General features: G+C 68.3%; 217 protein-coding genes, 3 tRNA genes, 1 pseudogene and 2 riboswitches (2 of these 223 only partly in view). Of the genes and pseudogenes, 81 read left to right on the forward strand and 140 right to left on the reverse strand.

The annotated features are described in order from the left end of the window. The 3 genes from RIB98_04740 to RIB98_04750 form a co-directional block, all read left to right on the forward strand. Positions 1-533, forward strand: the 3' end of a protein-coding gene (locus RIB98_04740) for a carboxyl transferase domain-containing protein (protein ID MEQ8840265.1). The gene continues 820 nt to the left of window position 1, outside the view; the window shows 533 of its 1,353 coding nt (coding positions 821-1,353); its start codon lies off the left edge, out of view; it ends in the stop codon at positions 531-533. A 71-nt stretch (positions 534-604) separates the two neighbouring features. Continuing rightward, positions 605-1,870 (forward strand): citrate synthase, encoded by a 1,266-nt coding sequence (locus RIB98_04745; GenBank protein MEQ8840266.1) that lies wholly within the window; start codon positions 605-607, stop codon positions 1,868-1,870. Positions 1,871-1,974: 104 nt separating this feature from the next. Next, a complete protein-coding gene (locus RIB98_04750; protein MEQ8840267.1) occupies positions 1,975-2,523 on the forward strand; it encodes a hypothetical protein in 549 nt (182 codons plus the stop codon). Here the strand turns inward: RIB98_04750 and RIB98_04755 are convergent. Next, a complete protein-coding gene (locus tag RIB98_04755; protein ID MEQ8840268.1) occupies positions 2,489-3,736 on the reverse strand; it encodes a cytochrome P450 in 1,248 nt (415 codons plus the stop codon). The genes RIB98_04750 and RIB98_04755 overlap by 35 nt on opposite strands. A 27-nt stretch (positions 3,737-3,763) precedes the next feature. Between RIB98_04755 and RIB98_04760 the strand changes: the two genes are divergently transcribed. Then, positions 3,764-4,555 (forward strand): PhzF family phenazine biosynthesis protein, encoded by a 792-nt coding sequence (locus RIB98_04760; GenBank protein MEQ8840269.1) that lies wholly within the window; start codon positions 3,764-3,766, stop codon positions 4,553-4,555. A 59-nt stretch (positions 4,556-4,614) separates the two neighbouring features. On the opposite strand, the gene RIB98_04765 is transcribed toward RIB98_04760, so the two are convergent. Genes RIB98_04765 through RIB98_04780 form a run of 4 tightly spaced genes read right to left on the reverse strand, consistent with a single transcriptional unit; the run spans position 4,615 to position 8,942 of the window. Next, positions 4,615-5,604, reverse strand: coding sequence for an NAD(P)H-quinone oxidoreductase (locus tag RIB98_04765; protein MEQ8840270.1), 990 nt, complete (start codon positions 5,602-5,604; stop codon positions 4,615-4,617). Positions 5,605-5,618: 14 nt separating this feature from the next. Further along, positions 5,619-6,422, reverse strand: a complete 804-nt coding sequence (locus RIB98_04770) for an SDR family NAD(P)-dependent oxidoreductase (protein ID MEQ8840271.1) — start codon at positions 6,420-6,422, stop codon at positions 5,619-5,621. 7 nt (positions 6,423-6,429) lie between these two features. Further along, the gene (gene aceK / locus RIB98_04775; protein ID MEQ8840272.1) at positions 6,430-8,178 is read right to left on the reverse strand and encodes a bifunctional isocitrate dehydrogenase kinase/phosphatase; all 1,749 of its coding nucleotides are present in this window, start codon (positions 8,176-8,178) and stop codon (positions 6,430-6,432) included. Next, a complete protein-coding gene (locus RIB98_04780) occupies positions 8,175-8,942 on the reverse strand; it encodes a GntR family transcriptional regulator (GenBank protein ID MEQ8840273.1) in 768 nt (255 codons plus the stop codon). The genes aceK and RIB98_04780 overlap by 4 nt, the downstream gene beginning before the upstream one ends. Before the next feature lie 86 nt (positions 8,943-9,028). On the opposite strand from RIB98_04780, the gene RIB98_04785 reads away from it, so the two are divergent. Further along, positions 9,029-9,463: a nuclear transport factor 2 family protein gene (locus tag RIB98_04785; protein MEQ8840274.1), complete on the forward strand. Its 435-nt coding sequence runs from the start codon at positions 9,029-9,031 to the stop codon at positions 9,461-9,463. 13 nt (positions 9,464-9,476) lie between these two features. Here RIB98_04785 and RIB98_04790 read toward each other — a convergent pair whose 3' ends face one another. The 3 genes from RIB98_04790 to RIB98_04800 form a co-directional block, all read right to left on the reverse strand. Continuing rightward, the gene (locus RIB98_04790; protein ID MEQ8840275.1) at positions 9,477-9,761 is read right to left on the reverse strand and encodes a chorismate mutase; all 285 of its coding nucleotides are present in this window, start codon (positions 9,759-9,761) and stop codon (positions 9,477-9,479) included. 3 nt (positions 9,762-9,764) lie between these two features. Further along, a tRNA-Val gene (locus RIB98_04795) sits at positions 9,765-9,838 on the reverse strand. Positions 9,839-9,948: 110 nt separating this feature from the next. After that, positions 9,949-10,023 (reverse strand) — tRNA-Cys (locus RIB98_04800). Positions 10,024-10,089: 66 nt separating this feature from the next. Here RIB98_04800 and RIB98_04805 point away from each other — a divergent pair. From RIB98_04805 to RIB98_04815, 3 genes are all read left to right on the forward strand, one after another. Next, positions 10,090-10,809, forward strand: coding sequence for a dienelactone hydrolase family protein (locus RIB98_04805; protein MEQ8840276.1), 720 nt, complete (start codon positions 10,090-10,092; stop codon positions 10,807-10,809). Between the two features lie 93 nt (positions 10,810-10,902). Continuing rightward, positions 10,903-11,733, forward strand: a complete 831-nt coding sequence (locus RIB98_04810) for an SDR family NAD(P)-dependent oxidoreductase (GenBank protein ID MEQ8840277.1) — start codon at positions 10,903-10,905, stop codon at positions 11,731-11,733. Between the two features lie 19 nt (positions 11,734-11,752). Continuing rightward, a complete protein-coding gene (locus RIB98_04815) occupies positions 11,753-12,598 on the forward strand; it encodes a cyclase family protein (GenBank protein ID MEQ8840278.1) in 846 nt (281 codons plus the stop codon). Here RIB98_04815 and RIB98_04820 read toward each other — a convergent pair whose 3' ends face one another. Continuing rightward, positions 12,599-15,040, reverse strand: coding sequence for a glycoside hydrolase family 3 C-terminal domain-containing protein (locus RIB98_04820; protein MEQ8840279.1), 2,442 nt, complete (start codon positions 15,038-15,040; stop codon positions 12,599-12,601). 89 nt (positions 15,041-15,129) lie between these two features. On the opposite strand from RIB98_04820, the gene RIB98_04825 reads away from it, so the two are divergent. The 3 genes from RIB98_04825 to RIB98_04835 are packed head-to-tail and all read left to right on the forward strand — an operon-like array spanning position 15,130 to position 19,808. Then, on the forward strand, positions 15,130-17,484 hold the full coding sequence (locus RIB98_04825; protein ID MEQ8840280.1) for a glycoside hydrolase family 3 N-terminal domain-containing protein: 2,355 nt from the start codon (positions 15,130-15,132) through the stop codon (positions 17,482-17,484). Positions 17,485-17,487: 3 nt separating this feature from the next. Further along, positions 17,488-18,969: a sulfatase gene (locus tag RIB98_04830; GenBank protein ID MEQ8840281.1), complete on the forward strand. Its 1,482-nt coding sequence runs from the start codon at positions 17,488-17,490 to the stop codon at positions 18,967-18,969. A gap of 8 nt (positions 18,970-18,977) precedes the next feature. Continuing rightward, positions 18,978-19,808 (forward strand): thioesterase family protein, encoded by an 831-nt coding sequence (locus RIB98_04835; protein MEQ8840282.1) that lies wholly within the window; start codon positions 18,978-18,980, stop codon positions 19,806-19,808. 69 nt (positions 19,809-19,877) lie between these two features. Here the strand turns inward: RIB98_04835 and RIB98_04840 are convergent, their stop codons facing one another. Next, positions 19,878-20,558, reverse strand: a complete 681-nt coding sequence (locus tag RIB98_04840) for a cysteine hydrolase (protein MEQ8840283.1) — start codon at positions 20,556-20,558, stop codon at positions 19,878-19,880. Between the two features lie 20 nt (positions 20,559-20,578). On the opposite strand from RIB98_04840, the gene RIB98_04845 reads away from it, so the two are divergent. Continuing rightward, positions 20,579-21,874 carry an acyl-CoA dehydrogenase family protein gene (locus tag RIB98_04845; protein MEQ8840284.1) on the forward strand — a complete coding sequence of 432 codons (1,296 nt, stop codon included), beginning with the start codon at positions 20,579-20,581 and terminating at the stop codon, positions 21,872-21,874. Here RIB98_04845 and RIB98_04850 read toward each other — a convergent pair. The 9 genes from RIB98_04850 to RIB98_04890 all read right to left on the reverse strand — a co-directional run bounded on the left by RIB98_04850 (position 21,871) and on the right by RIB98_04890 (position 30,481). Beyond that, entirely contained in the window at positions 21,871-22,782 is a 912-nt protein-coding gene (locus RIB98_04850; GenBank protein ID MEQ8840285.1) for an alpha/beta hydrolase, read from the reverse strand. The genes RIB98_04845 and RIB98_04850 overlap by 4 nt on opposite strands. 25 nt (positions 22,783-22,807) lie before the next feature. Then, positions 22,808-23,854: an ABC transporter permease gene (locus tag RIB98_04855; protein ID MEQ8840286.1), complete on the reverse strand. Its 1,047-nt coding sequence runs from the start codon at positions 23,852-23,854 to the stop codon at positions 22,808-22,810. Then, the gene (locus RIB98_04860) at positions 23,844-24,965 is read right to left on the reverse strand and encodes an ABC transporter permease (GenBank protein ID MEQ8840287.1); all 1,122 of its coding nucleotides are present in this window, start codon (positions 24,963-24,965) and stop codon (positions 23,844-23,846) included. Before RIB98_04860 ends, RIB98_04855 begins: the two co-directional genes overlap by 11 nt. Next, positions 24,962-25,540 carry an RDD family protein gene (locus RIB98_04865; GenBank protein MEQ8840288.1) on the reverse strand — a complete coding sequence of 193 codons (579 nt, stop codon included), beginning with the start codon at positions 25,538-25,540 and terminating at the stop codon, positions 24,962-24,964. Before RIB98_04865 ends, RIB98_04860 begins: the two co-directional genes overlap by 4 nt. Then, on the reverse strand, positions 25,537-26,520 hold the full coding sequence (locus tag RIB98_04870) for an ATP-binding cassette domain-containing protein (protein ID MEQ8840289.1): 984 nt from the start codon (positions 26,518-26,520) through the stop codon (positions 25,537-25,539). The genes RIB98_04865 and RIB98_04870 overlap by 4 nt, the downstream gene beginning before the upstream one ends. A gap of 1 nt (position 26,521) precedes the next feature. Next, positions 26,522-27,598 carry an ABC transporter ATP-binding protein gene (locus RIB98_04875; GenBank protein MEQ8840290.1) on the reverse strand — a complete coding sequence of 359 codons (1,077 nt, stop codon included), beginning with the start codon at positions 27,596-27,598 and terminating at the stop codon, positions 26,522-26,524. A gap of 73 nt (positions 27,599-27,671) precedes the next feature. Further along, the gene (locus RIB98_04880) at positions 27,672-29,339 is read right to left on the reverse strand and encodes an ABC transporter substrate-binding protein (GenBank protein ID MEQ8840291.1); all 1,668 of its coding nucleotides are present in this window, start codon (positions 29,337-29,339) and stop codon (positions 27,672-27,674) included. Between the two features lie 91 nt (positions 29,340-29,430). Continuing rightward, positions 29,431-29,952, reverse strand: coding sequence for a hypothetical protein (locus tag RIB98_04885; protein MEQ8840292.1), 522 nt, complete (start codon positions 29,950-29,952; stop codon positions 29,431-29,433). After that, the gene (locus RIB98_04890; protein MEQ8840293.1) at positions 29,939-30,481 is read right to left on the reverse strand and encodes a MarR family transcriptional regulator; all 543 of its coding nucleotides are present in this window, start codon (positions 30,479-30,481) and stop codon (positions 29,939-29,941) included. The genes RIB98_04885 and RIB98_04890 overlap by 14 nt, the downstream gene beginning before the upstream one ends. A 176-nt stretch (positions 30,482-30,657) precedes the next feature. Between RIB98_04890 and RIB98_04895 the strand changes: the two genes are divergently transcribed. Genes RIB98_04895 through RIB98_04940 form a run of 10 tightly spaced genes read left to right on the forward strand, consistent with a single transcriptional unit; the run spans position 30,658 to position 42,353 of the window. Next, positions 30,658-31,035: a cupin domain-containing protein gene (locus tag RIB98_04895; protein ID MEQ8840294.1), complete on the forward strand. Its 378-nt coding sequence runs from the start codon at positions 30,658-30,660 to the stop codon at positions 31,033-31,035. A 13-nt stretch (positions 31,036-31,048) separates the two neighbouring features. Then, positions 31,049-32,236, forward strand: a complete 1,188-nt coding sequence (locus tag RIB98_04900) for an amidohydrolase family protein (protein MEQ8840295.1) — start codon at positions 31,049-31,051, stop codon at positions 32,234-32,236. A gap of 1 nt (position 32,237) precedes the next feature. Further along, positions 32,238-33,617 (forward strand): hypothetical protein, encoded by a 1,380-nt coding sequence (locus RIB98_04905; GenBank protein MEQ8840296.1) that lies wholly within the window; start codon positions 32,238-32,240, stop codon positions 33,615-33,617. Then, positions 33,614-34,453, forward strand: a complete 840-nt coding sequence (locus RIB98_04910) for a TauD/TfdA family dioxygenase (protein ID MEQ8840297.1) — start codon at positions 33,614-33,616, stop codon at positions 34,451-34,453. Before RIB98_04905 ends, RIB98_04910 begins: the two co-directional genes overlap by 4 nt. A gap of 8 nt (positions 34,454-34,461) precedes the next feature. Continuing rightward, positions 34,462-34,827 carry a cupin domain-containing protein gene (locus RIB98_04915; protein ID MEQ8840298.1) on the forward strand — a complete coding sequence of 122 codons (366 nt, stop codon included), beginning with the start codon at positions 34,462-34,464 and terminating at the stop codon, positions 34,825-34,827. Beyond that, the gene (locus tag RIB98_04920) at positions 34,824-36,554 is read left to right on the forward strand and encodes an amidohydrolase family protein (protein ID MEQ8840299.1); all 1,731 of its coding nucleotides are present in this window, start codon (positions 34,824-34,826) and stop codon (positions 36,552-36,554) included. Before RIB98_04915 ends, RIB98_04920 begins: the two co-directional genes overlap by 4 nt. After that, entirely contained in the window at positions 36,551-37,705 is a 1,155-nt protein-coding gene (locus tag RIB98_04925; GenBank protein MEQ8840300.1) for an amidohydrolase family protein, read from the forward strand. Before RIB98_04920 ends, RIB98_04925 begins: the two co-directional genes overlap by 4 nt. Beyond that, positions 37,702-38,394 (forward strand): nitroreductase family protein, encoded by a 693-nt coding sequence (locus RIB98_04930; GenBank protein MEQ8840301.1) that lies wholly within the window; start codon positions 37,702-37,704, stop codon positions 38,392-38,394. The genes RIB98_04925 and RIB98_04930 overlap by 4 nt, the downstream gene beginning before the upstream one ends. Continuing rightward, on the forward strand, positions 38,391-39,215 hold the full coding sequence (locus tag RIB98_04935) for a TauD/TfdA family dioxygenase (GenBank protein ID MEQ8840302.1): 825 nt from the start codon (positions 38,391-38,393) through the stop codon (positions 39,213-39,215). Before RIB98_04930 ends, RIB98_04935 begins: the two co-directional genes overlap by 4 nt. Positions 39,216-39,224: 9 nt before the next feature. Then, positions 39,225-42,353, forward strand: coding sequence for a glycoside hydrolase family 2 TIM barrel-domain containing protein (locus tag RIB98_04940; protein MEQ8840303.1), 3,129 nt, complete (start codon positions 39,225-39,227; stop codon positions 42,351-42,353). An 11-nt stretch (positions 42,354-42,364) separates the two neighbouring features. Here the strand turns inward: RIB98_04940 and RIB98_04945 are convergent, their stop codons facing one another. From RIB98_04945 to RIB98_04965, 5 genes are all read right to left on the reverse strand, one after another. Beyond that, entirely contained in the window at positions 42,365-43,606 is a 1,242-nt protein-coding gene (locus tag RIB98_04945; protein ID MEQ8840304.1) for a DUF1501 domain-containing protein, read from the reverse strand. Between the two features lie 8 nt (positions 43,607-43,614). After that, complete coding sequence (locus RIB98_04950) at positions 43,615-45,183, reverse strand: DUF1800 domain-containing protein (protein MEQ8840305.1); 1,569 nt, start codon at positions 45,181-45,183, stop codon at positions 43,615-43,617. Further along, the gene (locus RIB98_04955; GenBank protein ID MEQ8840306.1) at positions 45,180-46,418 is read right to left on the reverse strand and encodes a pectin acetylesterase-family hydrolase; all 1,239 of its coding nucleotides are present in this window, start codon (positions 46,416-46,418) and stop codon (positions 45,180-45,182) included. The genes RIB98_04950 and RIB98_04955 overlap by 4 nt, the downstream gene beginning before the upstream one ends. After that, the gene (locus tag RIB98_04960) at positions 46,415-46,912 is read right to left on the reverse strand and encodes a sigma-70 family RNA polymerase sigma factor (GenBank protein MEQ8840307.1); all 498 of its coding nucleotides are present in this window, start codon (positions 46,910-46,912) and stop codon (positions 46,415-46,417) included. Before RIB98_04960 ends, RIB98_04955 begins: the two co-directional genes overlap by 4 nt. 89 nt (positions 46,913-47,001) lie before the next feature. After that, positions 47,002-47,631 carry a TetR/AcrR family transcriptional regulator gene (locus RIB98_04965; GenBank protein MEQ8840308.1) on the reverse strand — a complete coding sequence of 210 codons (630 nt, stop codon included), beginning with the start codon at positions 47,629-47,631 and terminating at the stop codon, positions 47,002-47,004. 30 nt (positions 47,632-47,661) lie between these two features. On the opposite strand from RIB98_04965, the gene RIB98_04970 reads away from it, so the two are divergent. Then, a complete protein-coding gene (locus tag RIB98_04970) occupies positions 47,662-49,371 on the forward strand; it encodes an MFS transporter (protein ID MEQ8840309.1) in 1,710 nt (569 codons plus the stop codon). On the opposite strand, the pseudogene RIB98_04975 reads toward RIB98_04970, so the two are convergent. From RIB98_04975 to RIB98_04995, 5 genes and pseudogenes are all read right to left on the reverse strand, one after another. After that, positions 49,304-50,008: pseudogene (locus RIB98_04975) on the reverse strand (thioesterase family protein). The gene RIB98_04970 and the pseudogene RIB98_04975 sit on opposite strands and share 68 nt — an antisense overlap. Before the next feature lie 55 nt (positions 50,009-50,063). After that, positions 50,064-51,134 carry an ABC transporter permease gene (locus tag RIB98_04980; GenBank protein ID MEQ8840310.1) on the reverse strand — a complete coding sequence of 357 codons (1,071 nt, stop codon included), beginning with the start codon at positions 51,132-51,134 and terminating at the stop codon, positions 50,064-50,066. After that, a complete protein-coding gene (locus RIB98_04985) occupies positions 51,121-52,077 on the reverse strand; it encodes an ABC transporter permease (GenBank protein ID MEQ8840311.1) in 957 nt (318 codons plus the stop codon). The genes RIB98_04980 and RIB98_04985 overlap by 14 nt, the downstream gene beginning before the upstream one ends. 5 nt (positions 52,078-52,082) lie before the next feature. Further along, positions 52,083-52,847, reverse strand: a complete 765-nt coding sequence (locus RIB98_04990) for an SDR family oxidoreductase (GenBank protein ID MEQ8840312.1) — start codon at positions 52,845-52,847, stop codon at positions 52,083-52,085. An 8-nt stretch (positions 52,848-52,855) separates the two neighbouring features. After that, entirely contained in the window at positions 52,856-53,416 is a 561-nt protein-coding gene (locus tag RIB98_04995) for a nuclear transport factor 2 family protein (GenBank protein MEQ8840313.1), read from the reverse strand. Positions 53,417-53,529: 113 nt separating this feature from the next. On the opposite strand from RIB98_04995, the gene RIB98_05000 reads away from it, so the two are divergent. The 7 genes from RIB98_05000 to RIB98_05030 are packed head-to-tail and all read left to right on the forward strand — an operon-like array spanning position 53,530 to position 58,622. Then, positions 53,530-55,245: an ABC transporter substrate-binding protein gene (locus tag RIB98_05000; GenBank protein ID MEQ8840314.1), complete on the forward strand. Its 1,716-nt coding sequence runs from the start codon at positions 53,530-53,532 to the stop codon at positions 55,243-55,245. After that, positions 55,245-55,991, forward strand: coding sequence for an SDR family oxidoreductase (locus RIB98_05005; protein ID MEQ8840315.1), 747 nt, complete (start codon positions 55,245-55,247; stop codon positions 55,989-55,991). The genes RIB98_05000 and RIB98_05005 overlap by 1 nt, the downstream gene beginning before the upstream one ends. 5 nt (positions 55,992-55,996) lie before the next feature. Beyond that, complete coding sequence (locus RIB98_05010) at positions 55,997-56,797, forward strand: SDR family NAD(P)-dependent oxidoreductase (protein ID MEQ8840316.1); 801 nt, start codon at positions 55,997-55,999, stop codon at positions 56,795-56,797. After that, positions 56,797-57,300, forward strand: a complete 504-nt coding sequence (locus tag RIB98_05015) for a nuclear transport factor 2 family protein (GenBank protein ID MEQ8840317.1) — start codon at positions 56,797-56,799, stop codon at positions 57,298-57,300. The genes RIB98_05010 and RIB98_05015 overlap by 1 nt, the downstream gene beginning before the upstream one ends. Positions 57,301-57,324: 24 nt before the next feature. Next, positions 57,325-57,510, forward strand: a complete 186-nt coding sequence (locus RIB98_05020) for a carboxymuconolactone decarboxylase family protein (protein ID MEQ8840318.1) — start codon at positions 57,325-57,327, stop codon at positions 57,508-57,510. Then, positions 57,511-57,807 carry a hypothetical protein gene (locus tag RIB98_05025; protein ID MEQ8840319.1) on the forward strand — a complete coding sequence of 99 codons (297 nt, stop codon included), beginning with the start codon at positions 57,511-57,513 and terminating at the stop codon, positions 57,805-57,807. It begins immediately after the preceding gene. A gap of 44 nt (positions 57,808-57,851) precedes the next feature. Next, entirely contained in the window at positions 57,852-58,622 is a 771-nt protein-coding gene (locus RIB98_05030) for an FCD domain-containing protein (GenBank protein ID MEQ8840320.1), read from the forward strand. Between the two features lie 13 nt (positions 58,623-58,635). On the opposite strand, the gene RIB98_05035 is transcribed toward RIB98_05030, so the two are convergent. From RIB98_05035 to RIB98_05060, 6 genes are all read right to left on the reverse strand, one after another. Beyond that, complete coding sequence (locus tag RIB98_05035) at positions 58,636-60,192, reverse strand: AMP-binding protein (GenBank protein ID MEQ8840321.1); 1,557 nt, start codon at positions 60,190-60,192, stop codon at positions 58,636-58,638. After that, complete coding sequence (locus tag RIB98_05040) at positions 60,189-60,989, reverse strand: enoyl-CoA hydratase/isomerase family protein (GenBank protein MEQ8840322.1); 801 nt, start codon at positions 60,987-60,989, stop codon at positions 60,189-60,191. Before RIB98_05040 ends, RIB98_05035 begins: the two co-directional genes overlap by 4 nt. Then, positions 60,986-61,375: an OB-fold domain-containing protein gene (locus RIB98_05045; GenBank protein MEQ8840323.1), complete on the reverse strand. Its 390-nt coding sequence runs from the start codon at positions 61,373-61,375 to the stop codon at positions 60,986-60,988. Before RIB98_05045 ends, RIB98_05040 begins: the two co-directional genes overlap by 4 nt. After that, entirely contained in the window at positions 61,372-62,532 is a 1,161-nt protein-coding gene (locus RIB98_05050) for a hypothetical protein (GenBank protein MEQ8840324.1), read from the reverse strand. The genes RIB98_05045 and RIB98_05050 overlap by 4 nt, the downstream gene beginning before the upstream one ends. A 73-nt stretch (positions 62,533-62,605) precedes the next feature. Continuing rightward, positions 62,606-63,520, reverse strand: coding sequence for a dihydrodipicolinate synthase family protein (locus tag RIB98_05055; protein MEQ8840325.1), 915 nt, complete (start codon positions 63,518-63,520; stop codon positions 62,606-62,608). Positions 63,521-63,608: 88 nt separating this feature from the next. Then, positions 63,609-63,911: a MarR family transcriptional regulator gene (locus RIB98_05060; GenBank protein ID MEQ8840326.1), complete on the reverse strand. Its 303-nt coding sequence runs from the start codon at positions 63,909-63,911 to the stop codon at positions 63,609-63,611. 95 nt (positions 63,912-64,006) lie between these two features. On the opposite strand from RIB98_05060, the gene RIB98_05065 reads away from it, so the two are divergent. Together RIB98_05065 and RIB98_05070 are read left to right on the forward strand one after the other, a co-directional pair. Continuing rightward, entirely contained in the window at positions 64,007-65,269 is a 1,263-nt protein-coding gene (locus tag RIB98_05065) for a CaiB/BaiF CoA-transferase family protein (protein MEQ8840327.1), read from the forward strand. Between the two features lie 89 nt (positions 65,270-65,358). After that, positions 65,359-66,759, forward strand: a complete 1,401-nt coding sequence (locus tag RIB98_05070; protein MEQ8840328.1) for a hypothetical protein — start codon at positions 65,359-65,361, stop codon at positions 66,757-66,759. A 30-nt stretch (positions 66,760-66,789) separates the two neighbouring features. Here RIB98_05070 and RIB98_05075 read toward each other — a convergent pair whose 3' ends face one another. Further along, entirely contained in the window at positions 66,790-67,107 is a 318-nt protein-coding gene (locus RIB98_05075) for a hypothetical protein (GenBank protein MEQ8840329.1), read from the reverse strand. A gap of 23 nt (positions 67,108-67,130) precedes the next feature. Beyond that, positions 67,131-71,294 (reverse strand): Na-translocating system protein MpsB, encoded by a 4,164-nt coding sequence (locus RIB98_05080; GenBank protein ID MEQ8840330.1) that lies wholly within the window; start codon positions 71,292-71,294, stop codon positions 67,131-67,133. Between the two features lie 158 nt (positions 71,295-71,452). Here RIB98_05080 and RIB98_05085 point away from each other — a divergent pair, with 158 nt between their 5' ends. Both RIB98_05085 and RIB98_05090 read left to right on the forward strand, forming a co-directional pair. After that, a complete protein-coding gene (locus tag RIB98_05085; protein MEQ8840331.1) occupies positions 71,453-71,767 on the forward strand; it encodes a helix-turn-helix domain-containing protein in 315 nt (104 codons plus the stop codon). A 32-nt stretch (positions 71,768-71,799) separates the two neighbouring features. Next, complete coding sequence (locus RIB98_05090) at positions 71,800-72,576, forward strand: SDR family oxidoreductase (protein MEQ8840332.1); 777 nt, start codon at positions 71,800-71,802, stop codon at positions 72,574-72,576. Positions 72,577-72,601: 25 nt separating this feature from the next. Here RIB98_05090 and RIB98_05095 read toward each other — a convergent pair whose 3' ends face one another. The 3 genes from RIB98_05095 to RIB98_05105 form a co-directional block, all read right to left on the reverse strand. Next, positions 72,602-73,882: a cation:proton antiporter gene (locus RIB98_05095; protein MEQ8840333.1), complete on the reverse strand. Its 1,281-nt coding sequence runs from the start codon at positions 73,880-73,882 to the stop codon at positions 72,602-72,604. A 137-nt stretch (positions 73,883-74,019) separates the two neighbouring features. Beyond that, complete coding sequence (aztB, locus tag RIB98_05100; protein MEQ8840334.1) at positions 74,020-74,868, reverse strand: zinc ABC transporter permease AztB; 849 nt, start codon at positions 74,866-74,868, stop codon at positions 74,020-74,022. A gap of 15 nt (positions 74,869-74,883) precedes the next feature. Then, positions 74,884-75,789: a metal ABC transporter substrate-binding protein gene (locus tag RIB98_05105; GenBank protein MEQ8840335.1), complete on the reverse strand. Its 906-nt coding sequence runs from the start codon at positions 75,787-75,789 to the stop codon at positions 74,884-74,886. 218 nt (positions 75,790-76,007) lie between these two features. On the opposite strand from RIB98_05105, the gene RIB98_05110 reads away from it, so the two are divergent. From RIB98_05110 to RIB98_05120, 3 genes are all read left to right on the forward strand, one after another. Next, positions 76,008-76,745 carry a metal ABC transporter ATP-binding protein gene (locus tag RIB98_05110; GenBank protein MEQ8840336.1) on the forward strand — a complete coding sequence of 246 codons (738 nt, stop codon included), beginning with the start codon at positions 76,008-76,010 and terminating at the stop codon, positions 76,743-76,745. Between the two features lie 62 nt (positions 76,746-76,807). Then, positions 76,808-77,260, forward strand: coding sequence for a transcriptional repressor (locus tag RIB98_05115; GenBank protein MEQ8840337.1), 453 nt, complete (start codon positions 76,808-76,810; stop codon positions 77,258-77,260). A 317-nt stretch (positions 77,261-77,577) separates the two neighbouring features. Beyond that, on the forward strand, positions 77,578-77,808 hold the full coding sequence (locus tag RIB98_05120; GenBank protein MEQ8840338.1) for a hypothetical protein: 231 nt from the start codon (positions 77,578-77,580) through the stop codon (positions 77,806-77,808). Positions 77,809-77,820: 12 nt separating this feature from the next. Here the strand turns inward: RIB98_05120 and RIB98_05125 are convergent. From RIB98_05125 to RIB98_05165, 9 genes are all read right to left on the reverse strand, one after another. Further along, a tRNA-Gly gene (locus RIB98_05125) sits at positions 77,821-77,896 on the reverse strand. Between the two features lie 60 nt (positions 77,897-77,956). After that, positions 77,957-78,742, reverse strand: coding sequence for a hypothetical protein (locus tag RIB98_05130; GenBank protein ID MEQ8840339.1), 786 nt, complete (start codon positions 78,740-78,742; stop codon positions 77,957-77,959). An 89-nt stretch (positions 78,743-78,831) separates the two neighbouring features. Then, the gene (locus RIB98_05135) at positions 78,832-79,056 is read right to left on the reverse strand and encodes a hypothetical protein (GenBank protein MEQ8840340.1); all 225 of its coding nucleotides are present in this window, start codon (positions 79,054-79,056) and stop codon (positions 78,832-78,834) included. Positions 79,057-79,092: 36 nt separating this feature from the next. After that, complete coding sequence (locus RIB98_05140) at positions 79,093-79,431, reverse strand: hypothetical protein (protein ID MEQ8840341.1); 339 nt, start codon at positions 79,429-79,431, stop codon at positions 79,093-79,095. Positions 79,432-79,452: 21 nt separating this feature from the next. Continuing rightward, positions 79,453-80,232 carry a DNA-formamidopyrimidine glycosylase family protein gene (locus RIB98_05145; protein MEQ8840342.1) on the reverse strand — a complete coding sequence of 260 codons (780 nt, stop codon included), beginning with the start codon at positions 80,230-80,232 and terminating at the stop codon, positions 79,453-79,455. Positions 80,233-80,246: 14 nt separating this feature from the next. Then, a complete protein-coding gene (locus tag RIB98_05150) occupies positions 80,247-81,425 on the reverse strand; it encodes a PLP-dependent aspartate aminotransferase family protein (GenBank protein MEQ8840343.1) in 1,179 nt (392 codons plus the stop codon). Then, on the reverse strand, positions 81,422-82,636 hold the full coding sequence (locus RIB98_05155) for a homoserine O-acetyltransferase (GenBank protein MEQ8840344.1): 1,215 nt from the start codon (positions 82,634-82,636) through the stop codon (positions 81,422-81,424). The genes RIB98_05150 and RIB98_05155 overlap by 4 nt, the downstream gene beginning before the upstream one ends. A 49-nt stretch (positions 82,637-82,685) precedes the next feature. After that, positions 82,686-82,813: riboswitch (SAM-I-IV-variant riboswitch) on the reverse strand. A 6-nt stretch (positions 82,814-82,819) separates the two neighbouring features. Continuing rightward, positions 82,820-84,586, reverse strand: coding sequence for an N-6 DNA methylase (locus tag RIB98_05160; GenBank protein ID MEQ8840345.1), 1,767 nt, complete (start codon positions 84,584-84,586; stop codon positions 82,820-82,822). Continuing rightward, positions 84,540-85,673: a DEAD/DEAH box helicase gene (locus RIB98_05165; protein ID MEQ8840346.1), complete on the reverse strand. Its 1,134-nt coding sequence runs from the start codon at positions 85,671-85,673 to the stop codon at positions 84,540-84,542. The genes RIB98_05160 and RIB98_05165 overlap by 47 nt, the downstream gene beginning before the upstream one ends. An 82-nt stretch (positions 85,674-85,755) precedes the next feature. Here RIB98_05165 and RIB98_05170 point away from each other — a divergent pair, with 82 nt between their 5' ends. Continuing rightward, positions 85,756-86,067, forward strand: coding sequence for a hypothetical protein (locus tag RIB98_05170; GenBank protein ID MEQ8840347.1), 312 nt, complete (start codon positions 85,756-85,758; stop codon positions 86,065-86,067). Here RIB98_05170 and RIB98_05175 read toward each other — a convergent pair. Together RIB98_05175 and RIB98_05180 are read right to left on the reverse strand one after the other, a co-directional pair. Beyond that, positions 86,057-86,347 (reverse strand): MGMT family protein, encoded by a 291-nt coding sequence (locus tag RIB98_05175; protein ID MEQ8840348.1) that lies wholly within the window; start codon positions 86,345-86,347, stop codon positions 86,057-86,059. The genes RIB98_05170 and RIB98_05175 overlap by 11 nt on opposite strands. A gap of 12 nt (positions 86,348-86,359) precedes the next feature. After that, positions 86,360-86,878: an adenylate/guanylate cyclase domain-containing protein gene (locus RIB98_05180; protein ID MEQ8840349.1), complete on the reverse strand. Its 519-nt coding sequence runs from the start codon at positions 86,876-86,878 to the stop codon at positions 86,360-86,362. A 58-nt stretch (positions 86,879-86,936) separates the two neighbouring features. Here RIB98_05180 and RIB98_05185 point away from each other — a divergent pair, with 58 nt between their 5' ends. Beyond that, positions 86,937-87,791, forward strand: coding sequence for a serine hydrolase domain-containing protein (locus RIB98_05185; protein ID MEQ8840350.1), 855 nt, complete (start codon positions 86,937-86,939; stop codon positions 87,789-87,791). 91 nt (positions 87,792-87,882) lie between these two features. Continuing rightward, positions 87,883-88,878: an aminoglycoside phosphotransferase family protein gene (locus tag RIB98_05190; GenBank protein MEQ8840351.1), complete on the forward strand. Its 996-nt coding sequence runs from the start codon at positions 87,883-87,885 to the stop codon at positions 88,876-88,878. Here RIB98_05190 and lgt read toward each other — a convergent pair. From lgt to RIB98_05210, 4 genes are read right to left on the reverse strand one after another with little or no spacing between them, the layout of a single operon-like run. Then, entirely contained in the window at positions 88,813-89,691 is an 879-nt protein-coding gene (gene lgt, locus RIB98_05195; protein MEQ8840352.1) for a prolipoprotein diacylglyceryl transferase, read from the reverse strand. The genes RIB98_05190 and lgt overlap by 66 nt on opposite strands. Before the next feature lie 12 nt (positions 89,692-89,703). Next, positions 89,704-91,485, reverse strand: a complete 1,782-nt coding sequence (locus tag RIB98_05200; protein MEQ8840353.1) for an acyl-CoA dehydrogenase family protein — start codon at positions 91,483-91,485, stop codon at positions 89,704-89,706. A gap of 9 nt (positions 91,486-91,494) precedes the next feature. Continuing rightward, entirely contained in the window at positions 91,495-92,379 is an 885-nt protein-coding gene (locus RIB98_05205) for a YihY/virulence factor BrkB family protein (protein ID MEQ8840354.1), read from the reverse strand. 22 nt (positions 92,380-92,401) lie between these two features. After that, positions 92,402-93,220, reverse strand: a complete 819-nt coding sequence (locus tag RIB98_05210) for a L,D-transpeptidase (GenBank protein MEQ8840355.1) — start codon at positions 93,218-93,220, stop codon at positions 92,402-92,404. Positions 93,221-93,292: 72 nt separating this feature from the next. Here RIB98_05210 and RIB98_05215 point away from each other — a divergent pair, with 72 nt between their 5' ends. Genes RIB98_05215 through RIB98_05235 form a run of 5 tightly spaced genes read left to right on the forward strand, consistent with a single transcriptional unit; the run spans position 93,293 to position 98,401 of the window. Further along, entirely contained in the window at positions 93,293-94,183 is an 891-nt protein-coding gene (locus RIB98_05215; GenBank protein ID MEQ8840356.1) for a glucosyl-3-phosphoglycerate synthase, read from the forward strand. 48 nt (positions 94,184-94,231) lie between these two features. Beyond that, a complete protein-coding gene (locus tag RIB98_05220; protein ID MEQ8840357.1) occupies positions 94,232-94,690 on the forward strand; it encodes a nuclear transport factor 2 family protein in 459 nt (152 codons plus the stop codon). Between the two features lie 12 nt (positions 94,691-94,702). Then, a complete protein-coding gene (locus RIB98_05225) occupies positions 94,703-96,445 on the forward strand; it encodes a DUF2207 domain-containing protein (GenBank protein MEQ8840358.1) in 1,743 nt (580 codons plus the stop codon). 26 nt (positions 96,446-96,471) lie between these two features. Further along, positions 96,472-97,494, forward strand: coding sequence for a potassium channel protein (locus RIB98_05230; protein ID MEQ8840359.1), 1,023 nt, complete (start codon positions 96,472-96,474; stop codon positions 97,492-97,494). Positions 97,495-97,498: 4 nt separating this feature from the next. After that, the gene (locus RIB98_05235) at positions 97,499-98,401 is read left to right on the forward strand and encodes a hypothetical protein (protein ID MEQ8840360.1); all 903 of its coding nucleotides are present in this window, start codon (positions 97,499-97,501) and stop codon (positions 98,399-98,401) included. 9 nt (positions 98,402-98,410) lie between these two features. Here the strand turns inward: RIB98_05235 and RIB98_05240 are convergent, their stop codons facing one another. Next, entirely contained in the window at positions 98,411-100,315 is a 1,905-nt protein-coding gene (locus RIB98_05240; GenBank protein ID MEQ8840361.1) for an alkyl sulfatase dimerization domain-containing protein, read from the reverse strand. 54 nt (positions 100,316-100,369) lie between these two features. After that, entirely contained in the window at positions 100,370-103,132 is a 2,763-nt protein-coding gene (locus RIB98_05245) for a vitamin B12-dependent ribonucleotide reductase (GenBank protein MEQ8840362.1), read from the reverse strand. Between the two features lie 355 nt (positions 103,133-103,487). Here RIB98_05245 and RIB98_05250 point away from each other — a divergent pair, with 355 nt between their 5' ends. Further along, complete coding sequence (locus RIB98_05250) at positions 103,488-104,228, forward strand: dihydrofolate reductase family protein (GenBank protein ID MEQ8840363.1); 741 nt, start codon at positions 103,488-103,490, stop codon at positions 104,226-104,228. A gap of 15 nt (positions 104,229-104,243) precedes the next feature. Here the strand turns inward: RIB98_05250 and RIB98_05255 are convergent, their stop codons facing one another. After that, on the reverse strand, positions 104,244-104,612 hold the full coding sequence (locus RIB98_05255; GenBank protein ID MEQ8840364.1) for a LysM peptidoglycan-binding domain-containing protein: 369 nt from the start codon (positions 104,610-104,612) through the stop codon (positions 104,244-104,246). A 197-nt stretch (positions 104,613-104,809) separates the two neighbouring features. On the opposite strand from RIB98_05255, the gene lexA reads away from it, so the two are divergent. Next, positions 104,810-105,436: a transcriptional repressor LexA gene (gene lexA / locus RIB98_05260; protein ID MEQ8840365.1), complete on the forward strand. Its 627-nt coding sequence runs from the start codon at positions 104,810-104,812 to the stop codon at positions 105,434-105,436. A 22-nt stretch (positions 105,437-105,458) separates the two neighbouring features. Here the strand turns inward: lexA and dapE are convergent, their stop codons facing one another. The 8 genes from dapE to miaB are packed head-to-tail and all read right to left on the reverse strand — an operon-like array spanning position 105,459 to position 113,992. Then, positions 105,459-106,538, reverse strand: coding sequence for a succinyl-diaminopimelate desuccinylase (dapE, locus tag RIB98_05265; protein ID MEQ8840366.1), 1,080 nt, complete (start codon positions 106,536-106,538; stop codon positions 105,459-105,461). Between the two features lie 18 nt (positions 106,539-106,556). Next, a complete protein-coding gene (locus RIB98_05270; protein ID MEQ8840367.1) occupies positions 106,557-107,381 on the reverse strand; it encodes a 2,3,4,5-tetrahydropyridine-2,6-dicarboxylate N-succinyltransferase in 825 nt (274 codons plus the stop codon). Positions 107,382-107,432: 51 nt separating this feature from the next. Further along, positions 107,433-108,551, reverse strand: a complete 1,119-nt coding sequence (locus RIB98_05275; GenBank protein ID MEQ8840368.1) for an aminotransferase class I/II-fold pyridoxal phosphate-dependent enzyme — start codon at positions 108,549-108,551, stop codon at positions 107,433-107,435. Beyond that, positions 108,548-109,975 carry a GTPase HflX gene (gene hflX / locus RIB98_05280; protein ID MEQ8840369.1) on the reverse strand — a complete coding sequence of 476 codons (1,428 nt, stop codon included), beginning with the start codon at positions 109,973-109,975 and terminating at the stop codon, positions 108,548-108,550. The genes RIB98_05275 and hflX overlap by 4 nt, the downstream gene beginning before the upstream one ends. Further along, on the reverse strand, positions 109,968-110,780 hold the full coding sequence (gene dapF, locus RIB98_05285) for a diaminopimelate epimerase (GenBank protein MEQ8840370.1): 813 nt from the start codon (positions 110,778-110,780) through the stop codon (positions 109,968-109,970). The genes hflX and dapF overlap by 8 nt, the downstream gene beginning before the upstream one ends. Positions 110,781-110,811: 31 nt before the next feature. Then, positions 110,812-111,741, reverse strand: coding sequence for a tRNA (adenosine(37)-N6)-dimethylallyltransferase MiaA (gene miaA, locus RIB98_05290; GenBank protein MEQ8840371.1), 930 nt, complete (start codon positions 111,739-111,741; stop codon positions 110,812-110,814). Beyond that, positions 111,738-112,499 (reverse strand): phosphotransferase, encoded by a 762-nt coding sequence (locus RIB98_05295; protein ID MEQ8840372.1) that lies wholly within the window; start codon positions 112,497-112,499, stop codon positions 111,738-111,740. Before RIB98_05295 ends, miaA begins: the two co-directional genes overlap by 4 nt. Positions 112,500-112,537: 38 nt before the next feature. Beyond that, positions 112,538-113,992, reverse strand: coding sequence for a tRNA (N6-isopentenyl adenosine(37)-C2)-methylthiotransferase MiaB (gene miaB, locus RIB98_05300; GenBank protein MEQ8840373.1), 1,455 nt, complete (start codon positions 113,990-113,992; stop codon positions 112,538-112,540). A gap of 118 nt (positions 113,993-114,110) precedes the next feature. Between miaB and RIB98_05305 the strand changes: the two genes are divergently transcribed. Beyond that, complete coding sequence (locus tag RIB98_05305; GenBank protein MEQ8840374.1) at positions 114,111-114,500, forward strand: PPOX class F420-dependent oxidoreductase; 390 nt, start codon at positions 114,111-114,113, stop codon at positions 114,498-114,500. A 69-nt stretch (positions 114,501-114,569) separates the two neighbouring features. Here the strand turns inward: RIB98_05305 and recA are convergent, their stop codons facing one another. Further along, positions 114,570-115,640, reverse strand: a complete 1,071-nt coding sequence (gene recA, locus RIB98_05310) for a recombinase RecA (protein MEQ8840375.1) — start codon at positions 115,638-115,640, stop codon at positions 114,570-114,572. A 237-nt stretch (positions 115,641-115,877) separates the two neighbouring features. Between recA and msrB the strand changes: the two genes are divergently transcribed. Next, positions 115,878-116,303 carry a peptide-methionine (R)-S-oxide reductase MsrB gene (gene msrB, locus RIB98_05315; protein MEQ8840376.1) on the forward strand — a complete coding sequence of 142 codons (426 nt, stop codon included), beginning with the start codon at positions 115,878-115,880 and terminating at the stop codon, positions 116,301-116,303. Between the two features lie 9 nt (positions 116,304-116,312). Here the strand turns inward: msrB and RIB98_05320 are convergent, their stop codons facing one another. Next, positions 116,313-119,129, reverse strand: coding sequence for a Calx-beta domain-containing protein (locus RIB98_05320; protein MEQ8840377.1), 2,817 nt, complete (start codon positions 119,127-119,129; stop codon positions 116,313-116,315). A gap of 291 nt (positions 119,130-119,420) precedes the next feature. On the opposite strand from RIB98_05320, the gene RIB98_05325 reads away from it, so the two are divergent. Further along, the gene (locus RIB98_05325) at positions 119,421-120,815 is read left to right on the forward strand and encodes a DEAD/DEAH box helicase (GenBank protein MEQ8840378.1); all 1,395 of its coding nucleotides are present in this window, start codon (positions 119,421-119,423) and stop codon (positions 120,813-120,815) included. Here the strand turns inward: RIB98_05325 and RIB98_05330 are convergent, their stop codons facing one another. Both RIB98_05330 and RIB98_05335 read right to left on the reverse strand, forming a co-directional pair. Continuing rightward, positions 120,816-121,601, reverse strand: a complete 786-nt coding sequence (locus RIB98_05330; GenBank protein MEQ8840379.1) for an alpha/beta hydrolase — start codon at positions 121,599-121,601, stop codon at positions 120,816-120,818. An 8-nt stretch (positions 121,602-121,609) separates the two neighbouring features. Beyond that, complete coding sequence (locus tag RIB98_05335; protein MEQ8840380.1) at positions 121,610-122,107, reverse strand: 2'-5' RNA ligase family protein; 498 nt, start codon at positions 122,105-122,107, stop codon at positions 121,610-121,612. A 29-nt stretch (positions 122,108-122,136) separates the two neighbouring features. On the opposite strand from RIB98_05335, the gene RIB98_05340 reads away from it, so the two are divergent. Beyond that, positions 122,137-123,150 carry a GNAT family N-acetyltransferase gene (locus RIB98_05340; protein MEQ8840381.1) on the forward strand — a complete coding sequence of 338 codons (1,014 nt, stop codon included), beginning with the start codon at positions 122,137-122,139 and terminating at the stop codon, positions 123,148-123,150. On the opposite strand, the gene RIB98_05345 is transcribed toward RIB98_05340, so the two are convergent. Genes RIB98_05345 through RIB98_05370 form a run of 6 tightly spaced genes read right to left on the reverse strand, consistent with a single transcriptional unit; the run spans position 123,123 to position 129,384 of the window. Continuing rightward, positions 123,123-124,214, reverse strand: coding sequence for a methyltransferase domain-containing protein (locus RIB98_05345; protein ID MEQ8840382.1), 1,092 nt, complete (start codon positions 124,212-124,214; stop codon positions 123,123-123,125). The two genes, RIB98_05340 and RIB98_05345, sit on opposite strands and share 28 nt — an antisense overlap. 1 nt (position 124,215) lies before the next feature. Further along, a complete protein-coding gene (locus RIB98_05350; GenBank protein ID MEQ8840383.1) occupies positions 124,216-125,466 on the reverse strand; it encodes a competence/damage-inducible protein A in 1,251 nt (416 codons plus the stop codon). Between the two features lie 18 nt (positions 125,467-125,484). Next, positions 125,485-126,063, reverse strand: a complete 579-nt coding sequence (locus tag RIB98_05355; protein ID MEQ8840384.1) for a CDP-alcohol phosphatidyltransferase family protein — start codon at positions 126,061-126,063, stop codon at positions 125,485-125,487. After that, on the reverse strand, positions 126,056-127,327 hold the full coding sequence (gene rimO / locus RIB98_05360) for a 30S ribosomal protein S12 methylthiotransferase RimO (GenBank protein ID MEQ8840385.1): 1,272 nt from the start codon (positions 127,325-127,327) through the stop codon (positions 126,056-126,058). The genes RIB98_05355 and rimO overlap by 8 nt, the downstream gene beginning before the upstream one ends. Before the next feature lie 36 nt (positions 127,328-127,363). Next, positions 127,364-128,722, reverse strand: a complete 1,359-nt coding sequence (locus RIB98_05365) for an ATP-binding protein (protein MEQ8840386.1) — start codon at positions 128,720-128,722, stop codon at positions 127,364-127,366. Continuing rightward, the gene (locus RIB98_05370; protein MEQ8840387.1) at positions 128,719-129,384 is read right to left on the reverse strand and encodes a response regulator transcription factor; all 666 of its coding nucleotides are present in this window, start codon (positions 129,382-129,384) and stop codon (positions 128,719-128,721) included. Before RIB98_05370 ends, RIB98_05365 begins: the two co-directional genes overlap by 4 nt. A 158-nt stretch (positions 129,385-129,542) precedes the next feature. On the opposite strand from RIB98_05370, the gene RIB98_05375 reads away from it, so the two are divergent. The 4 genes from RIB98_05375 to RIB98_05390 are packed head-to-tail and all read left to right on the forward strand — an operon-like array spanning position 129,543 to position 132,408. Beyond that, entirely contained in the window at positions 129,543-130,223 is a 681-nt protein-coding gene (locus RIB98_05375; GenBank protein MEQ8840388.1) for a hypothetical protein, read from the forward strand. Next, the gene (locus RIB98_05380; GenBank protein ID MEQ8840389.1) at positions 130,216-130,872 is read left to right on the forward strand and encodes a hypothetical protein; all 657 of its coding nucleotides are present in this window, start codon (positions 130,216-130,218) and stop codon (positions 130,870-130,872) included. The genes RIB98_05375 and RIB98_05380 overlap by 8 nt, the downstream gene beginning before the upstream one ends. Then, positions 130,862-131,794, forward strand: coding sequence for an FAD:protein FMN transferase (locus RIB98_05385; protein MEQ8840390.1), 933 nt, complete (start codon positions 130,862-130,864; stop codon positions 131,792-131,794). The genes RIB98_05380 and RIB98_05385 overlap by 11 nt, the downstream gene beginning before the upstream one ends. Then, positions 131,791-132,408: a ferric reductase-like transmembrane domain-containing protein gene (locus tag RIB98_05390; GenBank protein ID MEQ8840391.1), complete on the forward strand. Its 618-nt coding sequence runs from the start codon at positions 131,791-131,793 to the stop codon at positions 132,406-132,408. The genes RIB98_05385 and RIB98_05390 overlap by 4 nt, the downstream gene beginning before the upstream one ends. Here RIB98_05390 and RIB98_05395 read toward each other — a convergent pair. The 21 genes from RIB98_05395 to RIB98_05495 all read right to left on the reverse strand — a co-directional run bounded on the left by RIB98_05395 (position 132,331) and on the right by RIB98_05495 (position 159,158). Then, a complete protein-coding gene (locus tag RIB98_05395) occupies positions 132,331-133,275 on the reverse strand; it encodes a calcium/sodium antiporter (GenBank protein MEQ8840392.1) in 945 nt (314 codons plus the stop codon). The two genes, RIB98_05390 and RIB98_05395, sit on opposite strands and share 78 nt — an antisense overlap. A gap of 24 nt (positions 133,276-133,299) precedes the next feature. After that, complete coding sequence (locus RIB98_05400; protein MEQ8840393.1) at positions 133,300-135,735, reverse strand: DNA translocase FtsK 4TM domain-containing protein; 2,436 nt, start codon at positions 135,733-135,735, stop codon at positions 133,300-133,302. A gap of 161 nt (positions 135,736-135,896) precedes the next feature. Next, positions 135,897-138,485 carry a LuxR C-terminal-related transcriptional regulator gene (locus tag RIB98_05405; protein MEQ8840394.1) on the reverse strand — a complete coding sequence of 863 codons (2,589 nt, stop codon included), beginning with the start codon at positions 138,483-138,485 and terminating at the stop codon, positions 135,897-135,899. 50 nt (positions 138,486-138,535) lie between these two features. Further along, on the reverse strand, positions 138,536-139,165 hold the full coding sequence (locus tag RIB98_05410; protein MEQ8840395.1) for a hypothetical protein: 630 nt from the start codon (positions 139,163-139,165) through the stop codon (positions 138,536-138,538). Positions 139,166-139,223: 58 nt separating this feature from the next. Continuing rightward, positions 139,224-139,820, reverse strand: a complete 597-nt coding sequence (locus RIB98_05415; protein MEQ8840396.1) for a hypothetical protein — start codon at positions 139,818-139,820, stop codon at positions 139,224-139,226. Positions 139,821-139,840: 20 nt separating this feature from the next. Then, positions 139,841-142,474 carry a VWD domain-containing protein gene (locus tag RIB98_05420; GenBank protein ID MEQ8840397.1) on the reverse strand — a complete coding sequence of 878 codons (2,634 nt, stop codon included), beginning with the start codon at positions 142,472-142,474 and terminating at the stop codon, positions 139,841-139,843. A gap of 110 nt (positions 142,475-142,584) precedes the next feature. Continuing rightward, positions 142,585-144,246 carry a ribonuclease J gene (locus tag RIB98_05425; protein ID MEQ8840398.1) on the reverse strand — a complete coding sequence of 554 codons (1,662 nt, stop codon included), beginning with the start codon at positions 144,244-144,246 and terminating at the stop codon, positions 142,585-142,587. 1 nt (position 144,247) lies between these two features. Next, the gene (dapA, locus tag RIB98_05430; protein ID MEQ8840399.1) at positions 144,248-145,138 is read right to left on the reverse strand and encodes a 4-hydroxy-tetrahydrodipicolinate synthase; all 891 of its coding nucleotides are present in this window, start codon (positions 145,136-145,138) and stop codon (positions 144,248-144,250) included. A gap of 37 nt (positions 145,139-145,175) precedes the next feature. Next, positions 145,176-145,736 (reverse strand): hypothetical protein, encoded by a 561-nt coding sequence (locus RIB98_05435; protein MEQ8840400.1) that lies wholly within the window; start codon positions 145,734-145,736, stop codon positions 145,176-145,178. An 11-nt stretch (positions 145,737-145,747) separates the two neighbouring features. Further along, a complete protein-coding gene (locus RIB98_05440) occupies positions 145,748-146,491 on the reverse strand; it encodes an SURF1 family protein (GenBank protein MEQ8840401.1) in 744 nt (247 codons plus the stop codon). 6 nt (positions 146,492-146,497) lie between these two features. Then, positions 146,498-147,226, reverse strand: a complete 729-nt coding sequence (gene dapB, locus RIB98_05445; protein ID MEQ8840402.1) for a 4-hydroxy-tetrahydrodipicolinate reductase — start codon at positions 147,224-147,226, stop codon at positions 146,498-146,500. Between the two features lie 47 nt (positions 147,227-147,273). Then, entirely contained in the window at positions 147,274-148,503 is a 1,230-nt protein-coding gene (locus tag RIB98_05450; GenBank protein ID MEQ8840403.1) for a pitrilysin family protein, read from the reverse strand. Between the two features lie 27 nt (positions 148,504-148,530). After that, positions 148,531-150,993: a polyribonucleotide nucleotidyltransferase gene (locus RIB98_05455; protein MEQ8840404.1), complete on the reverse strand. Its 2,463-nt coding sequence runs from the start codon at positions 150,991-150,993 to the stop codon at positions 148,531-148,533. A gap of 197 nt (positions 150,994-151,190) precedes the next feature. After that, entirely contained in the window at positions 151,191-151,472 is a 282-nt protein-coding gene (gene rpsO, locus RIB98_05460) for a 30S ribosomal protein S15 (GenBank protein MEQ8840405.1), read from the reverse strand. Positions 151,473-151,612: 140 nt separating this feature from the next. After that, on the reverse strand, positions 151,613-153,325 hold the full coding sequence (locus RIB98_05465) for a sulfatase-like hydrolase/transferase (protein MEQ8840406.1): 1,713 nt from the start codon (positions 153,323-153,325) through the stop codon (positions 151,613-151,615). 34 nt (positions 153,326-153,359) lie between these two features. Then, positions 153,360-155,582 (reverse strand): PEP/pyruvate-binding domain-containing protein, encoded by a 2,223-nt coding sequence (locus RIB98_05470; protein ID MEQ8840407.1) that lies wholly within the window; start codon positions 155,580-155,582, stop codon positions 153,360-153,362. 4 nt (positions 155,583-155,586) lie between these two features. Then, positions 155,587-156,087: a hypothetical protein gene (locus tag RIB98_05475; GenBank protein MEQ8840408.1), complete on the reverse strand. Its 501-nt coding sequence runs from the start codon at positions 156,085-156,087 to the stop codon at positions 155,587-155,589. After that, positions 156,072-156,716 carry a lysoplasmalogenase gene (locus RIB98_05480; protein ID MEQ8840409.1) on the reverse strand — a complete coding sequence of 215 codons (645 nt, stop codon included), beginning with the start codon at positions 156,714-156,716 and terminating at the stop codon, positions 156,072-156,074. Before RIB98_05480 ends, RIB98_05475 begins: the two co-directional genes overlap by 16 nt. A gap of 7 nt (positions 156,717-156,723) precedes the next feature. Beyond that, positions 156,724-157,932 carry an FAD-dependent oxidoreductase gene (locus RIB98_05485; GenBank protein ID MEQ8840410.1) on the reverse strand — a complete coding sequence of 403 codons (1,209 nt, stop codon included), beginning with the start codon at positions 157,930-157,932 and terminating at the stop codon, positions 156,724-156,726. After that, on the reverse strand, positions 157,929-158,120 hold the full coding sequence (locus tag RIB98_05490; protein MEQ8840411.1) for a ferredoxin: 192 nt from the start codon (positions 158,118-158,120) through the stop codon (positions 157,929-157,931). Before RIB98_05490 ends, RIB98_05485 begins: the two co-directional genes overlap by 4 nt. 96 nt (positions 158,121-158,216) lie before the next feature. Further along, the gene (locus tag RIB98_05495) at positions 158,217-159,158 is read right to left on the reverse strand and encodes an oxidoreductase (protein MEQ8840412.1); all 942 of its coding nucleotides are present in this window, start codon (positions 159,156-159,158) and stop codon (positions 158,217-158,219) included. A gap of 55 nt (positions 159,159-159,213) precedes the next feature. Between RIB98_05495 and RIB98_05500 the strand changes: the two genes are divergently transcribed. Continuing rightward, the gene (locus tag RIB98_05500; protein MEQ8840413.1) at positions 159,214-160,362 is read left to right on the forward strand and encodes a phosphotransferase family protein; all 1,149 of its coding nucleotides are present in this window, start codon (positions 159,214-159,216) and stop codon (positions 160,360-160,362) included. A 20-nt stretch (positions 160,363-160,382) separates the two neighbouring features. Here the strand turns inward: RIB98_05500 and RIB98_05505 are convergent, their stop codons facing one another. The 11 genes from RIB98_05505 to rsmD form a co-directional block, all read right to left on the reverse strand. Beyond that, positions 160,383-161,225 carry an LLM class F420-dependent oxidoreductase gene (locus tag RIB98_05505; protein ID MEQ8840414.1) on the reverse strand — a complete coding sequence of 281 codons (843 nt, stop codon included), beginning with the start codon at positions 161,223-161,225 and terminating at the stop codon, positions 160,383-160,385. After that, positions 161,225-164,698: a chromosome segregation protein SMC gene (gene smc, locus RIB98_05510; protein MEQ8840415.1), complete on the reverse strand. Its 3,474-nt coding sequence runs from the start codon at positions 164,696-164,698 to the stop codon at positions 161,225-161,227. The genes RIB98_05505 and smc overlap by 1 nt, the downstream gene beginning before the upstream one ends. Positions 164,699-164,819: 121 nt before the next feature. Then, complete coding sequence (locus RIB98_05515; protein ID MEQ8840416.1) at positions 164,820-165,653, reverse strand: DNA-formamidopyrimidine glycosylase family protein; 834 nt, start codon at positions 165,651-165,653, stop codon at positions 164,820-164,822. Beyond that, the gene (gene rnc, locus RIB98_05520; GenBank protein MEQ8840417.1) at positions 165,646-166,335 is read right to left on the reverse strand and encodes a ribonuclease III; all 690 of its coding nucleotides are present in this window, start codon (positions 166,333-166,335) and stop codon (positions 165,646-165,648) included. Before rnc ends, RIB98_05515 begins: the two co-directional genes overlap by 8 nt. Before the next feature lie 25 nt (positions 166,336-166,360). Then, positions 166,361-166,651: a phosphopantetheine-binding protein gene (locus tag RIB98_05525; protein ID MEQ8840418.1), complete on the reverse strand. Its 291-nt coding sequence runs from the start codon at positions 166,649-166,651 to the stop codon at positions 166,361-166,363. Between the two features lie 97 nt (positions 166,652-166,748). Beyond that, entirely contained in the window at positions 166,749-167,735 is a 987-nt protein-coding gene (gene plsX, locus RIB98_05530; GenBank protein ID MEQ8840419.1) for a phosphate acyltransferase PlsX, read from the reverse strand. 4 nt (positions 167,736-167,739) lie between these two features. Further along, on the reverse strand, positions 167,740-167,919 hold the full coding sequence (gene rpmF / locus RIB98_05535) for a 50S ribosomal protein L32 (GenBank protein MEQ8840420.1): 180 nt from the start codon (positions 167,917-167,919) through the stop codon (positions 167,740-167,742). 121 nt (positions 167,920-168,040) lie between these two features. Next, positions 168,041-168,583 carry a DUF177 domain-containing protein gene (locus RIB98_05540; protein ID MEQ8840421.1) on the reverse strand — a complete coding sequence of 181 codons (543 nt, stop codon included), beginning with the start codon at positions 168,581-168,583 and terminating at the stop codon, positions 168,041-168,043. Continuing rightward, on the reverse strand, positions 168,583-169,146 hold the full coding sequence (locus RIB98_05545; protein MEQ8840422.1) for a hypothetical protein: 564 nt from the start codon (positions 169,144-169,146) through the stop codon (positions 168,583-168,585). The genes RIB98_05540 and RIB98_05545 overlap by 1 nt, the downstream gene beginning before the upstream one ends. Beyond that, positions 169,143-169,616, reverse strand: a complete 474-nt coding sequence (gene coaD, locus RIB98_05550; GenBank protein ID MEQ8840423.1) for a pantetheine-phosphate adenylyltransferase — start codon at positions 169,614-169,616, stop codon at positions 169,143-169,145. Before coaD ends, RIB98_05545 begins: the two co-directional genes overlap by 4 nt. 26 nt (positions 169,617-169,642) lie before the next feature. Continuing rightward, on the reverse strand, positions 169,643-170,212 hold the full coding sequence (gene rsmD / locus RIB98_05555) for a 16S rRNA (guanine(966)-N(2))-methyltransferase RsmD (GenBank protein MEQ8840424.1): 570 nt from the start codon (positions 170,210-170,212) through the stop codon (positions 169,643-169,645). Between rsmD and RIB98_05560 the strand changes: the two genes are divergently transcribed. After that, the gene (locus RIB98_05560) at positions 170,213-170,392 is read left to right on the forward strand and encodes a hypothetical protein (protein MEQ8840425.1); all 180 of its coding nucleotides are present in this window, start codon (positions 170,213-170,215) and stop codon (positions 170,390-170,392) included. After that, positions 170,389-171,174 carry a class I SAM-dependent methyltransferase gene (locus RIB98_05565; GenBank protein ID MEQ8840426.1) on the forward strand — a complete coding sequence of 262 codons (786 nt, stop codon included), beginning with the start codon at positions 170,389-170,391 and terminating at the stop codon, positions 171,172-171,174. Before RIB98_05560 ends, RIB98_05565 begins: the two co-directional genes overlap by 4 nt. A 15-nt stretch (positions 171,175-171,189) precedes the next feature. Here RIB98_05565 and recG read toward each other — a convergent pair whose 3' ends face one another. Beyond that, positions 171,190-173,328 (reverse strand): ATP-dependent DNA helicase RecG, encoded by a 2,139-nt coding sequence (gene recG, locus RIB98_05570; protein ID MEQ8840427.1) that lies wholly within the window; start codon positions 173,326-173,328, stop codon positions 171,190-171,192. A 6-nt stretch (positions 173,329-173,334) separates the two neighbouring features. After that, the gene (locus RIB98_05575; protein ID MEQ8840428.1) at positions 173,335-174,972 is read right to left on the reverse strand and encodes a DAK2 domain-containing protein; all 1,638 of its coding nucleotides are present in this window, start codon (positions 174,970-174,972) and stop codon (positions 173,335-173,337) included. A gap of 63 nt (positions 174,973-175,035) precedes the next feature. Between RIB98_05575 and RIB98_05580 the strand changes: the two genes are divergently transcribed. Continuing rightward, entirely contained in the window at positions 175,036-175,257 is a 222-nt protein-coding gene (locus tag RIB98_05580; GenBank protein MEQ8840429.1) for a hypothetical protein, read from the forward strand. Here the strand turns inward: RIB98_05580 and RIB98_05585 are convergent. The 3 genes from RIB98_05585 to RIB98_05595 are packed head-to-tail and all read right to left on the reverse strand — an operon-like array spanning position 175,254 to position 178,990. Beyond that, complete coding sequence (locus tag RIB98_05585) at positions 175,254-176,162, reverse strand: sulfotransferase (protein ID MEQ8840430.1); 909 nt, start codon at positions 176,160-176,162, stop codon at positions 175,254-175,256. The two genes, RIB98_05580 and RIB98_05585, sit on opposite strands and share 4 nt — an antisense overlap. Then, positions 176,150-177,280: a hypothetical protein gene (locus RIB98_05590; protein ID MEQ8840431.1), complete on the reverse strand. Its 1,131-nt coding sequence runs from the start codon at positions 177,278-177,280 to the stop codon at positions 176,150-176,152. The genes RIB98_05585 and RIB98_05590 overlap by 13 nt, the downstream gene beginning before the upstream one ends. Positions 177,281-177,325: 45 nt before the next feature. After that, entirely contained in the window at positions 177,326-178,990 is a 1,665-nt protein-coding gene (locus RIB98_05595) for a phosphoenolpyruvate carboxykinase (ATP) (GenBank protein ID MEQ8840432.1), read from the reverse strand. Positions 178,991-179,117: 127 nt separating this feature from the next. On the opposite strand from RIB98_05595, the gene RIB98_05600 reads away from it, so the two are divergent. After that, positions 179,118-179,354, forward strand: coding sequence for an Lrp/AsnC ligand binding domain-containing protein (locus RIB98_05600; protein ID MEQ8840433.1), 237 nt, complete (start codon positions 179,118-179,120; stop codon positions 179,352-179,354). 30 nt (positions 179,355-179,384) lie between these two features. Here the strand turns inward: RIB98_05600 and RIB98_05605 are convergent, their stop codons facing one another. The 7 genes from RIB98_05605 to RIB98_05635 all read right to left on the reverse strand — a co-directional run bounded on the left by RIB98_05605 (position 179,385) and on the right by RIB98_05635 (position 186,059). After that, a complete protein-coding gene (locus RIB98_05605; GenBank protein ID MEQ8840434.1) occupies positions 179,385-179,735 on the reverse strand; it encodes a hypothetical protein in 351 nt (116 codons plus the stop codon). Beyond that, on the reverse strand, positions 179,732-180,061 hold the full coding sequence (locus RIB98_05610; GenBank protein ID MEQ8840435.1) for an antibiotic biosynthesis monooxygenase: 330 nt from the start codon (positions 180,059-180,061) through the stop codon (positions 179,732-179,734). The genes RIB98_05605 and RIB98_05610 overlap by 4 nt, the downstream gene beginning before the upstream one ends. Before the next feature lie 27 nt (positions 180,062-180,088). Then, a complete protein-coding gene (locus RIB98_05615) occupies positions 180,089-180,898 on the reverse strand; it encodes a PIG-L family deacetylase (GenBank protein ID MEQ8840436.1) in 810 nt (269 codons plus the stop codon). A 1-nt stretch (position 180,899) separates the two neighbouring features. Beyond that, a complete protein-coding gene (locus tag RIB98_05620; GenBank protein ID MEQ8840437.1) occupies positions 180,900-182,042 on the reverse strand; it encodes a CaiB/BaiF CoA-transferase family protein in 1,143 nt (380 codons plus the stop codon). A gap of 36 nt (positions 182,043-182,078) precedes the next feature. After that, on the reverse strand, positions 182,079-182,906 hold the full coding sequence (locus RIB98_05625) for an alpha/beta hydrolase (GenBank protein ID MEQ8840438.1): 828 nt from the start codon (positions 182,904-182,906) through the stop codon (positions 182,079-182,081). A gap of 17 nt (positions 182,907-182,923) precedes the next feature. Next, positions 182,924-183,763 (reverse strand): EamA family transporter, encoded by an 840-nt coding sequence (locus RIB98_05630; protein ID MEQ8840439.1) that lies wholly within the window; start codon positions 183,761-183,763, stop codon positions 182,924-182,926. Between the two features lie 91 nt (positions 183,764-183,854). Further along, positions 183,855-186,059 (reverse strand): cation:proton antiporter, encoded by a 2,205-nt coding sequence (locus RIB98_05635; GenBank protein MEQ8840440.1) that lies wholly within the window; start codon positions 186,057-186,059, stop codon positions 183,855-183,857. Positions 186,060-186,197: 138 nt separating this feature from the next. Further along, a riboswitch (TPP riboswitch) is annotated at positions 186,198-186,312 on the forward strand. On the opposite strand from RIB98_05635, the gene RIB98_05640 reads away from it, so the two are divergent. From RIB98_05640 to RIB98_05650, 3 genes are all read left to right on the forward strand, one after another. Next, positions 186,298-187,341, forward strand: a complete 1,044-nt coding sequence (locus tag RIB98_05640) for a thiamine ABC transporter substrate-binding protein (GenBank protein MEQ8840441.1) — start codon at positions 186,298-186,300, stop codon at positions 187,339-187,341. It overlaps the preceding riboswitch by 15 nt. Then, the gene (locus tag RIB98_05645) at positions 187,317-188,927 is read left to right on the forward strand and encodes an iron ABC transporter permease (GenBank protein MEQ8840442.1); all 1,611 of its coding nucleotides are present in this window, start codon (positions 187,317-187,319) and stop codon (positions 188,925-188,927) included. Before RIB98_05640 ends, RIB98_05645 begins: the two co-directional genes overlap by 25 nt. Beyond that, a complete protein-coding gene (locus RIB98_05650) occupies positions 188,927-189,871 on the forward strand; it encodes an ABC transporter ATP-binding protein (GenBank protein ID MEQ8840443.1) in 945 nt (314 codons plus the stop codon). Before RIB98_05645 ends, RIB98_05650 begins: the two co-directional genes overlap by 1 nt. A gap of 3 nt (positions 189,872-189,874) precedes the next feature. Here RIB98_05650 and RIB98_05655 read toward each other — a convergent pair whose 3' ends face one another. The 3 genes from RIB98_05655 to RIB98_05665 are packed head-to-tail and all read right to left on the reverse strand — an operon-like array spanning position 189,875 to position 191,295. Beyond that, positions 189,875-190,330, reverse strand: coding sequence for a GNAT family N-acetyltransferase (locus tag RIB98_05655; GenBank protein ID MEQ8840444.1), 456 nt, complete (start codon positions 190,328-190,330; stop codon positions 189,875-189,877). Continuing rightward, on the reverse strand, positions 190,308-190,937 hold the full coding sequence (locus RIB98_05660) for a PH domain-containing protein (protein ID MEQ8840445.1): 630 nt from the start codon (positions 190,935-190,937) through the stop codon (positions 190,308-190,310). The genes RIB98_05655 and RIB98_05660 overlap by 23 nt, the downstream gene beginning before the upstream one ends. Before the next feature lie 13 nt (positions 190,938-190,950). Continuing rightward, on the reverse strand, positions 190,951-191,295 hold the full coding sequence (locus RIB98_05665) for a metallopeptidase family protein (protein ID MEQ8840446.1): 345 nt from the start codon (positions 191,293-191,295) through the stop codon (positions 190,951-190,953). 38 nt (positions 191,296-191,333) lie between these two features. Between RIB98_05665 and RIB98_05670 the strand changes: the two genes are divergently transcribed. Continuing rightward, entirely contained in the window at positions 191,334-193,262 is a 1,929-nt protein-coding gene (locus tag RIB98_05670) for an ATP-dependent DNA helicase UvrD2 (protein ID MEQ8840447.1), read from the forward strand. On the opposite strand, the gene RIB98_05675 is transcribed toward RIB98_05670, so the two are convergent. Beyond that, positions 193,251-194,036 carry an exodeoxyribonuclease III gene (locus RIB98_05675; protein MEQ8840448.1) on the reverse strand — a complete coding sequence of 262 codons (786 nt, stop codon included), beginning with the start codon at positions 194,034-194,036 and terminating at the stop codon, positions 193,251-193,253. The two genes, RIB98_05670 and RIB98_05675, sit on opposite strands and share 12 nt — an antisense overlap. A gap of 96 nt (positions 194,037-194,132) precedes the next feature. On the opposite strand from RIB98_05675, the gene RIB98_05680 reads away from it, so the two are divergent. Beyond that, positions 194,133-197,879 (forward strand): multifunctional oxoglutarate decarboxylase/oxoglutarate dehydrogenase thiamine pyrophosphate-binding subunit/dihydrolipoyllysine-residue succinyltransferase subunit, encoded by a 3,747-nt coding sequence (locus RIB98_05680; GenBank protein MEQ8840449.1) that lies wholly within the window; start codon positions 194,133-194,135, stop codon positions 197,877-197,879. A 15-nt stretch (positions 197,880-197,894) separates the two neighbouring features. Here RIB98_05680 and RIB98_05685 read toward each other — a convergent pair whose 3' ends face one another. From RIB98_05685 to RIB98_05695, 3 genes are all read right to left on the reverse strand, one after another. Further along, a complete protein-coding gene (locus tag RIB98_05685; GenBank protein ID MEQ8840450.1) occupies positions 197,895-198,614 on the reverse strand; it encodes a hypothetical protein in 720 nt (239 codons plus the stop codon). A 13-nt stretch (positions 198,615-198,627) separates the two neighbouring features. Further along, positions 198,628-199,386, reverse strand: a complete 759-nt coding sequence (locus RIB98_05690; GenBank protein MEQ8840451.1) for a SatD family protein — start codon at positions 199,384-199,386, stop codon at positions 198,628-198,630. Positions 199,387-199,491: 105 nt separating this feature from the next. Further along, positions 199,492-200,136: an HAD-IA family hydrolase gene (locus RIB98_05695; protein MEQ8840452.1), complete on the reverse strand. Its 645-nt coding sequence runs from the start codon at positions 200,134-200,136 to the stop codon at positions 199,492-199,494. 35 nt (positions 200,137-200,171) lie between these two features. Here RIB98_05695 and RIB98_05700 point away from each other — a divergent pair, with 35 nt between their 5' ends. From RIB98_05700 to RIB98_05710, 3 genes are all read left to right on the forward strand, one after another. Then, on the forward strand, positions 200,172-201,395 hold the full coding sequence (locus RIB98_05700) for a hypothetical protein (protein ID MEQ8840453.1): 1,224 nt from the start codon (positions 200,172-200,174) through the stop codon (positions 201,393-201,395). An 11-nt stretch (positions 201,396-201,406) separates the two neighbouring features. Continuing rightward, entirely contained in the window at positions 201,407-203,107 is a 1,701-nt protein-coding gene (gene ettA / locus RIB98_05705; protein MEQ8840454.1) for an energy-dependent translational throttle protein EttA, read from the forward strand. A 74-nt stretch (positions 203,108-203,181) separates the two neighbouring features. Next, complete coding sequence (locus RIB98_05710) at positions 203,182-203,418, forward strand: hypothetical protein (protein ID MEQ8840455.1); 237 nt, start codon at positions 203,182-203,184, stop codon at positions 203,416-203,418. A 36-nt stretch (positions 203,419-203,454) separates the two neighbouring features. Here RIB98_05710 and cysC read toward each other — a convergent pair whose 3' ends face one another. Genes cysC through cysD form a run of 3 tightly spaced genes read right to left on the reverse strand, consistent with a single transcriptional unit; the run spans position 203,455 to position 206,211 of the window. Further along, on the reverse strand, positions 203,455-204,048 hold the full coding sequence (cysC, locus tag RIB98_05715) for an adenylyl-sulfate kinase (protein MEQ8840456.1): 594 nt from the start codon (positions 204,046-204,048) through the stop codon (positions 203,455-203,457). A gap of 1 nt (position 204,049) precedes the next feature. Further along, positions 204,050-205,306 carry a sulfate adenylyltransferase subunit CysN gene (gene cysN / locus RIB98_05720; GenBank protein MEQ8840457.1) on the reverse strand — a complete coding sequence of 419 codons (1,257 nt, stop codon included), beginning with the start codon at positions 205,304-205,306 and terminating at the stop codon, positions 204,050-204,052. Next, positions 205,306-206,211 carry a sulfate adenylyltransferase subunit CysD gene (cysD, locus tag RIB98_05725; GenBank protein MEQ8840458.1) on the reverse strand — a complete coding sequence of 302 codons (906 nt, stop codon included), beginning with the start codon at positions 206,209-206,211 and terminating at the stop codon, positions 205,306-205,308. Before cysD ends, cysN begins: the two co-directional genes overlap by 1 nt. A 106-nt stretch (positions 206,212-206,317) precedes the next feature. On the opposite strand from cysD, the gene RIB98_05730 reads away from it, so the two are divergent. Genes RIB98_05730 through RIB98_05760 form a run of 7 tightly spaced genes read left to right on the forward strand, consistent with a single transcriptional unit; the run spans position 206,318 to position 214,295 of the window. Further along, positions 206,318-207,079, forward strand: a complete 762-nt coding sequence (locus tag RIB98_05730) for a 3'(2'),5'-bisphosphate nucleotidase CysQ (protein ID MEQ8840459.1) — start codon at positions 206,318-206,320, stop codon at positions 207,077-207,079. A gap of 40 nt (positions 207,080-207,119) precedes the next feature. Then, the gene (locus RIB98_05735; protein MEQ8840460.1) at positions 207,120-208,661 is read left to right on the forward strand and encodes an AarF/UbiB family protein; all 1,542 of its coding nucleotides are present in this window, start codon (positions 207,120-207,122) and stop codon (positions 208,659-208,661) included. 52 nt (positions 208,662-208,713) lie between these two features. Further along, positions 208,714-209,379, forward strand: coding sequence for an endonuclease NucS (gene nucS / locus RIB98_05740; protein MEQ8840461.1), 666 nt, complete (start codon positions 208,714-208,716; stop codon positions 209,377-209,379). 31 nt (positions 209,380-209,410) lie between these two features. Next, positions 209,411-211,111 carry a VanW family protein gene (locus RIB98_05745; GenBank protein MEQ8840462.1) on the forward strand — a complete coding sequence of 567 codons (1,701 nt, stop codon included), beginning with the start codon at positions 209,411-209,413 and terminating at the stop codon, positions 211,109-211,111. Between the two features lie 40 nt (positions 211,112-211,151). Next, positions 211,152-212,552, forward strand: coding sequence for a wax ester/triacylglycerol synthase family O-acyltransferase (locus tag RIB98_05750; protein MEQ8840463.1), 1,401 nt, complete (start codon positions 211,152-211,154; stop codon positions 212,550-212,552). After that, on the forward strand, positions 212,549-213,766 hold the full coding sequence (locus tag RIB98_05755; GenBank protein ID MEQ8840464.1) for an NAD(P)/FAD-dependent oxidoreductase: 1,218 nt from the start codon (positions 212,549-212,551) through the stop codon (positions 213,764-213,766). Before RIB98_05750 ends, RIB98_05755 begins: the two co-directional genes overlap by 4 nt. Continuing rightward, positions 213,759-214,295 (forward strand): phosphatase PAP2 family protein, encoded by a 537-nt coding sequence (locus RIB98_05760; protein MEQ8840465.1) that lies wholly within the window; start codon positions 213,759-213,761, stop codon positions 214,293-214,295. Before RIB98_05755 ends, RIB98_05760 begins: the two co-directional genes overlap by 8 nt. Here the strand turns inward: RIB98_05760 and RIB98_05765 are convergent. Next, positions 214,288-214,473 (reverse strand): hypothetical protein, encoded by a 186-nt coding sequence (locus tag RIB98_05765; protein ID MEQ8840466.1) that lies wholly within the window; start codon positions 214,471-214,473, stop codon positions 214,288-214,290. The genes RIB98_05760 and RIB98_05765 overlap by 8 nt on opposite strands. Before the next feature lie 98 nt (positions 214,474-214,571). Between RIB98_05765 and RIB98_05770 the strand changes: the two genes are divergently transcribed. Both RIB98_05770 and dacB read left to right on the forward strand, forming a co-directional pair. Beyond that, positions 214,572-215,651: a uracil-DNA glycosylase family protein gene (locus RIB98_05770; protein MEQ8840467.1), complete on the forward strand. Its 1,080-nt coding sequence runs from the start codon at positions 214,572-214,574 to the stop codon at positions 215,649-215,651. Next, positions 215,648-216,961, forward strand: coding sequence for a D-alanyl-D-alanine carboxypeptidase/D-alanyl-D-alanine-endopeptidase (dacB, locus tag RIB98_05775; GenBank protein ID MEQ8840468.1), 1,314 nt, complete (start codon positions 215,648-215,650; stop codon positions 216,959-216,961). Before RIB98_05770 ends, dacB begins: the two co-directional genes overlap by 4 nt. A 23-nt stretch (positions 216,962-216,984) precedes the next feature. Here dacB and RIB98_05780 read toward each other — a convergent pair whose 3' ends face one another. Beyond that, on the reverse strand, positions 216,985-217,968 hold the full coding sequence (locus RIB98_05780) for an LLM class F420-dependent oxidoreductase (GenBank protein MEQ8840469.1): 984 nt from the start codon (positions 217,966-217,968) through the stop codon (positions 216,985-216,987). A 56-nt stretch (positions 217,969-218,024) separates the two neighbouring features. Between RIB98_05780 and RIB98_05785 the strand changes: the two genes are divergently transcribed. The 3 genes from RIB98_05785 to RIB98_05795 all read left to right on the forward strand — a co-directional run bounded on the left by RIB98_05785 (position 218,025) and on the right by RIB98_05795 (position 219,733). Continuing rightward, positions 218,025-218,207 (forward strand): hypothetical protein, encoded by a 183-nt coding sequence (locus tag RIB98_05785; protein ID MEQ8840470.1) that lies wholly within the window; start codon positions 218,025-218,027, stop codon positions 218,205-218,207. A 62-nt stretch (positions 218,208-218,269) separates the two neighbouring features. Beyond that, positions 218,270-218,884, forward strand: a complete 615-nt coding sequence (locus tag RIB98_05790) for a thermonuclease family protein (protein ID MEQ8840471.1) — start codon at positions 218,270-218,272, stop codon at positions 218,882-218,884. 18 nt (positions 218,885-218,902) lie between these two features. Continuing rightward, positions 218,903-219,733, forward strand: a complete 831-nt coding sequence (locus RIB98_05795; GenBank protein ID MEQ8840472.1) for a ChbG/HpnK family deacetylase — start codon at positions 218,903-218,905, stop codon at positions 219,731-219,733. Between the two features lie 20 nt (positions 219,734-219,753). Here RIB98_05795 and RIB98_05800 read toward each other — a convergent pair whose 3' ends face one another. The 4 genes from RIB98_05800 to RIB98_05815 are packed head-to-tail and all read right to left on the reverse strand — an operon-like array spanning position 219,754 to position 223,495. After that, the gene (locus tag RIB98_05800; GenBank protein ID MEQ8840473.1) at positions 219,754-220,134 is read right to left on the reverse strand and encodes an SCP2 sterol-binding domain-containing protein; all 381 of its coding nucleotides are present in this window, start codon (positions 220,132-220,134) and stop codon (positions 219,754-219,756) included. After that, the gene (mca, locus tag RIB98_05805; GenBank protein ID MEQ8840474.1) at positions 220,134-221,003 is read right to left on the reverse strand and encodes a mycothiol conjugate amidase Mca; all 870 of its coding nucleotides are present in this window, start codon (positions 221,001-221,003) and stop codon (positions 220,134-220,136) included. Before mca ends, RIB98_05800 begins: the two co-directional genes overlap by 1 nt. A 10-nt stretch (positions 221,004-221,013) precedes the next feature. Continuing rightward, complete coding sequence (locus tag RIB98_05810; GenBank protein MEQ8840475.1) at positions 221,014-222,243, reverse strand: TrkA C-terminal domain-containing protein; 1,230 nt, start codon at positions 222,241-222,243, stop codon at positions 221,014-221,016. A gap of 16 nt (positions 222,244-222,259) precedes the next feature. Further along, on the reverse strand, positions 222,260-223,495 hold the full coding sequence (locus RIB98_05815) for a magnesium transporter (GenBank protein MEQ8840476.1): 1,236 nt from the start codon (positions 223,493-223,495) through the stop codon (positions 222,260-222,262). 78 nt (positions 223,496-223,573) lie between these two features. Here RIB98_05815 and RIB98_05820 point away from each other — a divergent pair, with 78 nt between their 5' ends. Beyond that, positions 223,574-224,140: a LemA family protein gene (locus RIB98_05820; protein MEQ8840477.1), complete on the forward strand. Its 567-nt coding sequence runs from the start codon at positions 223,574-223,576 to the stop codon at positions 224,138-224,140. Here the strand turns inward: RIB98_05820 and RIB98_05825 are convergent. The 4 genes from RIB98_05825 to RIB98_05840 all read right to left on the reverse strand — a co-directional run. Next, positions 224,077-225,033, reverse strand: coding sequence for a nitronate monooxygenase (locus RIB98_05825; GenBank protein ID MEQ8840478.1), 957 nt, complete (start codon positions 225,031-225,033; stop codon positions 224,077-224,079). The two genes, RIB98_05820 and RIB98_05825, sit on opposite strands and share 64 nt — an antisense overlap. Before the next feature lie 13 nt (positions 225,034-225,046). Beyond that, entirely contained in the window at positions 225,047-227,206 is a 2,160-nt protein-coding gene (locus tag RIB98_05830; GenBank protein ID MEQ8840479.1) for a hypothetical protein, read from the reverse strand. Continuing rightward, entirely contained in the window at positions 227,196-227,723 is a 528-nt protein-coding gene (locus tag RIB98_05835; GenBank protein ID MEQ8840480.1) for a sigma-70 family RNA polymerase sigma factor, read from the reverse strand. The genes RIB98_05830 and RIB98_05835 overlap by 11 nt, the downstream gene beginning before the upstream one ends. Before the next feature lie 73 nt (positions 227,724-227,796). Further along, positions 227,797-230,686: the 3' portion of an error-prone DNA polymerase gene (locus tag RIB98_05840; GenBank protein MEQ8840481.1), read on the reverse strand. The gene runs 455 nt beyond the window's last position; 2,890 of the gene's 3,345 nt are visible here — the last part of the coding sequence; its start codon lies off the right edge, out of view — the gene reads right to left on this strand; the stop codon is at positions 227,797-227,799.

A 230,686-nucleotide genomic window follows, 5' to 3' on the forward strand; every position in this document is an offset into this window, starting at 1 on the left:
CCCTCGACATCACCGCATCCCGCAAGGGCGCGCGGTTCGTCGCGATGTGCGACGCGTTCAACCTCCCACTGCTCACCCTGGTCGACACGTCGGGCTTCTACCCGGGCAAGGACCTCGAGTGGCGGGGAATGATCCGCTACGGCGCCCAGATGGCGTTCGCCTACGCCCGGGCGTCGGTCCCCCGGGTCAACGTCACCACCCGCAAGTCCTACGGCGGCGCCTACATCGTCATGGACTCGAAGAAGATCGGCAACGACCTGGCCCTCGCCTGGCCGTCCGCCGAGATCGCAGTCATGGGAGCGAAGGGGGCGGTGGAGATCCTCCATCGCCGAAACACGCCCGAAGAACGAGCCGAGCTCGAGGCGAACTACGAAGAACGTCTGCTCAACCCCTACATCGCCGCCGAGCGCGGCACGATCGACGCCGTGATCGACCCGGAAGCCACCCGATCCCAGGTGGCCGCAGCGTTCGACATGCTCGCCGGGAAGCGCGAACGGCTGCCCCGTCGCCGCCACGACAACACACCGCTCTGAACAGTGCCCGAGAACAAGGCCTGACCGCTCCGAGGTGTGAGGCACGAGCATTGCGGTCTAGATTCAACGCCGTGTCTGAGAGCGTAACCATCACCGACAACCGCACCGGCGAGTCGATCGAGATCCCCATCGTCGACGGGGGTGTCGATGCCGCCGATTGGCGCAAGCTCCTCCCCGGCATCTGGTTCTCCGACCCCGGCCTGGCCACCACCGCCGCCACTCCGAGCGCCATCACGGAGCTCGACGGCGAGAACGGCATCCTGCGCTACCGCGGGTATCCGATCGAGCAGTTGGCCGAACACAGCACCTTCCTCGAGGTCGCGTATCTCCTCGTCCACGGCGAGCTTCCCAACGCCACCGAGCACGATGCGTGGATCGAGGAGATCACCCACCACACCTACATCCACGAGAACTTCCGCAAGCGGATCAACGACGCCTACCACTACGACGCGCACCCCATGGGTCTGCTCACGTCGGCGGTCGCAGGCCTGTCGACCTTCTACCCCGAGGCGAAGGAGATCGAGGACCCCGAGATCCGTCGGGCGCAGATCGTCCGTCTCATCGCGAAGATGCCGACGCTGGCGGCCAACGCGTACCGCCATTCGGTCGGCCAGCCGTTCGTCTTCCCCGACAACAACACCGACTACCCCACCAACTTCCTGCGCATGATGTGGCAGATCGGTGGTCCCTACGAACTCGACCCCGCGTTGCAGAAGGCGATGGAGATCCTGCTGATCCTCCACGCCGATCACGAGCAGAACTGCTCGACCACCGCCGCTCGTGTGGTCGGCTCGGCCCACGCCGATCCCTACTCCTCGGTTGCTGCGGCCTGCGCTGCCCTCTACGGCCCCCGCCACGGTGGCGCCAACGAGGCCGTGCTCAACATGCTCGACGACATCGGCAGCTACGACAATGTCGATGCGTTCATCGAGAGCGTGAAATCCGGCGACGGCCGTCTGATGGGCTTCGGTCACCGCGTCTACAAGAACTACGACCCGCGGGCCACGATCATCAAGGAAGCGGCCTACGACGTCTTCGAGGTCACCGGCAAGAACCCCCGCCTCGACATCGCCTTGAAGCTCGAGGAAGCGGCGCTCAACGACGACTACTTCGTGAGCCGCAAGCTCTACCCCAACGTCGACTTCTACTCGGGGCTCATCTACCAGTCGATGGGATTCCCCACCGAGATGTTCACGGTGCTGTTCGCCATCGGCCGTACGCCTGGCTGGCTGGCGCACTGGAACGAGATGCTCGAGCAGAACTCGCGCATCGCTCGTCCCCGCCAGCTCTACACGGGCCCCGGCGTGCGCGACTACACGCCGATCGCGAGCCGCTGAACCACGCGCTGCGCGCCCGTGTCGGTCGGCTGCGGCCGAGCCGGCTCGAGCTGATCAGCGTCCACATCCCGAAGACCGCGGGCACGTCGTTTCGCGAAGCCCTCGTGCGCGAGTACGGCGCCGATCTCGCACCCGTCTACGACGGCGCTCGTCCGAACGGGCGAGAGTTCCGCGCCGTCCACGGCCACTTCTCCCCCGCCCAGTTCTGGAGCGCGGGGCGTAACGCGAAGCTGATCATGTGGCTGCGGGACCCGGTAGAGCGAATCGCGTCCTACTACGACTTCTGGCGCACCACCGAGCCGCACGGCAATCCGCACCACGACGAGTTCCTGCGCCGCGACATGTCACTCGTGGAGTTCGCACGGTGGGAGCCCATCCGCAGCGAATTCGAGTCGCAGTACGTGGGTGGTCTCGCCCCCCGCGACTTCGCCTTCATCGGCATCACCGAGCGCTACGAGACCGACCTGGCCCGCCTCGCCGATCTGCTCGGCTGGTCGACCACTGGCGCAGTGGCCCAGACCAACGTGACCCCGGGTGCCCGCTCCGTCATCGACGACGACACCCGCGAGGCAATCCTCGACGCGCACGCCCTCGAACACGAGTGGTATCAGGCCGCACTCACGCCGAGGCGCCCACCTTCGCGGTGGGAGTGAACTTCACCGGCATCGCCTCGACGCCGGTGATGAAGTTCGAGTTACGCCACGGAAGCTCCGACTGCGGCACGGCCATCTCGATGTCGGGCAGCCGGGAGAGCACCTTGGTGAACATCTCCTTCAGCTCGAGTCGGGCGAGCGAGGCACCGAGGCAGAAGTGGGTGCCGAACCCGAAGGCCATGTGGTTGTTGGGGTCCCGGGCGATGTCGAAGCGGAACGGATCGACGAAGTGCTCCTCGTCGCGGTTGCCCGACGGGTAGAGCATGATGATGTCGCTGCCCGACGGGATCGTCTGATCGCGGATCTGCACCTCGGTCATGGTGGTGCGGGCCATGTTCTTGATCGGGGTGACCCAGCGGAGCATCTCCTCGACGGCGGGCTCGATCCGGCCCGCGACATCGGCCTGGAGCTTCTCTCGCTCGTCGGGGAACTCCATCAACGCCTGCATCCCGCCGGTGATGACGTGGCGCGAGGTCTCGTCGCCGCCGATGAGGATGAGGAGCGACTCCTGCACGATCGACTCGTCGTCGAGGCGATCGCCGTCGACCTCGGCATCGCACAGGATGCTGACGAGGTCGTCGCCACCGGGATTGGCCCGGCGGTCGGCGATGATCCCGAGCTGGAACTCGCGGAACGCGATGCCGGCCATCATCGCCTTCTCCGCCGCCTCGGGCGACTGGGTCGTGGTCGTCCCCCTGATGAGGTCGTCGGACCACTCGAGGAGATCGTCGAACGACTCGCGGGGAAAGCCGAGCATGTCGCCGATGAGCAGCAGCGGCAGCGGCGCGGCGATGTCCCACACGAAATCGCATTCGCCCTTCTCACAGATCCGGTCGAGGATCATGTCGCACAGCGAGTCGATCTGGTCGAGCTTGTCGCGCACCCGCTTCGGGGTGAATCCCTTGTTGACGAGCTTGCGACGGTTGAGATGCTCGGGGTCGTCCATCGAGATCATCATCGGCAGCGGATCGCCCTTGGGTCGAGGCGCCTTGTACGACGAGTAGGTGCGCGGGTCGCGAGAGACCGTGAGGATGTCGTCGTACTTCGCCACCGCCCACACGTCGCAATTGGGGTCGTAGTAGACGGGGGCATTCGCCCGCATCCACGTCCAGTCGTCGTGTGGCTGCGAGGCATACCAGTTGCCGTCCATGAGGTCGATGTTCTCGCGGAGGGGGTGGGTGGGGGCGGGCTGCGGGGTGGGATGATTCGCCATGGGGCAAAAATAGGCGATCATGCGCCCATGGGCATTTTCGTCACGGTCGTCGATGCGTTCACCGACCGTGCCTTTTCGGGCAACCCCGCCGCGGTCTGCATCCTCGACAGCCCGGCCGACGAGCAGTGGATGCGCCGTGTCGCCATCGAGATGAACCTCTCCGAGACGGCGTTCTGTGTGCCCGAGGACGGACTCTGGAACCTGCGCTGGTTCACGCCTGTGGTCGAGGTCGACCTGTGTGGACATGCCACGCTCGCCACCACCCACGTCCTCGCCACCGACCTCGGCGTCACCGGCACGATCCGCTACACGACCCGCAGCGGTCTGCTCGCCGCGCAGGCGCTCCCCGATGGCATCGTGCTGGACTTTCCGGCCGACAGCAGCCGCAGGGCCGAGGCGCCGACCGGTCTGCTCGCCGCGCTCGGCGTGCCCGACGCGAGTCCGGTCCGACGCGGGCGCACCGACTATCTCGTCGCCGTCGACACCGAAGCGGAGGTCCGGGCGCTGCGCCCCAACTTCAACCTCCTGCGCCGGGTCGACTGCCGCGCGGTGGTCGTCACCGCACCCGCCGACGAGGCGAGCGACCACGACGTCGTGTCACGCGTCTTCGCCCCGGCCGTCGGGATCGACGAGGACCCCGTCACCGGATCGGCCCACACCACCCTCGCGCCCTACTGGTCGGCCCGGTTGATGAGGGATCGCATTCGCTACCACCAGGCCTCGGCCCGGGGCGGCGACCTCGAGGTGACCGTGGTCGGCGATCGTGTCGAGATCTTCGGCCAGGCCGTCACGACGATGCGCGGCGAACTCCTGGTCTGACCCGTCCCCCCGGTGTCAGACACCTGTCCCGCCGGTGTCAGACACCCGTCCCGCCGGTGTCAGACACCTGTCCCGATGCCGAGCACGATCTTGCCGGCGTTGGCATTGGCGGCCATGTGCTCATGAGCCGCGCCCACCTGGTCCAACGGGTACCGGCTGTCGATCACGGGCGCCAGGTCCCCGTCGGCAACTCGGGGCAGGATCTGGGCGGCGAACTCGCGGGTGATGGCGATCTTCTCCTCGAGCGGACGGGCCCGCAGCGTCGTACCCGTGATCGTCGCCCGCTTCGCGAGGAGACTCCCTGCGTCGAACGGGACCGGACCTCCGGCCATCACCCCGACCTGGATGATGCGTCCGCCGAGGCACAGCGATTGCACGTTGCGGGGTAGATAGTCGCCACCGATCACATCGAGCACGACCTCGACGCCACGACCGTTCGTGGCCTCGCGGACCCGTTCGACGAAGTCCTCGGTTCGGTAGTCGATCACCACGTCGGCACCGAGACGCTCGCACACGTCGTGTTTGCCGGCCGATGCGGTGACCGCGATGCGGGCCCCGAGCACCTTGGCGATCTGGATCGCGGCGGTACCCACGCCCGACGCCCCGGCGTGCACGAGCGCCCAACGGCCCGAGGTGAGGCCGCCCTGGCGAACGAGTGCATCCCAGGCGGTGATGAAGACCTCGGGAAACGCACCGGCGTCGGCCAGCGGGAGAGCATCCGGCACGAGCATGGTCTGGCGCTCGTGCACGGCGATCTGCTCGGCGTGGCAACCGCCGTTGCTGATGCCCATGACGGCATCCCCCACGGCGCGATCGACGACCCGCTCCCCCACGGCGATCACCCGTCCTGCGTACTCGAGCCCGGGGATCTCGTGAACCATCGGCGGGCCAGGGTAGAGACCCATCCGCTGGAGCAGGTCGGCTCGGTTGAGCGCCGACGACTCGATCGTCACCAGCACCTCCTCGGGTCCGGGCACAGGGTCGGGAATGTCGCCACGAACCCGGAGAACCTCGGGTCCACCCTTCTCCTCGAGTACGACGGCACGCATGTGGTTCCTCCGGTTCAGTCGACCGTCGGGGTCGGCGGCAGGCGCCGCTCGAGCAACGCGTCGAATCGGGTCTGGATCTGGTCGCGGTACGACGGCTTGGTGGCGATCAGAAAATCGCCGGCATCGATGCCGGCGAGCACGATAGGTGGCACTTCGGCCGGGTCGATGCCGGTCTCGGTGATCTGGAAGAGCGACTCGCGTACGAACGCCGCGTCGTCGCCCTCGTCGGCGGGGCCGCCGGGCCGCACCTTGTCGGTGTGGGCGATGCCGGTACGGATCGAACTGGGGCAGAGGACCGACGCGCCGATCTTCGCGCCGGAGGCCTGGAGATCATGGGCCAGCGTCTCGCTCATCGAGAAGGCCGCCACCTTCGACACGTTGTAGGGCCCCGAGAACGGCGCAGCGACGAAGCCGGCCACCGATGACGTGTTGACCACATGGCCGTCGTCGCCGCCCGCGATCATGCGGGGCACGAAGGACTTCACGCCGTGGATGATCCCCCACAGGTTCACACCGAGCGCCCACTCCCAGTCCTCGATCGACCGCTGCCACGACAAGCCGGCCTGGAACACGCCGGCGTTGTTGCACAGCAGGTGGACCGCGCCCCACTCACCGAAGACGGCATCGGCCAGGGCATCGACCGCCCCGGCGTCGGCGACGTCGACGCCCATCGAGATCGTGTCACCGCCGGCCAGGGTGGCGGACTCGGCCGCCGCCGCGGCGTCGATGTCGGCGGCCGCGACCTTCATGCCCCGTTCGACGAAATGGGCGACCATGGCTCGGCCGATGCCGGAACCGGCGCCGGTAACGACCGCCACTCGTCCTTCAGTTCGTGAGAGTGGCATCGAATCTGAGCTCCTCGGGATAGGGGAAGAAGTCGGGCATCTCGCCGCGCTTGTGTTGTTCCTGCATCGATTTCCAGAATTCGACCGTGCAGAGTTCCGGGTGACGGGTTTCCATCACCTCACCGACGACACGCGGCGAACGCAGGTAGGTCTTGAACTCCTCCGGGAAGACGTCGTGGGGTTCGACCGGGAACCACGGCTGGTCCGACATCTCGTCCTCGTAGTTCTGGCTCACCGGCATCTTGCGGAAGTTCACGTCTTCGAGCAACGCCAGCTCGTCGTAGTCGTAGAACACCACCGCGCCGTGGCGGGTGACGCCGAAGTTCTTCGGGAAGAGGTCACCGGGGAAGATCGCCGCGGCCGCGAGATCCTTCACCGCGTAGCCGTAGTCGATGGCTGCCGCCCGGGCCCGATCCGGTGCCATCTCCCGCAGGTAGAGGTCGAGCGGGTAGAGGCGGCGCTCGGTGTAGACGTGGTGGAGCACGACCTCGTCGTCGGTGATGGTGACCGTGCGGGCGCAGTCGTTGCGCAGCTCGTCGATCAGATCCTCGTCGAAGCGGTCACGTTGGAAGCTGAGGTTGGTGAACTCCTGGGCATCGACCAGCCGGCCGACGCGATCGTGGTTGAACACGAGCTTGTAGCGCCGCTTCACCTCTTCAGGGGTGGTGCGCTTGGTGGGTGCGAAGCGGTCCTTGATGAGCTTGAACACCACGTCGAACGACGGCAGCGTGAACACCGCCATCACCATGCCCCGGGCACCGCGGGCCCGCTCGAACCGTGTGTTCGAGTGCTCCATGTGCCGATAGAGCGCGCGGAAGAGGTTGGTCTTGCCGTGCTGGCTGTAGCCGATCGATGTGTAGAGCTCGGCCACCGGTTTGACCGGCAGCAGTGACTTCAGGAACCCGACGATGGCTGCCGGGCGCCGGCACAACACATGGAAATACGAGCGGGTGTAGCCGAACAGCCGACTCGCGTCGGTCTCGGTGAGGAGAACGGCGTCGACCTGTACACCCTGCTCGGTGTTGAGCAACGGGATGATCACCGGCGACACTCGGTTGAGCCACCGCAGACGACCGACCAGATAGGCGCCTTTGTTGCGGTAGAAGATCGGTCGGAGCACGTCGATCTCATCGAGCTGGCCATCCCAGATCTCGTCGATCTGTGCGCCGATCCGAGCGGCGACGAGCTCCGCGTCACCCTCGAGGTCGGCGAAGTGGGCGGCCAGGGGTGAGTGCTCGAAGATCTCGCGCACACAAGCGGCCAGCGACTCGTCGTTGGGAAATGCTCGATACTCGCCGCGGGTGCCGTCGTCGGCGGGCAGCGCGGTCGGCCCCAGCCAGAGGAACTCGAGGTCGGTGTCGAGGCCGACGATCTCGAACAAGCGACGCGTCACCGAGTTGTAGAACGTCTCGGCCAGCTCGAGATCCATGCGCTCACCGACGAGATCGACATAGCGGCGCCGGGCCCGCACCCAGAGCGCCCGCGCCGCGAAATCGTCGTCGGGCAACACGAGGCGGGCCGCGTCGACCACCCCGTAGACCAGCTGCTTGTGGAGCGCGAGACGCTCGGTGGCATCGCTTTGAAGGGCACTCCAGTCGCGCTCGAGGAACCGACGCGACGCACGATGCGTGACGCCCAGGTAACGGTCGTGGTAGTCGTCGAACGCATCGTGCAGCATGCGGGCGAGCCGCTCGACGGCCGGATCGACCGGGGGGGCGGTTTCGGTCACGTTGGCTCCTCTGAGGTCATGCGTAGACCGCCGCTTCCCGACGCCGACCAGTCAGCGAAGAACCGATAGCGGTCACCGCGGATCAACGTCACTCGCCACTCGACGACGTCGGCACCGTACTGGCCCAACCGCTCGACCTCGAACGCCGCCTCGTCGGGTGCGGACCGCAGCACCGAGCGTTGCGGGTCCGAGAGGATGACCGGCGCGATCCGCTCCCAACCGCGATCGGGCCGAAAACCGCATCGCTGCTCGAGTTCGTCGTAGAGCGCGGTGCGGCTGAAGTCGGCGTCGAGGAGTGGGCGACCGAGGTCTGCAGTCAGCCATGCCGTGTCGAGCGCCAACGGTTCGTCGTCGGCGAACCGCAGCCGCTCGAGGCGGAACAACTCCGCCCCCGCATCGAGACCGAGCCGTTGGGCCACCTGCGCATCGGCGACCATCCCCAACGCGAGCACCTCGCTGCGCTGCTCGACGCCGGCCGCCTCGATCGACGAGAACAGGCTGTAGAGCGCACCGAGGCGCTGCTCGAACGCCGGTCGTTCGACGACCGTTCCGCGCCCGCGCACACGGGTGAGCAGACCATCGGCCTGGAGCCGTCCGACGGCCTCTCGGACGGTGTGCCGACTCACGTCGTAGTGCCGCGTCAGCTCCAGATCGGTGGGGAACCGGTCGTCGAATTCCCCGGCGTCGATGGCTCGGCGCAGTTCGTTCTCGAGCTGCACCCACAGGGGCAGGGCGCTCGATCGGTCGAGTCGGGAGGAGTCCATGGGGCCGCCCGCTCACCCTAGCGGCGCCCGCGGTGCGCATCGGCTCCCGCTGGCCGCCGACAGCGGCTCGTGGCAACGTGACCTCGATGGCACACTCGCTCAGTCCTTCGATCACCCACGACGACCGGTTCGCGCTGGCCGAACTCGCGGCACGCTACGCCGTTGCCGTCGACACCAGGGACTTCGCCCGGCTGCGTGACGTGTTCGTCGCCGACGCCCGACTCGACTCCGGACGCAGCGTGCGCGACGGCATCGACGCGATCCTCGATGCGATGCAGGGCCTGCTCCGCTACGACGCGACGACACACGTCCTGGGACAACAGCTTCTCGAGCCGCACGACGGCGACATCCGGGGGGTCACGTACTGCACCGCTCACCACCTGACTGTCGCCGACGAGCAGCGGACCGATCGGGTCATGCACATCCGCTACCACGACCGGTTCGTGCCCACCGACGCAGGGTGGCGCATCGCGAACCGGCGCCTGGAGCTGGTGTGGATCGACGAGCAACCGGTGAACTGAGCGGACCGGCGGGTCAGTCGCCGTTGGCCGCTCGCTCGTGATGGCGGATCACTTCGGCGATCACGAAACGCAGGAACGCCTCGCTGAACGCCGGATCGAGGTTGGCCGACGCGGCCAGCTCGCGCAGGCGGGCGATCTGGGCTTCCTCGCGGGCCGGGTCGGCCGGCGGGAGTCCGACCTGCGCCTTGTACTCCCCAACCGCCTTCGTGACCTTGAACCGCTCGGCGAGGAGAAGGATCAGCGCGGCATCGATGTTGTCGATGCTGGAGCGATATCGCTCGAGGTTTTCATCACTCACTCGTGGGCCGTACAAGAGTCGAACTTGTGACCTCCTGCGTGTCGAGCAGGCGCTCTAACCAACTGAGCTAACGGCCCTGAGGCCGGAACTGTAGCAGCGGATCGTCGAAATCCCGAACAGGATTCTGCGCTCGGAAACCAGCCGGGGCCGCCGCGTAAGCGACGACCCCGGTACTGACCAACTGACGAGCGCCGGGCGGGATTTGAACCCGCGACTGTACGGCTTTGCAGGCCGTTCCCTTGGGCCGCTCGGGCACCGGCGCCAGCGGGGGAAATGGTAGCGGGCCTCACCGTTGGTGCGGGCCTTTGTTGCGTGAGACCATCAGGCGATGTCCGAAGTCCCGCACCGGCGCTCGCCAGCCTCCGCTCCCCGGCGCTCGCCGCTCGACATGTTGGGTGTGCTGGCCAAGACCGACGGCGAGGTGAGCGAGACCACCCGCCTCGTCGAGATCTACACGATGGAGGGCCTGCTGCAGATCATGTGGCACGGCGCGCCCGACGCCGACGATGTGGTGCTGATGTGTGGCGGAGCCATGGGCGGCATGCTCGGCCCCGGACGGTCGCTCTACCTCGACTTCGGCCTCGAGCTCGCGGCGCAGGGTCGCGCCGCGATGGCGGTCGGCTACCGCAAGCCCGGCGACCTCACGCGCTCGCTGCTCGACACCTGCGCCGCTGCGGATCTGGCATTGCGCAACGGCGCAAAACGGTTCGCGATTCTCGGCCACTCGTTCGGTGGCGCCGTGGCGATCCAGGCTGCATCGACCTTCGCGGCCCACACCGCAGGCGTGATCACCTACGCCACCCAATCGGCCGGTTGCGAGGAAGCCGCCCGCATCGGCGACACGCCGCTGCTCCTGCTGCATGGCGAGAACGATTCGATTCTCGGTCCGGAGAACTCGATGATGGTCCGCTCTCTCGCTGGCACCGGCGAGGTCCGGCTGTTCCCCGACACCGACCACCTCATGGCCGAAGTCGCCGACGAGATCGCCGAGATCACCCGCACCTGGATCCACGATCGTTTCCAGCCCCCCGTCACCCCACCAACTTGATGGAGTTGACCACCGCTGCGGTGGTCAACTCACCTCAATTTCGGGGGTGGGGGGATTTCGGGAGGGGTGGGGGTGGAGTTCTACAGTGACGCGATGTCGATCGAGATCAACTTCACGGGACGAGTCGCGCTGGTCGTGGGCGGTGGCGGCGGCGGGATCGGCACGTCGGTCTGCCGCCACCTCGCCACCGCCGGTGCCGACGTGATCGCGATCAGCGGGGTGAACGAGCACGTCGACGCCACCCGCGCCGACGTCGAATCGCTCGGCCGTCGCGTCTCGACCCAGGTCGCCGACGTGCGCGACTTCGATGCGCTGCGCGCCGCGATCGACGCCGGTGCGGCCGAGCTCGGACACCCGACGCTGCTCGTGAACGTGGTGGGTGGGGCCACCCCCGAGCACTGGCATCGGATGACCGAGTTCCCGATCGAGTCATTCGATCATCTGATGACCACCAACCTCCGCTACGCGTTCGTCGCGTGCCAGCACGTCGCGAAGGAGCTCATCGCCCAGGGCACCCCGGGGGCGATCGTGAACATCTCGTCGATCGCCAGCAGGGGACAGCCGCTGCTGTCGGCCTATGGCGCGGCGAAGGCCGGCCTCGACTCGCTCACCCGGTCGATGGCGATGGAGTGGGGACGCCACGGCATCCGGGCCAACACGCTGGCACCCGGCACGATCAACACGCCCCGCTCGGGTCGCGATCCCGACGAGGTCGACCCATTGGCCATGAGCATCTCACTCCAGCGCCGGGGCCGCCCCGACGACATCGCCGACGTGGCGATGTTCCTCCTGTCGGATCTGGCGAGCTATGTCAGCGGTCAGACGCTCGACGTCGACGGAGGGCCGAGCCGCGGCGGTGTCGACGAACACGATCTGCCGATCTTCGTGACCAACGAAGCGATCCGCAGCCGGTTCGAACCGTGACCGCCGGAGGGAACGACGAATGGACTCCCGACCGCATGCGGTCGGTCTTCGAGAGCGTGAAGAACTGGGGCCGGTGGGGAGCCGACGACGAGGTGGGCGCGCTCAACCTGATCACGCCGGACAAGCGCCGGGAGGGTGCAGCGGCGGTGATCTCCGGCGAGGTCGTCAGCTGTTCGCTGCCACTCTCGGTGCAACCGGCGGTCGACAACCCGACTTCGTGGGCGTCGCCTTCCATGGCATGGCCACCAGCCACATCGACGCGCTCTGCCATGTGTTCGTCGACGGCAGGATGTACAACGGCTTCGACGGCGCCGAGGTCCGTAGCACCGGTGCCCGCCGCAACAGCATCCTGGGCGCGAGCGACGGCATCGTGTCACGAGGTGTGCTCCTCGATGTCCCGCGCTCGCTCGGCGTCGATTCGCTCGACAAGGGACACGTCATCCGCCTGGCCGAACTCGAAGCTTGCGAAGCCGTCCAGGGTGTGACCGTGTCCGCCGGCGACATCCTGCTCGTGGCCACGGGCCGTGATGCACGGCGCGCGGCCGAGGGCCCGTGGAACCCGTTCACCGGACTTCCCCGCCTGCACCCCGAGTGCATCCCGTGGCTGCACGACCGCGACATCGCCGTGCTCGGCGCCGACGGCGTCAACGACCCGATGCCGGGCCTCGGGATCGAGGGCTGGTTCATGCCCGTGCACCAGTGCGCACTCGCCGGCATGGGCGTGCACCTGCTCGACAATCTCCGCCTCGACCGACTCGCCGCCGCGTGCTCGGCCAACGAGCGGTGGACGTTCCAGTTCACGGTCGCCCCGTTGCACGTGGAAGGCGGCACCGGCTCGCCCGCCAACCCGATCGCCGTCCTCTGATCAGACCTCGACCTCGAGCACGGCGCGGACATCGGTGGCCGAGGCCGCGACGACCACCCGGTAGGTCCCCCGGTCGACCACCCAGTCGTGTATCGACGGGTCCCAGCGCGCGAACGACCGGTCCTTCAGCGCGACCGTGGCGGTCGTCGGCTCCCCGCCGGCCAGCGTGACCTTGGCGAAGCCGGCCAGTTCCTTCGCGGGCCGGGGCACGACGTGGTCGACGGGCGCCACATAGACCTGCACGACCTCGCTCCCGGCCCGGTCACCCACGTTCTCGACCGGCACCTCGACCACGAGGTCGACACCGGTCCCCGACACCGCCGGGGTCCCCCACGCGAACGACGTGTAGGACCCGCCGTGGCCGAACGGCACCAGCGGTTCGATCCCCCGAGCGTCGTACCAGCGGTAGCCGACGAAGACGCCTTCGCCGTAGCGCACCACGCCGGCCTCGCCGGGGTAGTTCAGGAAGGCCGGTGTGTCGCGGTCGGCCCGGGCCCAGGTGGTCGGCATCCGGCCGGCCGGTTCGGCCGCACCGGTCAACACGTCGGCGATCGCCTCGCCACCCTCCTGGCCCGGATACCAGGCCAGCACCGCGGCAGGAACGTCATCGAGCCAGGGCAGCGTCATGGGCGCCCCACAGTTCAGCACCACCACCGTGTTGGGATTCGCGGCCACCACGCGACGGACGAGATCGTCCTGACCGTTGGGCAGCTCGATCGACTCGCGATCGCCTCCCTCGGACTCCCATTCGGCGTTCGACCCGACCACCACGACCGCGACGTCGGCGGTTGCGGCCAGAGTGGCCGCCTCGGCGAGGCCACCCTCGTGGTCCCGAAGATCGAGTTCCGCTCCGACGTCGACCACACAGATCCACTGACTCGAGTCACGCGGGTAGTGCTCGAGTCGCACGTCGTAGGTTTGGCCCGCCTCGAGATCGACGAACCCCTCGCCCCCGTGCTGCCCGAGGCCGGCGCTGAAGCCACGCACCTCGTTGTCGGCCACGAGCTCGTCGTCGACGAAGAGTTGTGCGTGCGAGAAGCCCATCGCGCAGACCCGGTGACGGCCCGACACCTCGGGGGTCATGGTGAACCGGGCGACGACGGTGATCGCACCACGACCCTCGGGCCAGCCGTCGCCCATCCAGACGCTGAACGGCGTAGGCCGGGTGATCGTCTCGAACGGCTCACCCTCGATCGTCATCCCGTCGTAGAGGTCGAAGGCGACGCCCCCCTCACCGATCCAGTCGACCGGCACCCGGTCGGCTCGTCGCCTCATGTCGATCCCGGGCGCAGTGCCGACGATGCGGTCGCCGAGGCGGGCCGTCATCGCATCGAGCACGCTGGTCGAGTGCTGCGGGATCAGGCTGGCCGAGCCGCCGCCGAGCAGGGCCGTGTCGGCCACCCCGGGACCGATCAGCGCCACCGACCCCGTGTCCGGCAGCGGCAACACCGCGTCCCCGCTCGATGCCGGCGCGTTCTTGATCAGCACCATCGACTCGGTCGCCGCGAGCCGGGCCAGGTCGCGGTGCTCGGGGCGATCGACCGGCGTCTCCTCGTGATCGGTCGGGGTGCTCACGCGCCCGGCCCAGGCCAGGAAGTCGACGATGCGCCGAACCTTGTCGTCGACCAGCGCCTCGTCGACCTCGCCGGTCTCGACCGCGGCCTGGAGGCGACCGCGGCCCCAGTACCGGCCCGGGCCCGGCATCTCCAGATCGAGCCCGTGGACGGCGGGCGCCACCGTCTCCTTGATCGCGCCCCAGTCGGACACGACGAAGCCCTCGAACCCCCACTCGTCCTTCAGCACGCCGACCAGGAGGTCGGGGTGGGCGCAGGCGTGATCACCGTTCACGAAGTTGTAGGCCCCCATCACCGAGCGGACCCCGGCCTCCTTGACCGAGGCCTCGAAGGGCGGAAGGTAGATCTCCCGCAACGTGCGCTCGTCGACATCCACGTCGATCGTGAACCGCTCGAACTCCTGGTCGTTGGCGACGAAGTGCTTTGCGCAGGCCCCCACGCCCTCGCGCTGCACTCCGGTGATGTAGGCGACCGCGATCCTCGAACTCAGCTCCGGGTCCTCGCTGTAGCTCTCGAAGTGCCGACCGCCCCGGGGCGACCGGTGCAGGTTCATCGTGGGTGCCAGCACGACGTCGACATGGCGATCCCTCGCCTCTGAACCGAGCGCCCTCCCCACCTCTTCCACCAGTGCCGGCTTCCAGGTGGCGGCGATGGCCGACGGCCCGGGCACGACGAGACCCGTGCCCACGTCACGACCCCGCACCCCGACCGGGCCGTCGCTCAGGCACCACTCGGGGATGCCCAGGCGCTCGCAGCCGGGCACGATCCACGCGGTGCGGCCGGCGACCATCGCGCACTTCTCCTCGAGCGTCATCGCCGCGACGAGCGCCGATGCAGAAAGGTCGGGCGCGTCGGTCCGGTCGGTCATCGTGTCCACCTGAGTCAGAGAACGGTCCGGGTTAGTCTCGCCGCAATGTCAGGGAGCGCACCAGTGAGCAACAAGTCAGCGAGGAAACCGTGAGCGAGCGATACCGGGACCCATCCGCCGGCGTCGACGAACGGGTGGCCGACCTGCTGGGCCGCATGACCCTCGACGAGAAGGTCGCCCAACTCGGCGCGATCTGGCTCACCTCGCTGGTGAAGGACGAGACGTTCGACGTCGAACGCGTCGCCGAGAAGCTCGCCGATGGCATCGGGCAGGTCACCCGCATCGGGGCCAGCACGGGCCTGTTGGCCGACGAGTCGGCTCGATTGGGCAACTCGATCCAGCAGGTGCTCGTCGAGCGCACCCGACTCGGCATCCCGACGGTGATCCACGAGGAGGGAGTCGGCGGGTTCCTGTCGCGTGGCGCAACCACGTTCCCGCAGGGCCTGGGACTCGCCGCCACCTGGGACACCGACCTGATGGGCGAGGTGGCCGACGTCATCCGCACCCAGATGCTCGCCGTCGGGGCCCGCCACAACCTCGCGCCGGTGCTCGACATCGCGCGGGACCCCCGCTGGGGGCGGGTCGAGGAGACCTACGGTGAGTCGCCCGAGTTGAGCGGCCGCATGGGTGTCGCCTACGTGCGGGGCCTGCAGACCGACGACCTCCGCAACGGGGTGGTCTGCACCGGCAAGCACTTCCTCGGCTACGCGATGTCGCAGGGGGGCCGCAACCAGGCCCCCGTGCAACTCGGCCCCCGGGAGCTCCGCGAGGTCCACGCCGAACCCTTCGCCGCCGCGATCCGCGACGCCGGGCTGGCGTCGATCATGAACAGCTACTCGTCGATCGACGGTGAGCCGGTGGCGGCCAGCCGCGCCCTGCTGACCGACCTGCTGCGGGGCGAGCTGGGGTTCACCGGCACCGTCGTCGCCGACTACTTCGCCGTGATGCAGCTGCATCTCGACCACCGCACGGCCGAGGACCCCGAAGCCGCCGCTCGCCAGGCACTGGCCGCCGGTCTCGACATCGAACTCCCATCGCTCGACTGCTACCAGCACCTCCCTGCCGCCGTGCGCGACGGACGCGTCGACGAGGCGCTCATCGACGTATCGTGCGCTCGGGTTCTCGCCCAGAAGTTCCAGCTCGGATTGTTCGAGAACCCTTATGTCGACGCCGACGCCGCCATCGCCGTGTTCGACACCCCGGCTCAGCGCGCCCTCGCCCGCAAGGCCGCGGCCGAGGGCCTGATCGTGCTGAAGAACGACGGTGTGCTCCCCCTCGACCCCGGTTGCGCCTCCATCGCCGTCCTCGGCCCCCATGCCGACGACCGACGCCTGCTCCAGGGCGACTATCACTACCCCGCCCACCTCGAGATCATCTACCTCCTGGAAGGCCGCACGGCTGACACCGATCAGCTCCCCGAGTCCGGCGGGGCCTTCGCCGCCGGGCCGTACTACACCGACCACGTCACCCCGCTGGCCGGGCTGCGCGCCGCGCTGCCCGGCACCACCATCGTCCACGAGTCCGGCTGCGCCGACACCGGCGACGATGTCTCGGGGATACCCGCGGCGGTCGCGGCGGCCACCACATCCGATGTCGCGATCGTCTTCGTCGGCGCCCGATCGGGGCTGGTTCCGTCGGCCACCGTGGGCGAGGCTCGCGACGCCACCGACCTCGATCTCCCCGGCCCGCAGCGAGCCCTGGTGGCGGCCGTGGCGGCAACCGGCACACCCGTCGTCGTCGTGGTCGTCAGCGGACGGGTGCACACGCTCGTCGACGAGGCCGAAGCCGCCAACGCCCTGCTGTGGTCGGTCCCTCCCGGCGAGGAGGGAGGCAACGCGATCGCCGATGTGCTCACGGGCGCAGCCAACCCCGCAGGCCGACTTCCGATCACCCTGCCCGCCCACGTCGGCCAGATCCCCATCCACCACGACGCCCGCCGGCGGGGCGACAAGGCCGAGTTCTACGGCGACTATGTCGACCGGGCCGCCGCCGGACTGTTCCCGTTCGGCCACGGCCTGTCGTACACCACCTTCGACTACGGCGCACTCGACGTCGACGCGGGCTCGACGACCGAGCCCACGACCGTCACGGTCGACGTGACCAACACCGGCGAGCGCGATGGCGACGAGGTCGTTCAGCTCTACGTCACCGACGAGTTCGCCTCGGTGGCCCGGCCGATCCGCGAGCTCGTCGCCTTCAGCAGGGTGCCGATTCCGGCCGGTGCGACGCGACGCGTGCGGTTCACCGTTCATCCCAGTCGGCTCGCGTTCCATGGTCTCGACATGCGCCATGCCACCGAGGCCGGTACGTTCACGTACCGGGTGGGGCGATCATCGGCTGATCCCGACATGAGGGCCACCTCGGTGGATCTCGCCGGCGAACGCACCGACTACCAACGACGTTCGATCGTCGCAACCACTGCCGACGTCATCGAGGTCGTCTGACGCATGCGTTTCCTCTACATCGACATCGACACGCTGCGGGCCGATCATCTCGGCTGCTACGGCTACCACCGCGACACCACCCCCAACATCGACGCGCTGGCGGCCGAGGGGATCCGCTACGAGAACGTGTACGCGTCCGACGTGCCGTGCCTGCCGTCGCGCACCGCGCTCGCCACCGGCCTGTTCGGCATCCGCAACGGTGTCGCCAACCATGGCGGGCTCGCGGCCGACCTCCGTCCGATGGGCGCCGAGCGGGGCTTCTTCGGCAAGGTGGCGATGAACGCCTGGGCCGCGAAGTTCTACTGGGCCGGCTGGCACACCGCGTCGATCTCGAGCTTCCCGTTTCGTCACTCCGCCTCGTGGTGGAACCACGGGGTCATGGAGGCCATGAACCTCATGCGGGGCTACGGCGGCGAGCGGGCCGACGAGGTTCTCCCCGGCGCGCTCGACTGGCTGGACCGCACCGGCGCGAACGACAACTGGTTCCTGCACCTGCACCTGTGGGATCCGCACACGCCCTACAACACGCCCGACGACTACGGGAACCCGTTCGCCGATGACCCGGTGCCCGCCTGGCACACCGAGGACGTGCGGGCCCACAACTGGAGCCTGGCCGGGCCCCATTCCGCCCAGGAACCGTGGGGCTTCAAGCCCGACGAGTGGGGTCCGCTCCCCCCTCGTCAGCCGTGGAACGCGGACTCGATGGAAACGCTGAAGGGCATCTTCGACGGCTACGACGTGGGCATCCGCTACGCCGACGACGCGGTGGGCACCGTGATGAACAAGCTCGACGACCTGGGCGTGCTCGACGACACCGCCGTACTCATCTCGTCGGACCACGGCGAGGCGTTCGGGGAACTCGGGGTCTACGCCGACCATCAGGCGGCCGACGAGGCAACCTGCCACATCCCGTCGATCCTGCGTTGGCCCGGGGTCGAGCCCCGGGTGTTCTCGGGCCTCCAGTACCACCTCGACATCGCGGCCACCGCCGTCGATCTCGCGGGCATCGCCGTGCCGACCGATTGGTGGAGCGGCGAGAGCACCAAGGCCGAACTCGACGCGGGCACCGACAACGGACGCGACGCCCTGTTCCTGTCGCAGGGCGCCTGGTCGTGTCAACGGGGTGTGCGTTGGGGCGATCACCTCTATCTCCGGACCTGGCACGACGGCTACCACCCGCACTGGAACGACGAGATGCTGTTCGACCTCGCCGCCGACCCGCACGAGACCCACGATCTCGCCCCGGCCGAACCGGACCGGGTGCGCGAAGGTGCCGACCGGCTCGAGGCCTGGACCCGGGAGCAGGTCCCGCTCGCGCTCGGTGATCTCGGCGACCCGATGGACATCGTGCTCGCCGAGGGTGGCCCGCTCCATGTGCGCGGTGCGCTCCCGGAATACCTCGAACGGCTACGAGCAACCGACCGTGGTCACTGGGCCGATGCCCTCGTCGAGCGATTCCCCGACGACGCGAAGCCGGAGAAGTGAACAGACCCATGAGTGACATCCCGCCAATCCTGCGCCTCGAGCCCGTGTCCGAGAACCGTTACGCGGTGACCAACGCCGGCGATGCCGCGGAGAACCCCGTGGTGTTCGGCGGCCAGCTGCTGGCCCAGATGATCACCGCCGCCGGAGCCCACAGCGAGGGCAAGACGGTGAGGACGATCCACACGACGTTCGCCCGAGCGGCGAGGGTCGACGCCGACACCGAACTGCTGGTCGACACCTTCCACGGCGGACGATCGTTCGCCAGCCACACGATCACCGCGGTGCAGGGCGACCGCATCTGTGCCCGTGCCCAGGTTTTGACCGACGCCGGCGAGCCCGACCTGATCGAGCACCACGACCCTGCGCCCGAACGCACACCGCCGGCGGGCGACGGCGACACCGGCCACTCGGTGTTCCCCGGCGCCGAGTTCGTGATCGCCGACGGGGTCGACCTCGTCGACAGCGCCGCCCCCGTCGGACCGGCCGAGCTCACCGTCTGGTACCGCAGCCGTCACACCCCCGACGATCCGCTCGTCAACCAGGCCGTGCTGGCGTGGGGCACCGACGGCTTCCTCATCGGCACCGCCATGCGTCCCCATGCGGGGATGGGTTATGACCGCGCCCACGTCGACCTCTCGACCGGCGTGATCGGCCACACGCTCACGTTCCACCGCCCCTTCTCGATGACCGACTGGCTGCTGATGGAGCACGAAGCACCGTTCGCGGGCGGGGGTCGCAGCTACGGCCGCTGCCACATCTTCGACCGTGCCGGCGCGCTCGTCGCGAGCTACATCCAGGACAACATGATCCGGGCCATGCCCCAGGGCCAGTCGTTCTGAGAAACCAATCCTTCTGACAACCAATCCTTCTGAGGGCGAGTTGACCACCGCAGCGGTGGCCGACTCGCCTCAATTTGTGGGGGGTGGGGAGGGCCAGAGTCGGCAGAGTTCGTCGGTGGTCGTGATGGTGGTGATCGACGACAACGTGTGGTCGATCACGGCGTCGGCGTAGTCGGCGGGGAGGCCCACGACGGCGTCGCGGGGCAGGACCACCTGGTAGCCGAGGTCGATGGCGTTGATGCAGAGGCCGAGGATGCCGAGGTTCACCGACACGCCGGTGGCGACGATCGTGGTGATGCCCATGTTGCGCAGCATCTGGTCGAGCGAGGTCGACATGAACGGGGTCATGCCGTGCATGCGGGGCACGACCACGTCACCCGGTTCGGGCCCGAGCTCGGGCACGAGCGCGGCGCCGGGGGTGCCGATCTCGGTGGGCACGATTCCCTGCTCGCGCCGGAGCTTGGCCCCCATGGCGAAGATCTTGCAGTTCTCGGTGGAACCGATGCCGTCGGCCCGGTGTTCGACCGTGCAGTGCACCACACTCGCCCCCGCACCACGGGCGGCCCGACACACGCGAGCGGCGTGGGTGATCGTGCCCGCCTCGGCGACCCTGGCCACCAGGGCAGGCAGTAGCGCGCCCTCGCCCACCACCCCCTGCTGGAGTTCCATCGTCAACACCGCAGTGTGCGCGGGGCCGACCAGGGTGGCGAGGCGTTCCTGGTCTCGGCGGGCTTTGGCGTCATCGTCCATCGTGCGAACATGATGGCCCAATGTGGGACTTCGAGACAGAACCGGATTATCAGGCCAAGCTCGACTGGGCCGACGAATTCGTCCGCGAGGAGATAGAGCCACTCGACCACGTGCTCGGCAGTCCGTTCGACAAGAGCGACCCGCGCGTGATCGACCTGATCCGCCCCCTCCAGCAGCAGGTGAAGGACCAGGCGCTGTGGGCCTGCCACCTCGGTCCCGAGCTCGGCGGCCCCGGCTACGGCCAGGTGAAGCTGGCGCTGCTCAACGAGATCCTCGGGCGCTCCGGGTGGGCGCCCACGATCTTCGGCTGTCAGGCGCCGGACTCCGGCAACGCCGAGATCCTCGCCCACTACGGCACCGACGAGCAGAAGGCCCGCTATCTCGAACCACTGCTCGAGAACCACATCTCATCGTGCTACTCGATGACCGAACCCCATGCCGGGGCCGACCCGACGCTGTTCACCACTCGGGCCGAACTCGACGGTGACGAGTGGGTCATCAACGGCGAGAAGTGGTTCTCGTCGAATGCCAAGTACTCGACGTTCCTCATCACCATGGCGGTCACCAATCCCGACGTGAGCGCCTACCAGGGCATGTCGATGTTCATCATCCCCACCGACACACCCGGCATCGAGATCATCCGCAACGTCGGCATCGGCACCGAATCCGAGGAACACGCCTCCCACGCGTACCTGCGTTACGACGACGTGCGGGTACCCGCCGACCATGTGCTCGGCGGTGAGGGCCAGGCGTTCGCGATCGCCCAGACCCGCCTCGGCGGTGGCCGGATCCACCACGCCATGCGCACGATCGCCACCCTGCGCAAGGCGTTCGACCTGATGTGTGAACGGGCCCTGTCCCGCGACGTCCGCGGCGGCAACCTCGCGTCGCTCGGCATCACGCAGGAGAAGATCGCCGACAGTTGGATCGAGATCGAACAGTTCCGCTTGCTGGTGCTCCGGACCGCCTGGCTGATCGACAAGCACAACGACTACAAGATCGTGCGCAAGGACATCTCGGCGATCAAGGCCGCCATGCCCAAGGTGCTGCACGACGTCGTCCAGCGATCGATGCACCTCCACGGCTCACTCGGCATCTCCAACGAGATGCCGTTCAGCGGCTGGATGGTCGCCGCCGAGGTGATGGGCCTCGCCGACGGCCCGACCGAAAACCACAAGGTCGTGCTCGCCCGTCAGCTCCTCAAGGGATACCGGCCCCACGACGGGCTGTTCCCGAGGGCGCACCTCCCGGCTGTGCGCGAGGCCGCTCGGGCCAAGTACGCCGAGTTCCTCGAACACGAGGTGGGGAACTCCTAGCTGGAGGATTCGAAGACGAAGTCCTCGAGCAGCGCAGCCAACTCGAGCGGGGTGTCGCCCTGCACGCTGTGGCCGGCCTCGGCCACGTGCTCGACGCGGGCCGACGGTCGGCGACGAAGGAGCTCGGCCTCGTCGGCATCGTCGACGACCGACTGCTCGCGCATGCCCCGCACGAGCATGACCGGCACGGTCAGGTCGGAGATGATGTCCCAGAGCCGTTCGAACTGGGGGAACCCGCCGGCTTCAGTGCCGCGGAACCGCGCGTAGCGCCAGACCCAGCCGCCGTCGGGCCGTTGCTCGGCGTTGTGCAGGATGCCGCGACGCAGTGACTCGACCGTGCGGGTGGGGTTGAACTCGATGGTGCGGGCGAGCAGGTCCTCGAAGCTCGGGAACGACTCGGGACCGTTGACGAATGCGGTGATCTGTTCGGTCTTCTCGGCATCGACACCGGGGGTGACGTCGACGAGCACCGCCTTGCGCACCAGCTCGGGGGCGTGGTCGGCGAGGGCGAGCATGGTGAGTCCGCCGAGCGACATTCCGGCCACGCCGAGCGCGTCGGGGGCGAGGGTGCGCACGACCTCGGCGAGATCCTCGGCGTTGCGGTTCGCGTCCGTGGTGGCATCGGCCGGCGGTCCCGAGTGACCGTGGCCGGGCAGGTCGATGCACACGAGCGGGCGCCCGAGGGCGAGCGCGACGGTGTCCCATGTGTGGGCGTTCTGGGCGCCGCCGTGGAGCAACACCAGCTCCGGTGGGTCGTCGCCCCACACCAGCGCACTCAGGTGCCGGCCGTCGTCGAACTCGACGTTCTCCCGGCGCACCGTCGGCGGACCCGGATACGGAATGCCGTACTCGGACGCGTTCTCGTGGAACAGCCCGAACTCGTCGTAGTCAACCTTCTCGACAGCCATCAGCCGACCTTAGAACGCACTGTCCCTAAAGAGCACTGTCCCGCGGGTCCCAGAACTGGCGGGCCTTGTCACCGAGCCGGTTGAGCGCATACACGGTGACGAACATCACCGCCGACGGAATGAACACCAGGTGTGGCGAGGTCCGCAGCTCTCCCTGGCCGGCCGAGATCATGTTGCCCCAGGTGGGCGTGGGCCGCGAGATGCCGACGCCCAGGAAGCTGAGCGATGCCTCGGCGACGATCAGCACCGCCACGATGATGAACGAGTACGACAGCAGGGGGCGCAACACGTTGGGCACCAGCTCACGCAGGATGATCCTCGTGTGCCCGGCCCCCAGGGTGCGGGCCGCCACGACGAACTCGCGGTGCACGAGCGTGAGCGTGTTCGCCCGGGCCAGCCGGGTATAGGTGGGGATACCGAGCAACGCCAGGGCCAGGGCGATGCTCAACACGCTGGGCTCGATCGCAGTGACCAGCGCGAGCAGGAGGATCAGCGGCGGAAAGGCGAGCGTCGAGTCGGTGAGCACACCGATGATCGAGTCCAGTCGACCGCCGAAGTAGCCGGCTGCGATGCCGATCAGGCCACCGAGGACGGTGCCGACCAGTACCGCGATCAGGCTCACCTGGAGCGAGACGCGGGCGCCGTAGATCACGCCGCCGAGGATGTCGAGGGCCTGCGAGTCGGTGCCGAACGGGTGGGCCGACAGCAGGTCGGGCGTGGCCCGGCTGGGGTCGGTGAGGGTCAGCGAGCTGTCGTAGGACTCGCTCAACGGCAGGAAGTCGGCGAACACCGCCGCACCGACGAGCATCACCACCCATGCCAGGGCGAGCCACAGGTCGGTCTCGACCGGACGGCCCATCCAGTGGCGAAGTGCGCGGTCGAGCCCCGTGTACATGACGAAGACGCCGACGAGACCGCCGATCACCCGCGCGGCCATCGGGAACTCGATCGCCATTCCCACGGCGACCATGACGGCACCGACGAACAGGACGGCGATCCACGCCGCAGCCGCGCCCGCCGACCGCGTTGTCGTGGTGGCCCGGGTTTCGGCGGGCACTGGTTCAACGGGCATCGCGCACCCTCGGGTCGAGGTAGAGATACGAGAGGTCCACCAGCAGGTTGATGAACACGTAGAACACGGCGATCAGGAGCACGCCGCCCTGCACGATCGGGAAGTCGCCGGGCGTCACACCATCGCTCACGACGAGTCGTCCGACGCCCTGGATGCCGAACACGGTTTCGACGATGACGGTGCCGCCGATGGCCCGGCCGAGGCTGACCCCCAGCAAGGTGACCAGCGAGAACGACGATGGCCGCAACGCCTCCTTGCGCAGCACCTTGCCCGGGGACATGCCCTTGGCCCGAGCCGACAGGATGTAGTCCTCCTGCAGGGTGGCGATGAGGTCGCTGCGCAGGAGGCGGGTGAACACGGCGATCTCGGTGAGCGCGATCGTGAGTGCGGGCAGGAACGCCGTGCGCAGGTTCTCGCTGAGGCCCTCCTCGGCGGTGATTCGGGAGAAACCGGTGCGGTTGAAGGCGGGGAACTTGTTCGTGACGAGTGCGGTGAGGGCGAGAATGCCGACGCCGATGAGCAGCCAGCGCACCCGGAACCGTCCGCCCGGCGCGGCCCCGGGCCGCGCCGTCCACAGCGCCCAGAGGCCGGCGGCGACGCCGAGTATGCCGATGGCCGTGCGCGGCACCGTGGGGTTGGAGACGAAGAGGAAGGCGAGGAGGAGCGCAGCGACGAAGCTCGGGATCGAGATCAGGGCCGAGGTGAGCGCGTTGCTGGCCCGATCGAACCCGCTCCCCTCCCGGTAGGCAGCCCACAAGGCGGTGGGGATGGCGACGATCAGGGCGATGAGAATGCCCATGGTCGCGAGCTGGAGCGTGATGGGCAGGCTCTGCACCAGCAGTTCGCGCACGCTGAAGGCGGGCTTCAGGAGCGAGTTGCCGAAGTCGCCCTGGAGGGCGTTGCCGAGCCATTCGGTGTAGCGCTCGAGGACCGGACGGTCGAGGCCCAGCTCCATACGGATGCGGGCCACGTCTTCGGGGGTCGCGTCATTGCCCAGCAGCCGAATGGCAGGGTCGCCGGGAACGAGCTCGACCAGGAAGAACGTGGCCAGCGAGACCAGAAAGAGCACGGGCGCCAGCTTCAGGAGCCGGTTGCCGATGATGCGCATCATGGCTTCGACACCCCCAGCGATCCGGTGACTGCCCGCCAGAGCCGCGGGCCGTAGCGGGACTCGATCTCGTCGGATGATGCCGCAGCGACGACCGGTCCCTCCTCGATGTCGGCGTCGTAGTCGATCACCCATGTGCCGAATACTCGATCGAACACGCTGCGGCCCCGGGGGTCCGCAAGCAGCGCAACAACTCCGACCGCCACCGGCAGCAGCGCCAGGCCGAAATCGGGTACGACCAGGACACCCCACGCGACCACGGCACGACCGAACGCCCGGGGGCCCGGGGCGTCGACCGCGATGACCTTTACGTTGCAGAGCTCCTTCCCCGGGGTCTGACCGCGCCGAGCGACGAACGCCGTCTCGTAGGTCACCGCCACGACGAAGACCAGCAGCGCAGGAGCGAGGGCACGCCCCCATGGTCCGACGTCGAGCGCGTCGGTGAGCGGTGCCATGACCGCGAACAGGACGGTCACGGCGAGTCCGAACGACAGGAAGAACACCGTGAAGCCGTCGACCAGACGGGCGGCGATCCGCCGGGCGGACAGCGAGAGTCGGGCGCGGGTCGAGGCGCTCATGACAGCGGATGGTGGCAGGCGACGTGGCGACCGGGGCTCACCTCGACGAGCTGCGGCTCGGTCGTGGTGCAGACGTCGGTGGCATGGGGACAGCGGGTGCGGAACCGGCAGCCGCTCGGTGGGTCGATCGGCGACGGCATCTCGCCCTGGACCGCCGAGGGGGTGCGGGGAATGTGCGGGTCGGGCAGCGGGATCGACCTGATGAGCAGTTCGGTGTACGGGTGGTACGGCCGCTCGAAGAGCGCGCCCGGTGCGCCGACCTCACAGACCTTGCCCAGGTACATCACGAGCACGCGGTCGCTGATGCTGTTCACCACCGAGAGGTCGTGGGCGATGAACACCATCGTGAGCCCGAAACGCGCTTTCATCTCCTCGAGCAGGTTGAGGATCTGGGCCTGCACCGACACGTCGAGTGCCGAGACCGGCTCGTCGCACACCAGGATGCGAGGCCGCATCAGCAGGGCCCGGGCGATCGAGATCCGCTGGCACTGCCCGCCGGAGAACTCGTGGGGGCGGCGGTCGCCAACCACCGTGGGATCGAGGCCGACGGCGGTCAGGGCCTCGTCGATGCGCTCAGCCGCGTCATCGGGTCGACCCCAGATGTCGAAGCCCTCGGCGACGATGTCCTTGACCTTGCGTCGCGGATTGAGCGACGAGATCGGGTCCTGGAACACCATCTGGAGACGGGTCCGGATCCTGCGGAGATCGCGATGGCCGAGCTCGCACAGCTCAGTGCCCTCGAACTTCACCGATCCGGACGTGGGCGGTCGCAGCTGGAGAATGGCTCGTCCGGTGGTCGACTTGCCGCAGCCCGACTCGCCGACCAAGCCGAGCGTCTCTCCTTCGATCAGATCGAAACTGATCCCCGAGACCGCCCGGACGGTCTGACCGCCCGGCAGGGGGAACTCGACGACGAGATCCTCGACCCGCAGAATCGCGTCGTCGGGCGAACGGAGGTGGGCGCTACCCGTGCCGGCCATGTCAGGCACTCTCCACGACGTCGAGCGCGAGACCGGCCGCGGTGACGCCCGACTCGCGATTGGCGGCGCGAGCACGGTCGCCGGCCGGGGTTCCCAGCGGATGAAGGCAGGCGTGGACGTGCTCGCCCTCGATCGGCACGAGTTCGGGATCGGTCTCGAGGCAATCGGGCTGGGCGAGGCGGCATCGGGGATTGAAAGAGCAACCGGTCGGCGGATCGGTCATGTCGGGGGGCCGACCCGAGATCGCGTGCAGCGGCGCGTGAGCCGGCCCGCCCATACGCGGGATGGAGTCGAGCAGCGCCTCGGTGTAGGGATGGGTGGTGGAGTCGAAGACCTCGACGGCGGTGGCCTGCTCGACGATGCGGCCGGCGTACATCACGGCGATGCGATCGGCATACGAGGCCACCACTCCCAGGTCGTGCGTGATCAGGATCATGCCCATGCCCAGATCGTTCTGGAGTGTGGCGAGGAGATCGAGGATCTGCTTCTGCACCGTCACGTCGAGCGCGGTGGTCGGCTCGTCGGCGATCAGCAGTTTGGGCTCACACGAGATGGCGATGGCGATGGTGACGCGCTGACGCATCCCACCCGACAACTCGTGTGGATAGGCGTCGATGCGCCGCTCGGGATCGGTGATTCCGACCATGGCGAGCAGCTCGAGCGATCGTGCTCGGGCGTCGGCTCGACTCAGGCCCAGGTGTTGCCGCAGCGGCTCGGCCATCTGGTTGCCGATGCGGCGCACGGGATTGAGCGACGTCAGAGGGTCCTGGAAGACCATCGCCATCTCGTTGCCCCAGAAGCTCGTGGCGGTGGAGGGGTCGAGCTGGAGCAGATCGCGTCCCTCGAACAGAATGCTCGACTCGGGGGCAACCGTGGCGTTGCGCCCGAGCAGCTGCATGATCGTGCGCACGAGCACCGACTTGCCGGAGCCCGACTCGCCCACGATGCCGAGCGTCTCGCCGGCCTCGAGGGCGAACGACGCGCCGTCGACTGCTCGTAACTCGCCGCGCGACGTCGAGAACGACGTCGACACGCGGGAGACGTCGAGCAGTGGCGGCGCAGCATGCATGGAAGTCATCGGTGAAGGCATTCAAACACGGCGATGGTCCGGGCGCCCTCGGGCACCCGGACCATCGATCGTCAACCGTTCATCAACCAGCGATCACCGCGTCGTGGAAGAGGAAGATGGTGGCGACGGTCGGGACGATGCCCTGGACCTCGTCGGACCACACGATGCCCTCATCGGTCGAGCCCAGCGCAACGGCCACCTTGTCCTCGATGAAGATGTTGTTCATCTCGGCGTAGGCGTCGAGCTGTTCCTGACCGGACGGCGCGGCGAGGATGGCGTCGAGTGCGGCATCCATCGCATCGCTGGCATAGCCCATGCGGTTCGAGGCACTGTCGGATCGCAGGTTGCGTCCGAAGGTGGTCGTGGCCGTGGCCGGGCCGGCGTTGAAGCCCCAGCAGGCGGCGTCGAAGTTGCCGGCGACGACCTCACCGATCTGGTCACCCTGGCCGATGATGTCGACGGTGACGTCGAAGCCGACGCCCTCGAGCAGCGCCTCCATCGCGAGACCGGTGTCGCCGGACGGCGGCGTGGTCGTGCACAGCACCTGGAGAGTGCCGTCGTAGCCGTCGGCCTTGGCCTCCTCGAGCAGCTCGGTTGCCCGGTCAGCATCGGTTTCCGCCACCTCGACGGCGTCGGAGAAGTAACGCGAACCCGGGACGATGAGCGACTTCGAGGCGTTCAGGTTGCCCTCGTAGGCCCGCTCGTTCACGACCGCGTCGTCGACGGCGAGCGAGATCGCCTCACGGACCCGGATGTCGTTGCCCGGTCGGCCCTCGACATGGTTGATGATCAGGACGGTGCCACCGTCCTGGGGCACCATGAACTCGTTCTCACCGTTCTCGCGTGCGAGACCGATCTCCGCGGGACTGCGCAGGAAGGCGACGTCGAGGTCGCCGGCCTGGAACGATTCGTAGGTCGTACCCGGATTGAACACGAAGCGCAGGCGCTCCACGCAGACCGGGCCACCCCAGTAGTCGTCACGAGCGACGAGCACCAGTTCTTCGCCGGGGGCGTTGCGCTCCACGACATAGGGACCGACGCCGGCGGCGTCAGGCGGGTTGGCGCCGACGTCGTCGCCGATCACGCCGACGTTGACGACCATGCCCGGCTCGTCCGCGAACAGGAACGGGAACTCGGCCCACGGTCCGTCGAGGGTGATGACCAGGGTGGTCGCGTCGACGACGGTCTTGTCGGTGATCGTGGTCATGAAGCCGGCGGACGTGTTGCGCACACCCTCGTCGAAGAACCGGTCCATGTGATCGGACACCATCTGGGCATCGAGCGGCGTCCCGTCGCTGAACGTGATGTCGTCCCGCAGGGTCAGGGTCCACTCGGTGAAGTCGTCGTTGGACTCGATCCCTTCGGCCACGTGCGGCGTGTAGGTGCCGTTCTCGTGGTCGTAGATGAACAGCGCGTCATAGATCGCGGCCACCTCGGTGCCACCCACCAGCGCGCCACTGGCGCGGGTCGGGTCGAGCACGTTGCTCGGCGCGAACGTGCCGTAGGTGATCTCGGTACCGGGGACCGTCGCGTCGCACTCACCGGCAGTGTCGGTGTCGGTGTCGGTGTCGGTGTCACCGTCGGTATCGGTGTCGGTATCGGTGTCACCGTCGGTATCGGTGTCGCCGTCCGTGTCGGTGTCCGTCGTGTCCGGCGTCGCGTCATCCCCGTCGTCGTCACCGCAACCTGCGGCGATCACGACGAAGACGCACAGCGCCGCCAACAGACGGAGCCAGTTTCGTTCTCTCATCGCTTGTCCCCTTGTCACTCGTCCAGTTCTCATTTCCTGTCCCCTTTTCACTACTTGTCCCCTTTGTTGACTTCTTGGTTGCTTGCTCGAATCACTTCTTCTTGCCGGAGAACACCGCGCGCAGGTCCTCGAGACCGGCCGGCAACTCGATCGGTGGGTCGGGCAACTGCTCGACGCCGCGTTCGGCGAGAATCTCCGCCATCACCTCGGGTTCGTCACTCCAGGAGCGAGGGTCACCCATCATCACTTCGTAGAGCTCGACGCCTTCGGGGCCGGCCACGAAAGGTCCGAACGCCGCGCCGAAGGGCAGCTCGATGTGCGAGCCGGGGCCGCACAAGACCCCGTCGCAGGTGAACTCACCCGACAACACGGTGATCACGTGGGGGCTGTAGTGGCCGTGGCGACGCACGATCATTCCCGGGTCCCACTTGGCGAACAGACCCAGGTAGAGCGGTTCGACCGAGAAGGCCACCCACCGCTCCCACACGTGGGACTCGCTGCCGTCGGCGTTGCGCTGGCTGCGCACCGCGATCCACGGCACGTCGTTGTCCCCGCCCGGATGCACGATGGTGTGCTCCTTGCCGGGGATCCTCGGGACTTCACCGATGTTCATCTACCTGCTCCCAGTGGTCGGCTTCGAGTGCGTCGAGCAGCATGCTCACGGAATCGTCGATCACGCCGAGTTCGTCGCCACTGAGGCGGGCGAACACTCGCTCCCGGATTCCGTTGTAGGCGGTGAGCGCCTGATCGGCGAGCGCATGCCCCTCGGCGGTCAGCGTGACGATCACCTTGCGACGATCGTCGGTCGGCGTCTCTCGGCGGACGAGCCCCTTGCGCTCCACGCGGTCGACAGCGTGGCTGATCGATCCCATCGGCCGTATCACATAGTCGGCGATCTGGCTGACGGGCAAGGCGTGGGGCGGCGCTTCCTTGCGCAGCGTTGCGAGAATCACGAAATCACGAAAGCTGATGTCGAACTCCCTGACCGCTTCGACCTGCAGCATCTCGAGGAAGATCACGACCCGCTGAAGGCGGGTGAAGAGACCGGCAGGACTGTCGTGATCGAGCACGTAGCCCGGTACGACCGCGGCGAGGCGCACGTCATCGGCAAGGCGCACGTTGTCATCACTTGCTGCGCTCACCGGCCCCCCTCGGCTATTAATTTCATGCGAGACTATCTTGTCTGAGAGCAATTGTCCAGTCTCACCGGCACGGACGGTAGCTCCCGATTCACCGTCTTGCGACTACTCCAGATTTAGTCTAGGGTAAGACTAACTCGCCGTAGAATGACCGGCGGACACGATCAAGGGGGACAGTAATGAGTGATGCGATCTTCCACCCACTCGACGCGGCGCCGTGGGAAAACCCCGACGACGCGCCCGAGGAACTACGCGAACTCGCCGAGAAGGCCAAGGCCGTCGGCGCCCGCCGGGCCCAGGTGACCACCGGCGCCATCGGACTCCACACCCAACTGTCCGAGATGCCCGCCGGCTACGAGGTACCGCCGCACCGCCACAGCGCTCACGAACTGATGGTCGTCCTCGAAGGCGGCTGCACCATCGCCAACGGCCCCACCCTCACCGCCGGCGACATGGCCGAAGTGCCCGCCGACTCCGAGTACGGCTTCACCGTCGGTCCCGACGGCATGCGCTTCATCGTCGTCCGGCCCGACAAGTCCACCACCAAACTGTCCTAGGAGAAACTGAACCATGCGCAACGGCCACAAGGTCTTCGACGCCGATTCCCACGTGATCTACCCGGCGGATCTCTGGGACACGTACCTCGAACCCGAGTTCAAGCACCGCGTCACCCGCAAGGCTCCGGCCGGGCTCGACACCTACAACCCGGTCGTCGTCGACGGTCGCTGGACCCAGCACGACACCAGCCTCTACGGCCAGTTCCAGAAGGTCATCAACTGGACCGCCGAGGACATGGAAGCCAAGTACGGCGACATCGTCCACAAGGGTTTCACCGGCGACCGGGTCGCCGACGCGCTCGCCGTCGACGGCATCGACGTCGCCGTGATCTACGGTCCCGAGTACGACCTCTGGGTCGACGGCATCGACCCGCAGCTCCAGGCCGCCATGGTGCGCGCCTACAACCGTTGGGGCGCCGAGATGCGCGAGACGTCCGGCGGTCGAGTGATCACCAGCTCACCCGTGCCGCTCAACGACATCGCCCGCGCCGTCGAGGAGATCCAGTTCGCCCACGACGAGCTCGGCATTCGGGCCTTCTGGGCGCGTCCGAACTACATCAACCACCGCAACCTCGGTCATCGCTACTACGACCCGATCTACGAGCTCCTCCAGGATCTCGATTGCGCCTTCGCAACCCACGAATTCATGGGCCTGCGGGGCAACACCGAAGGGTCGGATCGCTTCTTCACCTTCACCGAGTGGCACACCGCCGTACACGCCCACGAGGCGCAGAACGCCATGCTCTCGATGATCACCCAGGGTGTCTACGAACGGTTCCCGAAACTGCGCGTGGCCTACATGGAGGCCGGCTGCGGCTGGCTCCCGTCCTGGCTGCACCGCATCGACGAGCACCTCGAGCTCGGCGGCGAGAAGGAATGCCCGGACCTCACCATGTCCGCGACCGAGTACTTCAAACGCAACTGCTGGATCACGACCGAGTGCGAGGATCCGTTCGTCGCCGACGTGATCCGCTGGCTCGGCGACGATCGCATCCTGTGGGAGAGCGACTTCCCCCATCCCGACTCCAAGTACCCCGGCACCACCGTGGAGTTCATGGAGCTGCGCCCCGACCTGATCACCATGGAGAGCAAGTCCAAGATCCTCTGGGACAACGCCGTCGACTTCTACCGGTTCCCGGACGGGTACCTCCCGACCGAGTTCCACGAGGCGACCGACGAACCGATCAACGCTTCGGCCTGAGATGGCGACGTTTCGTCGACCTCACCAAGCCGTCGACTTCGATGAACTCCAGCGGCGGTTCCCACCGCCACCGGAGTACTTCGAGTCGGCCTGGCTCGACGATCCAGAGCGGATCGAGGCCAAGCAGCTCGCCCGAGTGAAAGCGCGGGCGCATGCGGCCCAGCAGGTGCCGTTCTTCGAACGACGCTGGAGTGAAGCCGGGTTCGATGCCCGCGATCTCAACTCGCTCGACGACCTCCATCACATTCCGGCCTACACGGTCGACGACATCCGGGCTTCGATCGAGGCCCATCCACCCTACGGCGATTACCAGGGCGCCTCGGTCGCCGGCGCCATGCAGGAGCCGATCCGGCTCTTCGCCTCCGGCGGCACCACCGGGGCCTCACGGCCCACGCTCTACACCGCATGGGACCGCGAGGTCGGCGCGCTGCTCACCGCCCGGGCGCTCTACCTCCAGGGCATCCGTCCGGGCGATGTCGTCGTGAACGCGTGGGCCTACTCGACCCACAACGGCGCCCACATCATGGATGAGGCCCTCTACAAGTGGCTCAACTGTGTCGTGATCACGACCGGCACCGGCAACGTCACCGCCAGCAAGAAGCAGGTCGAGTTGGCCCTGGCCTACGGCGCCACCGCCATTCTCACCACCGGTGACTATCTGCTCCATCTGGCCGACGTGGCCGAGGAGATGGGCCTCGACGTGCGCGAAGACCTCAACCTCAAGGCGTTGCCCAACATCGGTGATCCGGCGAAGCTCGAGGCTCGCTTCGGTGTGCCCGTGCTCGACAGTTATGGCTTCCACGAAGTCCAGTGGGTCGCCGTCGAATGCCCCGAGCGCGACGGCCTCCACATCTTCGAAGACGCCTTTGCCGTCCAGATCGTCGACGTCGACACCGGCGAGCCCCTTCCCGATGGAGAGCAGGGTTCGATCTGCATCACCGAGCTCTACAAGACCGGAAGCCCGCAATTCCGCTACAACATCATGGACCTGTCCACGTTGCGGCCCCGCGAGCAGTGTGCGTGTGGCAGTTGGCTCCGCAAGATGGAGCCCTTCGCCGGTCGCGGCGACAACATGGTGAAGCTCCGTGGCGTGAACCTGTGGCCCGAGGCCCTGGGCGAGATCGCCATGCGCGTGCCCGACGTCAGCGACGACTACTTCGTGCGGGCCCATCGCGAGGGCAACCGCGACGAGATCACGATCTCGGTCGTGAGCACCTCCTCGCCGGGCGATTTCGACAGTGTGCGCGAGCAGGTCGCCAAGGCCCTGGCCGACACCACCGGCGTGAAGATCGGTGTCGAGGTCGTGGCGCCGGGTTCGCTCGATGCCAAGACCGGGTTCGGCACCGCGGCAAAGCTGATCCGCTTCGAGGACGAACGGTGAACAACCCGCCCGGCGGGCTCACAATCGAACCCCTCACCGGCAACACCGGCGCGCTCGTCCATGGCGTCGACCTCCGGGACGTCGCCGACGAGGTCCATGCCGCGCTGCACCAGGCGCTGCTGGATCACCTGGTGCTGTTCTTCCCCGGCCAGTCGTTGACGATGACCGAACAGCTGGCCTTCGGTCGACTCCTCGGCGAGGTCGAGGTGCCGCCGTTCGGGCCGGGCCATCCCGACCTGCCCGAGATGACGGTGCTCGATCAGCACGCCCCGAAGGGCAACGGCACCGACGCATGGCACAGCGACAACACGTTTCGTGCCGAACCACCCAAGTTCACCATGCTCCAAGCCGAGCAGCTTCCGCCGACCGGTGGTGACACGTGCTGGTCGAACATGTACGAGGCCTTCGACACCCTGAGCGGACCACTGCAACGCCTGCTCGACGGGCTGACCGCGACGCATGATCTCACCAAGATCCTCGAGCTCACCATCGCCAACGGCCACAGCGGGGGCGCCGACCTCGCGGCGATGCGCGCCGCGTTTCCGCCGATGTCGCATCCGGTCGTGCGGACACATCCCGAGACCGGACGCAAGGCGCTCTTCGTCAACGGCAACTTCACGACGAAGATCGACCAGCTCGGCGACGCCGAGAGCCGGCGGGTCCTCGACCATCTCTACGACCACATCCAGACCCCCGACTTCCAGTGCCGTTTCCACTGGACCCCCGGCGCCCTGGCGCTGTGGGACAACCGATGCCTCCAGCACTACGCCGTCCCCGACTACGAGGACCGGCGCGTCATGCACCGACTGATCATTCGCGGCGAACAACCCGCCTGAGGAGAACCATGCATCACATCCGCTACAACGACATCGGGTGGCACGTACCCACGTCCACCCGCGACGAGCTCGACCTCGCCGACGAACCTCCGGTCGATGAACCAGGACGCAAGTTCCTGGTCGACGGCGAGGCCGGCTTCTACATGCAGGCCGTGCGCATTCCGCCGAACTTCGACGCGCCGGCGCACCACCACGATCGAGCGGAGCTGTTCATGGTGGTCGAGGGTGCGTGCACGTTCAACGGTGAACCGATGGTTCCGTTCGACGTGACCGTGGTCGAGCCCGGCGAGAGCTACGGCTTCATCGCCGGGTCCGAAGGCGTGACGTTCCTCGTCACTCGCCACGACATCGCCACGTTCGTCGAGGAGTCGTGAGCGACCTCGTCGTTCGCGGTGGCACCGTCGTCGACGGCACGGGCCTGCCCCGCCGTCGAGCCGACGTCGTCGTCCGCGAAGGAAGGGTCGTGTCGGTCGGCCGGGCCGACAAAGCCACCGTGAACGCGGCCGACGAGGTGATCGACGCCGACGGACTGATCGTGGCCCCCGGCATCGTCGACGCCCACACGCACTACGACCCCCAGGTCACCTTCGAACCCCTCGCCTCGATGTCGAGTTATCACGGCGTCACCACCGTGCTGGCCGGCAACTGCGGCTTCTCGGTCGCTCCCACCCGGGCCGACGACCGCGACTTCGTCCGGCGGCTGTTCGCCAAGGTCGAACAGATGGAACCGACGGCCATGGACGCGGTGTCGTTCGATTTCGAGTCGTTCGGTGAGTACCTGGGCGCCCGCCAGGGCACCCTCGGGATCAACCTGGCCTGCTACATCGGCCACTCGAACGTGCGGCGTTGGGTCATGGGCGAGGCCGGCTCCGAACGGTCCGCCACCCCGGCTGAGGTCACCGAGATGGCCGAGATCGTGGGCGACGCCATGCGAGCCGGTGCCGCCGGCCTGTCGTCGTCGCACGCGCCCACCCACCTCGACGGCGACAACCGGCCGGTGCCGAGCCGGTTCTCCGATCGCGACGAGCTCGCTGCTCTCGCCGAGGCGGCCGGTTCCACCGGCAGCGGCTCGATCACCTACCTCCCCGAGAGCGCCGTGGGCGGCATCGACGAGCGCGACGAGGACTACTGCATCGAACTCGGTCGTCGATCCGGGCTCCCGATCATCATCCAGGGCCTCGGCGGACGGAACAAGACCGACGCCCCCACCGCCACATGGGACCGAGCGCAGGACTTCCTCGACCGGGCAACGAACAACGGCACGCCGGTCTACAGCATCCTGATCGCTCGCCCGCCGGAACGTCCCGTGACGATCGGGCCGGAGAACCACCACTATCTCGCCGTTCCCTCGTGGGTCGAGATGCTCGCCCTCGATCACGATGCCCGCGCCGAGCGGCTCGCCGATCCCGACGCCCGTGCGGTGCTGCGCGACGCGGTCGAGAACTACAACCGCGACCCGGCTCTCGGCACCACCACTCCCCCGCCGCTGTGGCACACCGTCCACGTCCAGCACGTGGCCGACGTTGCGAACCAATCGCTGGTCGGTCGCACCGTGGCCGACATCGCGACCGAACGAGGCGAGGCGCCGGCCGACGTCGTGCTCGACCTGGCGCTCGCCGAGGACTTCGCCACCGAGTTCCGCTGGAACTGGGAGACACCGGAGTGGACCGACGCGGTGCGCATCGCGCAGCAGGACCCGCGCATGATCATCGGCACGTCCGACGGCGGCGCCCACCTGGCCCGCGACGACGGTGCCGACTGGAGCTCGTGGTTCCTGCGCAACTGGGTGCTCGACCGCGAGGTGTGGTCGCTCGAGGAGGGCATCCGCCAGATCACCCACGTGCCGGCCGCCATCCTCGGCATCGGCGATCGCGGCACGCTCGAACCGGGGCGATGGGCCGACATGTTCCTGTTCGACCCCGACCGCATCGACGCCGGCCGCAAGGAGTTCGTCCGCGACCTCCCCGGCGGCGCCGGCCGATTCAAGGCGTGGCCCGTCGGGGTCCACGCCACCATCGTCAACGGCGTCCCCGTGATCGTCGACGACACCCCGACCGGGAAACTCCCCGGACGCATCGCATCACCCGGAGGCCCACGATGACCGACATGAAGATGTTCGACGGCGACGGCCATGTGGTCGAGCCGGCCGAGACGTTCGCCGACCTGCCCGAGCGGTTCCGGCACTACGTGCCCCGGGTCGAGGCCACCGAAGGCGGCTTCCACTATGTGAGCGGCGAGCGGACGGGGTTCACGATCCGGGCCCATCCCGACACCGTCGGATCCCCGGGCACGACCACCGGGTCGGAGCGGCCGCTCGACGAGCCCGTCGTGGCCCAGGGCGGCGCCGACCCGGCCGGGCGGCTGATCGACATGGACATCGAGTCACTGTCGATCGCTGCGCTCTACCCGACCTACGGGCTCATGATCCAGGGCGTGACCGACGACGAGGCCGCCGTTGCCCTGTCACGCTGCATCAACGACTGGCTCGCCGACTACTGCCGGCACGCACCCGACCGCCTGCTCGCAGTGGCCACTCTCCCGATGACCAGCGCCGCCAGCGCGATCGCCGAGGCCGAACGTTGCCTCGACATGGGCTTCGTCGGCGCGTGGCGCCGACCCGAACGCTTCCCCGGGGTCACTGCCCTGCAGGACCCCGAGATGGACGGGCTCTATTCGCTGCTGGCTGAAGCCAACCGGCCCCTGGCCATCCACCCGGGCCTCAACGGTGTGGTGCCGTACGAGTACTTCGGCGAGCGCTTCGACGAGGACTACTCGACGATGCACGCCGCCCATTTCCCGCTCGAACAGATGATGAACCTCACGAGCCTCGTGGGATTCGGGATCCTCGATCACCATCCCACACTGCGGGTCGCGCTGCTCGAGACCGGGGCCACCTGGCTGCCGTTCTACGCCCACCGGCTCGACGAGCACCTCGAGATCTTCGGCTTCCCGGCCGGAAGGTCGCGGAAGTGGTCGGCAAAGCCCTCCGAGCAGATCCGACGCCAGATCTACGTCTCGGTCGAAGAGCCCGAACCGGGTCTCGCCGACATGCTGGAGACCTACACCACCAACGTGACCTTCGCGTCCGACTATCCGCACGGCGACGGGATCTTCCCCGGCGCCACCGAGGAACTGGCGAAGACCGACCAGATCGGTCTCGAACACCGTCGCCGCATCTTCTGGGACAACGCACTGGAGCTCTACGGCATGGACGAGAGCTCGACCAACACCGCAAGCAGGGGGAAGTCATGACCACGATCAACGACATGTCGGTGCGCGACGCCATCTACGGACTGCGGGCCACCCGTATCTTCGACGGACGGCCGATCCCGCCCGAGCACCTCGACCAGATCCTCGAAGCGACCACCATGGCCTGCTCGTCGGGCAACACCCAGCCGTGGGAGCTGGTCGTCGTCACCGACCTCGACCTGAAACTGAAGATCAAGGCGGAGATGGAGATCGGGTTCGCGCCGGTCGATGCCGACCGGGTGCAGCCCGAGAAGGACCTCGTCGACGGGGTCGGTCGTCCGATCACCGGTCACGCAGCCATCGAGAACCTGGAGAAGGCGGCGGCCATCGTCGTCGTCTGCTGGAATCCCGATCGTGGCATCCGCTTCACCGGCGAATACGAAGAGCTGCCCGACGGCTCGCTCAAGGAGACCCGTGAGATTCCCGGCGGTCGTGGTGCCAGCCTGTTCCCGGCCTGTCAGAACATGATGCTGGCCGCCCGCTCGTTCGGTGTGCAGTCGCTGTTCACGACGTTCTTCTACCTCCGCTACCAGCAGATCAAGGACATCCTCGGCATCCCGCCTCGCATCTTCATGGAGAACGCCATTTTCCTCGGCTACGCCGACGAGAAGCTCGGCGACCCGAAGCGCCGGCCGCTGTCCGAGATCGCCCACATCAACGGATGGGACAACGCCTACGAGGTCGCCGAATGAGCCTGACCGTCGATCCGCTCACGGGCACGATCGGCGCGGAAGTGTCGGGAGTCGACCTTCGCGAGAAGCTCGACGCCGACATGGCGGCGGAGCTCACGTCGCTCCTCCACGAGCATCTCGTGCTCGTGTTCCGAGAACACGCGCTCACCCCGGAGCAACAGATCGAGTTCGGTCGAGCGTTCGGCGAGATCAAGAATCCACCCGTGCGCACCAGCCATGGTGGCCCGCCCGAGATAAACGTGGTCTCACAGGACGACCCCAAAGGCGAAGGCGCCGACAACTGGCACGCCGACAACACCTACACCGCCGACCCGCCGATGGGCTCGATCCTGCACGTCAAGGAACTGCCCGGCAAGGGTGGCGACACGATGTTCGCCAACATGTACGAGGCGTTCGCAACGCTGTCGCCACCGCTGCAGCGGATGTGCGAGGAGCTGACGGCCACCCACGACATCACCATGTCGCTCACCAAGGCGATTCAGCGGGGCCACAGCACTGCTGACCTCGACGAGATCCGCAGCCGGTTCCCGCCGGTCGTGCATCCGGTGGTGATCACCCATCCGGTCACGGGCCGCAAGGCGCTGTTCGTCAACGCCAACTCCACGGTGCGCATCAACGAACTGTCCGACAACGAGAGCGACATGGTGCTGCGCACCCTCTACGAACACGTGCGGGCGCCCGACTTCCACGTGCGGGTCCGCTGGGACCTCTCGACGGTGGTGATCCTCGACAACCTGGCGACCCAGCACTACGCGGTACCGGACTACGACGAGCGACGAACACTGCATCGGGTGGCCATCAAGGGCGGCGTGCTCGCGTAGACATACCTGATGCCAGACATCGCGTTTCCAGGGATCGCGTGGTGGGAACTGCCGGAGACGTTCGAGATCAACCGACTCCCGGCTCGTGCCCCGCTGCCCACCGACGATCGCTGGACACGCTCGCTCGACGGCACGTGGAACTTCCTGCTGGTCGGCCACCCGACCGCGGCGCCGGCCGGCTGGGATGCCCGCACCCGGCGGGGACGCGGCTGGCGATCCATCGAAGTGCCCGGGAGCTGGACCAGGCAGGACACCGGTGACCTGCCGCACTACACCAACGTGCAGATGCCGTGGCCGCTCGAGCCGCCGGCGACTCCGGCCCGCAACCCGACCGGCCTCTACCGCACGACTTTCACGATCCCGCGCGGCTGGGCCACGCGGCGGACCATCCTGCACGTCGGCGGCGCCGAGTCCGTCGCCATCGTCTCGTGTAACGGCCGCTTCGTCGGCGTGGGCAAGGACTCGAGGCTGGCGAGCGAGTTCGAGCTGACCGGTCATCTCGTGCCGGGCGCGAACGTGCTCGCGGTGATGGTCGTGCGCTACAGCGACTCCACGTGGATCGAGGATCAGGACCATTGGTGGCACGGTGGACTTCATCGCGGCGTGTCCCTGCGCTCGACGCCGCCGGTGCACCTCGCCGACGTGGCCACCACTGCCGACTTCGACCCGACCACGGGCGCCGGCACGCTCTCGGTCACCGCCCGGGTCGGCGGCGAGTCGGCAGGCATCGGGCCGGGCTGGTCGACCGCCGTGCACATGTTCGACGAGCGGGGTCGATCCGTCCCGGGCGGCGCGGCCGAGGCGGACGTCGACGCGCCCATTGCGGGCTTCGGCCTCGATGCGTATCTCGCCACCCAGGGCTTCGAGGGCTGCCGGTCAGTGACATGGCTCGACCTCGGGGCGGTCGAACCCTGGTCGGCAGAGTCGCCGCGCCGGTACCGAGTGGCCATCGAACTCCGCAACCCCGACGGCAAGGCCGTGGACGCCACCGAGGTGTGGGTCGGGTTCCGGCGAGTCGAGGTCGGCGAACGGCGACTCCTCGTCAACGGCCGACCCGTGCTGATCAACGGTGTGAACCGCCACGACCATCACCCGGTGACGGGCAAGACGCAGTCACGCGACGACCTGCGAGCCGACCTCGTGACGATGCTGCAGCACAACATCAACGCAGTGCGCACCGCCCACTACCCGAACGACCCGGCGCTGCTCGATCTCTGCGACGAACTCGGCCTCTACGTCATCGACGAGGCCAACGTCGAGTCACACGGCCGCCAGGACTCTTTGTGCCACGACGTCCGCTACCACGGTGCCATCGTCAGCCGGGTGCAACGCATGGTGCTGCGCGACCGGAACCACCCCTGCGTCATCGGCTGGTCGCTCGGCAACGAGGCCGGCCACGGTGCAGCCCACGACGCGGCGGCGGCCTGGGTGCGCGCCGTCGACCCGACGCGATTCGTGCAGTACGAGGGATCGCTCCTCACCCGGGTCAAGCACGGCACCGGGAGCACGACGGCTCGCCACACCGTCGCGCCCGACGCATCCGAACGTATGACGAGCGACATCATCTGTCCGATGTATCCCTCGATCTCGCTGATCGAGCGGTGGGCCGAATGGGCCGAGGCGACCGGCGCCGACGACCGGCCGATGATCCTGTGTGAATACTCCCACGCCATGGGCAACTCCAACGGTTCGTTGGCCGACTACTGGCGGGCCTTCGAGTCCCACCCGGCGCTCCAGGGCGGATTCATCTGGGACTGGAAGGACCAGGGCCTCGCCGAGACCGACGAGCAGGGTCGCTTCTACTGGGCCTACGGCGGCCACTTCGGTGACGAGCCCAACGACGCGAACTTCTGCATCAACGGCCTCGTCGGCCCCGACGGGGAGCCCCATCCCGCGCTGGCGGAAGTGGCGTGGTGCCATCGCCCGGCTCGCGCCACGGCCGAGAGTGGCCGCAAGGTGCGCATCCACAACCATCGCTGGTTCACCGACCTCAGCGACCTGCGATGCAACTGGGAGGTGGCCGTGGACGGCGAGGTGGTGGAGCGAGGCCGAGTGGACCTGCCGACCATCGCACCGCGCTCGTCGAAGGTCGTGACGATCCCGCGGGCCACGGCCCACCACCGAGGCGACGAGGCGTTCCTCACCCTGCGATTCGCCCTGGCCACCGCCACCTCGTGGGCCGATCGGGGTCACGTGGTCAGCACCGAACAACTCCCGCTGCCCACGCGCCCCCGTGAGGTCATCGCCCCGCGCACCGGACGCCGGGCGCGAGTCGACGGCGACACCGTGACCACCGGCCCGGTCACGGTCCGCCTCGACCGCGACGCCGCCACGATCAGTGCCATCGACCTCCACGGTCGGGCACTGGTGACCGGGCCGATCGTGGCGACCCTGTGGCGCGCCCCGACCGACAACGACGGGGTCGCCCAGAGCTGGATGGCCGAAGTCGTCGGGGTTCGCAACCGCTGGCTCGAGTGGGGTCTCGACCGGCTCGAGGTCGAGCCGCAGGGAGTCACGATCGACGACGACGACCGCCACGACGACCGTGGCCTCACCCTCCGCCTGCGCCGTCGCCTCGTCGGCCCCGGCGCCCACGCGGACCACCACACTGTCGTCCGCATCGAGCCCCACGGACGCGTGCGGTTCGAGGACACGATCACCGTGCCCGACGAGTGGAGCGACATCCCGCGGGTCGGCGTCAGCTTCCCGGTCGACGGCCGCTTCGACGAACTCCGATGGTTCGGCCCCGGGCCCCACGAGACCTATCCCGACCGACGGGCCGCGGCCACGGTCGGTACCTGGTCATCGAGCATCGACGACCAGTACCACTCCTATGTGTACCCCCAGGAGCACGGCCACCACGTCGACACACGATGGGTTCAACTGCGAGACGGCCGAGACCGGGTGCGCATCGAGGCCGACGACCGCTTCGGCTTCTCGGCCCGTCGACACAGCGACGCTGCGCTCACGGCGGCGACCACGCTGGCCGACCTCGAACGAGGGGACCAGACCGAGATCCACATCGATGCGGCGGTACGGGGGCTCGGGACCGGCGCCTGCGGACCCGACACCCTCCCGGAGCATCGGGTGCGCCCGGGGGTGCACCACCTGCGCTGGCAACTCGTGGTGCCGCGATAGCGCGAGTCGGGTCAGACCATGACCCCGACCGGCTGCGCCGTGTGGTCGGGAAACAGCGAGGCTGGATCGGTGCCGAGCACCGACGACGCGACCTCGCCGAGAACGTCGCGGAAGTCCGTGGTGACGGGGACGTCGAAACGCGGTGCCACCGTCGCCGGGTCGATTCCGGGCCACGTCCCGTGCACCCCACCGACCACCCCCGAACCCAGGACCAACATCGCGCTACCCCAGCCGTGATCGGTCCCGCCGGAGCCGTTCTCCTCGACCCGCCGACCGAACTCGGTCATCACGACGACCGTCACGTCGTCCTGCCCTCGCTGATCGAGGTCGGCAATGAAATCGCTGAGGGAGACGTCGAGCACGCCCAGGAGGTTTCGCATGTCGCCGGCCGACGCCGTGCCCATCGGCCCGTGGGTGTCCCATCCGCCGATGTCGACAGTTGCCACCTCGATGCCCAGATCGGCCTCGAGCAACACCGCAAGATCGGCGAACTGGCGCCGCAGCGGATCGACCTCGGTCGAGCCCGTGAGCGTGGAGGCGGCACCCGCCGCATCGAGCGCCTGGTGCCCGAGCCGCTCGATCGGTTCGTCGCCGTAGTAGAGCATCCGGAACAGGTCCTCGCGACCGGCGGTCAAGCCGCTGCGCCCGCCCAGTCCGAAGGTGTCCAACGACGACACCGCGAGGGCCGGGTAGCCGCGCAGACTCGAGGCGACGAGATCCCCCATCGAGACGGCTCGGAATGACTCACCGCTGACCGCGCCGCCGAGGTGGCGGGCGACCCAACCCTGACCGTCGTCGGGGTACTCGTCGGCGCCGAGCTCCGACAGATCCTGGGCCACGAAGTGGCTCCGGTTGCCCGCCGGGTTCCCCGCTGCCACCACCACACCGACCTGTCCCGCCTGATAGAGCGAGTGCAGTCCCGTCATGACCGGGTGAAACCCGAACGTGCCGTCGAGATCGAGGACCGCCGAGTCGGGAATCGCGATGGTCGGGCGTTGGTCGTAGTACGCCGACTCGGTGAAGGGAACGGTCACCGACAAGTGGTCCTGGCCGCCGCGCAGATACACGACAACCATGCGTCCGGTCGGAGAGGTGGCCGCCCCCGCCGGGCGGGTGCCGAGGCGCACCTGCACCGCAGAAGCCACCCCGACCGCGGCGCCGGCAGCCATGAATGTGCGGCGGTTCATCGCGGTTGCCCCGACGCGATCGCCGATGATTCCGGTGAGGGTGGGTGTGGAGGTCGAGTTCGTCATGGTTCTCCTCAGCGGTACTGGGCGTGGGTGGATGCGAGAACGGTCAACGCGATCAGCGGCAGCGCCTCGCGGATCTCGGGCAACGACGGAACCGTTTCCTCATCCCATCCCGTCACCTGGTCGAGCACGACGACGCCCTGTTCGGTCGGGGTCTCGTCGAGCAGTTCGCCCGCGACGACGGCGTAGATCTCCGACCGGGTCCGCCCATCGGACTGGGCGAGAATCGCCGAACCGTCCGGCTGGATGCCGGCGTAGTAGCCGCTGATGATGTCGGCGGCGAGATTCCAACGGTTGAGCAGCGAACCACTGTTCGACCAGGGTCCGGCCACATCGGGGTAGCCGTTGGGCGCCGGCCACTCGAACGGCGCCTGCCCGAGCCCGACGAGCGCCGAATAGAGAGCCACGAGGTCACCGACCTCGGTCGTCGGCACGATGTCGGCCTGCGCCGCACGCGCGATCATCGCCAGATAGTCCAGCGGACGCCGGAACTTCCGGGGCGCCGCGTCGAAGTCGGCGTGGTCGATCATGGCCCGCAGTACGGGCTCGATGTCGGAGTCGTGGGCGAGCCATGCGTCGGCCATTGCCTGCACCAAGCCGGGCGAGGGCGTGTCGCTCACGAAGCGGACGGCGATCTTTCGACACACGAAGTCGGCGGTGCTCGGCAGCACCGCGAGATGACGGAGGAAGTCCTCGCCGTGCGCGAGCGGGTCACCGCCGGCCGGCCGCGACCAGTCGAGTATCGACAGCGCGGCGGGGTCGTGGCGCGCGGGACGGAACCAGAACTCGCCGGTGTCGGGATCGACCGTCCAGCCGGTGAGCAATCGCGCCGTGGCGACCACATCGTCCTCGTCGTAGCCGCCGTTCACGCCCACCGTGTGGAGCTCGAGCAGCTCCCGGCCGTAGTTCTCGTTGATGGCGCCGGCCGAGGACCGGGCATTGTCGAGGTAGACGAGCATCGCCGGGCTCTGCGCCGAGGCGACCAGGAGGTCGGCGAACCGGCCCAGTGCGTGCGGGCGGATCACTTCGCGGTCCTCGATGATCTTGAGCAGGTTCAGCTGGGGGTTGATCGCCGGGACATTGAAGTGATCGGACCAGAACTCGACCATGCGTTCGTGCAGCTGGGCGGGGCTGTGGACCATACGGATGAGCGACGCCAGTTTCAGCTGTGCTCCGGCGGCGGTGCTGCTCGACCCGCCCGAGTAGTTCGCGAGCAGCTGACCTGTGGACATCGACAGCGCCGGTAGCTCGGCGAGCTTGGCGTCGACGGCTGTGGTGTCGAGCAGATCGACGGCGAACTGCTCGTCGACCCACGCGTCGCGCCCCACGGCGGCCAACCGGGCGCGTGTGTCGGGATCGGCGCCGAACGTCAACCGCTGGACGAGATGACGGTCGGCGTCGAACGTCGAATCCGTGATGTCACAACCGGCGCCGATGGCTGCCGCAAGGGCCGCCGCCATCATCGGCAATGGGCGACGGAGCAGCGATCGACGATCCACTCTCTCGCCTCTCTCGCCTCTCTCGTCGATCTCGTCGATCTCGTCAATGCCGTCGTCGGCGATCGGGGTTTCGGTGGTCATGGAGTCTCCAGCAGTTCGTCGAGTACGGCGTGAAGGCGTCCGGTGTCGGCGTCGTCGAGTGGCGCCGCGAGAACCGGCTCGGCCCGGTCGAAGGTCGCCACGCTCCAGTTGAGGAGCGCATCGACGTCGGGACCGAGAGCATCGATGAGCGAGGGCCATTGCGCCGTGGCGTCGTCGCCGAGCGGATCACAGGCCGCGGGCTCGGCGGCCAGTACCTCGGCCAGGCGGCCCGGGACGCGAGTGGCGGCGAGCCCGAAGCGAACATCCGGATGCCGGTCGGCGAGTTGGGCGTAGAAGGCCGAGAACCCGATCGTCGCAGGAGGCACCGGGGCGATCCAACGATCGGGCGGTCCGAGGTTCCATCGCGCATCCCACTGTTCGGCCAGACACATCGACGGGAGGCGGGCCGACCCCGGAAGCGGCGCGCCGTCGATGAGTGCAGCGATCTCCGTCGTCGGAAAGATCTCCCGGAGTCGCCCGATGGTCCCGTAGACCCCCAGGCCACCCGCTCCCGACCCGGCAAGAAGGACACGATCCACCCTGGCGTCCTCCTGGCCGGCGATCGACCGGAGCACGCGAGCCACGTTCTGGGCCCCGACGAAGTGCTGTGTCGCGTCGCCCGCCGCTGCCGGGTCGGCCGACCGGCCGAGGTGCAGATCCCCGTTGGCGTTGGGGATCGCCACCACGTTCCAGTCGCGGAAGTAACCCTCGTCGACGTCGAAGACCCCCTGGCTGAGCAGGCCGCCCTCGGCAGTGTCGCGGGCGAAGTCCTCGGCGTCGTAGTCGGCGTCGTGGCGGTCACAGGTCTCGGCGTCGAGGCAGATGCCGCCGTCGAGTAGATAGACGAGCACGTCGCTCGACTCGGCATTGCGGCGCAACGCCACCCCTGTCGTCGAACCGTCACGGGCCTGGAGGGAGTCGGCCGGCCGCCAGGTCCACGCCGCGGAGCCGGCAACGCCCGCTCCGTCGTCGTCGACCGCAACGGCTGCCGACGGCAAGGTCAACAGGCCCTCGGGAAACGCAGCCGTTTCGACCTCGGTCTCCGATGCCGGGAGCGCAACGGCGAGGCCTCCGACAACCGCCAATGCGACAACCAGCGCCCCCCCGCGTCGTCGCACCCTCCGGTTGCGTCGACGGCGTCGCAGCTCCGCCATGGGAGGAGCGTCGGGAGTCGCGATCGCCTCGAGCCCTTCGATGAGTTCGTTGCGCCCCGGCCGATCCAGCGGGTCAGTCACGGCAGATCCTCGGATCCGAGGGCGTGACGAAGGCGCTGTCGCGCTCGCGACAGCGCGGCGCTCACCGTGCCCTCCGACAGGTCGAGAAGGGACGCGATCTCCGCCTCACCGAGATCGGCGACATAGCGGAGCGCCACCAGTTCACGGGTTCGCGGCGGCAAGTCGTCCAGTACCGCCCACACCGAGATCGCATCGGCGGTCGCGCCCTCGAACGACGGAGTGGCGACGCGTTGCCGACCGAGCGAGAGCAACCGACCCTCGTGCGCCTGACGACGGAACCGCCGCCGGGCGACGTTGAGTGCCACCGTGATCGCCCATCGGTCGGGCCGTCCCATCTCGCGGACCCGCCGCCAGCGTTCGAAGGCCCGAACCATCGCCTCGTCGGTGGCCTCGGCCGCGATCTCCGCTCGGCCGCCGCAGGCGACGGTGACGACGCGCACGACGAGTGGCCGGGTCCGGCGATACCACTCCTCGAATTCGTCATCGGATTCCATTCAGCGCCCCCGGTCGGGAGCTGGAGCGCACACGACCCCTGAAGTCACGAGCGGACCGTTTCCCTGCCGAATGCCCAAGATTTTCTTGCTCAGCGGTAGGACGCGAGGAACCGATCGAGCAGGTGGTCGGCCAATGCCCCGGTGTCCACCTGGCTGCCCGCGAGCGCAGCAAGCACGAGCGGCCCGATGAGCTGGAAACCGACGATCTCGACGTCGAGTCCCGCCGGCAACACACCCTCGTCGGCGCCCAGCTCCAGCACGACCCGCAGCGCTGCGAGCTTCTCCTCCTGATCCTGGGCGGTCAGCTCGTCGACCTCGGGGATCTGCTGCTTGAGCGCGAACATCGCCGGCAGGATGCGCGCCCAGCGAGGGTCGGCCAGCGTGGCGGCGACCTGGGCCACGAGGGCCCGCAGGGCGGGCTCGAATCCGTCGCGAAGATCCGGTACCGCGATCTCGGGTGCGTTCGAGCGCATCACGTCGGTGAGCAGCTCGGTCCGTGACGGCCAATGTCGATAAAGGGTCGACTTCGCGACACCCGATCGCTCCACGACGGCATCGACCGTGACCGATCTCGCGCCCGAGTCGACCAGGAGTTCGGTGGCGGCATCGAGCAGCTTGGCCCGACTGCGGGTGATGCGCGGGTCGGTGGCCGCCGTGTCGTCCGGGCTGTCGGTCCCCGATGGTGTGTCGGAAGTCATGTCGATCGCGCTCGTACCCATGCAAACAGTACGATACCGTTTCGTCTTGTTATGACCACTCCATCCCCCGAAGCCCTCTCGAACCCCGCTGCGATCGTGACGGACAAGCGCCGCCAGCGCAACATCCTCCTCGCCACGTGCACCGCCCTCATGGCCGTGATGGCATCGGTGTCGGGCCTGAACGTCGCCCAGCAGCAGCTGGCGATCGATCTCGGTGCCTCGCAGGGCGCCATCCTCTGGATCATCAACGGCTACACCGTCGCTCTCGCCGCGCTGCTCATGCCGATCGGCGCCATGGGCGACCGCTGGGGTCGCAAGTACGTGCTGCTCGCCGGCCTCGCGGTCTTCGCCATCGCCAGCCTCGGCGCCGGCGTGGCCACCACCACGACCATGATGATCGCCGCTCGCGTTCTCGCCGGCGTCGGCGCCGCCATGATCATGCCCGTCACATTGTCGGTCATCACCTCGAGCTTCTCCGACGAGGACCGGGCTCAGGCCATCGGCGTGTGGGCCGGCGTGGCCGGCAGCGGTGGGCTGGTCGGACTCTTCGCCGCCTCGTTCATGGTCGACATCCTCACCTGGCGCTGGCTCTTCGCCATCCCCGCCGTGCTCGTCGCCTACTCCGCCTACATGACCGTCCGCCACGTCCCGAACTCGGCCGAACACACCGAGCATCGCTTCGACGTCGTCGGCTCGATCCTCTCCATGCTCGCCATCGGCGGACTCGTCCTCGGGATCCACGAGGGTCCCGAGCAGGGCTGGACGGCCACGATCACCGTCGTCTCGATGATCGTCGGCGTGATCGGGGCCATCGGCTTCGTGATCTGGGAACGGCGCCAGGTCGATCCGCTCCTCGATGTCCGGGTGTTTCGCAACCGCACGCTCACCGCGGGCGCCGTCACCCTCATGGCCGTGTTCGCCGTCATGTTCGGCATCTTCCTGGTGCTGTTCCCCTTCTTCCAGGCTGTGATCGGCTGGTCGGCACTGAAGTCCGCGGTCGCCCTGCTCCCCATGGCGGTCGTGATGATGCCCACCTCCGCCGTGCTCGCCCCCTGGTTCACCAACCGGGTCGGCACCCGCAACGCCATGCTCGTCGGCGCGTCCATCGCCGGATTCGGACTCATGACCCTGGCCCTTCGGGCGTCGGTCGACGGCGGCTACCTGTCGATCCTGCCCGGCCTGATGATCATCGGCCTCGGTATGGGCATCACCATGACGCCCTCCACCGCCGCCATCACCGAGACCCTGCCCGAGGACAAGCAGGGCGTGGCCTCGGCGCTCAACGACACCACCCGTGAGCTCGGCGGTGCCCTCGGTGTGGCCCTGCTCGGTTCGATCCTCACCGCGCGCTACGAGTCGAGCATCGATCCGCACCTCGTCGGCATTCCCGAGGAGTTCGCCGAGCCCGCCCGCGAGGGCATCGGCAGCGCATTCGCCGTCGCCGGCCGCGCCGGCGACAACGGCCCTGCCATCATCGACGCCGCCAAGAACGCGTTCGTCGACGGCTGGGTGCAGTCGATGTGGGTGGGCGTCGCGCTCGTCGCCGCCGCGGTGGTCTTCCTGATCGTGCGAGGCAACCCCACGACCGACGCGGTCACTGTCGGGCTTGAACCACCTGCGACGTCGACGACAGACCAAAGAACCCCTGCGCATCGCTCATCGTCGCCGTCGACACGCCGTGACCGTTCCCGTAGTCGAAATGGGTCCCGCCGACAAGGGCGATCCATTCGCCCACCGGCGGGCGCAGGACGTGGGCGTTGACGTCGGGATTGATCGCGGTGAAGCGGTTGCTGGTGAACTGCACGCCGATCAGGTTCACGAGGTCCATCGGCACCGTCACTCGTGACGTCGCCCGCACCGGCTCCCCCGCGACCACCGGGACCCTCAACCGCAACCAGATCCCGCTCACGTCGTGCACGGCCGGGTCGGTCCGACGGAAGTCGACTCCCGTGCGGAGGAACTCGGCGAAGGTGGCCATCCCCTCCATGCCGACCAGCTCCTCGGGCTCCGGCATCGTCGCGGCAGGGTTCTGATCGGTCGTCGACGCGGGGGCACCATCGGTGCCGCTCATGTCGGCGTCGCGGATCCGCAGCACCCGTGCCCGGACGTGCTCCGCGTGCGCGGAGGTGACCGTCAGATCGACCACCTGGATCTTCTTGCCCTCACGAACGATCTCGTGATCGATTCGCAGGCGCTCCCCGACCGGCACGGGGCGCACGAAGTCGGCGGTGAGCCGGCTGACGCTCATTGGAGCGAGGGTGTCGATGTCCTCGATGACATGACCGAGTAGGGCGAGCACCGCGCCCCCGCTCTGTGCGTCGGGACTCCAGCCGCCGGTGGTGGCCACGGTCCCGACGAAGCCGTCGCCCTCGCGTTCGTAGAGCGCCGGTTCCGTCATCGGATCAGTGCTCGAGTTCGGCGCATGCGCCGACGCTAGCGGTCGCCCCACCGATCTAGAGGAGCGACTCGTCGCGATGGGACAGGCCGAGGCGGTCACCGATCCGGCTCATGCTGTAGACGCTGAGGAAAAGGAACACCCCGGGCACCAGCGCGATGTGCGGATGCTCGCGCAGGGTCGTGAAGTCCGCCTCGGCGATCATGTTGCCCCAGGTCGGCTCGGGCGGCTGGAGTCCCAGTCCGAGGTAGGCGAGCGAACCTTCGGCGACGATCAGCACGGCCGCCATCACGAAGGCGTACGCGACCACCGGCACCGCAACCGACGGGAGGATCTCCCGGAAGAGAATGCGACGCTGTCTCGCCCCGATCACCCAACTGGCCTGCACGAACTCGCGTTGGGCCACCGACATGGTGTTGGCCCGCACCAGGCGGGCCATGACGGGCATGCTCGTGATGGCCAACGAGACGCCGGTCTTGAGGATCGCCGACGACGCGGTGGCCGGTGGCCCGAGCACGGTGGCGAGCGCGATCAACATCACGAGCGCGGGGAAGGCCAGGAAGCTGTCGGTCACGATGCCGACGGCGGCGTCGATTCGCCCTCGCCGATACCCGGCGATGAGGCCCACGGTGCCACCGATGAGGAGGCTGCCGACCACACCGACGACGGCGGTCAGGAGGCTGACACGGGCGCCGTAGATCGACCGGGCCAGGATGTCGAGGCCGAAGTTGTTGGTACCGAAGGGGTGCGCCGACAGCAGATCGGGGTGAGCCTTGCCCGGCTCGTTGAGCGTCGCCACCGTGTCGACATGTTCGCTCAACGGAAGCAATCCGGCGAACGTCGCGGCAAGGCCCAGCGCCACGATCCATCCGATCGACAGCACCAGTCCGGTGTCGAAGGTCGGCCCACGCCACGCGACGCCGGCAATACCGACCGCCCGACCGATGAGTAACAGTCCGAACAGCACGAGCGGACCCTTGAGGGTCATGGCGAGCGCACCGAACGGGTCGAGCGTGAGGAAGATCAACGCGACACCGGCGAACGCGCATGCGACCGCGCGTGGCAGCGCTCGCCGGACCCGTGTGCGGGTCGTGAGGACCTCGGGTCCCGAAGGATCAACGACCTGCATGACTCACCCTGGGGTCCAGATAGCCGTAGGCGATGTCGACGACGAACCCGACGACCACATAGACCACTGCGATCGCCAACACGCCGCTCTGCACGACCGTGAAGTCGCTCTGACGCGCGCCGTCGACCACCACCCGACCGACACCGGGCAACGAGAAGACCTGTTCGATGACGATCGTGCCGCCCATCAGCCGCCCGATGCTCACGCCGACGAGCGTGATCAACGAGAACGACGACGGTCGGAGCGCGTGCCGCAGGACGATCAGCCGTTGCGGGAGCCCCTTGCCGCGCGCCGCCTGGATGTAGTCCTCCTGGAGGGTGGTGATCATGTCACTGCGCAGCACTCTGGTGAACGTGGCCATCTCCGGCAGCGCCAGGGTCAGCGCGGGCAGGAAGGCGTGGTGGAGATTCGATGCCCAACCCCCGTCGCTGGGCCGGACCCACTGGCCGAGCGGGAACACCGGGAAATAGATCGCGAAGACGAGGACCAGCACGATGCTGGCGAGAAAGGGTGGCACGGCAATCACGGCGAACGTGCCCGACGTGGCGATCCGGTCGATGCGGCTGTCGGGCTTCTGCGCCGTCCACATGGCGAGCGGAACGGACACCGCGAGGGCCATGACCAAGGCCAAGACGGCCAGTTCGATGTTGACCGGGAAGGCACGCACCAGGCGGGTGCTCACATCCTCGACCGGCGGCACGAGGTTGCGACCGAGGTCGCCCTGGAGTGCACCGCCGACCCAGTCGAGGTAGCGCTCGACCATCGGTTCGTCGAGGCCCATCGACTCGCGGACCCGCAGATACTCGTCGCGGGTGCTGTTCGGGCCGAGCACCTGTTCGGCCGGGTCGCCCGGCACGAGGTCGACCATGAGAAACGTGCCGATGCTCACGATGACGAGTACCGGGATCAGCCGAAGAAGTCTCGAGGCGACGAGCCGGACCATCGGGCTCACAGCATGTTGAACCGGTGGAAGCCGCCATCGGTGGCGAGGAACGCACCCGAGAGGTAGGAGGCGTCGGCCGAACAGAGGAAAGCGATCGCGGCGGCGAACTCGTCGTAGGACCCGACTCGACCGAGGTGCACCCACTCGTCGAGCAACTCCTGACGGTCGGCGGTGCGGCTCGGGTGCGGCGCGTTGCCGACCGTGATGCCGTTGACCGCCACACCGTGAGGCCCGAGTTCCTTCGCGAGCGAGGCAACCAACCCGACGAGTCCGGCCTTGCCGGCGGCATAGCCGGCTCCGGCCCGTTGGCCGTTCTCGCCGGAGATCGAGTTGACGCAGACGATGCGGCCGTAGCCACCGTCGATCATCGACGGGATGACCGCACGGGCGCAGAGGAAAGCCGACGTGAGGTTGAGGGCGAGGAAGCTGTTCCACTCCCCGGTGGTGGTGTCGGCGACCGGGACCCAGCGCGACCCTGGCATCGCGCCGCCCGCGTTGTTCACCAGGATGTCGATCTTCCCGTGGTCGGCGACGACCCGTGCGACGAGCGCATTGATGGCGCTCTCGTCGGTCACGTCGGCGACCCCCGCGACCGCGGTGCCCGGTTCGTCGGTCAACGCGGCGACGGTGTCGGCCACCGCGGCGGCGTCGACGTCGTTGACGACGACGGTCGCACCCTCACGGGCGAGCCGGGTGGCCGTCGCGCGACCGATACCGCGCCCGGCGCCGGTGACCAGCGCGACGTTGCCCTCGAAGCGTGTCATCCCCATCGGCCGAGCTATCGCTGGAACATCGGGTTGCGGGCGTTCTCGCTGATCACCGTCATGCTGCAGAACCGCCAGACGTCGGGATCCCGGCGGAAGCCGAAGATGTAGCCGCCCTCGTGCACCCCGCGCCGGAAGTCGTCGCCGTCCCCGCTGGTGGCGACGATGCTGTAGCAGGTCGCCGCGGTCGCGGTCTGGTTGTCATCGCCGACGCGCACGACGGGCGGATGGATCAGGTGCCGGATCTCGAGCGAGTTCACCTCGTCGGCCGGCGGTGGGCCACCGGGCTTGCCATCGGCGCGCGGCAACACCGGCGCCTCGTAGACCGCCCGCATGTTCTCCTTGCCCGAGATGCGCTCGACGAGGGTGCCGGCGAGCACCCGCTCGAAGTCGTCGGTGTAGATCGCGAGCAGTTCGTCCCATCGGCGAGCGTCGCACAGCCAGCCGTATTCCATGACCCGGTCGGTGATCGCACGATGGTCCTCGGCCAACTGCAGGCGCTCCTCGAGCGACGTTCGCGGCGCCTCGGCCTCGTTGACCACGTCCAAGAGCATCGCCAACTCGTCATCGGTCATGTCGTTCTCCCCTCATCCGTCCCCCGGATATGCGTTCTTGATTTTATCTTTTACTTATTACACAATAGTACAGCTCGCCGAACAGCGGCTGCAAAATCTCAGGGGGACACACCATGAAAGTCACACGACACCTACGGCTGCGCGTGTTGGGAATGGTCGCCGTTCTGGCGATGTTCGGCGCATCGTGCGGGGACGACAGTGCCACGCCGACCGATGACCCGACCGATTCCGCCGACACCGACACGGGTTCCGACTCCGACTCCGACTCCGGCGACAGCGACACCGGCGACAGCGATGGCGAGAGTGCCGATTCGATCACCATCGGCGTGTTCGCCGAATCGCAGGGGCTCGACCCGATCATCCAGAGCAGCACCGGTCTCGCCGGTGGCATGGAGAACGCGGCAATCTACGACGTCCTCATGCGCTGGATTCCCGAAACGGGCGAGTACGAGCCCCACGTGGCCGAGTCGCTCACCGCCAATGACGACTTCACCGAGTGGACCCTGGCGCTGCGACCCGAGGTCGAGTTCAGCGACGGCACACCGCTCACGGCCGATGCCGTGATCGCCAGCATCAATCGTCACATCGAGAACAACTCTCGTACGGCGGGCCTGGTCACCCCGATCGCCTCGATGGAGGCCACCGACGACCACACCGTGGTGTTCGGGTTCGAGTCGCCGTTCGCGTCGCTGCCCTTCTCACTCGCGTCGGCACCGGGGATGATCGTGAACCCCGCAGCCGTCGAGGCAATGGGCGAGGACTTCCCGACCAATCCGCAGGGTGCCGGTGTCGGCCCCTACGTGATCGACAGCTTCCTGCCCAACGAGGCGGTCACGCTGACGGCCAACCCCGACTACTGGGGCGGTGCACCCGCCATCGGCGAACTCCGCTTCGTGTTCGTGGCCGGGGCCTCGGCCACCTACGAGACCTTCAAGAGCGGACAGTTCCAGGCAGCGTTCCTGCGCGACGACGCCGCGATCAACCAGGCCCGAGACGACGGCTTCGACGGATTCGAGGCGGTCTACTCCGCGGGCGGCGTGATCCTCATGAACAACGGTGTACGTGTGACGTGCACCGGTGAAGCCGAGGACGCCGCCATCTGTGAGGGCGAGGAAGCCGGCGCGACCCCCCGCGTCGAGTCGATCGCCAACGACCTGCGTATCCGTCAGGCCGTGGCCGCCGCGATCAACCTCGACACACTCAACGAGCGGGCGTTCGAGGGCGCCGGTCGCATGTCGACCTCGCTCATCCACGAGGAGAGCAGCTGGTTCAACGGCATCGAAGGGCCGCAGTACGACCTCGATCTCGCCACACAGCTGGTCGACGAGGTCAAGGCCGAAGGTTGGGACGGCACGATCCGCATCGCCTGCCACGACGGTCTCCCCGCCTGGGGTACCGCGGTGGGCGCGATGCTCGAAGCGGCCGGGTTCGCTCCGGTCATCGAGGACCAGCGTGACATCCAGGCCAACATCAGCGCGATCATCGTGCAGAAGGACTTCGATCTCGCCTGCTGGGGCCTGACCATTGCCGACGAAGCACCACTGTTCGCGATGAACCGCGACTTCAACCCGGCCCTCAACGGACTGGGCGGCAACTTCGGTGGCTACGAGAACGACGAGGTCGGCGCACTCCTCGCCGGTGCGTCGTCGGCCGGCCCCGACGAGATCCAGGCGATCGTCGATGGCATCGCCACGGCGTACACCGAGGACGTCCCGTTGTTGTCCCTCCAAGCAACCTCGGACTTCATCCTCATGAACCCGGATCTCGACGGGGCCGAGCTGACGGTCGGGTCGGTGGTGCTCTTCGACGACGCCACCTTCGCCGGGTGATGCCGGCTCCCGTCGCCATCGTGACGGGGGCCGGAGACGGCATCGGCCAGGCGACCGCACTTCGCCTGGCCGATGCCGGCTACCGGCTCACCCTCGTCGACGTCGCGCAGGAGGCGCTGGTCGCCACCGCGGCGGAGATCGCCGACGGCGCCAATCCGACCCCGGTGCACACGGTCGTCACTGACGTCACTGACGAAGCGGCCACTCAGGCTGCCGTCGACGAGACGATCGAACAGTTCGGTCGGCTCGACGTGCTGGTCAACGTCGTCGGCGGGAGTCGGCCGGGCAAGACCGTGCTCGACCTCGACCTGGCCGAATGGAACACCATGCTGGCCCTCAACCTGACGAGCACGTTCCTGATGTGTCGAGCCGCGATCCCCCACATCGGGCCGGGTGGCGCCATCATCAACGTCTCCTCGGGTGCCGGCGTGCGCGGGATGAAGGCGAACCCGGGCTATGTCGCGGCCAAGGCCGGGGTGGTCGCGCTCACCCGCGCCCTCGCCATCGACCACGGCGGCGACGGCATCCGTGTCAACGCGGTCGCCCCGGGTCCGATCCGCACCCCGCTGATGCGCCGCAATCGCACGCCCGACGAGATCGACGCCATGGGCGGCCTCTCGCTCACCGGGCGCATCGGTGAACCCAGGGAGATCGCCGACGTGATCGCATGGCTCGCCGGCGACGAGTCGTCCTATGTCATGGGTCAGACGATCGAGGTCGACGGTGGCACGTCGCCCTCGATCTGATCATCATGGAGGACTTCGACGGTCGGGTCGCCGTCGTCACCGGCGCGGCCAGCGGCATCGGACTGGCGTTGTGCCATCGCCTGGTGGGTCTCGGCATGCAAGTCGTGGCCACCGATGTCCAGCGGGACCGACTCGAGGGCGCGGTCGCCGATCTCGGCGAGTCCGTCCTCCCTCGCGTCGTCGACGTCTCGGATCACGGGGCCATGCTCACGCTCGCCGCCGAGGTGTTCGAGACCTGCGGCGGTGTTCATCTGCTGTGCAACAACGCAGGGGTGACCGTGCGCACCTCGCTGCTGGAGGCGACGCACGCCGACTGGGAATGGGTGCTCGGCGTCAACGTGTGGGGCGTGATCCACGGCATCGAGGCGTTCGTGCCCCGCATGATCGCCGGCGGTGAGCCGGGACACGTCGTCAACACCTGCTCGATGGCCGGTTTCCTGGCCGCGGCTCGCTACGGAATCTATTGCGCGACGAAACATGCCGTCGCCGCGATCTCGGAGTCGCTTGCGGGCGACCTCGCCGATGTCGGTGCGCCCATCGGGGTCACCGCGCCCTGCCCGTCGGCGGTCGCCACCAACTTCGCGCAGGCCGAGACCACCCGGCCCGCCCGCTACGGATCCCCGGCCGCGTCGAGCACCGGCACGGCCGAGCAGGATCGCATCAACGCGGCGCGAGACTCGGCCCAGAGCGCCGACCAGGTGGTCGATACCATCATGGCCGGGGTGCGGAACAACGAACTGTTCGTGTTCCCCGACGACGACGCCCGGGCGCCGGCCCGCGACCGCATGACGAGGATCCTCGGCTGATGAACGCACCCACCGACCAGTACCTCCGCGACCGACTCGCCATACTCGACACGGTGACGGCGTACTTCATCGCCATCGATCATCGCGAGTTCGACCGGCTCGATCAGGTCTTCTCGGCCGACGCCGTCGCCGACTTCGACGGCAAGGCGGTCGGGCCCGGCCTCGAGGCGATCATCGACTTCGTCGCCGGCCGGGGCAAGATCGACTACCCGGTCGACATCCAGAACCTCCAGCTCTCCCAGCATCAGATCTCGAATCACGTGGTCCGGATCGACGGCGACACGGGCTGGTCGGAGACCTATGCGGTGGCCTATCTCGTCGACCGGCCCGACTCGGGGCCCCGCATGCGGACGCGGGGCCTCCGGTACCAGGACGTCCTGACCCGTACCGCCGACGGCTGGCGGGTCAGCGACCGGACCCACGTGTGCGACTGGATGCGTCTCGACGCACTCGAATGGGCCGCCACCGGCATCACTCCCCTCCCCGACCAGCTCCGGTCCTGAGCGTCCGGTCCCGAAAGGACGAACATGGCACACATCGGCATTCCCGACGGCGACGGCCTCGAACGCGAACGCATCTGGCAGCACAAGCCGGCGGTGGGCGCCGCGCTCACCCAGCTGGCCGTGGCCCTCTACACCGACAGCCTGCTCTCGGTGCGCGAGCAGGAACTGGCCCGCATGCGGGTCGTGGTCATCAACGGGTGCCACTATTGAATGCAGTCCCGTGTCTCGCAGTCTGCGGGATCTGACGATCTGTGGTCCGAAGAGGACGAGGACGCGATCAATCACGTCCTGATGTGGCCGGACTGGCCCGGATTCAGCGACCGGGAACGGATACTGATCGAGTACGCCGAGCGGTTCGTCGAGGACCACAACTCTCTCGACGCGGCGTTCTACGGCCGGCTTCGGTCGATCCTCAGCGATGCCGAGATCGTGGAGGCAACCGCCCTGATCGGCCGCCATCTGGCGTTCGGGCGCCTGTCGCACGTGCTCGCCCTCGACACGACCTGACCGCCGTCGCCGGAACCACACCAATGATCTAGTAATTTGACGTCATGGCCCGACCCCAATCGCAACGACGATCGCCACGCCTGGCCGAGGACGTCGCCAACCAGCTCCGGGGTCGGATCCTGGCCGGCGAGTTCGCGGAAACCGAGTCGCTCCCCACGCAGGACCGACTGGTCGAGGAATACCGCGTCAGTCTGCCGTCGGTTCGGGAAGCCCTTCGCATCCTCGAGACCGAGGGCCTCCTCACCGTGCTGCGGGGAAAGGTCGGCGGCTCGGTCGTCCACGTTCCGCAGACGAAGAAGGTCGGGTACATGCTGGGCCTGGTTCTCGAATCCCGGGGGGTCGAGGTCGACGAGGTGCTGTCGGCCATCGCCCAGGTCGAGCCGCTCTGCGCCGCGGCCTGCGCCCGCCGCGAGGACCGGCTCACCACCGTGGTCCCCGAACTCGAGGAGATCCAGGCGGCGTCCACTGTCGCCATCGACGATCCCGCCGCCTTCGCCCGCGCCGCCCGCCGATTCCACGAGGTGCTGGTCGAGGGATGCGGCAACCAGCCCCTGGTCGTCATCGTCGGCGCCCTCGAGGCGCTCTGGTCGGGACAGGTGGAGACCGCGGGCGACAAGATCGACTTCGGTGCCTTCCCCGAGGTCACGACCCGTGAGGCATCGCTCGAAGAGCACCGTCAGATGATCGACCACATCGCGGCCGGCGATCCCGAGAAGGCCGCGGCCGCAGCGCAGGCCCACAACCACGACCCGGGTCGACACCAGCTCTCGGGGCAGTCCGTGCTCGTCTCGGCCGAACCGCTGCGCGAGTCCTGACCCTCTGGCGCGGTCAGGCGTCGAAGTCCCGGCGCAACCGGTGTTTCTGGATCTTTCCCGATGCGGTGGCGGGCAACTCGTCGAGCACCTCGAGCAGCTCGGGCAGCTTGTAGGTGGCGAGCCCCTTCTCTCGGAGACGTTCGACCGCGGTTGCCAGCGTGAGTTGGGCACCGTCGACCAGGGTTACGAACGCAGCCATGCGTTCGCCGAGCCGCGGGTCGGCGAGACCGACCACCGCACAGCGTTCGACTTCTGCGAAGTCGAGCAGCATCTCCTCGATCTCACGAGGGGCGATGTTCAGCCCACCGCGGATGATGATCTCCTTCTTGCGGCCCACGATCGAGAGGGATCCGTCGTCGTCCAGCACACCGAGGTCGCCGCTGCGCACCCAGTTGTCGTCGAGGAAGGTCGCCGCGGTGCGCTCGGGATCATCGTAGTAGCCGAGCGCGTTCTGCGGGCTCTGGACCTCGATCTCGCCGGGTGCGCCCGGTTCGAGGAGTTCGCCGTCGTCGCCGCGGATGCGGATGGCGACTCCGGGCAGGGCGACGCCATCGGTGTGCAGCCGGGCCGCCTCGGGCCGGTCGGGGCGATTGCACGACACGACCAGCGCCTCGGTCGACCCGTAGAGACGCTGTACACCGATGCCACGTCGCCGGGCGGCCGTGACCAACTCGGGTGGCACCGCCGCACCACCGCAGGCGAAGGAGGTGAGCTCCGGGAGTTGCTCGTTGCGGTCGCCGAGCACCCGCACGAGGTCCTGGAGGAACGTGGTGGCGGCCAGCGTGTAGGAGGCGCCGAAGCGACGCACCAGGCTGATGGCGATCGCAGGGTCCCACTCGTCCTGCAGGATCAGCGGGAAACCGTGGAAGAGGGCGAACCGCAGCCCGAAGTTGAACCCGGTCGAGTGGCCCACGGGCGAGGGCATCCAGACGACCGCATCGTCGTCGAGCCCGAGGAACTCCCGGAACGACCGCACACCGGCGTTCGTGGTCTGCTCGGAGTGCAGCACGCCCTTCGGCGTCGATTCGGTGCCCGAGCTGAAGATGAGCTCGGACCATGCCGAAGCCCCCGGCTCGGGCGCCGTGATCGCCGAGGCGTCCTGCGGGTCGGCTCGCAGCTGGTCGAGGAATTCGTCGCCATCGACCACCACATGGGAGAACCGACCCGCTCCCCCACCCTGGAGCGAGTCGATCATCGGTCGATGGTCGAAGCGACGATGGACGGCCGGCGTCACGACCGCCCGGGGTGTCGCCGTGCTGAAGATGTGGTCGAGCTCGCGCTCGCGATAGTTCGGCAACAGCGTGTTGATCACCAGACCCAAGCGCAGCGCGGCCAGGGCCACGACCGCCGTCTCGTAGCGATTGGGGAGCTGCACCGACAGCACGTCACCGGGAACCAGCCCGTCACGCTCGAGGGCGGTGGCGAAAGCGACCGAATCGGCGAGCAGTTGGCCCCGGCTGTGGCGACGCGAACCCTCGCGGTCGACGACCGCCAGGGCCTGCGGGTCCGCAGCCGCGTGCGCGGTGAAGTGCTGCCACAACGTGTCGTCGTTCCATCCCGGCCGCGTCATGCGCCTCTCCATTCCGGCGGTCGTTTCTCGAGGAAGGCGACCAGTCCTTCGGTGGCATCCGCGCTGGTGGTCGCGTAGTCCTCGACGACGTCCATCTCTGCTTGCAATGCCTCGGGCCGATCCATCTCCTGGGAGATGCGGATGAGCTCCCTCATCCGGCGCACGGCCAACGCGCTGTGGCCGGCGACATCATCGGCCATCGCCTCGACGCGGGAGACGAGTTCGTCGGGCGCCACCGATGCGACCACGAGCCCGATGGCCGCCGCTTCGTCACCGGTGATCGTGCGTCCGGTGAGGAGCAGGTCCTTCGCGTGCTGCAGGCCGACGGCCCGGCAGAGCCGCTGGCTCCCGCCCGCGCCCGGCAGCTGGCCGAAGTTCAGGTGTCCGTCGGCGATGGCGGCCGACGACGAGGCGACGAGCAGATCACAGGCGAGGGCGAGCTCGAGACCGCCGGCGACGCAGGCGCCGTTGATCATCGCGATGCTCACGAAGTCGGCGGCCTCGAGTTGATCGCAGACCCGACCGAACGTCTCGAGGAATCGCCGGAACGCAGCTGCGTCGCGATAGAGCTCGACATAGCCCTCGAGATCGCCGCCGGCGGAGAACGCCCGACCGGCGCCGGTGACCACGACCACGCGCACGGCCGGATCGTCCGACGCGCGCTCGATCCGTTCCTCGAGTGCGGCGATCGTCGCCTTGTCGATCGGGTTGAGCTTGTCGGGCCGTTGCAGGGTGAGCGTGCGGACGACGGCCCCCCGGTCGGTGGTGCGGTCGGCGACCGCGACGAGTTCGGTCACGATGCCACCCGCCCCGTCTCGGCGACGAACTCCAGTCGACGGCCGCCGTCGGCGAGGCGCGGGTAGGTGGCCTGAAGGGGAAGACCGTCGGCGAGATCGGCCGGGTCCACGGCCACCCGGGCGACGATGCGGGCGCCCTCGGGTACGTCGACGAGCCCGACCACATAGGGCGTCTCGTCGGCGAAGGCCGGGTCGAAGGCGATGTGGCAGACGGTCCACGAGTAGAGCGTGCCGCGGCCACACGACTCGACGACGGCACCGTGTTCGTGTCCGCAGTGGGGGCAGCCGGGCATCGGTGGGTAGGCGGCCCGGGCGCACGACGAACACACCCGGACGAGCAGTCGCTCGTCGTCGATCCCGTCCCGGAAGAACTGCACGTCGCTCATCGTCGTACCAACACCATCGCCGACCCGTCCTGCAATGCGCCCGAGGTGACCACGGCGACCTCGGCGTCGGCCACCTGGCGATCGCCGCCCCGACCCTGGAGCTGGATCACCGCCTCGGCCACGGTGTTCATGCCGTGGAGGTACCCCTCGTTGAGGAGGCCACCGTTGGTGTTCGTCGGCAGCGAGCCACCGGGAGCCGTCGCGCCCGACCGAACGAGGTCGCCGGCGCCGCCGCGTTCGGCGAATCCGAGGCCCTCGAGCGCGAACAGCACCACGCTGGAGAAGCAATCGTAGAGCTCGGCGACGTCGACGTCGGCGGGGCCCAGACCGGCGATGTCCCAGAGCCGGTCGGCCAACAGCGATGTGTAGTTGCGGCTCAGGTCGGGCCATGTGGCCATGTCGGCCATGTCGAGCCCGCCGCCGCCACCGAGCGAGTAGGCACCGGCTTCGATGCCGATACCGGGATGCGGCGCATCGAGCGCGGCCCGCGAAGAGGTGAGCACCAGCGCGCACCCGCCGTCGACCTCGGTGGTGCAGTCGACGGCCCTCAGCGGGTCGGCCACATAGGGGGATTCGTGGTGCAACTCGAGCGTCATCGGCGTGCGCCGGAACGCCCGTTCGTTGCGCGCCGCCCACTCCCGTTGCGCAATGGTGACCGCGGCGAGGTCGTCCTCGGTCGCGCCGGTCTCGATCATGAACCGGCGGGCCCACATGGCGATGGCCTGCGGATACGCGGTGAGCCCGGCGTCGTGGCGCAGGTCGGCGGCATCGCCCGGCGCCCGGGCGCTCCCCACCCGCTGCCCGCTGCGCCCGTTGAGCGCTCGATACACCACGATGTTCTCGGCCACGCCCATGCCGATCATCGACGCGGCGTGGGTGGTGAGGTAGCACGGCGCCTGCCCGGCGAGCCCCGAGTCGAGTGTGTGGGCGAGGGTGCCCATGCCGAGCACCGAGGCCACCGCCTGGGCCGGCACCGAGTCCCCGAGGTACTGGTAGGTCACCACACCGTCGATGTCGCCCGGCGTGAGCCCGGCATCGGCGATGGCGGCCCGGCAGGCATCGGCAGCCACGGCGAGCACCGAGCGACCGGAGTTCTTCGACAGTTCGGTGAACCCGACCCCGGTGATGCAGGCGTCGCGGTACGGCAAGCTCGTCACGTTCTCATCCCCACGGAAGCATAACCTCTAAACATTGGAAGATACAGTAGGTGCCGCGGGGCCCGACACCCGGTCACGGCCGAAGGCCCTCGGCGCGGTCCACGCCGTCCACGCCGAGCTGGCCGACGAGCGCCTCCACCAGGGTGTCGTCGCTCGTGAGCCGCGGGGCTCGCGGCCACCCGCCGGGAGCGCCGAGCGCCCGCAGCGCGGCCTTGGTGCCCACGATGCCACCGGCGGCCTGCGTGGCCCGGAACATCCGGATGAGCCGGGCGTAACGGCGCGCCATTGCATCGGCATCGCCTCGCTGGTGGGCATCGATGAGTGACACGCAGAGCTTCGGGACCAGGTTTCCCTCGGAACTCAGGTAACCCTGCGCACCGAGGGCGAGCGCAGTGAGGGCGTGCATCGGGCCACCCACGTGGACGTCGACGGCGCCGTCGATCGCATCGATCACCCGGGAGAGATAGCCGACGTCGCCGGTGGTCACGTTGAGACCGATCACCTGGTCGTACTCACGTGCCGCGTCGACCAGCAAGCCGACCGGGTAGAGATAGCCGACCGACTGGTGCGTGGAGATGACCACGGGACACTCGACGGCATCGAGAACCGTGTGCAGGTAGGTGCTCAGCTCCTCGGGCCGGGGCGAATAGCCGTGTCCGAGGTCGAGCGAGTAGAGCTGCATCGCGTCGAGTCCGACCTCGGTGGTCATCCGCCCCAGGGCGATCGCCTCGTGGGCCGTGCGCGGTTCCACACCCATGACCCGCACCGGCACATGTCCCGACAGCTCCTCTCCTGCGATCTCCATGACCCGGCGCACCTCGTCGACGGTCAGCGTGTAGCCCTCGCCGCTACCGCTGCCGGCGACGTAGACACCGATGCCGCTGTCGCGCAGCCGGCCCAGGTGGCCACGGAAGCCGACCTCGTCGAGCCGACCGTCCTCGGTGAAGGGCGTCAGGCTGATCACGAACGTGCTGGAGGGGTTGGCCATGGGCCGAGCCTATGTTCTCCAATCCTATGAGGAATGGCCTGAAGGGCCTGGCGGGCCTTCCGCTTCGTTGACAGCCGTCCCGACCGGGCTACTGGTCGAGCGACGTCAACAGATCACCAATGGTGTGCTGGTCCTCGAGGGGGTGACGAAGCGATTGCTCGTCGTTGACGACATAGCGGTTTCGCCGCCCCACCTTCTCACTTCGCAGGTAGCCCTCTTCCTCGAGCTCGTGGATGATCCGCTGCACTGCGCCGACCGTGACCCCGACCGCGTAGGCGATGTCACGCTGACGGGCCTCGGGGTTTCGGGCGATGGCGATGAGCACATGGGCGTAGTTGGTGAGGAACGTCCACGAGGGGATCTTGGTTTCCGGCGCTTCGAACATCGTCATTCAGTCACACCCATCACAAGGGCCACTCGTTGACACCTGTATCAGATTACCTGCATTTCTATTCATATTTCAACTCCAGCCTATATGGTGGACGAATGGTTTCAGTACCCAGCCCGACCTCGGGCCCCGTGACGAGGACAGGTCTCCTCTCCGGGCTGCGGGTGGTCGAGGTCGCGCATCTCGGCGCCGGCGCCCTCACGACCTCGTTGGCCGACCTCGGCGCCGACGTCATCAAGGTCGAGCCACTCGAGGGCGACTACGGCCGCCAGATGACCTGGCCGATGGTCGAGGGCACCTCGCTGCTCTTCCGGCACATCAATCGCGGCAAGCGGTCGGTGCAACTCGACCTCGCTTCGGATGCCGGCGTCGCCACCTTCCTCCAGCTGGTGGAGGCCAGCGACGTCGTCGTGGAAGGCATGCGACCGGGAGCCCTCGATCGCCGGGGTCTCGGTTACGACAGGCTCTCCGGTGTCAACCCCACGATCGTGCTCGTCTCCATGAGCGGCTTCGGCGCCACGGGCCCGTACCAGAACATTCCCACCCACGGGGTGGCCTACGACGCCTGGGCCGCCGTCTTCGCCCCCGATCACGATGACGACGGTCGGCCGTTCATCCCCGAGCACGTCTCCATCGGCATGAACGCAGGACCGCTCTACGGCGCCATCGGCGTACTCGCCGGGGTCCTCAGCGCCCGTGCGACCGGGCGTGGTAGCCATGTCGATCTCGCCCAGGCCGATGCCGCCGTGGCGTTCGACTGGCTCCGCCACGAAACGGCGCGGGCCTACGAACGCCCCACGACCGAAGTGGCCGGCAACCCGACCGATGGGAACGAGCGGCGGGCCGCCGGCACCGCAGGCCTGCGCGACGGCGTCCGCTACCAGATCTACGAGTCCGCCGATGGCCACGTGCTGTTGATGGCCTCGGAGCGGAAGTTCTGGCGCAACTTCTGCGAAGGCTGCGGCCGCGCCGACCTGTTCACGCGATGGCCGGGGTCGGAATACGCCGATCACGCCCGCGGCAACGACGCGCTGCGAACCGAACTCACCGACCTCTTCCGTACCCGCACGACCGCAGAGTGGGTCGCCCTCGCGATTGCCGCAGACACCGCGATTGCACCGGTGAACTCGCCGGCGTCGCTGCCCCTGGATCCCCAGTTCCTCGACCGGATGCCGTGGCTGTCGCGCGACGATCATGGCGCCGAGCTGGTGCCCACCCCGCTCCGACTCGTCGGCGAGAGTCGTTACGAGCCGACCCCGTCGCCGACCGCCGGGCAGCACACGGCCGAAGTTCTCGACGAGGTGATCGGTCTCGACGACGATCAGATCGACGCCCTCCGCCGACTCGGCGCCATCCGATGAACGACCGGCAGCCGTGCCTGATCGGGACCGGGCGGCGAACGTGGCACCCCGACGGTTCAGCGCCGGAACCGCTCGCCATGATGGAGCACGTGGCCCGAGCAGCGGCCGACGACGCCGCCGTTCGAGTCGATCCGCTCGCCCTGCTCGACGATCTCGGTGTGGTCCACTGCCAGTCCTGGGCCTACGACGACCTGCCGGGTCGTCTGGCCGATCGTCTGGGGGCGACCGATGCCGCCCGCCACGAGTCGATCCTCGCCGGCACCTCGCCACAACGTCTGATCGACGCGGCCGCCGCGAGGATGCTGGACGGCGAGATCGAGGTCGCCCTCGTCGTCGGCGGGGAGGCCCTCCACACCCGTCGAGCCTTCGCCCAGGATGGGGAAACACCCCCGTGGAGTCACCCGCATCCGTCACCGCCCGTCCTCCCCATCGATCTCGACGAGTGGCACCTGCCGACCGAACTCGCCCACGGGGTTCTGCCGGCATGGCTCACGTTCGCCCTGCTCGAGCAGGCTCGCTGGGCCTCTCGCGGGGCGACGCCGGACGACCGCGACCGTCTGGTTGCACTCATGTCCCGGCTGAACGAGACGGCGATCCGCAATCCGGACGCATGGTTCCGGACGCCTCGCACCGTTCACGCCCTGGCCACGGCGACGCCCGGGAATCGTATGGTGGCGCTGCCGTACACCAAGCACATGACGGCCTTTCCCGATGTCGACATGGCCGCCGCCAACCTGCTGGTGACGAGATCGGTGGCCGACCGCTGGCGTGTCCCCGAGGATCGGCGCGTGTATCTGCGGGGTTGGGGGTTCGCTCGTGACTCGATCCACATCGGTGCGCGCGCCGACCTGGGTGCGTCTCCCGCCATGCGGTCAGCGACGGCGGAAGCCCTGTCGATGGCGGGTCTCGAAACCGCGGAGGTCGACGCGTTCGACCTCTACAGCTGCTTCGGCTCGGCGGTGCAGTTCGCGCGGGACGCGCTGGGAATCGGCCCCGAGGATCCGCGGCCACTGACGCTCACCGGCGGTCTGCCGTACCACGGTGGACCCAGCAGCAACTACATGAGCCACTCGATCAGCCATGCGGTCGAACACCTGCGTGCGAACCCGGGCCAGGTCGGTCTCGTCACCGGCGTGGGCATGCACATGACCAAACACGTCGCCGCGATCTATTCGACCACGGCCGGCGAGCTCCCCGACCCCGCCCAACCCGTTCGTTCGCAGCAATGGGACGCACCCCCGCTCGTACCCGACGTCGCCATCGTGGAACGGGCCGACGGCCCGGCGAATGTGCTCGCCGCCACCGTCGTCCACTCCGGTGACGGCAGCGCCGGCCACGTCGTCGCAATCTGCGAGTTGGATGACGGCACCCGGTGCTATGCCCGTTCGGACGACGCCGACGCCATCGAGGTCGTCACCACGGCCGCATGGGTCGCAGCGAAGGCCCAGGTCGTGCCGGCCGGCGACGGCACCAACGAGATCCGCTGGTAGTCGCCCCCGCACGCCCGTGTCCACGCGGGCTCATTCGTCGACCCCGGGGGCCGTGAAGTACTCGGGCCGGCTCACATGGGTCTCGCTCACGAACATCACGCCGTGGGTGTTGTCGAGCACTCGCCGAATGCCGGCGACCAGCGACTCGGCGTGCTCGATCGGAATGATGCTGATGAGCAGCGAAAGACTGTTGCGGTCGTTGAAGAGCAGACGCCCTTCGTGTTGTCCGCCATGACCGAATCCCGACACTCCGTGGAGTGCCGTGTAGCCCGTTGCCCCCGAGGCGAGCAACAGGTCCCGAATCGTGGGGACGTGCTCGCCGTCGATGACGACCTCGATTCGAGCCATGGGCGTCAACCCTGTCCAGCTGTTCATGCGTTGTCCTCTTTCGCTCTGGGAATGTGGCTTGCTGTGGGGAAGGGGTCGGCGTCGAACGCCTGAGGGGTTTCGATCCAGGTTCCGGACGGGGTTCGTGTCGACCATCGTTCGTGCGGCTGCGAACGTCCGGCGATGCGAAGCCATGATCCTCCGGTCAGGGTCTGGAGGATGGGATTGGCGGCGATGATGCCTTCGATCCGGGTGAGGTCCGCCTGGATCACCGCCAGCAGCCGCACCGGCTGATGAAAGCGCCGACCGTCGACGTGGGTGCTCTGGAGTGGAAGCCCGACCCGGAGATCGCCGCCGTCGCCGGAGATCACCCCGGTGGTGCCGATCGGATTGTGGAGGAGCTTGTCGCCGGCGCCGAAGGCCTGGGGGTCCACGGTGGAGAAGTAGTACTGGCTGGAGATCCAGTGCCCGACGACGAGCGGCGCCGTCATGATGGTCTCCAGCACCCGGCCCGTGGGATCGTCCTCGGCGTCATAGGTGTGCAGGAAGGCGCGCCCCTCGAGGTCGATGCCGGCGGTCAACGACCGTGGGCCGATGATGAAGGCCGCGTTACGGGCGAGACCCCACTCGGGACGGACCTGGGCCCAGTCGGCGCCACGGTCGCGCACCTTCGACGCAGTCCCGGGCAAGTGGGTCGATCGCGCGGCCGCCTGACGTCGGCCGGCGACCTCGAGTGTCTCTTCCAGCGTGTCCACGAGCCGACGGTGTTCGGTGGGGATGTCGGCGACGTCGAGCAGGGTCACGCGATCGGCGGCGGTGTCGTGCAGACCGGCGGCGAACCACGTGTCGTCGGGAATCGCGATTCCACGGGTCTCGAGGCCATGCCGCACGTCGGGTGAGTTGAGCAGTGCGGCCACGGCTCGAGCGTTGTCATCGCCGGAGGCTCCCGCGCATGCGCCACATTCGAGAGCAGTGGCGTGCGGGTTGTTCGTGGTGCGGCTGGTGTGGCCGCAGAGAACCACGATCGGCGCGAACCGATCGGTGAGCCCCATCGTCTTGAGCACCGACTCGGCGAAGAACGTCCGCTGCTCGAGGAGGACCTCGTCGTCATCGAGGAGCATCCGAGTCGGTGGCATCGCCGGCATCGCCGACACGCCGGGCCGGAACGTCTTCCATGCGGCTCTGGGCCCGAGGAACCAGCCCGCGGTCTCGGCGAGGGCAAACGGCGAGCCCGGGCCGTGCTTCGCGCCGGCGTGGGCCGCGAGCAGCCCGGCCGCCGTGCGTTGACGGCCCAGCCCTGCGGCCGCCTGTTCGATGCAATGCTCGCGCGGCTGCTCTGATGCGCTGATGGCCGGTGCCACCAGCACCGGACACCGTGGTTCGTGGTGGTCCCATCCGAGCTTGCGGATCTGCATCGGTACGCCGAAGAACCCGGCGAATCCGATCGTCTCGAAGTTGCCGAGCGCCTCGACGTGGCTGCGGAGCCCCTCGGAGCGGACATCGATGCAGAAGACCATCTGGGCGTCGGGACGAGTCGTCGCTCTCCCGGGGTCCAGGCGGCTGAGCTTGGAGAGGAGGCCGGCATCGATCGTCCGTTCCTGCGCCTCCAACCACAGCGAGGCCCGGTCCTGCGCCGGCACCTCGGACAGCACCGCCCGGATCGCTGCCCGGTCCGAGCGGCTCCCACGGGGGGCGAGAACGGCCGCCACCGCTGCGACCCTGGCATCGAGGAGGTCTTCGTCGCCGCTTTCTCCCTCGTCGTCTCGTTGCGCCGACCGCGACTCCGGTCGCGGGTCGACGACGGTCCCCGACCCGAACACCGCCGCCTCGAGCAGCGCCCGGATCGCGACCACGTCGATCGGCGTCAACGGAGGCCGTTGCTCGTCGGGCTGGGCCCACTCGCTCCTCCACTTCGCCAGGCCGGACCAGCCGGCGAGGCGGCACAACTGGCTGCGCACCTCGTCGACACGGTCATCGTCGGCGACGCCCGACACTGCGAAGGCGGCGTCGATGATCACCGCCGGATCCGAGCCGAGCGACTGGACCCAACGGCGCGACGGGGCAGAGAGTAGCGACGCGAGCCGGGGATCGGCGACCATCAGTCGGCAGCCCATGGTCACGAAGCTCTCCCCCGCTCGATGAGCCGGCCAGTGGGGTGGCTCGACGTAGGCCGACAGCCATGACGACACCACGTCGTCCACGACCGCACCCGCGCGACCGAGTCCACGACGCTCGAGCGCAGTCGGCACTCTCGCCGGCTGCGGCGAGTCCGGCCCGTGCAGGAGATCGGCGACGATCACGTCGACGGGAGAGACCGCCTGTCCGCCGATCGCCACCGGAGCGCGCTCGCAGAGTTCCGTGAACCGGTAGAGGGCGACGTGGACGAGGTCACCGGCCCGCGAGAGGCCGAGTTCGTGGTCTCGCCGATATTCATCGAGTGTGAGGTGGGTCTTGGCACCGTGCCAACGACGCGCGGTCTCCGCCGCGGTGTCGAACCCGAGCGACTCCATCCCGCCGAGGGGGTTGACGGCGACGAAGGAGGAAAGCGGCCACTGCGGCGCGATCACGGCACTCGCTTGGGATACGTCGGCCCGGATCTCGGCCCGACGGGCACCCTTGGTCGACGGGACCACGAACTCCGATGGTGGGGTCCCGGTCGACTCGGTCCGGAGTCGCCACGACACACTGTCGGATCCGCCCAGCCGCACCACCAGGTGCCGGAGACGGTCACGGGTGGCGGCGCCCCCCGTTCCCGGCAGCAGAACCAGCGTTCCCGCCGCGCCGGCGACGACAGCCATGACCGCCACGAGCTCGCCCGAACCCACGACCGTCGCGCCGGCCACGGCCTCGACCGACGGCTTCATGAACGCCTCGGCGAGACGCAGGCCACCGACGTAGGTCATTGCGGCGACCACCGATCCGAGCGTGCCGACGACCACGGAGCCGATTGTGGTGAACGGCGCCCGCGTCAACCAGCCGTGCATGCCCGTTGCGATCGTGAGCCAGGCGAAGGCGAAGACGAGGATCTCGCCGGCCGGCGAGACGTCGGGACGAATGACGGTCCCGGCCACCCCGACCGCCACCGCGGCGGCTGCCGCCGACGCGAGCAGGGCGGCGCTCCGTGGGATCTCGACCGCACCGGGGGGCCGCCGACGCGCCCGGAGACCCCCGGCCGCGGTGTCGCCGGAACCGAGGAACAGTGCAGCCTTGTACATGCCGTGGCCGGCGATGTGAAAGACCGCGCTGCTGAATGCGCCGACCGAACACTGGACCACCATGAAGGCCATCTGGGCAACCGTGGACCAGGCGAGGGTCCCCTTGACGTCGGAGCGCACCAGCATCGACCCCGTGGCGACGACGATGGTGACGACGCCGAGGGCGAACGCCAGGGCCACCGCGATGTCCGATGCCACGAACGGCGACGCGAACCGCAGGAGCAACAACCCCGCTCCGCTCACCAGACCGGCATGCACCAGGGCCGAGACCGGTGTCGGTGCCGCCAGCGTCCCGATCAACCAGCGTTGGAACGGCACCATCGCGGAGCGCGACGCTCCGGCGACCACGACCAACACCATGACCACGTCCAGCGTCTCGAAACCGAGGGTGGTGGAGTTCCGCAGCGCGTCTGTCGCGTCGGCGGCATTGCCGGTCAGGATTCCATCGCTGTGACGCGAGGCCAGGACGAGCCCGCCCAGCAGGGCCAGGTCACCGATCAGGAGCGTGCGCCGGATACGCGCTCGGGCCCGACGCGCCGTCGACCATGTCGACTCGAAGCCGACCAGCCCGACGAGGGCCCATCCGGACAGGATCCAACCGAGCGCCAGCAACAGGGGCGACACAGGAAGCACCACCATCGCCGATCCGAATGCCACAATTCCGACCAGCGCGAAGTAGCGGCTCGCACGGCCGTCGTCGTCGAGCGACCGGGACGAGAAGCCGGCGATCACCGCAACGGTCCCCATGACGACGGTGAGCAACAGGGCACTCACCCGGTCGATCGAAGCATCCATCCATTCGGCGGTGACGATCGTTCCGTCCTCGTCGAGGCCGCTCATCACGACCAGGACGAGCGCCGCGGCGAAGGCGAGCACCCCGGCCAGCGTCACCACTCGAGCAGATCGACGGGCATCCCCGAGGGAAAGGGCCAGGGCCGCACCGACGAGCGGCGCGAACGCCGCGACGACGACGGCGACGCTTGCGGGTATCACTTCGCTCCGATCGAACGGTGACGGGCACGCGCCGCGGTACGCCCCCCGAGTTCATCGACCCGACCTGTCTCTGCCCCAACTGAATGCATGGGTTGCAATATATGTATTCTGTTTCATGTATTGCAACCCATGCAACGAGGTTGTGTAGAGTTGGCGCGGTGGCCTCACGTTCCGACTCTCGCTCATGGACGTTCCTCACCAACCACGCCCACGTGCTGCTTGCCATCTCTTCGACGCCCGACATCCGGATCCGCGACCTCGCACTGCTCGTGGGTGTCACCGAACGAACGGCGATGCAGATCATCGACGATCTGGAAGCCGGCGGATACATCACCAGAGAGCGACTCGGCCGCCGCAACCGCTACCACATCGATCGGGCGCACCCGTTGCGACATCCTCTCGAGGAGCACCACGAGATCGACGCGCTCCTCCGAGCGGTCTCCCATGAGACCGCCGACCCGCCGGCACCCTGATATTCCCTGAACCTATATTCTCCAATCCTATGATGAATAGCTCGATCCTCGACCGGTTCCGACTCGACGGAAAGGTGGCGGTCGTGACCGGGGCCTCGTCCGGACTCGGGGTCGCGTTCGCGCGGGCGCTCGCCGAGGCGGGTGCCGATGTCGCCCTCGGGGCCCGCCGAGTCGACCGGCTCGAGGACACCCGGACCCTCGTGGAAGCCAGGGGCCGGCGCGGCATCGCGGTGCGATGCGATGTGACCGAACCCGGCGACTGCGAACAACTCATCGGCGAGACCGTCGACCAACTCGGCCGGGTCGACATCCTCGTCAACAACGCCGGTGTGGCGTCCGCAGTGCCGAGCACCCGCGAGGAGCCCGACAACTTCCGCAACGTCATGAACGTCAACGTGAACGGCACCTACTGGATGTCACAGGCCGCCGCCCGGGTCATGCCGGCCGGCTCCGCCATCGTGAACATCGGCAGCGTGACCGGCTACATCTCCGCCGGACTCCCCCAGGCGGCCTACGTCACGAGCAAGACGGCGCTCATCGGACTCACCCGCGACCTCGCCCAGCAGTGGACCGGCCGCAAGGGCATCCGGGTCAACACGCTGGCGCTCGGCTGGTTCCCCACCGACATGACCGCCGCCCACGCCGACGGCTACCTCGACAAGATCGCCGAGATCGCGCCGATGGGGCGACTGGGCGACGCAGAGGAGGCCGCCGCCGCGCTGGTGTTCCTCGCCAGCCCCGCGTCGTCGTACGTGACCGGCACAGTCCTGTTGGCCGACGGCGGCATCCTCACGTCGCTCACGGTCTGAGCCGAGAGCAGCGTGGTCAGGTCCCCTACTCGCGCTCGGCGGCCGACGTGTTCGGGGCACCGAGCCACCGCAGGACCGGTGCGGCGAGCGTGCCGTGGACGAAGAGCGACAACACGATACTGAGGGCGACCACGGTCCACAGGGTCGATGCCTCGGCGAAGTCGGCGGTGCTGAGCGCGTAGGCCAGGTAGAAGATCGAGCCGATCCCCTTGATGCCGAAGAAGGCGATGGTGGCTCGCTGTCCGTTGCCCAGACCGGAACCGATGAGCGCGACGAGTCCGACCGCCGGGCGGACGACCAGCACCACCGCCACCGCAACCAGCACATCTCGCAGCGCAACACCCTCGAGAACCCCGGTCGTGAGCGACGCGCCGAAGAGCACGACGATGATCACGACGAGCACATGCTCGAGCTGCTCGACGAACCTGTGGAGCACGCGGTGGTAGTCGTGGTGGCGCTCGAAGCTCCGTACGGTGACCCCGGCCGCGAAAACGGCGAGAAAGCCGTAGCCGGAGATCGCTTCCGCGGCGGCGTAGGCGGTGAGCAACGTCGCCACGCCGACGAATCCGTCGCCCGCCTCCGAGAGCTTGGCCAGCCGCCTCGGCGGGAGGAACGCGAGGCGGCCCACGAGCCAGCCGACCACCACGCCGACCACCGCACCCGCGGCGACGCGGTAGATCAGGTCCACGGCAAACCAGCGGACGACGTCGCCCGTTTCCACCGAGCCGGCGACGAGGAGGATCGCGGCATACACGAACGGGAAGGCCAGCGCGTCGTTGAGACCCGCCTCACTGGTCAGCGTGGTGAGCACCTCGTCATGGATCGCCTCGGTGCCCTCATCGCCGTCACCGCCCGATGTGGGCTCACCGACCTGCACCTCGCGAGCGAGTACCGGGTCGGTGGGTGCCAGGACCGCTCCCAGGAGCAACGCGCTCGCAAGCGGCAGTCCGAGCACCCCGATGCCCAGCAGCGTCGTGGCCGCGATCCCGAGAGGCATCGCGATACCGAGCAACCGCCATGTCGTGCTCCAGCGTCGCCACCCGATCGGCCGATCGATTGCCAGGCCGGCGGCCATGAGCGAGACGAGGACGCCGAACTCCGTGAGCCGCTCGGTCACCTCGAGTTCCACGGTGGCGTCGGGCACGACGTCGGAACCAACCGCAAGATGCAGCCCCGCACCCAGCGTGACCATGATCATCGGCACCGACACCGGGCGCTCCGCCACGATCGCGGGGAGTACAGCCGCCACCAGCGCGGCGAAACCGACCACCAGAACCACCGACTCGTACGGATCCGTGGAGATCATGCGGTCCGGGCAACCTGTTCCTCGACTGTGGAGAGCATCGCCGTTCGCGAGCCTCGGTGCGTTGAACTACCCAACACCGCACGTCCGCAAACACCCCGACGTGTGACGCGAGAAGACCGGTGGCAGTCCCGAGCGTCTCAGGCGATGACGACAGGCTGATCGGTTCGACGTAGCGCAACGACGGCCTCGCGTCCGGCCAGCACGATGAAGAACTGCAAGACGCTGAACCCCGCGATGGTGGCGCCACCCGCGGTGCCGTGATGGAAGCTCACCACCAACCCCGCAGCCACGGCGACCGTACCGAGCAGCATCGAGGTGACCATGATGGCCGGGACACGATGCACGAGGAGCGACGCGGTGGCAGGCGGTCCCACCAGGAGGCCGAAGACCAGCAACGTCCCGATTGCCTGGAAGCTGGCCACGATACTCAGCGCCAGCAACCCCAACAGCGCAGCCTGCGCGAGTTGCGGACGCATGCCCAAGGTCTGCGCCTTGGCCCGATTGAACGTCAGGGCAAGAAACGGCCGATACAACACGACCGTCGAGACGACCACGATGGCCGTCGCCACGATCTGGTTGCGGATGTCACCGCGGGTGACGCCCAACACGTCGCCGAACAACAGCGCGGTCACTTCGGTCGAGAACGAGCGAGCCCGCGACACGATCACGATCCCCAGTGACAGCATCCCGACGAACAACAACCCGATCGCGGTGTCCTCGCGGACAATCGTCCGGTTCGACACGACGCTCACCAGTCCGCTCATCACCAGTGCGGCCACGAAGGCGCCGATGATCGGACTGAAGCCCCACAGCACCGCGAGCGCAATACCGGGGATGACGCCGTGGGCCAGCGCGTCGCCGAGAAACGCCAGCCCGCGCAGGACGACCCAGGTCCCCACCAACGATGTGGCAACGACCGCGATCAGGCTTCCGATGAGCGCCCGCTGCATGAACGCGGGTTCGAATGCTTCGAAGAGATAGTCCATCGCCGACAGGCCGCCTCAGCCGGCGACGGCGTCGACGATGCGCCGGGCGTTTGTTCGCACCATGTCGAGATAGGTGCCACCGTCGGAATCGTCGGCTCCGAGCGATTCCGAGTAGAGCTCGACAACCGCGACATCACCGACTTCGCTGGCCAGGGTCTGCACGAGTTCGTCGGACGAGGAAGTATCGGCGAAGATCGCAGGCACGCCCTCTTCCTCGATCAGCTCGGCGAGCTCAGCCAACGCCTGGGCACTGGTGCCGTCGGTAGTGCTCCCCGAAGGGATCACCGTGCCGACGACCTCGAAGACGAAGCGGTCGGCGAAGTAGCCGAACACCTCATGATCGGTCAGCAATACTCGATCATCTGCATCGATTGCGGCCAGCATCTCGTCCACCTCGCTGTCGAGTGCCTCGAGCTCGTCGACATACGCCGCTGCCGAGGAGCTCAGGGCTTCCGCATCGATGCCATCGACATTGGCGACCAAGAAGTCTGCGATGGCATCGGCGGCCAACGCCATGCGTGCCGGATCGGTGAAGAAGTGCGGATCGGCTCCCTCGTGGTCATGCCCGTCGTGGTCCTCATCGGCATGGTCCTCATCGGCATGGCCCTCATCCGCATGGTCGTGTCCGCCTTCTCCGAACTCGATCGTTTCCACGGCGCTGATCGCTTCGAAGACGGGGACCCCGTCGGCCTCAGATGCCTCGATCACGTCGAGGAGGCCCTCTTCGAACCCTGCACCGTTGACGATGAGCACATCGGCCTCGCCGATCTGGGCGACCTGCTGCGCCGATGCCTGGAAGTCGTGGGGATCAGCCCCTACCGGCATGATCGTGACGACATCGAACCCGTCGCCGACCAGATTCTCGACGACATCACCGAGGATGTTGGTCGTCACCACGATCGTCGGCCGTTCGTTGGCCACGCTCCCAGTCTCGGAGCCGGTGCTGCTGTCGTCGCCGCATCCGGCGGCCACCAGTGCGAACATCGCGATGATTACGACGAGCAGAGGATTCGAGACCCTCATGGATCACACTCCAGATTGAGAACCACTATTACTATCGGCACGCTAGACCGATGTGGGGATACCACCAACTCGAAACGAGAATCGTTTCCGTTCCCAACACGATCTAGCCTGTTGATGTGACCTCAGCGATCAGCACCCGTGGACTCGAGGTCCGTTTTGGCGACAAGGTCGCGTTGTCGGGCGTGGACCTCGAGGTCCCCCCGGGGACTTCACTGGCGGTGATCGGTCCGAACGGGTCGGGCAAATCCACCCTCTTGGGCGCCCTGGCGGGAACACTCGCAGCCAGCAGGGGTGCGGCAGTCGTCGCCGGTTCGGGACCGGCGTTGGTGTTGCAATCGACCGATGTCGATCGCAGCCTGCCGATCACCGTTCGCGATGCCGTCTCGCTGGCCCGGTATCCGAGCCTCGGCCTGTTCGGGCGGTTTCGCGCCGAGGACCATCGCTGTGTGGACGAAGCACTCGAGCGGCTCGCGGTGGACGATCTTGCCGGCCGTCAATTCCATGAGCTCTCCGGTGGCCAGCGCCAGCGAGTGCTCGTTGCGCAAGGCCTCGCGCAGAACACCGACGTGTTGCTGCTCGACGAACCGGTGAACGGTCTCGATGTCGTGTCGCGAGCCGTCATCCTGGATGTGATCGAAACTGAAATCTCCGCCGGCCGGACCGTCGTGGTGACCACCCACAACCTCGATGATGCCGGCCGCTGCGACCAGGTCTTGCTCCTCGACCGCTCGCCCATTGCGGTAGGTCCACCCCACACAGTGCTGACCGAGCACCATCTACGCCGCGCCTTCGGTGGCCGGTTCATCCGCATCGGCGACCACCTGATGCTCGACGATCCCCACCACAGCCACTGATCGGCACCGCCCCGATGACGACGGTAGTCCCAGTCGTTCTCATTCTCAGATAGCCTCTCGCGATGCCAGCAACCGAGATCGATGCTGAGGTCGATGACGAGGTCACTGCGCTCCTGCGTCGTGCCGACCAGCGCTACACCGCCGGACGACGGCGCCTCGTGGCAGTGCTACAGACGGGAGACGGTCCGCTGACCATCACCCAGATCTTGGCGGCCGATCCGTCGCTCCCACAGTCCAGTGTGTATCGGAACCTGACCATCCTTGAAGAGGCCGGCGCCGTCACCCGTATCGTGACCCGCGATGACTTCGCTCGCTACGAACTCGCCGAGCATCTGACGGAGCACCACCATCACCTGATCTGCTCGAACTGTGGCGACGTCGCCGACTTCTCGCTCAATGCCCGCGCCGAGGCCAGCTTGGAACGCTCCCTACAGAAGGTCGCCGACCGATTCGGCTTCCGCGTCGACACCCATCGCCTCGACCTTCTCGGTAGCTGCGAGTCCTGCCCGGGTTAGGAAATGATATTGATACTTCTTCTGGTCTAGTGCTTGAAGAACCGACTCGACTCCGGAGTCATGAAGATCACCCGACCGGACCAAATCGCGATCGCGACCGGAAGACTTGACCCTGTCCTGGAGAGCAGCGCGATGGATTCGCGCCAAAAGGCCACCTCCGACCAGGCCCCCTCCCTGGAAACCGATTCGTGGTCGAAACGGGCACAGACGACAGCAGGACACGAGCAACCGTCCAACCCGGACCAACGCCTGCGATCGAGTGCGGCCCAGTCCGACGAGTCCGACCTGATCCGTGCAGTAGACGGGATACGGATGGGATGACGGACCGGCAGAATCCGCTCGACAGTCAGATCTCGTCGATGACCCTCACCCACTTGCTCGTGCCGCTGCGCGTCGAGCGCATGCGCTCCCGGCTCAGCGAGCGCGACTGTTCCGCAAGATCGAATACGGCAAAGACCCGCTTTGACCAGACCATCCCATCCCTGACAGCCGATTTGTGGTCGACATGGGCACAAAACGACAGCAGGCCACAGCCGAAAGGGCTGTGACCTGCATGTTCTTGGAGCGGACGACCGGGTTCGAACCGGCGACCTCAACCTTGGCAAGGTTGCGCTCTACCAACTGAGCTACGTCCGCAACGGGAGGCAACTGTATCGGCGTTTCCGCCGATCACGCACTCCCGAATGCCAGTTCTGATCAGCCGCCGACCCGGGCGCGCACGCCGGACGCGATCTCCTGAGCCATGGCCCGATCGCTGATTCGATCCACCACGATCTCGTGGCCGCCGCGGGCGAATACGAGGGCAGCGTGTCGCTCGTCCTGCCAACCCTGCACGGTGAGGCCGGGCTCGAGGGCGACCGGCACGATGTCGGGTTCCCACTCGCGGGCGTTGACGACCAGCAGACGACGATCGCTGAGCGCGAGGGCAGCCGGTGCACCGAGGAACCGGCAGGAGGCGACGACCGCGATCTTCTCGTCCTCCTCGAGCACCCGGGCCAGGACCATGAACGCGGCGTGACCGTTCTTTCGGCCGCTGCCGGACAGACGACTCACCGCGGCACCGAGGCCGTGGGGATCGGTGATGCCCGGCCCGCTCTCGGCCGACGGCATGGGACGAACCGGTTCCGGAGACGGCACCGCGGCGGCGGGCGGTGCTGCGGCCGGCGCGGGCACCGGGGGTGCCTCGGCCGGCGGGGCGGGTGGGGTCGGCGGGGCGGCCGGCATCGGCGGTGGCGGGGGTGGCGGCGTCGCCTCGACACCGGCGATGGGTGCCGGGGGCGACGCCAGTGGTGACGGCGGCGCGGTCGGCGACGAATCGACACCGGCGATCGACGATGCCAGATCGGCGATGTCCTCGGCCGGCGCCTGCACCGGTGGCGGAGGAGGCGGGGGCGGGGGCGGGGGTGGCGGAGGAGGCGGGGGCGGCGGCGCAGCGGGGGGCGGTGGTGGCGGTGCGTCGTCGGCGTCGAAGGGGTCAGACACCTGAGAACTCCTCGGTAGCGATGAGTCGAATGTAGATCACCCTCGACGTCGAGTCGGTGACACGGTGTCGTTGACTCGGTGCCGGTGATTCAGTCGTCGGCCGGTCGGAGGTCGATCGTGAGGGTGAGGACGCCGTCGACCAGTTCGCCCTTGGCGTCACCCAACAGGGCGAAGTCCATGAAGTCGTTCTTCGCCTGGTTGAGGAACTGTTGACGCTCGTCGCCGCCGACCGGCGGCAGGTTGCGCTTCTTCACCGCCAGCGCCCGCTGTTGGAAGCGGGCGATCATCGCGTCGATGTCGAGTGCGTCAGCCATGCCCCGCACAGTAACCGGCGCCGGCCGGAGAGCGCGTCAGTCGCCGTCGGGCTCGTCGAGGATCGCCTCGGCGTGTTGGGTCGCCAAACGGAGACGACGCGAGGGGCTCGTGTGCCACAGGTACACGCCGAGGGCCACGGTCATCACTCCGGCCACGATCACGAGATCCCGACGGATGCGCCGGATCGTGGCGCTGGTGTCCTCGTCGCGGATCACCGCCGACTCGGGCTGGGCTTCCTCGCCGCCGTCGAGCACCGTGACGCCGGTGGATCCGGGCTCCGGCGTGTCCTGTGTGTCCTGGGCCGCGACAGGGGACGTCCACGTCAGACAGAACACGACGAGTCCCGCCGCGAGGATTCTCCGTGACCAACCCACGAATGTGGACGGTAGCCGGTTTCACCCCTGATGTTGCAGGCACCAGTAGGTGGTGCGGCCGCCCACTTCCTCACGACGAAGCGGCTCGCCGCACTTCGGACACGCCCCACCGCGCACCCTCGCCGGCTGTAGGTCGCCGGTGTGGCTGCCGCCCCGTTCGCCGAGCACGGCGAGGGTTCGTCGCATCGCCCGATGGAGCCGAGCGACCTCGTCGTCGAGCAGCGAGTTGGCCGGTCGGGTGGGATCGATGCCGGCGCGCCACAGCGCGTCGTCGGTGAGGAGATTGCCCATCCCGGCCAGTTTCGCCTGGTCCATCAGTCTCGCCTTCACCGGCGCCGCCGACCCACGGAGGATCTCGCGGAAGGGCTTGAGCGTGACGGACGCCGCGTCAGGGCCGAGCCGGGACTCGTCGGGATCCAGCTCGACGCCACCCAACCGCCGGGGGTCGCGGATCACCAGGCCGCCGACCGGTCCGAAGCCGAGGCCGAATCGGTCCCAGGCCGGGTCGTTGCGGTCGCTCGAGTACTCCAGCTGCTCGATCGACGCACCCCCGTCGACCAGGAGACGCCCGGTCATGCCGAAGCGCAGTCCGAGCGTCGGACCATCGGTGTCGAGCAGCAGCAGCTTCCCGATCCGCCGGGTGCCGGTGATCGTGCGACCGGGCAGGACGGCACGCAGTTCCTCGGCGGTCGTGTCGCTCTTGGCATACCACTCGTCGGGCGCGTGCACGGTGACGATTCGCCGGCCGACCACCGGCTCGGCGGCCCGCCGATAGGTCTCGATCTCGAGGAGTTCCGGCATCGACGACGACCTGTCTACGCGATCGAATCCAGGGCGCGGCGGAAGTCGGCACACAGGTCCTCGGCGCCTTCGAGTCCGCACGACAGTCGGACCGTTCCCTCGCCGATACCGGCCGCCGCCAGCTCGGCGGGCAACAGCCCGACATGGGTGGTCGATGCCGGATGGGTGAGCAGGGTCTCGGGTCCACCGAGCGACGTGGCCAGCTGCGCCAGTTCGACACGTTCGACGAGATGTCGGCCCGCGTCGCGCCCACCGGCCAGGTCGAAGGTGATCAACCCGCCGGGCTGTTCCAGTTGCCGCTGGGCGAGCGCGAACTGCGGGTGCGAGGGCAGGCCGGGGTAGAACACGCGGTCGATGGCCGGATGGGCTTCGAGCATCGCGGCCAGCACCCGCGCCGTCTCGGTCTGCTGGCGGATGCGCACCGCCAGCGTACGGATGCCGCGCAGCCCGTTGAGCGCATCGAAGGGCGACGCCACTGCACCGTGCAGGATCGCAAAGCCGCGGATCCAGGCGAGCAGCTCCTCGCTGCCCGACACGACGCCGAGGATCGCGTCGTTGTGACCGGCGATCGACTTGGTCGCGGAATGCACGACGAGGTCCACGCCGTACTCGAGCGGACGCTGCACCACGGGCGGGGCGAACGTGCCGTCGACCACCGTCATCGGGCCCTTGATCGCGCCGAATCGCTCGAGGTCGACCAGCGCCAGCTTCGGGTTGGCCGGCGTCTCTGCGAAACACAACGTCGTCTTGCCGGGGATGATCGCGGCGTCCCACGCGTCGGGATCGGTGCCGTCGACGAAGGTGACGTCGATGCCGAAGCGCGGACAGACGGCCTGGAAGAGGAGCTGCGTGTGGGAGTAGAGCTGTGACTGGGCGACGATGTGATCACCCGACGAGCACAAGCCGAGGACGACCGCGCTGATCGCGCCCATGCCCGAGGCGAACGCCCGGCAGGACTCGGCCCCTTCGAGGTCGGCCATCGCATTCTGGAAGTCGGCGACCGTGGGGTTCGAGTGGCGGCCGTAGAACTTCGGCATCGTGATGTCGGTCGCGAACCGGTGGGCCTCCTCCACTCCCCCGGCCACGAAGGTGCTGCTGGCCCACAGCACGGGCGCCAACGCCGTGTCGTTGTGGACACGGCCCGACCGGATGGCTCGGGTGGCAGCGCTGTACTTCGGTGAATCTTCGGTCAACGTGACTCCTCGGCGGTGGCGACGGTGCGGGCGATCAACGGGCCGAGCGACGCGGATTCCAGCAGGAACCCGTCGTGGCCCTGCGGGCTGTCGATGACGTGGTACTCGCTCGTACCACCGGCCGCCTCGACGCCGGCGTGGATGAGTGCCTGCTGGTAGGGCGGGTAGAGAATGTCGGACGTGATCGATGCCGTGAGCACCGGCATGCGGAGGCGACCGAGCGCTGCGGCGACGCCGCCGCGCCCCCGCCCGATGTCGTGGAGATCCATGGCCTTGCTCAGCACCAGGAACGAGTTCGCGTCGAACCGACGCACCAACTTCTGTCCGTGGTGATCGAGATAGGACTCGACCTCGAAGCGACCCCACTGGTCGAACTCTCGACGCTTGTCGTGATGGGCCCGGCCGAAACGTTCGTCGAACACCTCGGTGGTGCGATAGGTGATCTGCGAGATCTCCCGGGCGAGGGCGAGGCCGGCCCACGGCCCCTTGCCGGGCGGCGCGTCGTAGTAGTGACCGCCGGCCCAGTTCGGGTCGTTGACGATGGCCATGCGTTCGACCGCGCTGAAGCTGATCTGCTGCGGGCTGGCCGCCGCACAGGTGGCGATGGGGATCAGGGTGTCGAGACGATCAGGGAACATCGCCCCCCACTCGAGCACCTGCATCCCACCCATCGAACCGCCGACGACGGCGAGCCAGCGGTCGATGCCGAGGCGGTCGGCGAGGCGCCGCTGGGCCCGGACGACGTCGCGCATGGTGATCTGCGGAAAGGTGGCGCCGTAGCGCACGTCGGTGCCGGGAACGAAGCTCGCCGGTCCGGTGCTGCCCTGACAACCGCCGAGCACGTTGGCGCACAGCACGAACCATCGGTTCGTGTCGAGCGCCTTGCCCGGGCCGATCAGGTTGTTCCACCAGCCGTCGCTCAGGTGGCCCGGCGAGATCGAACCCGCGGCATGCGAGTCGCCGGTCAGGGCGTGGCACACCAGCACCGCGTTCGACGCGTCGGCGTTGAGTTCACCCCAACTCTCGTAGGCCATGACCACTTCATCGATGCGGCCCCCGCCCTCTAGGGCAAACGGACGCCCATCGGTGACCGTGACGAATCGACGATTTCCCGCAGGGGCGCCGGGGGTCCAGGCGCCGGAGGCGGGCAGGTCGTCGGCGAAGCGCGAGTGCGGATCGAATGCGAGAGGTTGAGGCTCGGTGTGGTCCAACGAACTTGCCTTCGGGAGTTCTTCCTCGGAGCCCAGTGGCGATGGTGGAACCACGACACTTTGTTGCCCACGCAGTTCCGTGGGCCACATCCCCGCCGCAGCGGGTGGGCACCTTGGGTGTCTCTCCCAGGTTGCCGGGCCCAGAGTGTGACCTCTGAACCGCTCTGAATGTTGCTGCGCACCCTATCGGTCGGGAAGTCGCCTTCGCCACCATTCGAGGATGTCGACCCGGTCGTCGAGCCCGTAAGCCGCCAGCGTCAGGCGGCCGATGGCCACCAACTCCTCCACGGAAGGGCTGTCGCCGACGGCCTCCACCGCCGCGGCGGCCGCGTCCCAGGCCGGACCCGGTGCAGGCAGCGGCAACCCACCGATCGCCTGCGCGCTCACCCGCATGGCGTCGGCCGAGAGAGCAGAGCCCGCGGCATCGTGCAGGAGCAGCAACGACGCAACCGGCGAGGTGAGGGCCGCGGCCAGGTGGGCCAGCGACGGCGCGGTGGCGAGAGGTTCGACCGCGATCACCGGCGTGCACGGCACGAGGTCGCCGCGGGCGTCGATGGCCGCCTCGATCACCCGGGTCTGGCTCGCCACCACCAGCTTCGGGACCAGTCGGTTGGCCACCCACTGGCGGATGGCCGGGTCCACCGCGTCGATGTCGACGACGGGACGCCGCCACTGTTGCTTGTCGAAGCGGCACGTCGTGGTGCCCCACCGGCACGTGAGCGGATCGATCAGGCCCGACGTGACCAACCGTGGCCCGAGCGCGGCGTCCCCGTCCACCGCCTCGGCCACTGCGCCACGCAGGCCGTAGAACTGATCGCGGAACCCGGCGGTGACGAGGGCGACATCGGCCAACGTGGTGCCTCGAGCGAGATCGGCCGCGGTGATCTGCGGCGTGTCGGTCAGCAGCAGCGACGCCCATGATCCGGACGTCACCGGCGGGTGCGTCGCCTCCACCCGGGCCGGCACGCCACGGCGCCGTTGGACCGGCCCGCCCGCGATGCCCTTCTGCAGCACCAGCGTCACCGTGTCGACCGCGGCGGCGAACTGGCGGCCACCGTCGACCCAGAGGCCGACGGGCGGGGCGTCGTGGGCGAGACGGGCGCGCACCGGGGCGGCGTCGCGGGCGGAGAGCATTGACGAGGGCTGCACCAGCGCCACCACTCCCCCGGCGGTGACCGCGTCGGTGCCGGCGAGGAGGAACGCCGCGGCATCGTCGACATAGCCGGTCAGCTCCGGCCTCCGGGCGACCAGCGACGCCCGTCGACTCGTGTCGCGGCCGGTGCGGTCGCGCAACTGCGACAGGAACGGCGGGTTGCCGAGGACATGCGACGCCGGGCCGAACGGCCACGGCTCGGCCAACGCGTCGGCGACGACGAGTGAGCCCGCCGGGATGGGGGCGCCGCCCGACCACAGCTGGAGGGCGGCGGCGGTGGTGGCGACGGCGAGCGGGTCGAGATCGAGCCCCCGCACCTGTCGGACCCGGTCGGCGGGGTCGCCGTCGAGGAATTCGCACACCGCGAGGAGAAAGACGCCGCCGCCGACCGCGGGGTCGACGACGACGCTCTCGGAATCGAAGGGGCGACACGAGGCGGCGAAGTCGACGAGCGTCGACGCCATGGCCGGGGTGGTGTGATGCACTCCTCCCCGACGGCGGTCGCCGGACGACAGAAGCTGCTCCCGCACGAGACCCGGCAGCCACGGGCCCCCATCACGCAGGATCGAGCGCTCGGCGGCGACGGCCGCCACCGCAGGGTCCGCGGGTACCGCGACGTCGTCGACGACGAGGCCGACGTCGACGCCCGTGGCGTGTGCCACCCGCGCGACCACGGCCGCGAGTGCGCCCGCGTGGTTCTCGGGATCAGCTGCGGCGACCCACGATTGGAGTGTGGCCGCGACCCGAGGATCAGTCGGCGAGAGGATCCCAGCCGGCCAGGTCGTTGAGCCGCTCATCGTTCGAGAACATCTCGGTGAGGGGCTGGATCACGTCGATGCGCTTCTGGAGGCGCTTGATGTCGAGCTCCTCGTCCCACATGGACAGCGTGACGACGAGACCGGTGGACCCGGCGCGGGCGGTGCGGCCGGCGCGGTGCAGGTAGGTCTTGTGGTCCGACGGCGGGTCGTACTGGATCACGATGTCGACCTCGTCGACATGGATGCCTCGGGCCGCCACATCGGTGGCCACGAGCGCCTCGAGCTTGCCCTCGCTGAAATCACGGAGCGACTTCTCGCGGCTGGTCTGGCGGAGATCGCCGTGGATGGGCGCGGCCTTGACGCCGAAGTCCTCGAGGTCGCGGGCGAGGCGATCGGCCATCGCCTTGGTGCGGGTGAACATGATGGTGCGGCCGGCGGACCGTGAGATGGCAGCGGCGACCTTGGGCTTGTCCATCTTGTGGACGGCGATGAACCGATGGGTCATCTCGTCGACGGTGACGTCGTCGCTCGCGACCTCGTGCATCGACGGGTCGTGCTGGTAACGCCGGATCAGGGTGTTGACGGCGCCGTCGAGCGTGGCGGAGAACAGCAGGGTCTGGCGGTCGTCGTCGACGTTGCGCAGGATCCACTCGACCTGGGGCAGGAACCCCATGTCGGCCATGCGGTCGGCTTCGTCGACGATCACGTGGGCGACCGCCTCGACAGAGACGGCCTTTCGTTCGATGAGATCGATCATGCGGCCCGGGGTGGCGACCACGAGGTCGATGCCCTTGTCGAGGCGTTCGATCTGCTTCTCGATGGGCGCACCGCCGTAGATGGCGAGGGCTCGACGGCCGACCGCCTGGGCGACCGGTTCGAGCTCCTCGGTGACCTGGTTGGCCAGCTCACGGGTGGGCACGAGCACCAGACCGGTGGGCCGGTTGGGCTCGGCTTTGGCCATGCGCTGGAGGACGGGCAGACCGAACGCGAGTGTCTTGCCCGAGCCGGTCTTGGCCTTGCCGCAGACATCGCGGCCGGCGAGGGCGTCGGGAATGGTGAGGGCCTGGACGGGGAAGGGCGACGTGATGCCTCGCTCGTGGAGGACATCGACGATTTCGTCGCTCAAGCCCAGTGCCGCAAAGGATTCCGGGAGGGGGGCGGTTTCTGACATCGAGAGGCCAAGGGTACCCGGATGGCAGGCTGGGGCGGTGGCCCGCCTACGCAAGGACCAAGCCGAAGCTCTCCTGACATCGCTCGATTCGGCGACCTCGGGTCCGCTCGAGGAGATCACCGTCATCCGCGAGCAGTTGACCATCGCCCTGCGCGTCGTGCTCGACCGCGACGGCGACTGGTCCTCTCTCGTCCCGGCCGCCGCGGTCGCCGGCGGATGGACCGACGACCACACTGCCCTCCTGGCCTCCGCCGACACCCCGGAGCTGGCGTCCGACGCCGAGGCGGTGCTCTGGGCGATGTGGGATCTCGTGACCCAGCTCAGCGAGGAGCGCTCGCTCAACCCCTGATGCGACCGTCGCTCACCTCGGTGCCCTCGGCGGCCAGGCGCGCGGCCTGTTCCGCCTCGTGGCCGGCCAGCAGCTTCCCGCTGGCGCTGACCACCCGCCACCAGGGGAAGACCCCGTCGGAGCGTCGCAGGACCGAACCGACCGCGCGGGCCGCACCGGGGAAACCCGCCTCGACCGCGACCTCGCCGTAGGTCACCAGATCGCCGGGCCCGAGCCGATCCAACACGGCGCCGACCGCCCGCTCGAAATCGGTCCACTCCTGACGGTCGTCCGCGAGCACGGAGCCGACCGTTCAGGCTCGCGCCGACAGCCGCACGACCGGGAGTGGATCATCCAGGCCCGGCAGATCCCGCGAGCCGGCGGGCTCGACCCGGGTGCTGCCCATGAGCCGCTCCCCGGCTTCGACCACGGCGAGCACCTCGTGCGACGCGGCCTCGTCGCACAACCGGGCGGCGATGTTCACGGCGTGACCGATGTAGTCGTCGCCCTCGAACAGGATGACCGGCCCGACCGAGATACCGGCCCGCAGCGGTAGTGGCGTGTCGGCAGCGCTGATCCGCTTCTCGATGTCGACGACCGCTTCGACGACCGGCTCGGTCTCCACGCCGACGAGCATCGCCCCGTCGCCCAGCCACTTCGCGATCCGTACGCCGCGCGACGACGAGGCCTCGCGCACTGCGACCCGGAACTGGCGCAACACGTCGACCGCATCGTCATCGCCGCGATCGTTGGTGTAGGCGGTGAAGCCCGAGAGATCGATGAATGCAAAAGTCCGGACGACTCGCGTCGTTGCGACAGGTGTCTCAGTCACAACGTCAACCTAGTGTTCGGACCGACACCGACCGGACACCCGCCCCGAGGATCCGCCCATGCACGCATTCGAACAGGTCACCGAGTGGCCTCAGGTCGACCGGGTCGCCGCCGCGATCGTCGCCGCCGACGGCTCCGTGGAGCGCTTCGGGCCCACCGACGAACCGTTCGCCCTGGCATCGATCAGCAAGCTCTTCACTGCGATGGCGGTCCTCGTAGCGCACGAGGAAGGCACGCTGCCGCTCGACGAGATCGTCACCCCGGGAACCAGTGCCACTGACGAAGGCGCGACGGTCGCCGATCTGCTGGCCCACAGCGGCGGGATCGCCCCCGACGAGCCGGCGCCGATGACCCTGCCCCGGACCCGGCGGATCTACTCGACCGCCGCCTACGACATGCTCGCCGATCGCCTGGCCGAACGGGCCGGGATCGAGTTCTCCACGTACCTCCACGAAGCCGTCGCCGAACCACTGGCGCTGACCAGCACCCGCCTCGACGGGTCGGCGGGCGCGGGGATGCATGCGTCGGTCGACGATCTCGTTCGTCTCGCGGCCGCCTGGACCACCCCGTTGCTGGTCGATCGGACCACGCTCGACCGCGCAACCCGGCCCCATCTGCCCGAGTTGGCCGGGGTGCTCCCCGGTTTCGGCCGCCAGGACCCGAACCCATGGGGGCTCGGTCCCGAGATCCGTGGCCACAAGCAGCCCCACTGGACCGCACCGCAGAACTCGCCCGGCACATACGGACATTTCGGCCAGACCGGCACGATGCTCTGGATCGACCCCGAGGTCGACATCACGGCGATCGTCCTCACCGATCGCCCGTTCGGACCGTGGGCCGCCGACACGTGGCCGGTGTTCTCCGCCGCCGTGTTGGCCGGTCACGGGAATGGGCCGAACGACCCAGGCGGATGAGCCGTACGGCAGCCCGTGCTCAGTTCGGGCGGGTGGGTGCCGATGGAGATCCCATGGATCCAGCCTTGTCGAGGCGCGTGCTCGGAGCGACGTGAACGAACGCCGTAACCCCATGGCCATGGCGCGGGCGCGCCACGCCCTTCTGCAGGCCGGCCTCGACTCGACCGTCTCGCTGGAGCCCGCCAGCAGCGTCACCAACGAGGTGTGGCTCACCCCCACCCACGTGGTCAGGGTGAACCGACGGCCGAACCAGCGACTTCGACGAGAGGCGATTCTCGGCCCGAGTCTTCCCGACGAGATCGGCTACCCGATGGTCGTCGCGTACGGCGGTCGGATGGGCGCGGACTATCTCGTGCTCAAGCGGATCGAAGGCAAGCCGCTGGCCCACTGGTGGCCCTCGATGGAACCCACCCAACGACGCGAGGCCGTACGCCAGCTGGCGGCGAAGCTGCGGCGGCTCCACCACACGCCCGGGCCCGCCGATTTGCCGGCCATCGATGCCCCGCAGATGCTGCGCGACGAGACGCTCTCACCGGTGATGTCACTGCTCGTCGCCCTGGACCAGGCCCGATCGCTCGCCCACGTCGACCGCGGATTGATCGACGATGTCGAGCGGATGGTGTTCGACCTCACACCGTCGATCGAGCCGTTCGTGAGCGAGTTCCTCGTCCACGGTGATCTCACCTTCGAGAACGTGTTGTGGAACGGCGAACGCATCACCGCCATCCTCGACTTCGAATGGGCTCGCACCGCGCCGGCCGACGTCGACCTCGACGTCTTCCTGCGCATGTGTTGCCTTCCGCAGCTCCACGTCGGCGACGACCTGGTGCCGCACACCCGACCGGCCGACTATGCCGACATTCCCTGGTGGCTTCGCGAGGACTATCCGGAACTCTTCGACGTGCCCCGGCAGTTCGACCGCCTGCGGCTCTACGCGATCGCGTACGACATCCGTGATCTCACGATGTTCCCGCCGCCGGCGCCGGCGTCCCGGCTCAACGAACACCACTCGCTGAACCGGCTACGACGCACCATCGTCGGGAACAGCCACCTCGACCGGCTCGACGCCGGCGCCAGCACCCTTTGACGGGTCCTCGTCGCCGCTGACAGGGCGGCCGCGCAACAGCAGATACGCACCGGCCACCACGATGCCGATGATGCTCATCCAGATGTTGATCCGTACGCCACCGATCTCGGTGGCCTCGTCGATCCGCACCGTCTCGAGCCAGAGCCGAGCGCTGAGATAGCCGACCACGTAGACGGCCAGCAGGGCGCCGGTGCGCAGCCGCTTGGTGGTGCCCAGCCAGATGAGGAACACCACGAGCCCGAGGTTCCACAGGGCTTCGTAGAGGAAGGTCGGGTGAAAGGTCGTGACGTCGGGGTACTCGTCGGGCCGGTACTCGGGATCGATCTCGACCGCCCACGGGAGATCGGTCGGCCCGCCGAACAGTTCCTGGTTGAACCAGTTGCCGATGCGGCCGATCGCCTGGGCCAGCGGCAACGCCGGGGTGGCAGCATCGAGCATCTTCGACCGGTCGTAGCCCTCGCGCCGGATCACCCACAGCGCCATCAGGACGCCCCCCGCGATGCCGCCCGGGATGCCGAGCCCGCCCTCCCAGATCTTGAACACTTCGACGATCCCATCGTCGAAGCGCCAGTCCGTGAAGACGTGGTACACCCGCGCGCCGACGAGCCCGGCGGGCACCGCCCACATCGCGATCGTGGCGACGTCGTCCGGGTCGCCGCCAACTGCGGCCCAACGTTTCTGCGCGAGCCACACCCCGGCGAGCACACCGAACGCGATCGCCAGACCGTAGGCCCGCAAGCTGAGTGGACCGAGTTCGATCGCCTCACTCGGTGGACTGGGGAAGGACGCGAGGGTCAGCGACGCGAAGCTCATTCGAATGGAACCCTATTCGGTCAGGAAGCGCGCGTGGGCCGCGGCGAGTTCGGGTCCGAGGTCGGTCACCCCGGCTCCCATGCCCGGCACCCGGGCCATCCGGTTCGCCGCGAAGAAGCGGGCCATGACCGCTCGGTCGGCGGCATCGGGTTCGTCGGCGGCGTCGGCCGAGAGGGCGCCGGCGATCAGGGTCTCGCCGCCGGTGGTGACCGCGAGCATCTCGAGATAGCTGGTCGCCCCGGGCAGGACGGCGGCCGGCGCGGTGGCGCCGACGTCGAGGAGCCAGGAGGTCGCGGCGTCGAGGGCATCGACGGCTGCGGTGAGGTGGGCGGCGGCCGGCGCCAGCGACGCCATCTCGGCCGCACGGGTGGCCGTGGACCTCATCGAGGCGAGATGCCGGCGGATCACGTCGCCACCGTCCATCGGCACCTTGCGACCGACCAGATCGATCGCCTGGATGCCGTTGGTGCCCTCGTAGATCGGGGTGATGCGGGCATCCCGGAAGTGCTGCGCGGCGCCCGTTTCCTCGATGTAGCCCATGCCGCCGTGGATCTGCACGCCGAGACTCGTGATCTCGCAGGCGAGATCGGTCGACCACGCCTTGGCCAGCGGCGTGAACAACGCTGCCATGGCGGCGCCGTCGTTCCGGTCGGCCTCGGTGGCACCGTGCTCGCTCTTGTCGGTGGCCGCCGCCGTGCGATAGCAGAGCCCGCGGATCGCGGCCGTGCCCGACCGCATGTCGAGCAGCATCCGCTGGACATCGGGATGGTCGACGATGGGCGACGGTGACGAGGGGTCGGCCCCGGCGGCGCGGCCCTGACGTCGTTCGTTCGCGAAGGTCCGGGCCTGCTGATATGCCCGCTCCGACACGCCGACGCCCTCGAGGCCGACGGCGAGACGGGCGTTGTTCATCATCGTGAACATCACCCGCATGCCCTGACGTTCCTCGCCGAGAAGCCAGCCGGTGGCCCCGCCGTTGTCACCGAATGCCATGACACAGGTGGGGCTGGCGTTGATGCCGAGCTTGTGTTCGATGGACACGCACTGGACATCGTTGCGTTCGCCCAACGAGCCGTCGTCGTCGACCAGGAACTTCGGGACGACGAAAAGGCTGATGCCCTTGGTGCCGGGTGGTGAGTCCGGCGTGCGGGCCAGCACGAGGTGAACGATGTTCTCGGTCATGTCGTGCTCGCCCCACGTGATGTAGATCTTCTGACCGGTGATGCGCCACGAACCGTCGTCGTTGGGCACCGCCTTGGTGGTGAGCGCACCCACATCGGAGCCCGCCTCGGGCTCGGTCATGTTCATCGTGCCCGTCCATTCGCCGAGCACCATGTGACGCAGATACGTCTCCTTCTGCTGTTCGGTTCCGTAGTGGAGCAGGGCGTCGATCGCCCCCTGGGTGAGCATCGGACAGAGCGAGAACGCCAGGTTCGCCGAGGTCATCATCTCCTGCAGCGAGAGGTTGACGAGCCACGGGAACCCGCCACCGTCGTAGGCGGACGGGAAGCCGACCGTGCTCCATCCGGCCTCGACATAACGCTGATAGGCCTCGTCGAAGCCCGGCGGGACCGTGATGGTGCCGTCGTCGTTGCGAACGGACCCGATCTGGTCGCCCACACGGTTCAGTGGCGCCACGACCTCTTCGAAGAATCGGCCCGCCTCGTCGAGCAGACCCTCGACGGTGGCCGAGTCGCTGTGCTCGAACCCGTCGAGCGCAGCCACCTCCTCGAGACCGGCCACGTGGCGTAGCGCGAAACGGATGTCGTCGATGGGGGCTCGATAGTCAGACACGATTCGAGGCTAGCCACTGCGTCCGGCATCCAGATCCAGGCCGAGGCGCACGGCGCGAATCGAATTGATCTCGGCGCCGAGCAACAGGCCCATCGACATCAGGTACAGCCAGAAGAGAAGGCTGATGGCCCCGCCGAGCAGACCAAAGATCGCGTTGGCGCCGGAACTGGCCACCGAGAGGTAGGTGCTGAACCCGACAGACACGGCCGACCACCAGACGGCGGCGATCACCGCGCCGGGAATCTCCGAGCGCCAGGGCGACGTGTGGTTCGGCGCAACGTGGTAGAGGCTCGCCGCCCACAGCACCAGCACCACGAACACGACCGGCCACCGCAGCCAGTCCCACATGGTGCCGACGACCGCCGGGATCCCGAGGTCCGACGCCAGCTCGCTGCCCTCGCCGAACAGCGGGCCGACCACGATCAGGGAGAGCACGAGGGCCGCCACGATCACCGTCATCAACGTCAGGCCGAAACCGACGAGGCGGGTCGACCACCAGCTGCGGTGATGACCGTGGTCGTATGCGACGTCGAGCGCCCGCACCACCGCGGTGAAACCCCGGGAGGCGGCGTAGACGGCGATCACTGCACCGACCGTGAGGGCGCTGCCGTTGCTTCCGTCGAAGAGGTCGCGCACGGTGTTCTCGAGACTGTTGTCACCTCCGAAGATGCCGACCATCTGGTCGACCAACCAGGTCTCGACATCGGCCGCCGTGTTCTCGCCGATGATCGCGTCAGCCGATCCGAGGGCTGCGGCCAGGGCAACCACGGCCGGGAAGAAGCCGAGCAGGGCGAAGAACGCGATCTCCGCCGCCAGTCCGCCGACGCGGTCCTTGGACCACTCGTCGACGAGTTCCTTCACCGCCGCGAAGGACCAGTCCCACGCGTCGCGCAACCTCGACCGAGCGTCGAGTACCTCAGGCAAGGATCTCGACCGGGGTCCCGACCGGCACCGTCTCGGCCAGCGCGGCCACGATGTCGTTGGGAATCCGGATGCAACCGTTGGAATGGGCCCCGCCCATCAGCTCGGGGCGGTTCGTGCCGTGGATGGCGATCACAGGGATACCGCCTCCGAACGTCTCGAGCGCTTCGGAGAAACCGGACAGGCTCAAGATGTCGGGCCCGTAGGCACTGCCCTCCCATTTCTCGACGAAGTCGTTCACGAAAAACCTCCCCACCGGCGTCGGCGTCGTCGGCGTCCCGATGACGACCGAGGTCTCGGCCACCACCTCTTCACCGTTCCACACTGTCAGCGCCCGCGCCGTCAGGTCGACCTCGGCCCGAAAACGATGGGACGTGACCTCGGCGTCCTCGGTCCGGATCCAGGCCTCGGTGCCGTTCGGCCGCACCGGAACCTGCACCCGTAGCCATCGGCCGTCAGCGGTGCGATCGGTGACCATGAGGGCGAGGGGGTTGCCGAAGTACGTCGGGTTGGTGATGGCGAACTCCAGCCGGGCCGGTTCGCCGTCGGGCTCGACGAAGAGCGCCAACGTGGTCACCTCGTCCACGATGTTGGCCACGAACGTCTCGTACGGGTCGACGGGGACGGTCGTGGCCGGCGCCGCGGTCGTCGTGGTCTCCACCGTGCTGGTGGGTGCGACCGCCCTGGGTGCAGGGCTGGTGGGGGCAGGGCTGGTGGCCGGCGGCTCGGCCTCGGTGCCGCAGGCGGCCAGAACGACGGCGAGCGCCAGCGCGAGCGCGACGAATCGGCGGAGCAGGTTCGGCACAGTGTCCATCGTAAGGATCATCGGCACCGACCATCGCCGGGTGAACCCTCACCGCCGTGCACCTCCTACGCTGGGCCGGGCATGACCGAGGTTCGCAGCCACTCCGCACTCGACTTTCCCCTGGCGATGTTGCAGGAGGCCAAGGGCGATCACACGATCTCGGTGTGCATCCCCGCCCGTAACGAGGAAGCGACGGTCGGCACGATCGTCGGGGCCATCCACGATCACCTCGCGTCCAACGGCCACACCTTCGTCGACGAGATCCTGGTCATCGACGACCGCAGCGACGACGACACCGCCGCCGTCGCGACCGCCGAGGGAGCGACCGTCGTGCAGGTCGCCGACATTCTCCCGGAGTGTGGCCCGGGCCGGGGCAAGGGCAACGTGCTCTGGAAGAGCGTCGCGGCGTGCACGGGCGATCTCATCGTGTGGATCGACGCCGACCTCACGTCGTTCACACCCGCGTGTGTCACCGGTCTGGTGGGCCCATTGCTCACCGACCCGGCCGTGGCAATGGTCAAGGGCTACTACGAGCGACCCGAGATCGGCGGTACCGGCGGGGGCCGCACCACCGAACTGATGGCCCGACCGCTCCTCGCCACCCTGTTCCCTCACCTCACCTCGGTGCGCCAGCCGCTCGGCGGCGAGTACGCGGCCCGGCGGGACATCCTCGAGCAGGTGCCGTTCAGCATGGGCTACGGCGTCGAGACCGGCCTCCTGATCGACATTGCGGCGCGAGTCGGCGTCGAGCGACTCGCCCAGGTCGACCTCGGCGTTCGCGTCCATCGCAACCGACCGCTCCACGAGCTGTCGGTGCAGGCGATGGAAATCCTCCACGTGGCCCTGCGCCGAGCGGAGGTCGAGTGGCAGCCGGAGTGGAGTCAGGTCCTGTTGCGCCCCGATCTGGCCCCGGTCGAGGTCATGGTCGACGAGCGCCCACCGCTCGCGTCATTGGCGGAGTACCGGCGCTAGCGCCAGACTCGTCCCCGACCGGCACACGGCCGGCCTGAAGGGGACGACATGGGACGTTGGACGCGAGAAGAACTCGAGCAGGAGTTCGACAAGTACCAGGCGAGGGCGCTCGAGGCAGCCACCTCGCACGACTGGCGTGCGTGGGCCGACCAGTTCACCGAGGACGCCACCTACATCGAGCATCACTACGGCACGATCGGTGGACGCGAAGCGATCTACCAATGGATCCAGACGACCATGGACACATGGCCGAACAACGAGATGATCTACTTCCCCATCGACTGGTACACCGTCGACGAGGACAAGGGCTGGATCATCTGCCGTGTGTGGAACCGCTTCGCCGACCCGGGTGACGGGTCGATCCACCAGGAAGCCAACATCACGATCCTGCACTACGCGGGCAACGGCAAGTGGAAGTACGAGGAGGACGTCTACAACCCGCAGCACTTCGGCGACATGGTGAAGGGATACCTGAAGCGAAAGAAGGAACTCGAGTCCGACGACTGACAGACTCGATCGATGAAACCTGCGCAACGGCGGCGACTCGACCGGTTCTGGATCCTCCTGTTCGGGGCGACGCTCGGCCTCGTCGCCGTGGGTGCCGCGTTCGCCGGCGACACGGAGCGCATCGGCGCCTACTGGGCCCATGCCCACATCGACGCCGACGGCCGAGCGCAGGTCACCGAGGTCATCGACTACGACTTCGGCTCCAACCCCCGCCACGGTCTGCTGCGCCAGATCCCCGACGTGCGGCCGTCGACACCGTTCACCGTCGACTCCCCCACCGCGCCGGATCAGTTCGAGGTGCTCGCGTGGTGGCTGGGCTCCGAGATCCGGGTCGGTGATCCCTACTCCACCATCAGCAATCGCCACCGCTACACGCTCGGCTACCCCCACGGCGGCCTCGTCACCGGTCAGGGTCTCGGGTGGAACGCGGTCGGCGACGGCTGGAGCGTGCCGATCGGTGACGTGGAGATCCACGTCACGTCCGACCGTGAGCTGAACGACGTGAGGTGCGACACCGGGGTCGCGGGCGACACCGGCGGTTGTGCGGCGGAGGTGGTCGGACCCGGCCACCTCGTCGTCCGTCACGACAAGCTCGAGGCCGCCCGCTTCCTGACGGTGTGGGCCACCCTCGGCGACCCGGTCGCCCCGGCCGCCGTGACACCACCGACGGGGCCCGCGCCCGATCCCGGTGCGGGGTGGAAGGCGCCGGGCCTGATCGCCGCGTTGACGCTCCTGCTCGGCGCCGCCGTCACCTCGCCGCTGATTCGGCGAGCAGGACGGGAATGGGTGTGGGACGGCGGCACGGTCGACGCCGCCTTCGGCCCCGACCAGCCCGCCGCGGCCACGACCCGGCTGGTGGACCACGACGAACTGCAGTCGATGACCACGATCGAGTTCGAGCCCCCGCGAGACCTGAGCGCGGCCATGGGCGGGGTGATCCATCTCGAGCGGGTGCACGACGACCACAAGACGGCGTGGCTGCTCGAGGCGGCCATTCGCGAGGAGATCGTCCTCGATTCCGACGACGACGATCCGTCGATCAGTAGGGGCACCGCCGAACCCAACCACGCCGTGGGCCAGATCCTCGATTCGATGTTCGGCGGCGACAGCGTGATCAGCCTCGAGAAGTACAACCCGTCGTTCGCCGGAGGCTGGACGACGCTCGGCAGCGAGCTGGACAAGTGGCGGGAGTCGAGTGGCCTGTGGGACGAGCGTGGACGGCGCCGTCGCGTTCAGTCGATCCTCGTCGGCATCCTCGCCCTCGTCGCCGGCACCGCCATGGTCGCGATCGGCTCGGCGATGTCGAACCGCACCGGCGAAGCCTGGTATCCGCTCATCGCCGTGGGTGGCGCCGTCACCGGGCTGGGCGTCGCCGGGCTGGTCCGCTCGTGGGAGCTGCGCGTGCGCACCGCCGAGGGTTCGGGCGCGTGGATCCGGATCGAGTCGTTCCGGCGGTTCCTGCACGACTCCGAGGCCGAACACGTCGAACGGGCCGCCGACATGGGTCTCCTGCGCCAGTACACCGCCTGGGCAGTCGCGCTCGGCGAGGTCGACCGCTGGGAGAAGGCCGTCGAGGCGGCGGCCGCCGTGCCCGGGTCGTCGATCAGCGGCTACCACGACATGCACTTCGTTGCCGCGGCACCGGCCATCGCCCATGCCGTTTCCACTGCCTCGACCGCACCGTCGTCGTCCGGTGGTGGCGGCGGTGGTGGAGCCGGCGGCGGTGGAGGCGGCGGTGGCGGCGGCTCCTGGTGAGTCGACCCGGGTCCTAGGCTGCGCCCATGGTCGAGATCGCCGCCCGACGGCGCATTCGCGACGCCCGAAGCGACGCATGGGGGCGATTCCGCATCGGCGTGGCCTTCCTCGGCCTCGTGTTGGTCGCCGGCACGGTCGGCTACATCGCGCTCGGACTCGATCCGTTCGACGCCGTCTACCAGACCGTCATCACCGTCTCGACCGTCGGCTATCGCGAGATCGGCGACACCGGCGAGATCGACGACCTGTATCAGGCCTTCACCATCATCCTGATCCTCTTCGGCACCGGCACCGTGCTCTACACCCTCGGTCTGCTCCTCGGAATTCTCTTCGAAGGCCAGCTCGACGACCAATTTCGGAGGCAACGAATGCAACGGACCATCGACCATCTCGAAGGCCACGTCATCGTCTGCGGCTACGGCCAGGTCGGACGTGCCATCGTCGCCGAAATGCACCGAGCCGGACGTGAGGTCGTGATCGTCGACCGCAAGGCCATCAGCCTCGACGTGCTGCCCGACGGCATCGATGCCGTCGAGGGCGAAGCAACCGAGGACGACGTCCTCGCCCAAGCCGGCCTCGATCGAGCCGGCACCCTCGTCGTGGCGCTCGACAGCGACGCCGACACCCTCTTCGTCGCCCTCACTGCTCGTTCACAGAACGAGGGTCTCTTCATCGTGGCCCGGGCCAACAGTGCCGGCGTGCTGGCCAAGCTCGAACGGGTGGGAGTCGACCGCGTCGTGAACCCCCACGAGATCGGCGGTTCACGGATGGCCGCGTTGGTGCTCCAGCCGGAGGTGACCGACTTCCTCGACGTCGTCATGCACGACCGCGAACTCGAGGTCCGTATGGCCGAGGTCCTGGCGACGCCCACCGGCCGATTCGTGGGCAAGACCGTCGATCACCTCGACGACGACGGCCCGTCGGCGACCCTGGTCGCGGTGCGCCGCGAGGGCCGGTTCGTCACGAACCCGCCCGGCGACATGATCGTCGAGTCCGGCGACATCCTGATCGTCCTCGGCACCGAGGAACAGATCCAGGCAATGGCGTAGCACGGTGCAACGCAATGCGCCGGTGCGAACCGTGGTCGCCGGCGTCGGCGTGGGTGCGTTCGCGCTGCTCGTCGGCATCGCCCTCACGACGGGCGACGACGGCTCGCCGGCCGCGATAAGGCTCGTCTGGCCCGATCCCCCCGACGGCATCGAACTCCTCGACGCCGACGACGTCACCCTCGTCGACGACGGCCCAGGAGTGTCCCAGGGTCTCCTGTTCGGCGCCGGGACCGACGACGATCCGTTCGCCGACGGAGACCTGCTGCTCGCCACCTTCGATGGCGGTGAGATCGAGGACCTTGATGGCTTGGGTGATCCGATCACCGTGCGTGGACACGCCGGGGCTGCTGTGGCGCCGCAGGGACCGAACGTTCCTGCCTCGATCATCTGGGCGGAGAACGAATCTTTGTCTGTGATGCTCGCGAGCCGCAGCTACGACACGCTTCAGCTCATCGACATCGCCGAATCGCTCACCTTCGACGGCCATCTGGCCTCGCTTGCCGACACCGACGGGCTCGACCTGTTGGTCGACAACGACCTCCTCGCCTTCGGGTCGTACTCGGTCGGCGCCAAACGGTCGATCGTCTCCTACGGCCGTACCGACGACGAGTCCACGAGCGTGACCGTTCGCGCCGCTCCGGGCGATCCTTCAGGCCTCCTTGGCGCTCGCTACTTCGCCGGCGGTGGAGAGCCCGTGACCGTTCGGGGCGAGCAGGGATGGCTCGTCGCCGACGACGAAGATGCCGGGTTCGGTTTCGACGGAAACGCCGTGGTTTGGCTGGCCGACGGCGTGATCTTCACCGTGCGAACCACCGGGGATCTCGACCCGGCGGCCCTCGCCGAGCAACTCGAGGGGATCGACGACAAAGCGTGGAGGAAACTGGTCGACGAGTTCGGGCAACCCTGAGATCGGCCGCTAGGGCTCGACGATGCCGAACACGCCGCTGAAGGTATCGAGCGCGCCAAGGAAGGTCCGCACCGGGGCCTCGTGATCGATGGTCACGTCGGCGGCAGCGATGAAGCCGTCGACATCGATCTCGCCTCGCAGCAGCTCGGCGACCCTGGCCTTGGTGGCCGTCACCGTCGCCGCTGCGGCCGGGTCGGTCGTCGACGGCCGATGGTGGATCGCACAGTTGTCGATGCCGATCACGTGATCTTTCTCGTCGGCCAGATCGGTGAAACGCCAGTTCATCGTGAACCGCTCGCCCTCGAGCTGCTCGGCGATCAGCCGCACCCCGATCACCTCGACGAGCATCGACACGTCGAGTTCGTCGGTCACCGCCCGCATCCCGATCCCGAGCCCCTTGCTCCCGGTCCGCAGCTCGCTGGCACCCATCAGGTAGGAGTCGCGCCACGGGCCCGACTCGGACTGGTACGCCAGCTGTTCGAAGCTGTCGGCCTGGAGCAAACGGGCGGCCTCGTTGTCGGGTTCGGCGAACACGAGATGGTTGAGCAGCTCGCACACCCAGCGATAGTCGCCGTCGTCGAAGGCGGTCCGGGCCAGCGCGAGCACCTTGTCGGCGCCTCCCATCGCGGCGACGTAGCGCGCCCCGCTCGCCTCGGGCGGGTGCGGGTGGAGGTTGGCCGGGTTGCCGTCGTACCAGCCGAGATAGCGCTGGTAGATGGCCTTCGAGTTGTGGCTGACCGTGCCGTAGTAGCCGCGGGTGTGGCCCTGGGCGGTGAAGCACTCGGGCGCGGTGAGGTCCTCGGCGATCTCCCTCGGCGTCATGCCGTGGTTGGCCCGACGCATGGTCTGGTCGTGAAGCCAGCGATACATGTCGCGCTGCTGTTCGAGGTACCGGCGGGCGTCGTCGTTGCCGAAACGGGGCCAGTTGTGGGTGGAGAACATCACGTCCATGCCGTCGGCAAAGAGGTCGATGGCCTCCTGGATGTACTTGCTCCAGCTGAGCGTGTCTCGGGCCTGGGCACCCCGGAACGGGAGCGCGTTGTGCATCGTGTGGGTGCAGTTCTCGGCGATGCAGAGGGCGCCGTGGTCGGGGAACATGAAGTTCATCTCGGCCGGGGCCTCGGTGCCCGGCGTGTTCTGGAACACCACCCGCACCCCGTCGATGGTCAGCTCGGTGCCGGTCAGCGAGATCTCCTCGGTGGGCGCGAGCAGGTCCGAGGCGGCACGAGGGATGGCCTTGCCGAGACCACAGTCGATGTGCCCGGTCGGGCCGACCGGCAACAGCATGCCGAACTGGTAGAAGGCCCGCCGCGCCATGGCGGGACCGGCGATGATGTTCTCCGCCACCGCCTCGGCCATGAAGCCCTCGGGAGCAAGGATGCGGACGTCACCGCGGGCGACGGCCTCGTGATCGGTCACGCCCAGGATCCCGCCGTAGTGGTCCGTGTGGCTGTGGGTGTAGATCACCGCGGTGACGGGTCGTTCGCCGAGCGTCGCGTTGGCCAGGTCGAGACAGGCCCGGGCGGTGAACGACGTCGTCAGCGGGTCGATGATCACCCACCCGTCGTCTCCCCGGATGAACGTGATGTTCGAGATGTCGTAGCCCCGGGCCTGCCACACCCCGTCGGCCACTTCGAAGAGTCCGTGGATCGCGTTCAGGCGACCGTGACGCCACAGGCTCGGGTGCACCGTCGCCGGCGGGGTCGCCTCGTCGCGCAGGAAGTCCCACTCATTGACGTTCCAGGCCGGCCCGATCGGACCGTCGATGATGCCGGTGTCGTGAGTGGCGATCAGGCCCCGCGTCGCCCGCTCGTGATCCCCCGCATCGTCGAGCCTCAGCGCCGCCGCATGCGCGGCGTTCACCGCGGCCGTGTGCGCGGATGCGGGCTTGGGCTGGCGCGGGTCATCACTCATGCCGGAAGTATTGCCCAGGGCCACCACCGTCGCCGAGGTGCGAACGTACCCGGGTCAGCTACACCCACTGGTGGTGCCGCAGTCGCCGCACACATAGCAGGCACCGGCCCGCTGCATCGGCACGCCACACGTCATGCAGAACGGCGCATCGGCGGCGGCCGGTGGGTCACGGGGGATGTCTGAGCCTTGCGTGCTGGCGGTGACGTGTTCCTCCACCCCCGGCAGGGTCGGCTGCGTCCGCTCGCCCGTGGTGAGGATGCCCATGGCGACCCGCTGCTCGTGACTCAGGTACATCACCGCGAGTCGGCGGAAGAGGTAGTCCATGAGGCTGTTGGCGATGCGGATGTCGGGGTCGTCGGTCATGCCGGCGGGGTCGAAGCGCATGCCCACGAAGGCCTCGACGAACGCCTCGAGCGGCACGCCGTACTGCAGGCCGTGGCTGAGCGAGATGGCGAAGGCGTCCATGATGCCGGCAAGGGTCGAACCCTGCTTCGACACCCGCATGAAGATCTCGCCCGGCCGACCGTCGTCGTACTCGCCGACCGTGACGAACCCCTTGCAGTCGGCCACGCGGAACTCGAACGTCTTCGACGCCCGCGACCGGGGCAGTCGCTCGCGCACCGGCTCCTGCACGATCTTCTCGACGATGCGTTCGACGACCTCGGTGCCGGACCCCGCCGACCGGCTCCCCGCAGCGCCGTCTCCCACCGAGAGGGGCTGGGCGACCTTGCAGTTGTCCCGATAGAGCGCAACGGCCTTCAGGCCGAGACGCCACGACTCGATGAGCAGCAGCTCGATCTCCTCGATGGTCGCCGTCTCCGGCAGGTTCACGGTCTTGGAGATCGCGCCGGACAGGAACGGCTGGACCGCGCCCATCATCTTGATGTGGCCCAGGTGGTGGATGGGATCGGTGCCGAGCGAACACGCGAACACCGGCAGGTGCTCGGGGTCGAGTCCCGGCGCGCCCACCGCGCTGTGGTGCTCGTCGATGTGCGCGACGATCGCCTCGATGTCGGTCTCGTCGTAGCCCAGATTGCGCAGAGCCCGGGGCACCGAACGGTTGACGAAGCTCATCGTGCCGCCGCCCACCAGACGCTTGAACTTCACGAGCCCGAGGTCGGGTTCGACCCCCGTGGTGTCGCAGTCCATCAGCAGTCCGATGGTGCCGGTGGGGGCCAGCACACTCGCCTGGGAGTTGCGGACACCGACCACGTCGGCCTGCTCGCAGGTGTCGTTCCAGGCGGCTCGGGCGGCGTCGAGAATGGCGCCCGGCGCAAGGGCACCGTCGATGGCGTCGGCCGCGACTCGATGCTGATCGAGAACGCGCAGCATGGGCTCCCGGTTCTCTGCGAACCCGTCGAAGGGCCCCAACCGGGCAGCGAGTTCGGTCGACGTGCGATAGGCCTGGCCGGTCATCAGCGCGGTGAGCGACGCGGCCACGGCCCGACCGGAATCGGAGTCGTAGGGATGCCCGAGCGTCATCAGCAGGGCGCCCAGGTTCGCGTAGCCGATGCCGAGCTGGCGGAACCGCCGGCTGGTCTCACCGATCTGCTCGGTCGGGTAGTCGGCATTGCCGACGAGGATGTCCTGGGCGGTGAAGAGCACCCGCACGGCGTGGGCGAAGCCGTCGACGTCGAAGGCCCCCACATCGGTGGCCCGGGACTCGTCCTCGAGCGGCAGGAACTTCATCAGGTTCAGCGACGCCAGATTGCACGCACTGTCGTCGAGGTGCATGTATTCGACGCATGGATTGCTGCCGTTGATTCGGCCGGTGTTGGGCGCCGTGTGCCACTTGTTGATCGTGGTGTCGAACTGGATGCCGGGGTCGGCGCACTGCCAGGCGGCATCGGAGAGCTGGCGGAACAGGTCGCGGGCCCTCACGGTCTCGATCACGCGGCCGTCGCTGCGGGCGGTGAGGTGCCACTCGGAGTCGTCGACCACGGCCTGCATGAACTCATCGGTGACCCGGACGGAGTTGTTGGCGTTCTGATACTGCACCGAATGGATGTCGGCGCCGTCGAGCGACATGTCGAAGCCGGCCGCTTCGAGGGCGCGGGCCTTGCGTTCCTCCTTGGCCTTGCACCAGATGAACTCCTCGATGTCGGGATGGTCGGCGTCGAGGATCACCATCTTGGCGGCACGGCGGGTCTTGCCGCCCGACTTGATCGTGCCCGCCGAGGCGTCGGCGCCCCGCATGAAGCTGACGGGACCGCTGGCCGTGCCGCCGCCGTTGAGCCCTTCCTTCGACGCGCGAATGCGGGACAGGTTCACCCCGGCACCGCTGCCGCCCTTGAAGATCCGTCCCTCTTCGGCGTACCAGTTGAGGATGGAGTCCATCGTGTCGTCGACCGACAGGATGAAGCAGGCCGAGGCCTGCTGGGGCACGCCGTCGACGCCGATGTTGAACCACACCGGCGAGTTGAAGGCGGCCTTCTGCGTGATCAGCAGATGAGCGAGCTCGGCTCGGAACGTGTCGGCCTCGGCCTCGTCGGCGAAGTAGCCATCGGCGCGGCCCCACTCGGTGATCGTGCCCACGATGCGGTCGACGACCTGGCGCAGCGACCGCTCGCGCCCCGGGGTGTCGAGCGCGCCGCGGAAGTACTTCTGGGCGAGGATGTTCGTGGCGTTCTGGCTCCAGCCGACCGGCACCTCGATGGCCGACTGTTCGAACGCCACCGAGCCGTCGCGATAGTCGGTGAGGCGGGCGTCGCGCGCCTCCCATTCGACGGCGTCGTAGGGGTCGGTGCCGGCCACCGTGAAGAACCGGCGTAGGCCCGTCTGGTCGATCGAGCTTGCCTGATCACTGATGAGCGCCATGTTCGGGCCCCTTTCCGATTCCGCTGGACGGGCCAGATGTTCGAGATGGCCGTGCGGACGGGTCGACCTGGGTAAGAGGGCGACACCGTTGGCGCCGATTTCCCCACACCCCCCGGCGTAGGGCCCCCAAGGAGCGATTCGACTCTGTGCGAGACGTTTGCCACCACCATCCTGGCGACGACCCGTACCGCACGGCGTTGAGCACCCTACGGGTCTGCCCATGTGGACCAAAAGGGGAGCGCATGTGGATTCCCGGTGGATATGCCCGCCCCTGTCCACAGATCGTCCCCATCTCGGTGGACAACCGGTGGATGCCACCGACTCGCCACGCGGCGTGAGAGTAAAGTCCCGGTGCGTGCGCCAGATTCACCCCCATTTCGAGGACGACGTCGATCCGCTCGACCTCTATCTCGCCGACCCGCGAGCGCCGCGCGACGGCCGCCCGTGGGTGATGGCCAACATGATCGCGAGCATCGACGGTGCCACGACGGTCGACGGCCTCAGCGGTGCACTCGGCGGACCCGGCGACAAGGCGGTGTTCGGTGCGCTGCGGGCCAGCTGCGACTGGGTCCTCGTGGCATCGGGCACCGCGGTGGCCGAGCGTTACCGGATGCCGCAGACGTCGCCCGAGATCGCGGCTCGCCGCCACGCCGCCGGCCGTGCCGCCGCGCCGGGCCTGGCCATCGTGACGGCCAGTGGCCGCGTGGACCCGACCCTGCCCGCCTTCGCGGAACGAGCCGATGACCAGGCCCGGCCGCTGGTGATCGCCGGTCACGATGCCGACGCCGATGCGCTCGCGGCCCTCGACGCCGAGGTGGTGCGCCTGTCGACGGCCCGGCCCGAACCCGAGGGCATCACCGCCGAGCTGGCCCGACGAGGAGCAGGAGTGGTGCTCACCGAGGGAGGACCGACCTTCAACGGGATGCTCCACCGTGCCGGAGCGATCGACGAGATGTGTCTCAGCATCTCGCCGCTGCTGGCCGGTGGTGATTCGAAGCGGATCGTGGCCGGCGCGCCCGGAGCGGGGATGACGATGCGCCTCGTGCGGCTCCTCGAGGACGACGGCACGCTGTTCGCCCGCTACGTGCGGACCTGAACCGACCGGGCTCGCTCAGTCGACGAGATCGCCGGGAATCTGCAGCAGCTGGCCGGGCTGGATCGACGCGCCACCGGCGATCTCGCTGAGCTCGGCGACCAGCGGACGAAGGTCGGTGCCGCCGGCCAGCGAGTCGGCGATGGTCCACAGGGTGTCGCCGGGCTGCACCACGACCAGCACGGCCTCGGCGGCCTGGACCTCGGCGGTGCGGGTGGCGTCGGCCTGACGGCCGAACGAGGCGAGGCCGAGCAACAGGCCCACGACGAGGGCGACGACGGCGAGGCGACGACGACGGTAGACCTCGGGACTCAGCGGACGAGCCGGACGCGAAGCCCGAACGGTGGCGGCGGGGGCGAGGGTGGCGGGGGCGAGTGCTGCAGTCATGGCTCGAGTGTGCTCCTGGGGTGTGACACTCATCGGGGAGGAATTCCGAAGAGGTACTTGACGGCGAACGAATGTTTGGCGAACATGTGTCCGGCGAACAGCCGTTCGACACAGTCAACCCGAACACATGTTCGTTGTCAACAACTCATCCACAGGAAGTCCCCAACCCCTGGGGACGACCGGCCCCGGAGGCGGACATGTCCGACACGCTCACCCCTCGCCAGCGACAGATCCTCGACATGATCGTGGAGCACCAGGCCGACCGTGGCTACCCGCCGTCGGTGCGCGAGATCGGCGAAGCGGTGGGCCTGCGCTCTCCGGCGACCGTCAAGTCACACCTCGACAACCTGCGAGACGCCGGCTATCTCGTCCGTGACCCGTCCAAGCCCCGCGCCATCCAGGTCCACTACAACGGCGGCGCCTCCACCGCCGATCGTCGACCGGTCAAGCACATTCCCCTCGTCGGCGACGTCGCCGCCGGCACCGACGTGCTGGCCGAGCAGAACGTCGAGGAACTCGTCCCGATGCCGGCCGACCTCACCGGCGGCGGCGAACTGTTCATGCTGCGGGTCCGGGGCGAGTCGATGATCGACGTGGGCATCTTCGACGGCGACTTCGTCGTGTGCCGCAATCAGGACGACGCGGCCGACGGCGACATCGTGGTCGCCGGCATCCCCGGCGAAGAGGCCACGGTCAAGACCCTGCGCCGCCGCGACGGCAAGATCGTGCTCGTGCCCGCCAACCCCGCGCTCACCGACATGGTGTTCTCGCCCGACGAGGTGCAGATCTTCGGCAAGGTCGTCACCGTCATGCGCAAGCTCTGAGGCGCCGGGCCGACCGCCTGCCTCACGCCCCGTGGGTCAACAGATCCACGAGGGCGGCGTGGGTGTCGGTCAACCACTGACGCTCGAGATACTCGTCGGCGGTGTGGGCGATGGTGGCATCGCCCGGTCCGAAGTTGCTGGCCGGCACTCCACGGGCCGAGAAGAATGCCACATCGGTCCAGCCCAGCTTCGCCCGAACCTCCAGGTTGCCGCGCTCGATGAGGGCGGCCAACAACGGATCACCGAGACCCGGAAGCGCGGCGGGCGAGGCATCGACCACCTCGAGGGTGTCGCCCTCGGCCATCGCCGGCGCGAGTAGGTCCCGCAGGAACACCTCGGCTTCCTCGACCGTGCGGTCGGGGGCAAAGCGGTGATTGAGCCGCATCATGGCGCGATCCGGCACGACATTGCCGGCCACGCCGCCCTCGACGTGTACCGCTTGGAGCGCCTCGCGGTAGGCACAACCCTCGATCATGGGTTCACGAGGCTTGTAGTTGCCGACGATGTTGAGCAGCGCACCCAATCGGTGGATCGCGTTGCGACCCATCCACGGGCGGGCGGTGTGGGCCCGAGCACCCACGAGCGAGATCTCGATGCGCATCGTGCCCTGGCAACCCGCCTCGACGGCGCCGAGGGTCGGCTCACCCAGCAGCGCGACATCGCCCTCCAGCAGCTCGGGACGGGCGGCCTCGATCTCGAGCAGGCCGCTGTTGGCGACGGCGATCTCCTCGCGGGCGTAGAAGACATACGTGACATCGACGGCGGGTGCGGTCATCGTCCGGGCGAGTTCGAGCATCGTTGCGATGCCGCCCTTCATGTCGGTGGTGCCGACGCCGTACATCCGCTCGCCGTCGATACGGGCGCCGGCGTTGCCATCGGCGGGCACGGTGTCGGTGTGGCCGGCCAGCACGAGCCGTCGCGGTCGTCCGAGCGTGGTGCGGGCAACGAGGTTGTCGCCGATCCGATCGACGGTGAGGTGCGCGTGCGAGCGCAGGTCGTCTTCGAGGAGCTGCACGATCTCCTGCTCGTTGCGGCTCTCCGACGGTATGTCGACGAGCGCCGCGGTCAGTGCGAAGAGGTCGCCGGTCGGAAGTGAGGTCACGCGCACCGGGTCAGCATCTCAGGTCGCCGCGCCATGGTCACGAAGGATGTCGTTGAGCGCGGACTTGTCGTGACGCTGGCCCTCGGTGAGCCGCTTGATCACGAGTACCGCCGGGAGACCGAACTCGCCGCCGGGAAACGAGCGGGGCCGGGTACCGGCCACCGCCACGGACCAGGGCGGCACGACACCGCGGGAGATCTCCTCGCCGGTCTCCACGTCGATCACCGGAATCGACCCCGTGAGCACCGCACCGGCACCGAGCACCGTGCCTTCGCCGACCCGGGCGCCTTCGGCGACGATGCAGCGGCTGCCGATCATGCATTCGTCCTCGATGATCACCGGTGCGGCCTGGGCCGGTTCGAGCACACCACCGATGCCGACGCCACCACTGAGGTGCACGTTCTTGCCGATCTGGGCGCAGCTGCCCACGGTCGCCCAGGTGTCCACCATGGTGTTCTCGTCCACGTAGGCGCCGATGTTGATGTAGCTCGGCATCATCACGACCCCCGGAGCCTGGTAGCTGCCCCAGCGGGCCTGGGCGCCCGGCACCACCCGCACACCACGGGACATGTAGTCACGCTTCAGCGGGATCTTGTCGGCGTACTCGAACGGCCCGTTGTCGATGGTGTCCATCTTGGAGATCTTGAAGAGCAGCAACACGGCGTACTTGCACCACTGATGCACGATCACCTCGCCGTCGTCGCCGACCTCGGCGACGCGGGCAACGCCCGTGTCGAGCTGGTCGATCGCCTCGTGGACGGCGGCGATGACCTCCGGGTCGTCGACATCCAGGCTGTCGCGGGATTCCCAGAGCGCTTCGATACGTGACGTGAGATCGGACATGGCGGGCAGGCTATCGCCCGGTCCCCGGCCACTCCCCCACCGCCGGCAGGGTCACGTCAGGCGATCGACCGCAAGCTGGAGTCGTTCGGTGGGCTGCACGACGGCGAGCCGCACATGACCGGCGCCGGCGTCACCGTAGAACTCACCGGGGCTCACGATCACCCCGGTCCGTTCGGCCAGCTCCCGGGTGAGACCCCACGCATCGCCGTCGGGTGCGGCGACCCACAGGTAGAACCCGCCCTGCGGCATCGTCGCCTCGATGCCGATCCGGGCGAACAGTTCGATGCCCAGCTCGAGGCGGTGCCGGTAGACGTCGCGCAGCTCGTCGACATGCACCTGGTCATCCCACGCGGCAACAGCCGCAGCCTGCACCGGACCGGGCACGAGGCAGCCGCCGTGCTTGCGCACCTCGCGGAGGTACTCGACGAGTTCCGTGTCACCGGCGTAGAAGCCGGCCCTGGTGCCGGCGAGGTTGGAACGCTTCGACAGGGAGTGAACGGCGAGGACACCGTCGGTTCCCTCGGTCAGGATCGTGCGACCGGGGCCATCCCATGTGAACTCGACATAGCACTCGTCGCTCAACACGACGACGTCGTTGGCGCGGCCCCACGCGGCGACCGCAGACAGGTCGTCGAGACCGCCGGCCGGGTTGCCGGGCGTGTTCACCCAGAGGCACAGCGCACGACGGGCATCGGCGGGGTCGATGGCCGCCAGATCAATGCGCCACTGTGCGTCGACCGGCACCGGCACCGCTCGACACCCGGCGAGGGTCGCTCCCATCGCATAGGTGGGGTAGGACACCGCCGGGTAGAGGACCGTGTCACGGCTGGGGTCGCGCAGCTTGAGATAATTCGGTGTGCTGGCCACGAACTCCTTCGTGCCGATGCAGGCCGCCACTTGAGTGTCGGCGTCGACGGCCACGTCGAGCTCACGAGCCAACCAGGCGGCGGCAGCGTTGCGAAAGGCCGGGGTGCCGACCGACGGCGGGTAGCCCCGTTCGGCACCCGAGGTGGCGAGGGCGGCGATCACCTCGGCCGGCGGCGGATCGAACGGGGTACCGATCGAGCAGTCGATGGCACCGCCCTCGAATCGCTCGGCGGCGGCCCGGAACCCGTCGAGCCGGTCGTAGGGATACGTGGGCGGCACGAAGCCACCGATGGGAGTCGTCATGAGGTCGACGTTCCTTCCCCATCGGCCACGACGTAGGCCTTGAGCGCACCGAGCGACGACGGCTCGAGCCGGGCCTTGATGCGCATCCCGTGCTCCTCGGCGGCTTCGCTGAGCACCTGTCCCTCGCGGTGGACCGACGCGAGCACGTCGCCGCGATCCCACGGCACCAGCAGCTCGGCCAGCTCGGTCATGGACCGCACTCGGTCGCCGATCGTGGCCATCACGAGATCGATGTTCTCACCGGTGTGGGCGGAGCAGGCGACCGATCCCTCGTAGCGTTCGGCGAGCTTGGCCGCGCCGTCGCCCCGGTCGGACTTGTTGAAGACCATCAGCTGCGGCACCTCGCCGGCCCCGATCTCTTCGAGCACCTCACGGACCGCGGCGATCGATCCCTCCGGGTCGGGACCGGACCCGTCGACGACGTGCACCAGCAGATCGGCGTCGCGCACCACATCCAGGGTGGTCTTGAATGCGGTGACCAGCTGGTGGGGCAGCTTCTTGACGAAGCCGACCGTGTCGGTGGCGAACACGGTTTCGCCGCCCGGCAGGGCGAGCTTGCGCGTCGTGGCGTCGAGAGTGGCGAAGAGCCGATCCTCGACCAGCACATCCGCGTCGGTGAGGCGGTTCAACAACGACGACTTCCCGGCATTGGTGTAGCCGACGAGCGCCACAGCCCGGTTGCGGGTGCGGGTCCGGGCCTTGGACTGGGTCTGGCGATGGGCCTGGACCTTGCGCAGATCGGCCTCGAGCTTGTGAACGCGACGCACCAACCGCCGCCGATCGACCTCGAGCTGGGTCTCGCCGGGACCGCGGGTGCCGATGCGACCGTCCTGCTGCGAGAAGTTTCCCCCGGCGCGGCGCAGCCGGGGTAGTCGGTAGCGCAGTTGAGCCAGCTCCACCTGGGCCTTGCCTTCGAGGGTGCTCGCGTTCTGAGCGAAGATGTCGAGGATGACGGCGGTGCGGTCCAGGGCCGACCGACCGAGGATCTTCTCCAGGTTGAACTGCTGGGCCGGCGTGAGTTCGTCGTCGAACACTACGGTGTCACAATCGACCGCCTCGGCGATCTCACGGACCTCCTTGGCCTTGCCCGAGCCGATGAACGTGGCGGGGTCGGGCGACATCCGGTTCTGGTGCACCCGTTCCACCGCATCGGCGCCGGCGGTGTCGACCAGCAGCGCCAGCTCGTCGAGCGAAGCGTCGGTGTCGTGGGAGTCTTCGCCGTCGCGGGTGACACCGACCAGCACGATGCGCTCACGGAAGGTCCGTTCAATCAGCCCGGTCGACGCACCGCCATAGTCGCCGAACGCACCGCGATGGCTCTCATCCTCCGCCTCGTCGAGCCACTCGTCCAGCTCGAGCTCGCCATCGCCAGGACCACTGTCGCCGACCACGCCATCGCCCAGCCCCCTGCCGGCGTCAGGCATCCGGAACCTCGAAATCGGCAATGTGGGTCGCCGGACCGGTCAGGGTGACCGGGCCACCGAGGTCGACCAGCGCATCGCCGCCCGGCATGCGAACGACGACCTTGGGGCCGACCAGCTCCCAGTTGTGGAAGATCTGGGCCGCCACCGTGGCCCCGGTACCGCACGCTTCCGTGATGCCCGCGCCGCGTTCCCACACCTTGACGCTGATCTCGTTGGGTCCGCTGACCGCCACGAAGTGCACGTTGGCGCCCTCCTCGAAGTGGGCTTCGATCGCCGGGCCGGCGACCGCCAGGTCGATCGCGTCGGGGTCGTCGACCTCGCAGACGACATGGGGATTGCCGATGTCGCCGGTCTCCCAACGCTTGACCATCGCCACCGACGGTCCCGCGGCGGCCATCAGGTCCCGGGTGTCCGGATCCGGTCCCGGACACACCACACCCATGTCGACGGTGGCCACCACCGTGTGGTGCTCCTCGGTCGCCATGACCGTGCAGTGCCGGATGCCCGCCGGTGTCTCGATGTCGATCTCGAGGTGGGGCACGTCGCGCTCACGGGCGATCGCCTGGGCGAAACAGCGGAGGCCGTTGCCGCTCAGCGCGGCCGGGCTGCCGTCGGAGTTCAGAAGACGCATGGCCATGCGTCCGTCGGGGCGGGCGATGCCGAAGATCAAGCCGTCGGCGCCGATGCCGGTGTGGCGATCGCACAGCGCGATGGCCCGCTCGACCGCGTCGAGCGGGAGACTCTCGGTGAGCATGACCAGGAAGTCGTTGCCCAGACCGTGGTGCTTGCTGTAGCGGGCGCTCATGGCTCCCCATTCTCGCAGTTCGGCGCCGTCATCACTCGCCCTTTGCCAGAACGTCGTCCCACAGAGCGATGACCTCGTCGGCTGTCGTCGGCATGTCCACCCAGAAGAGCCGTGGGTCGCGGCGGAACCAGCGATCCTGGCGACGGGCGAAGCGGCGGGTGCGGGCGATGGCCGTGGTCAACGCCTCGTCGAGTGTCGTGTCGCCGGCGACGTGGGCCAGCAGCTCGCGATAGCCGAGCGCCTGGGCGGCGGTGCGGCTGGGTCCGAGCGCGGCCAGCGCCCGGACCTCGTCGAGGAATCCGTCGGCCATCTGACGCTCGTAGCGGGCTTCGATGCGTTCGTTCAGGACCTCGCGAGGCCAACGCAGCGCGATCTGCACGAACGGGGTGGGGCCGTAGTGCTCCATGCCGGGGCCGAACGAGCTGAACGGTCGACCGCTCCCGATGGTCACCTCCAGCGCCCGCATCACCCGCCGGCGGTTGTTGGGCTCCATCCGCGACGCGCCGACAGGGTCGAGCGTCGCGAGACGGGCGTGCAACGTCGCCGTCTCCGGCTCGAGTTCGAGTTCGGCGGCAACCTCGGGGAACTGTCCCGGTAACTCCAGATCATCGATGACCGAGCGCAGATAGAGTCCGGTGCCGCCGACCAGGACGGGCGTCCTGCCCCGCTGTCGGATGTCGGCCAGGGCCGCACGCGCCCGTCGTTGGAACTCCCCGACCGTGAAGCCGTGGTCGGGGCTGACGAGGTCGATCAGGTGATGCGGCACGCGCGCCCGTTCGGCGGTCGAGGGCGTGGCCGTGCCGATGTCCATCCCCCGGTAGACCTGCATCGAGTCGATCGACACGAGCTCGACATCACCCAACGCCTCCGCCACACCGAGGGCGAGATCGGACTTGCCCGACGCGGTGGGCCCGAGGATCACGAGCGGCCGATCGGCGCGCCGGCCTGCAGGGTCGGTCATGCGAGGAGGTGGGCGAGGATCTGGTGGGCATCGAGGCGTCGAAGGTCGACCCGATCGAACCCGTAGGACTCGATGAACGGACCGACCAGCGCCGGACCGTAGAGGCTCGTCAGCATGGCCGCCGCGGCGGCAAGGTCGAGGTGACGATCGCCGACACCGGCCCAGCGCCAGCCGAGAAGTGTCAGGCCGCCGGCCGGGTCGAGCCACAGGCGCTTGGCCGCCAACCCGGCGTGAATGAAGACGGGATCGTCGGGCGGTCCGAGATCGGCCGTCAGTTGGTCGAAGATCGCGGCCAGCGACCCGGCGTCGCGCCCGGCGTAGGGACCGTCGTCCACGTCGGTCACCGCACCGGCGTCGATCCGCTGGTCCACCACGCGACGCAGCGTCGCCGCGTCGGCAGTGAACGGGCAGTGCTGGGCGGGTCGGGCGTGAAGGTCCGAGAGCGCGGTGGCGAGCGAAGAGGCCAGCGCCTCGGGGCCCATCGGGTGGCCGTGCTCGGCCGAGACGGCGTCGCGGCCGAGGGCGAGCACCACGGTTTCGTCGCCACCATCGCTGCGGCCGGTGGCGATCACCTCGGGGGCCGGTGGCACGTTGGCCAGCCACAGCAGCCGATCGACCTCATCGAGCAGCGGGCCGGTGTCCGGGGCCCGCTGATGGAGCACTGCGAGGGCGAGTTCTGCCGGGTTGACCCGGAGCAGTTCGATCCCGCCGTCGACGGCCAGCCCGTCGAGGTCGTGTTCGCCGAGCACCTTACGCACGCCCGGTCCGAAACCTCGCGGCGCTTCGGGGACTGCCATCAACCGGCAGCGACCGGGATGCGGGTGCGGTGACGAGCCGGATGGGTGGCCTCGACGAAGCTGCCCCGTAGGTGGTTGACCCGGGCATCGGTGATCTCGACCCGGGCATAGGACCCGACCCGCAGCGGCGTGGGGGCAGCGAAGTGCACGAGCGTGTTGCGGCGGGTGCGGCCGGTGAGCACCGACGGATCCTTCTTCGATGGACCCTCGATCGTCACTTCCTCGATGTGGCCGATGCGGGCCTCGTTGGCCGCTCGACTGGACCGCTCGATCACGACGCGGAGCCGCTCGTAACGTTCGACCGCCACCTGGTGATCGACGAACCGGTCGGTCATCTCGGCCGCCTCGGTGCCCGGCCGGGGCGAGAAGACGAAGGTGAACGCCGCGTCGAACCGTGCGGCCGCGGCGATCTCGAGGGTGCGCTCGAAGTCGTCGTCGGTCTCACCGGGGAAACCGACGATGATGTCGGTGGTCACCGAGAGACCCGGGATCGCGGCGCGGGCGGCGGCGAGCTTCTCGAGATAGCGCTCGCCGGTGTAGCCGCGATGCATGGCGGCCAGGATCGTGTCGCTCCCCGACTGGAGTGGGAAGTGCAGATGCTCACACGCGGCCGGCGTCTCGGCCATTGCCGCATACACGTCGTCGCGCATGTCCTTCGGATGCGGGCTGGTGAAGCGCACCCGATGGATGCCCTCGACCGCGCCGGTCGCACGAATGAGGTCGGCGAACAGCGGCCGGGCCCGGCGGTCCCGGGTCCAGCGCTCACCACACCACTCGGCGTCGTCGTCCGACGACTCGCCTCGGCGGGCGAGCGCCAGGTCGCGGCCGTAGCTGTTCACGTTCTGCCCGAGCAGGGTGATCTCGCTCACGCCATCGGCGGCCAGCTGTTCGACCTCGGCGACGAGTGCGCCGAAGGAACGACTCACTTCCGGGCCGCGGACCGACGGCACGATGCAGAAGGCGCACGTGTTGTCGCAGCCGACCTGGATGGTCACCCAGGCGGCGTGGTCGACCTCGCGACGGGTCGGCAGCGCCGAGGGAAACCGGTCGGCATCTTCGCGGGCGGTCGCCTCGAGAATCTCGACGATGGGCCCGTTCTCCGCCGCATGCTCGAGCAACTCGACGGCCCGATCGACGTTGTGGGTGCCGAAGACGACATCGACATGCCCAGCCCGCTCCGTGATGAGGTCGCGGTCCTTCTGCGCGAGGCAGCCGGCAACGGCGATCTGCATACCCGGCTTCGACTCCTTGAGCGCCTTGAGATGACCGAGCGCCCCGTAGAGCTTGTTGTCGGCGTTCTCCCGGATGCAGCAGGTGTTGAGAACGACCACGTCGGCGTCGGCCACGTCGTCGACGCGTGACATCCCGTCTGCCTCGAGCAGCCCGGAGATGCGCTCCGAGTCGTGCTCGTTCATCTGACACCCGTAGGTGCGGATCACATAGGACTTCCCCACCCGGTCAGGCTAGCGGTGAGGAAGTCGCACGATCGCCGGACTCACGCCAGAGAATCGCCACTTCACTTGCGGGAAATCCGAACGGAATACGGCGAGGCTCGACGGGTTACTGTCGACCATGCCCTCCATCGCCGATGAGAAGTACGTCCGCCTCACCACCTTCACCAAGGACGGCCGTCGCAAGGAGTCGCCCGTGTGGATCGCCGACCTGGGCGATGGCACCGTCGGGTTCACGACCGGCCTCGAGTCGTGGAAGGTGAAGCGGATCAACGCGACACCTGCGGTCGAGCTGGCGCCCAGCAACATGAAGGGCGTCGTCGCCGAGGGTGCCGCCACGGTGACCGGTTCCGCGACGGTGGCGACTGGCGCGGCCTCTGCCCCCGTCGAGGGGGCGATCAAGGCCAAGTACGGCTTTCAGGTATCCGCGATGAAGGCCATGTCCAAGGTCGGCAAGCTCTTCGGACGCGGTGAAGCCGCGAACTGCAGTGTGGTGATCACGCTCGACTGAACCAGGAGAAAACGACGAGCGGACCGCCCGAGGGCGGCCCACTCGTTCGTTCTTGGGGGAAGGTATGTGTCAGTCGTCGAGGGCGATGGGCATGTCGTCGGCCTCGGAGAACTCGTCGTCGTCCTCGGTGAGGTCGATGGCCTCCGCCGCTTCCTCGATCTCGGGCATGACGGCCTTCCAGACCCGATCGGAGATCTCGACCATGACCTCGGGGTTGTCCTGGAGAAACTTCTTGGCGTTCTCGCGGCCCTGGCCGAGCTGCTCGCCGTCGTAGGTGTACCAGGCACCCGACTTCTTGACGATGTCCTCTTCGACAGAGAGGTCGAGCACCGAACCCTCTCGGGAGATGCCGGTGCCGTACATGATGTCGAACTCGGCCTGCCGGAACGGCGGGGCGCACTTGTTCTTCACGACCTTGACCCGGGTGCGGTTGCCCACGACCTCGACGCCGTCCTTGATCGACTCGATGCGACGGATGTCGAGCCGGCACGACGAGTAGAACTTCAGCGCACGACCGCCCGGGGTGGTTTCGGGCGAACCGAACATCACGCCGATCTTCTCTCGTAGCTGGTTGATGAAGATGCACACGGTCTGCGACTTGCTGAGGTTGCCCGTGAGCTTGCGCAGCGCCTGCGACATGAGACGGGCCTGGAGCCCGACGTGGGTGTCGCCCATCTCGCCTTCGATCTCGGCACGAGGCGTGAGCGCGGCCACCGAGTCGATCACGATCACATCGAGGGCACCGGAGCGCACCAGCATGTCGACGATCTCGAGGGCCTGTTCACCGGTGTCGGGCTGGGAGATCAGGAGTTCGTCGATGTCGACACCGATCGCCTTGGCGTACACCGGGTCCATCGCGTGCTCGGCATCGATGTAGGCACAGATGCCACCGTTGCGCTGGGCCTCGGCGACCACGTGGGTGGCGAGTGTGGTCTTGCCCGATGATTCCGGGCCGTAGATCTCGGTGACACGACCGCGGGGCAGACCACCGATGCCGAGCGCCAGATCGAGGGCCAGGGCACCGGTCGGGATCGACTCGATGCTCATGCTGCCCTTCTCGCCCATCTTCATGACCGAGCCCTTGCCGAACTGCTTCTCGATCTGCCCGAGGGCCATGTCGAGTGCCTTGTCTCGTTCCACTGTGTCTCCTACGTCTTCGATGTTGTCCGACACCTTCGGTGTCGAGATCGGGGGGTGTGGGGTTGTTGGGCTCGAACCTACGAAGGGGGTGTGACACCCACCGGCCGGAACGAATGACAAGAACGTAATTGCGAACAGCTGTTCGGTCAAGGACCGAACGGAGGAATCTGGCCGGTTCGGGACCAAATCGACGAGACGAGGTGTTCTACGGTGCAGACAGCAACGAAAGGCTCCGACATGAGCGAGACCCTCCCCACCGGCGAGACGATCGACCAGCTCCGCGACCGTCTCACCCCGGCCCAGTACACCGTGACCCAGGAGGCCGGCACCGAGCGGGCGTTCACCGGCGAATACTGGGACTGCCACGACGACGGCACCTACCGCTGCGTCGTGTGTGACACCGCCCTCTTCACCAGCGAGACCAAGTTCGAATCCGGCTCCGGGTGGCCGAGCTTCTTCGACACCGTGGGCGAGGACGTGGTCGAGATCCACACCGACACGAGCCACGGCATGGTCCGCGAAGAAGCCGTCTGCGCCAACTGTGGCGCCCACCTCGGCCACCGGTTCCCCGACGGTCCGGCTCCCACGGGTCAGCGGTACTGCATGAACTCGGCGTCGCTGCGCCTCGACCGAGACGGCAACGTCACCGGGACCGACGAGTAGCCGCCCGCGCTATCCCTCCACCGTGAACGTGGCGATGAACTGCTTGGTGCCGCCGGGGTAGGCCGCGTCGGCCCGGATCGTGTGTTCGCCCGGGGTCAGCAGGAACTCGTTGAGCGACCCGGGCGGATAGTCGCCGGAGAACGGTGTCCCGATCGGCAGGGTCGGGAGCACATTGCTGATCCGGAAGGGTTCGTCCCAGTCGCCGTCTCGGAAGAGGACCTCGTCGATGTACCAGTCGACCCCGTTGCCCTCGCCGTCGAGAATCACGTCGCCGGACGAGAAGCGCAGGTACGGCCGGACGATCGACCCGTTCGCCGGGAAGGACGCGCCGTCGAGCATCGGCGCATTGGCCGCCGATCCCATGCGGATCCGGTAGGTCGAGTCGACGACGTCATCGTCGATGATGATGAACAGACCGAGTCCGAAGAGACCGCCGGTGACGACGGTGTTCACCGGGTTCGTGAATCGCACGAGTCCCCACTCGCCGTAGAGCAGCGGGGGCTCGTCGTCGGTGTCGCCGATGACGTCGATCCGGATGTTCTTCACCGTCTCCCCCGGCGCGAACGTCACAGTGCCCGACGCGGCCACGAAGTCGCTGCCCGGATGGGCGACACGGGGGTTCGTGGGCAGATCCTCGGTGGCCCAGTCGATGGACACCGGCACCCCGGCCGGCGCCGACAGGGTGATCGGGAGGTCGTAGGACGTGGTGCCGCGGTCGCCCTCGGTCGCGACGAAGCCCCCGATCGCAGCCGTGGGCTGGGCATCGTCGTTGGTGATCACGGCAAGGCCGAGGCCCAGGAATCCGCCGACGGTCGCGTTGGTCGGGTTGGAGAAGATGACACCGAGGATCTCGTCGGTCTCGTACAGGGCGTCCGATTTGACGCTGACCGGCACCGACTTCGCGGTCTCGCCCGGTGCAAACGTCACCGTGCCCGACGCGGCGACATAGTCACCGGGGGCGGCGGCGGTCCAGTCTGCAGTGGTCCAGTCGACCGTCACCGGCAGCGGGCTCGGGAACGACAGGTTCAGCGGGACCTGCACGAGCTTCGAGCCGACGTTGCCCTCGACGACGGACGCCACACCACCGACCGCCACCGGCAGCGACGAGAACTCGTAGGCACCCATGTCGACCGTCGGGCCCCAGATGCGGTCCTGCAGGTCGAGGTCCGGTGTGGGCTCGGTCGTGTCGGCGTCGCCGTCGACGTCGTACTGATCGGCCGGCACGGCCGCATTGTCACCGGCGTCCCGCGCCGGTGAGCCAGGCTGGAGTCGGTAGTCGCCCGCCCCGACGAACAACGGATCCGCATCGATGTTGCCGACCCCACCGCCGGTCCAACCCTCGACATCTGAATTGGTGACGATCGGTGTCGCACTGCCGCCGAATACGGCATCGGGTGTGTTCCCCCACACGATCGAGTTGCGAATCGTGGAGCCTCCCGCATCGCTGTGGTAGATGCCGGCACCACCTGCCGCTGCGTCGTTGTCAGCGATCGTCGAGTTGGTGATCGTGGAGCCACCGAAGTCTTCGCTGAAGATGCCTCCGCCTACCGAGGCGCTGTTATTCGCGATCGTAGAATTGACAATTGTTGAGCCGCCCCACTCCTCGCTGTAGATCCCCCCACCCGCATTCGAAGCCGTGTTGCCCGAGATATCGGAGTTGACGATCGTTGACGTGAGGTAACTGCCGTTGAGGACTCCACCGCCGATACTTGCTGCGTTGCCCGTGATCGAAGTGTTGACCGTATGGACAACGGAGTCGCCACTTACCGCCATGCCACCCCCGCCACCTGCCCCAGCCGTGTTGTTCGAAACGATGCTGTCAACTAGGTAGGCGCCACCCAACGAAGTGTCGTATGAAAGTCCTCCCCCGGAATAGACCGCCTCGTTGTCGGTGATCGTTGTTCGCTCGATCACGGTGGAAGCGATGCCGGTCTCAATGCCGCCGCCAGACGACGAGGCGGTGTTGTTGGCGATGAGCGAATCGGAGACAACGACCGAACTGCACTCGAGATACATGCCGCCACCGCTGCTCAGTTCAGAGGCACTGTTGTAGGTGACAACTGCACCACTTATCGAGACGTCGACGGAGTCGATGACGGCGATTCCACCCCCGGCGCCACCGGTGTAGTCGCAGCCGACATGTTCATGAGAAGCGTTGTTGAACGAGAACGTCGCGTCCACGACATCGACGCTCGTCGAATCCCAGATGAGTAGCCCGCCGCCTTGGCCGTCTGCGGTGTTGTACATAAACGACGAATCGACGATCGTCACGTTTTCGGCACCGTTCAGCACCAGTCCTCCGCCGAGAAAGTTGCTGGCAGATCCGTTGGCGTTCCCGCCTCGAACGACAAGTCCATCGAACCGAAGACCCGTCACGATTGTGTCGCCAGCGGTTACCACATGAAGGCTGTTCTCCTCATTGTTGACGAAGCCGGGGAGATCGTCGCCGGCGAGATCGCCCGACAGGATCGTCGGGTAGAGGGCGGGGTCGGGTCCGGCCGCGCCGCCGGATTGGTAGCCGCCGATCAGGTCCACGTCATCGACGAGCTCGAAAGTCACGTTCCGGTCGCTGGCGTCGGGCGTGTACGTGCCCTCGGCGACGTGGATCTCGTCACCCGGCGACACGACCGCCAGTGCGTCCTGGAGGTCGGTGAACGCATCCGTCCACGACGATCCGTCGCCGACCCCGATCGCCGCCGCATCGACGTAGACGACCGGTCCTGCGGCCGCCGCGGGCGACGCCACTGCGAGCCCCGCTGCCACCAGTGCGCCGACCAGCAGCATCGCCAGTCGAGAAATTCCCCGAGATCCCATCACTGCCGCCATCTCCGCCCCTGACGTCGCCGGAAGGCATTCTGACGGCATAGGGACGCGCCGCGCAAGAGGTTGCGCCCAGGTGAGCACCACCATGACGTCTGCTTCGGCCCGGACGAGCCCGGCGGAACGCGCCACGCTCGACGGTGACTCACCCTCGGACGGCCCGACCGTCGACGTGTCGTCCCGGCCCGATGATGTCCATGGATCATTCAGTCGACACCCGCGGCGGTATCCTTCAAGCAGAAGCGGCTGGTCGCGGGCAGAGGCCCAGCGAGAGATCCCCGCTCGAAGGCGTCTTCAATGGCCACCACGTTCGCCGATCTCGGCGTACCCGACGAGATCGTCGCGGTCCTCGATCAACAACGCATCCGACAGCCCTTCGAGGTCCAGTCGGCCACCATTCCCGACCTGCTCGACGGTCGCGACGTGGTGGGCCGGGCGCCCACGGGCTCCGGCAAGACCCTGGCGTTCGGCATTCCGCTGGTCGCCGGCGTGAACAAGGCGGAATCCAAGCGGCCGGCCTCCCTCGTGCTGGCGCCCACCCGCGAGCTGGCCGACCAGATCGCGTCCGACCTCGCCCCGCTGGCCGACGCCATGGGGCGCACCATCCTGTCCGTCTACGGAGGGGTCGGTCTCGAGCCGCAGATCAACAAGCTGAAGCGAGGCGTCGACATTCTCGTCGCCACCCCCGGCCGGCTCGAGGATCTGTTGGCCCGCCGTGCCCTCACCCTCGGCGATGCGACGATCGTCGTGATCGACGAGGCCGACCGCATGGCCGACATGGGCTTCATGCCGGTCGTGAAGCGGCTCCTCGACCAGACCGCACCGAAGCGCCAGACCATCCTCTACTCGGCGACGCTCGACGGCGACGTCGGCAAGCTCATCGCTCGCTACCAGCACAACCCGGTGCGACACGAGGTCGGGCCCGCCTCACCCGATCTCAAGGCGATGGAGCACCACTTCTGGGAGCTGCCTCGCACCGAGCGGGTGCCGCTCACGGCGTCGGTCATCGCCACCTTCGGGCCCACCATCGTGTTCACCCGTACCCGACACGGCGCCGATCGGCTGGCCAAGCAGCTCGGGCGCACCGGTGTGAAAGCGGCGGCCATCCACGGCAACCGGTCGCAGTCCCAACGCACCCGTGCGCTCGACGACTTCACCCGGGGCAAGGCCCATGCCCTCGTGGCCACCGACGTCGCCGCCCGTGGAATCCACGTCGACGGGGTGGCCTGCGTGGTCCACTTCGACCCGGTCGACGAGGACTCGGCCTACGTGCACCGCAGCGGCCGCACCGCTCGCGCCGGAGCCCACGGCAAGGTGATCTCGTTCATCGATCCGAGTCAGATGAAAGACGTCAAGGCGATGAAGCGCCGCCTCGACCTGCCGCAGGAGATCACGAAGCCGCCGGCCGTCGAAGGCGGCGAGCTCCCCGAGATCCCCGACGATCCCGACGATCGTCGCGACGACCGACCGCAGCGCAACACTCCCCCGCGCAACAACCAGCAGCGCAAGCCCAAGGCCCGCACCCGCAAGACCGGCGGCAAAGGCCGGGGCGGCAAGTCGGGAGGCGGCTCCGGCGGCGGCGGCAAGGCCACCGGTTCCGGGGGCGGTGGCAAGGGCCGCAGCTCCGGCGGCGGCGGCAAGCAAGGTGGCGGCCGCGGCAAGTCACGCGGCGGCAATCGCGGTCCGGGCTGATCAGCCCAGCAGGAAGTCGCGGATCCGGGTCATGGCCCGGGGGTCCTGCATCATGAAGATGTGGCCGCCCTCGAACACGTCGAGTTCGGCGTTGAGCATCGCGGCCACGATCGCCTCGGAGTTCGAGACCGGGGCGATGCCGTCGTAGCGTCCGGCGCACACGAGAGTGGGCGCCGTCACTCCTGGGAGTCCGGGGTTCGCGTCGTGGAGACGACGGGCCTCGAGCTGGCGGGTGAAACCGGCCGCCGCGTCGGGGGCCTGTTCGGTGGCCTGGCCGTCTCGAAAGTACGACGTCAACGAACCGAGCCCGGGAATGTCCTCACCGGGGACGTAGCGGGTGTCGAGCAGCGGCATCCACGAATCGGCCCGATCGGCCGGCGCCATCAGCTGCAACTCGTGCAGTGGGTACGACGGCAGATCGCCACCCGGCGAGGTGCAGTTGAGCACCAGCTTGTCGACGAGGTCCGGATGTCGGATCGCGACGTGTTGGGCGACCATGCCCCCGAACGACGAACCCACCACATGGCACCGACTCCAGCCGAGGGCGTCACACAACGCCGCCGCGTCGTCGGCGAAATCGGCCATGGTCGGTTGTCCGTCGCCATGGGAGGTCTGGCCCAGGCCGCGCTGGTCGTAGTGCAGCCCCTCGAAGTCGTGGTTGAGCGCCGACTGCGCAGGCATGGTCTTGCGGAGGTCGCCGCCGCTTCCCGAGATGTGCAACAGCGGTGGCCCGGCCCCATGGATCTCGTAGTGGATCGAGAGGCCACGAGCGTCGACGAAAGGCATGACCGACCCTAGGTCGTGAGGCGACGCCGAGTCACAGTGGTGTAGCGGGCGCCGTCGTGGTGCAGCTCACTGCGCACCAGCGCGATCTCGTCGACCACGAAACGGGCCGAGCAGGCCACCCCGTCGGCCGAAGTCGAGGTTCCTTCCCGTTGGCGGGCGAGGGTCAGGTGGCCGCGAAAGCCGTCGGGGTGCGGGGGTTCGCCGATCCCACCGGTGGCCTCGAGAACCGCAGCGGCGAGCGCATCGAGGCCGACGACCGGGACGACCACCAGGCCGGGTTCGAGCCGCTCGACGACAGGACCCAACTCCGCCGCGGCCGGCGCCGCCTCCACCGAGTCGAAGGCGGCCTGTGCGAGTACCTCGTCGACCTCACCGAGATAGCGCAGGGTGACGTGCCATTGCGCCGGCGTGGTCCACCGCAGCCGCGGCAGGTCGTCACGCGGGAGGTCGGCCACCAGCGCCACCACATCCGACGGCAGCCACACTGCGACGAAAAGACGAGACATCGCCCTGCAACCTAGGCAACACTGCCGGGATGGAGATGGTCCCCCTCCGCGAACTCGAACCTGACCGATTTCGCGCCGCGCTCGCCTTGCAGCAACGCGACGAGGCCGAAACCGACCCCGACACCCCACCGATCACCGAAGAGGAGCTTCGGCGGTTCGCGACCGACGACCGCAGCGATGGCAACCGCCACGAGCGCTACGCACTCGTCGACGGCGACGAGGTGCGGGTGGTCGCACATCTCGAACTCGAACACGACCCCGAGAACGCCCACATCGCCTCGGCCGAGATCTTCGGGCTCGCCCACCATCTCGACGCGGCACGACTCGCGCTCGCTCACATGCTGGACGTGGCCGAATCCGACAGTCGCACCTCGTTCATGGCCTGGGGGCCGAACTCCGATACCCACCACGGGTTCTGGACCGCCGCTGGCGGCGTCCGGCAGTACATCGAACGTCTCTCCGCCCTCGACACGACCGTCGTCGATCCCGGCCTCATGGCCGAATGGATCGAGCAACGCAACGAACGGGCCGGCGACGTCGAGCTCGTGCGCTGGGTCGGCCCGGCGCCCGAGGAACACATGGCGGCGTGGATCCGGAGCCGCAACGCGATGAACGACGCACCGACCGACGGGCTCGACATCAACGACTATCTGGTGACCGAGGCCGACATCCGCGAGGACGAGGACGCCCGAACCGCGCTCGGTACCCGCCTCATGCACATCCTGGGTCTCACCCCGGATGGCGAACCCGTCGGCCACACCTCCGTCCACGTCAACACGTTCCGGCCGGCCGCATCGGGGCAGTGGGACACGGTCGTGCTCGACGCCCATCGTCGCCGGGGAATCGGTCGCTGGCTCAAGGCCGAGATGTGGCGCTGGCTCCGTGAGGTCGAACCCGACGTCACGAGGCTCCTCACGGGCAACGCCGAGAGCAATGACCCGATGCTCGGGATCAATGTGGCGATGGGCTATCGGCCGGTGGCCGAGTTCGCCGTGTGGCAGGCCCCGATCAGCGCCTATCGCGCCGCGTCGGCCGCCGGCTGAGCCCGCACCTCGAAGTAGCGATTCAGCGGGTCGATGTCGAACTCGCGTGTCTCGACATTCGCGAAACCGGCCGCGTCGGCCAGTTCCGCGAACACCGCCTCAGTGAGACCGAGCGTGCCCAGGCCGGCGCCGTCGGGCTCCGACATCGCCGAGGACATGCAGTAGAGGATCGACATGCCGTACATCAACGGCAACACCGGAATCGGACGATTCTCCTCGAGCCCGCCACGGGTCTTGATGTCGGCCACGAACCACACGCCGTCGTCGGCGAGACAGGCGCGAGCCGACCGCACGGCCGCCCCGGGCCGGGGCAGGTCGTGCAGCACATCGAGCGTGAGGAGCAGGTCGACGCCGTCGAGGTCGGCCAGGTCGTCGAACGTTCCGGTCCGAAACGACAGATTGTCGAGCCCGGACGCGGCGGCCCGCTCCGACGCCGCCTCCATGGCGTGGGCCGACGGGTCCATGCCGATCACGGTGCTCTCGGGGTAGGCCGCGGCGATCGCCGTGGCCGCCACGCCGGCACCGCAGCCGATGTCGACCACGGTGATACCCGCCCGCAGCCGGTCCGACATTCCCTCGATCGAATCGAGGATGACGGGTACGAGCCACGCCTTCTGGCCGGCTGCGCCCATCGCCGCCTGGAAGTGGCAGGTGTGGGCCCCGTGCTCGTCCCAGGTCATGCCGATGCCGGTGGTGAACGCCTCGGCGGTCCGGTCGATCTCGTGATGCGTGATGGGCGGGCCGAACACCCCGGCCACTGCCGCCGGGTGATCGGGGTCGCACAACGTGGCCTTCGCCTCGGGCGTGAGATTGAACCGGCCGTCGTCGTGCTCGGCGAGGTCGGCCGCGGCGATGGCGTGGAGCCACTCTCGCACCCAGCGCTCGTGGAAGCCGGTGACCTCGGCCAACGACACGCTGGTGGCACCGTCGTGCTCGGCGAGGGCATCGAACAGGCCGAGGCGCACACCCAGGTGGACGACGGCGCTCATCGTCTCCCCCTGTTTGAAGCGATACAGCCCCTGGATGGTCTCACCCAGAAGCTCCAGATCGAGTTCGGTGCGCATGTCAGGCCTCCGCCAACAGTCGGGTGCGCAACATGTTGAGCGCCATGATGCAGGTGAACTGCCGTATGCGCTCGCGGTCGAACGGCAGTGTCAGGGTGATCGCCTCGGTCGTGCCGTTGAGATGCACACCGATCCACACCACCCCGGGGTCGACCCCTTCGTGGGGCTCCGGCCCGGCCACGCCGCTCACCGCGATGCCGACGTCGGCACCCAGCGCGCGACACACACCCTCGGCCATGGCCGTCACCATCTCCTCGGACACCGCGGGGACGTCGGGAGTGCCGAGGATCGACTGCTTGAGGTCCCGGTGGTACGGCACGACCGCGCCCCGGAAGACATCGCTGAATCCGGCGTGGCCGGTGAGACGGCTGGCGATGAGGCCCCCGGTCAATGACTCGGCGAGGGCGAGGGTCTGGCCCCGGGCCCGGAGCAACTCCATCACGACCGACTCCATCGTGTCGTCGTCGAGGCCGAACACGATGTCGCCGATGATCTCGCGTACCCGCTGTTCCTCCTCGTCGAGGATGGCGATCACTTCGGGCTCGGTCGGGGCCTTGGCCGTGATGCGAACCTTGAGGCCTTCCCACCCGCTGGCCAGGAACGCGATGGTCGCCGTGCCGTCGCCGTCGAGTCGGGTGATCTCCTCGTCGAGCTGCTCGGCCAGGCCGGACTCGGACTGGCCCCACGTGCGCAGGGTGCGACTCCGGATGACCGAGGTGATCCCGGCCCGGGCCTGAAGATCGGGCAGGATACCCGCCATCACCATCTGCTGCATCTCCCAGGGCACGCCGGGCACGGCATAGATGACCTTGCCCTCGTCGGCACCGGTGAGCGGGCAGATCAGCCCCGGCGCGGTGCCGGGCATCGCCGGGTTGACGGTGGCGCCCACGGGCACGTCGGCCTGCAGAAGGTTGTTGTCGGGCATCTCGCGACCCCGACCGCCGAACATCGCCTGAATCCTCTCGACGATCTCCTGGTCGCGCACCAACTCGACGCCCATGACCGCGGCGATGGCGCTACGAGTGATGTCGTCCTGCGTCGGCCCCAGGCCGCCACACACGATCACTGCGTCGCTGCGGTCGACGGCCTGGCGCAGCACTTCGACCATGCGGCCGAGATTGTCACCGACCTTGGTCTGGTAGTGGCTGTCGATTCCGACCAACGCCAGCTGTTCACCGATCCACGAGGAGTTGGTGTCCACGATCTGGCCGAGCAGGAGTTCGGTCCCGACCGCGACGACTTCGCACTTCATGTTGCCTCCGAGAGGGACTCAGTCGCCGGTGACGCTGAGTGCGCTCTTGCCGTCGATCAGGTACTGGATGCCGGTGACCACTGTCCAGACGACGGCGACCCACAACAGGATGACAACGGCGGTGTCCTCGTCCTCGAGCGTGGGCATGACCGCCGCGGCCAGGGCGATGCCCTGGATCGCGGTCTTGTACTTGGCCGACGTGCGGGCCGGCAGCGACAGGCCCTCGCGGGCCCAGCGGCTGCGCCACGCGGTGATGCCGAGCTCGCGCACGGCCATGATCGTGACCGGCACCCACCAGTAACGCTCCACCGCGACGAGACAGAAGCTCGATCCGAGGATGACGACCTTGTCGGCGAGCGGGTCGAGGAAGGCGCCACTGCGGCTGACCACGTTGGCCCGGCGCGCCACCTTGCCGTCGAAGAAGTCGGTGCTGGCCAACGTGACGCCGAGCCCGAACGCCGCCCACGACACACCTCGGGTCGCCTCGGCGTCGAGCAGTAGCCAGAACAGCAGCGGTGCGAACACGAGCCGGGTGATCGTGAGGAGGTTGGCCGGATGGGTGATACCGGCCTGGCGGGGCTCGAGCACTTCAGCCACGGGACGCCGTCTCCGGTACCTGGTCGGCTTCGAGGTCGGGGCCCATGGCCCCGGTGATCTCGACGGTCGCGAACGTTCCCACCTCGAGAGTGTGGGGCACCGCGACGATCCCGTCGATCTCGGGCGCTTCGCGATGCGTTCGTCCGACTCCGGGTTCGTCCACGAGCACTTCGACCTCACGACCGATCAGGTCGTCACGTTTTTCTGCGGTGATGCGGTCCTGCATCTCGCGGAGCTCGGCCAGCCGCTCGTCGCGCAACGAGGCGTCGACCGTGCCGTCGAGGTCGGCGGCGTAGGTACCGTCCTCCTTCGAATAGGCGAAGAACCCGCACCAGTCGAGTTGGGCCGCCTCGACGAAGTCGAGCAGCCGGTCGTGGTCGTCCTCGGTCTCGCCGGGGTAACCGACGATGAAGTTCGAGCGGAATGCGGCGTCGGGCTCGCGGCCACGAATCGTGTCGATTCGTTCGAGGAAACGATCGCCGTCACCCCAGCGCTTCATCCGCCGCATCAGCGGTGGTGACACGTGTTGCAGGCTCAGGTCGAAGTAGGGAACCCCCGTGGCCCCGATGGTGTCGATCAGCCGCTCGTTGAGGTCCGACGGGTAGAGATACAGCAGCCGAACCCGCGCGACCCGATCGGCCACCGCCTCGATGAGGGGAACGATCGCCCGCTCCCCCACGCCCTGATCGCGGCCGTAGGCGGCCAGGTCCTGGGCCACCAGCACGATCTCCTTCGCCTGGAGCTGCTCGACCTCGTCGAGGATCTGCTCGATCGTTCGGCTGCGTTGGGGGCCACGAAACGTCGGAATGGCACAGAATCCACAGGCGCGATCGCAGCCCTCGGCGATCTTCACGTAGGCCCACGGTCGAGCCGATGCGGGCCGTGGCAGATTGAGGAGGTCGAAATCGGGCGCTCGCCGGGTCTTGCCGAGCGACACGGCCACCGAGGACGACGCGGTCGACGTCAGCGCGGCGCCGAACGGGGCGACGAGATCGATCTCGTCGAGTTCGGCAGCGAGCTCGTCGCCGTGGCGTTCGGCCATGCAGCCGGTGACGACGAGCTGCGCACCCGGCCGGCGCTGACCGGCGAGCGCGAGGATCGTGTCGATCGACTCGGCCCGAGCCTCCTCGATGAAGGCGCAGGTGTTCACCACGACCAGGTCCGCGGCGTCGACATCGTCGACGGCGATCATGCCGTCGGCCACCAGGGTGCCCTCGAGCTTGTCGGAGTCGACCTCGTTCTTCGGACAGCCGAGCGTGGTCAAGTGGAAAGTCTTGGCCGGGCCGTTCACCGGAACAGCCTAGAGGGGGACGGTGAAGGAGGCGGTCAACCCCGTCGGCTCGTTGTCCTCGAACGAGAACGTGCCTCCCGACTGCGCGAGGAGTTGCACGACGATCGCCAGGCCGAGACCGGTTCCCTCCGTGGTCGGGTCACCCCGCCAGAATCGTTCGGTTGCCGCGCGTTTCTCGTCGTCGGACAACCCCGGACCCTGGTCGCTGACCTCCACACGGGCGAAAGACTGCTCCCGTCCCACTCGCACCCGGATCACGCCACCTCGCGGCGATGCCCGGATGGCGTTCTCGAACAGATTGTCGAGAATCTGTTCCAGACCGCCGGGGGCGAACGAGCCGACCAGGTCGCCCTCGACGAACGACGCCTCCAGCGAGACCTCGCTGTCTTCGGCCATGGCCGTCCATGTGTCGACCCGGTCACGAACGATTCCCACGACGTCGATCCGCTCGGCCGAGCGGGACCGTTCCACCGTCGCGAGCTGAAGAAGGTCCTGAATCAGATGGGCGAGACGGTGGGTCTCGTCGATGGCTCGTCCCAACTCCTCGGCCTGGTCGGCGTCGGACTCGGCCGCGCTCACCTCGAGATTCTCGAGCCGGAGCCGCAGCGCAGTGAGTGGTGTCCGCAGCTGGTGCGATGCATCGGCGACGAAGCGGCGCTGTCGCTGGAGGAGATCATCGAGCGCGGTCGCCATCGTGTTCATCGACGTCTCGAGGGCTGCGAGCTCGGGAAGTCGTTCCTGCCCCGTCGTCGGTGTGAGGTCACCGGCCGCGAACCGTCCGGCCGTGTCCTGGAGTTCACGCAGCGGACGCGAAATCGAGCGGGCCGCCACCCAACCGGCACCCGCGACGGCAACGACCACGACGCCCGAGACCGCCGCGAGTCCCCACCAGAACCGTTCGACCCGGTTTCGCACCTGCTCGGCGTCGAGTGTGAGGCGTACCGCACCCCACACCGTTCCGCCTGACGCGACCGGCACCGCGGCGTAGGCGAGGTCGGTCTCGAGCGAGGAGGAATGGCGCGAACCGGTGACGTGGTTGCCGGCCAGAGCCGCCACCATCTCGGGCCTGGTTCCGAAGTCCCTGTCGGTCGCGGCGCCGGTGTCGACGAGCGAGATCCCTCGGTCGTCGACGACCACGACCCGGGCATCGGTTCGGCTCTGATAGTCGGCCGCGGGGCGCGGATCGGGTGTGAGCACGTCCTGCAACGCATCCTCGTAGATCGTGGCGAGCACGGTGGCATCGCGTTCGAGGTCGGTCATCAGACCGTCGATCTGCTGGCGTTCGAAGAAGATCCCGAGCGGTATGCCGAGAATTGCGAGGACGAAGGTCGTGATGGCGAGATAGCCGAGTACGAGTCGGCGGGTCATCCGTCGGACTCGTCGTCGACGAGTCGGAAGCCCACGCCCCGCACCGTCTCGATCATCTCGGCGCCGATCTTCTTGCGCAACGACGCGACATGGACGTCGAGGGTCTTCGTCGATCCCCACCAGTTCTCGTCCCACACGTCGTGGATGATCTGGTCTCGGGCGAAGACGGCACCGGGGTCGGTGGCGAGATAGCACAGCAGGTCGTACTCACGTGGCGTCAGGGCGACCGGGTCGCCGTGCCTTTCGACGCGATGCGACTTCTGGTCGATCAGGAGTGGCCCGAGCACTCGCTCCATCAGCGGGGATTCCGGCGCCGCCGACCGGCGCAGCACGGCGCGGATACGGGCGACCAGCTCACGGAACCCGTACGGCTTGACCAGGAAGTCGTCGGCCCCCGCCTCCAGCAGCGTCACCCGTTCGACCTCGTCACCGCGTGCCGTCACGATGATGATCGGCACCGCCGACCGTTCCCGTAGCTGACGGCAGACGACCCTTCCGTCGAGGTCGGGCAGACCCAGGTCCAGGAGTACGAGGTCGGGCGTCTCGGCCGCCAGGGCCTCCTCGGCCGTGGCGGCGATCTCGACCTCGAATCCCTCGCGGACGAGACCCGTGCGCAGCGGACCCGAGATCGACGCGTCGTCCTCGACGACCAGCAGCTTCATGGCGCCAGCGTGGCACACCCGCACGTCATTGCCCGACCGGAGCCGGCGGCTTCGAGCGATCTTTGCCGTTTCCTAACCTTTTCGTGGCCAGACGCTGGATCAACCGTTCGTACTGTCGGGACGAAGCCTGAAGAATCCACTCTCTCGGAGGTTCCCCCATGGTCAGCCGCACTGCTCTCACCGCAACCGCATCGATTGTCGGGGTGCTCGTTGCCGGCACCGCTGCCGTCGGTGCCAACATCGGCATCCTCAACGCTGCCGACTCCAGCGAGGTCGGCCAGCTCTCCGCTGCCGTCGCGCCGACGACCAACGACCCGGTCGGTGTCGACGTGGTCGATGTCTACGTCGACGACCTCGACGCACTCCTCTCCCCCACCTCTCTGCCGGGCTCGACCGTCGACGGACCGAAGTCCGACGACGATCAGGGCGATGACGAATCCTCGACCTACGAGGCATTCACCGTCGACGCCGCCGGCGAGATCGTCGTCGAGAACTACGGCGACCGAATCGAGGTCGAATCGGTCACGCCCACTACGGGCTACACCTCTACGGTCTCGGAGACCTCGCCCCGAGCGCTCACCGTCACCTTCGACGGTCCCACGGTCCTCGTGTTCCAGGCCGTGCTGAACGTCGACGGAACGATCAGCGCCTCCGTCGAAGCACCGGTGGTCATCGAAGTGCCCGCGCCCACGTCGGCGCCGACACCGTCCGCGGCTCCGAGCTACGACGACGAGGACGAGGACGACGAATACGACGACCACGACGACGACCACGAGGACGACGACCACGAGGACGACGACGACCACGACGAGTACGAGGGCGCCGACGACGATGACTGAGCCGAACGAGATCGACCAGGCGTCGCTCGACCGGGTCGCTCGGCTGCAGCAGCGCCGCCAACCGTCGGCTCCCCGGCCGACCCAGGAGCCGGCCCGGGACCCGGCTCGGCGCCGTCGGCGCCCACACCCGGCCGCCGGCGGGCGAATCCTCGCCGCCGGCATCGGGGCCACCACGATGTTCGGCATCACCGCCGTGCTCGCAGTGGAGGCCACCGCCGGGACGGAAGCGCAACCCGACGCCGCCGCTCTACCTGCTGAGGCGACCGGGTTGCCCGTCGAGACCACGACCGTCCCCGGCGCCGGGTCGGGTGCCGGCGTAGCTCGTGTGTTGCCGGGGACGCTGCCTCCGGGCTTCACCGTCAACGACATCGACCTCGCGTTGATACCCGAAGGCGGCGTACTGACGGGAGAGCTGTCGGATGGCGGCCGACCAGTGGTCGTCGTCTTCCATTCACGAACCACCCCCACTGCGGCTCCCGCAACCGCTGCCGGGTCGACGGTCACGCCGGCACCGGCGGCCGCTGCCGCCGTGCCGGCCGCAGCTGCACCGACGCCGCTGACGGCCACGCCGGTGATCACCGAGGTCCGGGTACCCGCAGCGGCACCCGCTCCCGCCCCCGCACCGGCGGCGACCACCAGTGGCAGCTGAGACTGCGCAGTTCCGGGTGATGGGGTGCGACGCCCGCGTCGTCCTTGTCGACCCTGTTCCGCACGCGATGGAGGCGGCCATCGTGCGTCTGCACGACCTCGATCGGCGTTGGACGCGGTTCGACCAGGGCAGCGAACTGTCGATGCTCAACCTCGCCGACGACGCCTGGGTCGACGTCTCCAGCGCGACGATGACGCTGGTGGCCACGATGCAGACCGCCCACGCGCTCACCGACGGGGCGTTCGACCCGACGTTTCTCTTCGAGATCGTCGAGACCGGCTACGGCCAGAGCAGGGACGAGCCGAGCCGCCGCTCGATCGTGGTCGACCTCCCGTGCCCGGGCCAGTCCGTCGACGATGCCGAACTCGATCCCCATCGATCCCGAGTTCGGCTCCCGGCCGGGCTCGCGCTCGATGCCGGCGGCATCGGCAAGGGACTCGCCGCTGATCTGGTGGTTGCGACCACTCTCGACGGCGGCACCGCCGGCGCGCTCGTCAGCATCGGAGGCGACATGACCGTCGCCGGTCGGCCACCACACCCGGAGGGGTGGACGATCGATGTCGAAGACCCGTTCGAGCCGGACGCGGCGCGCACCCGCCTGACCGTCTCCGGGGGCGGACTCGCCACGTCGAGCACGAGAAAACGTCGGTCGATCTCGGAAGGCGTCTCACGACATCACACGATCGATCCCCGCACCAGACAGAGCGCGGCGACGGACCTGACCGCCGCGACGCTCGTCGCTCCGACCGGCTGGGAGGCCGAGGCCCATGCGACGGCGCTCCTGCTGGGCGGCAGCGCGAATGTTGCGGCGTACGCAGACCGCAGGGGCCTGTCGGGACTGGCCGTGCGCAACGACAGGACCGAAGTCCGGTTCGGCGCACTCGTCGCCGGCGACCCCTCGATGGCAGGAGCACGTACGTGAATCCGCAGTTCTGGTGGTACCTGGCCCGGGCTTCGGGGGTCGTGGCGTGGCTGATCCTGACGGCATCGGTGCTCTGGGGCATCGTCCTCGCCACGGATCTCTTCTCGGCGACTCGCCGTCCGGCCTGGCTCCTCGACCTCCACCGATGGCTGGGTGCTCTGGTTGTCGGCTTCACCGCGATCCACATCGCGGCCCTCGTCGCCGACAGCTACGTCCAGTTCTCGGTCGCCGACATCGCCGTCCCACTCGCGTCGGACTACAAGACCGGCGCAGTGGCCTGGGGAGTCCTCGCCATGTGGCTGCTGGTCGCCGTCGAGGTCTCGTCGCTCGTCATGAAGCGCATCCCCCGCCGGATCTGGCGAGGGATACACAGAGCCAGCGCAGCAACGTTCTGGATGGCGAGCCTGCACGGGACGTACGCCGGCACGGATGCCCCCAACCGCCTCTACGCGATCACGTCGATCGTCGCTGCGGTGGCGGTCATGCTCGCCCTGCTCTATCGCCTGATCACCGCCGGGGCGAGGAAGCCCGAGCGCTCATCCCCCCGAAAGGATCACGACGCTCGCGATCCAGAGGGCCAGCAGCACCCCACCTTCGCGGCGGGTGACACGTGAGCCGGTGATCATCATCATCCAGCTGATGACCACGATCACGACCATCATCACCGAACCCCATTCGGCGAGACGGGTGTCGACCACCGGACCCGGACCGACCACGCCGATCACGCCGCCGACGGCGAGACTGTTGAAGACGTTGGAGCCCAGGAGGTTGCCGACGAGCAGGTCGGTTTCTCGCTGACGAGCGGCTGCCAGGGCGGTGACCAGCTCCGGCGCCGACGTCCCCACGGCGACCAGGGTGAACCCGACGAAACCGCCCGACAGGTCCAGCTCGTCGGCAATTCGGGTGGCGCCCTCGACGATGAACCAGGCGGAGAGCACGACGAAGACGAGGCCGATGACCGTCCGGACGGTCTCGGTGCCGACCGAGTGCTCGTCGTCGCCGAGGAGTTCCTCGACGTCTTCCACGAGCGCATCGCCGCTGCGGGCCGAGCGCAGAATCCAGACCAGCACGAGCATGAGGAGCAGTGCGAGGAGGCCGCCCTCGAGGCGTGTGAGGTCACCCTGGATGAAGCCGGCGAAGACGAGCACGCTGGCGACCGACAGCGGCGCTTCCCGCCGGATCGTGCTCGAATCAACGGGAATGACCGTCACGAACGATGCCGCTGCGAGCACGAGCGAGATGTTGGCGACGTTGGACCCGATGACGTTGCCGACGCCGATGTCGAGATTGTCGTCGAAGGCCGCCAGCCCCGACACAACCATCTCCGGTGCACTCGTGCCGAAGCCGATCACCACGGCGCCCACCACCACGGGGGCCACCTTGAAGATGACGGAGAGCCGGGCAGCACCCTTGACGAACTGGTCGGAGGCCACCGTCAGAACGATGAGCCCTCCGAGGGCGAGAGCGAGTCCGAGCAGCATCCGACGGCGGAGTCTACGAGCGGATCAGTCCTCGCCACGACGGGCCGCGAGCTCATCGGGCGAGATGAGCACATCTCGCGCCTTGGACCCGGTCGAGGGGCCGACGACGCCCTTTTCCTCGAGGAGGTCCATGATGCGACCGGCCCGGGCGAACCCGACCCGGAGCTTGCGCTGGAGCATCGAGGTGGACCCCAGTTGGGTCTGGACCACGAGCTCCATCGCCTGCACGAACAGGTCGTCGCCGTCGTCCTCCTCCTGCGGAGGCGCGTCGGTGATGAGGTCGAGCGACGGCGGCGTGTTGGTGACGCCGCCGGGCAACGACGGGGGCAGCTGCGCTGGTTCGCCGCCGGCGCTCGCAGCACCTCCTCCACCCTCGCCTTCGAACGCCACGGTCTGATCGTCGGTGAACTCCGGCGCCTGATCGCGCCAGTGTTTGACGATCGCCCGGACCTCTTCCTCCTCGACCCAGCAGCCCTGCACACGGTGCGGCGACGACGACGACGGGCCGAGCATGAGGAGATCGCCCTTGCCCACGAGCCGCTCGGCACCGGGCTGATCGAGGATCACCCGAGAGTCGGTGAGGCTCGACACCGCGAACGCGAGACGGGCCGGCACGTTGGCCTTGATCACACCGGTGATGACGTTGACCGACGGGCGCTGGGTGGCGATCACGAGGTGGATTCCGACGGCACGCGCCATCTGGGCGATGCGAGCGATGGAGTCCTCGACGTCGCGGGCAGCAACCATCATGAGGTCGGCGAGCTCGTCGACGACCACGAGGATGAACGGCAGGCGACGGTACTTCAGCGGTTCGCCACGCTCGTCGACCTCGCCGAGGCCGACCTCGCCGAGGCCGACCTCGAGCGTGTCGGCGTCGACCGCGTTGTTGTAGCCGGTGATGTCGCGGAAGCCGACCTTGTGGAGCAGGTCGTAGCGCCGCTCCATCTCGCGTACCGCCCACGCCAGTGCGTTGGCGGCCTTGCGGGGATCGGTGACGGGCGCAGTGAGGAGGTGGGGGGCCTTGTCGTATTGGCCCATCTCGACCCGCTTCGGGTCGACGAGGATGAGGCGCACCTGATCGGGCGTGGACCGCATGAGGATCGACGTGAGCAGCGAGTTGAGGCACGACGACTTGCCCGCACCGGTGGCGCCGGCGATGAGCACGTGGGGCATCGTGGCCAGATTGATCATCATGTTCTTGCCGTTGATGTCGCGACCGATCGCCACCTCGAGTGGATGCGAGGCCTGTCGGGCCTCTCTCGACCCGAGGATGTCGCCGACGGTGATGATCTCCCGGCTGGTGTTGGGCACCTCGACGCCGATCGCACGGCGTCCCGGAATCGGGGCGAGAATGCGCACGTCGGGCGACGCCATGGCGTAGGCGATGTCCTTGCGGAGGCTCTCGAGCTTGCTGACCTTCACACCCTCGCCGAGCTCGAGCACATAGCGGGTGACGGTGGGCCCGACCACGGGTTCGAGCAGGGTGGTCTCGACACCGAACTGCGCGAGGGCGGCATGGAGAAGCTGGCCGCGAGCAGCGACCTCGGCCGCGTCGATCTCCTGCTTGTCGCTTCGCGCCAGCATGGCCAGCGGGGGCAGCGTCCAATCGCCGGGGTCCATCACCGGCAGCGCCTGCTGTTCCTGTTCCTTGACCGGGTCGACCTTCTTCGCCTTGCGCGGCTTCGTCGACGGGTCGGGCTCCATCTCGAGCGCCGCCTCGGCCTCGGCCGCCTCCAGGGCGAGCGTGGCATCTCGCACGTCGACCGTGGCGTCGGGATTTCCCATGTCGGGGCTGCTCGGGTCGGGAGTGTTGGGGTCGGCGAACAGGCTGCGGAACCCACGCCGCAGTGCGATCCATGCCGGGCCGATGACCCGGGCGAAGCCGCTGCCGAGCTCGCGGGCCGACAAGCCGGTGAGGACCATCACCCCGACCAGCGCCAGCGCGATCAGGATCAGCACACTGCCGGCGAGCGCGAGAAGGCCGTGAAGCGGTCCCCCGACGGCCATGCCGAGCACCCCGCCGGCCGCACCGATCTCGCCGACCCCATTGTCGAACCCGGGCCGACCGCGCGACACGTGGAGCAGTCCGGCGAGGGCCACGAGCGTCAGCGCACCGCCGACCGCCACCCGAGCCATTCGCTCCGCTTCCGAGGTCTCCAACTCGTCACCGCGGATCAGCACGATCCCGAGGCCGACGAGCCCGAGGGGTGCGACCACCCGCAGCAGGCCGAGGCCGAGGGCCAGCCCGTCGTCGAGTACGTCGCCGACCACGCCGGCGGCGCCGAGCCACACACTGGCCGCAGCCAGGAGGCCCACGAGGATGGCACCGACGCCCCAGATGTCGGCCTGGTGGGCCGACAGGACCGTGCCGACCGCGTCACGGGACGCCGACGATCCCTTGGTGGCCCGCGACTTCTTCGCCGGGGCGCGTTTCTTGGGCGAATTCGCTCTCGTGGCCACGATGACACCGACGCTACCAGTGCGGTGTGCCGCCCCTGGGGCACCCCGCCTCGGACGGCCGAGTAGGGGAAACCGGCTCGTCGAGCCTCCATGGGGTCGTGGAGGTCATGTTGGATCGCCGCACCCGGGTCGAGGTCGTCGCCGACGAGGCGACGTCGACCTCAGCCGATCGCGGGGCGGAGGACGATGGCGAGCTCGTCTCGTCCGCTCACATCGAGCCGCCGGTACACGGACCGAAGGTGGTTGTCGACGGTCCGCCGCGAGACCACCAGCCGATCGGCGATCTCCTGGCTCGAGAGCCCGAGCGCCGCGAGACCGGCGATCTCGTGTTGGCGGGCGGTGAGCCCGGGCGGTGCGCCGACGAGCGCCGGCGGCACCCGGCCGGTGCATCGACTCCACCACGCTTCGGCCCGGGCGGCAGACCGCGTGCTCGCGACGTCGTCGGTCGAGTGGCGGGCCGCCTGCGCGGCCGCCTCGGCGGCGAGCAGCGGGCACCCGAGCCCGGCGAGGTCGACCGCCACGGCGTCGAGGTCCTCGGCTGCTCGGGCCGCGAGCGCCTCGGCGTGGGCTGCGAACGAGCGCACCAAGGCGCTCTCGGTCACCGCTGCGATGGCGTGGAGATCCTCGGCCACGAGGTCGGCGGCCCCGAGACGTACGGATTCGTGAAGGCCGACCACACCCCAGAGCCGATGACCTGCTTCCATCGCGAGGCGCCCCGACACCGCCGCGGCTTCGGCGCCGCCGCCAGGGTCGCCCGCCACGACGGCCTCCCACGCCCGTCGGCGATGGGTGGCGATCTCGGCGACCGGCTGGTCGGTGTTGTCGGATCGCTCGGCGATCGCCGCAAGTGTGGCCGCCATCTCCGGCCGGCCCGCCTGCCATGCCGCCGTCGCGCCGATGGCGGCGGAGAGCGGACGGAGGCCGAAGGGGTCGACGGCGCGGAAGCTGCGATCGGCATCGAACGCGGCGACCGCCGCCGCATCGAGATCACCGGTGAGCGGCCCGGAGAAGGCGACACACAAGGCCCACATCCCGAGGGGTTCGCCCCGGGCCGCCGCCGCATCCAGGGCCGCCCGGGCCGCCGAATGAGCGTCGCCGACCCGGCCCCGACCCACGAGGGCGAGATGCTCGCAGACCGCGACTCGGGCGTGCATGAGCGGTTCGGCACCACGGTCGGACACCGCGTCGCGGAGCTCTCGGAGCACACCATCGATGCCGCCGAGGTCGAGGTGGAGACAACGGAGGAGCGCCACCACCATCAGCTCCTGTGTCTCCCCATCGGTCAGCGCCCGTTCGGGACCATGCTCGGGCGCCGGGGCGGTGCCCACGGGGTCCACGAACGCCCGCGCGAGATCTCGCTCACGCGCCAGTCGTCGTCTCGCGTCGGCGTCCGCCACCACGTCGAGGGCAGCATCGAGCCGACGAAGTGCCGTCTGCGGATCCCGGTTGAGCAGAGTGTCAACCTGCGCCTGCACGATCGAGATCTCGGTGCGCTGTTCGTCGGTGCGGACGTGGCGCGCCGCCTCGTCGAGCACCTGGAGCGCCTCATCGGCGCGTCGGCCGCGACGCAGAGTCTCGGCGAGGACGACATGGACCTCGACGTCGCCGACCTCCTCCTCCATCGCCGAGCGGGCGAGCTGCTCGGCCAGCCAGAGATCGGCCTCGCCCATGGCGGCGCGAGCCATCGGACCCAGATCGCCGGCCACCGGCACGCCGGATTCGATCGCCCATCGCGCGTGGCGCAACGTCCACGATGCGCCGGTGGGCGGCGCGACCGCGGCCAGCTTCGCCTGTAGTCGCCGCCGCGCCGTCGGTCCCATGCGACCGACGATCCATCGCGCGACGAGTGCACGAGTCGGCCGGAGCGCCGCCGCCTCGGCCGGCCCCGACACGTCGACCAGCTCGGCCCGTTCGAGCTCCTCCCGGGCGGCGTCGTCGAGCACCCCGTCGGCGACCTCGAGCGGAAGGGGGGCGCCGAGGGCGACGAGTTCGAAGTCCCGGCGAGCGGCCTCGCCCACTCCGGACAGGTGCTCGGCGACGAGCGAACGGAGTCCGGGCGAGTCGGCGGGGCCGCCGACCCAGTGCCACACGGCGGCTTCCGGATCGATGACATCGCCGCGATCGATCGCGTCGAGCAACAGCTCGAGATCCCGCGGTCGACCACCGGTGTGGTCCCAGAGCGCCTGTCCTGCTTCGCGCGTCAGAGGCCGGTCGCGAACGGCACCGACGAGTCGATCGTGCGCCTCCCGTGAGAGCGGCGCGACCTCGACGATCTCGGTGTGCGTCGTCGCCAATGACCACGCGTCGGGCCCGGGCTGCGGCATGTTGCGGACCGAGACGGCGATTCGCGCCCTTCGATGGTCTCGGAGCCGTTCCAGAAGGGCCACCGAGGCCACGTCCAACCACTGCGCTCCGTCGATCACGACCATGAGTTCGGCCCCGTCAGCGGATGCGAGCAGATCACGCTCGATCGCCGCGATCATGCGGAGTCGATCGCCGCGTTCGATGTCCACTGCCTCGGACGCGAACGGCGCCACCGCTCCGAACGGCACATCGCGCAGGGCAGGCGATGCGGCCACCGCGTGCACGTGCCATCCCCGCATCCGTCCGTGCTCGGCCGCGGAGCCGAGGAGACGGCTCGTCCCGACGCCCGGGCGCCCGACGACCGCAAGCGGTCGGCGGACCGGATCGTCGAGCGCGGCGCGGATTCGTCCGACCTCCGATTCGCGCCCCGTCAGCGGCCATGCCATCGCCGGCATGGTACCGACCATGGCCGAACCGTCTCGACCGACGCCGCCGCTCAGCTACATTCGAAGCCGAACGTGACCGGGACCGGCTGGGGCGCCTCGCCTCCGTCCGCAGTGGCCCGGGAGAACGCGAAGGTGTCGATCGCCATGCCGTTGCCGGTGGCGTGGCTGCCGTCCACCGAGAAGTTCGTGATGACCGCGCCCTCCGCGCCCGGGTAGGTCGTGGCAATCTCCGGCCCCGCCTCGAAGATCCGCCAGTTCATCTCGTCCCGCTCGTCGCGCAGGGTCAGCGAGGGCGCTTCCCAGTCGCCGGTGGTCGAGGTCTCCCAGTCCTCCGGTGGGACATCGATGCTCACTTCGACCCCCTCGTCGTTGCGGAACGTGCCGCTCACTGCGCCGCCGAGCGCGATGCACACCAGTTCCTCCTCGAAGTTGAACTGCTCCCTGCCGGCGATCGTCAGCGTGGCACTGCCGGTGCCCGTCGTCGGTTCGGACGAGTCGTCGCCGCCGTCGGCGCCGTCGCCGCCGCCAGTGGAATCGTCGCCGGCGGGAACGGTCGTGCCGTCATCGCTCGCGGTCGTGGTATCGCCGTCGTCGCCGCACGCCGCGACGGTGAGGGCGAGAACGAGCGCCAACGCCGGCGTGACGATACGCAGGAAGCCTGAACGAGGATCGGTGGTCATTGGTGTCTCCATGGTCGGGGTTCGATTCTCTCGGTATTGCGTCTCTCTGTATTGCGGTTCACGGTTCACAGACGACCTCGAAGGTCATGGGCAGCAATGGGGGCGGCTCGGCACCGTCGCCCTCGGCGTCGACCAACGCCTGGCCATCGATCACGTTGCCCGAGCCGGTCGCCCACCCGTCGCCCATCTCGTACTCCTCGATGCCGGCGAGCGGTGCATCGGTGTCGGGGTAGCGCTCACCGACGTTCCCCGTCGCCTGATAGGAACGTCGGCCCTCGCCGCTCCGGTCCGTCAGGACGACCTCGGGCGGACCCCATTCGGAGGCCGTGTCGGTCTCCCAGTCGGGGGGCGGCAAATCGATCTCGACGCGGATGTCGGGCCCGTCGGTGAACAACGAGGTCATGGCCCGCGGATTGGAGATGCACGTGCTCTCCTCGGGGAGCACGTACTGCTCGTCGCCGATCGTCACCACCGCGCCGACGTCGGCCGACGGTGCGTCGCTCGGCGTGCTGTCGCCCTGCTCCTCATCGACATCGGCAGCGGCATCGATCGGAGGGTCGACGGAATCACCGGCCGACGGTTCACCGTCGTCGCCGCACGCGCCGAGGACGAGTGAGAGTCCGAAGAGGGTGATGGCAAGCCGTCGTGGGGTCATGGGATCAGGTCCTTCCGGCGTCAGGAGACGCAGTCGACTTCGAGGGTGAACGGGTCGAGCGTCGCTCCGGCCGGGAGCTGCGAGAATGGCGCGAGGCCGATCTCGGGCGGATCGTTGACGTAGAGCTCTCCCGATGCGCTCAGGCGGGAGCCGTCGAGGGTCATGTCATCCACGGCGTCGGCGAAGTGGGCGACGTTCGTGAGCACCCAGGCGTGGTCGGTGGTCTGGTCGTCGGCAGTCCGCTGCACCGTGAGAGCGAAGCGGGGCTCGGCCGCCAGGTACTGGACGGTGATCGAGTATCGGGGACCGTCGGCAAGGTCGATCGAGCCGTCGGCGAACAGGTTCCCGTCGGTGACCTGGCAGTCCCACGACGACGGCACCCCACCGTCACGCTGGTTCGGCGGGTCGTCGCCGAACACGAGCGTGTCGGTGCCGATCGTGAGCACGGTGTCGCCGGGCGTCGCCGCGGTGACGTCAACCGGATCGTCCTGCGCCGGCGACGCGTCGGTCGCGGGATCCGCAGGCCCGGCAACGATTTGGACCCGGAACGCGTCGTAGGCATACCCGGGATCCCCGGTGATCGCGACATCGATGACGCAGCCCTCGTAGAACCGATCGTCGACCACCGACGCGGCCCGGCACGCTTCCTCGGCTTCCGTGCGGGCGTCGAGATCGAGATCGTCGAGCGTGATCGTCGTCGATGGGAATCCATCGATCAGGAACGACTCGGTCGTCTCGCCCGGGCCGTAGTGCAGGAGCGACTCGTCCTGTGAAATCCGCCAGGAGTCGACGTAGATCGCGTAGAACTCGTCGCGGTTACTGACGATCGACAAGTCATCGATGATCGAGGGATCGAGCTGTTCGCCGTTGCGCGTCCGGAAGTCGTTGGAGGGATCGCCGTCACCGTTGCCGAGCTGGCCGACGATTTCGCCTGCACTCGCAGCGGGCTGCACGGTGAGCGTCATACCGTTGACCTCACCCCGGTCGAACACATTGACGAGTTGACCGTCGGGCCATGCGATCGTCCACCCGTCGAGCTGTCCCCACAGCACCTCGGCATCGCCCACCCGGATTCGCTCGCCGCGTTCAAGTTCGCGCCGTTCGCCGTCGACGAAGGTCCGGCCGCCCCGGTGCATGGCGATCGACTGACCGCCGGTGCTCAGAGCAAACGCCGTGGCGATCGACGCACCCTGGCTGTTGCCGGCCGGTTCGGCCCGCATCTGGATCACCTCGCTGTCGTTCTCGAAGACGAGGAATTCGCCCACCGCCTGTTGCGCGTAAACCACGCCGTCGAACGTCAGAAAGCGCACGTCGCCGTGGGTTCCACCCCTTGGAGGACGAGCATCCGGATCAGGCGGATCCCCGCAACTCAGGAGGGGTTGCCCCTCGGGCTCCGGTTCGTCTTCGTCGGTGGGTTCGTCGGGGTCGGGTTGGCCGGGCACCGTGGATCCGACCGAGTCCGCGGGGTCGCCGTCGAGCGGGCGCAGGGTCGGGAAGCGGTCCAGCCGGATGCCTGCCGACCTGCCCGCCTCGTTCCTCGCGACGAGCGACGAAGCGACACGAGCGCAGACCTCGAGGGTGAGGAGAGATCGGGCATATGCCCAGGCCTTCCACTGGTTGTCCGTCACATACGAGTGTCCCTGGCCGGAGATGGCGTACGTGTACCGACTGAGACTCGAGCCGTTGCGCTCCCGGGTGACACGAACCCCGAAGCCGGATCCGGTCGCATTCCCCTGCCCCGCGGAGTCAGTCGCATCAAATTCCTCGGCGGCGTCGCGCTCCGCGGCCCGGACCGCTTCCACGATCGCATCTTCCTCCTGCTGGCCGACCACGAATCCCACCGAGAGGCCGAGCTGGCGCTTGCTCTCTCGCGAGAGGATCGTCGACCCTTCGATCACATCGATCGCCGAGTCGAGCAGAGGTGCCGGCGGACCGCCGCTCCCGACGACCTCGATCAGCCCGGCGTTCCAGCGATGGGCGAACAGCTCGGTCGGGCCCAATCCCTCTTCGGCGGCCGGATCACCCGGTATCGTCTGGCCGAACAGAGTGAGCGCTGCCACCTCCGCTCCGGGACGGAGCGCGTCAACGAACGTCAGGTCGATCTCCGAGCGATCTCCGAATCCGACATGCGTGCGCCGTGCGGAGAAGTCCGCACTCACGATCTCGACGAGCGACGGCTCGGCGACCGCCTCACCTGCGAGCGCCTCGGCCAGTTCCTCGTCCTCGTCGACACCCAACAACGCGGCGAACTCGGCACGGGTCTCGTCGACCGCCGCAGTCGTCGGCGCGAGAAGACCAAAGTCGACCGACATGGTCGGGAGCTCCTTTCCGTCCGCATCGACCATGCGGGCGTCGAGGCCGTCGACTGCGGCGAACGTGAAGCCGCCCGCCAAGTCGACGGGCGATCCCGCATGGCCCGAGACATGATCGAGAATCGGTTCGAAGATGTCGAGGAGCCCTTCGTCGTCGAGTGTCCACAGACCAAAGTGGAGCGTGAAGTCCTGCACCGCCTGGGTGCCGAGGACGTCGTCGATCGGCGATCCCTCGCCCGGAACAGGTCCAGAGTCCCCACCGCCGCCGTCGTCGCCACACGCTGACGCGATGAGCGCGGCACACAACAGAATCGCTGACGCCTTCGCTCCGATGGGTGCCACGCCTCTCCCGGTTCGCCGTCGAGATCCGCTCGCCTCCTCGCAACCTAGGGGCGCGGTGCCGTGCCGTCAGTACTCAATCGTCGCGAGATCGCTACTCAGGCGCAGGGCGCTCAGCCTTCCCGGACCATCGGCACGATCATGGGCCGGCGGCGGGTCCGATCGGCCACCGTCTGGCCGGCGGCGCGGCGGGTGATCTGGTTGAGCTTCTCCAGATCCTTCTCGCCGCCCTTCATCGCCTTGCGCAGATCGCGCTCGACCGCAGCGGCCACAGCGTCCTCGTGGGCGAGAAGGGCCGGCTTCTCGACCCATCCCCTCGACACCACGTCGGGGCCCGCGATGATCTCGCCGTCGTCGAGGTCGACGTGGACCACGACCGAGACGAAGCCGTCGTCGCCGAGCACGCGGCGATCGCCGAGAACCGCGTTGCCGAGATCGCCGACCATGCCGTCGACATAGACACGGTCGGTGCCGATCGATCCGAGATGGTTGATGCCGTCGTCGGTGATCTCGATCTGGTCGCCGTCTTCGCAGAAGACCACACGGTCCTCGGGCATGCCCATCCGGTACGCCAGGTCGCGATGGGCGACGAGATGGGCGTATTCGCCATGGACCGGCGTGAACCACTCGGGGACGGCCACCGAATGCAGCGTCGCCAGCTCCGACTGCTTGCCGTGGCCGCTGGTGTGCACGTCGACCTGACCGCTGTGGAGCACCTTGGCCCCGAGGCGGGCGAGGCCGTTGCGGACCGAGGCCACCGCGGCCTCGTTGCCGGGGATCGGGTGGGAGCTGAAGACGACGGTGTCGTTGTCGTCGAGCTTCATCCAGCGGCTCTCGCCGATCGCCATCTGGGTGAGCGCAGCGCGGGGCTCACCCTGCGATCCGGTGCAGACGACGCAGATGCGCTCGGGATCGAGGTCGTCGATGTCTTCTATGTCGCGGATGTGGGCGTCGGGGATGCGGAGGATGCCCACGTCTCGCGCCAGCTTCACGTTGCGGCGCATCGACAGCCCGAGGGTGACGAGCACCCGCCCCGTCTCGACTGCAGCGTCGGCGATCTGCTGGATGCGGTGGATGTGGCTGGCGAATGAGGCGATGATCACGCGCCGGCCCTCCTGCTCACGCATGACGGCCCGCAGCGCCGCACCGACGTCCTTCTCCGAGCGGGAGGCGCCGGGCTGATCCGCGTTGGTCGAGTCGGCCAGCAGCAGCCGGATGCCCGGGTCCCAACCCAGCGCGCCGATGCGGGAGAGGTCGGTACGGCGCCCGTCGACCGGCGTGAGGTCGAGCTTGAAATCGCTCGAGTGAAGGATGACGCCCTGATCGGTGTGGAACGCGGTGATGTTGCCCGACGGGATGGAGTGGGTGACCGGGAGGAACTCGCAGTCGAAGGGCCCGACCATGCCCCGGTCGCCGTCCTTGATCTCGCGGAGTTGGGCCTTGTCGAGCAGCCGCACTTCCTTGAGCTTGTGCTGCACCAGGCCGAGGGTGAAGGCCGAGCCGTAGATGGGGGCCGAGAGATGGGCCATGAGGTACGGCAATGCGCCGATGTGGTCCTCATGGGCGTGGGTGGCGATGATCGCCTCGACCCGGTCGGCATTTTCGATCAGATAACTGAGATCGGGAAGCACGGCGTCGACGCCGGGCAGGTCGTCGCCCGCGAACATCTGCCCGCAGTCGAGGACGACGATGCGTCCCTCGGTTTCGATCGCCGCACAGTTGCGGCCGATCTGGCCGAGGCCGCCGAGGAACGTGATCTTGACGGGTGCGGCCATCTCAGGCTCGCCCGAGATCGGCGAGCACGGTCTTCGCGTCGGCTTCGAGGAAGTCGGGTTCGGGGCCCATCGGCATCCGGGTGGGGCCGCCGGGCAGGCCGAGGACACGGAGCATCGCCTTGGTCGGGATGGGGTTGGGGGCGAGGTCGCCGGTCTCGAATTCATACGACGGGATCAGCCGTCGGTTGATCTCTGCTGCCTTGTGCACATCGCCCCCGAAGAACGCGTTCATCATGTCGGTCGTTTCGTTGCCGATCCAGTGGGTGGCGACGCCGATCACGCCGACACCGCCGATCGCCATCAGTGCGAGCGTGAGGCCGTCGTCGCCGCTGTAGACCTCGGTGCCCTCCGGTGCCAGCGCGAGCATGCGGGCCGTCTCCGCCGGGTTGGCGGCCGCGTCCTTGACGCCGATGATGTTCTCGACGTCGGCGAAGAGATCGACCATCGTCTCGGTGGCGATCTTGCGGCCGGTACGCCCCGGAATGTCGTAGAGCAGGATCGGAAGGTCGGTCGCGGCGGCGCAGGCCCGGAAGTGCTCGCTGAGCCCCGCCTGCGACGGGCGGTTGTAGTAGCCGGCCACGTGGAGGATGCCGTGGGCGCCGGCCGCGGTGGCTCGCTTCGTCAGCTCGACTGCGGCCCTGGTGTCGTTGCTGCCGGCGCCGGCGATCACCGGCTTGTCGGTCGCTTCCACGACGGCACTGATCAGGGCGATCTGCTCGTCGTGCGTGAGTGTGGGGCTCTCGCCGGTGGTACCGGCGATGACCAGGCCGTCGTTGCCGCCCTCGGTCGTGAGATGCGCGGCCAGCGCCTGCGCGCCGTCGAGGTCGAGTGACCCGTCGGCCTTGAAAGGGGACACCATGGCGGTGAGGACCCGTCCGAAACGTGCTTCCATTCCCCAAGCGTGCCACGTCCCGGGGCAGATGCGGGCCTCAATCCTCCTCGAGACGTACTCGCTCCTGTGTGCGGTCTCTCCCGAGCGTCGCCAGGAGGTGCTCGTGGAGCTCGAACCAGATCGTGTGCACCGAGTCCACGCTCGGACGGGCGATCCACTCGTCGTCGTCGGCCGCACGCGCCAGAGCGACCGAGAAACGGTACTCGTAGCCACCGAATCGCGCGAGCCGGGCGGTCAGGGCCCGCAGTACCGGGACCAGTTCATCGACCAGTCCACGGACCTCGGCCAGGGACGAACCGCTCGACACCGCGGCGAGAAACGCCCGGTTCTGCGGAAGGAACGCTTCGTAGGCGGTGATCAGGTCGGCTCGACCGGCGCGGTCTGTCTCCGCCGCCAGGTGGGCGGCGAGTTCAGCGCTACCGGCCGGAGTCAACGACCAGCGCATCTCCTCGCCGCGTCGACGCACTTGGTCGAGCGCCTCGGCCGCGGCAAGTAGCTCGGCGCCCCGTTCGCCGGCACCGCCCAGAGAGTCGAAGGTCTCGACCACTGCGGCGGTGGGCGCGCGACTGCGCAGCCGCAGGGCCAGCAGCACGAGCACCCCGGGCTCGATCAATGCTCGGCGGGGGCGCGGGAGCGGGCCCGGAGGATCAGCCCGTAGGCGACGACCGTGCCAACGGCGAAGAAGAACCACTGGAACGCGTACGACAGGTGAGGCCCCTCGTCGAGTCCCGGCGGTGGCACCGGAATCGGCAGCTCACCGAGCGGCGGCGCCTGTTCGACGAGCTGGACCCAGGAGTTCTCCAGATCGAGATCGAGCATCTCCTCGACCGCCCCGATGTCGAGTCGGCTGACCTCGGGAAGGATCGACGTACTGCCACCGCCGATGCGCCCACCCTCGACGGAGGAGAGGAATCGTCCCAGCACTTCGATGGTCCCGGTGGGCGTGTCGATCTCCCGGACGTCGTCGCCCGATGCCCAGAGCCGGGGCACCCAGCCGCGGCTCACGACCACGATCCGACCGTCGGCCAGCCGCATCGGCGTGGCGAGCCAGAGACCGGCCTGACTCTCGAACGTGCGGTTGGCGACGAAGAAGGATTCGTCCTCGAGGTACTCCCCCGCCACGAGCACCAGCCGCTGGTCGAGCGGCGGATCGTCGGGGGCGAGGGTGGGGTTGCCGAGCAGCGCTTCCACCGGGACCGGGTCGGCCTCGATCGCGGCCCGCACCTCGACGTTGCGCACCTTGCGTTCGTCGAGGCGTTGGAGCTGCCAGAACCCGAGGCCGGTCATGGCCACGACCATCGACACGACGAAGACGTGGGACAGCACCCACTTCCACGTGAGGAACCGGCGCACGGCGGATCAGAGCCCGAGATAGGTGTCGAGGCCGACGGTCACCCCGGGGAAGTCGCCGATGCGCTTGCAGGCGAGCACGACGCCGGGCATGAACGACGTGCGGTCGACGGTGTCGTGACGGATCGCCAGCGTCTGACCCGTGGTGCCGAGCAGCACCTCCTGGTTCGCGACGACGCCGCGCATGCGCACCGCGTGGACGCGGATGCCGGCCGGGCCCGCGCCACCGCGCGCACCCTCGTAGACCTCCGACGTGGTGGGGTCAGGGGCCCACTCGCTCGATGCCGCGGCCATGCGCTCGGCCGTGTGGGTCGCCGTTCCCGACGGTGCGTCCACCTTGTTGTCGTGGTGGTACTCGATGATCTCGGCAGTGTCGAAGAACGGCGCTGCGATCTCGGCGAAGCGGGTCATCAGCACCGCGCCGATCGCGAAGTTCGGTGCCAGCAGGCAGTTGCTGGTGGTGAACGCGGCGCGCAGCGTTTCATGGTCGGCGTCGTCGAAGCCGGAGGTGCCGACCACCGCGTGGATGCCGTGCTCGGCGAGATACGGAAGGGTGCGTCTCGCCGCGTCGATCACCGTGAAGTCGACGACGACGTCACACCTGCCCTCGATCAGGTCGGCGAGATCGTCGCCATCGTCGATCGCAGCGACGAGTTCGAGGTCGGGGTCGGCCTCGACGGCCCGACAGACCTCCTGACCCATCCGGCCCGCCGCTCCAACCACTCCGACGCGTGTCATGTCCGCAGGCTACGCGTCCGCCGACACCTCGCGTTGCAGCGTGATCGTCAGCGCGGTTCGACGACGGACCGGACCTGGGTGCCGGAGAGCACCTTGGCGAGCACCCGGTGCACATCGTCGGCGGTCACCGCGCGGACCTTCTCGAGATACTCGGGCACGGTCACCACACGATCACGGACCAACAGATTGGTGGCGAGCTGGGCCATGCGGCTACCTGCGTCCTCGAGCGCGAGCACCGTGCCGCCCTCGAAACCGCCACGGGCGATGTCCATCTCCCGCTCGCCGGGACCATTCGCCATGAGGTCGTCGAGTTCGAGTTCGACGACCTCGCAGAACTCGTCCCGGCGACGAGGCGAGACGCCGCCGTAGACCGAGAACGTGCCGCTGTCGACATAGCTGCCCATCGAGGAGAACACCGAGTAGGACATGCCCCGCTTCTCGCGGACTTCCTGGAAGAGGCGACTCGACCAGCCGCCCCCGATCAGCTGGTTGGCGACGGCGAGCGCGAAACGGTCGTCGTCGAACTGGTCGAGCCCACGCCAGCCCATGGCGACGTGGGCCTGTTCGATGTTGCGGCGGACGTGCCGTGACGGTTCGACCGAACCGCTCGGCGCCTCGCGGGCCGGCACCTCTCCCGCCTCGACTGCCTGGAGGCCCTGGTCGACCCGAGCGCAGATGTCCTCGTGGTCGACATTGCCGACGACGGCGATCACGAGGTTGGCCCGGCGATACCAGCGGTCGTGGAAGGCCCGGACATCATCGGCCCGCATGCCGCCCACTGACTCGGCCGAGCCGAGCACCTCCCAGCCCAACGAATGGTCGGGGAAGAGGCCGACGGCCAGGTTCTGGTGCACGACATCGTCGGGCGTGTCGGCGCTCCAGGCGAGTTCCTCGAGGATCACCTGACGCTCGGCGTCGACATCGGCGTCGGTGAAACCCGGGTCGGCCAGCACCTCGAGCAGCGTGCCGAGGCCGAAGTCGAGATCCTTGGCCGGCACCCGGGCGTGGAAGGCCGTGTACTCCTTCGAGGTGAAGGCGTTCAGATCGCCGCCGACGGCGTCGATGCCTTCGGCGATGTCGCGGGCGCTGGTCCGCGAGCTGCCCTTGAAGAGCAGGTGTTCGAGAAAGTGCGAGGCGCCGGCGAGCGCCGGCGCCTCGTCACGATTTCCGACCCCCACCCAGGCGCCGACCGCAACGGAGCGAGCCGTCGGGTCGTGCTGGGTGACCACGCGCAGCCCACCGGACAGGCGGGCGACGCGGGTGTCGTAGGGGGTCAAGGGGTACAGGGGGTCAACGCTGGTTGCTCAGCGACGTCCGCGGCCACCGCGACCGCGACCACGGCCGCCGCCACCACCGCTGGAACGGCGGGGAGCGTCCGGACCGAGATCGCCGTACTCACCGGCGAGTTCCTCGTCGAAGGCAGCTTCGAACGACACGGTTTCGGTGTCGCCGTCGGATGCCGGGCTGTCGTCGTCGCTGTCGCCGTCGCGGTCACGACCACGATCGCGGCCGCCGTCTCGGCCACCGCTGTCACGGCCACCACTGTCACGATCGCCGCGGGACTCGCGGGGCGCACGGTCCGACTTCTTGTCGGAGTCGGGGGCACCTTCGGGCTTGAGGCTGATCTTGCCGTTGGGGTCGACGTCCTCGACGGTGACGGCGATCTCCTGACCGAGCTCGAGCACGTCCTCGACCTTGTCGATGCGCTTGCCGCCACCGATCTTCGAGATGTGGAGCAGGCCGTCGCGGCCGGGGAGGATGTTGACGAACGCACCGAACTTGGTGATGTTCACCACACGGCCCTGGTAGGTCGCGCCGACTTCGGCGGTGGGCGGATCGAGGATCAACTGGATCTGGCGCTCGGCCTCGTCGACCTTGGCGCTGTCGACCGACGCGATGGAAACGATGCCGACCATGCCGTCGTCGTCGACGGAGATGTCGGCGCCGGTCTCGGCCTGGATCGAGTTGATGACCTTGCCCTTGGGGCCGATGACCTCACCGATCTTCTCGATCGGGATCTCGAAGGCACGGATCTTCGGCGCGGTGTCACGCACGTCCTCGCGGGGCTCGGCGATGGCCTCGGCCATGATGTCGAGGATGTCGAGACGGGCTTCCTTGGCCTGCTGGAGCGCCCCGGCGAGCACGTTGGCGGGGATACCACTGATCTTCGTGTCGAGCTGGAGCGCCGTGACGAAGTCGGTGGTGCCGGCGACCTTGAAGTCCATGTCGCCGAAGGCATCTTCGGCGCCGAGGATGTCGGTGAGAGTGACGTATTCGCCTTCGGCATGGACGAGGCCCATGGCGATACCGGCGACGGGGGCCTTGATCGGCACACCGGCGTCCATCAGCGAGAGGGTGGAGCCGCAGACCGACGCCATCGAGCTCGAGCCGTTGGAGGCCATGACCTCGGAAACGGTGCGGACGGTGTAGGGCCAGTCCTCGAACGAGGGGACCACCGGGAACACCGCACGCTCGGCGAGGGCGCCGTGGCCGATCTCACGACGCTTGGGGCCGCGCATGAAGCCGGTCTCACCCGTCGAGAAGGGCGGGAAGTTGTAGTGGTGGAAGTAGCGCTTCTTGTCGATCGGCGAGAGGTCGTCGATCATCATGTCGCTGCGGCCCATGCCGAGCGTCGTGAAGTTGAGAACCTGGGTCTCGCCACGCTGGAAGAGGCCGGAACCGTGCGCCGTCGGGATGACCCCGACCTCGCTGGTGACCTTGCGCAGTTCGTTGGTCTTGCGACCGTCGATGCGGATGCCTTCCTCGACGATGCGCTTGCGCACGACCGCCTTGGTGACCGAGCGGATCGCGTTCTTGATCTGCTTGACTGCGTCGGACGTGTCGGCGAACTGGCCCTCGAGCTCGGCGACGACGGCGGCGCTGAGCTCGCCCTCGGCATCCTGGCGCTGGGTCTTGTCGGCGATCTTCTGGGTCTCGGCGATGCGATCCTTCGCGGCCGACTCGACGGCGGCGAAGATCTCGTCGGAGTAGTCGGTGACGGTGGGGGGATCCATCTTGGTGATGGGGCCCGCGGCGTCGATCGCCTGCTGCTGCAGCTCGATCATCTCGCGGATCCAGGTCTTGCAGGCCTCGAGGCCACCGGCGAGGACGTCTTCGTCGACCTTCGGGGTGCCGTTCTCGTAGAGGTTCCACGAGTTTCCGGTGCCACCGGCCTCGACCATCATCACGGCGACGTCGTCGCCGTCGAGACGCCCGGCCACGACCATCTCGAAGGCCGATTCCTCGGACTCTTCATAGGTCGGGAAGGGGACCCACTCGCCGTCGGGCGACCAGCTCATGCGCACCGCGCCGAGGGGACCGTCGAACGGGATCGGCGACAGGCACAGGGCCAGCGACGCGGCGTTGAGCGCCAGCACGTCATAGGGGTTCTCCTGGTCGGCGCCGAGCACGGTGCCCACGACGTGGACCTCGTTGCGGTAGCCGTCGGGGAACGCCGGACGCAGCGGGCGGTCGATGAGGCGACAGGTGAGGATCGCCTGCTCGCCGGCGCGGGCCTCACGACGGAAGAACGAGCCGGGGATCTTGCCCGCGGCGTACATGCGCTCTTCGATGTCGACGGTCAGCGGGAAGAAGTCGGCGCCGTCGCGGGCCGACTTGGCGCCGGTTGCGGTGACGAGGACGACAGTGTTGCCGATGCTCGCCGTGACGGAACCACCGGCGAGAGGGGCGAACTTGCCGATCTCGAAGGTGGCGTCTTTGCCTTCACCACGCGTGAACGCGCGGGAGACGGTTTGTGTTTCAGTCATTTTTTCTTACTCCTGAGAACACGACTGCCAGTTCCCAGTCGAATGAAACCCGAGTGGACCGGGGCTCATTCGACTAGCACCAACAGGTCGTGTGCTCGTCTTTGCTGGACGTTCCAGCTACTGGGTTTCGTCGGGTTCGCACACGTCGGTGCGCAAACCGAAAGGAGCGGCCCCGAAAGGACCGCTCCCCCATCTTGTCAGCGACGCAGCCCGAGGTGGGCGATCACTGCTCGGTATCGTTCGACGTCGTTGTCCATGATGTAATCGAGGAGACGACGGCGCTTGCCCACCAGCATCTGGAGGCCTCGCCGACTGTGATGGTCCTTCTTGTGGGCCTTCATGTGTTCGGTGAGGTGCGAGATGCGCTCCGAGAGCAACGCGATCTGGATCTCGGGAGATCCCGTGTCGTTCTCGGCGAGGTCGAATGCCTTCGCCATGTTGGCGATGGTCTCGTTCTTGGGGGGCAGGTTGACAGCCATGGGCGTTCTGTTCTTTCTGGGTTTCGTACCCGGCCACGGCCCCGCAGTGCGCAGACCGTCGCAGCCGATCTGCTTCGATCGGACCCCACGACGATACCGGCCGGTCGTACACACCGCACCGCGGGCACGGCGAGACGGGCCTACGCGAGCAGGTTGTCGAACTCGCCGGGGTCGGTGATCTGATCGTAGAGCTCCATCTCGGTGACATCGGCCGCCGTCAGGATGTCGATGTCCAGCTCCTGGCCGGGCGCGAAGTGCATCGTCCACCGCCAGGAACCCTGCGCCGCGTCGGTGTAGATCGCGCTGACCGAGTTGTGGACGTGCGACAGCGCGACCGGCGACGGTCGGACGTCGCCCCGCAGGCTCTGGCCGCTGCGGGGCACATCCGTCGTCATTCCCGCGAAGTCGAGAATCGTGGGCATGAAGTTCGTGGAACCGATCGGGTCGGTGATGGTCTCGGGCGTGAGGTCGATGCCGGGAAGGCCGCGGATCATGAACGGCGTACGCGTGGCCTGGCTCCGCAGCGTCAGCTTTCGGTACGCGAAGTTCTCGCCCTGGTGATAGCCGTTGTCGCTCACCAGCATCACCACCGTCGAGTCGGCGTGCGGAGAGGACGCGAGAGCATCGAGCAGGCGCCCGACCATCGCGTCGGTGTGCGACATCGAGGCGAGATAGGCCTGCAGGAGTTCACGACGATCGAATTGGTCCTCGACGACCTGGAACCAACCGGCCTGCCAGAAGTCGGTGTACTGCTCCAACTGCGCAGTGGCGACCGGGCCCAGGTCGGACCAGTCGTCCTCCGGCGTCTCGGGCAGGACGATGTCCGCGAGCGGGTGGAGGTCCAGGTACTGCTGCGGTACCCGCCACGGGAGGTGAGGCAGGCGGAAACCCGGCAGCATCAGGAACGGCTTGCCGACGGGGTGATCAGCCAACGCCGCGATCATCTCGTTGGTGAGGTCCTCGTCGGGATTCCGGTCGTCGAGCAGCGGTCCGTGATCGAAACCCACTGCGTTGCCGGGGGCCGAGGTCGGCCACGTATTGCGGTAGTAGCGGGTCCAGCGCGACGGAAACTGCTCGCCGTGGAACACCTTTCCCCCACCATACGTGTCGACGTTCTGGCGTTCCGCCAGCGCGATCAACGATTCGTCGGCCCACGTGGCCGAGAACGCGTCGTACTGGGCGTGCTCGAGATCCGATGCCGTTTGCTCGTGTGCATCGACCCCGAAGCCCCACATCAGCGTGCTCCGCGACGGCGGACAGATCGGGACCGTCACGTGGTGGTTGACGAACGCCCGCGACTCGGCGGCCAGCGCGTCCAGGTTCGGCGTGTGGACGGGCATCGGTGCACCGCCCATGAACGTCGGGTAGTCGTTGAGATCGTCGATCATGATCGCGAGGACGTTGAGGGCCTCTCGATCGGGCACGGCCTCCGCCGCCGGCAGTTGACCCCGTTGGAGGACGTCGCCGAATCCGGTAGTGCCCACGCCGGTCATGCCCACGCCGCCGAGCGCCATGACCGCCAGCATCTCCCGACGGGACACGCTCATGTCCTCGATCGCCCGATCGGCGTCGTCGGCCTGACCAGCCCCGCGTCTGCGCAGTGCGTAGAGCCCGCCCAACAACACGGCTGCCCCCGCGGCCACACCGCCGCCGATCACCCCCGGGTGAAGTCCGCGATCGAGCGCGTCCTCGATCTCGTCGACCGTGGCCTCGTCCTCCCTGTGGGTCGCCAGTACCGCGTCCATCGCGGCCTGCGCTCCCTGCACGCGGGCGTCGCTCGACTCGACGGACGAGATGAGACCTGCCATGACCGGGAGTGTCACCCGGTAGGCCGCGTTGGGAGCGTCGATCACCGACCGGAGAGTACCAGCCGGCGGCGGCTCGGGATCAGGCTCGGCCGGCGGCCGCCTCGTCGGCCCGGTTGCGACCCGAGAGGCGGATCAATTCCTCGTGGAGTTCGAACCAGACGGTGTGATAGCTGTCCCGGAGCGGATGCGCGAACATCGCGAGGTCACCCGCTTCGAGGGCAGCGAGGGCCCGGGCGAGTCGATCGCCATAGCGGGCGAGACGCGGTTCGAGGGCGGCGACCTCGGCGAGGAGCGGCATGATCTCGTGGTGGATCTCCGTTCGCAGACGCCCGATCACGGCGCGGTCGTAGGCGGCGTCGGTGTGATCATTGGGCACGGGCCCGCCACGCGCGTCACGGAGCTGCCAGGCGGTCACGACCTGCTTGCACGCGTCATTCAATGGGCGGAAGCGCTCGAGCAGGGGGTTCATCGCCGATGCCAGCCGCGCGCCGTCGGCGGCGAACCGAGCATCGACACGAGCCATCGCCTCGGGGAGCAGGCGGACGCGCCCCTGCGTCAGCTGCCGGGCTTCGCCGGTCTCCACCAACTCGGCGAGCACGGCGGCCACATCGCCGGTGGCGGCGCCGAGCGCGCCGGCCACCGCCGGGGCGTCCCCCATCCCCTTGATTCCCAGCACGCGTTCGACATCGATCCGGTCGACGGCCTCGAGGTCGGGACCTCGTCCCCAGCCGCGAATGACCGCCGCCTCGGGCACCTCGACACCGGTGGCGGTACCGCTGTCGAGACTTTGCTGGGCGCCGAGCCTCACCGTCCCGGCGGCGCCGTCGATGGTGACGACGGTGCCGTTCGGGATGAGGCGCGCACCGATCGTGATGCCGTCGGCCCCGACGTCGATCGCCTGCACTCCGACGACCGCCGGCACGCCCCACCCACGGGCTACGACCGCGGCATGACTCACGATGCCTCCGAGCGACGTCACGATCCCCTTGGCCGCCGCCAGCCCGGCGATGTCCGACGGCGAGGTGTCGCGCCGGAACAGAATGATCGCGTCGCCGTTCGCCCCAGCCGCAACCGCCTCCTCGACATCGGTGCAGATCGCGCCGGAGGCCCGGCCCGGCGCGGCAGCGAGACCGCGAGCCAGCACCTCGGTCGACTCGCCTGCGGCGGTCGCGATCGTCGGTGGGGCCTCCATCACCGCGGCGACCCGCTCGAGCGCGGTCAGCCGGTCGAGCGGAAAGGCCGGGTCGTCGACCATGTCGATGGCGAGACGGAGTTCGGCCTCGGGGCTCCGCATGCCGCGCCGCACCTGGAGCAACCAGAGCGTGCCGTCCTCGACGGTGAACTCTACATCGACCAGATCGGCGAGATCCCGTTCGAGTCGACCGACCATCACGTCGAGCTGTGCACCGAGCTCCGGCCAGCGATCGGCCAGCGCGCTGATGGGCTCGGTTGCGTGGGTGCCGGCGACCACCTCCTCACCCTGGGCGCCGACGAGGAAGTCGCCCACGATTCCCGGAGCGCCGGTCGAAGGATCACGCGAGAACACCACACCGCTGCCGGACCGATCGCCGAGGTTGCCGAAGCACATCACCTGCACCGTGACGGCGGTGCCCAGCCCTGCATCGATGTCCTCGACCTCGCGGTACACCCGAGCCCTGTCGGAATCCCAGGACGCGAAGGCTGCACCGATCGCGGCGCGAATCTGCGCCACTGGATCCTCGGGGATCTCGTGGCCCGCATCGGCCAGCGCCCCCCATAGCGAGCGGCTCGCCGCCGCCAGCGCATCCGGATCGAGCGACCGCCCGTCGTCGACGCCGAAGTGTTCGCGACACAGTTCGGCGAGTAGCCCGCGCGACGCGCCGAGCACGTCGGTCGCGTACGACTGGATGAACCGTCGGGCGGTGTCCCAACCGAAGCGGGCGTCGCCGGTGGCCCGTGACAACGCGGCGGCGACCGTGTCGTTCATGCCCACGTTGAGCACCGTGGCGAGCATTCCGGGCATCGAGACTGCGGCGCCCGATCGAACGCTCACCAGGAGTGGCCGGTCGGCGTCGCCGAACCGTCGATCGAGGGTCGCCTCGAGACCTTCGAGGCCCCTTGCGATGACCGCGTCGATCGCATCGGTCCATCCGTCGGTGAGCACCTCCTTGCCGAAAGCGGTCGTCAGCGTGAACCCGGGCGGCACGGGCAGTCCCAAGGCGGTCATGTGGGCCAGGGCCGCGCCCTTGCCGCCGAGGAGGGCCACCTGCGCCACGTCGTCGAGTGAGGCAGCCTCGGCAAGGCTGTAGATCCGTTCGCTCATCGTCCTAGTTCAACGTCCAGCCGCCCGTGTCGTCGAGCAACCGCACCACGAAGTCGATGGGGTCGGCGTCCCGCCGGGCGACGCAGGCCAGTTCGGTGCCGGCCTCGGCGATCACCACTGCTCGGTCACACGCCACTGTGGGTGGCTCGATCCCGAGATCCGTGGCGAGCCGCGCCGCGAGTTGGTCGGCAGCCTCGGCCACGACGAACAGGGTCTCGCGAACCGTGGCAGTTGTCGCGGCCTGACCCTCGATCGCCTCGTCGACCGCCACGTCGACCGTGACGGACGCGCCATCGAGCATCGCCGTGCAGGCGACGGCCTGCGCGACCACCTCGACGTCGAGTCCCGGGCAGTCGACGTCGGTCACCAGGGCAGGGTCGTCGGGCCAGACCGCCGCCGGCAACGAGGCCTCGAGCGAGCCCGCTTCGAGCGTCGGCGGGGCGGGCTCGGCGCAGGACGCAAACGTCACCACGGCGAACACGACGGCGATCAGGCGGCGAGCCACAGCACCAGCCCGACCTGGCCCAGGTGGTAGGTGACGTGCACCAATACCCGGCCGCCGGGCGCCGGCCCGACGAAGCGTCCCCACCCCAGAAGTGCATCGGAGACGACGAACAGCGCACCGCCGATGCCGGTGACCAGCACCGCCGTCCCGGCGGCGACGACACCCATGGAGCTCACCACCACGATGTACGCGACGACCGCGATCGTGATGAAGGCGCCGTGGGGTCGCACGGCGCCGAGAAGCCGGGGGACCACACCGAAACCGAGCGCCACGATCATCAACGCGGCGACGAGGCCCGGGCCGATCGTGAAGTCGGGCGCGAGGGCCAGGATGTAGAGCACATGCGCCAGCAGGAACGCCGCCAGCCCCGCCTCGAAGCGCGCGTCGGGGGTCATCAGGACGACGTCGCCGACCAGTGAGGCGCCCAGCGCCGCGATGATGATGCCTCGTTCGACGTTGCTGGCACCGCCGGGGTCGATCTCGATCGCCAGCGCGACACCGATCAGGCAGATGATGACCGCCGGCTTGGCCAGGAACTCGACGCCGAGCCGGTCGGTCGCCACCGACCACCAGTCGATCATGGCCGCGACGGCGGCGATCGCGAGCACGAACGCCACCGTGGTCGTCACGGCAGGCTCAGAGGTCGGCGGCGAGGGCGTCGGCGAACGACACACCGTCCTGGATCAGCGTCTTGTACTGCATGACGTGGCGGGGGCGGTTGAACCCGAGCACGCCGACGAGCCGGCCGGCCCGACCGTAGAGGGCGGCGAAACGGCGCTCCTCGACGCTGCCGGTGACGATCTGTATCTCGTCGTCGGGCCGTATACGGCCGGCGAGCTGGATCTTGCGGTCGTACTGGTCGGACCAGAACCACGGGACCGGGGTGAACGGCTCGGCATCTTCGTCCGACTGGAGCAGTCGCCGAGCGGCGTGACCGCCCTGTTCGACCGCGTTGTCCCAGTGCTCGACCCGCATGATCTCGTCGAAGCGGGCGTTGGGCCAGCGGGCCACGTCGCCCGCGGCGGTGACACCAGGGGCCGCGAGGCAGGTGGCATCGCACACGACGCCGTTGTCGAGCTCGAGGCCCGATCCCTCGAGCCATTCGGTGTTCGGGATGACGCCGATCCCCACCACGACCACCTCGGCCTCGATGACCGAGCCGTCGGAGAGTCGGACGCGTTCGACATTGCCGTCGGGGCCGGCCTCGACCGCGTCCACGCCGACACCCAGGCGGAGATCGACGCCCTGGTCGCGGTGCACATCGGCGCAGACGGCGCCCATCTCGTCGCCGAGCACGCGGCCGAGCGGTTGCGGCAGCGCTTCGACCAATGACACCTCGAGGCCGCGGGCGCGAGCGGTGGCCGCCACCTCGGCGCCGATGAACCCGGCGCCCACGACCACGACCCGCGACGGGCCGGCATCGAAGGCGGCGCGCAGGGCCAGCGAGTCGTCGAGACTTCGGAGGACGAACACGCCGTCGATCCCCTCGGTGCCCGGCAGCGTGCGGCAGCGAGCACCGGTGGCGATGAGCAGGCCGTCGACCTCGAGGTCGTCATCGTCGGAGAGACCGAGACGCCGAGTCGCGAGATCGAACCCGGTCGCCCGAACCCCGAGGCGGAAGTCGAGGTCGAACTCGTCGAGCTTCTCGGGTTTGGTCAGCGCGAGCCGGTCGGTCTCCCACTCCCCGGCCAGGAACTGCTTCGACAACGGTGGACGATCGTAGGGCGCGTGCGGCTCGTCGCCGATCAGCGTGATCGGTCCGTCGAAATCCTGTCGGCGAAGCGACTCCGCGGCACGCAAGCCGGCCAGCGACGCGCCGACGATCGTGATGGAGCGACGGTTCACTCCGCGATGGAGATGGCCTGCTTCGGGCAGCGCTGGACGCACTCCTCGAGGGCCTCGCGCCGATCCTCGCCGGGCTCTTCGTTGAGCACGTAGAGGAAGTCGTCATCGCGGACCTCGAAGAGATCGGGCGCGATCTGCATGCAGATGGCGTTGCTCTCGCAGAGGTCATAGTCGACAACGATCTTCATGTGCATCACCTTTCGTGCCAACGGCATCGGCTCGTGAACCCATCATGCCCCACCCGCCCACGCGGTGCGAACCTCTGCTCCCGACTTCCCCGTGCGCTACCTCAGTGACGGGGAGTAGTCCGCACCGGTGAGTTCGACCGACACATCCCAGAGCCGGGCGGCATCGGCGGCATTGCGGGCCCGGGCGGTTCGCCCGACCTTCTTCGGCTGCCCCTTCATCTCCCCGAGCCCATCGGGGCCGTAGTAGTCGTTGCCCTCCACCCCCGGGGCCACCGCCGCGTGGAGCTGTGGCAACGCCCCCGCAGACGCCGGTTGCGATAAGAGCGGCTCGGCGATCGGGCGAGTGGCCTGCATCAGGAAGTTGAAAACTCCCCGCCCCGTGCTCTTCTCGGCCAGCTCCGTGCGCGAGCCGCCGGGGTGCGCAGCGACCGCGATCGTGGGTGCGCCGGCCTCGGTCAGCCGTCGTTGCAGTTCACTGGTGAACAGGAGGTTGGCGAGCTTGCTCTGGAAGTAGGCGGCCCAGGGACGGTACTTCCTCACGGCCATGAGGTCGTCGAAGTTCATCTTCCCCATGCGATGGCCGTTGCTGCTCACGTTGACGACCCTGGTCCCGTCGCCGGTGCCGATGAGTGCGGGCAGAAGAAGCGCAGTGAGCGCGAAGTGGCCGAGGTGGTTGACCCCGAACTGCGCCTCGAAGCCCTGCGCCGTCGTCGCGTGGGGCGTCGCCATGATGCCGGCGTTGTTGACGAGGACGTCCAGCCGCTCGTGCGTGGCGAGGAACTGCGCGGCGGAACCGGCGATCGAGTCGAGGTCGGCCATGTCGGTCAGCAGGACCTCGACGGAGCCCGACGGCGAACACTCGTCGATTTCCGTCGCGGCTGCCTCGGCCCGACCCGGATCACGACATGCCATGACCACGTGGGCGCCGTGCTCGGCCAGCGCTCGGGCCGTCTCGAAGCCGAGCCCGCTGTTGGCCCCGGTGACGAGCACGATCCTGCCGGCCTGATCGGGGATGTCGGCTTCGGTCCACGCGTCCATGTCCGCCATCATGGCCAATTTCCGACGATGATTCCGGCTGTCCTAGGTTGTCGCCGTGAGCGAACCATCCGAATCAACTGACGACGTCAGCAGCGCCCCGAAGTTCCACACCGACCGAAGCCACTACATTGCGGCCTTCGAGCGCTGGTTCGCCGCGCGCTATCCGGCGAGAGGGGACCTCACGGTCACCGACATCGACATCCCGGTGTCGACGGGGTTCTCCAACGAGACCGTCTTTCTCAATCTCTCGTGGACCGAGGGCGGCGAGTCCCATGAGCGGCGCCACGTCGCTCGGATCGAGCCCACCTCCGGTGCGCTCTTCCCCGCGCAGACCGACCAGTGCGCGGTGTCGGTCGAGGTGCAGCACCGAGCCATGGAGACGGTGGGCGCGAACTGCGATGCGCCGGTGCCGGAACTCCTCGGCTACGAGGCCGATCCATCGTTCATCGGTCAACCCTTCTTCGTGATGGGGTTCACCGAAGGCCGGATTCCCGCCGACACTCCGCGCTACTCGGAGGAGGGATTCCTCGTCGACGAGGCGACACCGGAAGAACGCCACCGGATGGTCGAGTCCGGCCTCACCGCCATGGGCCAGATCCACAACATCGACTGGCGCACGGCCGACCTCGACTGGCTCGACACCAGTGGCACCGGCGAGCCGTCCACGAGAGTACAGCTCGATCTCTACCGGAACTCGACGCTGGCACAACTCGACGGCCGCGAGCATCCGGTGCTCGATGCGGCGTTCGACTGGCTCTACGCCAACGATCCCCATGACGACCGCATCGGTCTCGCGTGGGGCGACTCACGTCTCGGCAACGTGATCTGGCAGGACTACCAGCCGGCGGCCGTCGTCGACTGGGAGGCCTGCGCGCTCTCCCCCACCGAAGCCGATGTCGGCTGGTGGCTGATGTTCGACCGGATGTCCTTCGACGAGCCGGGGGTCGCCCGCATGGAAGGCTTTCCGACCCGCGAGGAGATGATCGAGATCTACGAGCGGGTGTCGGGCCGCGAGGTTCGCAACCCGCACTACTGGGAGGTGTTCGCGGTGATGCGGTTCTGCGCGATCTTCGTCCCGCTCGCCGACCGCATGGTGGCGGGCGGACTCGTGCCGGCCGAGATCAACATGCCCGTCGCCAACATGGTCACCCAGTCGCTGGCCACGCTGCTCGACATCGAGAACCCCACGCCGAGCCCGTTCTGACATCGGCGAGCGGGTGACCCTCAGCTGGACGCAGCCATGACCTCGGCGTAGCGGTCGAGCAACGGGATCAACACGTCGGCACCCGCCGGGGGCAGGCCGAAGACGAAGCGGTCGACGCCGGCGTCCTCGTGACGCTTCACCTCGTCGGCGTCAGGCGGCGCGGCGTAGAGCGTCAACTCGATCTCGTCGACCTCACGATCGTTCTTCGCGCATTCCTCGGCGAGCACGTCGAGTTCGTCGAGCATCGAGCCACGACCGTGGATCGGCATCCAACCGTCGCCGTAGCGGGCGGCGCGGCGAGGACCCCACGGCGAGGCACCGCCGACATGGATCGGCGGATGCGGGCTCTGGACCGGTTTGGGCTTCGACCAGATCGGGTCGAAGTCGACCATGTCGCCGTGGTACTCGGCCGGATCGTCAGCCCAGATGGCCTTCATGGCCTCGATGCGTTCACGCATCAGCTTCCAGCGGGACGAGAACTCCCCACCGTGGTTCTCCATCTCCTCGGCGTTCCAACCGCCGCCGACGCCGAGGATGAAGCGCCCGCCCGAGACGTGGTCGATCGACGCCACCTGTTTGGCCAGCGTGATCGGGTGGTGCTGTGGCACCAGCGTGATGCCGGTGGCGAGCTTCAGCGTGCTGGTGGATGCGGCCGCCGCGGTGAGCGCGACGAAGGGGTCGAGCGTCTCGAAGTACATCTGTGGCAACTCGGGGCCACCCGGCCACGGGCTCCTCCGACTCGCGGGGATGTGCGTGTGTTCGGCGACCCACAAGGACTCGAATCCGCGATCCTCGAGCGCGGCACCGAGCGCTCCCATGGGCATGGCGTCGGCGGTCGGGAAGATCGTGGCCCCGAAACGCATCAGGCCACGTCGGCGGTGACGCTCGCCACCTTCTCGCTCACGACCCGGCTCGATCCGCCCGGCTTCATCGAGACGCCGTAGAGACAATCGGCCGCCTCCATGGTGCGCTTCTGGTGACTGACCAGCAGGAGCTGAGCGTCAGCCCGGAACTCTTCGACCAACGAAAGGAACCGATGGAGATTGACGTCGTCGAGCGCGGCCTCGACCTCGTCCATCACGTAGAACGGCGACGGGCGGCTGCGGAAGACGGCGAAGAGGAACGCGAGGGCGGTGAGCGTGCGCTCCCCGCCGCTGAGCAACGACAGCTTGCGAACGTTCTTGCCCGATGGGCGGGCACTGATCTCGATCCCGGTGTTGAGCAGGTCCTCCGGCGTCGTGAGCGCCAACGAACCCTGACCACCCGGGAAGAGGGTCTCGAACAGCTGCTGGAAGTTCACCGCCACGTCGGCGAACGCCGAGGCGAACACCGTGACGATCTCCTCGTCGATCGAGGCGATCACCTTCGAGAGCTCGCGGCGGGTGCCGCGGATGTCGTCGAGTTGACCCTGGAGGAACGAGTGGCGCTCCTGGAGCGACTGGTACTCCTCCAGCGCCAGCGGATTGACCGGCCCCATGATCTCGAGCTCGGACTCCAGCTGCGACAGCCGACGAGCGGGCTCCATCCCTTCGTCGAGCGGAGGGCACTCGGCCGACACCGCCACGTCGGGCGCGATGTCGTGCTCGGCCCGGAGCCGTTCGACCGCCCCCTGGAGGCGGGTGCGCAGCTCGGCCTCCTCGACCTCGGCGCGCGCCGACTGGACCCGCAGGCTCTCGAGTTGCTTGTCGGCTTCGGCACGAGCGCGGCGCAGGCCGTCGAGCTCACGGGTGACCTGCTGTGCCGCCTCGGACTGTCGCCGACGGCGCTCGCGGACGTCGCCGAGTCGGTGATCCACCACCGACGTGCGGGTACCCACTGCGGCGGCGAGCGCCTCGAGCACGGCGGCCTTGCGATCGAGCATCTCTCGCTGCTCGCCGGCCGCCGCTCGCTCGGCCGCGTCACGCTCGAGGCGGGTGTCGATCTCGGAGAGGCGACCGGTGAGGAACGTCTTGCGCTCGTCGAGCCCCGCTGCCCGCACCTCGATGTCGGTGCGCAACGACCCCACCTCGGCCGCGCGCGTTTCGATGTCGGAACGGGCAGCCGCAAGGCGACGCCCCTTCTCGATCGACTCGTTCTCGGCCGCCTCCAGCACCGGCAACGACGTCTCGAGCTCGTTGATCCGCACCGCTTCCTTCTCGAGGCGGCTCGCGAGCTCATCGACCCGACTCTGAAGGCCGTCGGCTTCGGTGACGATGTCGCGTCGGTCGGCCTCGATGCGCTGCAGCGCATCGGTGGCGGCCGTGAGGCCCGAGTCGATCTCGTCGAGCCGGGCCGCGAGCTGCGTCGCGGTGTCGACGCGGGCGGCGAGCGCAGCCCGGCCGTCGGCAACCGCCGTCTCGGCTGCTGCGCAGACCTCGCGGGTCGTTGCGACACGCTCCTCGGCCTCGGCGAGGGCAGCACCCGTGGCACCCGAACCGTTGGCACCGATGCGCCAACCGTCGGGGCCGAACCGGTCGCCGGCCTGGGTGACGACCGTACGGGCCGGGTCGGTGATCGCCGAGTCGGCCGCTGCTCGCCAGTCACCGTCGATCACGACGATGTGACCGATGAGCGCGTCGAGCAGGGCGTCGACCCCCGGTTGGGTGCCACGGACACGAGCGCGGATGGAGTCCCCTCCAGAGTCACTCCTGCGCGCCGCGCCGCCGAGCGCGAGCACCGCACCTGTGGCATCACCTTCACTGAGCCGATCGAGGGACCGACGAGCCGTGTCGGGATCGCGGACGATCACCGCACCCAACGCCTCGCCCACCGCCGACTCGAAGGCCGTTTCCCACCCGGGATCGACGGCGACGAGGTCGAGGAGCGTGCCCAGCACACCGTCGACGCCGGCGAGCCGCGCCGCGCCGGCTTGGGCGCGGGCCTCGTCGAGGGCCAGCGTGAGCGCCTCGGCCCGGGCCGTCCATCGGTGGTGATCGGCGTCGGCGTCAGCCTGCGCGACCAGGAGTGCAGCCACGGCGTCCTCGGCGCCCAGGCGGGCCGCTTCGGCCGCTTCCATCGCCGACACCAGCGGTTCTTCCTCGTCGTGCAGCGCCCCCAGCTCGTTCCGCCGTTGGGCCGCCTGGTGGTCGAGGACCGTGCGTCGCTCGCCGAGCTCGGAGAGCCGGGCCTGTAGACGGAGGACCTCGCTGCTGCCCCGCTCGGTCGACGCCGTGAGGGCGCCGAGCTCGCCTCGGATCTCGGCCGCCTGGCCGCTCGGCACGGGCACACCGTCGCCCCACTCCTCCTGGAAATCGTGACGATCGGCAGCCAACTCGCGCTCGGTGGCCTCCAACCGCTCGACATCGGGCGCCAGCGCGGCCAACTCGGCGTCGACCCGCGCGAGATCGTCGCGCGAGCGTGCCGCTTCGGCCTCGAGATTCGCGATCACGCCGCGGTCGGTGAAGGCCGCCCGCTCGCGATCGACCCCACGACGGCGTTCGGCCAACACGGCGGACAGACCACGGGCGCGCTCTCGCATGGACTCCAGCCGAACGAGGGCGTCGCCCAGATCGTCGCCACCGTGGTCGGCGAGGCGCTGCTCGTTGGCCGACACCTCGGCGCTCAGGCGCTCGAGCTCGGTCTTGGTGGTGGCGGCCCGCTCACTCCGGCTGCTGCGGACCTCCCCGACGGTCTGGAGCTTGATGCGCAGATCGGCGATCTCCCGGCCGGCCAGGTGCACACGCAGCGCCGTGAGTTCGTTGATGAGGTGGCCGTGACGGCGAGCGGCCTCAGCCTGCTTCTCGAGCGGACGCAGGTTACGGCGCACTTCGCGCATCAGGTCCTTGACCCTGGTGAGGTCGGCATCGGAGGCCGTGAGGCGGCGCTCGGCGCGGTCCTTGCGCTTGCGGAACTTCAGGACCCCGGCGGCCTCCTCGATGATCGCTCGGCGGTCTTCGGGGCGGGCGTTGAGCACTGCGTCGATCTGGCCTTGCGACACGATGACGTGCTGCTGGCGACCCACGCCGCCGTCGCTCAGGAGTTCGGTGACGTCGAGCAACCGGCACGGCACGCCGTTGATCGCGTATTCGGAGTCACCCGAGCGGAACAGGGTGCGGGTGATCTTCACCTCGTTGAACTCGACGGGAAGGGTGCCCGAGTGGTTGTCGATCGTGAGCGCGACCTCGGCTCGGCCCAGTGCGGCCTTGCCGGTGGTGCCCGCGAAGATCACGTCGTCCATCTTCCCCGAGCGCACGGCCGTGGGGGCCTGGGCACCGAGCACCCACGCGATGGCGTCGACCACGTTCGACTTGCCCGACCCGTTGGGCCCGACCACGACGGTGACGCCGGGCTCGAGGTCGATCGATGCGGTGTCGGCGAACGACTTGAAGCCCTTGAGCGTGAGGTTCTTGAGATGCATCGAGTTCGACGGTAGCAACCCGAATTACATCTGTGTAGTCCCCGGCCTGTGGAAAGGTTGTGGATCTCGTCGCGTCAGGGCGAACTGCAACGGGGGTCTGACCCCGAATGCAACGGTTTCCTCAGACCTGGGTGGTGCAGTAGTAGGTCCAGGAGCCGCCGAACTTGACCCGTTCGATGGGGAGACGGCTGCGACCGCTGAGGTCGCCGTGCTTGCCCCACACCTCGAGGTGGTCGGCGTATTCACCGGGTTCACCGAAGGGGTCGATGAACGGGCGGGCCTCGACCGACGTGCCGCGGTACTTGATGGCGTCGTGGAGCGTGCCCACCAGCGCACGATGCAGCCGACGGATCTCCTGGCTCGAGAGGGAGTCACTCAGACGGTCGTGGCGCAAGCCGGCGTGGAAAAGGATCTCGTCGGCATAGATGTCGCCGATGCCGACGACGAACGAGGTGTCGGTGAGCAAGGTCTTGAGCTTGGTCTTGTGACTCAGCAACGTGCGTCCGAACGTGGTCCACGACACGGGCTCCTCGACGGGATCGAGGCCGTACCCGTCGAGTTCGGGAAGCTCGTCGGCCAGCGCATCGGTGTCGACGACGAACGCCTGCGAAGTGCCGTCGGCATCGAGCAGGCGGAGCTGCCCGTGCTGGGTGAACGTGATGATGATCTCGGTGTCGGAGTCGACATCGTCCTTGTTCGCGTTGCGACGCAGAGAACCCGTGGATCCCAGGTCGACGACGAGGGTGGACTCCCCGTCGAAAACGATGGTGATGTAGAGCCCACGACGCTCGACGCCGGTGATCTTCATGCCCTCGAGCTGCGAGGTGAACGCCTTGCGGTTCTTGTAGCGACCGAGCGTCTTCATGCTCATCGCCTCGACCTCTTTCACCTTCTTCCCGACCAGGTCGCGGTCGAGATCACGACGAACGGTCTCGACTTCGGGTAGCTCAAACATCGGATGCTCCATCCTCAGGCGAGCGGGCGTCCCATGCGGCACGGGCCGCCCGTTGCTCTGCCTCTTTTTTGGACGAACCGTTGCCGGTTCCTCGTACTTCGCCACCGATCGTCACGGTTGCCTCGAACCGCTTGAGGTGGTCGGGCCCGCTCTCGGAGATCGTGTAGATCGGCGGTCGATGACCGTCGACCGCGGCGATCTCCTGCAGGCGAGTCTTGTAGTCGCGGGCGCCGGGGCGCGATGCCGCGTCGGAGATGCGGGCGTCGAGCTGACCGAGCACCAGCCTGCGGGCCGGCTCGATGCCCCCGTCGACATAGACCGCGCCGATGACGGCCTCGACGGCATCGGCCAGAATCGAGGACTTCTCGGCCCCGCCCGACGATGCCTCGCCCTTGCCGAGCCGCAGGTGCTCGCCGAGGCCGAGGGCGACGCCGACATCGGCGAGCGTCGCCGCGCTCACCACCGTCGCCCGAGCCTTGGCCAGCTGGCCCTCGGGCTCGTCGGGGAACCGTTCGTAGAGCGCACCGGTGACGACCAGACCGAGCACGGCGTCGCCGAGGAACTCGAGTCGTTCGTTGCTGGGCTCGTCGAGGTGTTCAGAACACCACGACCGGTGCGACAACGCAACCTCGAGCAGCGCAGGGTCGTCGAAGCGGTACCCCAGACGCTCTTCGAGCGACACAGCTGTGGTCGGCGAGGTCAGGACCTCAACCCAACTTGGCGAGGACGTAGTCGACTGCGTCGCGTACCGTCCGGAGATCCTCGAGATCCTCGTCGTCGATGCGAAAACCGGAGGCCCGCTCGGCGAGTTCTTCCTCGAGGCCCTCGACGAGTTCGATCAGCGCGAGCGAGTCGGCGTCGAGGTCGTCGGCGAAGGCATCGCCCTCGTTGATGCTCGACGGCTCGATCTCGAGGATGTCGGCCAGTTGGTCCTTGACGATCGTGAGAATCTCGTCTCGACCGATCGGACCCTGTTCGACGTGTGTTTCTGCGGGCACTTCAACTCTCCATGGGTGCGGGGAACCGCATCGCACACTAGCGGGACCGTTTGCTTGTGCGCTTGTGAAGACTGAATCCGGCCTCTCGTCGCCGATTTCACGCCTGGGCAGCGGCGGTGAGATGCGCAACCATGTCGACCTCGACCATCTCCGAAGCCACGCGAATGGCGTTCACCATCGCCGTGGCCGAACTCGATCCGTGCGAGATGACACACACGCCGTTGACCCCCAGCAGCAAGGCACCACCGACCGAGTCGGGGTGCAGCTCCGACACCATCTGGTCGAGCGGCCCGGCCAGGGCCGCACCCGCGGCCCGTGACTCGTCGTCGGTGTCGATGGCGACCAACAGCCGACCGACCAATGCCGTCATCGCCCCTTCGAGCGTCTTGAGGGTGACATTGCCCGTGAATCCGTCGGTGACGATCACGTCGACCTCGGACGTCATCACGTCGCGGCCCTCGACGTTGCCGATCCACTCGGCACCGGCGGTGGCGGCCCAGGCGGGGTCGGAGAGAAGCTCGAAGCACTCCTTGACGAAGGGGCTGCCCTTTCCGGCTTCCTCACCGATCGACAGCAGGCCGACACGCGGCGTGTCGATGGCGAAGCGGTCGCGGGCGTAGACCGCGCCCATCCGGGCGAACTCGACGAGCCACTCGGGCTTGCACTCGGCGTTGGCGCCCGCATCGAGCAGGGTGGTCGGGGTGCTGCCCGGGACCGGGATGGGCGTGGCGATCGCCGGCCGGTTGGTGCCCTTGATCCGGCCCATGCGCAGCAGCGCCGATGCCATCGTGGCACCGGTGTTGCCGGCGGAGACCATGGCCGACGCCTGCCCGTCCCGCACCGCCTCGGCGGCACGCACGAGTGAGGAATCCTTCATCCTGCGGACGCTGGAGCCGGGCTCGGCGTCCATCGCGATGACCTCGCTGGCCTCGATGACCTCGAGGCCGCCGGTGTCGCCGAGGTCGGCGGAGCGGCCGACGAGAACGACGGGGACACCCAATTCCTCGGCCGCGCGGCGCGCGCCGGTGACGATCTCGGCTGGGGCGTGGTCGCCGCCCATTGCGTCGACCGCGATGGGCAGCATCGACTCAGTCGACCTGGATGGCCTGACGGCCGGCGTACCAACCACAGTTGCCACAGGCCCGGTGGGGGCGCTTGGTGGAACCGCAGTGGGGGCAGGCGCTACGGGCCGTGGTCCCAACGCGCCAGGCCGATGCCTTGCGGCTCCGGCTCTTCGACTTCGACATCTTCTTCTTCGGGACAGCCATTGCGTTCCTGCTCTAGTCAGATCGAACACGTAAAGATCGAACACGGAATGTTACCGATGCACCGGAACGACCACACCCCGCGGACCCCGACGATTCCGAGACGAGCGATCGATCCGGTCGGCTACGGGGCCTGATCCTCGTCGAAAGTGAGGTCGTCGAGCGCCGCCCAGCGAGGGTCGGGCGGCGGCTCGTCGGCGAGATCGACATCGGGGGCCACCTCGGCCGGGAAACGGGCTGGGTCGGGGCCTGCACAGTCCTCACGACACAGCGGGGCCAACGGCAGCGACAGCAGCGCCGCCTCCCGGACGACGGGACCGAGATCGATTCGTTCGTCCTCGATCGGCCAGGTCTCGCCGTCGGTCGGCTCGCGTTCGAAGATCTCGAGTACCTCTGCCACGAATGGTTGGACCATCGGTTCGAGACAGCGACGACAGGGGCCGGTCCATTTCCCTCCGACGGTTCCCGCCGCCGACACTCCCTCGGTGACCGCCTCGACCACCAGGTCGATCGCGAGCCGACCATCGACCACCGAGAACTCGCCGGCGGCCGTGTCGGGCAGTTCGGTCACCGCCGAGAACTCCCGTCGGGCCCCGGTCCGGCGACGAATCTCGAGCGTGTCGACCAGGAGCTGGCTGGGAGGGGTGATCGGCCCGGCGTCGGCCACTAGACGTCCTGGTCGAAGACCAGCTCGTCGGGCAGGGGCGGTTCCGTCTCGGCCGGTTCGGGTCGTTCCTCGGCCGCGCCCTGCAGACGGGCCCGACCACTGGCGACGGTCCGCATCGTGCGTTCGAGCACGACCTCCATCCCGCCCAGCTTCTGATCGCACCAGTCCTCGGTCTCGAGACGAAGCGTCTTCGCCCGCGCTTCGGCGTCGGCAACCACCCGACGGGCCCGGTCCTCGGCCGCTTTCACCAGCTCGGTGCGCTGCACCATCTGCTCCGCCCGCGTACGGGCCCGAGCGATGATGTCGTCGCCCTCGCGTTGCACGCGAGCGAGAAAGTCGTCGCGTTCCTTGAGCAGCCAGCGGGCGGAGCGAAGCTCGTCGGGCAAGCCCTGGACGGCCGCGGTCAACACGGTGAGAACCTCTTCCTTGTTGATCATCGAGGAGGAGGAGAGCGGCATCGGCCGCGCCTCTTCCACGAGCTCGATCGCCCGCCGGAGCAACGACTCGGCCTGGGGCGCGCGATAGGCCGGCGCCTCCTCGCGCCCCTCCGGAGAATCGGTCACCCGTACTGCTCCTTCAGCTTGATCGCCACGGCCTCGGGCACCATTCCCGAGATGTCGCCGCCGTACTTCGCGAAATCGCGGATGAACTTCGACGCGAGGAACGAGCTCCTCGATGCCGACGGGATGAACAACGTGTGGATGCCCGAGGCCGCGTTGTTCATCTGGGCCATCTGGAGCTCGTTCTCGAAGTCGGAGACGGCGCGCAGGCCCTTCACGATGAAGTCCGCCTGGGACTCGCGGGCGAGGTCGACGACGAGGCCGCTGAACATCTTGACGCGCACGTTGGGGAGGTGCGCCGTGGACACCCTGATCATCTCTTCGCGGTCGTCGAGCTCGAAAACCCCGTCCTTCCCGGTGTTCACCATGGCCGCCACGATCACCTCGTCGAACAGCGAGCACGCGGTCTCGATGATCTCGATGTGCCCGTTGTGAACGGGATCGAACGAGCCGGGATACAGAACGCGAGTCACGTGGGAAGTCTCCACTCCTAGTGGCGTCAGGGTGAACCCGCGGAAGCGAGCGTCACCACGGTACTCCCGTAGCGGCGGGCTCGGTGGGTCTCCCACCCGGTGGGAAGGTCGATCTCCCGGTCGGACTCGATGACGACCATCGCCTCGGGCAGGCGCTCGGCGACCGTGGCCAACAGCTCGTCCCAGGCATCGAAGGCGTAGGGAGGATCGAGCAGCACGAGATCGATGTCGCCCTGTTGGCGGAGCACCGACGGCCCGTCGCCGGCCACCACCGTGGCCGCGTCCAGGAAGCCCAGGGTGTCCAGATTGGTCCGGAGCGCGTCGAGCGCCCGCCGATCGTTCTCGACGAACGTGCAGTGCGCGGCCCCACGAGAGAGCGCCTCGAGGCCGAGTGCACCCGACCCGGCGAAGACGTCGATGACCCGAACATCGTCGAGGACGCCCAGCGAGTAGAGCGAGTTGAACATCGCCTCGCGCACGCGGTCAGCCGTGGGACGCGTGCCGTCGCCGTCGGGAACGAGGATTCGGCGACCTCGGGCGGATCCGGCTACGACGCGCATTCCGCCAGTCTGGCGGGTCCGCGGTACCGTCCCCACATGGGCGTCCCCGAATCGATCACCTGTGTGGACTGCGGCGGGCAGTGCGGCCGTATCACCTACGAACCCGACGAGGGATTCGAACCGGGCGACATCGTCGCCTATCGCTGCCGGGACTGCCTCGATCGTTGGGACGTCGAGATCACCGCCGACGACATCGAGCAGGAACGACCGACATGACCACACAGGAACTGATCGAGATCGACGGCCACACGTTCGACCTCCGTCCGATCGAAGGACGACGCGGTATCGAGGGGGCGTTCACGCTGAAGAAGCCCCGCTGGACGCTCGATCGCTACCTCGGCCTCGCGGAGGAGTTCCAGGGCGCGAACGTCGTCGAACTCGGGCTCTGGGACGGCGGGTCCACAGCGTTTCTCGCTTCGGCATTCCAGCCCCGGTCGCTCGTCGGTTTCGAACTGCACGAACGACCGCTCACGACGCTCGAGCGGTTCCTCGATGGCCATCCCCTCCGAGACTCGGTGCACGTCCACCTGGGAGTGGATCAAGCCGACGCGCCGGCCCTTCGCCGCTCGATCGACGCCGAGGTCGACGGTCCGCTCGACGTGGTCGTCGACGACGCCTCGCACCTTCTCGGTCCCACCGCTGCGTCCTTCGACTGTCTCTTTCCGCTGCTTCGCCCCCACGGGGTCTACGTCATCGAGGACTGGTCCTGGGATCACCAACTCGCCTTCGGAATCCGCCAGAGCCTCGCCTCCGGCGAACTGGGAGCCGACGAGCTCCTCGAGACGAACAAGGGTGTCATCCCGGCATCCCCGCTGAGCCGCCTGATCATCGACATCATGCTGGCCACCGCGAATCCCGACGGCATCGTGGAGGAGATCCGGGTGGAGCGAGGCTTCGCAGTCGTGCGTCGCGGGGCGACCGAACTCGACCCCGACGGCTTCTCGCTCCGTGACCTCATCGGCGAGATAGGCCGTGAGGTCTCGCCTCGCCCCGACTGACCCGCCGGCGAGCGGTCAGCCCTTCATCAGGAACTCGGCCTCGTCGTCGCCGAGCAGCAACGCGATCTCGTCGTCGAGTTCGGGGTGCTCGGCCAACTCGGGGTCGATGTCGATGATCTGCGTCGCGACCTCGCGCGCCACGCCCACCCACTCGCGGTCGGTGACGAGTGATGCGAGGCGCAGGTCGTTCCGCCCCTTCTGACGCTCGCCCATGATCGTGCCCTCACCGCGGAGTCGGAGGTCGACCTCGGCGAGCAGGAAGCCGTTGGTCGACTCGACGAGCGCCTCCAGACGGGCCTCGCCGTCGCTCGTGGTCGGATCGCCGACGAGGAAACACCGGCTCGCGTCACGACCGCGACCGACGCGACCCCGGAGCTGGTGCAGCTGGGCGATTCCGAATCGATCGGCGTCGAGCACCACCATCGCGGTGGCGTTGGGAACGTCGACGCCCACCTCGATCACGGTCGTCGCAACGAGCACGTCGATCTCCCCCTCCCGGAACCGCTCCATGACCGCGCCCTTCTCGGCCGAGGGCATCTGGCCGTGGAGCAGCGCAACCCGCAGATCGTGGAGTTCGCCGCCGGTGAGCGACTCGTAGGTCTCGGTGGCGCTGCTGACATCGAGCGCCTCCGACTCGCCGATCAAGGGGCAGACGACGTAGGCCTGCCGACCGGCGGCCACCTCGTCACGTACGGCATCCCACACCGCCGCCACATCGTCGTCGGTGCGAGCCCACGACGTGACGATGGGAGTACGGCCCGGTGGGAGTTCATCGAGCTCACTGACGTCGAGATCGCCGTAGACCGTCATCGCCGCAGTACGGGGAATCGGTGTGGCCGTCATCACGAGCACATCGGGCGCCGCGTTCGCATCACCCTTGTCGCGCAACGCAGCGCGCTGCTCGACCCCGAAACGGTGTTGCTCGTCGATCACGACCACCCCGAGGGATGCGTACTCGACCTTGTCCTGGATGAGCGCATGGGTGCCGATGACCAGGTCGACCTTGCCGGTGACGAGGTCGGCGAGGATCTTCCGCCGGTCGCCCGCCCCGACCCGATTGGTGAGCAGCTCGATCCGCAGCGGTCGGTCGCCCATCAGCGTGGTGGGGTCGGGCACCATCAGGTCGCGGAGCAGGGAACTCACGCCCAGGTGATGTTGCTCGGCGAGCACCTCGGTCGGTGCCATGAGCGCGCCCTGGTGGCCTCCCTGGATCGCGGCGAGCAGTGCGGTCACCGCCACGACCGTCTTGCCCGATCCCACGTCGCCCTGCAGCAACCGGTGCATCGGCCGAGCGAGCGCCAGATCGGCCCCGATCTCGGCGATCGCCCGCTCCTGCGCAGCCGTGAGCGGGAACGGCAACCGCTCGTGGAAGCGCTCGACGAGCTCACCCGTCAGCGAGTGCGACAGGCCCGCGGTCTCACGCTCGATCCGCCGCTTGCGCCGGACCAGCTCGAGCTGGACCCGAAGGAGCTCGTCGAAAACCAGTCGTCGTCGCGCCTCGTCCTTCTCGGTCATCGATTCGGGATGGTGGATGCCGTTGAGCGCGGCGTCACGGGTGACGAAATCGAAGCGTTCGAGGACGGTGTTGGGCAGGGGGTCTGCGAACCCCCGCACCTCGGCCCGCTTCAACGCCTCCTCGATGAACGTCTGGAGGTCACGGGTGAGCAGGCCCGACTTCTCGGACTGTGGGTAGACGGGAATGATGCGACCGGTCTGATCGCCGACCAGGTCGACGATCGGGCCGGTCATCTGTCGATTGCCGCGAAAGAAATCGCACTTGCCGTGGACCATGAGTGTCATGCCCGGTTGGAGCTGCTTCTCCCGCCAGCGCTGGTTGAAGAACGTCAGTGTGAGCTGGTGGCCGCCGTCGCCGATGACCACCTCGGTCAGAGTCCTCCGGCCCCGCAGCTGACGGGTCGAGCTGGTGCGGACCTCACCGAAGACAGTGGCCTCGTCGCCCTTCCGGAGGTCGGCGATCTTCGCCTCCCGGGTGCGGTCGAGATGGCGCCGCGGATAGTGCTGGAGCAGGTCGAGCACCGTGTGGATGTCGGCCGCTGCGAGCGACTTCTCCTTCTTCTCGCCCACGCCGCGGAGACGACTCACCGGCATGGCGGCCAGGTCCCGCAGCGTCAGCGGCGGGTCGCCGGCGGGCACCGGCGGCTACTCCAACCCGAAGTAGTACGGGTACAGGGGCTGACCACCGTCGTGCACCTCGACCTCGACCTCGGGGTGGTGCTCGGCGACCCACGCCTCGATCGCCGCGGTCGCATCGTGATCGGCGTCGTCGCCCGCGATCATCGTGAGCAGCTCGTGGTCGTCGTCCAGGATGTGGGCCAGCAACGACGTGGCTGCGTCGACCATCGTGGCCTCGACCGCCCGGATGCCGTCACGGCAGATGCCGAGCCAATCGCCGGTGACGATCGGGCCGACCTCGGAGGTCGACTCCCGCACCGCCTGTGTCACCTCGCCGGCCACGACCGACGCGGCCGCCGCCGTCATGTTCGACGCGTTGGTGGCCGCACTCTCCTGCGGGTCGTAGGACATCAGGCACGCCAGAGCCTCGGCCACACCCTTGGTCGGAACGACGCGCACCGTGCGGCTGGTCTGGGCGTCGACCTGCTCGGCGACCGGGATGATGTTCTTGTTGTTGGGGAGGATGACGACCTCGGGGGCCGGCACCGACTCGACCGCGGCGACGAGCTCGGCGGTGGAGGGGTTCATCGACTGTCCACCGGCGACGACGGCGTGCACGCCCATCGACCGCAGGATGGCCACCACGCCCTGGCCCACGCCGACGGCGACGACGGCGGTGGGAACCGGGTCGGCGGCGACCTCGGGCTCGCCCATCTCGGCCCGAACCCACTCGCGCTCCTCGAGTTCCTCGAGCAGATCGGTGACGCGGATCTCGTGGGGTCGGCCGACCGCGATGCCGCATTCGATGGCTGCGCCGATGTCGTCGCAGTGGATGTGGCAGTTGAAGATGCCGTCCCCTCCCACCACCACGATCGAGTCGCCCACCTCGGCCCATGCCGACTTGAAGCCGTCGATCGACGTGTCGGGCGCGTCGAGCAGGAACATCACCTCGTAGCGCAGGTCGGCGATCGAGGGTTCGTGATCGTCGTCCGCCGGCCGGCCCGGCTCGGCCAGGGGAGCCACCGCGCTGGGCTCGGGCACGGGGCGATCGGCGATGACGTGGAGGGCCGCGTCGAGGAACAGGAGCAGACCCGAACCACCGGCGTCGACCACGCCCGCGTCGGCGAGCACCCGGAGCAGCGTCGGTGTGCGTTCGAGCGATGCGCCACCCTCCGCCCTCGCGGCGTCGAGCACGTCGACGAGCGGGGCACCGGTGTCCGCCACTACTGCTGCGGCGGCGGCCGATTCGCGCACGACGGTGAGAATCGTGCCCTCCACCGGATTGCCGACGGCGCCGTAGGCCCCTTCGGCTGCAGCGGTCCAGGCTGCGGCGAACGTCGCGCCGTCGATGGCCTCGGCGCTGCCGACCACCCCGGCGAAACCGCGCAGGATCTGCGACATGATCACACCGCTGTTCCCCCGAGCACCCATGAGCGATCCGTGCGACACCGCAGTGCAGACCGCAGCGACGTCGGCATCCTCGGGTAGCTCGTCGAGCTCCTCGACCACCGATACCAGGGTCAGCGACATGTTCGTGCCGGTGTCGCCGTCGGGCACCGGGTAGACGTTGAGATTGTTGATCGACTCGCGGTGCGCCTGAAGTGCGTCGCGAAACGTCACCACGAGGGCGCGGAGCGAGCGGGCGTCGAGGGTCTCATTCGGCACGACAGCGGATCGTACCGGCCCGACGTCGCCCGTGTGACGTCCCCGCGGTTACCATTCCCAGCCATGCAGGGTGTGATCAAGAGCTACGACCCAGGAACCGGCGACGGTGTCCTGATCAACGAAGCCGACCTCAACGACGTCGACCTCGCCGAGAACGCCCTCGAGGGCTCGGTCTTTCGCATGCTGCGCCAGGGCCAGCGGGTGAAGTTCGAACTCGACACCGACGGCCGGGCCACGCAGCTCCGCCTCGGTTCCGAGATCGACATGTCGACTCCCGACCTCTAGCCCGACGGATCGAAGTACCCGAGGTCGACGACGAGATCCATCGCCCCGGTGCGTTCGAAGACCGTCCTCCAACGCGCATCCGTCGCGTGGACCCATGGCGTGGGCTCACGAACGACCTCCTGACACCAACGAACCGTGTCGGGGTCGGGTGAGCCACCCAGCGCCTCGAATAGCCGGGTGAGCACCCCGGCCGGATCCGCGCAGAAATCCTCGTGGCGCATCATCAGCGACCGTTCCCCGAACCCCTCGGGCCCATCGACCATCATCGTTCTCACGGCATCCGCCCACACCAGCACGATCCGCTCCACATCCGACAGCGGAGCATCGAACTCGAGCCGGTCTCGGGCGATGAGCGCTTCACTCAGGCGGCGCACCGACCACGGGTCGCGCGTCGATGCAACCGTGAAGACGGCATCGGCCGAGGGGTAACGATGAGAGGTTCGGCCACCGCGTCCGAGAATGTGGGAGCGGACGACTTCACGCGGGTCGCGCACCGGCCACGCGAGCACCGACTCCGGTGCCAACCGGGCCAGCGTGTGCACCTTCGAGCCCATGCGCACGAACTTGGTCACCTTCGGGCCCGGCGCACCCAACACCCGTTTCACGTACTCCTCGACGAACCCGGGCATGTCCTCGCGGCACTCCACCTCGGGGCGCGCCGGGCCGCCGTGGTTGAGAAGGGATTCGTCGACGGCACCGGGGGCCGCGGCGAGACCGGCGCGAACACCTCGCACTGCCGCGAAGAGATCGATCTGGTGAAGACCGCTGCCGCCACCGAGCGCGGCGCTCGACGGCACGTCGTTCAAGGGCTCGTAGTAGGTCTCGAAGCGCGGGTCGCGGACGAAGACGTCGAAGAGGACCGTCGTACCCGACCGCCGCATTCCCTGGATGATCAGGTCGCGCACAGGCGATCGACCGCGTTCCCGAATCGGTCCCAACGTTCGGCATGGCGCTCGAGATGGTCTTCCGGCAGCGGCCGGCCGCGGCGCTCGCCGACCAGCGCGAAGAGCCGGGCCAGCGATTCGACATCGGGCTCGTGCACGTCGATGCCGCATGGTCGCTTTCCGATGACCCGGGAATCGGCCAGGAAGCAGTGATCACGATCGGCCGCGAAGTCGATGTAGGGCTCCATCCGGTTGAGCATGAGATCGAGCCCGAGCGCCTCCGCCTCGAAGAGATGCAGCCCGAGTCCCTCCCAGCGACTGACACCGACGATGACGTCGTGATGGCTGAGTAGATCGAGAAAGTCGGCTTCGTCCTCGTCGCCCACGACCACATCGATCCGGGGGTCGCCCGGGCCGAGGTCCGCGATCGGCTCCGGATGCCGGTCGTAGCGCTGCGCCAGCTGACGAGAGTCGTCGGCGATCACGAGGTCACCTGTTCGCAACGGCCGTTGGGCCTTGACCGTCAGGCGAGCGTCGTCGGGCGCGCCGCGAACGAAGGCCTCGACCACCGGTCCGACCGACTTTCTGGCCCTGAGGTAGCCACCGGGGTAGACGAACCGCACACCACCGGCGATGTCCCTCGGTCTCGCCGCGGCGGCCAGCGACGGCAGCGCGCAGTAGGGGACGTCGCGCACGTCGGCGACACCGAGCGTGCGGTACCACTTCGCCGTGGGTCGATTCAGCGCGAAGTACCGATCGACGACCGGGGCAACCGCCGCCTGCTCCTTCGGGCCGAACGCCTCCCACATGAAGGTCCCGATGACCGCGACGCCGGCCGATCGAAGCGCGGCGAGACCGACCGTATCCAGGTTCTGGAAGACGATGGCGCAGTCGATTCCGGTGGTCGTTGCCCACTCGACATACTCGGCGGGCGGGATGGTGTGATTGCTCGCATGGGTCACGCGATCCTGGGCCCACACCGAGTCGGACGCGATGAACGACGGTCGTTCGAAAGTCGATTCCGTCGGTCGGGCGAGCACGTGCGTCTCGTGGCCGCGCTCGTCGAGTGCCTGCCGGATCGTTCGCATCACCGTTGCCTGGCCGCGATTGAACCAAAGGGAGACGAGACCGATCCGCATCGACCGTCGACCCTACCGTTGCGCCACTGCGCCGAGCCTCAGCTCCTACATCGCGGCGGCGATGCCGAGATCGGCGTAGCCCTGCTTTTCGTAGTTCGCGCGGAACATGTCACGGAGTTTGGTCGCGGCGTCGTCGTAGGCCTCGGGGTCGTCCCAGGTGTCGCGGGGGTTGAGGATGTCATCGTCGACACCGGCGCACGTCGTGGGCATCTTGACGCCCAGGATCGGCTGCACCTCGAGTTCGACATCGTCGAACTCGCCCTCGAGCGCCGCGTTGAGCAGGGCCCGGGTGGCCTTGAGCGACATGCGCTCGCCCTTGCCGTAGGGCCCACCGCTCCAGCCGGTGTTGAGCAGGATGCAGCGGGTCTCGTTCTCGGCCATCCGCTTGGCCAACAGTTCGGCGTAGACCGACGCCTTCTGCGACATGAAGGCGGCGCCGAAGCACGACGAGAACGACGGCTCGGGCTCGGTGACGCCGACCTCGGTGCCGGCCAGCTTCGAGGTGAAGCCCATGACGAAGTGGTACATGGTCTCCTCCTTGTCGAGGATCGACACCGGGGGCAGCACGCCGAACGCGTCGGCGGTGAGCAGCACGATGGTCTCGGGATGCGGGCCCGAGGCGCCCTCTCGCACGTTGGGGTTGGTGGTCAGCGGGTAGGCGAACCGGGTGTTCTCGGTGATCGACCCGTCGGTGAGGTCGAACTCCTGTGGGTCGGTGTCCTCGATCGCCTTGCCGGGCAGCGCCGGCACGTTCTCGATCATCGTCCCCTTCATCGACATCGCCGCCGCGATCACGGGCTCGTTGGACTTGTCGAGGTCGATGAGCTTGGCGTAGCAGCCGTCTTCGAAGTTCGAGATGCCCTTGTCGGTCCAGACGTGCTCGTCATCGCCGATCAGCTCACGGTCGGGATCGGCCGACAGCGTGGTCTTGCCGGTGCCCGACAGGCCGAACAGGATCGCCGTGTCGCCGCGCTTGCCGACGTTGGCCGAGCAGTGCATCGACAGCTGCCCCTTGGCCGGCAGGACGTAGTTCATGATCGTGAACATCGTCTTCTTGTTCACGCCGCAATAGTCGGCGGCGCCGAGCACGAGGCCGACACGACGCTCGATGTCGATGATCACGGCACGACCGCTGCGGGTGCCGTCACGCTCGGGGTCGCAGGTGAACGAAGGGACGTTGATGAGCGTCCAGCCGGCCTCGCCGCGGTCGGCGTCGTCGCGCACGTTCTTGGGGAACATGATGTTGCAGAAATAGGCGTGGGTGGCGTACTCGCCGACGAAGCGGTAGGGCTCGGAGAAGGTGGTGTCCCAGCCACAGAACACGTCGGTGACGTAGAGCTGCTGGTCGCGACCATTGAGGTGATCGATCACCCGGGGAAGCAACTCGTCGAACTGGACGGGATCGAACTTGGCGAACCCGTTCTTCCACCACACCGAGTCCGTGACGCTGTCGCGGTTGACGCAGAACGTGTCCTGCACCGGACGGCCGGTGCACTCGGGGTCGGAGAAGTAGACGAGCGGGCCATTGTCGCCCAGCGCGGTCGGGAACGCCTTCTGGGCATCACTCGGACCGCCGAGCTCCACACGACCGCGATCGTTGGCGATCGCCTCCCGGAAGAGCTCGTCCTGGCTGAGGCCGTAACGCAGTTCGGGGCCTTTGAGGCCAAAGGCGTGCTCGAGTTGGGCTGCGGCGTCAGCGGCGCTGCTCATGGGTTCTCTCCAAGGGAAGTATTATTCGTCGTGGGACGATCCCCCACGTTACCGAGATCGACGCAGCGTGGCCGACTCGGGCCGGCGTTTTGCGGCACGCCGACGCCGGAACGCGTAACGTCGGGCCATGAGCGTCTCCGCCTACATCCTGATCCAGGCCGACGTCGGAACCGCCGTCGACGTCGCCACCGCGACCGCCGCGCTCGACTTCGTGGTGTCCGCCGAGGTGGCGATGGGCCCCTACGACGTCATCGCGCGAGCCCAGGCCGCCACGATGGACGAGTTGGGCAAGATCGTGGTCCACGCCGTCCAGGCCATCTCCGGCGTCGAACGCACGCTGTTGTGCCCGATCGTCAATGTCTGAGTAGACACTGTCTGAGTAGACAATGTCTGATCACAGCAGGGCGGCGCGAATGCCGAGGCCCATGATCCACAGGCTGCCGAGCCCGTACAGCAGGTACGGCCGATCCTTCATCTCGTTGCGGTAGGCGTAGATGATGCCGACGCTGGCGAACGCGGAGAAGCCGTACAGCTGATGCCGGTCGCCCTCGATGTCCTCGTTGACCTGGAGGACGACGCCGATGATCACCTGGGCGAGCACGATCACCTGGGCGAGCACGATCGCGATCCAGCCCGCTCGATGGCGCAGCTTGGGCCAGACATGCGCGCCGAGCGCCCAGAGACCCACGGCACCGTTCGCCAGGATGAACATCCAGCTGAACGCGCCGTGCAGGTCGCGGATCACTCGCTCTCGCGACCCAGTTCGACCTCGTAGCTCCACAGCTCGGCGCTGATCGGCAACGGAGCGGGCGCGTCCTCGCCTGCGGACAGCGCCTCGCGGTGTCCGTCACGGAACTGGTCCGAGCGGGTCCAGGCGTGAAACGAGTCCTCGTCGCGCCAACGGGTGACGACGAGCCAGGTCTCACGGTCGTCGGTCGGGCGCAGCAGTTCGAAGCCCTCGAACCCGTCCATGCCGTCGACGGCACCGGCGCGCGCGGCGAAGCGACGGGCCACCTCGTCGCCGAGGTCGCCGGGCACGGTGATGGCGTTGATTTTGATGATCTGGGACATGTCCCGAGTCTCGCCTGAAATCGGTGGTCAGGGAGAAGTCGCGAACAGATCGTCCCCGAAGGGCTCACCGACGCGTGCAGCGCCGCGCTCCACGAACCACTCTGCGCCGAACGCCGCCGCGAACGCATCGTCGGGCATCGTCATGAAGAACGAGTCCTCGGTGATCTGCGATCGATGAGCGGACATCGACTGTCGTTTGGTGCCCAGCGCGGTACTCACGTCGATCCGATGGCTGATCTCGGATGCCGGGGTACCCATCTCGGTGGTGCGCATCTCCTCGCGCTGGGCTGCGATCTCGTCGTCGTCCTCGGCGCCGGCGAACGCGAACTCGGCCAGCGCCCGCATGTGGTCGCGGTTCATCGTGGCCTCGAAGACCCGGGGTGTGCCGGCCAACTCGGCGGCCCGATGGCCCACGCGATGCACCTGGATGTGATCGGGATGGCCGTAGCCACCGTGGGAGTCGTAGACGGTGAGCACGTCGGCTCTCTCGTCTCGCAGGATCTCCGCGAGACGGGTCGCCGCCACCTCGACATCGGCCTGCCAGAAGCATGCCGGGTCGTCGTTGGTCGACTCGTTCTCCATCCCGCTGTCGCCGTAGCCGAGCCACTCGACACGAGCGACGCCGAGTATTGCACCCGAGACGTTCAGCTCCTCGAGACGCACCTCGGCCAGCGTCGAGCCCGCGGGCACCGAACCCGAGGCCGGCTCGCCCACCGCGCCGTCGGTCGCGCAGACGAGCACGACCCGATGGCCGGCCTCGGCGGCCAGCGCCATGGTGCCGCCGGTCGAGATCGACTCGTCGTCGGGGTGGGCGTGGAAGAAGACGGCGGTGCCCATCTCAGGCGATGGCACCGGTGTCGCGCAGTCCGGCGATGTCCGCCGCGGTGAAGCCGAACCGCTCGAGGACCTCATCGGTGTGCTGTCCGGCGTGGGGCGGCGGACGTTCGATCGTCGCCTCGGTTCGGCTGAATCGGGGCGCCGGCGACGGCTGCGTGACGCCGGCGATCTCGGTGAATGTGTTGCGGGCGACGTTGTGCGGATGCTTCGGCGCCTCCTCCATCGAGAGCACCGGGGCGAAACAGACATCGGAGCCCTCGATCAACTCACACCACTCGTCGCGGGTCCTGGTCTTGAAGATGGCCGACAGCTCCTCTTTGAAGCCGGGCCATTCGGACCGGCTCATCTGGGCGTCCCACTTCGGGTCGTCGAGGCCGAGCTTCTCGCGGAGCTCGGCATAGAACTGGGGCTCGATCGAGCCGATCGACACGTACCTGCCGTCGCTGCACTCGTAGACGTCGTAGTAGTGGGCGCCGGTGTCGAGCATGTTCGTGCCGCGTTCGTCGTTCCAGATGCCCATGGCCCGGAACCCGTGGAAGAACGTCATGAGCGAGGCAGCACCGTCGACCATCGCCGCGTCGACCACCTGGCCCTTCCCCGAACCACGCGCTTCGAGGATCGCGCACACGAGACCGAAGGCGAGGTACATGCCACCGCCGCCGAAATCGCCGACCAGGTTGAGGGGCGGGACCGGGGCTTCACCGGCGCGGCCGATCGGCTCGAGCGCGCCGGCCAGAGAGATGTAGTTGATGTCGTGGCCCGCGGTCGGCGCGTAGGGTCCGTCCTGCCCCCAGCCGGTCATGCGTCCGTAGACCAGCGCGGGGTTGCGGGCGAGGCAGATCTCGGGTCCGATGCCGAGCCGCTCGGCCACGCCGGGGCGGAAGCCTTCGATGAGCCCGTCGGCCTGCTCGACGAGGCGAAGCAGGGTCTCGACGCCGTCGGGCGACTTGAGATCGACACCGATCGAGCGCCGACCTCGGTTCATCACATCGCCGGGCGGCACGGCAGGGTCGCCACCGCGCACCGAACCGGCCCGGTCGACCCGGATCACTTCGGCACCCATGTCGGCGAGCATCATGGCGCAGAACGGGCCCGGCCCGATCCCCGCGATCTCGACGATCGTCACTCCTGCCAGTGGCCCCATTCTCGCTCCTTCGTCTCGGCGGGTTGACTGCGGACCCTAACCAAACGTGCGGGCGGTGAGGGCGGTCACCGCCTCGATGATCGGCGGCCACGCCTGATACACGAAGTCGTGGGACATCCCCTCGATGACGAGCAGTTCGGCATCGGGAATCAGTTCGGCGGTGCGCTCCCCACCCGACGGGTGGATCAGGGTGTCGTTCTCGCCGTGGACCACCAATGCGGGCATCGACAGGCCGGCGAGGCCGGCCGAGCGATCACCGCTGCGCACGACTGCGGCGAACTGGCGCCCGGTTCCGTCCGGCAGCCAGGCACGCTCGTAACACGAGGCGAAGTAGGCGCGCATCTGCTCGACGTCGAACCACTCGGGGTTGGACCAGATCAGGCGCGCCTCGAGGTCCTGTTCGATCTGGGCCTCGATCGTTGCGGCGGGCTCCCGGGTGAGGGCCGCCAGCGCGGCACTGCTCGGCGTGCCGACATCGGCTTCGCCGGTGGTCGACATGATGGACACGAGGGCTCGCACCCGACCGGGGTGACCGATGGCCGTGGCCTGAGCGATCATCCCACCGAGCGACACGCCGAGGACGACGGCATCGTCCACGCCGGCCGCATCGAGCACTGCGATCACGTCATCGGCCATGTCGGCCAAGGTGTAGGCATGCTCGTCGTCGGTCGTCGACGAGAGGCCGGCGTCGCGATTGTCCATGCGAATGACATGGAACCCTCGTCCCACGAACGACTCGCAGAACTCCTCGGAGAACAGCAGCAGCTGGTTGCCCAGGCCGGGCAGGCAGATGAGGGTCGGATCCTCGGGCGACCCGAAGGTCTCGTACTCGAGCGTGATGTGGTCGTTGTGCGCTCTCGGCATCCCGAAAGCATGCCCGATCAGATCGCGACGAGCGCGAGTGCACCCAGGGCGAGCCCCACGCCCACCAACTGCGATCGTGACACCCGCTCTCGCAGGAACACCCACGCAAGCAGGACGGTGCTGATCGGATAGAGCGATCCGAACACCGAGGCGATGGCGATCTCGTCCCGCCGCAGTGCGACCAGCAGCAACGCGTTGGCGATCATCTCGGTGACACCGGTGATGACCGCGAGCCGCGCGGCCAGGGGCACCTCCGGCACCACTCTCCCGGTCACCCTCCACGCCACCACGCCGACGATGGGAATGGACACGACCCGGGCAATCACGAGCGGCCACATGCCCGCCTCGTCGTGGGTCTCCGCCAGGGCGATGAAGAAGACCGCGAATCCGAGGCCGGCGGTGAGGGCCAGCACGATCGCGAGTCTCGGCGTCGCCCCGGCCCGCTGCCTGCTGCTCCCGCGGGTGACGAGGACGATTGCCAACACGGCGACCACCAGACCCACCGCGGTCGGCGCGGCGAGGTCGTCACCGCGGGCGAAGCCGACGATCGCGGGAACACTCGCGCCGACCACCGCGGTCATCGGCGCGATCACGCTCATCACCCCCAGGGACAGTGCCCGATAGAAGCAGACGAACGAGAACGTCCCCGAAAGGCCGGCCACCACGCCGCCGACGACGTCGGCACACCCGATCTCTTCGGCCCCGACCGCCAGTGCGAACACCAACGCGATGACACCGCCGGAGATCTGCGCGACCGCCGTGACCCGAAAGGTCGAGTCGTGACGAGTCGCCAGTCCCCCACCGAAGTCCGACCCGCCGATGATCAGCGCGGACGCAAGCGCGAGGAAGGCGGTCATCCGGCGAGGCTAGATCCTTGTTTCCCCGCTGCTTCAGTGAGCCCGGACAGCACAGATCGCCGCGTTCGCCGAATCGAGGAAGCTCTTGTGTCTAGGCGCGTACTTGTTCGTCGGGAGGGGGCATGTTCTCCGGCAGGCCGGCGGCGCCGTCCGAGGCATCGGCTCCGTCGGTCGGGGCCGGACGCTCCTCAGGGGTGAGTGCGACGATGAGAGAGCTGGTCGCGTTGTCGATCACGTACTGCACGGTCGGTCCCAGGAAGAGCTCGTTGGCGTTGATGCGCGTCGTGCCGGAGATCACGATGAGGTCGGTGTCGAGCTCTTCGGCCGACGCGAGGATCTGCTCACCGGGAACGGACGCCTGCTCGACGATGGTCGTTGCGTTCGCTCCGGCGGTGGCGGCGAGCCCGGACGCGTCGTTGAGGATGTTGCGGGCCCGGTTCGAGTGGACGCCTCGGCCTCCGAGGATCGTCTCGAGCCGCCCCGCCGGATCGGACGACACGTGGAGCTGATAGACGTGGGTGCCGATCTGACCGCTCAGGTAGGACGAGATCTCCTGCGCGGCGCGAGAGGACCGTGATCCGTTGACGGGCACGAGCGCCCGGGCGAAGGCCCACGGCAGTCGGCCCCCGGCGTGTCGGGGCGCCCGCACCACGACCACGGGAATGGGCGCCTTTCGCAGGATCTCGTCGATCAGCGGGGTGACCATTGCTCCCTCGACGTGGTTTGCACCGATCACGATGGCGTCGTATCCGAGCTTCGACTCGTCGACGATTGCCCGGGCGACCTCAGAACCCGGCACAGCCGTGTGCTCAGAAGTGCGCCCGTCGAGCACGTTCGTGTGAGCGGTGAGATCCACCTGGACGTCGTCACCCACGGTGAAGAGCGTGGCCGCGGCACCGCTGGGCCAGGCCAGTCCTGTCACCTGGGCGGCGAGCAACGACGGCAGTCCGCCCCGGGTCGGTATCAGGACCCGACCTGCGGTGACGACCGTGTTGGCGGCGAGTTGTGTCTCGAGATCGAGCCGGCGGCGTTCCTCCGGGGTCCCGTCCCAATTGCGCAGCACCCGCCGAAGGAGCGGCGGCGCGAGCATCGACGTCATCATGGCCATCAGGACGATCACGGTGTACGAGCGGTCGTTGAGCACGCCCAACGAGAGACCGATGGTGGCGATCACGATCTCGAGTGCGCCGCGGGCGTTGAGCCCGATACCGAGCGCCGCGCCCTCGCGAGTCGGCAGGTTCGAGAGCCGAGCACCGATGAGCGAACCGACGAACTTCGACAGCGACGCGGCCAGGAGGACGATCCCGGCCCAGAGCAGTGTCTCGCCGTCGGAGAGCAGGCCGAGATCGACCCGCAGACCGGCCGTGGCGAAGAAGATCGGGGCGAAGATGGCCGAGGTCATGATCTCGAGTGGGCGAATGAGCCGGTGGTTCGAATAGCGCGAGCGGGCGAGAATCACCCCGGCGACGAATGCGCCGAGGACCGCTTCCACATGCAACCACTGGGTGATCACCCCGAAAGAGAGCGCAGTGATCAGCACGACACTCATCCCGGCGAGGGCATCGTCGCCATTGGCCCGCACCCGACGGAGTGAGGTGTCGACGAGGCGCTGGCCGACCGTGAACGCGAACACGAAGAAGGCGAGCAGGCCGATGACGGTGAACGCGAGCTTGTCGAGCTGCACGCCGCCGGCCTGGGCGAGCCCGGCGATGAAACCGAGGAGTATCCATCCGACGACGTCGTTGGCCATACCCGCGGCCAGCGTGAGCTGGCCGAAGTTCCGTCGCATGAACCCCATCTCGGTGAGGATCTTGGCGATCACCGGCAGCGATGAGATGGACAGTGCTGCGGCGATGAACAGGGCGAAGATGTAGCGCTCGGTGTCGTCACCGACGAACACGCTCGGGATGAACCAACCCACCGCGACACCCGCCACTGCCGGGACCAGCAGGGACCCGGTCGAGACGAGGGTCGCGGCTCTGCCGAGGCGGGCGATCAGGCCGAGATCCGTTTCGAATCCCGTGGCGACCAGGAGGAGGAGGACCCCGAGCCAGCCGACCGTGAACAACATCCCGGTCTGGACATCGTCGGCGGGAAAGAGCCAGTCGGTGATGTCGGGGGCAACCCGACCGAGCAGGGACGGTCCGAGGACGAGACCCGCCGCCAGCTCCCCGACGACGGAGGGCTGACCCAACCGCTGCATGATCAGACCGAAGACTCGAGCCGTGACGAGGATGACGAGCAACCCGACCCAGAAAACCAGTAGCTGATGCTCGGTCGGGGGATTGAGCGTCATGCTTCGGCGTTCCTTCGAGGCGGTCCCTGCATCCGGCCACGCTAGCAATGAGCGCCCCCCTTCCGTGAGAGCGCGACATGTGCATTCTCGGCGATGTCTTCTCGACGAGTGGCCGACCCGCGTGTCTAGACTGCCGTCACAATCGAATCGGGGAGCTCGGGTCAGCCGGGCTGAGAGGTCGACCATGTGCGTCGGCGACCCGCCTGAACCTGATCTGGGTAATGCCAGCGGAGGAACCATGACTCGACCCCGACTGATTTTCGTCCTGTTGCTCGCCGTGGCGCTGTTCGTCGCCGCGTGCGGTGACGACACCGATACCGCCCCGACCGACGGGGAGCCCGTCACGATCACGCTCATCACCCACGACTCGTTCCAGGTCTCGCCGGGCGTCCTCGAGACCTTCACCGAGCAGAGCCGCGTCACCGTCGAACTGCTGAGTTCGGGTGACACGGGCCAGATGCTCGCGGAGTCGATCCTGACCGCCGGCAACCCGCTCGGTGACGTCATGTTCGGGGTGGACAACACCTTCCTGCAACGAGCGCTCGACGCCGACATCTTCGAGCCGTACGAGTCGCCCAATCTCGACACCGTCCCCGACGAGTTCGAACTCGACGCGCAACATCGGGTGACGCCGATCGACTTCGGCGACGTCTGCGTCAACTACTGGACGGAGGCGCTCCCTGGTGATGCTCCGACCACTCTCGAGGACCTCACCGACCCGAGCCTGGCGGGCGAACTCGTGGTGGAGAACCCCGAGACGTCCTCCCCGGGACTCGCCTTCTTGTTGGCAACCATCGCCGGCACCGACGACTGGGAGGCGTACTGGAGCGACCTGCGCGACAACGGGATCAGCGTGACCTCCGGGTGGGACGAGGCGTACAACTCTCAGTTCGTGGCCGGGGGCGGCGACCGCTCGATGGTCGTCTCGTATGCGTCGAGTCCGGCCGCCGAGGTCATCTACGCCGACGAGGACCTCGACACCGCGCCGACCGGCGTGCTGCTCGACTCGTGCTTCCGGCAGATCGAATTCGCCGGGGTGCTCGCCGGTGGCGACCAGCCCGAAGCGTCACAGCTCCTGATCGACTTCCTCCTGACCCCCACCTTCCAGAACGACGTTCCGCTGAACATGTTCGTCTTCCCCGTCGCCGACACCGCGACGCTGCCCCCGGCGTTCGCCGAACATGCGCAACTGGCTCCGAACCCCCTCACCCTCGAGCCCGCCGAGATCGAAGCGAATCGGGACGACTGGACACAGCGATGGGTCGAGATCGTTCTCGGCTGATCGCCGGCGCGGCGATCGTCCCCGCCGTCTTCATCGGGGTGTTCTTCTTCTATCCCGTCACGACGGTGGTGTGGCGCGGACTCGGTGGCGAGGGTCTCGATGCGCTCACCGGGCTCAACGAGTCGGGCCGGATCCGATCGGCCGTGTGGTTCACGGTGTGGCAAGCGGCCGCGTCGACCCTGTTGACCCTCGTCGTCGCTCTCCCCGGTGCCGCGGCGATGGCCCGCGCTGCGCCGCGCACCCAACGTCGGCTACGGGCGCTGGTGACGATCCCGTTCGTGCTGCCGACCGTGGTCGTGGCCGGTGCGTTCACCGAGCTCTTCACGACGTTCGGTCTCGACGACGGTCCCGTTCGGCTGCGCCACACCGTGTGGGCGATATTGCTCGCTCATGTCTTCTTCAACTACGCGGTGGTCGTCCGCACCGTCGGATCGTTCTGGGCCGGGCTCGATCATCGACCGGAGGAACAGGCACGCGTTCTCGGCGCCGGTCGGGTCCGGACGTTCGTCGAGGTCACCCTTCCCCGCCTCCGGCCGGCGCTGGCCGGGGCGGCGGCGATCGTGTACCTCTTCTGCTTCACCTCGTTCGGTGTCATCCTCGTGCTGGGCGGACCCCGGCAGGCCACGGTCGAGACCGAGATCTACCGCTTCGCCGTGACCCGGTCGGATCTCACCACCGCGGCGGCGCTCGCCGTCGTCCAGCTGGTGGCAGTGCTCGGCCTGGTCGCGATGACCACTGCACTCGAGCGGCGGCGACCCGCGACGAGCACCGTGTCCAACCGACCGACGGCGCGGATCAGCCGAATCGGACGGGTCGCGAACCTCGCAGTCGCCACCGCGTTGCTCGGGCTTCCGATCGGCGTGCTGGTCGAGCGCTCGTTCGCCATCGGCGACGGCTACGGCCTGAGCCACTATCGGGACCTGTCGACCCGGGTCCCGCAGCTTCCGGCCTCTGGGCTCACCGCGTTGCGAAACTCGTTGGTCTTCGGTGTGACGGCCACCCTGGTCGCCGTCGTGGTCGGGTCCCTGACGGCCCTCGTCGTGGTCCACGGACGCCGATCGCTGCGCCACGTGTTCGATCTCGGCCTCACCCTCCCCCTCGGCACCTCCGCCGTCACCATCGGCTTCGGTGTGATCCTCGCCCTGGACGAGCCGCCGCTCGACCTCCGCACGTCATGGTGGATCGTCCCGGTTGCCCACAGCCTCGTCGGCATCCCGTTCGTCGTGCGGACCATGGTGCCCGTGCTCCGCCGGATCGACCCGACGCTGCGCGAGGCTGCCGCGCTCCTCGGCGCATCGCCCGCCCGCGTTCGCCGCGAGATCGACCTGCCGATCGCGAGTCGCGGCATGGTCGTCGGTGCCGGATTCGCGTTCGCGGTGTCGATCGGCGAGTTCGGTGCCACATCCTTCATCCCGAGACGACCCGAGACGCTCACCGCTCCCCTTGCCCTCTTCCGACTTCTCTCGACGCCGGGCGACCGCCTCCGAGGCCAGGCCATGGCGTTGGCGGTGATCGTGATGATCGTCGTCGGTCTGTCCGTCCTGCTCATCGAGTCGGTGCGGGGCGGCTCGGAGGGCACGTTCTGATGTGGCAGCTCGATTCGGTCACCGTCGAGTTCGACGGGACGGTCGCGGTCGACGAGGTGTCGCTGCGGATAGACGACGGCGAAATCCTCGTCGTCCTCGGCCCGAGCGGCTGCGGCAAGTCGACGATGCTGCGGACCGTGGCCGGACTCCAGGCCCCGACCCGCGGGCGGGTGCGCATCGACGGCGACGACGCCACCGACCGGCCTCCGCATCGACGCGGGATCGGCATGATGTTCCAACAACCCACACTCTTCCCGCACAGGGACGTGGGTCACAACATCGGGTTCGGGCTTCGCATGAGCGCGATTCCTCCCGCCGAGCGAACCCGTCGTATCGCCGAGATGCTCGACCTCGTGGGCCTGCCCGGCTTCGAGCGCCGAGACGTCTCGACCCTCTCGGGTGGTGAGGCCCAGCGGGTCGCGCTCGCCCGCTCGCTGGCGCCGCGCCCGACCCTGCTGCTCCTCGACGAGCCACTGGGTGCACTCGACCGCGTCCTGCGGGAGCGATTGATCACCGAACTGCCCGAGCTTCTACGGAGCACCGGCACCGCGGCGATGTACGTCACCCACGATCACGACGAGGCCTTCGCGATCGCAGACCGGATCGCGGTCATGACCGCCGGCGCGATTCTCCGGACTGCACCACCCGAGGAACTCTTCGCCGATCCCGGCACCGAGATCGTGGCCCGCTTCCTCGGCCACACGAACATCGTCGGCGAGCCGCACCAGCGACGGGTGATCCGTCCCGACGCGGCGACGGTCGATCCGACGGGGACACTCGCCGCCACCGTGCTCCACGATCGCTTCCGCGGTGACCACCACGAGGTTTCGTTCGCCACCGCCAGCGGTCCGCTCACGTTTCGGCTCTCCGAGCCTCTCCGCGTGGGAACCGAGATCCGATTGCGCATCGATCCGGCCCGCGTCTCGCCCGTCGACCCCGCCTGATCCTCAGCGCTCGAGACGCATCGGAACGTGGGCGATTCCGTCCTCGAGGTACTCGGGGCCGGTCGCGACGAATCCACGCGTCGTGTACCAGCCTTCGAGATGGGCCTGCGCATCGAGCACCCAGGGACCGACCGTCGTGGCGAGCACGTGGTCGAGGAGGGCGCCGGCCATCCCCGCACCACGGACGTCGGCTCGGGTCACGATCCGACCCAATCGGCGTGCCTCGCCGTCGTCGAGGACACGCAGGTAGGAACACGGCCCGACGGTGTCGGCGGTCCAGACATGCCGGGTCGTGGGCTCGACGTCGCGACCGTCGAGTTCCGGGTAGGGGCAGGCCTGCTCGACCACGAACACGTCGACACGCAGCTTGACGAGATCGTGGAACTCCGCAGCGGCGAGCGACGCGAACGTCTTGTCGATGACCTCCATCACCGGCTCACATGCGATCGAGGAGCTCACGCTTCTTCTGGTCGAACTCCGCCTCGGTGATCGCACCCTGACGCCGGAGCTGGTCGAGCTTGTCGATCTGCTCGGGGATCGACTCAGGCGACGCACCCCCGGACGCGGCCTGACCCATGCGCTGGTACTTGCGCGCCTCGAGACCCTCGACCTGACGGTAGATCTCGTTCTGCACCAGGTTGGGCCTGCGGATGTCCGTGAACGTCTGGCGGCCTCCCTCACCCGCCGATTCGATCCCCAGGTCCCCGGCGCGGATCAACCGTTCGAACACCGACTGGTTGAAGAACACGGTGTTGATGCGGTCGAGCGGAATCTCCTTGCCCTGCTTCGATATCACGCCGGCCCGCGAGATGACCCGCTCGTTCGTGACCACGAAGTTGGTGGTCGTCCAGTTGAGGTACCGCAGCCCGAACCAGCCCAGCGACCCTAGGACCCAGATGCCGATGGGCGTCTTCAACCAGTCGGACCAGTCCCCGATGAGTGCTCCGACGCCGAAGAGAACGGCGACGACAAGGAGGGCGCCGGCGGGGGCCAGGTACCACCAGTGCGGACGGAGGTCGAGGACGAGATCCTCGTCCTCGGTGAGGAGATGACGCGGGAAGGGCATGACGGGATCGTAGCTATCCCCATCCCCAGGCGTGGAGGGACGCGTCGTCGATCCCGAAGTGGTGAGCGATCTCGTGCACCACGGTGACCGCGATCTCCTCGACGAGGTCGGCCTCGTCGACGCACATCTCGCACAGCGCGAGGCGGTAGAGCGAGATCACGTCGGGCATCACGAGTCCGCCGTAGTCGTTGCGCTCCGTCAACGGAATCCCCTCGTACAAGCCGAGCAGGTCCTCGGTCGGGTGACGGTCCTCGGCGACGATCGCGACGTTCTCCATCAACCGCCCGAGCTCCTCGGGGAGGGCGTCGAGTGCGTCCCCGACGAGCTGTTCGAATCGACGGGTACTCACGGGCTCCACCCGGCAGACACTACCGATCGAGTCGCTAGGGTCGGCCCGTGCACGACGCCGACGCGCTCCTCGCTGGTCTCACCGACGAGCAGCGCGACGCGGTCCTGACTGCGGCCAACCCCTTGTGTATCATCGCCGGCGCCGGATCAGGGAAGACCCGGGTGCTGACGCGACGTATCGCCTGGCACGCCGGCGACGGGGGGATCGATCCCCGCCGGGTGCTCGCCCTCACCTTCACCCGCCGGGCCGCAGCCGAGCTCCGCGGCCGGACCCGCCGACTCGGACTACGCGAGGAGGTCGCCGCGGGCACGTTCCACGCTGCCGCCCTCGCCATACTGCGGCGCTTCTGGGACCACACGGGTCGGAGCCATCCGACGCTGCTCGAGCGCCGCATGACCCTCCTCGCCAAGGCTCACCCCCGAATCGATCGCGCCACCGTTGCCGATCTCGATGCCGAGATCGGCTGGGCCCGGGCCCGGCTCATCACCCCGGAGTCCTATGGGGAGGCGGCCGCGGCCGCCCGGCGTCGTCCACCTCGCAGTGCCGAGTTCGTCGCCCGCGCCTATGCCGGCTACCAGGACCAGAAACGCAAGCAGCGCCTGATCGACTTCGATGACGTGTTGGCACTGTGTCACGCGACGATGCATCGCGAAACCGCGTTCGCCGACGCGCAACGCTGGCGGCACCGCCATCTGTTCGTCGACGAGTTCCAGGACGTGAACCCGCTCCAGTTCGCGGTTCTTCAGTCCCTTCGCGGGCCCGAGTCCACCCTCGTCGTCGTGGGCGATCCCGACCAGGCGATCTACGGATGGAACGGGGCCGAGCCCGACTTCCTCAACGACATCGGCCAGCACCTTCCCGGCGTCGCTGTGGTCCATCTGCGCACGAATTTCCGATCGACACCAGAGGTGCTCGCGGCGGCGGGTCGGGTTCTCGGGAAGGAACCCCAGCCGGCCGCGAGGTTCCGCGGCGACCCACCGACACTCACGGCGGTGGGTCCCGACGGGGAGCCGGCCGCGGTCGCGCTGGCCGTCCGCGCTCGACATCGCCCCGGCGCGCGCTGGCGTCAGCAAGCCGTGTTGGCGCGAACCAATGCACAGCTCCCGGCCCTGCGAAACGCGCTCGAGGCCGCCGGGATCCCCACCCGGAGCCGCGGCGAAGGCGCCCTCCTTCGTCGTCCCGAGATCATCGACCTCCTCGATCGCTGGCCGAGGACGGGCTCGTTGTCGGCCGCGCTGGCCGATGAGCGTTCGACGGGCGACGACCATGGCCTCGACGCCGAACGTGCCGCCATGGTGGAGGCGTTCCTGCAGATCGCCACCGACCACCTGGCGCTCGAGCCCGGCGTGAGCGTCGACGATTTCGTCACGTCGCTTCGCTCCGACGACCGGATCGGCGTCGTCGGCGATGCCGTCGAGCTCGCCACCTTCCACGCGGCCAAGGGGCTCGAGTGGCCGATCGTGCATCTGGTCGGACTCGAGGACGGGCTCGTTCCCATCGCGTTCGCCCGGACCCGAGCCGCTCGCGACGAGGAACAACGTCTGCTCTACGTCGCCACGACCCGGGCCGAACGGGAACTCCACGTCACCTGGTGCACCCACCGCACCGTCGGCGACACACTGCTCGCCCGTCCCCCGTCCCCGTGGCTCGCCGCGTTCGCGGATCCCGACGAGGCTGCGCCCGCGGTCACCGCCCCCCGCGTGGACGAGCTACGCGCGCGGGTCGACAACACCCCCGACATCGACCTCGTCGACAACACCACTGCACTGCTGGCGTCCTTGGAGGACTGGCGCGGACAGGCTGCCCGCGGGGCCAGGATCGCTCCCGCGGCCGTCCTGTCCGACGACGCGATCCGCCGGATCGCCGAGAGTCGCCCCACCACGGTCGACGAGCTCGCGGCCATCCCCGGCGTGGGACCGGGAAAGGCCCGCCGGTTCGGCTCACGACTGCTCGAACTCAGCGCCTCAGTCGACTGAACCGTCGATCACGACCGGTGCATGGTCGCTCGGCGGGTCGTCCTTCGGACCCTTCCGCTCGTTGCGATCCACGAGTGCGGTGTCGATCGTGTCGGCGACACTCCGACTGGCGAGCAGCAGATCGATGCGCATGCCCAGCTTCTTGTGGAAGTTGCCGCCGCGATAGTCCCACCAGGAGTAGAGCCCGGCATCGTCGTGGTGTTCGCGGAACACGTCCACCAACCCCCAGTCGACCAGCGCGGCGAGTTTCTCGCGTTCGGCCGGGCTGGTGTGGGTCTGATCGAGGAACTTCGCCGGGTCGTAGACGTCGCGATCCTCGGGGGCGATGTTGAAATCCCCGCACACGACGATGTCGTCGGTGGGCCGGCACTGGCCGTCGAGGTCACCTCGGAGCCGGTCGAGCCAGCGGAGTTTGTACTGATAGTGCTCGTGGTCGAGCGAGCGGCCGTTGGGCACGTAGCACGACGCCACCCGCACACCACCACAGGTCGCCCAGGCCAGACGGGCCTCCGGATCGGGTTCCTCGCCATCGCCGAACCCGGCCACCGGATCGTCGATGCCGACACGACTCAGGATGGCGACACCGTTCCAGCGACCCTCGCCGTGGTGGAAGGAGTCGTATCCGAGGGCCTGGAAAGCCAGGGCCGGGAAGGCATCGTCGGCGAGCTTCGTCTCCTGCAGACACACGACGTCGGGCTCGAAGGTCTGGAGCCAGCGCTCGACGCGGGACAGCCGGGCATTGAGCGAGTTGACGTTCCACGTGACGATCCGCACGGCGGCACCCTATCCGCACCGGGCGATCCGAATACACGGAAGGGCCTCCGGATCGGCTCCCCCTCACCGCCACGGAAACCGCCATAGACTCCACCCGTGGCAACCACGGAAAACTCAGCTGATCTTGGCCCGAACGCCTGGCTCGTCGACGAGATGCGGGCCCAATGGGCCGCCGACCCGACCTCGGTCGACGCCGAATGGCGCACCGCATTCGAGCACGACGGCCCCCACGCGACCCCCGAGGCCCCGCCGGTGGTCGAGCCCATCGAGGTCGGCTCGAGCGAGGTGAACCGGGCGACCGTGGCGTCCACCGCTGGGTGGAACACCACGCCGGCGGCAGCCCCGCCGACGCCGACGCCCGCGCCCGCACCCGCTGCCTCCGCAGCACCCGCACCCGCGGCCTCCGCACCCGAGCCCGCGACTCCGGAAGCCGATGCCCCACCGACCCACACCGAGCACAGCGAGGCCATCCGCGGCGCGGGGGCGCGCATCGTCACGAACATGGAGGCATCGCTCGACGTCCCGACCGCCACGAGCTTCCGTCAGGTCCCGGCCAAGCTCCTCGAGATCAACCGCAAGGTGATCAACGGCCACCTGGCGAGAAAGCAGACCGGCAAGATCAGCTTCACCCACCTCATCGGCTACGCGGTCGTGCGAGCGATCGCCGACGAGATGCCGGCGATGAACAACACCTACGAGGCCGACCACGACGGCAAGCCCCGTGTCGTTCGCAATCCCCACATCGGACTCGGCATCGCGGTCGATCTCCAGAAGTCCGACGGCTCGCGAACGCTCATGGTGCCGTGCATCCGCAACGCCGACACGCTGGATTTCCGTGACTTCGTCGACGACTACGAGGCACTGATCGCCAAGGTGCGCGACGGCAAGCTCTCGCCCGACGACTTCGCCGGCACCACGGTGAGCCTGACCAATCCGGGCACGATCGGCACCCTCCAGTCCGTTCCCCGACTGATGCCCGGCCAGGCGCTCATCGTCGGCGTGGGATCGATCGCGTTCCCGACCGAGTTCGAGGCCGCCGACCCTGCGAAGCTGGCCGACCTCGGCGTGTCGAAGGTCATCACCCTCACCTCCACCTACGACCACCGTGTCATCCAGGGCGCCGAGTCGGGCATGTTCCTGAAGAAGGTCCACGAGCTCCTGCTCGGCGAGGACGACTTCTACGTCGACATCTTCCGGGCGCTCGACGTGCCCTACGAGGCCGTCAAGTGGCGCCGCGACATCAACCCGGTCGACCGAGACCACGCCCTGCTCGAGAAGCAGGCCAAGGTCAACCAGCTCATCAACATGCATCGCGTGCGCGGCCACCTGATCGCCGATCTCGATCCTCTGCAGGTGAAAGAACCGAAGATGCACGCCGAGCTCGACCCGGCCACCTACGGACTCACGATCTGGGACCTCGACCGGGAGTTCCTCACCGGCACCGACACCGGCATCTACGCCCAGGTCGGCGGCATCGCCCGCATGCCGCTCGGCGACCTCCTCGGCGTGTTGCGCGACGCGTACTGCCGCACCATCGGCGTCGAATACATGCACATCCAGGACCCCGTCGAGAAGCGCTGGATGCAGGAACAGCTCGAGGGTGCCGATCGAACGATCGACGCCGACGAGCAGCGCCATGTGCTGTCCCGACTCAACGCCGCCGAGGCACTCGAGACGTTCCTCGGCACCAAGTACGTGGGCCAGAAACGGTTCGGCATCGAAGGTGCCGAGAGCACGATCCCGCTGGTCGATGCAGTGATCGGCGCGGCCGCCGATGCGGGCATGGCCGACGTGGTGATGGGCATGGCCCACCGCGGCCGTCTCAACCTCCTCGTCAACATCGTGGGCAAGTCCTACGGCGAACTCTTCAACGAGTTCGAAGGCGGCTCCATCGCGGCGATGACCCAGGGATCGGGCGACGTGAAGTACCACCTCGGCCAGACCGGCGTGTTCGAGAGCCGCAACGGCAACACCATCCCGGTCGAGCTGGCTGCCAATCCGTCGCACCTCGAGGCCGTCGACCCCGTGGTCGTCGGCATGGTGCGGGCGAAGATGGACCTGATCGACGTCGACAGTGGCTACGACGCCTACCCCGTGCTGCCGCTGCTCATCCATGGCGACGCAGCCTTCGCCGGCCAGGGCGTGGTGGCCGAGACGCTGAACCTGTCGCAGATCCACGGCTACCGCGTCGGCGGCTCCGTCCACGTCATCATCAACAACCAGCTCGGGTTCACCACGACCCCCGAGGTCGCCCGGTCGACCGAGTACTCGACCGACGTCGCGAAGATGATCCAGGCGCCGATCTTCCACGTGAACGGTGACGACCCCGAGGCCTGTGTCCGCGTTGCCCGCTTGGCGTTCGCGTACCGACAGCGGTTCAACAAGGACGTCGTGATCGACATGATCTGCTACCGACGTCACGGCCACAACGAGGGCGACGACCCGAGCTACACCCTGCCCGAGATGTACCGCCGCATCGACGCCCGTCCGTCGGTGCGGGCGCAATACACCACGTCGCTCGTCAAACGCGGCGACCTCACCCCCGAAGAGGAGGAGGACGCCCTCGCCGACTTCAAGATGCGACTGCAGGAGGCGCTCGACGAGACCCGTGAGGTCGAGAAGGACCCGGATGCGCGGGCCATGCCGCCGGTGGAGCCGATCGGCGTGCTCCCTCACCTGCGCACCGCGATCGACCGCGCTGCCCTCGACCGGATCTACGACGCACTGTCGTCCACTCCGGGCGGCTTCACCGTCCATCCCAAGCTCGCCCAACAGTTCGCCAAGCGCGACGAGATGTTCGCCGACGGCGAGGTCGACTGGGCGCTCGGAGAGGCCATGGCCATGGGTTCGTTGCTCCTCGAGGGCACGTCGATCAGGCTCGCCGGCCAGGACTCGCGGCGAGGCACCTTCAGCCATCGTCACTCCACACTCGTCGACTTCGAGACCAACGCCGACTTCGTGCCGCTCGCCACATTGGCCACCGGCGACACCAATCTGTGGATCTACGACTCGCTGCTCAGCGAGTACGCGGCGCTCGGGTTCGAATACGGCTACTCGATCGCCAACCCCGAGGCGCTGGTCATCTGGGAGGCCCAGTTCGGCGACTTCGCCAACGGTGCCCAGATCATCATCGACCAGTTCCTGGTGGCGGCGAAGGACAAGTGGGATCAGGACTCGGGGCTCGTGCTGCTGCTCCCCCATGGCTACGAGGGCCAGGGACCGGAGCACTCGTCGGCCCGCATCGAGCGATTCCTCCTGCTCGCCGCCGAGGACAACATGCAGATCTGCAACGCCACCACCGCGGCACAGTTCTTCCACCTGCTGCGCCGCCAGAAGCTCCAGGACAAGCAGAGCCCGCTCGTCGTCTTCACCCCGAAGTCGTTGCTGCGGGCGAAGCAGTCCCGCTCACCGGTGACCGATCTCCTGTCGGGCACCTTCGAGGAGCTGCTCCGCGACACGACGATCGACGATCCTGCGGCCGTGCGCCGGGTCGTGCTCTGTTCCGGCAAGGTCGCCGTCGACGCCGAGGCCGAGCGCGACCGCCTCGGTTCCCCTGTGGCCATCGCCCGCGTCGAACAGCTCTACCCGTGGCCCTTCGACGCCGTGGCGGCGGAGCTCGCTCGCTACCCGAATGCCGACGAGATCGTCTGGCTACAGGAGGAGCCCGAGAACATGGGACCGTGGAACGCCATCAAGGGGCGGCTCTACGAACGCCACGAGGAGACCCACCGGATCCGGCGGGCGAGCCGGTTCGAGTCGGGCAGCCCGGCCTGCGGCAGCGCCAAGGTGCACGCCCAGGAACAGGCCGAGCTCCTGGCCAAGGCGCTCACCTTCGACGACTGAGCGGCGGTCCCGGCGCTACACCACGACCAGCGTCGCGCCGAGAGCGAGGGTCCAGCTGACGAGCGACCCGATCAGCACGTACTCGGTCACGGCGTGGATGTCGACGTCGTCGTGGGCGCGCAGTTCGGGGTAGCGCAGGAGTGACTTGGCGGTGACCACGAGCGCGGCGGTCGTCGGCTGGCCGGCGAGGACGAAGCCGAGGATCAGCAGACGTTCGAGCGAGCCGATCACGCGTCCACCGCGGATTCGGGTGGTGGGCGCCTCACCGTCGATCACGACCTCGAGCACGATGCGAACGACGGCATTGGCGGTGGAGATGAGCACCACGCCGAGCGCCAGCACCAACAGGACCGTCACCGGGCCCTCGCGCTGGATCAGATGAATCCGCGACTCGTCGAGGAAGCTGCGCCACACGCTGTCGGCGCCGTCCTCGAGATGAACGGTGGAGACCATGACCGCAGCCACGACGCCGGCACCGATGGTGCCCAGCTGGATCATGGCGTCGCTGAAGCCGACCCGCACGAGCTGCCACGCTGCCGACACGATGATGGCAATGACGGCGGTGGCCATCGCATCGCCACCCGCCGCGCCGACGAGAAGCGTGCCCGTGATCGCGGTGGCGATGCTGAATCCGGTCGCGATCACAGCCCGCCGTCGACTGACCGGCATCCCGGCGAGTCCATGGGTGAGGTCGCCCACACCGACGGACAGGAGAACGATTGCCAGCGCGGTCATGACGCAGTGTCGCTCATGGACCGGTGCCGATCACGCGCAGCGCCGCCACGAGCTCTCGCAGGTGGTTGCGTCCGCGCCGCTGGGAGACGGCGCTCGGGCCGAGGTCGAGTTCGGCGGCGAGCTCCTCGTTGGACCGGCCGTGGAGATCGCCGAGCACGATACGCGCTTCGGTGGGATCGACCGTGGCCAGGGCCCGGTCGAGCAGCGCGAGATGACTTCGTAACACCACAGCGGCGTCGATCGAGAACGGGGCGGGCGGTGGCAGCGGGTCGGCGCTCGACCGACTGCCGGGTCGCGTCCCGGTGTTCGGCGTCGGTGTGTTCGGCGTCGGTGTGTCGGCGAACCCGATCCCGAGTCGGGCGGCGTAGCCCGAACGGGCGGTGGACGAGGCCACGTCGTCGAGGGCGGCGCGAGCGGCCCACCACGCCGGCCCGTCCTGGCCGAAGGGAGTCCGATCGGGGTCGTGCATCACGATGTCGCCCCACCCGATCCCCGCCCTGATCTCGACGACGCCGGTGAGCTCGAGTCGGAGTTCGGCTGCGCCCCGGATCGCCAGGAGGGCGTCGGCGTAGGTCGCCTGGAGCTCGTCGCCCACCGTGGCCGTCAACGGGTCGAGGGCGATGATGTGCCGGTTGACCTCGGCCGCCGCGGCGGCCACGATCGCTTGCAGCTGCGCCCGATCGCCGTGGCGGCGCGAGTCCACGATGTCGATCAGAACGGCGGCATAGCCCGGCCCCACGCCGGGAACCGTGCACTCGTGGATGGCGGCCATGGACTGATACTAGTGACGAAATTCGTCATTGCAAGCTTAAATGACGAATAGAGTCATCTATGGTCCTGATGACGGATGCCGTCACCAACTCAGCGCGAGCACCCCTCAAGAGAGAGAGAGAGAGAAGCCAACGACGGACTCGAGTTCCGCCAGTGCCACGGCCGGATCCTCGACCTTGATGGTCGTCATGCCCATCGCCCGCGCCGGCTTGAGGTTCACCCCGAGGTCGTCGAGGAACACGCACTCGTCGGGCCGCACGCCGAGCCGCTCGCACGCGATCTCGTAGAACCGGGGCTCCGGCTTTCGGACCCCGACCACGCTCGACTCGATCACCTCGTCGAACATGGCGAAGATCGACCCGAGTTCGCTCTCGGGGTCGTGGGAGGAGCCCCCACCCGCCGCCGGATCGCGGAAGTTGTTGGTGAGCATGGCCGTCTTCAATCGCTCGCCACACCGGCGGAGCGCTTCGACCATCTCGGGCCGCACCCGGCCTCGCAACGAGTCGAGCACCCGGCGGGCGTCGACCGAGTGACCGAGGGCCGAGGCTTCGCGCTCGAACACCTCGATGAACCCCACCGGGTCCAACTCACCGCGCTCGAACCGGGCCCACGCATTCGCATCCGGATTCGTCGCGTTGATCGTCCGGATCGTGTCGCGCTCGAGCCCGATCTCGGCTTCGTACGCGTTGAACGCGTCGAACGGACTGGAGAGAATCACTCCCCCGAAGTCGAAGAGAACTGCGGTGATCACGGCTGCACCCTAGGGCGCGTGGTTGACTGGCCGACATGCCCAGAGGGACCAAACCCAACAAGCACGCCGTCATCGATGGCTCGAATCTCGCGACCGAAGGCCGCAAGGAGCCGAGCCTCGCCCAACTCGACGAGGCCGTTCGCGCCATCGATGCCGAGTACGACTTCGACGAGATCACGGTCATCGTCGACGCGACCTTCGAGCACCGCGTCGCCAAGTCCGAGACGAAGGCGGCTCGCGCCGCGATCGACGACAACGACATCCTCACACCTCCCGCCGGTGTGATCGGCCGTGGCGACGCGTTCATCCTCCAGGTCGCCGACCGAGCCGACGCCGTCGTCTTCTCCAACGACTCGTTCCAGGAGTTCCACGGCACCTACAAGTGGCTGTTCGACGAGGGCCGCCTGATCGGCGGCAAGCCGGTACCGAGCGTGGGCTGGATCTATGTCGCCCGATCTCCGGTGCGAGGCCCGGTGAGCCGACGAGCCACGGCCGACAGTCGCCGAGAGGCGAAGAAGTCCACGCGCCGGACGACGTCCGCGGCCGCGAGCGGGCCCATGCCTCAGCCGAAGTCACCACCACCGAAGAAGGCCGCCGACGAGAAGCCGCCCGCCGAGAAGAGCGAGAAGTCGTCGCGACGAGGATCGTCGCAGAAGAAGAAGGCAGCGACGAGCGACGGCAGCAACGATCCGGCGCTCTGGAAGACCTTCAAGTCCGACTTTCCCGTGGGCAGCACGATCGCCGCCAAGGTCGATCGCTTCTCGTCACACGGCGCCTACGGCTCCGTCGACGACGTCGTCGTCTACCTGCCCAACCGACTGCTCGGCGATCCCCCGCCCACCAAGGCGCGCGACGTGCTCGACCTCGACGACACCGTCGACTTCGTGATCCATCGCTACGACGACGAGCGCAAGGGCATCGATGCCGGGCTGATCGCGACCGATGGTGGGGCCCGACCCGCCGGCCGACCGACCAAGAAGGCCGCCGCCAAGAAGACCACCCGCAAGTCGACAGCCAAGAAGACCGCCCGTAAGTCGACCGCCAAGAAGACCACGGCGAAGAAGGCCGCCGCCAAGAAGACGACGGCGAAGAAGACAACAGCGAAGAAGTCCGCACCCCGCAAGGCTGCCGCGAAGAAGACCGCCGCCAAGAAGGCAGCCCCCCGCAAGGCCGCCGCCAAGTCGACGGCCAAGAAAACCACCGCCAAGAAGACCGCCGCCAAGAAGACCACGGCGAAGAAGCGCACCACGCGCCGCTAGCTTGATGCGCCATGGCTGCGCAGTTCATCTTCACCATGCACAAGGTCGGTCGGTTCATCCCGCCCGACCGCGATGTGCTCAAGGACATCACCCTCGCCTTCTACCCGGGCGCCAAGATCGGCGTTCTCGGTCCCAACGGTGCGGGTAAGTCCACCCTGCTGCGGATCATGGCGGGCATCGACCAGGAGTTCTCCGGCGACGCCCGCCTCACGGACGGCTTCACGGTGGGCATGCTCGAACAGGAGCCGCATCTCGATGCTGAGAAGGACGTGATGGGCAACGTGATGGACGGCGTCGGTGAGGTGGCCGGACTGCTCCAGGACTACGAAGAGGTCCTCGCGGGCTGGTCCGACCCCGACGCCGACTACGACAAGCTCGGCGCGAAGCAGGCCGACCTCGAAGCGAAGATCGAGGCCGCCGGTGCGTGGGATCTCCAGCGCAACGTCGAGATCGCCATGGACGCACTGCGCACGCCGCCCGGCGACACTGCGGTCGACAATCTGTCCGGCGGCGAGGCCCGTCGGGTCGCGATGGCCCGACTCCTCCTGGCCAAACCCGACCTGCTGCTGCTCGACGAGCCGACCAACCATCTCGACGCCGAGTCGGTCGCTTGGCTCGAGCGCACCCTTCAGGACTACGCCGGCACCGTCGTCGCCATCACCCACGATCGATACTTCCTCGACAACGTGGCCGGCTGGATCCTCGAACTCGACCGGGGCAAGGGCATGCCCTTCGAGGGCAACTACTCGGGTTTCCTCGAACAGAAGGAAGCCCGCTACGCCCAGGAGCAAAAGGACGACGACAAGCGCACCCGCACGCTCAAGCGCGAGCTCGAATGGGTGCGCATGGCCCCCAAGGCCCGCCAGGCCAAGGGCAAGGCCCGGCTCCAGCAGTACGAGAAGCTCCTCGAGGAGCAAAAGCACGCCGAGGGCCGTCAGAACGACCTGGAGATCATCATCCCGGCCGACACCCGCCTCGGCGACGTGGTCATCGAGGCCGACGGCATCTCCAAGGCCTTCGGCGACAAGCTCCTGATCGACGACCTGTCGTTCTCGCTCCCGCCGGCGGGAATCGTCGGCGTCATCGGTGCCAACGGCGCCGGCAAGTCCACCCTGTTCAAGATGATCATCGAGGCCGCGGAGAATCGCGGCGATGCCGACGCCCAGCCCGACAACGGCACGTTGCGCATCGGCGAAACCGTCACGCTCGGCTACGTCGACCAGAACCGCACGCTCGACCCCGAGAAGACCGTCTACGACGAGATCACCGGCGGCGTCGACAACCTGACGATCGGCGGCCGCGAGATGCACGGTCGCGCCTATGTCGCGTCGTTCAACTTCCGGGGCGCCGACCAGCAGAAGAAGGTCGGTACCCTCTCCGGCGGAGAGCGCAATCGTGTCCACCTCGCCAAGGTCCTGAAGGAGGGTGCCAACGTCCTCCTGCTCGACGAGCCGACCAACGACCTCGACATCGACACGCTCCGCGCCCTCGAGGACGCGGTCGAGGCCTACGCCGGCTGCGCCGTCATCGTGAGCCACGATCGCTGGTTCCTCGACCGCGTGGCCACCCACATCCTCGCCTTCGAGGGCGACTCGGTGGTGCGCTGGTTCGAGGGAAACTTCAGCGACTACGCCGACTACCGCAAGCGCGAACACGGCGTCGACGCCATGCGCCCCCAGCGCATCAAGTACAAGCCGGTCAGCCGCGGCTGAGTTGGGACACCGGGGTCAGACCCCCGTCCCAACTGGATTCCTCATGGTCGACGCCTTGCCACCGATGGTGATGCATGGCCAAAGCCGCAACCAAGACCAAGTGGAAGAGCCGTGCGGTCACCCGTCTGATCGAGGCCGGCTCGATGACCGAATGCTCGTACTGCGAAGAGCGAGTGAAGTTCAAGGCCCGCGAGCGTCACCAACAGGTGATCTGCAACGTCTACGTCGACGGCGCCTGGGACCGTGTCGAGCACTACCACGAGCCCTGTTACAACGACGCCGGCAAACCCTTCGGTGACCCGGTCGACTGAGATGGGACGGGGGTCTGACCCCGTCGTCCCAACTGGTCAGGTGAGCAGGTCGAGCACCAGCCGCGCCATCTCGTCGGCGTCGCCGTCGGTGGGGACCAGCCGCAACTCCGGTGCCGCCGGCGCCTCGTAGGGGTCGTCGATGCCGGTGAATCCGGTGATCTCGCCGGCCCGGGCCTTGGCGTAGAGGCCCTTCACGTCACGCTGCTCACACAGCTCGATGGGCGTGTCGACGAACACCTCGAAGAAGGGCACCTCGGCGGCCTCGTGGAGGGCGCGGGCGTTGTCCCGGGCGGCCCGGTAGGGCGACACCAGAGGGATCAGGGCGACCACGCCGGAATCGGCGAACAGGCGACCGACCTCGGCCACTCGGCGAACGTTCTCGTCTCGATCAGCGGCGGAGAAGCCGAGGTCGCCGTTGAGCCCCATCCGGACATTGTCCCCGTCGAGGACATAGCAAGGCCGGCCCGTGTCGAGCAGCGCCTTCTCGACCGCCGTGGCCACCGTCGACTTGCCCGAACCCGAGAGGCCCGTGAACCACACGGTGGCCCCGCGATGTCCGATTGCCGACCACCGCTCGGCTTGCGAGAGGTGCCCGGGATGCCAGACGACGTTCGGCGAACTGGCACTCACCTCAGGTCGACTCGCCGAGGATCATGCCGGCACCGACTGTCACGTTGGTCGCCTCGTCGATCAGGATGAAGCTGCCGGTGTCGCGATTGCGGCGGTACTCGTCGAAGAACAGCGGCGCCTGGGTGCGGAGCTTCACGCGGCCGATCTCGTTGAGCTTCAGCTCGCCGGCCGACTCGTCACGATGCAGGGTGTTGATGTCGAGCATGTAGGACACGTCCTTCACGATCGCCTTCGTCACCCGGGTCGTGTGCTTGATGATGAGCTTCGAGCTGGGTGTGAGCGACGACCGCTCGTTCATCCAGCTGACCATCGCGTCGATGTCCTGGGACACCTCGGGCTGGTTGTTGGGGCGCACGATCATGTCCCCGCGGGAGATGTCGATCTCGTCGTTGAGACGCACCGTCACCGCCATCGGCGCGAACGCCTCGTCGAGCGTGCCCGTGAGCGTCTCGATCGACTTCACCGTCGACCGGAAGCCCGAGGGCAACACGATGACGTCGTCGCCGGGACGCAGCACGCCACCGGCGATGGTGCCGGCGTACCCGCGATAGTCGTGGAAGTCGTCGGACTGCGGCCGGATGACGTATTGCACAGGGAACCGGGTGTCGATGTGGTTGCGGTCGGACGCGATGTGCACCTCTTCGAGGTGGTGCAGCAACGACGGACCCTCGTACCAACCCATGTGGGCCGACCGATCGACGACATTGTCGCCGTGGAGGGCGGAGACCGGGATGAAGGTCAGGTCGTGGATGTCGAGCTTGCTCGCAAAGGACCGGAACTCGTCCTTGACCTCTTCGAACCGGGCCTGGTCATAGTCGACCAGGTCCATCTTGTTGACGGCCAGCACCAGATGGGGAATGCGCAACAGCGACGCCAGGAAGGCATGGCGGCGGCTCTGCTCGAGCACACCCTTGCGGGCATCGAGCAGCACGATCGCGAGATCGGCGGTGGAAGCACCGGTGACCATGTTGCGCGTGTACTGGGTGTGGCCCGGTGTGTCGGCGATGATGAACTTGCGCTTCGGTGTGGCGAAGTAGCGGTAGGCGACGTCGATCGTGATGCCCTGCTCGCGCTCGGCCCGAAGACCGTCGGTGAGCAGCGCCAGGTTGGTGTATTCGGTGCCCATCTGGACCGAGGCGCGTTCGACGGCCTCCATCTGGTCCTCGAAGATCGTCTTCGTGTCGTAGAGCAAGCGCCCGATCAGGGTCGACTTGCCGTCGTCGACCGAACCGGCAGTTGCGAATCGGAGCATCTCCATTAGAAGTACCCCTCCTTCTTGCGATCTTCCATGGCGGCTTCGGACACTCGATCGTCGGCCCGCGTGGCACCACGCTCGGTGATGCGGGTGGCCGCGACCTCCTCGATGATCTTGTCGATCGTGTCGGCGCCCGACTCGACCGCACCGGTACAGCTCATGTCGCCCACCGTGCGGTAGCGCACCGTCTCCATGAACGGCTCCTCGTCGTCCATCAGCGTGATGAACGGGCTCGTGGACAGCAACATGCCGTCACGCTCGAACACCTCGCGCTGGTGCGAGAAGTAGACGTTGGGGATCTCGATCCCCTCTTCCTTGATGTACTGCCAGATGTCGAGCTCGGTGTAGTTCGAGATCGGGAACACACGGATGTGCTCACCCTGCTTGATCCGGCCGTTGTAGAGGCTCCACAGCTCGGGTCGCTGGTTCTTCGGGTCCCACTGTCCGAACTCGTCGCGGAAGGAGTAGACGCGTTCCTTGGCCCGCGCCTTCTCCTCGTCTCGGCGGGCGCCGCCGAAGAGGGCGTCGAAACGGTGCTCGGCGATGCCCTCGAGCAGGGCAGTGGTCTGGAGCCGGTTGCGGCTCGCCCGGGGGCCGGTCTCCTCGACGACCTTGCCCGAGTCGATCGCCTCCTGCACCGATGCCACCACCAGGCGAGCGCCCAGCTCTTCGACCCGGCGATCACGGAACTCGATCACCTCGGGGAAGTTGTGCCCCGTGTCGACGTGCATGACCGGGAACGGCAACTTCGCTGGCCAGAAGGCCTTCTCGGCCAGGCGGAGCATCACGATGCTGTCCTTGCCGCCGGAGAAGAGCAGGCAGGGATTCTCGAACTCGGCAGCCACTTCGCGGAAGATGTGAATCGATTCCGCTTCGAGCTGCCGTAGGTGGGTCAAGTCGTAGGCCATAAGCAACCGCAATGTTACGGTCGCGGGCGGCGAACAGGAAATGGGTCACTCGGCACCCGTCAGACCCACACCGCCCGAGAACGCCGGAAACGAGAATCCACCCCATATGCCCGCCTCCTCCGAAGACCACCAGATCGCGGCCGATCTCGCCGGCGAGGCGGGCCGGCTCCTCGTCGAGCTCCGCGATCGGCTCGCGGCGGCCGACACCCCGCCGGCGGTGCTCAAGGCCGAGGGTGATCGCCAGGCTCACGAACTCCTGATGGCTCGTCTCGCCGAGTTGCGGCCGAACGACGCCGTGCTCTCGGAGGAGGGCAAGGACGATCCCGCCCGCCTGGCCGCCACGCGGACATGGATCGTCGATCCGCTCGACGGCACCCGGGAGTTCTCCGAGGTTCCCCGCACCGACTGGGCGGTCCATGTGGCGCTCGTCGAGAACCATCGACCCATCGCCGGCGCCGTCGCCCTGCCCGCCCTCGATACCGTTCTGTCCACTGGTGCGCCCGCCACACTCTCGGATTCCCCGGCCGTTCCTCCCCGGATGATCGTGTCGCGGAGCCGGCCGCCGGCCGCCGCCACCCACGTCGCCGCCGTGTTGGGCGCCGAGCTCGTCGAGATGGGGTCCGCCGGCGCCAAGACCATGGCCGTGATCCGTGGCGAGTGCGAGATCTACGCCCACTCGGGTGGGCAGTACGAGTGGGACTCCTGCGCCCCGGTGGCGGTCGCCGCGGCGGCCGGCTGCCACGTGAGCCGCATCGACGGCAGCGAGTTGCTCTACAACCAGGAGGATCCCTACCTTCCCGATCTCCTGGTCTGTCGTCCCGAACTCGCCGCCGCGGTGCTCGAGGCTCTCGCCTCGTTCGGCGGCTGACCAGGGTCGTTACCGCCGGCCGACGGCCCATACTGTGCAGGTGACCGAGTCCCCGTGGTTGGCCGATGTCGACACCATGGCCTGGCGGCGCGACGTGCCGGGTCTGCGGCGCGCGACCCGACGGCGACTGCCGTCGCTGATCACCCCGTCACGGCGTCCGCCCGGTCGTCGGGCGATCACGGTCGTCCGTCATGTCGGCGGAGCACTCGCAGCCTGGGCGTTCGTGGGCCGACGCAAGGGCGGCTCGGCATCGAACGCGGACCTCTCGCGCCGCCTCCGCGAAGCGGCCGAGACCCTCGGTCCCACCTACATCAAGCTCGGCCAGATCATCTCGAGCGGCGAAGGCATCTTTCCGCCGGAGCTCGTCGCCGAGTTCGTGAAGTGCCGCGATCAGGTCCCGGCCGAGGGATTCCATCTCGTGCGCGAGGTCGTCGAGCGAGATCTCGGCGCGCCGCTCGAGGCCGTTTTCTCCTTTTTCGACCGCACGCCGATCGCCGCGGCGTCGATCGCCCAGGTCCACGGCGCAACACTGCGTGACGGCACCGAGGTCGTGGTCAAGGTGCAGCGACCCTCGGTCGACGAGCTCGTCCACGACGACCTGCGGGTGATGGCATGGCTCGCCCCCCTGTTGGTCGGACGCATCCCGATCACCGCCCTCGCCAACCCTCCCGCCCTCGTCGAGGTGTTCGCCCACACCATCAGCGAGGAGCTCGACTTCCGCGTGGAAGCCGACAACATGCTCGACGTCGCCCGAGTCTTCGCCGAACTCGGCCAGGACCAGTTCGTCGTGCCCCGGCCACACCCCGAACTCGTCACCCGCCGGGTGCTGGTGATGGAACGGATCAACGGCTTCAACTTCGACGATCTCGATTCCTACGCAGCGCACGGTGTCGACACCCACGCCGTGGTGCGAGCCGGGATGATCGGCTTCATGGAGGGCGCGCTCATCCACGGGGTGTTCCACGGCGACCTCCACGGCGGCAATCTCTACGTTCTGCCCGACGGTCGCACCGCCCTCCTCGACTTCGGCATCACCGGGCGCATGAGCGAAGTACGCCGCTTGGCGTTCGTTCGCCTCCTCATCTCGGGGATGATGAACGACCGGATCGGCCAGCTTGCGGCCCTGCGAGATCTCGGGGCACTGCCCGCAGACACCGATCTCCAGGTCGTCGCCGAGGAGCTCGGTCTCCTCGGCGAACCGGTCGATCCGACCACCATGACCGCCGACGAGCTCGTGGCCGAGCTCCAGCGGGTCATCAAGTCGCTGCTCGGCTACGGCGCCCGCATGCCGAAGGAGCTCATGCTCTTCGTGAAGAACATGGTGTTCCTCGATGGCGCGATCGCGCGACTCGCCCCCGACCTCGACCTCTTCGCCGAGATCGCCCACATCGCGGCGTACTTCGCGTCGACCCACGGCGAGCAGCTCGCCGCCCAGGTCGGCATGGATCCGGAGGTCTACCAGTTCGACCCCGACGGTGTGCGCGCCGCGTTCGGTGTCGACGACACCGTGGAGAGCATGACCTACCGAGAACTCCAGGCCCGTCGGGAGCTGATCCGCAACCGCCTCCGCGCGCGCGGCTGAACACCTCGCTACGTTGCGTGCTCGGAAGTTGCCGGCCGGGAAGGACTGACCGATGCGCCTCGTCGTCGCCGAATGCACCGTCGACTATGACGGTCGACTCCAGGCGCACCTGCCGTCCGCCACGCGGCTCGTCATGGTGAAGGCCGACGGATGTGTGGCGATCCACGCCGACGGCGGCGCGTACAAGCCTCTCAACTGGATGAATGCGCCGAACCGTTTGATCGAGGACCGTGACGAGGGAGTCTGGACGGTCACCAGCCCGAAGGGCGAGGTGCTCACCATCACGTTCCACGACGTCATCAGCGACTCGTCGCACGAGATGGGCACCGATCCCGGCCTGCAGAAGGACGGCGTCGAGGCCCACCTCCAGAAGCTGCTGGCCGACGACCCCACGTCGATCGCCGACGGGCTCCGCCTCGTCCGACGTGAGTTCCCCACCGACATCGGGCCGGTCGACCTCATGTGTCGCGACGCTGACGGCATCGCCGTCGCCGTCGAGGTGAAGCGCCGCGGCGACATCGATGGTGTCGAACAGCTCACCCGCTACCTCGAGTTCCTGAACCGCGATCCGATGCTGCGCCCCGTGCGAGGCATCTTCGTCGCCCAGTCGATCAAGCCCCAGGCACGGGTGCTCGCCACCGACCGTGACATCGCGTGGGTCGAGGTCGACTACGACGAACTGCGCGGCATCGAGTCGCCCAACCTGAAGCTGTTCTGACCACCCCGGCGGGTACATTCGCGACGCCCCTATGTCTCCGAACGACCTGCTGAAGTCGCTGACGCCGGCCCGCGCCGTCGTCGTGCTGTTCGCGCTCGTCGCGGCGTTGTTCCTCGGCCGCTTCGTGTGGGACGACATGATCTCCGCCGAGGACGTTCCCCGAGGTGTTGTGGTCGACGGCATCGCCATCGGCAACACCGACCGGACCACCGCGGCCGAGCGTCTCGGCGACCTCACCGTCGATCGCGAGGTGACCCTCACGTTCGCCGGCGACAGCCGCACCGAAACCCTCTCGGCCTGGGGCGTGGTGCTCGACACCGACGCCACACTCGACGCGGCCGAGGACACCCGGGGCGGATTCCCGGTTCGTCTCTTCCGCTGGGCGGCTGCGGTGATTCGTGATCGCCGGGTCGATCCGGTCTGGACCGTCGATCGAGCGGTGCTCGAGACTCACTTCGGGCCGGACTCACTGGATCTCTCGTTCGACGCCGCGCCGATCGAACTCGTCGACGGCGAATTCGTCGCCGTCGAGTCGCGGGCGGTGCCGGTCGCCGACGTCGACGCGCTCGAAGCAGCGCTACTCGCCGCGGTCGACAGCGACGCCTACGAGTCCATCGAGGTGCCGGTCGGCGGCGAGCAGTCGGTCGAGGGCGATCCCGAACTCGCGGCCGCCGCCAACGAACTCACGGACCGCACCGTCGAGGTCCGCCTCGCCGGTCAACTCGAGACGCGGACCATCGAGCGGATCACGCTGCGCGAGTGGATCGACCTGTCCGAGGTCACGGTTGCCGCCGACCTCGCCTTCGATGCGTCGCGGGTGCAGGCGACACTGGCCGACATCTATCCGACCGTCGGCGACGACGATATCGAGGGCGTGCAGTTCGTGGTCGGCTTCGACGCCGAGCTCTACCTCCTCGGCGCGCTGCCCGGTGCCGAGTGCTGCGCGGCCGACAGCGCAGAACGGCTGATGAAGGCCGTGCGAGCCGGGACCGACGAGGTGGTCGTGGTGTTCCCCATCGAGGGCACCGACAGCGAAGGGCTCGCCTGGGCCGAGTCGCTCGGCATTCGAGAAGTCGTCAGCGAGTTCACGACGTATTACACCGCCGGCCAGACCCGCAACATCAACATCGAGCGCATCTCGGAGCTCACGAGGGGGGCGATCATCGAGCCCGGCGAGACATTCTCGATCAACGACTTCGTGGGTCGACGAACCACCGACAACGGGTTCGTCTCGGCCGGCGTCATCAGCAACGGCGTCTTCGACAGCTCCGTCGGTGGCGGCATCTCGCAGTACGCAACGACGCTCTTCAACGCGGCATTCTTCGCCGGCCTCGACTTCGGGCAGTACCAGAGTCACTCGATCTACATCGACCGATACCCCTACGGCCGGGAAGCAACCGTGTCGTACCCGGCCCCGGATCTCCAGATCGTCAACAACTCGCCCTATGGCGTGCTGCTCTGGCCGACGACCACCGAGGACTCGATCACCGTCCGGCTCTACTCGACGAAGTGGGTCGAGGCCGAACAGACCGGCCAAACCGAGCGCACCGAGGGAACCTCGTGCACACGGGTCACCACCGAGCGGACCCGCACCTGGGTCGACGACGGCCGCACCGAGGTCGACACCGTGACCGCCCGCTACCGGCCGGAGGGCATCGCGTGCGACGGCAGCTCGACCGTGCCCGACGAGAACCCGTCGACGACCACGAGCGTGCCGACCACGGTCCCCTGACCACATCCCTGCGCATCGTCGCCTCCGTAGACTGCAACCGATGACCGGGGTGCGCGCTGACCAACCCATGAGCAACCTCGATGCCCTCGTCTGGAACGTGGAGCAGCAGCCTCGTCAGCGCACGACGATTGCCGCCCTCGCCCGTTTCGCCGCACCCCTCGATCCTGCCGAACTGCGCCATCGCGTCGATCACGCCAGCCGCGTCGTCGGTCGTCTACGCCAGCGAGTGGTGACCGATCCATCCGGGCTGACCGCACCCCGCTGGTCCGTCGACCCCGACTTCCACCTGAGCTTTCATCTCCGCACGGTGCGGCTGGCCGATCCCGCAGACGCCGAGCTGATGGATCTGGTCCGAGGTCTGCTCGTCCAGCCGTTCGACCGCTCACGACCGCTGTGGGAGTTCACCCATGTCACCGGCCTCGCCGAGGCGCTGTTGCTGAAGACCCACCACGCCGTCACCGATGGCGTCGGCGGAGTCGAACTGATGCTCGAACTCTTCGGTCTCGAGCCGCAGCCGGTGGCCCCGTCCCGGCCACTCCCCGAGGCACCCGTGGCGCCCGCTGCCTCCGTCATCAGCACTGCCGGGCGCGACGCTGCCGGACACGAGACCGCCGTCGAAGCCATACGCGGCCTGGCGACGGTCATCGACCACGTCACCCGCAGCCGGTCGGTCGACGACTGCGCCAGCGCGGGGCGTCGGGCCGGTGAAGCGATCGGGTCGGTGGTGCGCATGCTCCGACCGAGCCACGCCCCTCCGGTCGTCGCCCCGGCCCGCTCGGGTCGCCTCGACATCCGGTTCTTCTCCGTGCCGGTGGACGCCCTTCGTCAGGCGGGGCGGCGCCACGACGGCACGATCAACGACGCCTTCGTCGCGGCGGTGGCCCTCGGGCTCGCCGACCAGGTCGGGACCGAGCACCGGTCGCGGCTGCGGCTCTCGGTCCCGATCAGCACCCGGCCCTCGTCCGGGGATGGTGACACCGGCGGGGGGAGCAACCACTGGGCACCCAGCCTCATCGAGATCGACCTGCGGGACGCGGCCGACCTTCCCACGCTGATGCGGCGGGTGCGGTGCGAGATGCGCCGGGTTCGACGGGACCCTGCGCACCGACTCCTTCCCGCGCTGACAGCGGGACTCCGTCGGCTTCCCCCGACGGCCGGCGCCGCCGTGCTCGACCGGGTCACCACCGGCATCGACGTCGCCGTGTCGAACGTGCCGGGAAGCCCGGTACGCCTTCACCTCGGACCACAGCCGGTCGATGCCCTGATTCCGTTCGGGCCCCTGAGCGGATGTGCGGTCAACGTCACCCTCCTGAGTCACGCCGACACCGCTCACATCGGCGTGTCGTCGGATCCCGCCGTCATCGACGACCCCGGCGAGCTGCTGCGCAACCTCGAGGCCGGGTTCGCCGTCGTCACCGCCGTCTGCCGGGACGACCGATGACGGCCGATCGCACCGTCGACACGCTCGTGGTCGGTGGTGGACCCGCCGGTACGGCGGCGGCCACCACGCTGGCTCGGGCCGGGAACGACGTCCTCGTGATCGACAAGGCCACGTTCCCGCGCGACAAGTGCTGTGGTGACGGCTTGACCGCGCTCGCCCTACGGGAACTCGAGGCACTCGGACTCGATCCCGGGTCGGTTGCCTCCTGGCGAATCGTCGACGATGTGATCGTTCGCTCACCGTCCGGAAAAGAACGCCGATACTCGCTGCCCGACGGACCCGGCTATCACGCCGCCGTCGCTCGCCGGGTCGACCTCGACGCCGCACTCGTCGATCTCGCCATCGACGCCGGGGCCGGCATCGAGCAGGGCGTTTCCTTCACGAGTGTCACGACGACCGCCGAGGGTCTCACCGTGGCGACCGACGGCGCCGGGACGATCCGTGCCCGTCACCTCGTCGCCGCCGACGGCATGTGGTCGCCGGTACGCAAGGCGCTCGGTCTGCAGGTCGCGGGATACCTCGGCGAATGGCACGCCTTCCGGCAGTACTTCGAGAACGTCAGCCCCCGGGCCGGCAACGAACTGATCGTCTGGTTCGAGAAGGACCTGCTCCCGGGCTACGCCTGGTCATTCCCCCTCGCCGACGGCCGAGCCAACATCGGGTTCGGTATCCAGCGGGGCGGAACACACTCCGTACGCGACATGAAGGCGCTCTGGCCGGACCTGCTCGCCCGGCCCCACATCCGCGCCGTGCTCGGGCCCGATGCACGCCCCGAGGAAACCCACAAGGCCTGGCCCATTCCTGCCCGGGTCGGCCGCGTGCCGCTCGTCGGTCCGCGCACGATGTTCGTCGGCGACGCCGCCGCGCTCACCGACCCGATGACGGGCGAGGGAATCGGTCAGGCGCTGTTGTCGGGACGCCTCTCCGCCGAGGCCATCCTCGGCCCTGACGACGCCACCGCCGCCTACGAACGCGAGATCCGGCGCGAACTCGTGGCCGACGACCGCATGGCCCGCGCCCTCATCCCGATGCTGGCCAACCCGTGGATCGCCCGCGGCGCGCTGAAGCTCACCGGCGCGACGGATTGGACACGCCGGAACTTCGCCCGCTGGATGTTCGAGGACTATCCCCGGGCCATGGTCGCGACCCCGCGACGGTGGCATCGGGGCATGTTCACCGGCCCTGGCGCGTACCCTCGCTCATCGTATGACTGACGTGCCCGCGGCATTCGACAGGATCGACCTCACGGTCGACGAATGGTGGAACCGGTTGCGTGGCCGAGCGGTGATCGACCGGCTCTACTACACGGCATCGGAGGCGGCCGACTTCTCACTGCTCTGGCACGTGTGCGGCGTGGTGCAGGCGATCATCGAGGACGACCCCCGGATCGCCATCGGACTGAGCACGGCGCTCGGCCTCGAGTCCGCGCTCGTGAACGGTCCGGTGAAGTCGGCGTTCAGGCGCAGTCGGCCCGTGCACGACGTGCCGCGCCCACATCGCCTGCGGCAGCCCAGGACCAGCAGCTTTCCGAGCGGCCACGCGTCGGCGGCGATGGTGGCCGCCGCGCTGCTCTCTCGGCACACCGGTGGCGCTGCGTGGTACGGGGCGGCCGCCGTGGTGGCGACGAGCCGCATCCACGTGCGGATCCATCACGCCTCCGACGTCGCCGGCGGACTCGTGCTCGGCGCCGCGCTCGGTGCGATCGCCCGGCGCGTACTCTCCTCGGCCGTCGGCCCTAGTTGACGCCGGCCGGTTCGACCGAGGGATCAGCCGGGACGAAAGTGAGGATGGTCCTCAGATCGAGGAGAAGATCGGCCACTTCGGCGGTCGCCACGAGGTCGCGTCGCATCATCTCGCCGAGACCACGATCGATCACTGCGAGTGCTTCGACGAGCTGAGCGCCGTTGAGGGCTTCGGTCATTCTCTGCGACCTCCGGTCGGGTTCGGTTGGTGAAGGCACCATAGTCGCGCGTGGTGACAGAACCGAGGCGGGCTGCGCTCGACCTAACCTCGGGGGCCGTGAGCCTCGACCCCGCAACGCATGCCGTCTACGAGGCGAAGGCCGACGAGTGGACGATGGCCCGGGAGGGCAAGTCGGTCGAGGCGGCGCAACGGCTGCGGGCACGCGCGCCGGTCGGCCACGGCCCGCTACTCGACCTCGGCTGCGGGCCCGGCCTCCTGACCGCTGCGCTCCCCGACGGTTCGATCGGACTCGACCCGTCGTCGGAGATGCTGTCGCTTCTCCGGGCCCGGGTCCCCTCCGCGCCGGCTCTCCAGGGAGAGGCTGCATCACTGCCGCTGCGCATGCGCTCGATCGGCGGCGCGGTGGTCAACGCAGTGTTCGTGCACATCGACCGGCCCGCCCTGCCACTCGTGCTCGCCGAACTCCACCGCGTGCTCGAGGTCGACGCACCGGTCGAACTCGGCATGTTCGGCGGCGACCAGGACCTGACGGGGCTGACCGACGGCGACTTCGCAGGACGACGGTTCGCCTTGTGGGAGGACGATCATCTCCTCGACGTGATCGTGGGGGCCGGGTTCGAGGTCGTCGAGCACACCCACACCGAGACCGAGCACTGGCCCTATCTGCGCACCAGCCTCGTCCGGCGGCGTTCACTCCCCGACACCGTCGGACCGGGCATGCGCCTGCTCGTGTGCGGACTCAATCCGAGCCTGCACTCGGCCGACCTCGCGGTCGGCTTCGGTCGGACCGGCAATCGATTCTGGCCTGCGGCGCTCGCCGCCGGCATCGTCACGATCGACCGAGACGCGCGCCACGCACTCGAGGCTCACGGCGTCGGCATGACCGACCTCGTGAAGCGAGCGACACCGCGAGCAGACGAACTCTCCCGTGACGAGTACCAGGCCGGTCTCGCTCGTGTCGAGCGCCTGTGTGCCTGGCTGCGGCCGGCCGCCGTATGCATGGTCGGGCTCGCGGGGTGGCGGGCGGCCGCCGATCGCCGCGCCACGGCCGGATGGCAGACGCGAGACCTCGGTGGGTCACCGGTCTACGTCATGCCCTCCACGAGCGGGCTCAACGCCCACTCGCAGCTCCCCGACCTCACCGAACACATCCGGAGCGCGATCCTGGGGCCATGACCAGGCGGAGACCCTTCGGCACGGTAGTCCTCGCGGCACTCACCGTTCTCGTCCTCGCCACGGGCGCGTGCACCGTGGTCGACGAACCCGGCTCGGCGGGCCCGGACCGTCCCACAACCCCCCCGCCGGCGGCGATCGCCGGTGCGGATCTCGACCTGGTCGAGCTGTCGTGTGCGTCGATCCCGGAGGTCGACGTCCCCCTTCACGACCCCCACCGCCGGGCCCTCGACGACGCCCTCTCATCGCCCGCGTTCGACGGATTGGACGTGTCGGTCTCGATCTGGATCGACGGCCACGGCGAGGTGGCCGCCACGGATCCCGACTCACGGCTGTTGCCCGCCTCGAACCAGAAGCTGTTCACGGCCATGGGGGCCCTCGCCCTGCTCGATCCGGCACACCGCTTCCGCACTGAGGTCACCCACCGGGACGGGGTGCTGACGCTCGTGGCCGGTGGCGACCCCACCCTCGCCCGTTCCGGACCGCACTCGCTCGCCGCCCTGGCCGACCAGGTGGCGGCCGCGGGCGTGGGCCGGGTCGAAGTGGTCGCCGTCGACGCCGACCACTTCGAGTCGGCCCGCCGAGCCGAGGGGTGGCAGGACTGGCACATCCCCGACTGGGTCGGCCCGATGTCGGCCCTGATCGTGGAGGACAACCGGTACCGCACCGATGCCGCCTTCCTCGCCGATCCCGCCCTCGCGAACCTCGAGGCGTTCGCGGCCGCGCTCACCTCAGCCGGGGTCGACGTGGCCGGCGCTCCCCTCGTCACCACGACCGACGAGACAGGCGACGTGGTCGCCGTCCTCGAATCGGCTCCCATCGCCGAGCTCGTGCCCGACCTGTTGACCCGCAGCGACAACGAGACCGCCGAGGCCGTCCTGCGCGAGATCGGTGCCGGGAGCACGGCCGAAGGAGTCGCGACCGTGGACGACGCGCTGGCCGAGCTCTGCGAAGGGCTCCAGGGGGTGAGCGGCGATGGGTCGGGGCTGTCGCGCGCCGACCTGCGATCGGCCCGGGAATGGCGCTCGATGCTCCAGGCGGCGCGCGACGAACCATGGGGTCCGGCCCTGCGCGCCGGACTCCCGGTGGCCGGCCGGACCGGAACACTCGCTCGCCGACTGGGCGGGTCGACGACCGCCGGCAACGTCATGGCCAAGACGGGATCCATCATCGGAGGCCAGGCGCTGTCGGGCTACGCCGTCACCTCGGGGGGCCACGACATGGTCTTCTCCATCGTGGTCAACGGTGATCCGTCGGCGGCCCGTTCCGCCCGCGTCGCCATCGACGCCCTCGTGGTGGCCGCGGTGGGTTGACGCCGCGACGGCGACTGCGATCCTCAGTCCAGCGGGGCGAGACCTTCGATGGCTTCGTCGACATCGACGCCGGGGAACGGCATGAGGGCGATGGCCGGGCAGGTGATGCCGTTGTCGACGTAGCGCTGGATGTGGGCCCGACACTCGTCGTAGCTCCCGTGCACGATCAGCTCGTCGATGATGTGGTCGGGGATCTTCTCGAGCGATCCCTGGCGGTCGCCCGCCTCCCATTGTTCCCAGTGCTCGGCGAGGTCGTCGCCACGGCCCATCCACTCGTGGAAGGCCTTGTACACGGGCACGTTGAGGTAGGCCGCAGCGGCGAACTTGCCGGTCGAGCGGGCCGATTCGGCGTCGGTCGTGGGCGCCACGAAGATCCGCGCCACGATCTCCGCATCGGCGTTCTCGCCGCGCACCACCCCTGCGACGCGGCGGACGTTCTCGGCCGACAACCAGTTCACGATGGCACCGTCGGATTCGCGACCCGCCATCGTCAGCATGCCCTCTCGCAGGGCCGCCACGAGCACCGGCACGGGTTGTTCGGGCACCAGTCCCAGTCGAAAGCCCTTCACCGAGAACGTGTCGTAGTCCTCGGTGATCTTCTCGCCGGTGAGAGCGGCCTTCACGAAGCGGACCATGTCGCGCGTCTGCTTGAACGGTTCCTCGAACGGCACGCCGTTCCACCGCTCGACGATGACGTTGGACGACGACCCGATACCGAGCACGAACCGGCCGGGCGCGGCGGACGCCATACCTGCCGCCGACTGCGCCATGAGGGCCGGACCACGGGTGAATGCGGGCAGGATCGCGGTGCCGAGGCGCATCGTCGGCGTCCACACGGCCCCCAGCGCCAGCGGTGTGAGGCCGTCGGCGCCCATCGCCTCGGCCGACCAGAGATCGGTGTAGCCGGCTGCTTCCAGCCGGCGAAAGCGGTCGAACTGGGCGTGGAGCGGCTGACCGTCGAAGGGCACGGTCATGCCGTAACGCGGGGTTTTCGTTTCTGCGGACACGCCTGGATCCTGCCATGCGCCGGGTGAGTGTCACACCCCATCCGCATGATGTCTCCATGACCAACCAGCTCAGCCTCATCACCACCCACCGCAGCTGGCGCCTCGATCAGCGCACCAAGCAGCAGGGCCTCGACGGCATCGCCGCCGCTCGTGCCGTTCTCCAGGAATCCCGCATCCGGGCCCGCGCTGCGGCCCTGGCCGAAGGCGAGTTCCTCGAGCTCCACGCCGACGCCGCCTGATCCACACGCTGCCTGATCCACACGCTGCCTGATCCACCGAATCCATCGCCAGACTGAACGCCGTGAACCGATTCGTCCTGCTCCTCGCTGCGCTGGCCACGGTCGCGAGCGTCGGGGCGTGCACCGAACCCGACAGCGACCAGTCGTTCTCCCCCACCGAGACCGTCGCCACTGAGATCGTCTCCACCGAGACCGTGGCGATGGCAACGGGACCGCCGGCCACCGCCCCCGATCAGGCCGGGTTGGCGCCCAACGCCACGGTCGAACGCATCGTCGACGGCGACACCCTCGTCGCCGTGATCGACGGCGAGCGCGAGCGGGTGCGCCTCCTCGGTATCGACACGCCCGAATCCGTGGCCGAGAACCGCCCCGACCAGTGCTACGGGAAGGAAGCCAGCGACTATCTGGCGTCGTTGCTCCCCGAGGGCGCCGAGATCACCCTGGTCCTCGACGAAGAGGCGCGCGACCAGTACGACCGCCTCCTCGCCTACGTGATCCGCAGCGCCGACGATCTGTTCGTCAACCTCGACCTGGTCGAACGTGGCTACGCCGACGTGCTCATCTACGACCCCAACGACCACTACGAATCCCTCTTCCGGGCGGCCGAGGCCGATGCCATCGACGCGGGCGCCGGCCTGTGGTCGGTGTGCGGGGGCCCCGACGTTCCGCTCGAATAGGCGGCTACCGTCCCTGACGTGGACTCACTCGCCGAAGCGCTCGGTCACCGACCCGACGCCAAGCTGCTCATCCTCAGCGCCGACCAGCTCGGCTCGACCCACGCAGCCACGGCCGGCGGGTTCACGGCGCTTCGCGAGGGTCTCGCCACCACCGGCACGGTGATGATGCCGGGCCCGTGGTCGCGCTACGCGGCGGACCGCCACGAGGGCGCCGACCTCGGTATCCACCTCACCCTCAACAGCCAACTCGATTGTTATCGCTGGGGACCACTCACCGCGGCGCCCAGTCTGCTCGACGGCGACGGGGGATTCCCCCGCACCGTCGACGACCTGTGGGATCACGCCGATCTCGACGAGGTCCGCCGCGAATGCCGGGCTCAGATCGAGCGGGCCCGTCTGTGGGGCTTCGACATCACCCACCTGGCCACCCACCTCGGCACCCTGCAACAGCGACCCGAGTTCTTCGACGTCCTCGTCGACGTGGCCTACGACGCCGAGCTGCCGGTTCGACTCGAGAGCGGCCCGGCCGAAGACCGCGCCGGCTTCCCGTTCCGCCGTCTCGCGGCCGAGGAGGGCATTCTGATGCCCGACCACTTCACTCTCGTCCGCAACGGCGCCCGATCCCATCTCGAGGCCACCCTCGCCGACCTGCAACCCGGCGTCACCGTGGTGGCGTTCGAACCGACCATCGCGGCCGAGGAGATCCGGGCCATCGACCCCCACGCCACCAACCGGATGGACGACCTGGCCGTGCTCACCGACCGCGATCTGCCTGCTCGGCTCGAGACCGACGGCATCACCCTGATCGGGTTCCGCGAGATCCGCGACGTGCAACGAGCCCGACGCTGACCGACCGATTCTGGGTGCGGTCAGATGGCGGTGTCGGCCATCACCGGGGCCAGCGCGATGATCGCTGCGGCCCGCACCGTACGGAGATCGAGCAACCACCGTTCGTGGGCGCCTTCGACCTTGAGGGCACCGCTCATGAAGCCGGCATCGCTCGACATCTCGTTGGTCAGGATCCTCAACGCCGCGTCGTACGTGAGCGAGATGACCACATCGGGGTCGGCCGACTTCCCGTGGTGCAGCGACACGACCCGCCCCTCGTCGATCGCCACCCCGATGGTCGCCTTGCCGGCCGGACTCCCGGCGACGACATAGTCGATCACGGCACTCGCCCCCTCGACCGAGGGCAGCTGGGACAGGGCATCGAGGGCGGCCGACATCCACTCGTCGTCGAAGACCTGCATCAGGTACGCGCCTCGGACCGAAGTCCGGCGAAGAGGTCGGTCTCGATCCCGTCGTCGGGGGCTGTCCCCGTTGCGAGGCGGTAGTCGTCGATCGGATAGATGGCCTCGTCGACCTCGGCCGGGAGGCCGAACCAGAAGCTGGACTCGGGATCGATCTGGGTCGCGTGGGCCAGCAGGCCTTCTCGTCGGGCTCGACCGAAGCCCTCGATCGAGATCTTCGTGGTGATCGTCGAGTCGTTGTCGGGACGTTCGAACCAGCGATCGTCGTAGGGCGACTCCATCCCCCTCTCGAGGAATGCCTCGTGGCGAGCCTGGATGCGAGCCCGCGACCACGTCGAGTAGTAGATCTTCGCCACGGTCCACGCCTCGCCGAGGTCGGGCCGATAGTTCGCATCGGCGGCTCGGTCGACCGCCGGATGGGTGATGTCGTAGACCCGAAGATGATCGGGGTGCTGGTAGCTGCCCTGGTCATCGGGATAGGTGACCACCACCTGCGGTCGCTCAGCCCGCAGGATGGCGACGAAGCGGTCGATTGCCTCGTCGAGCGGCGCCATGGCGAAGCAGCCGGCGTGGGAATTGGACTCACAGTCGGCCATGCCCGAGTCGCGGTAGCCGAGCATGTGCACGATGTCGTAGCCGATGGCCTCGGCGGCCGCGTCGAGCTCGCGACGTCGCACCTCGCCGATGTTCTCCCGTATCTCGGGGCGGTCCATCGCCGGATTCAGGATGTCGCCCTCCTCCCCGCCGGTGCAGCACACGAGGACCGTGCGCACGCCCTCGGCGTGGTAGCGGGCGACCGTACCCGCCCCTTTCGAGGCTTCGTCGTCGGGGTGCGCGTGAATCGCGAGGAGGCAGAGTGGGGCTTCCATCCCACCGAACCTATCCGGCTGCGACGGGCTCCAGTTCCATCTCACCGTCACCGTCGGGATCGACCAGCCGCCACCCACAGCGCAGGGCCAGCAGCTCCCGGCCCTCGTCGGGGCCGCTGGCGATCAGTTCGTCACCGGCCCGCAGGCGGGCGCGTCCGCTCGGGCGATACAGGTACTGCCCACCGCGAAGGATGGCGAGCACGGTGAAGCCGGGTTCGATGTTGAGCTGCAGCTCGGACAAGAGGGCCTGGTCCGCCTCGCTGCCCTCGGCCACGGGCACCCGGACCACGACGTCATCGCTGTCGCCGAGCGCCAGCCCGAGGATCGGGTGGACGTCCTCACGCTGCTCGATCAGCCACACCATCTGGCGGGCCTGGTCGCCGATGTCCTCCGCCGCCTGCGAGAGGTGCAACAGACCGCGCAGCGGCGACGGGTCGACCTTGTCGCTGGCTGCCCGCAACACCCAGAGCTCGAGTCGGTCCTTCATCTCGTCGAGGCGGTCCTCGAGGTGGCGCACCTCGGCGGCGAGGCCGACGTCGCGCAACACCAGCGCCGAGTAGGCGAGACCCACGGCGACCTCGGAGAGGTTCTTCATCTCCACCAGCACGTCGACGGCACGATCGAGATCGGTGGTGAAGGGATCCTCCGGTGCCTGTGGTTGCTTCCACGGCGCGGCCGCCGCCAGCTCCCGCAACCGGGTGATGCCGTCGGGTGAACCGCGCAGGAACAGCACGTCGTCGGGCACCAGCACGGTGTCGCCGTCGACATCGGTGATCCAGTCGCGTCCACGTCGGATGGCCATGACCCGCATGCCGGTCTGCACCGGGAGTTCGTGGGCCGAGAGGGCCCGGTGGGCCATGTGTGATCCGTCGGAGACGAGCACCCGATGGCTCACCTCCTCGGCGTCGGAGAGGTTGGCCACCAGCTGACCGGGGATCCCGAGCTTGTGGGTCACGATCCGGGCGATGTCGACGGCGTCGTTGGCGATGCGCTCGATGGCGCTGATGACCTGCAGCACCGAGGACATGCCCTCGGCCTCCTTGGGACGGCGCACCGCCATGATGCACACCTCCCGCATGTCCTGGACGAGTTCGTTCATCCGATCTTCGAGCTCGCTGACCTCTTCGGCCATGTCCGGGTCGCTGAAGAACAGCGACGCGTAGGCCAGGTCGACCATCAGCTCGGAAAGGTCCTTCGCTTCGGCCAGCATCTCCCGCAGATTGCGGCGTCTGTCGTCCATCACATCCTCTGGTCCACTATGCAACTCCAACGGCCACGATGGCCAGAATCAGGGCGAAGGCACCGACGAAGTCCAGCGTCGATGTCACCACCGGAATGCCGTAGGTGTCGGGGTCGAGCCCGAACCGCACGGCGACGATGGTGGCGTAGTAGGCCACCATCACGACACATGACGTGGCGAACAGGCCGCCGATCACCGCGATCAGCACGAGATCGACGACACCGGGGCTCGCCTGATCGGCCAGGATGCCGCCGACCTCCGCGACCAGACCGGCCACCACGAACACCGGGATCGAGAGCGAGAAGACCATCGCGATCTCGCTTCCGGCACTGCCACGCGGGACCGGACCCGGCTCGATGAGGCCGAGGTGGAGCTTGGTCGCGAGGCGGCTCGACAGGATGCCGCCCAGCGCACCGGCCGTGCCCAGAAAGCCGGGCAACAGCACCAACAGCACCGGAAACTCGAGGAAGTCGTCGAGGCGCTTCTCGATCGTGATGCCGGCGATCAGGTCGAGCAGTCCGGCGAACATCAGGATGGGCACCGACTCGCGGATGATTCCCCGCAGCACGTCGACCTTCGAGAAGATCGCCCAGGCCAGGCCGACGGCCGAGGCGACGAGCAGCAGTCCTGCGATCACGGGGGTGACCCCGTCGATGCTCGTGAGGCCCGCAGCGAGAATCAGGGCGGGAAGGCTGACGACATCGCTCGTGGCGGTCACCAGTGGGGACACGACATTGTCGAGGTCCCAGCCCCGACGCACCGAGCCGCCGGCCAGGAGAAGCGTGATCGCCAGGATGAAGACGGATGCGAGCATGCCACCGACCGCGGATACGACGACGAAGTCGGCGACCGACATGGTGGGCGAGATCGAGAAGACCACAGCCACGCCCTTGGCCAGCAGGGCGATCGCAACGGCGATCACCAGGCTCAGCAGCAACGCACTGGCGATGTTGGCGCCGACGACGGTGTCGAGGCGGGGGCTGAGCCGGAACGTGCCGGTGTGGATGCTCGTCCCGAGCCGACTCCCCAGCGCCCCGAACACATTGCCCTTCACGGCCAGGGCGGCCGGAACCAGTAGGAGGAGCCCCGGAAGCTCCTCGAGCGTGTCGGTCGTGAGCGCGAGGGTCACGCCGGCCACCAGGCTCGTGACGCCGGCGATGATCAACGCGACGAGGCTGTCGCGATACGCGCGGGGGTCGTTGCCGGTCAGGGCACGTCCGGCGCGTGCCAGTCGATCGTCGCGACCTCCCACCCCGCAATTCTGCTGGGCGAATCGCCGAAACCGCAGCATCGATCCTGGAAAGCGACATCGAAGTGCCGATGGGGCGTCATGTCGCCGTACGTCATCGCCGCGATCGGGGGCGGGCTCGTCCTCTCGTGGGCGGTGCTGTCGTTCAACCGATTCATCTCGCAGCGCAACCTGATCGCGAACTCATGGTCCAACGTCGACACCGAGCTTCGTCGTCGCTACGACCTCATCCCCAATCTGGTGGAGACCGTCGGTGGCTACGCCGGCCACGAGAAAGCGACGCTGACCGAAGTCATCGAGGCGCGCGCCGGTGCCGTCGCCACCACCGGCGAACCGGCCGAACAGGCCGACGCCGAGAACATCCTCGTCCAGGGCCTCCGCCACCTCCTCGCCGTCAGCGAGGCCTACCCGGATCTGGTGGCCAGCGCGCACTTCCTCGATCTCCAGCGTGAGCTGGTGACGACCGAGAACCGCATCCAGGCGTCGCGACGGCTCTTCAACGGCAACGTGCGCGACTACAACCGTCGGGTCGCGTCCATCCCCTCCGCCCTCATCGCGTTCGTGGGTCGCTTCGAGAAGGCCGACTACTTCGAGGTGGAGCCGGCGGTGCGCGACGCGCGCTCGCCCAGCTCGACCAGCACCTTCTGACAGTCGGCCCACGCGGTCGAGAGGATGTCGGCCACCGGCTCGACCGAGTGGATGCGTCCCTGGACCTGACCGCTCATCGCCAACCCGGCCTCGAGATCACCGCCGAAGTACGTCTGCATCATCGCGTCGAGTCCGAGCGTGGCCGGCTCGTCGTCGGCCTCGAGCTTCGTGGTGCGTTCGGTCTTCAACGTGCGCATCGCCGGCCGGAAGTTGCGGTTCACCAGCACCGTGTCGGTCTCCTTGCCGGCGACGATCGCCTGCTTCCAGTTCTCGTGAATGGGCGACTCGACCGATGCCACCATGCGGGTGCCCATCTGCACGCCATCGGCGCCGAGGGCGAACGCGGCCGCCATCGAAGGGCCGTCGACGAAACCTCCCGCGGCGATGATCGGCAGGTCCGGGAACCGGGATGCGATCTCCGGGACCAACACCAGCGAGGACGGGCCGTCGGGCGACTTGAAGCCCCCGCCCTCGATGCCCTCGACGACCACGCCGTCGACGCCCGCAGCGACGGCCTTCTCGGCCCCCCTCACCGACGGCACCACATGGAAGACGGTCACCCCGGCCTCCTTCAGCCGCGGCGCCAGCACTGCGGGGTCACCGGCCGAGGTGGTCACGAACGCCACTTCCTGCTCGAGCAGGAACTGGAACAGGCCTTCGAGATCGCGCACGAAGTGCTGCGCGACATTGACGCCCCACGGGCGATCGGTGAGCGCCCGCATCGCCGCGATCTCGTCCTTGATGGCATCGAGTTCGCCCGATGAGGTCTCGATGATGCCGAGACCACCGGCGATCGACACCGCCGACGCGAGTTGTGATCGGGCGATCCAGCCCATCGGGGCCTGCACGATCGGGATCTCGATGCCCAACAGCTCGGTCACACGTGTCTGCATCCCCGGATCGTAGCTACCCGATGGCGATGGTCTCCCAGCCGCCCGCCCAGTCGCGGACCACGACGAGGTTGCCGTTGATGGCGGCCTGACCGAAGCCGGCGTCCTCGGTGTCGACCAGATCCTCGACGAACCAGGTGATGCCGTCACTCGTGGCCACCAGCCAGAAGTCGGGCTGGTAGTCGTAGACCGGCTCTTCCCAGCCGGCGGCCTCCTGGGCTGCCTGGATCGCCGCGCTCGTCTCCCGGTCGTAGGTCTCCATCGGGACGCTGACGACGACCTCGCCGGCGTCGTCGAGCAGTTCGACGTTGCCGGTGTCGTCATAGCGGACGAACTCGGGGAAGGCCGCCTCGTACTGGTTGAACGAACGCTCGAGCACGACGTCGCCGGTGGCGACGTCGGTGACGGTGACTGCCACGCCGCCATCGGAGGCATTGACGCTGCGGATCTCGAATCCGTCCTGCTCGAAGGTGACCGTGTACGGGACCTGCTCGTATTCGTAGTCGTAGACGGCAACGTCGACGACGGTCGCGACACCGCCGTTCTGCTGCTCGAACCAGAGACCGGTCATGGCCGGAAGGCCGTCGATCTCGACGGACGCCCAGCCGGTGCCGTCGGCGGCGGCCCGCCAGACCGTGCCGGACTGGTCGACGGCCACGACACCGCCCACGACGGCCGTCAGGCTGTTGAACGAGACACCGGCGGGATAGGCGACGTCGGACCAGGTCTGACCATCGGCCGAGAAGTACAGACGAGCCGGCTGCTCGCCGGTCTGCTCATCCCATGTCGCCCAGGTCTGGGCCAGAAGTCCGGCATCGGTGCCGACGACGGTGCAGCACGAGAGACCCCCCGGGGGGTTGGCCGGTGCCAGCGCGCCGTCCCAGGAGCCGATGTGGGCGACGAGGGCGCCGGTTTCGCTGAATGCGTAGCGCTCGTAGTCGGCGAAGGTGATGCCCAGATCGCTCCAGGGCACGAGGCGGGTGGTGCCCTCGTCGGTGGTCGCTGGCTGCGGCACGACCGTCGTGGTCGTTGCCTCGGCGGAGTCGTCGGACATCGCGCCGCCCGACTCTCCTGCGCCGGAGATACCCACATCGCCTTCCTCGTAGATCATCTCGCCGCCCGAGGAGACCCGTACTCCGTCGACCTCGACCGTCCAGCCGTAGCTGTCGCCGAACTCGGCCAGCACGTCGGCGGGCATCAACGACCAGATGTCGACCCAGCTGCTGGTGCCGACGGTCAGATACCAGCCCCCGTCGAAGAGGGCGATGTCGTTGGCGTACTGGTCGCTCTCGACGAAGTCGGGAACGTCGGCCGCAACCTGAGGAATCGGGGTCGAGGTCCAGGAAACGAGGTCCGCGGTGGAGTGCACGATGATCTCGGCGTCCTCGGTGGTCTCGTCCCAGCGCTGCTCGACCACGACGAGGTGTTCGCCGTCGGAGCGGACGTAGTTGATGTACTCCCCGCCGCCGGGCGGGGCGAAGTCGGCGAGCACGGTCCAGTTCTCGCCGTCGTTGGACACCGATGCCTCGGCCCGATAGGTGCCACCGGCCATCACCTGGTTGTAGGCGTCGTAGAGCACGGGGTCGTCCATCACCGCGGTGGTCGCCTCGTCGAGGAGTCCCACACTGTCGAGCAATGCGGTGGCCTCGTCGACGTCGGTGACGTCACCGAGCGCCTCCATGACCTCGGGGGGCATGCGGTCGGCGATGTCGGGCACCAGGTCGGCCATGGTGGCATCGGACGGCTCGAGCACCTGACCGAACGACAGGAATCCGTCGCCCCAGGGAACGACCCACGAGCCACCGCCGTAGTAGGACGACGTCATGGCCGGGACATCGCCGCCCGTGGCAAGCGTCGTGGTCGTGGCGTCACCCTCGGCATCGGCGGTCTCGTCCGGTTCGTCGGCCGGCTGCTCGGCCTCTTCGGCATCCTCGTCGGCACCCGAGGCCACGTCGGCGTTGCTGCCGCCGTCGTCGGTGAACAGTCGCACCACCCCGGCCACGCCGGCCACGAGCAACAGCACTGCCGCGACGGCGAGGAGACGCTGGCGCCGAGCCGTCGACGAGCGGCGGCCCATGACCTCTTCGACGCTCAGGTCGGCCACTTCGCGGGTGGCCGCAAGTCGCTGCATGCGGGAACGGAGTTCGTCGTCGGAGGGCATCGAGTCAGAGGGCATTGGGGTTCTCCAAGAGGGTCGTCAACCGATCGAGCCCACGGCTCAATCGGCTCTTCACGGTGCCGGGGGCGATGTCGAGCGCCGCCGCGGTCTGGAACTCGGACCAGTCGAGCAGGTAGCGCAACACCACCACTGTGCGCTGGTCGATGGGCAGGGCGGCCAGAGCGGCATCGAGCTCGGGCTCGACCTCGACCGGCGGCGTGCCTCGTTCGGGTGAATCTGCCCGGAAGACTTCGCGGACCAGTTTGCGGCGACGGCTCAGCGCCCAGTTGAGACCGACGCGATATACCCAGCCGGTCGGGTTCGCGTAGGTGCCGACGTCGTCCCACCGCTCGTACGCACGGGTCATCGCCTCGGAAGTGGCATCGGCGGCAAGTGCATCGTCGCGCAACGTCATGGCGAGCGCCGAGGCGATCGGTCGATGGTGGTCGGCGAAGAACGCACGGAAGTCGAGCACGACCGGTGCCAGATCGGGATCGGTCACCAGTTCGAGAGGTCGAGGGTTCTCATTTGCCACCATCACATCCTCTAGACGCCCGGGCACCACAATCGGTTCCCTCCTCGGAGAATTCTCTCGTCGGGAATTCTCGTCAGCGGAAGTCGCGGGACGCCGGGGCCGCCCCGACCGGGAGCGGTTCGAGCCGGTCGGCCACCACGTTGATGACCCCCTCGGACTTCTCGAGTCGGCCCCGGACGAGCAGGGCCGGCGACCCCCGGGCCGTCTTCTTGTAGCGCTGCCAACACCCGGCCGACACCACCACGTTGATCAGGCCGGTCTCGTCCTCGAGATTGATGAACATGGTGCCGCCGGCGGTGGCCGGACGCTGGCGATGGGTGACCACCCCGCCGACGAACACCCGCTCCCCCGCCGGACGGTCGACCAGGCCCGCCGAGGTGACCACGCCCAGGCGATCGAGATCGGCCCGGATGTAGCGGGTGGGGTGGCCGTCGGGAGCGACGCCGGTGGCCCAGAGATCCGCGTGGGACAGCTCCTGGGGCGACATGCCCGGCAGGGTCGGGGCGTCGATGCCGGTGACAATGCCGGGCAGGCGATCGGTCGCGGTCTGGGCCATCGCGCCGGCCGTCCACAGCGCCGAACGACGATCGATGCCGAGGCAGCCGAACGCGCCGGCCGTGGCCAACGCTTCGAGGATGGGGAGCGAGAGCTTCGGCACCCGGCGACGAAGGTCCTCGACCGAGCCGTAGGGCCGACCCGCCTCGATCTCCTCGGCCAGTTCGGTGCCGAGTCCGCGCACGTAGTCGAGTCCCACCCGCACCGCCCACCCGCCGGTGGACGCCGGATCGAACTCGAGTGTGGCCTGGGCCGCCGAGGCATTGAGATCGGGGGTGCGGATACCCACCCCGTGGCGGCGAGCGTCGCCCACGATCGTGTGGGGCGACCAGAAACCCATCGGCTGGGCATTGAGCAGCGCCGCGCAGAAGGCGGCCGGGTAGTGGTACTTGATCCACGACGAGGCGTAGACGAGATACGAGAACGACACCGAGTGGCTCTCGGGGAAGCCGTAGTTGGCGAAGGCCGCGAGCTTCACCCAGATCTGCTCGCCGATGTCGTCGGTGATGCCGTTGGCCCGCATCCCGTCGAAGAACCGCTCCTTGAGCTGTTCCATGCGTTCGCGGCTGCGTTTCGACCCGACGGCCTGACGCAGCTGGTCGGCATCGGTGGGCGTGAAGTTCGCGACGTCGATGGCGATCTGCATGAGCTGTTCCTGGAACAACGGGACACCGAGGGTCTTGGCCAGCGCGTTCTCGAGCAGCGGGTGGAGATAGGTGACAGGCTCCTCGCCGTTGCGGCGGCGGATGTAGGGATGGACCGACCCGCCCTGGATCGGCCCGGGACGGATGAGCGCCACTTCGACCACGAGGTCGTAGAAGCAGCGGGGCTTGAGCCGCGGCAGCGTGGCCATCTGGGCCCGAGACTCGATCTGGAAAACGCCGATGGTGTCGGCCTTCTGGAGCATGTCGTAGACCTCTGACTCCTGGGGCAGCGCCGCGAGGTCGACCTCGATCCCGTCGGTGTCGCGGATGAAGTCGATGGCGTGGTGCAGCATCGACAACATGCCGAGCCCGAGCAGGTCGAACTTCACGAGACCCGCGGCCGCACAGTCGTCCTTGTCCCACTGGAGCACGCTGCGATCGGCCATGGTCCCCCACTCGACCGGGCACACCTCGATGACGGGGCGATCGCACATGACCATGCCCCCCGAGTGGATGCCGAGGTGGCGGGGGAAGTGTTCGATCTCGGCGGCCAACTCGAGCACCGGCAACGGAATCGAGGTGTCGGGATCGACGGCGCCGGCCTTCACGTCCCTCCAGCGATCGACCTGCTTGGAGAAGGCATCCTGCTGGCCGGTGGCGTAGCCGAGCGCCTTGGCCATGTCCCTGATCGCCGACTTGGACCGATAGGTGATGACATTGGCCACCTGGGCGGTGTGGTGACGCCCGTGCTTTTCGTAGACGTACTGGATGACCTCTTCGCGACGGCCGCTCTCGATGTCGATGTCGATGTCGGGCGGACCATCGCGTTCGGGTGACAGGAACCGCTCGAAGAGGAGGCCGAGCGACACGGCATCGGCGTTGGTGATGCCGAGGGCGAAGCACACGGCCGAGTTCGCGGCCGAACCGCGTCCCTGGCAGAGGATGTCGGCCCGTCGACAGAACTCGACGATGTCCCACACCACCAGGAAGTAGCCGGGGAACCCGAGCTCGTCGATGACCGTGAGTTCTCGGTCGAGTTGTGCCCATGCGCCCTTCACCTGCTCGGCGGACCGCGACCCGTAGCGACGGGTGCCACCCTCTTCGACGAGCCGACGGAGGAACCCCACCTCGTCGAGGCCGTCGGGACACGGATAGGGCGGCAGGTTCGGGGCGACGAGCGAGAGATCGAACGCACACTCGAGGCCGATGGCCGCGGCCCGTTCGACCACCCCCGGGTAGCGGGCGAAGCGCAACGCCTGCTCGTCGCCCGACCGCAGATGCAACCCGGCCGGGGGGAGCCAGCCGTCGATCTCGTCGAGGCTGCGGCGGGCCCGCACCGCGGCCATGGCCGAGGCCAAGCGCTGACGAGCGACGGAATGGTGATGGACGTTACCGGTGGCGACGAGGTCGAGACCGGCGGCGACGGCCAACTCGGCGAGCCCGTCGTTGCGCACGGAGTCCGCGGGGAGGCCGTGGTCCGACAACTCGACCACCACGTTGGCTCGACCGAAATCGGCGACCAAGCGGTCGAGGGCTCGACGGGCGGCCGCGGGCCCCGATTCGACGAGCGCCTTCGGCACCGACGCCTTGCGACAACCGGTGAGCACGAGCCAATGATCCTGCCCCCGCGCCGACCCGACACCGCCGAGTTCGACCAGCCGCTCGTAGCTGATCCGGGGCGCGCCCTTCTCGCCGGCGAGTTGTCCTTCGCTGATGGCCCGACCGAGCATGGCGTAGCCCTCGGGGTCACGGGCCAGGATCAGC

This window comes from Acidimicrobiales bacterium (assembly GCA_040219515.1).
Lineage (GTDB): Bacteria > Actinomycetota > Acidimicrobiia > Acidimicrobiales > Aldehydirespiratoraceae > JAJRXC01.

What these genes read in the sequence shown, in the direction of transcription:
- RIB98_04755 (MEQ8840268.1), bottom strand. Translation starts at nt 3,736, where the DNA reads ATGGCGAATCATCCCACCCCGCAGCCCGCCCCCACCCACCCCCTCCGC.
- RIB98_04760 (MEQ8840269.1), top strand. Translation starts at nt 3,764, where the DNA reads ATGGGCATTTTCGTCACGGTCGTCGATGCGTTCACCGACCGTGCCTTT.
- RIB98_04765 (MEQ8840270.1), bottom strand. Translation starts at nt 5,604, where the DNA reads ATGCGTGCCGTCGTACTCGAGGAGAAGGGTGGACCCGAGGTTCTCCGG.
- RIB98_04780 (MEQ8840273.1), bottom strand. Translation starts at nt 8,942, where the DNA reads ATGGACTCCTCCCGACTCGACCGATCGAGCGCCCTGCCCCTGTGGGTG.
- RIB98_04785 (MEQ8840274.1), top strand. Translation starts at nt 9,029, where the DNA reads ATGGCACACTCGCTCAGTCCTTCGATCACCCACGACGACCGGTTCGCG.
- RIB98_04805 (MEQ8840276.1), top strand. Translation starts at nt 10,090, where the DNA reads ATGTCCGAAGTCCCGCACCGGCGCTCGCCAGCCTCCGCTCCCCGGCGC.
- RIB98_04810 (MEQ8840277.1), top strand. Translation starts at nt 10,903, where the DNA reads ATGTCGATCGAGATCAACTTCACGGGACGAGTCGCGCTGGTCGTGGGC.
- RIB98_04815 (MEQ8840278.1), top strand. Translation starts at nt 11,753, where the DNA reads ATGGACTCCCGACCGCATGCGGTCGGTCTTCGAGAGCGTGAAGAACTG.
- RIB98_04820 (MEQ8840279.1), bottom strand. Translation starts at nt 15,040, where the DNA reads ATGACCGACCGGACCGACGCGCCCGACCTTTCTGCATCGGCGCTCGTC.
- RIB98_04830 (MEQ8840281.1), top strand. Translation starts at nt 17,488, where the DNA reads ATGCGTTTCCTCTACATCGACATCGACACGCTGCGGGCCGATCATCTC.
- RIB98_04835 (MEQ8840282.1), top strand. Translation starts at nt 18,978, where the DNA reads ATGAGTGACATCCCGCCAATCCTGCGCCTCGAGCCCGTGTCCGAGAAC.
- RIB98_04840 (MEQ8840283.1), bottom strand. Translation starts at nt 20,558, where the DNA reads ATGGACGATGACGCCAAAGCCCGCCGAGACCAGGAACGCCTCGCCACC.
- RIB98_04845 (MEQ8840284.1), top strand. Translation starts at nt 20,579, where the DNA reads ATGTGGGACTTCGAGACAGAACCGGATTATCAGGCCAAGCTCGACTGG.
- RIB98_04850 (MEQ8840285.1), bottom strand. Translation starts at nt 22,782, where the DNA reads ATGGCTGTCGAGAAGGTTGACTACGACGAGTTCGGGCTGTTCCACGAG.
- RIB98_04855 (MEQ8840286.1), bottom strand. Translation starts at nt 23,854, where the DNA reads ATGCCCGTTGAACCAGTGCCCGCCGAAACCCGGGCCACCACGACAACG.
- RIB98_04860 (MEQ8840287.1), bottom strand. Translation starts at nt 24,965, where the DNA reads ATGATGCGCATCATCGGCAACCGGCTCCTGAAGCTGGCGCCCGTGCTC.
- RIB98_04865 (MEQ8840288.1), bottom strand. Translation starts at nt 25,540, where the DNA reads ATGAGCGCCTCGACCCGCGCCCGACTCTCGCTGTCCGCCCGGCGGATC.
- RIB98_04870 (MEQ8840289.1), bottom strand. Translation starts at nt 26,520, where the DNA reads ATGGCCGGCACGGGTAGCGCCCACCTCCGTTCGCCCGACGACGCGATT.
- RIB98_04875 (MEQ8840290.1), bottom strand. Translation starts at nt 27,598, where the DNA reads ATGACTTCCATGCATGCTGCGCCGCCACTGCTCGACGTCTCCCGCGTG.
- RIB98_04880 (MEQ8840291.1), bottom strand. Translation starts at nt 29,339, where the DNA reads ATGAGAGAACGAAACTGGCTCCGTCTGTTGGCGGCGCTGTGCGTCTTC.
- RIB98_04885 (MEQ8840292.1), bottom strand. Translation starts at nt 29,952, where the DNA reads ATGAACATCGGTGAAGTCCCGAGGATCCCCGGCAAGGAGCACACCATC.
- RIB98_04895 (MEQ8840294.1), top strand. Translation starts at nt 30,658, where the DNA reads ATGAGTGATGCGATCTTCCACCCACTCGACGCGGCGCCGTGGGAAAAC.
- RIB98_04900 (MEQ8840295.1), top strand. Translation starts at nt 31,049, where the DNA reads ATGCGCAACGGCCACAAGGTCTTCGACGCCGATTCCCACGTGATCTAC.
- RIB98_04905 (MEQ8840296.1), top strand. Translation starts at nt 32,238, where the DNA reads ATGGCGACGTTTCGTCGACCTCACCAAGCCGTCGACTTCGATGAACTC.
- RIB98_04915 (MEQ8840298.1), top strand. Translation starts at nt 34,462, where the DNA reads ATGCATCACATCCGCTACAACGACATCGGGTGGCACGTACCCACGTCC.
- RIB98_04925 (MEQ8840300.1), top strand. Translation starts at nt 36,551, where the DNA reads ATGACCGACATGAAGATGTTCGACGGCGACGGCCATGTGGTCGAGCCG.
- RIB98_04930 (MEQ8840301.1), top strand. Translation starts at nt 37,702, where the DNA reads ATGACCACGATCAACGACATGTCGGTGCGCGACGCCATCTACGGACTG.
- RIB98_04935 (MEQ8840302.1), top strand. Translation starts at nt 38,391, where the DNA reads ATGAGCCTGACCGTCGATCCGCTCACGGGCACGATCGGCGCGGAAGTG.
- RIB98_04940 (MEQ8840303.1), top strand. Translation starts at nt 39,225, where the DNA reads ATGCCAGACATCGCGTTTCCAGGGATCGCGTGGTGGGAACTGCCGGAG.
- RIB98_04945 (MEQ8840304.1), bottom strand. Translation starts at nt 43,606, where the DNA reads ATGACGAACTCGACCTCCACACCCACCCTCACCGGAATCATCGGCGAT.
- RIB98_04950 (MEQ8840305.1), bottom strand. Translation starts at nt 45,183, where the DNA reads ATGACCACCGAAACCCCGATCGCCGACGACGGCATTGACGAGATCGAC.
- RIB98_04960 (MEQ8840307.1), bottom strand. Translation starts at nt 46,912, where the DNA reads ATGGAATCCGATGACGAATTCGAGGAGTGGTATCGCCGGACCCGGCCA.
- RIB98_04965 (MEQ8840308.1), bottom strand. Translation starts at nt 47,631, where the DNA reads ATGGGTACGAGCGCGATCGACATGACTTCCGACACACCATCGGGGACC.
- RIB98_04970 (MEQ8840309.1), top strand. Translation starts at nt 47,662, where the DNA reads ATGACCACTCCATCCCCCGAAGCCCTCTCGAACCCCGCTGCGATCGTG.
- RIB98_04980 (MEQ8840310.1), bottom strand. Translation starts at nt 51,134, where the DNA reads ATGCAGGTCGTTGATCCTTCGGGACCCGAGGTCCTCACGACCCGCACA.
- RIB98_04985 (MEQ8840311.1), bottom strand. Translation starts at nt 52,077, where the DNA reads ATGGTCCGGCTCGTCGCCTCGAGACTTCTTCGGCTGATCCCGGTACTC.
- RIB98_04990 (MEQ8840312.1), bottom strand. Translation starts at nt 52,847, where the DNA reads ATGGGGATGACACGCTTCGAGGGCAACGTCGCGCTGGTCACCGGCGCC.
- RIB98_04995 (MEQ8840313.1), bottom strand. Translation starts at nt 53,416, where the DNA reads ATGACCGATGACGAGTTGGCGATGCTCTTGGACGTGGTCAACGAGGCC.
- RIB98_05000 (MEQ8840314.1), top strand. Translation starts at nt 53,530, where the DNA reads ATGAAAGTCACACGACACCTACGGCTGCGCGTGTTGGGAATGGTCGCC.
- RIB98_05005 (MEQ8840315.1), top strand. Translation starts at nt 55,245, where the DNA reads ATGCCGGCTCCCGTCGCCATCGTGACGGGGGCCGGAGACGGCATCGGC.
- RIB98_05010 (MEQ8840316.1), top strand. Translation starts at nt 55,997, where the DNA reads ATGGAGGACTTCGACGGTCGGGTCGCCGTCGTCACCGGCGCGGCCAGC.
- RIB98_05015 (MEQ8840317.1), top strand. Translation starts at nt 56,797, where the DNA reads ATGAACGCACCCACCGACCAGTACCTCCGCGACCGACTCGCCATACTC.
- RIB98_05020 (MEQ8840318.1), top strand. Translation starts at nt 57,325, where the DNA reads ATGGCACACATCGGCATTCCCGACGGCGACGGCCTCGAACGCGAACGC.
- RIB98_05025 (MEQ8840319.1), top strand. Translation starts at nt 57,511, where the DNA reads ATGCAGTCCCGTGTCTCGCAGTCTGCGGGATCTGACGATCTGTGGTCC.
- RIB98_05030 (MEQ8840320.1), top strand. Translation starts at nt 57,852, where the DNA reads ATGGCCCGACCCCAATCGCAACGACGATCGCCACGCCTGGCCGAGGAC.
- RIB98_05035 (MEQ8840321.1), bottom strand. Translation starts at nt 60,192, where the DNA reads ATGACGCGGCCGGGATGGAACGACGACACGTTGTGGCAGCACTTCACC.
- RIB98_05045 (MEQ8840323.1), bottom strand. Translation starts at nt 61,375, where the DNA reads ATGAGCGACGTGCAGTTCTTCCGGGACGGGATCGACGACGAGCGACTG.
- RIB98_05055 (MEQ8840325.1), bottom strand. Translation starts at nt 63,520, where the DNA reads ATGGCCAACCCCTCCAGCACGTTCGTGATCAGCCTGACGCCCTTCACC.
- RIB98_05060 (MEQ8840326.1), bottom strand. Translation starts at nt 63,911, where the DNA reads ATGACGATGTTCGAAGCGCCGGAAACCAAGATCCCCTCGTGGACGTTC.
- RIB98_05065 (MEQ8840327.1), top strand. Translation starts at nt 64,007, where the DNA reads ATGGTTTCAGTACCCAGCCCGACCTCGGGCCCCGTGACGAGGACAGGT.
- RIB98_05075 (MEQ8840329.1), bottom strand. Translation starts at nt 67,107, where the DNA reads ATGGCTCGAATCGAGGTCGTCATCGACGGCGAGCACGTCCCCACGATT.
- RIB98_05090 (MEQ8840332.1), top strand. Translation starts at nt 71,800, where the DNA reads ATGAATAGCTCGATCCTCGACCGGTTCCGACTCGACGGAAAGGTGGCG.
- RIB98_05095 (MEQ8840333.1), bottom strand. Translation starts at nt 73,882, where the DNA reads ATGATCTCCACGGATCCGTACGAGTCGGTGGTTCTGGTGGTCGGTTTC.
- aztB (MEQ8840334.1), bottom strand. Translation starts at nt 74,868, where the DNA reads ATGGACTATCTCTTCGAAGCATTCGAACCCGCGTTCATGCAGCGGGCG.
- RIB98_05115 (MEQ8840337.1), top strand. Translation starts at nt 76,808, where the DNA reads ATGCCAGCAACCGAGATCGATGCTGAGGTCGATGACGAGGTCACTGCG.
- RIB98_05120 (MEQ8840338.1), top strand. Translation starts at nt 77,578, where the DNA reads ATGACGGACCGGCAGAATCCGCTCGACAGTCAGATCTCGTCGATGACC.
- RIB98_05135 (MEQ8840340.1), bottom strand. Translation starts at nt 79,056, where the DNA reads ATGGCTGACGCACTCGACATCGACGCGATGATCGCCCGCTTCCAACAG.
- RIB98_05145 (MEQ8840342.1), bottom strand. Translation starts at nt 80,232, where the DNA reads ATGCCGGAACTCCTCGAGATCGAGACCTATCGGCGGGCCGCCGAGCCG.
- RIB98_05160 (MEQ8840345.1), bottom strand. Translation starts at nt 84,586, where the DNA reads ATGAGCGGCTCAACGACCTGGCCGGCTGGGATCCTCTCGCCGACTGAT.
- RIB98_05185 (MEQ8840350.1), top strand. Translation starts at nt 86,937, where the DNA reads ATGCACGCATTCGAACAGGTCACCGAGTGGCCTCAGGTCGACCGGGTC.
- lgt (MEQ8840352.1), bottom strand. Translation starts at nt 89,691, where the DNA reads ATGAGCTTCGCGTCGCTGACCCTCGCGTCCTTCCCCAGTCCACCGAGT.
- RIB98_05210 (MEQ8840355.1), bottom strand. Translation starts at nt 93,220, where the DNA reads ATGGACACTGTGCCGAACCTGCTCCGCCGATTCGTCGCGCTCGCGCTG.
- RIB98_05215 (MEQ8840356.1), top strand. Translation starts at nt 93,293, where the DNA reads ATGACCGAGGTTCGCAGCCACTCCGCACTCGACTTTCCCCTGGCGATG.
- RIB98_05220 (MEQ8840357.1), top strand. Translation starts at nt 94,232, where the DNA reads ATGGGACGTTGGACGCGAGAAGAACTCGAGCAGGAGTTCGACAAGTAC.
- RIB98_05225 (MEQ8840358.1), top strand. Translation starts at nt 94,703, where the DNA reads ATGAAACCTGCGCAACGGCGGCGACTCGACCGGTTCTGGATCCTCCTG.
- RIB98_05230 (MEQ8840359.1), top strand. Translation starts at nt 96,472, where the DNA reads ATGGTCGAGATCGCCGCCCGACGGCGCATTCGCGACGCCCGAAGCGAC.
- RIB98_05240 (MEQ8840361.1), bottom strand. Translation starts at nt 100,315, where the DNA reads ATGAGTGATGACCCGCGCCAGCCCAAGCCCGCATCCGCGCACACGGCC.
- RIB98_05245 (MEQ8840362.1), bottom strand. Translation starts at nt 103,132, where the DNA reads ATGGCGCTCATCAGTGATCAGGCAAGCTCGATCGACCAGACGGGCCTA.
- RIB98_05255 (MEQ8840364.1), bottom strand. Translation starts at nt 104,612, where the DNA reads ATGACTGCAGCACTCGCCCCCGCCACCCTCGCCCCCGCCGCCACCGTT.
- lexA (MEQ8840365.1), top strand. Translation starts at nt 104,810, where the DNA reads ATGTCCGACACGCTCACCCCTCGCCAGCGACAGATCCTCGACATGATC.
- RIB98_05270 (MEQ8840367.1), bottom strand. Translation starts at nt 107,381, where the DNA reads ATGTCCGATCTCACGTCACGTATCGAAGCGCTCTGGGAATCCCGCGAC.
- RIB98_05275 (MEQ8840368.1), bottom strand. Translation starts at nt 108,551, where the DNA reads ATGACGACTCCCATCGGTGGCTTCGTGCCGCCCACGTATCCCTACGAC.
- hflX (MEQ8840369.1), bottom strand. Translation starts at nt 109,975, where the DNA reads ATGCCTGACGCCGGCAGGGGGCTGGGCGATGGCGTGGTCGGCGACAGT.
- dapF (MEQ8840370.1), bottom strand. Translation starts at nt 110,780, where the DNA reads ATGAGCGCCCGCTACAGCAAGCACCACGGTCTGGGCAACGACTTCCTG.
- miaA (MEQ8840371.1), bottom strand. Translation starts at nt 111,741, where the DNA reads ATGACCGACCCTGCAGGCCGGCGCGCCGATCGGCCGCTCGTGATCCTC.
- RIB98_05305 (MEQ8840374.1), top strand. Translation starts at nt 114,111, where the DNA reads ATGCCCTCCATCGCCGATGAGAAGTACGTCCGCCTCACCACCTTCACC.
- msrB (MEQ8840376.1), top strand. Translation starts at nt 115,878, where the DNA reads ATGAGCGAGACCCTCCCCACCGGCGAGACGATCGACCAGCTCCGCGAC.
- RIB98_05320 (MEQ8840377.1), bottom strand. Translation starts at nt 119,129, where the DNA reads ATGGCGGCAGTGATGGGATCTCGGGGAATTTCTCGACTGGCGATGCTG.
- RIB98_05325 (MEQ8840378.1), top strand. Translation starts at nt 119,421, where the DNA reads ATGGCCACCACGTTCGCCGATCTCGGCGTACCCGACGAGATCGTCGCG.
- RIB98_05330 (MEQ8840379.1), bottom strand. Translation starts at nt 121,601, where the DNA reads ATGCCTTTCGTCGACGCTCGTGGCCTCTCGATCCACTACGAGATCCAT.
- RIB98_05335 (MEQ8840380.1), bottom strand. Translation starts at nt 122,107, where the DNA reads ATGTCTCGTCTTTTCGTCGCAGTGTGGCTGCCGTCGGATGTGGTGGCG.
- RIB98_05340 (MEQ8840381.1), top strand. Translation starts at nt 122,137, where the DNA reads ATGGAGATGGTCCCCCTCCGCGAACTCGAACCTGACCGATTTCGCGCC.
- RIB98_05345 (MEQ8840382.1), bottom strand. Translation starts at nt 124,214, where the DNA reads ATGCGCACCGAACTCGATCTGGAGCTTCTGGGTGAGACCATCCAGGGG.
- RIB98_05350 (MEQ8840383.1), bottom strand. Translation starts at nt 125,466, where the DNA reads ATGAAGTGCGAAGTCGTCGCGGTCGGGACCGAACTCCTGCTCGGCCAG.
- RIB98_05365 (MEQ8840386.1), bottom strand. Translation starts at nt 128,722, where the DNA reads ATGACCCGCCGACTCGTACTCGGCTATCTCGCCATCACGACCTTCGTC.
- RIB98_05370 (MEQ8840387.1), bottom strand. Translation starts at nt 129,384, where the DNA reads ATGAAGCTGCTGGTCGTCGAGGACGACGCGTCGATCTCGGGTCCGCTG.
- RIB98_05375 (MEQ8840388.1), top strand. Translation starts at nt 129,543, where the DNA reads ATGGTCAGCCGCACTGCTCTCACCGCAACCGCATCGATTGTCGGGGTG.
- RIB98_05380 (MEQ8840389.1), top strand. Translation starts at nt 130,216, where the DNA reads ATGACTGAGCCGAACGAGATCGACCAGGCGTCGCTCGACCGGGTCGCT.
- RIB98_05395 (MEQ8840392.1), bottom strand. Translation starts at nt 133,275, where the DNA reads ATGCTGCTCGGACTCGCTCTCGCCCTCGGAGGGCTCATCGTTCTGACG.
- RIB98_05405 (MEQ8840394.1), bottom strand. Translation starts at nt 138,485, where the DNA reads ATGGCATGGCCGCTGACGGGGCGCGAATCGGAGGTCGGACGAATCCGC.
- RIB98_05410 (MEQ8840395.1), bottom strand. Translation starts at nt 139,165, where the DNA reads ATGACCACCGATCCTCGTTCAGGCTTCCTGCGTATCGTCACGCCGGCG.
- RIB98_05415 (MEQ8840396.1), bottom strand. Translation starts at nt 139,820, where the DNA reads ATGACCCCACGACGGCTTGCCATCACCCTCTTCGGACTCTCACTCGTC.
- RIB98_05425 (MEQ8840398.1), bottom strand. Translation starts at nt 144,246, where the DNA reads ATGGCCGCACCCGTCAAGATCACGTTCCTCGGCGGCCTCGGCCAGATC.
- dapA (MEQ8840399.1), bottom strand. Translation starts at nt 145,138, where the DNA reads ATGGAAGCACGTTTCGGACGGGTCCTCACCGCCATGGTGTCCCCTTTC.
- dapB (MEQ8840402.1), bottom strand. Translation starts at nt 147,226, where the DNA reads ATGACACGCGTCGGAGTGGTTGGAGCGGCGGGCCGGATGGGTCAGGAG.
- RIB98_05455 (MEQ8840404.1), bottom strand. Translation starts at nt 150,993, where the DNA reads ATGACTGAAACACAAACCGTCTCCCGCGCGTTCACGCGTGGTGAAGGC.
- rpsO (MEQ8840405.1), bottom strand. Translation starts at nt 151,472, where the DNA reads ATGGCTGTCAACCTGCCCCCCAAGAACGAGACCATCGCCAACATGGCG.
- RIB98_05470 (MEQ8840407.1), bottom strand. Translation starts at nt 155,582, where the DNA reads ATGAGCGAACGGATCTACAGCCTTGCCGAGGCTGCCTCACTCGACGAC.
- RIB98_05490 (MEQ8840411.1), bottom strand. Translation starts at nt 158,120, where the DNA reads ATGAAGATCGTTGTCGACTATGACCTCTGCGAGAGCAACGCCATCTGC.
- RIB98_05495 (MEQ8840412.1), bottom strand. Translation starts at nt 159,158, where the DNA reads ATGGACGCGTGGACCGAAGCCGACATCCCCGATCAGGCCGGCAGGATC.
- RIB98_05505 (MEQ8840414.1), bottom strand. Translation starts at nt 161,225, where the DNA reads ATGCGTTTCGGGGCCACGATCTTCCCGACCGCCGACGCCATGCCCATG.
- smc (MEQ8840415.1), bottom strand. Translation starts at nt 164,698, where the DNA reads ATGCATCTCAAGAACCTCACGCTCAAGGGCTTCAAGTCGTTCGCCGAC.
- RIB98_05515 (MEQ8840416.1), bottom strand. Translation starts at nt 165,653, where the DNA reads ATGTTTGAGCTACCCGAAGTCGAGACCGTTCGTCGTGATCTCGACCGC.
- plsX (MEQ8840419.1), bottom strand. Translation starts at nt 167,735, where the DNA reads ATGCTGCCCATCGCGGTCGACGCAATGGGCGGCGACCACGCCCCAGCC.
- rpmF (MEQ8840420.1), bottom strand. Translation starts at nt 167,919, where the DNA reads ATGGCTGTCCCGAAGAAGAAGATGTCGAAGTCGAAGAGCCGGAGCCGC.
- RIB98_05560 (MEQ8840425.1), top strand. Translation starts at nt 170,213, where the DNA reads ATGGGCGTCCCCGAATCGATCACCTGTGTGGACTGCGGCGGGCAGTGC.
- RIB98_05565 (MEQ8840426.1), top strand. Translation starts at nt 170,389, where the DNA reads ATGACCACACAGGAACTGATCGAGATCGACGGCCACACGTTCGACCTC.
- RIB98_05580 (MEQ8840429.1), top strand. Translation starts at nt 175,036, where the DNA reads ATGCAGGGTGTGATCAAGAGCTACGACCCAGGAACCGGCGACGGTGTC.
- RIB98_05590 (MEQ8840431.1), bottom strand. Translation starts at nt 177,280, where the DNA reads ATGCGGATCGGTCTCGTCTCCCTTTGGTTCAATCGCGGCCAGGCAACG.
- RIB98_05595 (MEQ8840432.1), bottom strand. Translation starts at nt 178,990, where the DNA reads ATGAGCAGCGCCGCTGACGCCGCAGCCCAACTCGAGCACGCCTTTGGC.
- RIB98_05600 (MEQ8840433.1), top strand. Translation starts at nt 179,118, where the DNA reads ATGAGCGTCTCCGCCTACATCCTGATCCAGGCCGACGTCGGAACCGCC.
- RIB98_05610 (MEQ8840435.1), bottom strand. Translation starts at nt 180,061, where the DNA reads ATGTCCCAGATCATCAAAATCAACGCCATCACCGTGCCCGGCGACCTC.
- RIB98_05615 (MEQ8840436.1), bottom strand. Translation starts at nt 180,898, where the DNA reads ATGGGCACCGCCGTCTTCTTCCACGCCCACCCCGACGACGAGTCGATC.
- RIB98_05620 (MEQ8840437.1), bottom strand. Translation starts at nt 182,042, where the DNA reads ATGGGGCCACTGGCAGGAGTGACGATCGTCGAGATCGCGGGGATCGGG.
- RIB98_05625 (MEQ8840438.1), bottom strand. Translation starts at nt 182,906, where the DNA reads ATGCCGAGAGCGCACAACGACCACATCACGCTCGAGTACGAGACCTTC.
- RIB98_05630 (MEQ8840439.1), bottom strand. Translation starts at nt 183,763, where the DNA reads ATGACCGCCTTCCTCGCGCTTGCGTCCGCGCTGATCATCGGCGGGTCG.
- RIB98_05635 (MEQ8840440.1), bottom strand. Translation starts at nt 186,059, where the DNA reads ATGACGCTCAATCCCCCGACCGAGCATCAGCTACTGGTTTTCTGGGTC.
- RIB98_05640 (MEQ8840441.1), top strand. Translation starts at nt 186,298, where the DNA reads ATGACTCGACCCCGACTGATTTTCGTCCTGTTGCTCGCCGTGGCGCTG.
- RIB98_05645 (MEQ8840442.1), top strand. Translation starts at nt 187,317, where the DNA reads ATGGGTCGAGATCGTTCTCGGCTGATCGCCGGCGCGGCGATCGTCCCC.
- RIB98_05650 (MEQ8840443.1), top strand. Translation starts at nt 188,927, where the DNA reads ATGTGGCAGCTCGATTCGGTCACCGTCGAGTTCGACGGGACGGTCGCG.
- RIB98_05660 (MEQ8840445.1), bottom strand. Translation starts at nt 190,937, where the DNA reads ATGCCCTTCCCGCGTCATCTCCTCACCGAGGACGAGGATCTCGTCCTC.
- RIB98_05685 (MEQ8840450.1), bottom strand. Translation starts at nt 198,614, where the DNA reads ATGACCGCGCTGGCAATCGTTCTCCTGTCCGTCGGTGTGGGCGACCTC.
- RIB98_05690 (MEQ8840451.1), bottom strand. Translation starts at nt 199,386, where the DNA reads ATGGCCGCCATCCACGAGTGCACGGTTCCCGGCGTGGGGCCGGGCTAT.
- RIB98_05700 (MEQ8840453.1), top strand. Translation starts at nt 200,172, where the DNA reads ATGCCCAGAGGGACCAAACCCAACAAGCACGCCGTCATCGATGGCTCG.
- ettA (MEQ8840454.1), top strand. Translation starts at nt 201,407, where the DNA reads ATGGCTGCGCAGTTCATCTTCACCATGCACAAGGTCGGTCGGTTCATC.
- RIB98_05710 (MEQ8840455.1), top strand. Translation starts at nt 203,182, where the DNA reads ATGGCCAAAGCCGCAACCAAGACCAAGTGGAAGAGCCGTGCGGTCACC.
- cysN (MEQ8840457.1), bottom strand. Translation starts at nt 205,306, where the DNA reads ATGGAGATGCTCCGATTCGCAACTGCCGGTTCGGTCGACGACGGCAAG.
- cysD (MEQ8840458.1), bottom strand. Translation starts at nt 206,211, where the DNA reads ATGGCCTACGACTTGACCCACCTACGGCAGCTCGAAGCGGAATCGATT.
- RIB98_05730 (MEQ8840459.1), top strand. Translation starts at nt 206,318, where the DNA reads ATGCCCGCCTCCTCCGAAGACCACCAGATCGCGGCCGATCTCGCCGGC.
- nucS (MEQ8840461.1), top strand. Translation starts at nt 208,714, where the DNA reads ATGCGCCTCGTCGTCGCCGAATGCACCGTCGACTATGACGGTCGACTC.
- RIB98_05745 (MEQ8840462.1), top strand. Translation starts at nt 209,411, where the DNA reads ATGTCTCCGAACGACCTGCTGAAGTCGCTGACGCCGGCCCGCGCCGTC.
- RIB98_05750 (MEQ8840463.1), top strand. Translation starts at nt 211,152, where the DNA reads ATGACCGGGGTGCGCGCTGACCAACCCATGAGCAACCTCGATGCCCTC.
- RIB98_05755 (MEQ8840464.1), top strand. Translation starts at nt 212,549, where the DNA reads ATGACGGCCGATCGCACCGTCGACACGCTCGTGGTCGGTGGTGGACCC.
- RIB98_05760 (MEQ8840465.1), top strand. Translation starts at nt 213,759, where the DNA reads ATGACTGACGTGCCCGCGGCATTCGACAGGATCGACCTCACGGTCGAC.
- RIB98_05765 (MEQ8840466.1), bottom strand. Translation starts at nt 214,473, where the DNA reads ATGACCGAAGCCCTCAACGGCGCTCAGCTCGTCGAAGCACTCGCAGTG.
- dacB (MEQ8840468.1), top strand. Translation starts at nt 215,648, where the DNA reads ATGACCAGGCGGAGACCCTTCGGCACGGTAGTCCTCGCGGCACTCACC.
- RIB98_05785 (MEQ8840470.1), top strand. Translation starts at nt 218,025, where the DNA reads ATGACCAACCAGCTCAGCCTCATCACCACCCACCGCAGCTGGCGCCTC.
- RIB98_05800 (MEQ8840473.1), bottom strand. Translation starts at nt 220,134, where the DNA reads ATGCAGGTCTTCGACGACGAGTGGATGTCGGCCGCCCTCGATGCCCTG.
- mca (MEQ8840474.1), bottom strand. Translation starts at nt 221,003, where the DNA reads ATGGAAGCCCCACTCTGCCTCCTCGCGATTCACGCGCACCCCGACGAC.
- RIB98_05810 (MEQ8840475.1), bottom strand. Translation starts at nt 222,243, where the DNA reads ATGGACGACAGACGCCGCAATCTGCGGGAGATGCTGGCCGAAGCGAAG.
- RIB98_05820 (MEQ8840477.1), top strand. Translation starts at nt 223,574, where the DNA reads ATGTCGCCGTACGTCATCGCCGCGATCGGGGGCGGGCTCGTCCTCTCG.
- RIB98_05825 (MEQ8840478.1), bottom strand. Translation starts at nt 225,033, where the DNA reads ATGCAGACACGTGTGACCGAGCTGTTGGGCATCGAGATCCCGATCGTG.
- RIB98_05830 (MEQ8840479.1), bottom strand. Translation starts at nt 227,206, where the DNA reads ATGCCCTCTGACTCGATGCCCTCCGACGACGAACTCCGTTCCCGCATG.